The sequence below is a fragment of the Serratia sp. Res13-Sevr-LER1-36-b genome, from assembly GCF_015673035.1.
Lineage (GTDB): Bacteria > Pseudomonadota > Gammaproteobacteria > Enterobacterales > Enterobacteriaceae > Chania > Chania fonticola_C.
The window spans coordinates 288,357-519,042 of record NZ_JADACK010000005.1 but is presented as its reverse complement, the minus strand read 5'-3'; the positions used below and the strand labels follow the sequence as shown (position 1 = coordinate 519,042).

The 230,686-nt window shown below is 53.6% G+C and carries 211 protein-coding genes, 4 tRNA genes, 6 pseudogenes and 1 riboswitch; of the genes and pseudogenes, 87 read left to right on the top strand and 134 right to left on the bottom strand.

What is annotated here, in order from left to right; genetic code table 11:
- Positions 1 to 147: 147 nt before the first annotated feature.
- The 4 genes from IMQ33_RS03475 to IMQ33_RS03460 all read right to left on the bottom strand — a co-directional run bounded on the left by IMQ33_RS03475 (position 148) and on the right by IMQ33_RS03460 (position 4,155).
- On the bottom strand, positions 148 to 1,929 hold the full coding sequence (locus IMQ33_RS03475) for a DUF262 domain-containing protein (RefSeq protein WP_173409433.1): 1,782 nt from the start codon (positions 1,927 to 1,929) through the stop codon (positions 148 to 150).
- Positions 1,930 to 2,092: 163 nt separating this feature from the next.
- Positions 2,093 to 3,088, bottom strand: a complete 996-nt coding sequence (locus IMQ33_RS03470; protein ID WP_196061750.1) for a tyrosine-type recombinase/integrase — start codon at positions 3,086 to 3,088, stop codon at positions 2,093 to 2,095.
- Between the two features lie 11 nt (positions 3,089 to 3,099).
- Entirely contained in the window at positions 3,100 to 3,726 is a 627-nt protein-coding gene (locus IMQ33_RS03465) for a type VI secretion system-associated protein TagO (RefSeq protein WP_196061751.1), read from the bottom strand.
- A gap of 150 nt (positions 3,727 to 3,876) precedes the next feature.
- Positions 3,877 to 4,155: a DNA-binding transcriptional regulator gene (locus IMQ33_RS03460; protein ID WP_173409434.1), complete on the bottom strand. Its 279-nt coding sequence runs from the start codon at positions 4,153 to 4,155 to the stop codon at positions 3,877 to 3,879.
- An 89-nt stretch (positions 4,156 to 4,244) separates the two neighbouring features.
- On the opposite strand from IMQ33_RS03460, the gene IMQ33_RS03455 reads away from it, so the two are divergent.
- From IMQ33_RS03455 to IMQ33_RS03405, 11 genes are all read left to right on the top strand, one after another.
- Positions 4,245 to 4,505 (top strand): DNA-binding protein, encoded by a 261-nt coding sequence (locus IMQ33_RS03455; protein WP_230326677.1) that lies wholly within the window; start codon positions 4,245 to 4,247, stop codon positions 4,503 to 4,505.
- Between the two features lie 15 nt (positions 4,506 to 4,520).
- Positions 4,521 to 4,724 carry a hypothetical protein gene (locus tag IMQ33_RS03450; protein ID WP_065685864.1) on the top strand — a complete coding sequence of 68 codons (204 nt, stop codon included), beginning with the start codon at positions 4,521 to 4,523 and terminating at the stop codon, positions 4,722 to 4,724.
- Positions 4,721 to 4,954 (top strand): hypothetical protein, encoded by a 234-nt coding sequence (locus tag IMQ33_RS03445; protein WP_173409435.1) that lies wholly within the window; start codon positions 4,721 to 4,723, stop codon positions 4,952 to 4,954. Before IMQ33_RS03450 ends, IMQ33_RS03445 begins: the two co-directional genes overlap by 4 nt.
- On the top strand, positions 4,954 to 5,148 hold the full coding sequence (locus IMQ33_RS03440; protein ID WP_173409436.1) for a hypothetical protein: 195 nt from the start codon (positions 4,954 to 4,956) through the stop codon (positions 5,146 to 5,148). The genes IMQ33_RS03445 and IMQ33_RS03440 overlap by 1 nt, the downstream gene beginning before the upstream one ends.
- A 13-nt stretch (positions 5,149 to 5,161) precedes the next feature.
- Positions 5,162 to 5,386, top strand: coding sequence for a hypothetical protein (locus IMQ33_RS03435; RefSeq protein WP_065685861.1), 225 nt, complete (start codon positions 5,162 to 5,164; stop codon positions 5,384 to 5,386).
- Positions 5,387 to 5,708: 322 nt separating this feature from the next.
- Positions 5,709 to 5,912 carry a hypothetical protein gene (locus IMQ33_RS03430; RefSeq protein ID WP_065685860.1) on the top strand — a complete coding sequence of 68 codons (204 nt, stop codon included), beginning with the start codon at positions 5,709 to 5,711 and terminating at the stop codon, positions 5,910 to 5,912.
- Positions 5,909 to 6,274, top strand: coding sequence for a hypothetical protein (locus IMQ33_RS03425; RefSeq protein ID WP_173408481.1), 366 nt, complete (start codon positions 5,909 to 5,911; stop codon positions 6,272 to 6,274). The genes IMQ33_RS03430 and IMQ33_RS03425 overlap by 4 nt, the downstream gene beginning before the upstream one ends.
- Positions 6,271 to 7,116 (top strand): Dam family site-specific DNA-(adenine-N6)-methyltransferase, encoded by an 846-nt coding sequence (locus tag IMQ33_RS03420; RefSeq protein ID WP_196061752.1) that lies wholly within the window; start codon positions 6,271 to 6,273, stop codon positions 7,114 to 7,116. Before IMQ33_RS03425 ends, IMQ33_RS03420 begins: the two co-directional genes overlap by 4 nt.
- Positions 7,113 to 7,382: a DUF3850 domain-containing protein gene (locus IMQ33_RS03415; RefSeq protein WP_173409437.1), complete on the top strand. Its 270-nt coding sequence runs from the start codon at positions 7,113 to 7,115 to the stop codon at positions 7,380 to 7,382. The genes IMQ33_RS03420 and IMQ33_RS03415 overlap by 4 nt, the downstream gene beginning before the upstream one ends.
- A gap of 135 nt (positions 7,383 to 7,517) precedes the next feature.
- On the top strand, positions 7,518 to 10,028 hold the full coding sequence (locus IMQ33_RS03410; RefSeq protein ID WP_173409438.1) for a replication endonuclease: 2,511 nt from the start codon (positions 7,518 to 7,520) through the stop codon (positions 10,026 to 10,028).
- Positions 10,029 to 10,206: 178 nt separating this feature from the next.
- The gene (locus IMQ33_RS03405) at positions 10,207 to 10,911 is read left to right on the top strand and encodes a DNA adenine methylase (RefSeq protein ID WP_196061753.1); all 705 of its coding nucleotides are present in this window, start codon (positions 10,207 to 10,209) and stop codon (positions 10,909 to 10,911) included.
- On the opposite strand, the gene IMQ33_RS26350 is transcribed toward IMQ33_RS03405, so the two are convergent.
- The 3 genes and pseudogenes from IMQ33_RS26350 to IMQ33_RS03395 form a co-directional block, all read right to left on the bottom strand.
- Positions 10,912 to 11,256: a 4-fold beta flower protein gene (locus tag IMQ33_RS26350; RefSeq protein WP_370575331.1), complete on the bottom strand. Its 345-nt coding sequence runs from the start codon at positions 11,254 to 11,256 to the stop codon at positions 10,912 to 10,914.
- Between the two features lie 38 nt (positions 11,257 to 11,294).
- Positions 11,295 to 11,603, bottom strand: a complete 309-nt coding sequence (locus tag IMQ33_RS03400) for a hypothetical protein (RefSeq protein ID WP_173409439.1) — start codon at positions 11,601 to 11,603, stop codon at positions 11,295 to 11,297.
- Positions 11,604 to 12,289: 686 nt separating this feature from the next.
- Positions 12,290 to 12,715, bottom strand: a pseudogene (locus tag IMQ33_RS03395) (phage portal protein); the annotation flags it as partial.
- 71 nt (positions 12,716 to 12,786) lie between these two features.
- Between IMQ33_RS03395 and IMQ33_RS03390 the strand changes: the two are divergent.
- Positions 12,787 to 13,026, top strand: a complete 240-nt coding sequence (locus IMQ33_RS03390; protein ID WP_065685404.1) for an ogr/Delta-like zinc finger family protein — start codon at positions 12,787 to 12,789, stop codon at positions 13,024 to 13,026.
- A 160-nt stretch (positions 13,027 to 13,186) separates the two neighbouring features.
- Here the strand turns inward: IMQ33_RS03390 and ptsG are convergent, their stop codons facing one another.
- The 14 genes from ptsG to yceD form a co-directional block, all read right to left on the bottom strand.
- Entirely contained in the window at positions 13,187 to 14,620 is a 1,434-nt protein-coding gene (gene ptsG / locus IMQ33_RS03385) for a PTS glucose transporter subunit IIBC (protein ID WP_024485949.1), read from the bottom strand.
- 339 nt (positions 14,621 to 14,959) lie between these two features.
- Positions 14,960 to 15,736, bottom strand: coding sequence for a metal-dependent hydrolase (locus IMQ33_RS03380; RefSeq protein WP_161712999.1), 777 nt, complete (start codon positions 15,734 to 15,736; stop codon positions 14,960 to 14,962).
- A gap of 14 nt (positions 15,737 to 15,750) precedes the next feature.
- Positions 15,751 to 16,758: a DNA polymerase III subunit delta' gene (gene holB, locus IMQ33_RS03375; protein ID WP_196061755.1), complete on the bottom strand. Its 1,008-nt coding sequence runs from the start codon at positions 16,756 to 16,758 to the stop codon at positions 15,751 to 15,753.
- Positions 16,758 to 17,396, bottom strand: coding sequence for a dTMP kinase (tmk, locus tag IMQ33_RS03370; protein ID WP_161738468.1), 639 nt, complete (start codon positions 17,394 to 17,396; stop codon positions 16,758 to 16,760). Before tmk ends, holB begins: the two co-directional genes overlap by 1 nt.
- Complete coding sequence (gene mltG / locus IMQ33_RS03365; RefSeq protein ID WP_065685095.1) at positions 17,386 to 18,411, bottom strand: endolytic transglycosylase MltG; 1,026 nt, start codon at positions 18,409 to 18,411, stop codon at positions 17,386 to 17,388. The genes tmk and mltG overlap by 11 nt, the downstream gene beginning before the upstream one ends.
- 13 nt (positions 18,412 to 18,424) lie before the next feature.
- Complete coding sequence (pabC, locus tag IMQ33_RS03360) at positions 18,425 to 19,222, bottom strand: aminodeoxychorismate lyase (RefSeq protein WP_065685096.1); 798 nt, start codon at positions 19,220 to 19,222, stop codon at positions 18,425 to 18,427.
- 122 nt (positions 19,223 to 19,344) lie between these two features.
- Positions 19,345 to 20,586: a beta-ketoacyl-ACP synthase II gene (gene fabF / locus IMQ33_RS03355; RefSeq protein WP_024485943.1), complete on the bottom strand. Its 1,242-nt coding sequence runs from the start codon at positions 20,584 to 20,586 to the stop codon at positions 19,345 to 19,347.
- Positions 20,587 to 20,667: 81 nt separating this feature from the next.
- Entirely contained in the window at positions 20,668 to 20,904 is a 237-nt protein-coding gene (gene acpP, locus IMQ33_RS03350; RefSeq protein WP_004719003.1) for an acyl carrier protein, read from the bottom strand.
- Positions 20,905 to 21,058: 154 nt separating this feature from the next.
- The gene (gene fabG / locus IMQ33_RS03345; RefSeq protein ID WP_024528544.1) at positions 21,059 to 21,793 is read right to left on the bottom strand and encodes a 3-oxoacyl-ACP reductase FabG; all 735 of its coding nucleotides are present in this window, start codon (positions 21,791 to 21,793) and stop codon (positions 21,059 to 21,061) included.
- A gap of 12 nt (positions 21,794 to 21,805) precedes the next feature.
- On the bottom strand, positions 21,806 to 22,735 hold the full coding sequence (fabD, locus tag IMQ33_RS03340; protein ID WP_065685097.1) for an ACP S-malonyltransferase: 930 nt from the start codon (positions 22,733 to 22,735) through the stop codon (positions 21,806 to 21,808).
- Between the two features lie 18 nt (positions 22,736 to 22,753).
- On the bottom strand, positions 22,754 to 23,707 hold the full coding sequence (locus IMQ33_RS03335; protein WP_186529318.1) for a beta-ketoacyl-ACP synthase III: 954 nt from the start codon (positions 23,705 to 23,707) through the stop codon (positions 22,754 to 22,756).
- 6 nt (positions 23,708 to 23,713) lie between these two features.
- Positions 23,714 to 24,748 (bottom strand): phosphate acyltransferase PlsX, encoded by a 1,035-nt coding sequence (gene plsX / locus IMQ33_RS03330; RefSeq protein ID WP_024528541.1) that lies wholly within the window; start codon positions 24,746 to 24,748, stop codon positions 23,714 to 23,716.
- Between the two features lie 12 nt (positions 24,749 to 24,760).
- Positions 24,761 to 24,928 carry a 50S ribosomal protein L32 gene (gene rpmF, locus IMQ33_RS03325; protein ID WP_004943042.1) on the bottom strand — a complete coding sequence of 56 codons (168 nt, stop codon included), beginning with the start codon at positions 24,926 to 24,928 and terminating at the stop codon, positions 24,761 to 24,763.
- Between the two features lie 16 nt (positions 24,929 to 24,944).
- Positions 24,945 to 25,466, bottom strand: a complete 522-nt coding sequence (yceD, locus tag IMQ33_RS03320) for a 23S rRNA accumulation protein YceD (protein WP_024485941.1) — start codon at positions 25,464 to 25,466, stop codon at positions 24,945 to 24,947.
- A gap of 141 nt (positions 25,467 to 25,607) precedes the next feature.
- Here yceD and IMQ33_RS03315 point away from each other — a divergent pair, with 141 nt between their 5' ends.
- Positions 25,608 to 26,189, top strand: coding sequence for a nucleoside triphosphate pyrophosphatase (locus tag IMQ33_RS03315; RefSeq protein ID WP_065685099.1), 582 nt, complete (start codon positions 25,608 to 25,610; stop codon positions 26,187 to 26,189).
- Positions 26,190 to 26,268: 79 nt separating this feature from the next.
- On the opposite strand, the gene rluC is transcribed toward IMQ33_RS03315, so the two are convergent.
- Positions 26,269 to 27,237 carry a 23S rRNA pseudouridine(955/2504/2580) synthase RluC gene (gene rluC, locus IMQ33_RS03310; protein ID WP_024485939.1) on the bottom strand — a complete coding sequence of 323 codons (969 nt, stop codon included), beginning with the start codon at positions 27,235 to 27,237 and terminating at the stop codon, positions 26,269 to 26,271.
- Positions 27,238 to 27,790: 553 nt separating this feature from the next.
- On the opposite strand from rluC, the gene rne reads away from it, so the two are divergent.
- The 7 genes from rne (at position 27,791) to IMQ33_RS03275 (ending at position 35,707) form a co-directional block, all read left to right on the top strand.
- Complete coding sequence (rne, locus tag IMQ33_RS03305) at positions 27,791 to 31,111, top strand: ribonuclease E (protein ID WP_196061756.1); 3,321 nt, start codon at positions 27,791 to 27,793, stop codon at positions 31,109 to 31,111.
- 251 nt (positions 31,112 to 31,362) lie between these two features.
- Positions 31,363 to 32,412, top strand: a complete 1,050-nt coding sequence (gene pyrC / locus IMQ33_RS03300) for a dihydroorotase (RefSeq protein WP_065685101.1) — start codon at positions 31,363 to 31,365, stop codon at positions 32,410 to 32,412.
- Between the two features lie 74 nt (positions 32,413 to 32,486).
- Entirely contained in the window at positions 32,487 to 32,726 is a 240-nt protein-coding gene (gene dinI / locus IMQ33_RS03295; protein ID WP_021178315.1) for a DNA damage-inducible protein I, read from the top strand.
- 134 nt (positions 32,727 to 32,860) lie between these two features.
- Positions 32,861 to 33,139, top strand: coding sequence for a hypothetical protein (locus tag IMQ33_RS03290; protein WP_065685102.1), 279 nt, complete (start codon positions 32,861 to 32,863; stop codon positions 33,137 to 33,139).
- Positions 33,140 to 33,337: 198 nt separating this feature from the next.
- Positions 33,338 to 33,592 (top strand): biofilm formation regulator BssS, encoded by a 255-nt coding sequence (gene bssS, locus IMQ33_RS03285; RefSeq protein WP_024485935.1) that lies wholly within the window; start codon positions 33,338 to 33,340, stop codon positions 33,590 to 33,592.
- Positions 33,593 to 33,737: 145 nt separating this feature from the next.
- Positions 33,738 to 34,850, top strand: a complete 1,113-nt coding sequence (gene solA / locus IMQ33_RS03280; protein ID WP_065685103.1) for an N-methyl-L-tryptophan oxidase — start codon at positions 33,738 to 33,740, stop codon at positions 34,848 to 34,850.
- A 215-nt stretch (positions 34,851 to 35,065) separates the two neighbouring features.
- Positions 35,066 to 35,707: a LuxR C-terminal-related transcriptional regulator gene (locus tag IMQ33_RS03275; protein ID WP_065685104.1), complete on the top strand. Its 642-nt coding sequence runs from the start codon at positions 35,066 to 35,068 to the stop codon at positions 35,705 to 35,707.
- 3 nt (positions 35,708 to 35,710) lie between these two features.
- Here the strand turns inward: IMQ33_RS03275 and IMQ33_RS03270 are convergent, their stop codons facing one another.
- The gene (locus tag IMQ33_RS03270; RefSeq protein WP_098931564.1) at positions 35,711 to 36,769 is read right to left on the bottom strand and encodes an AI-2E family transporter; all 1,059 of its coding nucleotides are present in this window, start codon (positions 36,767 to 36,769) and stop codon (positions 35,711 to 35,713) included.
- Between the two features lie 428 nt (positions 36,770 to 37,197).
- On the opposite strand from IMQ33_RS03270, the gene IMQ33_RS03265 reads away from it, so the two are divergent.
- The gene (locus IMQ33_RS03265; protein WP_098931565.1) at positions 37,198 to 37,752 is read left to right on the top strand and encodes a cytochrome b; all 555 of its coding nucleotides are present in this window, start codon (positions 37,198 to 37,200) and stop codon (positions 37,750 to 37,752) included.
- 26 nt (positions 37,753 to 37,778) lie between these two features.
- Positions 37,779 to 38,357 carry a YceI family protein gene (locus tag IMQ33_RS03260; RefSeq protein WP_059200552.1) on the top strand — a complete coding sequence of 193 codons (579 nt, stop codon included), beginning with the start codon at positions 37,779 to 37,781 and terminating at the stop codon, positions 38,355 to 38,357.
- A gap of 64 nt (positions 38,358 to 38,421) precedes the next feature.
- On the opposite strand, the gene IMQ33_RS03255 is transcribed toward IMQ33_RS03260, so the two are convergent.
- On the bottom strand, positions 38,422 to 39,474 hold the full coding sequence (locus tag IMQ33_RS03255; RefSeq protein WP_098931567.1) for a rhodanese-related sulfurtransferase: 1,053 nt from the start codon (positions 39,472 to 39,474) through the stop codon (positions 38,422 to 38,424).
- Between the two features lie 208 nt (positions 39,475 to 39,682).
- Here IMQ33_RS03255 and IMQ33_RS03250 point away from each other — a divergent pair, with 208 nt between their 5' ends.
- Positions 39,683 to 40,780: an NADH:flavin oxidoreductase/NADH oxidase gene (locus tag IMQ33_RS03250; RefSeq protein ID WP_065685107.1), complete on the top strand. Its 1,098-nt coding sequence runs from the start codon at positions 39,683 to 39,685 to the stop codon at positions 40,778 to 40,780.
- A 19-nt stretch (positions 40,781 to 40,799) separates the two neighbouring features.
- On the opposite strand, the gene IMQ33_RS03245 is transcribed toward IMQ33_RS03250, so the two are convergent.
- The gene (locus IMQ33_RS03245) at positions 40,800 to 40,961 is read right to left on the bottom strand and encodes a histidine kinase (protein ID WP_074423356.1); all 162 of its coding nucleotides are present in this window, start codon (positions 40,959 to 40,961) and stop codon (positions 40,800 to 40,802) included.
- Positions 40,962 to 41,288: 327 nt separating this feature from the next.
- Here IMQ33_RS03245 and IMQ33_RS03240 point away from each other — a divergent pair, with 327 nt between their 5' ends.
- The 4 genes from IMQ33_RS03240 to IMQ33_RS03225 all read left to right on the top strand — a co-directional run bounded on the left by IMQ33_RS03240 (position 41,289) and on the right by IMQ33_RS03225 (position 46,004).
- The gene (locus IMQ33_RS03240; protein WP_065685108.1) at positions 41,289 to 42,209 is read left to right on the top strand and encodes a Kdo(2)-lipid IV(A) acyltransferase; all 921 of its coding nucleotides are present in this window, start codon (positions 41,289 to 41,291) and stop codon (positions 42,207 to 42,209) included.
- Positions 42,210 to 42,268: 59 nt separating this feature from the next.
- On the top strand, positions 42,269 to 42,553 hold the full coding sequence (locus tag IMQ33_RS03235; RefSeq protein ID WP_024486560.1) for a YciI family protein: 285 nt from the start codon (positions 42,269 to 42,271) through the stop codon (positions 42,551 to 42,553).
- Positions 42,554 to 42,737: 184 nt separating this feature from the next.
- Positions 42,738 to 43,973, top strand: coding sequence for a multidrug efflux MFS transporter MdtG (gene mdtG, locus IMQ33_RS03230; protein ID WP_196061757.1), 1,236 nt, complete (start codon positions 42,738 to 42,740; stop codon positions 43,971 to 43,973).
- A 477-nt stretch (positions 43,974 to 44,450) separates the two neighbouring features.
- Positions 44,451 to 46,004 (top strand): peptide MFS transporter, encoded by a 1,554-nt coding sequence (locus tag IMQ33_RS03225; RefSeq protein ID WP_037374874.1) that lies wholly within the window; start codon positions 44,451 to 44,453, stop codon positions 46,002 to 46,004.
- Between the two features lie 48 nt (positions 46,005 to 46,052).
- Here IMQ33_RS03225 and IMQ33_RS03220 read toward each other — a convergent pair whose 3' ends face one another.
- Positions 46,053 to 46,451: a VOC family protein gene (locus tag IMQ33_RS03220; RefSeq protein ID WP_065685110.1), complete on the bottom strand. Its 399-nt coding sequence runs from the start codon at positions 46,449 to 46,451 to the stop codon at positions 46,053 to 46,055.
- A 132-nt stretch (positions 46,452 to 46,583) separates the two neighbouring features.
- Here IMQ33_RS03220 and IMQ33_RS03215 point away from each other — a divergent pair, with 132 nt between their 5' ends.
- Positions 46,584 to 47,384 (top strand): helix-turn-helix transcriptional regulator, encoded by an 801-nt coding sequence (locus tag IMQ33_RS03215; protein ID WP_065685111.1) that lies wholly within the window; start codon positions 46,584 to 46,586, stop codon positions 47,382 to 47,384.
- Here the strand turns inward: IMQ33_RS03215 and leuA are convergent.
- Positions 47,356 to 49,023, bottom strand: coding sequence for a 2-isopropylmalate synthase (leuA, locus tag IMQ33_RS03210; RefSeq protein WP_196061758.1), 1,668 nt, complete (start codon positions 49,021 to 49,023; stop codon positions 47,356 to 47,358). The two genes, IMQ33_RS03215 and leuA, sit on opposite strands and share 29 nt — an antisense overlap.
- 175 nt (positions 49,024 to 49,198) lie before the next feature.
- Here leuA and IMQ33_RS03205 point away from each other — a divergent pair, with 175 nt between their 5' ends.
- Together IMQ33_RS03205 and IMQ33_RS03200 are read left to right on the top strand one after the other, a co-directional pair.
- Positions 49,199 to 49,573, top strand: a complete 375-nt coding sequence (locus IMQ33_RS03205; RefSeq protein WP_024485685.1) for a MysB family protein — start codon at positions 49,199 to 49,201, stop codon at positions 49,571 to 49,573.
- 97 nt (positions 49,574 to 49,670) lie between these two features.
- Positions 49,671 to 50,219: a GNAT family N-acetyltransferase gene (locus IMQ33_RS03200; RefSeq protein ID WP_161713010.1), complete on the top strand. Its 549-nt coding sequence runs from the start codon at positions 49,671 to 49,673 to the stop codon at positions 50,217 to 50,219.
- A 3-nt stretch (positions 50,220 to 50,222) separates the two neighbouring features.
- On the opposite strand, the gene IMQ33_RS03195 is transcribed toward IMQ33_RS03200, so the two are convergent.
- The 3 genes from IMQ33_RS03195 to IMQ33_RS03185 form a co-directional block, all read right to left on the bottom strand.
- A complete protein-coding gene (locus IMQ33_RS03195) occupies positions 50,223 to 50,462 on the bottom strand; it encodes a YceK/YidQ family lipoprotein (RefSeq protein WP_161713011.1) in 240 nt (79 codons plus the stop codon).
- A gap of 81 nt (positions 50,463 to 50,543) precedes the next feature.
- A complete protein-coding gene (gene mdoH, locus IMQ33_RS03190) occupies positions 50,544 to 53,105 on the bottom strand; it encodes a glucans biosynthesis glucosyltransferase MdoH (RefSeq protein WP_196061759.1) in 2,562 nt (853 codons plus the stop codon).
- Positions 53,098 to 54,666 (bottom strand): glucan biosynthesis protein G, encoded by a 1,569-nt coding sequence (locus IMQ33_RS03185; RefSeq protein ID WP_083196385.1) that lies wholly within the window; start codon positions 54,664 to 54,666, stop codon positions 53,098 to 53,100. Before IMQ33_RS03185 ends, mdoH begins: the two co-directional genes overlap by 8 nt.
- A 252-nt stretch (positions 54,667 to 54,918) precedes the next feature.
- On the opposite strand from IMQ33_RS03185, the gene mdoC reads away from it, so the two are divergent.
- The 3 genes from mdoC (at position 54,919) to IMQ33_RS03170 (ending at position 58,585) form a co-directional block, all read left to right on the top strand.
- On the top strand, positions 54,919 to 56,046 hold the full coding sequence (gene mdoC / locus IMQ33_RS03180; protein WP_065685117.1) for a glucans biosynthesis protein MdoC: 1,128 nt from the start codon (positions 54,919 to 54,921) through the stop codon (positions 56,044 to 56,046).
- A gap of 315 nt (positions 56,047 to 56,361) precedes the next feature.
- Complete coding sequence (locus tag IMQ33_RS03175) at positions 56,362 to 56,586, top strand: hypothetical protein (RefSeq protein WP_021178338.1); 225 nt, start codon at positions 56,362 to 56,364, stop codon at positions 56,584 to 56,586.
- A 277-nt stretch (positions 56,587 to 56,863) separates the two neighbouring features.
- Positions 56,864 to 58,585, top strand: coding sequence for a potassium/proton antiporter (locus IMQ33_RS03170; RefSeq protein WP_098932009.1), 1,722 nt, complete (start codon positions 56,864 to 56,866; stop codon positions 58,583 to 58,585).
- Between the two features lie 417 nt (positions 58,586 to 59,002).
- Here IMQ33_RS03170 and IMQ33_RS26270 read toward each other — a convergent pair whose 3' ends face one another.
- The 3 genes from IMQ33_RS26270 to IMQ33_RS03160 form a co-directional block, all read right to left on the bottom strand.
- Positions 59,003 to 59,134, bottom strand: a complete 132-nt coding sequence (locus IMQ33_RS26270) for a hypothetical protein (protein ID WP_021178340.1) — start codon at positions 59,132 to 59,134, stop codon at positions 59,003 to 59,005.
- Positions 59,135 to 59,203: 69 nt separating this feature from the next.
- Positions 59,204 to 59,707, bottom strand: a complete 504-nt coding sequence (locus tag IMQ33_RS03165) for a YlaC family protein (RefSeq protein WP_161713014.1) — start codon at positions 59,705 to 59,707, stop codon at positions 59,204 to 59,206.
- A gap of 119 nt (positions 59,708 to 59,826) precedes the next feature.
- Complete coding sequence (locus tag IMQ33_RS03160; RefSeq protein ID WP_065685119.1) at positions 59,827 to 60,132, bottom strand: hypothetical protein; 306 nt, start codon at positions 60,130 to 60,132, stop codon at positions 59,827 to 59,829.
- A 144-nt stretch (positions 60,133 to 60,276) separates the two neighbouring features.
- On the opposite strand from IMQ33_RS03160, the gene IMQ33_RS03155 reads away from it, so the two are divergent.
- From IMQ33_RS03155 to IMQ33_RS03145, 3 genes are all read left to right on the top strand, one after another.
- On the top strand, positions 60,277 to 60,690 hold the full coding sequence (locus tag IMQ33_RS03155) for an Exc2 family lipoprotein (protein ID WP_098931581.1): 414 nt from the start codon (positions 60,277 to 60,279) through the stop codon (positions 60,688 to 60,690).
- A 434-nt stretch (positions 60,691 to 61,124) separates the two neighbouring features.
- Positions 61,125 to 62,627 (top strand): glycine betaine/L-proline transporter ProP, encoded by a 1,503-nt coding sequence (proP, locus tag IMQ33_RS03150; protein ID WP_024528512.1) that lies wholly within the window; start codon positions 61,125 to 61,127, stop codon positions 62,625 to 62,627.
- Positions 62,628 to 62,776: 149 nt separating this feature from the next.
- Positions 62,777 to 64,102 carry an MFS transporter gene (locus tag IMQ33_RS03145; RefSeq protein ID WP_230326679.1) on the top strand — a complete coding sequence of 442 codons (1,326 nt, stop codon included), beginning with the start codon at positions 62,777 to 62,779 and terminating at the stop codon, positions 64,100 to 64,102.
- A 61-nt stretch (positions 64,103 to 64,163) separates the two neighbouring features.
- Here the strand turns inward: IMQ33_RS03145 and IMQ33_RS03140 are convergent, their stop codons facing one another.
- Entirely contained in the window at positions 64,164 to 65,120 is a 957-nt protein-coding gene (locus IMQ33_RS03140) for a DMT family transporter (protein ID WP_370571925.1), read from the bottom strand.
- 139 nt (positions 65,121 to 65,259) lie between these two features.
- Between IMQ33_RS03140 and IMQ33_RS03135 the strand changes: the two genes are divergently transcribed.
- Entirely contained in the window at positions 65,260 to 65,754 is a 495-nt protein-coding gene (locus IMQ33_RS03135; RefSeq protein ID WP_098931584.1) for an Lrp/AsnC family transcriptional regulator, read from the top strand.
- A gap of 120 nt (positions 65,755 to 65,874) precedes the next feature.
- Here IMQ33_RS03135 and IMQ33_RS03130 read toward each other — a convergent pair whose 3' ends face one another.
- Positions 65,875 to 66,297: a hypothetical protein gene (locus tag IMQ33_RS03130; protein WP_173409451.1), complete on the bottom strand. Its 423-nt coding sequence runs from the start codon at positions 66,295 to 66,297 to the stop codon at positions 65,875 to 65,877.
- Positions 66,298 to 66,566: 269 nt separating this feature from the next.
- Between IMQ33_RS03130 and IMQ33_RS03125 the strand changes: the two genes are divergently transcribed.
- Positions 66,567 to 67,019 (top strand): hypothetical protein, encoded by a 453-nt coding sequence (locus IMQ33_RS03125; RefSeq protein ID WP_065685123.1) that lies wholly within the window; start codon positions 66,567 to 66,569, stop codon positions 67,017 to 67,019.
- 114 nt (positions 67,020 to 67,133) lie between these two features.
- On the opposite strand, the gene IMQ33_RS03120 is transcribed toward IMQ33_RS03125, so the two are convergent.
- The 6 genes from IMQ33_RS03120 to uvrY all read right to left on the bottom strand — a co-directional run bounded on the left by IMQ33_RS03120 (position 67,134) and on the right by uvrY (position 70,665).
- Positions 67,134 to 67,219 (bottom strand) — tRNA-Leu (locus IMQ33_RS03120).
- A 10-nt stretch (positions 67,220 to 67,229) separates the two neighbouring features.
- A tRNA-Cys gene (locus IMQ33_RS03115) sits at positions 67,230 to 67,303 on the bottom strand.
- 55 nt (positions 67,304 to 67,358) lie between these two features.
- Positions 67,359 to 67,434: transfer RNA gene (locus tag IMQ33_RS03110), tRNA-Gly, on the bottom strand.
- Between the two features lie 144 nt (positions 67,435 to 67,578).
- Complete coding sequence (gene pgsA / locus IMQ33_RS03105; protein WP_021804755.1) at positions 67,579 to 68,127, bottom strand: CDP-diacylglycerol--glycerol-3-phosphate 3-phosphatidyltransferase; 549 nt, start codon at positions 68,125 to 68,127, stop codon at positions 67,579 to 67,581.
- 56 nt (positions 68,128 to 68,183) lie between these two features.
- Complete coding sequence (gene uvrC / locus IMQ33_RS03100) at positions 68,184 to 70,016, bottom strand: excinuclease ABC subunit UvrC (protein ID WP_021178350.1); 1,833 nt, start codon at positions 70,014 to 70,016, stop codon at positions 68,184 to 68,186.
- Positions 70,009 to 70,665, bottom strand: coding sequence for a UvrY/SirA/GacA family response regulator transcription factor (uvrY, locus tag IMQ33_RS03095; protein ID WP_065685124.1), 657 nt, complete (start codon positions 70,663 to 70,665; stop codon positions 70,009 to 70,011). Before uvrY ends, uvrC begins: the two co-directional genes overlap by 8 nt.
- A 792-nt stretch (positions 70,666 to 71,457) precedes the next feature.
- On the opposite strand from uvrY, the gene IMQ33_RS03090 reads away from it, so the two are divergent.
- The gene (locus tag IMQ33_RS03090) at positions 71,458 to 71,682 is read left to right on the top strand and encodes a DUF2594 family protein (RefSeq protein ID WP_021178352.1); all 225 of its coding nucleotides are present in this window, start codon (positions 71,458 to 71,460) and stop codon (positions 71,680 to 71,682) included.
- 370 nt (positions 71,683 to 72,052) lie between these two features.
- Here the strand turns inward: IMQ33_RS03090 and IMQ33_RS03085 are convergent, their stop codons facing one another.
- Positions 72,053 to 72,481 (bottom strand): universal stress protein, encoded by a 429-nt coding sequence (locus IMQ33_RS03085; RefSeq protein WP_021178353.1) that lies wholly within the window; start codon positions 72,479 to 72,481, stop codon positions 72,053 to 72,055.
- Between the two features lie 630 nt (positions 72,482 to 73,111).
- Between IMQ33_RS03085 and cycA the strand changes: the two genes are divergently transcribed.
- Positions 73,112 to 74,512 carry a D-serine/D-alanine/glycine transporter gene (gene cycA, locus IMQ33_RS03080; protein WP_024486730.1) on the top strand — a complete coding sequence of 467 codons (1,401 nt, stop codon included), beginning with the start codon at positions 73,112 to 73,114 and terminating at the stop codon, positions 74,510 to 74,512.
- A gap of 66 nt (positions 74,513 to 74,578) precedes the next feature.
- Here cycA and IMQ33_RS03075 read toward each other — a convergent pair whose 3' ends face one another.
- The gene (locus tag IMQ33_RS03075; RefSeq protein ID WP_230326683.1) at positions 74,579 to 75,412 is read right to left on the bottom strand and encodes a DMT family transporter; all 834 of its coding nucleotides are present in this window, start codon (positions 75,410 to 75,412) and stop codon (positions 74,579 to 74,581) included.
- Between the two features lie 227 nt (positions 75,413 to 75,639).
- Positions 75,640 to 75,813: a hypothetical protein gene (locus tag IMQ33_RS03070; RefSeq protein WP_021804758.1), complete on the bottom strand. Its 174-nt coding sequence runs from the start codon at positions 75,811 to 75,813 to the stop codon at positions 75,640 to 75,642.
- Between the two features lie 389 nt (positions 75,814 to 76,202).
- Between IMQ33_RS03070 and IMQ33_RS03065 the strand changes: the two genes are divergently transcribed.
- A complete protein-coding gene (locus IMQ33_RS03065; protein WP_024528493.1) occupies positions 76,203 to 76,517 on the top strand; it encodes a hypothetical protein in 315 nt (104 codons plus the stop codon).
- Between the two features lie 114 nt (positions 76,518 to 76,631).
- Here IMQ33_RS03065 and IMQ33_RS03060 read toward each other — a convergent pair whose 3' ends face one another.
- A complete protein-coding gene (locus IMQ33_RS03060) occupies positions 76,632 to 76,865 on the bottom strand; it encodes a hypothetical protein (RefSeq protein ID WP_065685126.1) in 234 nt (77 codons plus the stop codon).
- A gap of 502 nt (positions 76,866 to 77,367) precedes the next feature.
- Here IMQ33_RS03060 and IMQ33_RS03055 point away from each other — a divergent pair.
- Genes IMQ33_RS03055 through IMQ33_RS03045 form a run of 3 tightly spaced genes read left to right on the top strand, consistent with a single transcriptional unit; the run spans position 77,368 to position 79,802 of the window.
- Positions 77,368 to 77,778, top strand: coding sequence for a GNAT family N-acetyltransferase (locus tag IMQ33_RS03055; protein WP_065685127.1), 411 nt, complete (start codon positions 77,368 to 77,370; stop codon positions 77,776 to 77,778).
- A gap of 25 nt (positions 77,779 to 77,803) precedes the next feature.
- On the top strand, positions 77,804 to 78,493 hold the full coding sequence (locus tag IMQ33_RS03050; protein WP_196061760.1) for a PAS and helix-turn-helix domain-containing protein: 690 nt from the start codon (positions 77,804 to 77,806) through the stop codon (positions 78,491 to 78,493).
- Positions 78,494 to 78,512: 19 nt separating this feature from the next.
- Positions 78,513 to 79,802 (top strand): cytosine permease, encoded by a 1,290-nt coding sequence (locus IMQ33_RS03045; RefSeq protein WP_098931596.1) that lies wholly within the window; start codon positions 78,513 to 78,515, stop codon positions 79,800 to 79,802.
- A 60-nt stretch (positions 79,803 to 79,862) separates the two neighbouring features.
- Here IMQ33_RS03045 and cobT read toward each other — a convergent pair whose 3' ends face one another.
- From cobT to cbiB, 6 genes are read right to left on the bottom strand one after another with little or no spacing between them, the layout of a single operon-like run.
- Positions 79,863 to 80,921, bottom strand: a complete 1,059-nt coding sequence (gene cobT / locus IMQ33_RS03040; RefSeq protein WP_196061761.1) for a nicotinate-nucleotide--dimethylbenzimidazole phosphoribosyltransferase — start codon at positions 80,919 to 80,921, stop codon at positions 79,863 to 79,865.
- A 4-nt stretch (positions 80,922 to 80,925) separates the two neighbouring features.
- A complete protein-coding gene (locus tag IMQ33_RS03035) occupies positions 80,926 to 81,543 on the bottom strand; it encodes an adenosylcobalamin/alpha-ribazole phosphatase (RefSeq protein WP_196061762.1) in 618 nt (205 codons plus the stop codon).
- 9 nt (positions 81,544 to 81,552) lie between these two features.
- Entirely contained in the window at positions 81,553 to 82,299 is a 747-nt protein-coding gene (cobS, locus tag IMQ33_RS03030; protein WP_196061763.1) for an adenosylcobinamide-GDP ribazoletransferase, read from the bottom strand.
- Positions 82,296 to 82,841 (bottom strand): bifunctional adenosylcobinamide kinase/adenosylcobinamide-phosphate guanylyltransferase, encoded by a 546-nt coding sequence (gene cobU, locus IMQ33_RS03025; protein ID WP_196061764.1) that lies wholly within the window; start codon positions 82,839 to 82,841, stop codon positions 82,296 to 82,298. The genes cobS and cobU overlap by 4 nt, the downstream gene beginning before the upstream one ends.
- On the bottom strand, positions 82,838 to 84,379 hold the full coding sequence (locus IMQ33_RS03020; RefSeq protein ID WP_196061765.1) for a cobyric acid synthase: 1,542 nt from the start codon (positions 84,377 to 84,379) through the stop codon (positions 82,838 to 82,840). The genes cobU and IMQ33_RS03020 overlap by 4 nt, the downstream gene beginning before the upstream one ends.
- A 49-nt stretch (positions 84,380 to 84,428) precedes the next feature.
- The gene (cbiB, locus tag IMQ33_RS03015; RefSeq protein WP_196061766.1) at positions 84,429 to 85,385 is read right to left on the bottom strand and encodes an adenosylcobinamide-phosphate synthase CbiB; all 957 of its coding nucleotides are present in this window, start codon (positions 85,383 to 85,385) and stop codon (positions 84,429 to 84,431) included.
- A gap of 160 nt (positions 85,386 to 85,545) precedes the next feature.
- A riboswitch (cobalamin riboswitch) is annotated at positions 85,546 to 85,739 on the bottom strand.
- Between the two features lie 211 nt (positions 85,740 to 85,950).
- Here cbiB and cobD point away from each other — a divergent pair.
- Positions 85,951 to 87,024 carry a threonine-phosphate decarboxylase CobD gene (gene cobD / locus IMQ33_RS03010; protein WP_196061767.1) on the top strand — a complete coding sequence of 358 codons (1,074 nt, stop codon included), beginning with the start codon at positions 85,951 to 85,953 and terminating at the stop codon, positions 87,022 to 87,024.
- A gap of 87 nt (positions 87,025 to 87,111) precedes the next feature.
- Here the strand turns inward: cobD and IMQ33_RS03005 are convergent, their stop codons facing one another.
- The 14 genes from IMQ33_RS03005 to hybO form a co-directional block, all read right to left on the bottom strand.
- Positions 87,112 to 87,861, bottom strand: coding sequence for a hypothetical protein (locus IMQ33_RS03005; protein ID WP_196061768.1), 750 nt, complete (start codon positions 87,859 to 87,861; stop codon positions 87,112 to 87,114).
- Between the two features lie 210 nt (positions 87,862 to 88,071).
- Complete coding sequence (locus IMQ33_RS03000) at positions 88,072 to 88,662, bottom strand: HupE/UreJ family protein (RefSeq protein WP_196061769.1); 591 nt, start codon at positions 88,660 to 88,662, stop codon at positions 88,072 to 88,074.
- 60 nt (positions 88,663 to 88,722) lie between these two features.
- Complete coding sequence (gene hypF / locus IMQ33_RS02995) at positions 88,723 to 91,059, bottom strand: carbamoyltransferase HypF (RefSeq protein WP_196061770.1); 2,337 nt, start codon at positions 91,057 to 91,059, stop codon at positions 88,723 to 88,725.
- Between the two features lie 276 nt (positions 91,060 to 91,335).
- Positions 91,336 to 92,364 (bottom strand): hydrogenase expression/formation protein HypE, encoded by a 1,029-nt coding sequence (hypE, locus tag IMQ33_RS02990; RefSeq protein WP_074031275.1) that lies wholly within the window; start codon positions 92,362 to 92,364, stop codon positions 91,336 to 91,338.
- A complete protein-coding gene (gene hypD / locus IMQ33_RS02985; RefSeq protein WP_196061771.1) occupies positions 92,364 to 93,479 on the bottom strand; it encodes a hydrogenase formation protein HypD in 1,116 nt (371 codons plus the stop codon). Before hypD ends, hypE begins: the two co-directional genes overlap by 1 nt.
- Entirely contained in the window at positions 93,466 to 93,741 is a 276-nt protein-coding gene (gene hybG, locus IMQ33_RS02980) for a hydrogenase maturation factor HybG (protein WP_024486886.1), read from the bottom strand. Before hybG (IMQ33_RS02980) ends, hypD begins: the two co-directional genes overlap by 14 nt.
- A complete protein-coding gene (gene hypB, locus IMQ33_RS02975) occupies positions 93,741 to 94,703 on the bottom strand; it encodes a hydrogenase nickel incorporation protein HypB (protein WP_098931611.1) in 963 nt (320 codons plus the stop codon). The genes hybG (IMQ33_RS02980) and hypB overlap by 1 nt, the downstream gene beginning before the upstream one ends.
- A gap of 19 nt (positions 94,704 to 94,722) precedes the next feature.
- The gene (gene hypA / locus IMQ33_RS02970) at positions 94,723 to 95,064 is read right to left on the bottom strand and encodes a hydrogenase maturation nickel metallochaperone HypA (protein WP_161713025.1); all 342 of its coding nucleotides are present in this window, start codon (positions 95,062 to 95,064) and stop codon (positions 94,723 to 94,725) included.
- A complete protein-coding gene (gene hybE / locus IMQ33_RS02965) occupies positions 95,065 to 95,550 on the bottom strand; it encodes a hydrogenase-2 assembly chaperone (protein WP_196061772.1) in 486 nt (161 codons plus the stop codon). It abuts the gene before it with no gap.
- Positions 95,534 to 96,034: a HyaD/HybD family hydrogenase maturation endopeptidase gene (locus IMQ33_RS02960; RefSeq protein ID WP_196061773.1), complete on the bottom strand. Its 501-nt coding sequence runs from the start codon at positions 96,032 to 96,034 to the stop codon at positions 95,534 to 95,536. Before IMQ33_RS02960 ends, hybE begins: the two co-directional genes overlap by 17 nt.
- A complete protein-coding gene (gene hybC / locus IMQ33_RS02955) occupies positions 96,034 to 97,728 on the bottom strand; it encodes a hydrogenase 2 large subunit (RefSeq protein ID WP_024528473.1) in 1,695 nt (564 codons plus the stop codon). The genes IMQ33_RS02960 and hybC overlap by 1 nt, the downstream gene beginning before the upstream one ends.
- Positions 97,706 to 98,905: a Ni/Fe-hydrogenase cytochrome b subunit gene (gene hybB, locus IMQ33_RS02950; protein ID WP_098931616.1), complete on the bottom strand. Its 1,200-nt coding sequence runs from the start codon at positions 98,903 to 98,905 to the stop codon at positions 97,706 to 97,708. The genes hybC and hybB overlap by 23 nt, the downstream gene beginning before the upstream one ends.
- Positions 98,892 to 99,902: a hydrogenase 2 operon protein HybA gene (gene hybA / locus IMQ33_RS02945; protein ID WP_186578831.1), complete on the bottom strand. Its 1,011-nt coding sequence runs from the start codon at positions 99,900 to 99,902 to the stop codon at positions 98,892 to 98,894. Before hybA ends, hybB begins: the two co-directional genes overlap by 14 nt.
- A 3-nt stretch (positions 99,903 to 99,905) precedes the next feature.
- On the bottom strand, positions 99,906 to 101,039 hold the full coding sequence (gene hybO / locus IMQ33_RS02940) for a hydrogenase 2 small subunit (protein WP_065685147.1): 1,134 nt from the start codon (positions 101,037 to 101,039) through the stop codon (positions 99,906 to 99,908).
- A gap of 1,055 nt (positions 101,040 to 102,094) precedes the next feature.
- On the opposite strand from hybO, the gene ynfF reads away from it, so the two are divergent.
- Positions 102,095 to 104,533 carry a selenate/tellurate reductase subunit YnfF gene (gene ynfF / locus IMQ33_RS02935; RefSeq protein ID WP_196061774.1) on the top strand — a complete coding sequence of 813 codons (2,439 nt, stop codon included), beginning with the start codon at positions 102,095 to 102,097 and terminating at the stop codon, positions 104,531 to 104,533.
- A gap of 519 nt (positions 104,534 to 105,052) precedes the next feature.
- On the opposite strand, the gene IMQ33_RS02930 is transcribed toward ynfF, so the two are convergent.
- On the bottom strand, positions 105,053 to 105,268 hold the full coding sequence (locus tag IMQ33_RS02930) for a hypothetical protein (RefSeq protein ID WP_196061775.1): 216 nt from the start codon (positions 105,266 to 105,268) through the stop codon (positions 105,053 to 105,055).
- A gap of 757 nt (positions 105,269 to 106,025) precedes the next feature.
- On the opposite strand from IMQ33_RS02930, the gene xdhA reads away from it, so the two are divergent.
- Genes xdhA through xdhC form a run of 3 tightly spaced genes read left to right on the top strand, consistent with a single transcriptional unit; the run spans position 106,026 to position 109,675 of the window.
- Entirely contained in the window at positions 106,026 to 108,311 is a 2,286-nt protein-coding gene (xdhA, locus tag IMQ33_RS02925) for a xanthine dehydrogenase molybdenum-binding subunit XdhA (RefSeq protein WP_196061776.1), read from the top strand.
- A gap of 12 nt (positions 108,312 to 108,323) precedes the next feature.
- A complete protein-coding gene (gene xdhB, locus IMQ33_RS02920) occupies positions 108,324 to 109,205 on the top strand; it encodes a xanthine dehydrogenase FAD-binding subunit XdhB (protein WP_196061777.1) in 882 nt (293 codons plus the stop codon).
- Positions 109,199 to 109,675: a xanthine dehydrogenase iron sulfur-binding subunit XdhC gene (gene xdhC, locus IMQ33_RS02915; protein WP_196061778.1), complete on the top strand. Its 477-nt coding sequence runs from the start codon at positions 109,199 to 109,201 to the stop codon at positions 109,673 to 109,675. Before xdhB ends, xdhC begins: the two co-directional genes overlap by 7 nt.
- Before the next feature lie 541 nt (positions 109,676 to 110,216).
- Here xdhC and IMQ33_RS02910 read toward each other — a convergent pair.
- From IMQ33_RS02910 to ygfK, 7 genes are all read right to left on the bottom strand, one after another.
- Positions 110,217 to 111,581, bottom strand: a complete 1,365-nt coding sequence (locus IMQ33_RS02910; protein WP_196061779.1) for an NCS2 family permease — start codon at positions 111,579 to 111,581, stop codon at positions 110,217 to 110,219.
- 123 nt (positions 111,582 to 111,704) lie between these two features.
- On the bottom strand, positions 111,705 to 113,021 hold the full coding sequence (guaD, locus tag IMQ33_RS02905) for a guanine deaminase (protein ID WP_196061780.1): 1,317 nt from the start codon (positions 113,019 to 113,021) through the stop codon (positions 111,705 to 111,707).
- An 84-nt stretch (positions 113,022 to 113,105) separates the two neighbouring features.
- Positions 113,106 to 114,521, bottom strand: a complete 1,416-nt coding sequence (locus tag IMQ33_RS02900) for a nucleobase:cation symporter-2 family protein (protein WP_196061781.1) — start codon at positions 114,519 to 114,521, stop codon at positions 113,106 to 113,108.
- Between the two features lie 237 nt (positions 114,522 to 114,758).
- Entirely contained in the window at positions 114,759 to 117,638 is a 2,880-nt protein-coding gene (locus IMQ33_RS02895; RefSeq protein ID WP_196061796.1) for a molybdopterin-dependent oxidoreductase Mo/Fe-S-binding subunit, read from the bottom strand.
- Positions 117,638 to 118,411 (bottom strand): molybdopterin-dependent oxidoreductase FAD-binding subunit, encoded by a 774-nt coding sequence (gene ygfM, locus IMQ33_RS02890; RefSeq protein WP_196061782.1) that lies wholly within the window; start codon positions 118,409 to 118,411, stop codon positions 117,638 to 117,640. The genes IMQ33_RS02895 and ygfM overlap by 1 nt, the downstream gene beginning before the upstream one ends.
- Positions 118,412 to 118,465: 54 nt before the next feature.
- A complete protein-coding gene (gene ssnA, locus IMQ33_RS02885) occupies positions 118,466 to 119,794 on the bottom strand; it encodes a putative aminohydrolase SsnA (RefSeq protein WP_196061783.1) in 1,329 nt (442 codons plus the stop codon).
- A gap of 2 nt (positions 119,795 to 119,796) precedes the next feature.
- Positions 119,797 to 122,904 carry a putative selenate reductase subunit YgfK gene (gene ygfK, locus IMQ33_RS02880; RefSeq protein ID WP_196061784.1) on the bottom strand — a complete coding sequence of 1,036 codons (3,108 nt, stop codon included), beginning with the start codon at positions 122,902 to 122,904 and terminating at the stop codon, positions 119,797 to 119,799.
- A 721-nt stretch (positions 122,905 to 123,625) separates the two neighbouring features.
- On the opposite strand from ygfK, the gene yqeC reads away from it, so the two are divergent.
- Together yqeC and yqeB are read left to right on the top strand one after the other, a co-directional pair.
- Entirely contained in the window at positions 123,626 to 124,402 is a 777-nt protein-coding gene (gene yqeC / locus IMQ33_RS02875) for a selenium cofactor biosynthesis protein YqeC (RefSeq protein ID WP_196061785.1), read from the top strand.
- A gap of 28 nt (positions 124,403 to 124,430) precedes the next feature.
- Positions 124,431 to 126,020: a selenium-dependent molybdenum cofactor biosynthesis protein YqeB gene (gene yqeB / locus IMQ33_RS02870; protein ID WP_161740592.1), complete on the top strand. Its 1,590-nt coding sequence runs from the start codon at positions 124,431 to 124,433 to the stop codon at positions 126,018 to 126,020.
- Between the two features lie 73 nt (positions 126,021 to 126,093).
- Here the strand turns inward: yqeB and arcC are convergent, their stop codons facing one another.
- From arcC to ygeW, 5 genes are all read right to left on the bottom strand, one after another.
- Positions 126,094 to 127,026, bottom strand: coding sequence for a carbamate kinase (gene arcC / locus IMQ33_RS02865; RefSeq protein ID WP_186578807.1), 933 nt, complete (start codon positions 127,024 to 127,026; stop codon positions 126,094 to 126,096).
- Between the two features lie 26 nt (positions 127,027 to 127,052).
- Positions 127,053 to 128,453 carry a dihydropyrimidinase gene (gene hydA / locus IMQ33_RS02860; RefSeq protein ID WP_196061786.1) on the bottom strand — a complete coding sequence of 467 codons (1,401 nt, stop codon included), beginning with the start codon at positions 128,451 to 128,453 and terminating at the stop codon, positions 127,053 to 127,055.
- A gap of 356 nt (positions 128,454 to 128,809) precedes the next feature.
- Complete coding sequence (locus tag IMQ33_RS02855; protein ID WP_024529729.1) at positions 128,810 to 130,027, bottom strand: YgeY family selenium metabolism-linked hydrolase; 1,218 nt, start codon at positions 130,025 to 130,027, stop codon at positions 128,810 to 128,812.
- 69 nt (positions 130,028 to 130,096) lie between these two features.
- Positions 130,097 to 131,290, bottom strand: a complete 1,194-nt coding sequence (dpaL, locus tag IMQ33_RS02850; protein ID WP_098931644.1) for a diaminopropionate ammonia-lyase — start codon at positions 131,288 to 131,290, stop codon at positions 130,097 to 130,099.
- 73 nt (positions 131,291 to 131,363) lie between these two features.
- On the bottom strand, positions 131,364 to 132,551 hold the full coding sequence (ygeW, locus tag IMQ33_RS02845) for a knotted carbamoyltransferase YgeW (protein WP_024529727.1): 1,188 nt from the start codon (positions 132,549 to 132,551) through the stop codon (positions 131,364 to 131,366).
- 483 nt (positions 132,552 to 133,034) lie between these two features.
- Here ygeW and IMQ33_RS02840 point away from each other — a divergent pair, with 483 nt between their 5' ends.
- The 4 genes from IMQ33_RS02840 to IMQ33_RS02825 all read left to right on the top strand — a co-directional run bounded on the left by IMQ33_RS02840 (position 133,035) and on the right by IMQ33_RS02825 (position 136,083).
- Entirely contained in the window at positions 133,035 to 134,783 is a 1,749-nt protein-coding gene (locus tag IMQ33_RS02840; protein ID WP_029711303.1) for a sigma-54-dependent Fis family transcriptional regulator, read from the top strand.
- A gap of 283 nt (positions 134,784 to 135,066) precedes the next feature.
- Positions 135,067 to 135,432: a helix-turn-helix domain-containing protein gene (locus tag IMQ33_RS02835; RefSeq protein WP_196061787.1), complete on the top strand. Its 366-nt coding sequence runs from the start codon at positions 135,067 to 135,069 to the stop codon at positions 135,430 to 135,432.
- Positions 135,433 to 135,508: 76 nt separating this feature from the next.
- Positions 135,509 to 135,733, top strand: a complete 225-nt coding sequence (locus IMQ33_RS02830; RefSeq protein WP_196061788.1) for a SymE family type I addiction module toxin — start codon at positions 135,509 to 135,511, stop codon at positions 135,731 to 135,733.
- Positions 135,730 to 136,083 carry a SymE family type I addiction module toxin gene (locus IMQ33_RS02825; RefSeq protein WP_196061789.1) on the top strand — a complete coding sequence of 118 codons (354 nt, stop codon included), beginning with the start codon at positions 135,730 to 135,732 and terminating at the stop codon, positions 136,081 to 136,083. Before IMQ33_RS02830 ends, IMQ33_RS02825 begins: the two co-directional genes overlap by 4 nt.
- A 73-nt stretch (positions 136,084 to 136,156) precedes the next feature.
- Here IMQ33_RS02825 and IMQ33_RS02820 read toward each other — a convergent pair whose 3' ends face one another.
- From IMQ33_RS02820 to IMQ33_RS26340, 12 genes and pseudogenes are all read right to left on the bottom strand, one after another.
- On the bottom strand, positions 136,157 to 136,519 hold the full coding sequence (locus IMQ33_RS02820) for an SMI1/KNR4 family protein (protein ID WP_196061790.1): 363 nt from the start codon (positions 136,517 to 136,519) through the stop codon (positions 136,157 to 136,159).
- 34 nt (positions 136,520 to 136,553) lie between these two features.
- A pseudogene (locus tag IMQ33_RS26345) lies at positions 136,554 to 137,098 on the bottom strand (RHS repeat-associated core domain-containing protein); the annotation flags it as partial.
- A gap of 341 nt (positions 137,099 to 137,439) precedes the next feature.
- Positions 137,440 to 137,811 carry a hypothetical protein gene (locus IMQ33_RS02800; protein WP_196061792.1) on the bottom strand — a complete coding sequence of 124 codons (372 nt, stop codon included), beginning with the start codon at positions 137,809 to 137,811 and terminating at the stop codon, positions 137,440 to 137,442.
- Positions 137,812 to 137,821: 10 nt separating this feature from the next.
- Positions 137,822 to 138,082: a hypothetical protein gene (locus tag IMQ33_RS26060; RefSeq protein ID WP_230326681.1), complete on the bottom strand. Its 261-nt coding sequence runs from the start codon at positions 138,080 to 138,082 to the stop codon at positions 137,822 to 137,824.
- Between the two features lie 114 nt (positions 138,083 to 138,196).
- A pseudogene (locus IMQ33_RS26315) lies at positions 138,197 to 138,304 on the bottom strand (RHS repeat-associated core domain-containing protein); the annotation flags it as partial.
- A 345-nt stretch (positions 138,305 to 138,649) separates the two neighbouring features.
- The gene (locus IMQ33_RS02790; RefSeq protein WP_186578795.1) at positions 138,650 to 139,087 is read right to left on the bottom strand and encodes a hypothetical protein; all 438 of its coding nucleotides are present in this window, start codon (positions 139,085 to 139,087) and stop codon (positions 138,650 to 138,652) included.
- Between the two features lie 177 nt (positions 139,088 to 139,264).
- Positions 139,265 to 139,774, bottom strand: a complete 510-nt coding sequence (locus tag IMQ33_RS02785) for a hypothetical protein (protein ID WP_196061793.1) — start codon at positions 139,772 to 139,774, stop codon at positions 139,265 to 139,267.
- A 775-nt stretch (positions 139,775 to 140,549) separates the two neighbouring features.
- A complete protein-coding gene (locus IMQ33_RS02780) occupies positions 140,550 to 140,840 on the bottom strand; it encodes a barstar family protein (protein ID WP_196061794.1) in 291 nt (96 codons plus the stop codon).
- A gap of 153 nt (positions 140,841 to 140,993) precedes the next feature.
- Positions 140,994 to 141,278: a ribonuclease domain-containing protein gene (locus IMQ33_RS26055; RefSeq protein ID WP_337048829.1), complete on the bottom strand. Its 285-nt coding sequence runs from the start codon at positions 141,276 to 141,278 to the stop codon at positions 140,994 to 140,996.
- Between the two features lie 6 nt (positions 141,279 to 141,284).
- Positions 141,285 to 141,398: pseudogene (locus IMQ33_RS26265) on the bottom strand (RHS repeat-associated core domain-containing protein); the annotation flags it as partial.
- Between the two features lie 356 nt (positions 141,399 to 141,754).
- Positions 141,755 to 142,255 carry a hypothetical protein gene (locus IMQ33_RS02765; RefSeq protein WP_196061469.1) on the bottom strand — a complete coding sequence of 167 codons (501 nt, stop codon included), beginning with the start codon at positions 142,253 to 142,255 and terminating at the stop codon, positions 141,755 to 141,757.
- A gap of 413 nt (positions 142,256 to 142,668) precedes the next feature.
- Positions 142,669 to 142,761 (bottom strand): annotated as a pseudogene (locus tag IMQ33_RS26340) (RHS repeat-associated core domain-containing protein); the annotation flags it as partial.
- Between the two features lie 873 nt (positions 142,762 to 143,634).
- Here IMQ33_RS26340 and IMQ33_RS02755 point away from each other — a divergent pair.
- The gene (locus IMQ33_RS02755) at positions 143,635 to 143,730 is read left to right on the top strand and encodes a hypothetical protein (RefSeq protein ID WP_337048749.1); all 96 of its coding nucleotides are present in this window, start codon (positions 143,635 to 143,637) and stop codon (positions 143,728 to 143,730) included.
- A gap of 61 nt (positions 143,731 to 143,791) precedes the next feature.
- On the opposite strand, the gene IMQ33_RS02750 is transcribed toward IMQ33_RS02755, so the two are convergent.
- The 21 genes and pseudogenes from IMQ33_RS02750 to tssB form a co-directional block, all read right to left on the bottom strand.
- On the bottom strand, positions 143,792 to 144,094 hold the full coding sequence (locus tag IMQ33_RS02750; RefSeq protein ID WP_196061467.1) for a hypothetical protein: 303 nt from the start codon (positions 144,092 to 144,094) through the stop codon (positions 143,792 to 143,794).
- 18 nt (positions 144,095 to 144,112) lie between these two features.
- Positions 144,113 to 148,654, bottom strand: coding sequence for an RHS repeat-associated core domain-containing protein (locus IMQ33_RS02745; RefSeq protein WP_196061466.1), 4,542 nt, complete (start codon positions 148,652 to 148,654; stop codon positions 144,113 to 144,115).
- 12 nt (positions 148,655 to 148,666) lie between these two features.
- Positions 148,667 to 149,137, bottom strand: coding sequence for a DcrB-related protein (locus IMQ33_RS02740; RefSeq protein ID WP_186578789.1), 471 nt, complete (start codon positions 149,135 to 149,137; stop codon positions 148,667 to 148,669).
- Between the two features lie 135 nt (positions 149,138 to 149,272).
- Positions 149,273 to 149,668 (bottom strand): hypothetical protein, encoded by a 396-nt coding sequence (locus IMQ33_RS02735; RefSeq protein WP_186578787.1) that lies wholly within the window; start codon positions 149,666 to 149,668, stop codon positions 149,273 to 149,275.
- Positions 149,658 to 150,350 carry a glycoside hydrolase family 73 protein gene (locus IMQ33_RS26045; protein WP_230326633.1) on the bottom strand — a complete coding sequence of 231 codons (693 nt, stop codon included), beginning with the start codon at positions 150,348 to 150,350 and terminating at the stop codon, positions 149,658 to 149,660. The genes IMQ33_RS02735 and IMQ33_RS26045 overlap by 11 nt, the downstream gene beginning before the upstream one ends.
- 150 nt (positions 150,351 to 150,500) lie before the next feature.
- Positions 150,501 to 152,195 (bottom strand): annotated as a pseudogene (locus IMQ33_RS26040) (type VI secretion system tip protein VgrG); the annotation flags it as partial.
- 328 nt (positions 152,196 to 152,523) lie between these two features.
- The gene (locus IMQ33_RS02725) at positions 152,524 to 153,912 is read right to left on the bottom strand and encodes a VasL domain-containing protein (RefSeq protein WP_196061464.1); all 1,389 of its coding nucleotides are present in this window, start codon (positions 153,910 to 153,912) and stop codon (positions 152,524 to 152,526) included.
- Positions 153,913 to 153,972: 60 nt separating this feature from the next.
- Positions 153,973 to 157,506 carry a type VI secretion system membrane subunit TssM gene (tssM, locus tag IMQ33_RS02720; protein ID WP_065685185.1) on the bottom strand — a complete coding sequence of 1,178 codons (3,534 nt, stop codon included), beginning with the start codon at positions 157,504 to 157,506 and terminating at the stop codon, positions 153,973 to 153,975.
- Positions 157,507 to 157,537: 31 nt separating this feature from the next.
- Positions 157,538 to 158,932, bottom strand: coding sequence for a type VI secretion system protein TssA (tssA, locus tag IMQ33_RS02715; RefSeq protein WP_196061463.1), 1,395 nt, complete (start codon positions 158,930 to 158,932; stop codon positions 157,538 to 157,540).
- 5 nt (positions 158,933 to 158,937) lie between these two features.
- On the bottom strand, positions 158,938 to 159,603 hold the full coding sequence (gene vasI, locus IMQ33_RS02710) for a type VI secretion system-associated protein VasI (protein ID WP_024529709.1): 666 nt from the start codon (positions 159,601 to 159,603) through the stop codon (positions 158,938 to 158,940).
- Positions 159,604 to 159,605: 2 nt separating this feature from the next.
- Positions 159,606 to 160,388, bottom strand: a complete 783-nt coding sequence (locus IMQ33_RS02705; protein ID WP_065685187.1) for a helix-turn-helix domain-containing protein — start codon at positions 160,386 to 160,388, stop codon at positions 159,606 to 159,608.
- Positions 160,385 to 162,988 (bottom strand): type VI secretion system ATPase TssH, encoded by a 2,604-nt coding sequence (tssH, locus tag IMQ33_RS02700; RefSeq protein ID WP_173409480.1) that lies wholly within the window; start codon positions 162,986 to 162,988, stop codon positions 160,385 to 160,387. The genes IMQ33_RS02705 and tssH overlap by 4 nt, the downstream gene beginning before the upstream one ends.
- A gap of 9 nt (positions 162,989 to 162,997) precedes the next feature.
- Positions 162,998 to 163,765 (bottom strand): type IVB secretion system protein IcmH/DotU, encoded by a 768-nt coding sequence (gene icmH, locus IMQ33_RS02695; protein ID WP_021178397.1) that lies wholly within the window; start codon positions 163,763 to 163,765, stop codon positions 162,998 to 163,000.
- Positions 163,765 to 165,111, bottom strand: coding sequence for a type VI secretion system baseplate subunit TssK (gene tssK, locus IMQ33_RS02690; RefSeq protein ID WP_024529707.1), 1,347 nt, complete (start codon positions 165,109 to 165,111; stop codon positions 163,765 to 163,767). The genes icmH and tssK overlap by 1 nt, the downstream gene beginning before the upstream one ends.
- Positions 165,112 to 165,113: 2 nt before the next feature.
- Complete coding sequence (gene tssJ, locus IMQ33_RS02685; protein ID WP_024529706.1) at positions 165,114 to 165,620, bottom strand: type VI secretion system lipoprotein TssJ; 507 nt, start codon at positions 165,618 to 165,620, stop codon at positions 165,114 to 165,116.
- Positions 165,617 to 166,921 carry a type VI secretion system-associated FHA domain protein TagH gene (gene tagH / locus IMQ33_RS02680; protein WP_173409481.1) on the bottom strand — a complete coding sequence of 435 codons (1,305 nt, stop codon included), beginning with the start codon at positions 166,919 to 166,921 and terminating at the stop codon, positions 165,617 to 165,619. Before tagH ends, tssJ begins: the two co-directional genes overlap by 4 nt.
- A 25-nt stretch (positions 166,922 to 166,946) precedes the next feature.
- The gene (gene tssG / locus IMQ33_RS02675) at positions 166,947 to 167,999 is read right to left on the bottom strand and encodes a type VI secretion system baseplate subunit TssG (RefSeq protein WP_024529704.1); all 1,053 of its coding nucleotides are present in this window, start codon (positions 167,997 to 167,999) and stop codon (positions 166,947 to 166,949) included.
- Positions 167,963 to 169,777, bottom strand: a complete 1,815-nt coding sequence (tssF, locus tag IMQ33_RS02670; protein ID WP_024529703.1) for a type VI secretion system baseplate subunit TssF — start codon at positions 169,775 to 169,777, stop codon at positions 167,963 to 167,965. Before tssF ends, tssG begins: the two co-directional genes overlap by 37 nt.
- A complete protein-coding gene (tssE, locus tag IMQ33_RS02665) occupies positions 169,777 to 170,217 on the bottom strand; it encodes a type VI secretion system baseplate subunit TssE (RefSeq protein ID WP_024529702.1) in 441 nt (146 codons plus the stop codon). Before tssE ends, tssF begins: the two co-directional genes overlap by 1 nt.
- Positions 170,218 to 170,223: 6 nt before the next feature.
- Positions 170,224 to 171,705 carry a type VI secretion system contractile sheath large subunit gene (tssC, locus tag IMQ33_RS02660; RefSeq protein ID WP_021804827.1) on the bottom strand — a complete coding sequence of 494 codons (1,482 nt, stop codon included), beginning with the start codon at positions 171,703 to 171,705 and terminating at the stop codon, positions 170,224 to 170,226.
- A 27-nt stretch (positions 171,706 to 171,732) separates the two neighbouring features.
- Entirely contained in the window at positions 171,733 to 172,230 is a 498-nt protein-coding gene (gene tssB, locus IMQ33_RS02655) for a type VI secretion system contractile sheath small subunit (RefSeq protein ID WP_024529701.1), read from the bottom strand.
- A 760-nt stretch (positions 172,231 to 172,990) separates the two neighbouring features.
- On the opposite strand from tssB, the gene IMQ33_RS02650 reads away from it, so the two are divergent.
- On the top strand, positions 172,991 to 173,509 hold the full coding sequence (locus IMQ33_RS02650; protein ID WP_021178406.1) for an Hcp family type VI secretion system effector: 519 nt from the start codon (positions 172,991 to 172,993) through the stop codon (positions 173,507 to 173,509).
- A 50-nt stretch (positions 173,510 to 173,559) separates the two neighbouring features.
- Here the strand turns inward: IMQ33_RS02650 and IMQ33_RS02645 are convergent, their stop codons facing one another.
- The 8 genes from IMQ33_RS02645 to IMQ33_RS02610 form a co-directional block, all read right to left on the bottom strand.
- Complete coding sequence (locus IMQ33_RS02645; protein ID WP_161712234.1) at positions 173,560 to 174,048, bottom strand: hypothetical protein; 489 nt, start codon at positions 174,046 to 174,048, stop codon at positions 173,560 to 173,562.
- Positions 174,048 to 174,797: a helix-turn-helix domain-containing protein gene (locus IMQ33_RS02640; protein WP_173409482.1), complete on the bottom strand. Its 750-nt coding sequence runs from the start codon at positions 174,795 to 174,797 to the stop codon at positions 174,048 to 174,050. The genes IMQ33_RS02645 and IMQ33_RS02640 overlap by 1 nt, the downstream gene beginning before the upstream one ends.
- Before the next feature lie 378 nt (positions 174,798 to 175,175).
- The gene (locus IMQ33_RS02635; protein ID WP_230326622.1) at positions 175,176 to 175,826 is read right to left on the bottom strand and encodes a response regulator transcription factor; all 651 of its coding nucleotides are present in this window, start codon (positions 175,824 to 175,826) and stop codon (positions 175,176 to 175,178) included.
- A gap of 17 nt (positions 175,827 to 175,843) precedes the next feature.
- Positions 175,844 to 179,044 (bottom strand): hybrid sensor histidine kinase/response regulator, encoded by a 3,201-nt coding sequence (locus tag IMQ33_RS02630; protein WP_230326621.1) that lies wholly within the window; start codon positions 179,042 to 179,044, stop codon positions 175,844 to 175,846.
- Between the two features lie 145 nt (positions 179,045 to 179,189).
- Positions 179,190 to 179,690, bottom strand: coding sequence for a winged helix-turn-helix domain-containing protein (locus tag IMQ33_RS02625; RefSeq protein ID WP_161712237.1), 501 nt, complete (start codon positions 179,688 to 179,690; stop codon positions 179,190 to 179,192).
- A 53-nt stretch (positions 179,691 to 179,743) separates the two neighbouring features.
- The gene (locus IMQ33_RS02620; protein ID WP_196061461.1) at positions 179,744 to 180,322 is read right to left on the bottom strand and encodes a LuxR C-terminal-related transcriptional regulator; all 579 of its coding nucleotides are present in this window, start codon (positions 180,320 to 180,322) and stop codon (positions 179,744 to 179,746) included.
- Between the two features lie 856 nt (positions 180,323 to 181,178).
- Positions 181,179 to 182,183 (bottom strand): LacI family DNA-binding transcriptional regulator, encoded by a 1,005-nt coding sequence (locus IMQ33_RS02615; protein WP_226906586.1) that lies wholly within the window; start codon positions 182,181 to 182,183, stop codon positions 181,179 to 181,181.
- A 92-nt stretch (positions 182,184 to 182,275) separates the two neighbouring features.
- Positions 182,276 to 182,818, bottom strand: a complete 543-nt coding sequence (locus tag IMQ33_RS02610) for a D-lyxose/D-mannose family sugar isomerase (protein WP_161739870.1) — start codon at positions 182,816 to 182,818, stop codon at positions 182,276 to 182,278.
- A 220-nt stretch (positions 182,819 to 183,038) separates the two neighbouring features.
- Here IMQ33_RS02610 and IMQ33_RS02605 point away from each other — a divergent pair, with 220 nt between their 5' ends.
- The 5 genes from IMQ33_RS02605 to IMQ33_RS02585 are packed head-to-tail and all read left to right on the top strand — an operon-like array spanning position 183,039 to position 189,213.
- Complete coding sequence (locus IMQ33_RS02605; RefSeq protein WP_161712239.1) at positions 183,039 to 184,073, top strand: NAD(P)-dependent alcohol dehydrogenase; 1,035 nt, start codon at positions 183,039 to 183,041, stop codon at positions 184,071 to 184,073.
- Positions 184,074 to 184,076: 3 nt separating this feature from the next.
- On the top strand, positions 184,077 to 185,594 hold the full coding sequence (gene xylB, locus IMQ33_RS02600) for a xylulokinase (RefSeq protein WP_196061460.1): 1,518 nt from the start codon (positions 184,077 to 184,079) through the stop codon (positions 185,592 to 185,594).
- Positions 185,591 to 187,096: a sugar ABC transporter ATP-binding protein gene (locus IMQ33_RS02595; RefSeq protein WP_098927750.1), complete on the top strand. Its 1,506-nt coding sequence runs from the start codon at positions 185,591 to 185,593 to the stop codon at positions 187,094 to 187,096. Before xylB ends, IMQ33_RS02595 begins: the two co-directional genes overlap by 4 nt.
- Before the next feature lie 37 nt (positions 187,097 to 187,133).
- Positions 187,134 to 188,171, top strand: a complete 1,038-nt coding sequence (locus IMQ33_RS02590; RefSeq protein ID WP_024529696.1) for an ABC transporter permease — start codon at positions 187,134 to 187,136, stop codon at positions 188,169 to 188,171.
- A gap of 49 nt (positions 188,172 to 188,220) precedes the next feature.
- Entirely contained in the window at positions 188,221 to 189,213 is a 993-nt protein-coding gene (locus tag IMQ33_RS02585) for a substrate-binding domain-containing protein (protein ID WP_370571652.1), read from the top strand.
- 265 nt (positions 189,214 to 189,478) lie between these two features.
- On the opposite strand, the gene flhA is transcribed toward IMQ33_RS02585, so the two are convergent.
- The 3 genes from flhA to hypA (IMQ33_RS02570) all read right to left on the bottom strand — a co-directional run bounded on the left by flhA (position 189,479) and on the right by hypA (IMQ33_RS02570) (position 192,338).
- Positions 189,479 to 191,545, bottom strand: a complete 2,067-nt coding sequence (gene flhA / locus IMQ33_RS02580) for a formate hydrogenlyase transcriptional activator FlhA (protein ID WP_196061458.1) — start codon at positions 191,543 to 191,545, stop codon at positions 189,479 to 189,481.
- A 139-nt stretch (positions 191,546 to 191,684) separates the two neighbouring features.
- On the bottom strand, positions 191,685 to 191,978 hold the full coding sequence (hybG, locus tag IMQ33_RS02575; protein WP_065685199.1) for a hydrogenase maturation factor HybG: 294 nt from the start codon (positions 191,976 to 191,978) through the stop codon (positions 191,685 to 191,687).
- 15 nt (positions 191,979 to 191,993) lie between these two features.
- Positions 191,994 to 192,338, bottom strand: coding sequence for a hydrogenase maturation nickel metallochaperone HypA (gene hypA / locus IMQ33_RS02570; protein WP_065685200.1), 345 nt, complete (start codon positions 192,336 to 192,338; stop codon positions 191,994 to 191,996).
- A 512-nt stretch (positions 192,339 to 192,850) separates the two neighbouring features.
- On the opposite strand from hypA (IMQ33_RS02570), the gene hydN reads away from it, so the two are divergent.
- From hydN to IMQ33_RS02495, 15 genes are all read left to right on the top strand, one after another.
- A complete protein-coding gene (hydN, locus tag IMQ33_RS02565) occupies positions 192,851 to 193,393 on the top strand; it encodes an electron transport protein HydN (RefSeq protein ID WP_065685201.1) in 543 nt (180 codons plus the stop codon).
- Positions 193,394 to 193,424: 31 nt separating this feature from the next.
- Complete coding sequence (locus IMQ33_RS02560) at positions 193,425 to 194,045, top strand: 4Fe-4S dicluster domain-containing protein (protein ID WP_065685202.1); 621 nt, start codon at positions 193,425 to 193,427, stop codon at positions 194,043 to 194,045.
- Between the two features lie 2 nt (positions 194,046 to 194,047).
- Positions 194,048 to 196,063 carry a hydrogenase 4 subunit B gene (hyfB, locus tag IMQ33_RS02555; RefSeq protein WP_065685203.1) on the top strand — a complete coding sequence of 672 codons (2,016 nt, stop codon included), beginning with the start codon at positions 194,048 to 194,050 and terminating at the stop codon, positions 196,061 to 196,063.
- An 11-nt stretch (positions 196,064 to 196,074) separates the two neighbouring features.
- The gene (locus IMQ33_RS02550) at positions 196,075 to 197,025 is read left to right on the top strand and encodes a respiratory chain complex I subunit 1 family protein (RefSeq protein ID WP_304621653.1); all 951 of its coding nucleotides are present in this window, start codon (positions 196,075 to 196,077) and stop codon (positions 197,023 to 197,025) included.
- Between the two features lie 17 nt (positions 197,026 to 197,042).
- Positions 197,043 to 198,500: a hydrogenase 4 subunit D gene (locus tag IMQ33_RS02545; RefSeq protein ID WP_065685205.1), complete on the top strand. Its 1,458-nt coding sequence runs from the start codon at positions 197,043 to 197,045 to the stop codon at positions 198,498 to 198,500.
- A gap of 11 nt (positions 198,501 to 198,511) precedes the next feature.
- Positions 198,512 to 199,162, top strand: a complete 651-nt coding sequence (gene hyfE, locus IMQ33_RS02540) for a hydrogenase 4 membrane subunit (protein ID WP_196061457.1) — start codon at positions 198,512 to 198,514, stop codon at positions 199,160 to 199,162.
- Between the two features lie 4 nt (positions 199,163 to 199,166).
- Positions 199,167 to 200,750 carry a hydrogenase 4 subunit F gene (locus IMQ33_RS02535; protein WP_161739887.1) on the top strand — a complete coding sequence of 528 codons (1,584 nt, stop codon included), beginning with the start codon at positions 199,167 to 199,169 and terminating at the stop codon, positions 200,748 to 200,750.
- Entirely contained in the window at positions 200,693 to 202,483 is a 1,791-nt protein-coding gene (locus IMQ33_RS02530; protein WP_173409487.1) for a hydrogenase large subunit, read from the top strand. Before IMQ33_RS02535 ends, IMQ33_RS02530 begins: the two co-directional genes overlap by 58 nt.
- A 10-nt stretch (positions 202,484 to 202,493) precedes the next feature.
- On the top strand, positions 202,494 to 203,039 hold the full coding sequence (hyfH, locus tag IMQ33_RS02525; RefSeq protein ID WP_065685208.1) for a hydrogenase 4 subunit H: 546 nt from the start codon (positions 202,494 to 202,496) through the stop codon (positions 203,037 to 203,039).
- Between the two features lies 1 nt (position 203,040).
- The gene (locus tag IMQ33_RS02520; RefSeq protein ID WP_024529682.1) at positions 203,041 to 203,826 is read left to right on the top strand and encodes an NADH-quinone oxidoreductase subunit B family protein; all 786 of its coding nucleotides are present in this window, start codon (positions 203,041 to 203,043) and stop codon (positions 203,824 to 203,826) included.
- A complete protein-coding gene (locus IMQ33_RS02515; RefSeq protein ID WP_024529681.1) occupies positions 203,816 to 204,232 on the top strand; it encodes a formate hydrogenlyase maturation HycH family protein in 417 nt (138 codons plus the stop codon). The genes IMQ33_RS02520 and IMQ33_RS02515 overlap by 11 nt, the downstream gene beginning before the upstream one ends.
- Positions 204,229 to 204,681 (top strand): hydrogenase maturation peptidase HycI, encoded by a 453-nt coding sequence (hycI, locus tag IMQ33_RS02510; protein ID WP_065685210.1) that lies wholly within the window; start codon positions 204,229 to 204,231, stop codon positions 204,679 to 204,681. Before IMQ33_RS02515 ends, hycI begins: the two co-directional genes overlap by 4 nt.
- A 202-nt stretch (positions 204,682 to 204,883) precedes the next feature.
- Positions 204,884 to 207,028 (top strand): formate dehydrogenase subunit alpha, encoded by a 2,145-nt coding sequence (gene fdhF / locus IMQ33_RS02505; RefSeq protein ID WP_083196388.1) that lies wholly within the window; start codon positions 204,884 to 204,886, stop codon positions 207,026 to 207,028.
- 405 nt (positions 207,029 to 207,433) lie between these two features.
- Complete coding sequence (gene rfaQ / locus IMQ33_RS02500; RefSeq protein ID WP_196061456.1) at positions 207,434 to 208,603, top strand: putative lipopolysaccharide heptosyltransferase III; 1,170 nt, start codon at positions 207,434 to 207,436, stop codon at positions 208,601 to 208,603.
- 19 nt (positions 208,604 to 208,622) lie between these two features.
- Positions 208,623 to 209,837, top strand: a complete 1,215-nt coding sequence (locus IMQ33_RS02495; protein ID WP_196061455.1) for an O-antigen ligase — start codon at positions 208,623 to 208,625, stop codon at positions 209,835 to 209,837.
- Between the two features lie 65 nt (positions 209,838 to 209,902).
- Here IMQ33_RS02495 and IMQ33_RS02490 read toward each other — a convergent pair whose 3' ends face one another.
- The 7 genes from IMQ33_RS02490 to ppk2 all read right to left on the bottom strand — a co-directional run bounded on the left by IMQ33_RS02490 (position 209,903) and on the right by ppk2 (position 218,106).
- Positions 209,903 to 211,501 (bottom strand): ABC transporter substrate-binding protein, encoded by a 1,599-nt coding sequence (locus IMQ33_RS02490; RefSeq protein ID WP_098927774.1) that lies wholly within the window; start codon positions 211,499 to 211,501, stop codon positions 209,903 to 209,905.
- Positions 211,502 to 211,667: 166 nt separating this feature from the next.
- The gene (locus tag IMQ33_RS02485) at positions 211,668 to 212,462 is read right to left on the bottom strand and encodes an ABC transporter ATP-binding protein (protein WP_024485284.1); all 795 of its coding nucleotides are present in this window, start codon (positions 212,460 to 212,462) and stop codon (positions 211,668 to 211,670) included.
- Positions 212,459 to 213,361 carry an ABC transporter permease gene (locus IMQ33_RS02480; protein ID WP_065685215.1) on the bottom strand — a complete coding sequence of 301 codons (903 nt, stop codon included), beginning with the start codon at positions 213,359 to 213,361 and terminating at the stop codon, positions 212,459 to 212,461. The genes IMQ33_RS02485 and IMQ33_RS02480 overlap by 4 nt, the downstream gene beginning before the upstream one ends.
- Positions 213,362 to 213,441: 80 nt before the next feature.
- On the bottom strand, positions 213,442 to 214,404 hold the full coding sequence (locus IMQ33_RS02475; RefSeq protein WP_065685216.1) for an ABC transporter substrate-binding protein: 963 nt from the start codon (positions 214,402 to 214,404) through the stop codon (positions 213,442 to 213,444).
- A 364-nt stretch (positions 214,405 to 214,768) separates the two neighbouring features.
- Positions 214,769 to 215,368, bottom strand: coding sequence for an ATP-dependent Clp protease proteolytic subunit (locus tag IMQ33_RS02470; protein WP_315904164.1), 600 nt, complete (start codon positions 215,366 to 215,368; stop codon positions 214,769 to 214,771).
- A gap of 67 nt (positions 215,369 to 215,435) precedes the next feature.
- The gene (locus tag IMQ33_RS02465) at positions 215,436 to 216,680 is read right to left on the bottom strand and encodes an amino acid permease (RefSeq protein ID WP_161712254.1); all 1,245 of its coding nucleotides are present in this window, start codon (positions 216,678 to 216,680) and stop codon (positions 215,436 to 215,438) included.
- Between the two features lie 550 nt (positions 216,681 to 217,230).
- Entirely contained in the window at positions 217,231 to 218,106 is an 876-nt protein-coding gene (gene ppk2, locus IMQ33_RS02460) for a polyphosphate kinase 2 (RefSeq protein ID WP_098927790.1), read from the bottom strand.
- A 395-nt stretch (positions 218,107 to 218,501) separates the two neighbouring features.
- Here ppk2 and IMQ33_RS02455 point away from each other — a divergent pair, with 395 nt between their 5' ends.
- A complete protein-coding gene (locus IMQ33_RS02455; RefSeq protein WP_196061453.1) occupies positions 218,502 to 218,705 on the top strand; it encodes a hypothetical protein in 204 nt (67 codons plus the stop codon).
- A 110-nt stretch (positions 218,706 to 218,815) separates the two neighbouring features.
- Here the strand turns inward: IMQ33_RS02455 and IMQ33_RS02450 are convergent.
- Positions 218,816 to 218,903, bottom strand: a tRNA-Ser gene (locus IMQ33_RS02450).
- 228 nt (positions 218,904 to 219,131) lie between these two features.
- Between IMQ33_RS02450 and yccA the strand changes: the two genes are divergently transcribed.
- Both yccA and tusE read left to right on the top strand, forming a co-directional pair.
- The gene (gene yccA, locus IMQ33_RS02445; protein ID WP_021181987.1) at positions 219,132 to 219,791 is read left to right on the top strand and encodes an FtsH protease modulator YccA; all 660 of its coding nucleotides are present in this window, start codon (positions 219,132 to 219,134) and stop codon (positions 219,789 to 219,791) included.
- 109 nt (positions 219,792 to 219,900) lie between these two features.
- On the top strand, positions 219,901 to 220,230 hold the full coding sequence (gene tusE, locus IMQ33_RS02440; protein WP_186530602.1) for a sulfurtransferase TusE: 330 nt from the start codon (positions 219,901 to 219,903) through the stop codon (positions 220,228 to 220,230).
- Positions 220,231 to 220,237: 7 nt separating this feature from the next.
- On the opposite strand, the gene yccX is transcribed toward tusE, so the two are convergent.
- Positions 220,238 to 220,516: an acylphosphatase gene (yccX, locus tag IMQ33_RS02435; protein ID WP_186530600.1), complete on the bottom strand. Its 279-nt coding sequence runs from the start codon at positions 220,514 to 220,516 to the stop codon at positions 220,238 to 220,240.
- Between the two features lie 93 nt (positions 220,517 to 220,609).
- On the opposite strand from yccX, the gene rlmI reads away from it, so the two are divergent.
- Together rlmI and hspQ are read left to right on the top strand one after the other, a co-directional pair.
- Entirely contained in the window at positions 220,610 to 221,800 is a 1,191-nt protein-coding gene (gene rlmI / locus IMQ33_RS02430) for a 23S rRNA (cytosine(1962)-C(5))-methyltransferase RlmI (RefSeq protein ID WP_098927792.1), read from the top strand.
- 61 nt (positions 221,801 to 221,861) lie between these two features.
- Complete coding sequence (gene hspQ / locus IMQ33_RS02425) at positions 221,862 to 222,179, top strand: heat shock protein HspQ (protein ID WP_021182046.1); 318 nt, start codon at positions 221,862 to 221,864, stop codon at positions 222,177 to 222,179.
- 98 nt (positions 222,180 to 222,277) lie between these two features.
- On the opposite strand, the gene IMQ33_RS02420 is transcribed toward hspQ, so the two are convergent.
- Positions 222,278 to 222,691 carry a CoA-binding protein gene (locus tag IMQ33_RS02420; RefSeq protein WP_065685294.1) on the bottom strand — a complete coding sequence of 138 codons (414 nt, stop codon included), beginning with the start codon at positions 222,689 to 222,691 and terminating at the stop codon, positions 222,278 to 222,280.
- Between the two features lie 241 nt (positions 222,692 to 222,932).
- Here IMQ33_RS02420 and IMQ33_RS02415 point away from each other — a divergent pair, with 241 nt between their 5' ends.
- Positions 222,933 to 223,592 (top strand): DUF2057 family protein, encoded by a 660-nt coding sequence (locus IMQ33_RS02415; RefSeq protein WP_065685295.1) that lies wholly within the window; start codon positions 222,933 to 222,935, stop codon positions 223,590 to 223,592.
- A 127-nt stretch (positions 223,593 to 223,719) separates the two neighbouring features.
- Positions 223,720 to 224,178, top strand: a complete 459-nt coding sequence (locus tag IMQ33_RS02410; RefSeq protein WP_021182049.1) for a methylglyoxal synthase — start codon at positions 223,720 to 223,722, stop codon at positions 224,176 to 224,178.
- Between the two features lie 34 nt (positions 224,179 to 224,212).
- On the opposite strand, the gene helD is transcribed toward IMQ33_RS02410, so the two are convergent.
- The gene (helD, locus tag IMQ33_RS02405) at positions 224,213 to 226,267 is read right to left on the bottom strand and encodes a DNA helicase IV (RefSeq protein WP_196061452.1); all 2,055 of its coding nucleotides are present in this window, start codon (positions 226,265 to 226,267) and stop codon (positions 224,213 to 224,215) included.
- Between the two features lie 155 nt (positions 226,268 to 226,422).
- Here helD and IMQ33_RS02400 point away from each other — a divergent pair, with 155 nt between their 5' ends.
- Positions 226,423 to 226,866: a YccF domain-containing protein gene (locus IMQ33_RS02400; RefSeq protein WP_024485658.1), complete on the top strand. Its 444-nt coding sequence runs from the start codon at positions 226,423 to 226,425 to the stop codon at positions 226,864 to 226,866.
- 34 nt (positions 226,867 to 226,900) lie between these two features.
- On the top strand, positions 226,901 to 229,036 hold the full coding sequence (gene yccS, locus IMQ33_RS02395) for a YccS family putative transporter (protein ID WP_065685297.1): 2,136 nt from the start codon (positions 226,901 to 226,903) through the stop codon (positions 229,034 to 229,036).
- Between the two features lie 4 nt (positions 229,037 to 229,040).
- Here the strand turns inward: yccS and IMQ33_RS02390 are convergent, their stop codons facing one another.
- The gene (locus tag IMQ33_RS02390) at positions 229,041 to 229,697 is read right to left on the bottom strand and encodes a TfoX/Sxy family DNA transformation protein (RefSeq protein WP_196061451.1); all 657 of its coding nucleotides are present in this window, start codon (positions 229,695 to 229,697) and stop codon (positions 229,041 to 229,043) included.
- 232 nt (positions 229,698 to 229,929) lie between these two features.
- On the opposite strand from IMQ33_RS02390, the gene sulA reads away from it, so the two are divergent.
- Positions 229,930 to 230,436: an SOS-induced cell division inhibitor SulA gene (sulA, locus tag IMQ33_RS02385; RefSeq protein ID WP_065685299.1), complete on the top strand. Its 507-nt coding sequence runs from the start codon at positions 229,930 to 229,932 to the stop codon at positions 230,434 to 230,436.
- Positions 230,437 to 230,686: the final 250 nt, after the last annotated feature.

Sequence of the window (230,686 nt, the reverse complement as noted above, 5' to 3'; positions counted from 1 at the left end):
TAAACGCAGTGTCTTACTACCCTTTCGAATAGTAAAAAGTTGCGGCGAAACAACAAATTTCACCGCCCTTCAACAATATAATGGACTACAGTGTTACCTATGAGTCCCATTTTACTATTTATCAAATTTAAAGAAGAAAAACCTTCTTCAATTATAATTCCCAAAGAGAGCCTTAACAGCCGCTGTGTCTAGTGGATCAATATCCCTTGTACTTGAACCTTGTCTTATGAAATATTTTTTATCATATGTACAAATCGAACCTATACTTTTGATAGTTATTTTTAAAATATGCCTTCCATAATATGAACATATTTGTATATCTTTGAGAAGCTGCTGTTTTAGAGCCTCATCCACATCAGATGTTTCTATTCTTCCTTTTATCAACATCAAGTAGTCATCTATATTTTTACTAAGAGCAGCCGCTTCACCATCAATTCCAGAAACATAAAAATCATTAACAACCACTGCCTCACAACCAAATAAATCCCTCACTCTATTCGCGGTCCCTTCATTTTCGGAAACCCCAACAAGAATATATCCAGTTGATGATGAAGATATATTATTAATACCAACACAGGTACTTATTATCTGTTTAACACACTCATCATCAACTTTATTATCCCCAGAGAGTCTAACTACTCCTTGTTTAAAATCATAATTTGGTTGTTCTGTTTTAGAGTTCATTAACAACTCATTTATTTCGGTTATGAAATTATGATTTATATAGCCAGCGCCTGAAACCTCAAAATATCTTAAAATATGAGCTTTTACATTTTCGACACTATCTTGTCGCGCTCTTGCAGCCCATCGACCACCGTCAGTTACATTGATGATTCCAGCTGCCTTACCGATATCTTTCAATTTCCCTAACAAACCCTCACGGTCTTTAATGATCATATGGTCATTAATCATTAACTCATATAGTGCCAAAAAAATTGCTTGGTAATACCTAGGGCACTCCTGAGATGTAGAGTCATCACCAAGTATGTGCCGATTGAAATTTTCTTTGTCCTCTGAGAAAAGCTCCGCCAAGGAATCATAAACATAGGCATACCTCCTGATAATCACATCAGCATTTTTAGCTTGTATATTTCGCTCTAACGCCTCTCTTAGCTCTATCGTATGTGGTGTATCGTGGATACCATAAAAACCATCTAGTGAACTCGAGCCAGAGGTTGGTTTTTCATCGAGCAAGGTATAAGCGATAATATTTGCCACAAGTTCTTCATCAGCAGACTCTCTTATGCTCTTCCTCGTAAGAATATGGTTTTTTACGTAAAAATGATTATCAATGTTTACGCCATATTCAAGTCCGTCATTACATATTGATATATGATGAACTTTTCCAAGCGGAATTGTATCAGAATGAGTGGTGTCACCTCTTATTAATGTCGATGTTTTTCTTACAACCTCAGAAAAATTACTTACACTTCCTGCGCTTCTTATTTCTTGCCTTGAAAGAGTTTTGCCATTCGAGTTTATTCTTCTAAAGACCTCATCAATGTCGCCTTCAGTTGATGAATACTCAGATATGGCGAATTTATACCTTGCAAATGAAGTTGATATCGCTCTATCAAGCACGGGTTCCTTTTGCGTTATTATTCCTCTATCTTTTAAATCCTTCGTTAAGGCAACGGAGTCAAGATCAAAGAACTGCCCCTCAATCGAGTACCTTTGTTCTATAAAACTCATTATTGACTCAAGTCTTTGCATGCCATCAAGAATTTCTCTTTTATCACCAAGATTAACGAAAAGCAAAAGAGGTATTGGATACTGCTCAATTATTGAAGAAATTAGTGACACTTTTTCATCTAATGACCAAACAAGCTTTCTCTGATATCTTCTATTTACAATCAGACTCCTATCAAGATACCAAGAATAAAGCTCCTCTATTGATTTTGAGTCGATATCTAAATTATCTTTAATCATAACACCCTTCTTTCAATCAGTTTATTTGTTATTTAATGGTACTATTATCCATATATATCACAATTGTGCTGTACGTAACTAATTAAAAAAATTTCTAGCCTTACCGATCTTCTAGACATTATCTCATTGTCTAAACAACTCATCTTTTTATCGTTGTCATTGTTCATTTATAACCCCCCTCTCCTATCCCTGTAAGCGGATTAAACCTAACTGCATCCTCCAAATAATCAGGTGCAAAGTGCGCGTAAACCATCGTCTGTAAAATACTCGAATGCCCCAAAATCCGTTGTAATGCCAGAATGTTGCCGCCGTTCATCATTAAATGACTGGCAAAAGTATGACGCAGTACATGCACGGCTTGGCCTGCTGGTAGACCGGGGGCAACCTCTTTAATACACATTCTCAAATACGGGTAATTCAGACCGGCAAACAATGCCCCAGACTTGATGCCATCCGTGATCTGCTGGCAAAACTCAGCAGAAATCGGGACGGTCCTGTTTTTGCTGTTCTTCGTATTGAGATAGGTCACCTTATTGCCGATCACCTCTTCCCGTCGAAGTTTAACCACCTCACCCCACCGCGCCCCGGTTGCCAGGCACAACTTCACCGCCTTCAGGTGATCACCTTCCAGGCGATCGAACAGTTGCCGGATTTCATCCTGAGTTAAGAAACCCATTTCCTGATCCGGCAGCTTGATTTTCTTCATCTCTTTAAGCGGGTGTTCACCATAGTAATGACCCAGTTCGATAAGCACAGAGAACACCCCACCTAATTTTTCCTGATCAAGGTTGACGGTCTTTGCCTTTTTTCCTTCGGCCAGCCGTAATACCCGATAGTCAGAAAATGAGGCGCGTGTGATCTGGCTTGCCTTAGGATTGCCCATCTTAGCCGCCATCACCCGCAATTTGTGGTTTATTTTGACGCCATCTTTCAGGTTTTGGCCATGATGTTTAAACCAAAGGTCGATTAATTCAGTTAATGGTCGTTGGTCTGCTGGTTTTTCCACCCAGTCTTTACTGTTCTGCGTCGCAATGACCCAGCGCTCAAACTGCTGCGCTTCGGATTTAGTCTTGAATTTCTTGCGCACGCGTTTCCCGTCGCGCCCTTGGGGGCGAACGTCAACCATGTAACCTTCTGCACCAAGTGGCTTAATACTCATCTGCTATGGCCTTACCACTTACAGGATTTGCGCAATGGTTGGATAGCGTTTGATAAACCCTCCAAGGCAAAGGTTGCCTGAACAGGATTTTCCCCATAAGGCGTTATTTTCACGAACATTTTTTTGCTTTTCATGAGATATTTAATGTAGGCAATGGATTGCCCACTGTAAAACGTCGCCTTGGAATCAGTGGATATCTGCCAAGAGCGATTAATAGCCTGTTGGGAGTCAATGCGGGTAAGGACTTGCGTGCTATCAAGTCCAAGGTATGTACCCCAATCAATAAAGAGTTCAGTTTTTTTCTCTCTGCATATAATAGACAAGGAAGGAGTTATCGCCCTATCAAATCGGCTACTTATCTGGTTTTCTGCCAGTAGGAAGACATGCACATTTTCAGAGTCATCGATTGGAGATTTATCGCTTGTCACCAACCACTGGCCTGCGGATTCAGGTTCGGCACTATCCGTTTTTTCAGCTTTTTCTTCAGCCTTAGTCTTGCCAATCTGATCGAAACACTTAAGTCGCTCAGCGTCAGCTTTAACTTTGTGACACTGCTCCAGTTGCTCAGGGATGCCAACCTCAGCCTGAGAAAAGCTAGCGAATGAACCAAATAAAACTAAAGATATTGCTTTTTTCATTTTGCTTATCACCTAATTAATTATCCTTATTAATCATTTGCATGCAAACCGTTCAATACAGACCTAACCAGAAGTTTCTGTCCGAACAAATCCCACCTTTACCCCAACGTTTCCATATTTTGTAGATAGTTAGCCAACCTTCCGGCCTTCTCAGTGGTCGGATGTGTTGCTTGGCCCATCAGGGGAGAGATCCGGCGATATTTGCCCTATCTCCGGTGCAGTATCCCCAGTCATCAGCCATAACGTGTATTTTTTTAGTGCAGAATTATTAACAACCAACTCAATGGTCTTTAATCCCGCCTCTGTTCGCCCTGTTTCATAGTTTTTTATTGAGCCTAGAGGAACCCCGACCAATTCGGAAAATGCCCTCTGAGTTAGCCCCTCAGCTTGACGGATCGACTTCAGTTTTTGCGCGTAATCGCTTGACATGGTCACGTCCAAATGACTACCCCCTACAACAAGGTCACGTGTAAGTGACCTAAATTACTTAAATCTGCGTGATCTAAAAGGGTATCACTATGAGCAAAAACCAACAAAAAAAGATGATAGGAGTGAGAGCCAACCAGCTTCCTGCTGATTACCCTTTTGGTGATCTGGTGGAAGAATCTATCTCTGATTATGCCAAGCGTATTGGCAAGAACGCCCAAACTGTTCGCACCCAGGCAGATGTCGGATCGCTGCCAATTCTTCAGGACAGGCCCGGCGGTAAGCGTCGCGTAAACCTTTACGCCATCTACCTGCGCGCAAACGCAGCGCCGAGAAATATGTTGAACGGATGAGCTGAGGGTATCGAAATGCAACACGCAATCGTGAAGGTTAGCGAACACACCTGCGTATACCGGGGTTTCAGTGTCACTAAGTTACCCCGCAAGACATTGCAGCCGGTCACCCGCTACCACGTCCGCCAGGGTGATCAGTCTTATGGCAAGTTTGATGCTCAGGCATTGGCCACTGGCTATATCGATCAGCTGTATATCGAAAAGGAAACCATGGCATGAACATTCTTTTCTATTCAGCCGCAAACGCCGTTATCGCAAAGTTCAATAAGCGCATGGAGCACACGCAGCCGGAACGTGCAACAGCGGAAATGCTAACAGCAGTAGACTTGCTGGAGCAATTAGCAGGTGTTGCCCGTTATGCAGGTGATGAATCAGCGGCCTATATCCAGGTAGCGGCAGGAGACTGGAGGCGCACCGGGAAAACACCTAACTCATTTGGGGATCTCTGATGCTTAATTCCGTCAAAACACTCACACCTGACGCTATTGCGTACCTGGCTGTTCTCACCATCTTCGCCGCGCTTTCAGTGGTGTTTATTGTGAAAGATTGCCGAGGCCGTCGCGAGACAAAGCGCGGTAATGCGCGGCGCGAGTATCTGGCCCACAAAGAGGCCGTTGAGCGCAAAGCTCGCCAGCAACTCTAAAAAGGACAAGAGTATGAACCGCCCATTCTCTGAATTATTTAATATGCTCCTTGAACGTTATCACTTTGCCGCCAACGGCGGTTATGTGAGCGAAGTCACCGCCCGCAGAACCCTGGCCTTTGGCCTGAAAGACGCGGTTAACCTCGCCTACAACTGCGAGGACATTGGTTCAGCAATGGTGTTGCAGAATCATTTAGAGCAATTGAAAGACCAGCAGCTAATTCCAAAGCCTATTTAATAAGTCGTCGCCTTAAATAGATGTATTTTAATTAATGAAAACTTAATTCCATCCCAGACAAAAACAAGGGTAGGAATACCTTCTTAATTAAAATAAAGAGAAATTAACCAGTAAAGAAGAATATTTAAACACCGTGATTATTTAATCACCTCCGAGTTGCGGAAATTGCCGCCTGCGCCCTAACCAAGAATGGGCTGAATCAGGCAGCGATTACCGCCGTATGACCATGGCCGGGCATGGCAATAATCCCGGCACCCATCCGGGGCACCATTTTGCAAGTGGTGCTCCGGATGGAGTAGCCAATTAAACCAAGGAGGAGCCTATGAACAACCCGGAAATAAACACCGAACTGGTGCAAATGTTAACTGACGCCCGTCTATCCGCACGGCTTCAGTTGCTGGAAATGTTGGAAGGAAAACTCGATCGCCTGAAGGCAAATAATGCCGACGCCGATCAGATCATCACCACCCTGAAGTCCTGGGCAACCACTCGTCAATCAACCGTCATCAAAGGGCAAAAGATATGATACCGAAACATCAAACCCAGCAGCGAGCTGATAACAGTAGCCCTATTCTGGACTCCACCCAACTGAATGCACAAAAGGTCGTTGATATCCTCAACAGACTTTTGCGCATTGACCGGCAGGCCATTGAAAAGCTGATTAGCAAATCTGTCGATTGCAATATTGAGTTAGTCAGAAGCACCGTTGACTTTGAAGACCGCCCCCTTCCTGAAGGGCATAACTGCACAGTCGGTACTCTTGGGATCATCATTGCCTTGGTGTCTCCATGTGTTATTGCAGCCGCATATGATAATTGCGAATTGGCAGAGTTTGTTATCTGGGATCCCACCACCCATTCATACCTTCAGGGTGGGGGTGAAGAATGATCCGCTCCCCTCTCAAATGGGCAGGCAGTAAGGCCGGAATCATGGCTGAATTGGTCAAGCATTTACCAGTAGCAAAACGGTTAGTAGAGCCCTTTGCCGGTTCCTGCTCCGTCATGATGAATACCGACTATCCAGAATACCTGGTTGCTGATATCAATCCAGACCTGATCAACATGTACGAGGCGATCAGGAACTGCCCGGCTGCATTCATCAACCACGCAGCACTGTTGTTTGAAAAGGCCAATAGTGCTGATGAATATTACCGCCGCCGCGAGGAGTTTAGGGGTAACGCTCTGAGTCCATGGGATCGCGCAGTCACATTCCTTTACTTGAACCGCCACGGCTATGGTGGCATGTGCCGCTATAACAAAGACGGGCAATACAATGTCCCCTATGGCAAGTACAAAAAGCCGTATTTCCCGAAGGTGGAAATCATGGCCTTTGCTGAAAAATCCGAGCGCGCAACGTTTGTCTGTGCGGATTTCAGAACCACGCTTGCGGTGGTAAGACCGGGCGATCTCATCTACTGCGATCCTCCTTACTTGCCAGTATCCAAAACGGCTGATTTTTCCAGCTATCACACAGGCGGTTTTTCCGCATCCGATCATGCTGATTTAACCGCAGAACTGCTGCGCCTTACAGTGTCGCCCCGTGTTCCTGTCGTTATTTCCAATAGTGACACTACGGCAGCACGCACCCTGTATGGCCGCTTCCATATTGAGTCGATCACTGCACCGCGCGCAGTAGGTAACCGCACAGGCGGAAAAGCCACAGCCGACGAGCTGATAGCTAGCTGTGCACCATGCTGCGACGTCGGGATTGGATGGAATCAAACCTTATGAAAAAACACGATCTCAAGATCTCGCCTGAGTATTTCGCGGCGGTGGTCAGTGGGGAGAAGAAGGCAGAAATCCGCATTAATGACCGTGATTACGCAGTTGGCGATCTGCTGTGCCTTGCGGAATACAGCCAGTTTCCCTGGTCCGGTGGTTTGGTGGGGTTTTCTACGGAGTTCATCTGGGTGCGCGTAACCCACATCACAGACCTAAGCGAGTGGTTGCCAGGTTACGTGATGTTAAGCATTGAGCGAGGGCCATTCAAATCATGAAAAGCACTCGCAACACATGGGCGTGCGTCTTTCTCTTCAGCGGCGGTTTCTTGCTATTGGCGGTCTTAGTGTTTCTGGAAGTCGTGAGGGTGTGCGAGTGAACAACAAAACACCTATTGCAATGGCCTTGCCCTGATGAGTAAAAACATCAGGGGCCGCCGCGCACCTTCCGAACCTTTACCCTATCCGGGCATTGTTAACGACAATGTCCGGTATCAGTACGAATGGAACAAACCAAAAACCGCAGTATTCGTTGATAAAACTCCTGCTGTTGATCTCGTTGAGCTGGGTCAAGAGCAAGAGTTTTTAAGCCAGGTAACTACCGCGCTCAAACCTTTCCCGCGATTTATCCGCCAGCGTCTTGCCTCGCGTATCGATAGCATTCACACCATGAAGGGGCGACACATCGCCCGTTTGGCGCTGCGCGATATCATCCGGCGCGATCTGCCATTCATCAATATGGTTACCGAGCAATACGCCATCCCACAGGATAGCGACACACCAGCGGGATCTTACACTGATGCATTCAGGCACCTAAACCCGCTCTATCACTCCTTTGCCAACCTGAATAGCTTAATCGATAGATTCAATCACCTGCCTGACTTTACCCGAGAAGATATAGAACTGCTGGCTCAGGATATTGCCATTTACATGACGGCAACCCTGAGCGAAGTAAACGAATTCTTTGCGTCAGAAAGCGACTGGCATTTAGCGCTTCACCTATACCAAGAGGCGGCAAACGTTACTGAAGCGTTTCGCCAGCCATCACCGCTACCCAGTCGTAAGACGGCTCCGGGGGATGCTGACGCATCGGCGATCAGCAAGATGATGGATGCCCGTTTTTGGTCACGCAACCTGCGCAAATACGCCACCCGCTGGCGTGAACATCTGCACATTGCCTTTGGTGATGTGAAGCGTGGTGCGGCCCCCTATTGCAGCAAGCACCATGTTGACGAATGGGAGGCGCGCCGCAAGCGCAGTCGCGCGATCATGAGCCGCCTTGAGCTGGAAGATAAAGAAACCAAAGAGCGGATCTCCCTGATAGAACAAATTGATAAAAGCACGTCTAACCCTGGCAAGCGCCGGGTTGAACTCATGACTCGCATCGGTGGATTTGAAAAGGTGGCTAATAGTGAAGGGTTTGCCGGTAGTTTCTTCACGCTTACCGTACCGTCGAAATACCATGCCTACACCATGTTCGGCCACCGTAACGCCAAGTGGAACGGTTCGAGCCCGCGCAAATCGCAACGCTACCTCACCCGCCTGTGGCAACAGATCCGTGCCGAACTGGCCCGCCGTGAAATCCCTGTGTTTGGGCTGCGCGTCGCCGAGTCTCACCACGACGGTACGCCGCACTGGCACGGTCTGTTATTTACCGCACCAGAGCACAGCAATGAACTGTCCGAAGTGATGGAAGATTACGCCACACGTGAGGATCCGGAAGAACTCCAAGGCAAGCACGGCAATCGGCCACGTTTCGAGATGAAACCCATTGATGCGGCAATCGGCAGCGCCACTGGCTACGTTGTTAAGTACATTTCAAAAAACATCGACGGTTACGCGCTCGACGGAGAGGTGGACGACGAAAGCGGCAAACCGTTGAAAGAAACCGCCAAGCATGCCACGGCATGGGCTTCATGCTGGGGTATCAGGCAGTTTCAATTTCTCGGCGGCGCACCGGTGTCAGTCTGGCGCGAACTGCGCAGAATGGGTGATCAGGAACTGGCCGACAAGGTAAATCCCCTGTTTGCTGAGATACACCGCGCCGCCGATCAAGGGTGGTGGGATGAATACGTGCAGTTGCAGGGTGGCCCGTTCGTTACCCGCGACGCCTTGCACATCCGCACCTACTACAAGCAGGAAGATGAGCCAAACGTCTACGGCGAATACCCGCCGATCATCAAGGGCGTATACATGCCAGGCATGGCGCTGCCGCCAGTTGAAACCCGCCTCCACAGCTATCGTATTGTGAAGATGAACGCCAAGACAGACGACGCAGGCCTGGCCGTTGACCTTGACGTTGGTTTTGATTTTGACCTGCCGGGCGCGCCCGCGCCCTCTAGGACTCGTGTCAATAACTGTACCGAGGCCAAAAAACAGACAAAACCGGGCGGTGATCAACCGCCAGACGATCAGGAATATCAGTGTCAGCTCGAGCCGGAGCAGATGGCTTTCGGGCAGCCAACCAGATCGCAGCGAAAACGACTACAAACCAGCCTGCACAATGACCAGCCGCTGCGGAAAAAGTCGCCAGCGGATGAGTTTGAGGCACTGGCGCAGGCCGCCTTGACCGGGGATTGCGCAGATTCCGACCGTGATCGGGCTGACAGTTACCTGCGCGCCGCGCATGCCATCAGGTTAACGGAACAGCCGGTAACAACAGGCGTAACAGAGCTGGCTGAGCAGGTTCAGCGCTGGGCTGAGATCCGGCGAATACTACTGAGCAAGCCGCAGGCTGTTCAGCTCGCGCAGGGTAATGAAGTGACCGTGCTCGACTGCGTTTACCGCGCAAGCCTCAATACCGGCGAAATCATCCAGTGCGGCACCTTCGAGCCTTGGCGCAAGGCGCTGTCACGCAATAAGGCCAACGATCTGATCGCCAACTGGAAAGCGGCAGCACAGAAGATGGCTAAAAGTCAGCAGTAACTATGCTGGCCGTTACGCACAGACAGAATTAGCTGTCGTGGCCAGCGACATCGAGCACAGGCAAAAGCGACTGTGTTACCAGGCGATACAGACAGCGGCATCTATGTGGTACCGCCACTGGCATCAGCGAACAGTTACGCTGCAGCCAAGCCATTTATAACTATGGAGGCCCGTTAATATGGGATATTTAGGAAGCAAAGCTGCATCAGGGGCATATCAAGCAATCATCAGCCAGATGCCACCGCATGACACTTACATTGAAACGCACCTGGGTGGCGGCGCTATTATGCTACGCAAACCATCTGCACCGCGCTCCATCGGTTGGGATATCGATCCGGATGCGGTTGAAGCATTTTGCCAAGGCAACCCTGAATTTCTGGATAACCAGGCGGAGCGTCTCATGATTGAGGTAGGTGATGCAGTAGAGTTGCTGCGAGCCGCACCGTTCGAGCAGTATGGCCGAACCCTGCTTTATGTTGACCCCCCCTACCTGCCAGAAACCCGCACTAGCCGTGCGCGCTACCGTCATGAGTATACAGTTGATGATCACTGTAATCTTATTGCCACCCTGCGTGATCTTCCTTCAAGCGTCATGGTCATGATTTCGGGCTATCCATCCGCTATGTATGACGCCCTGCTGGCTGATTGGCGATCGATACAGTTTCAGGTCATGACGCGCGGTGGCCCGCGCACGGAACAATTGTGGATGAACTTTAATGAAGGGGCCGCTTACTCTGCTGCATTTGCTGGCACCGATTACATCGATCGCCAGCGCATCAAGCGTAAAGCGGCCAGATGGGCTAAAAATTACAGGGAGTTGCCGCCAGGGGAGCAATTAGCAATTTTGGCGGCATTGTTGAAAGAACATAGAAAGGTTACTTAGCTAACGGTCAAAGTAAGTGGCTAGGCTTTGTGAAGACCATCCGCCCCGACCTGGCTTGCCCGGCACCCCTGAAAAACCCGGCCGCCCTGGAGTCCCACTCATACCAGGCATGCCAGGTGTGCCACTGAGTCCTGGTCGGGAAGGCAAATAACCCGTTGAGTTACTTAAAAAACCCAGAGCTTTGTTTTGGTTGTCATATAAAACTCCGCCCTCAAACCAGCCAACATGCTGACCACGTAGAGAATAAACATTATCACCATTTATCCACGCAATTACCGCACCAGCCCTGCTTCTAACACACTCATTATCATGAATTAATGTAGGGCGACCATTGCGGTCAAACATCCAATTTGACATAACTTCTCCTTTAAAACGCTTAGTTACTATGCTTTTGGTAGCAGTTGTTCCGCTTCACATAACTTGCAGTAGACAGCATAGCGTTGCCTTTCATCACCTTTAAAAATTGGTGATTTGAGGCTGCTATCAAGAAAAACGATGACACCCTCACCTGTCACGCAACTAAGGTTAGGATCGTTTTCAGCTTCCTCTTGTGCTGCAAACAGTTGCTCTGCGGCCTGGATTGCACTTGATACATTCAATTTATCTTGCAATATGTAGATTGAAGCATTTGTCAGGATCTCTCTACGCTTGCTGTCTTCATATTCCTGGCTTTGCTGGTTGTCCATATCCATTCTGATATGCTCCCTATTTGTCACCACCGTTGTTCTTAAGTAACAGATGGGTACAGAAAAGGAGGTTTAAAGGATGGAGGTCAGATAAAGTAGAAACATAAGAAGTAGATCGCAAAAGTGATGAAACGTGTTTCATGAAACAGCTAAGCAAGAGGGAGCCTATCTACAAGGCATTTGACGATAAAAGTCAAAGAGTAATGCTGATCTTTACCCCAGCAAAAATCCCACATCACCTCCGCTTTACCTCGCGCCTCACCTCACTCTCCAGCTAGTTGATCAGTTGGCTAATATGACTATGACAGAAGAAGCGCTGCTGCTTGCTGGTGAACGACTCACCCGCTTCGACTCCACAAGGTACAGCCGCATAAAACCGCATAGGATTGCACAGTTTTTTTGACCGTAATCAGACCATCCAAGGCTAGAGCTGGCGCGGCTTCGGGCAGGATGCACTAGTGCATAAAAATCGATACTTTTCACGTGCGGGCGTGGAGGGGAGCAAATCGCGCGCTTTGGGTGCTGGGAGGGGTCGGCGCTGACCGGTTCGAAGGGGTGTCAGATCGGGCCGAGGGGATGCAAGGTCGGGCCGGAGGGGGTGCCAGGTCGAGGGTTACAGGGTCAGGCTGGGCGTGCGAGAAGGCGCCCGCGAGGGTTGCGGGCGAGATGATGGGGGATATTTTTGAGTGATCTTAGGTGCGAGGAGGCGGCCCTCCTGCCGCCTCGATCAGGGCATACGGATCAAACCGGAAGACGTCAACGCCAATCCATTCGTTAAGACCTTTCAGGCGCGACATAAGCGGCGCCAATTCATTGGTGGCGAACACCTTCGCAGCCTTCTCTACATCACCAAAGCCACCATTGGTATTTGGCATGATGCCCATCAGTACCGGGGGCACTCGGTGTGCGGCCAGCAGGTCATCACGCGTGACGTTCTTGATACCGCTAAACTCATCCTTCGCCGTGATCTCGCTAAACGGCATAATCTGCAAGCCATCTTTCTTGCCGCCTGCAGCATAGACAAATACGTTTTTAAACGCCCCCTTTCCGCGTGCATCGGTCAGCGTGCGCTTGAGTGCATCAACATCACTTTGGTTTTGGATAGCATCGGACAGGTAACCGAAAGCGCGCTCTATCGCCTAACGGTGATATACTGACAGTAATAGTAAATATCGGGGAGAATGCCGATATGATGAGATGTTTTAAGTGCAACGCTGTAGCCAGAACCCGCACCAGCTTACGGCTGTCAGAGAGAACCCAACGCAATTACCACCAGTGCCAAAACATGCTTTGCGGCACCTGCTTTACCACCCTGCAAGAAGTTGAAAAGGTACTGACTGACGCCAAGCCTACCGAGGGCGCAGAACTGCCAAGAGAGCTCTTTCACCCCGGGCACCTGGGTGATGATCAGATGGGCTTAGAATTTTAGTACCAACCCGCTTCGGCGGGTTTTTTCATGCCTGCAAATCAATTCAATACATCCACAAATGTCAAAATGTGGACACTTAAAATAAAATATCCTTATAAATCAAAACAAATAATATAAAAAAAGGGAGGCCTAAGCCTCCCCATTAACTCCCCTACCTGAATCAGTGGTTACGGATGTATTCATCCATATCGGTTTTCAGGTTGTCGGATTTGGTACCAAAGATCGCCTGAACGCCTGAGCCAGCCACAACCACACCGGCAGCACCCAGTTTCTTCAGACCAGCCTGGTCAACCTTGGATACGTCGGCCACGCTAACACGCAGACGGGTAATACAGGCATCCAGGTTGGTGATGTTCTCTTTACCGCCGAATGCCTGAACCAGCGCAGCAGACATTTCAGAACCACCCTGAGCCACCTGCTCGGAAGCATTGTCTTCACGGCCAGGGGTTTTCAGATCCAGTTTGGCAATCAGCACGCGGAAGATGGTGTAGTACACCAGACCGTAGATAACACCAACGATTGGGAACAGCCAGATTTTGCTGCTGTTGCCGCTCAGTACGATGAAGTCGATCAGACCGTGTGAGAAGCTGGTACCGTCACGCATACCCAACAGAATACAGATTGGGAACGCCAGACCGGCCAGGATCGCATGGATTACGTACAGGATCGGCGCAACGAACATGAAGGAGAACTCGATCGGCTCGGTAATACCGGTCAGGAACGAGGTCAGCGCAGCGGAGATCATGATACCGCCGACTTTGGCACGGTTTTCCGGCTTGGCTGAGTGCCAGATGGCAATCGCAGCAGCAGGCAGACCATACATTTTGAACAGGAAGCCACCAGACAGCATACCCGCAGTTGGGTCACCCGCCATGTAACGCGGAATGTCACCGTGGAACACTTGACCGGCCGCATTGGTATATTCACCAATCTGCATTTGGAACGGAACGTTCCAGATGTGGTGCAGACCAAACGGTACCAGCGCACGCTCAACAAAACCGTAGATACCGAATGCCACCACTGGGTTCTGATAAGCGGCCCATTCGGAGAAGGTCTGGATAGCCGTACCGATTGGCGGCCAGATGAAGGAGAGGATCACACCCAGAATGATAGCGGCCAGACCTGAGATGATCGGCACAAAACGCTTACCGGCAAAGAAGCCCAGGTATTCTGGCAACTGAATGCGGAAGAAGCGGTTAAACATGTAGGCAGCAATGGCGCCGGAGATAATCCCCCCGAGCACACCGGTATCCGCCAGGTGTTTGGCCGCAATCTCTTCGGCTGGCAAATGCAGCACCAGTGGCGCAACTACGGCCATGGTTTTCACCATGATGCCGTAAGCCACTACCGCGGCCAATGCAGAAACGCCGTCGTTGTTAGTGAAGCCCAGGGCAACACCGATAGCGAAGATCAACGGCATATTGGCGAATACGGAACCGCCGGCTTCCGCCATCACGTGAGAGACTACCAGAGGTAGCCAGCTAAAGTTGGCGGAACCGACGCCCAGCAGGATACCTGCGATAGGCAATACGGAAACCGGCAGCATCAGCGATTTACCTACTTTTTGCAGGTTGGCAAATGCGTTCTTGAACATAGTTGAGTGTGCTCCTGAGTAATAGTGCTTTGCTACTTCTCGCGAATTTTCGCGTTGCAGAGGGGGGAGAGAAAACCCCTGCATTTTCAGGGTGTCTGAGCACCCCTTTAATTTTTACGCAGAGTAAAATAAATACCCTGAACAATGTTTGATGACAGTCACGTTTCGATGAATCTGACCGGCCATTTTTCAAAAATCGTCTACTTTTCGTGAAGAAAGATGAAAATTTGCCCGGCGTCTCCCCTGAAACGGGTGGGAACATTACCCGTTTCGAGGATTAATTACGAGCTTAAAAAGAATTAGATTATCGCCAGCGGTTCGCTAAGCCTAGACGAAGGATCAGAGTTCGATGTGAAACAAACGTGAAAAGTTGGCGGTAGTCGCCTGCGCCAGGTTTTCCAGGCTGACGCCCTTCAATACGGCCAGGTATTCTGCAACGTCACGCACATAGGCGGGTTGGTTTTCTTTGCCGCGATGAGGTACCGGCGCCAGGTATGGCGAGTCGGTTTCCACCAGCATGCGATCCAATGGCACATAGCGTGCTACCTCGCGCAGCGGCTCGGCGTTACGGAAAGTGACAATGCCGGAGAACGAGATATAGAAGCCCAGATCGAGCAAGGCTTTCGCCGTTGGCAAATCTTCGGTGAAGCAATGCAACACGCCGCCGCAATCCTGTGCGTTCTCTTCGCGCAGAATGGCCAACGTATCGTCACGCGCGTCACGCGTATGCACAATCACCGGCTTGTTGAGATCCCGGCCAATACGAATATGTTGACGGAACGACTCTTGCTGCAACGGGATATTGTCTTGTTGATAGAAGTAATCCAGCCCAGTTTCCCCCAGGGCAACCACCTGCTCTGCCGCAGCCAGAGTGCGCAGTTCGGCATAATCGTAGCCCCCTTCCAGATTCAACGGATGAACGCCGCAGGAGAAGGCGACATCGTTACGTTGACCGATCAGTTGGGTCATCGCCTGGTAACCCGGCAGCGTGGTGGCAACCGCCAGTACAAAGCCCACATCCTGCGCTTTGGCTTTGACCAGGGCATCGTCCACGCTGTGGTGCAAGGTGGCGAAGTCCAGGCTGTCGAGGTGGCAGTGAGAATCTACTAATAACATGATAATTAACTCTTTTACAACGAGTGAGGGGATGAGTAACCGGTAGCGCCGAGCATCTGCTCCCAACCGAGTAACTGTTCTGTCAGCAACAGCTCGCGATTAACGCCAACCACGCTGAGTAATTGATGGCGGCAGTTAAGCCACTGTTGCATGATTTGCTGGAGCGAAACGCTGCTCAAACGGCTGGCCAACTGCTGGACCAGCGGCAGTTGATCCTGATTCAGAGCATAGCTCGCGGCACCCTGCTGGTATTTCATCGCATCCATCAGCATCGAACATAGCCAGTGTAGCCGGTCCGCCACGTCGTCATGGTTCAGTGCAGGCAACAGGGCCAACATATCGCACTGCGGCAGAGCAGCGCTCAAGGCGTTACACAGTGTGGCCCGCTGTTGCCAGCGATTCGGTTGCAGCAGCTGTTCGGCAGCGAGTGGAGCACCGTCATGCAGGCGTAATGCGGTCAGACGATCGACCGGATTGCCCGCGCCCTGGCGGTTAAGCCATTGCAGACTCAGCTGTTCATCCGGGCTGGCCAGATGCCAGTAGAAACAGCGACTACGCAGAGTCGCCAGCAGGCTTGAGGGTTCACGGCAACCTAGCAGGAAGTAGGTATTGGCCGGAGGCTCTTCCAAGGTTTTCAGCAAGGCGTTGGCCGCGGCCTCGGTCAACAGTTCTGCCTGCGACAGCCACACCACCTTGGCTCCCCCCTGCTGGGCATGGGAATAGAGGACCTCAATCACTTGGCGGATCGGTTCGATACCCAGGCTACTTTTGCCCTTTTCCGGGGCCAGTGCGTGGTAGTCCGGGTGGTTGCCTGCCAGCATCAACCGGCAGCTGTGACACTCACCGCAGCTCTTTTCACCGTTGCGCTTTTGGCAGATCAGCCACCGGCTAAGGGCATAGAGTAGCTCAGCATCGCCGTTGCCCACCGCCGCATGCAGCAGTAATGCGTGATGGCCACGCCCAGCCGCATACTGCCCCACCAAATGACGATAGGGAGCGTTAAGCCACGGGTACCAGTTCATTACGCCCCTTCCTGCTGTTGCAGCCACTGTACAACCACCTGGCGAATATCGGCGGTGACCTGTTCCAGCGTTTGTGCCGCATCTATGGTAACGATGCTCGCATCCTGCGCCGCCAGTTCAAGATAGCGCGCACGGGTACGTTCAAAGAACGGCAGCGCTTCTTGCTCAATACGGTCCAACTCTCCACGCGCGCGCGCCCTTTGCAGGCCCACCGACGGAGGTAAGTCGAGATAAAGGGTAAGGTCGGGACGGAAGTCACCCAATACCGTATCACGCAGCGAGCTCATCAAATGTGGGTCGATTCCCCGGCCCCCGCCCTGATAGGCTTGCGCGGAAAGGTCGTGACGATCGCCAACCACCCAGGCTCCCCGCGCCAACGCCGGTTGGATCACGGTTTCCACCAGTTGCACCCGCGCGGCATATATCATCAGCAGTTCCGCCTTGATGGTTGGCAAATCGCCCTCTGCACCGCATTTAAACAGCTCGCGCAACTTCTCCGCCAGTGGCGTACCGCCCGGTTCACGGGTAAACACAATGTCGTTAATACCCTGCTCGTTAAGCACGTTGACCACGGTATTGCGCGCGGTGGTTTTACCCGCGCCTTCCAACCCTTCGATCACTACAAAGTTACTTTTCATTCTTTTCCTTTTGTACCTGCCGATAGACACGCACCGCAGCATTATGGCTTGCCAGGTTGGTGGTGAACGTATGACCACCCTTTCCGTCGGCAACAAAGTACAAATAATCGGTTTTAGCCGGATTGGCAGCAGCTTCCAGTGAAGCACGGCTCGGCATGGCGATCGGCGTTGGCGGCAGGCCACTGATCACATAGGTGTTATAGGGCGTTGCCGTCTCCAGATCCTTACGGGTGATGTTACCTGTGTAACTGTCGCCCATGCCATAGATCACGGTAGGATCGGTTTGCAAACGCATGCCCAAACGCAGGCGATTGATAAACACCGAAGCAACCTTGGTGCGTTCCTCCGCTACGGCAGTCTCTTTCTCAACGATCGAAGCCATCGTCAGCAACTCTTCCGGCGTTTTGTAGGGCAAGCTGGTGTCTCGCGCATGCCAAACGTCCTGCAATGCCTTGTACATCCGCAACTGCGAGCGCTTTAACAATGCCTGATCGGTGGTTCCCGCCGTATAGAGATAGGTATCTGGATACAAACGACCTTCCAGCACGCCACCTTCCGGCAGCCCCAGCGCCTTGGCGATCTCCGCCTCGCTTTTACCTGCCAGGGTATGTTTGACGTATTTGGACTCTTGCAGCACCTGCAGCCAATCTTTCAGACGCAAACCCTCGATAAAACGCGCGCTGAACTGGGCTTCTTTGCCGCTCGCCAACAGTTTCAGCATCTGGCGCACCGTCATCCCCGGGGTTAAACGGTAGGTACCAGCCTTGAATTCGGCCAGTTCCGGCTCCAGGCGCAGTAACCACGGGAACCAACGGCCATTGTGGATCAGCTTGTCACGTACCAGCAGCCCTTCAAGCGCCACACGGCCAGTGCCTGCGGGCAGTTTGAAGTAGGTTTCCTGCCCAATCGCCAGCGGAGTATCGGCAAAGCGTTCAATCCGCTGATGTCCCCAATACAGCGAAGCCAACGCCAGGAGCAGCAGCAGTACAACAATCTTGAGCTTTTTTCTCTTCATCGATCAGCCATCATTAACAGTGTGGTCGCAAAAAATCATACAGTTGGCGCGAAGGGTAGCGCCATGATTGTGCCCTATTCACCGGCAGCAACGGCATCAGCGCGTTGCATATCAGCATTTCCTCCGCATCGGCCAGCGTCTCTAGCGGTTCACTGACGTAATGCAGTAGATACTCGCTGCCCGCCAGAAGTTCAATCACGCGGCGGCGCATCACACCGGCGACACCGGCCTGATCCAGATTTGGCGTAAAGACGTTTTTTCCTTTGCGCCAGAACAAATTAGCCGCACAGCATTCCACCAGCATACCCGCAGTGTCAAGCACCAGTGCCTCATGGGCATCGGCCTGGTCAAGATGTGCGCGGATCAACACCTGCTCCAGGCGGTTAAGGTGCTTCAAGCCAGCCAACAGCGGATTACGTGCCAGCGCAACCGGGCTGAGCGCCAGGCTGATCCCTTCTTCACGCCATGACAGGTAATGCGTGGGATAGGTGCTGCGTGAAACAATCCGTGTAGGAGCAGCGCAGCCGCGCGGGCTGTAGCCTCGTCCGCCACTGCCTCTGGTCAGTATCGCTTTGACCACGCCAAGGGAGAGAGATCCTGCCGCATGGCGCATCTCAAGTTCCAATGCCGCCCAGTCCACCGCAGGCAGTAGCAACCTCTGCGCCGCCTGCTGCATGCGCTCAAGATGCCAGGGGAAAAGATCGATATTGCCATCCACCACCCTGGCGGTGGTAAAGCAGCCATCGCCAAACTGCAAACCGCGATCGCTGGCTGCCAGGGCGTCATGTTGTTGTCCATTTATCCAGTACATGCGTTTCCTCACTGTGTTATCACTACAGCATAACAGGCGCATACTACGATAAAACGGCCAGGCGCCATAAAAAAAGCCCGGTCAAAATGCACCGGGCCTTTATCAACTTAAGTTGGCAATAATTATACGCGACGGAAAATCAGCGAACCATTAGTGCCACCGAAGCCGAAGGAGTTACACAGCGTGAACTCCATATCTTTGGTCTGGCGCGCTTCGTGTGGTACGAAGTCCAGATCGCAACCTTCATCCGGATTATCCAGATTGATGGTAGGTGGAACCGCCTGATCGCGCAGAGCCAACACGGTAAAGATCGACTCAATCGCCCCAGCGGCACCCAGCAGGTGACCGGTCATCGATTTAGTGGAGCTGACCATTACCCGGTTGGCATCGCTACCAAATACGGATTTCACCGCTTGGGTTTCGGCTTTATCACCGGCCGGCGTCGAGGTGCCATGCGCGTTGATATAGCCAATCTGTGACGTTGTCACACCTGCATCACGCAGTGCGTTTTCCATCGCCAAGGCGGCACCGGCACCGTTTTCCGGTGGCGATGTCATGTGGTAGGCATCGCTGCTCATACCAAACCCGACAATTTCGGCGTAAATTTTCGCACCGCGTTGTTTTGCGTGTTCGTACTCTTCCAGCACCATCATCCCCGCACCATCGCCCAGGACAAAACCATCACGGTCTTTATCCCAGGGGCGGCTTGCGGCCTGTGGGTTGTCATTGCGGGTTGAGAGCGCACGAGCCGCCCCAAAGCCGCCGACACCCAGAGGGGTACTGGCTTTTTCTGCGCCACCGGCCAGCATCACATCGGCATCATTGTAAGCAATGATACGTGCGGCATGGCCAATGTTATGGACACCTGAGGTACAGGCGGTAGCGATGGAAATACTTGGGCCACGCATGCCGTACATAATGGTCAGGTGACCGGCAATCATGTTCACAATGGTCGAGGGCACAAAAAACGGACTGATTTTCCGTGGGCCACCGTTAACCAGTGAGCTATGGTTTTCTTCAATCAACCCCAGGCCACCGATACCAGAGCCGATAGCGGCACCAATACGATTGGCGTTCGCCTCGTTGATATCCAGCCCCGCATCCTGCATGGCTTGCATGCCGGCGACGATGCCATATTGAATGAAAGCATCCATCTTGCGCGCATCTTTGCGCGAGATGAAATCTTCACAGTTAAAATTCTTTACCAAGCCAGCAAAGCGCGTTGCATAGGCAGTAGTATCGAAATGGTCGATCAGGCTGATGCCACTCTGACCGGCAAGAAGAGCATTCCATGTGGACTCTACCGTGTTGCCGACAGGAGACAACATGCCCAGTCCGGTCACAACTACTCGACGCTTAGACACGTTTGTCCTCCAAGGAGGGAAAATATGACGCTAGGGATAGAAAAAACTTAGGCGGTCGAGTGACCGCCTAGATATGTTCGCTTACTGCTGGCTAGCGTTGATGAAATCAATAGCTGCTTGCACAGTAGTGATTTTCTCAGCTTCTTCGTCTGGAATTTCGGTGTCGAATTCTTCTTCCAGAGCCATTACCAGCTCAACGGTGTCAAGAGAATCAGCGCCCAGGTCTTCAACGAAAGAAGCGTTGTTCAATACTTCTTCCTGCTTAACACCCAGTTGCTCAACAATGATTTTCTTAACGCGTTCTTCGATAGTGCTCATACTCTTAAATTTCCTATCAAAACTCGCTTTCGCGATGGTTTTCGTAGTGTATAAAATGTTGAAAAAGATGCAACTAAATCCCGGCTGGTCAAACCACGATTTTACGCTATTTTGCGGTTTTTACCTCAAATAACGCAAATAGTTTTCGCATTTTTTAAATCATATACATGCCGCCATTGACATGTAACGTTTCACCGGTGATGTAGCTGGCCTCGTCAGAGGCTAAAAATGCAACAGCGCTGGCGATTTCTTTAGCTTCCCCAAGCCGGCTAGCCGGAACCTGAGTCAAAATGCCTGCGCGTTGATCTTCTGTCAACGCCCGTGTCATGTCCGTCTCAATAAAGCCAGGAGCCACGACGTTGACCGTAATGCCACGTGAAGCGATCTCACGTGCCAAAGACTTACTAAAACCAATCAGACCGGCTTTAGCCGCCGCGTAGTTAGCCTGCCCTGCATTCCCCATGGTACCAACAACGGAACCGATAGAGATGATACGGCCAAACCGCTTTTTCATCATAGCTCGCATTACCGCTTTTGACAGACGGAATACGGAAGTCAGATTGGTGTCCAGGATATCCTGCCACTCATCATCCTTCATTCGCATCAGCAGGTTATCACGCGTAATCCCGGCATTATTCACTAAAATGTCGATTTCGCCAAATTCCGCACGAATCGAGGTCAAAACGTTGTCGATAGATTGAGCATCAACCACGTTCAGCATATAGCCTTTGCCGTTCTCACCCAGATAGCTGCTGATGGCTTCAGCACCGCTCTCGCTGGTAGCGGTGCCGATAACCTTGGCGCCACGTGCAACAAACAACTCTGCAATAGCCCGGCCAATACCGCGGCTTGCGCCGGTGACCAGGACAATTTTCCCTTCGAAGCTCATGGTTATCCTCTTTTACTGTTCCAACGCCGCAGACAGGCTGGCAGTATCGTTAACCGCTGCCGCCGTCAAGGTGTCGACAATGCGTTTGGTCAGGCCGGTCAGCACTTTGCCCGGGCCCACTTCCAACAGCAGAGTCACACCCTCTGCCGCCATAAATTCTACGCTTTCCGTCCAGCGCACCGGGCTGTACAGTTGGCGAACCAACGCACTGCGGATAGCTTCTGGCGCGGTCTCTGCGCGTACATCAACGTTATTGACTACCGGTACTGTCGGCGCGTTGAAGGTGATGTCTTGCAGCGCTACAGCCAGCTTATCGGCGGCCGGTTTCATCAGTGCGCAGTGCGAAGGCACGCTCACCGGCAACGGCAGTGCACGTTTGGCACCGGCTGCTTTGCAAGCTGCACCTGCACGCTCAACCGCTTCTTTGTTGCCCGCGATAACGACCTGACCCGGAGAGTTGAAGTTCACCGGTGAAACTACCTGGCCTTGAGCTGACTCCTCACAGGCTTTGGCAATCGAGGCATTATCCAGACCGATGATGGCGTACATGGCACCGGTACCTTCTGGTACCGCTTCCTGCATCAGTTTGCCGCGCAGCTCTACCAAACGGATAGCCGCAGCAAAATCCAGCACACCGGCACACACCAGCGCCGAGTATTCACCCAGACTGTGGCCAGCCATCATCACAGGCATGTTACCGCCCTGCTGCTGCCAGACACGGAAGATGGCAACGGAGGCCGCCAACAACGCTGGCTGTGTCTGCCAGGTTTTATTCAGCTCTTCTGCCGGGCCAGTCTGTACCAACTGCCACAGATCGTAACCCAAAGCCGCAGAAGCGTCGCTAAAAGTTTGTTCCACAATGGGAAACTGTGCGGCCAAATCGGCCAACATGCCAACGGTTTGTGAACCCTGGCCTGGAAAAACAAAAGCAGTTTGCGTCATTTTTTTATTCCTGTTGAATCAAAAACGAACCAGCGCCGAGCCCCAGGTAAAGCCACCGCCGAATGCTTCCAGCAACACCAACTGACCACGCTGGATGCGCCCGTCGCGTACGGCTTCGTCGAGCGCTGCTGGTACCGAGGCGGCAGAGGTGTTACCGTGACGATCGAGCGTCACCACCACTTTATCCATTCCCATACCCAGTTTTTTTGCCGTTGCGCTGATGATGCGCAGGTTGGCCTGATGCGGAACCAGCCAATCCAGTTCGCTGCGGTCAAGCTCGTTGGCCTTCAGCGTTTCATCAACGATATGTGCCAGTTCGGTGACTGCCACTTTAAACACTTCGTTGCCCGCCATCGTGACGTAGGCAGGCTGATCCGGGTTCTGACGATCTTTATTTGGCAGCGCCAGCAGATTGCCATAGCGGCCATCCGCATGCAGATGGGTAGAGATAATGCCCTGGTCCTCAGAGGCCCCCAGCACTACCGCGCCCGCACCGTCGCCAAACAGGATGATGGTGCCGCGATCCTCTGGATCGAGCGTGCGCGACAGCGCATCTGAGCCGATCACCAGCGCATGCTTTACCGCGCCGTTCTTGACGTACTGATCGGCCACGCTCAAGGCGTAGGTAAAGCCAGCACAGGCCGCCGCAATATCAAACGCCGCGCAGTCCTGAATGCCCAGCATCTGTTGCACCTGGCAGGCAGAACTTGGGAACGCATGGCTTGAGGTGGTGGTCGCCACCACGATCAGGCCGATATCTTCTTTAGCCACACCCGCCATTTCCAGCGCGTGAGACGCAGCGTGGAAGCTCATGGTTGCCACGGTTTCATCCGGGGCAGCGATACGACGTTCACGAATACCGGTGCGAGTCACGATCCACTCGTCAGACGTATCCACCATTTTTTCTAAGTCAGCGTTGGTGCGCACTTGTGCGGGTAAGTAACTCCCCGTACCGAGAATCTTTGTATACATGAACGATCAGTCACTCTTGGGTAATACAGCTTCAAGGCGCGCAGCAATCCTGTCCGGAACTTGCCGCTGCACCGCCTGTACAGCCTGTTCGATTGCCACCGCAAACGCGTTTTGGTTTGCAGCGCCGTGGCTCTTAATCACGGTTCCCCGCAATCCTAACAGACATGCACCATTATACTGGTCGGGGTTCAGATGACCAAAACGCCTTGCCACCCTTTTTTGTAACCAACGACCCAACAATTTTAACCACCACGCCTGTTTTCCCCCTTCGGAGGATGACTTGAGTAGCGACAAGAACAGTCTTATCACACCTTCCATGGTTTTCAGAGTGACGTTGCCGACAAAGCCGTCGCAGACCATCACATCGGTTTTACCAGTGAGCAGGTCGTTGCCTTCCAGATAACCAATATAGTTGATTGCCTGCGTTTTTTTAAGTACGGCGGAGGCTTCGCGGATATTATCCAGTCCTTTGGTTTCTTCTTCGCCGATATTGAGCAGTGCCACACGTGGCTGCGCGATACCCAATACCTCTTCCGCCATCACTGCTCCCATGACCGCGAACTGCACCAGCATCGTGCTATCGCACTCTACGTTGGCCCCCAGATCCAGCACCACGGTTTTACCGCGCTGCTGGTTAGGTATCACGGTCATCAACGCCGGGCGTTCAATGCCGTCCAACGGTTTGATCAGCAGCTTGGCCAGCCCCATCAACGCCCCGGTATTCCCTGCACTGACACAAGCCTGCGCCTCACCGCTTTTAATCAACTCCAGCGCAATACGCATAGAGGTACCTCGACTGGCCCGGATCGCTTGTGAAGGCTTGGCGTCACCGGCAATAACCGATTCGGCAGGTACGACTTGCAAGCGTTCCAGGACAGACGGATCGGCTTTGGCAAGTAACGGGGAGATGACGTCGGGATCGCCGACTAACAGGAGATGAAGCTGTAAATTAGAGGCCAGTGCCTGCAATGAAGCAGGCACTGTGACGCAGGGACCGAAATCCCCGCCCATAGCATCTAACGCCAGGGTTAGACGAGTCAAAGTATCGCTGACTTAGCCGATAACCTTGCGACCGCGGTAGAAACCGTCGGCAGTGATGTGGTGACGACGATGAGTTTCACCGGAAGTCGCATCTACAGACAAGGTGGTGGTGGTCAGGGCATCGTGTGAACGACGCATGCCACGTTTGGAACGGGTTGGTTTATTTTGTTGTACGGCCATGGACCTTACTCCTCGATTACTTACGCTTTAAACTGGCTAATACGGCAAATGGATTTGGTTTCTCCGCCTCAGGAGGCAGTTTGCCAAACACCATGTCCGCTTCGGACACTTCACAGTGTTCAGATTCATGTACCGGAACGACAGGCAGTGAAAGAATAATTTCGTCTTCAATCATTGCCAACAGATCGACTTCGCCAAACTCGTCAACTTCGATCGGTTCGTACGCTTCCGGTAATGCCTCAGCCTGCTCATCATTGACGACCGGGCTAAAACAATATGTTGTGTGGACCTGATGTGCAAACGGGACACCACAGCGTTGGCACATCAGCGTTACCGCGACGTCCGCATGCCCTGTTATCACCGCGAGGCGCTGGTTATCAATATCAAACGACAACTGCACTTCGACATCACTGTCCACACTGACCACGGAGTCGGCAACACGTGTAACCAGCTCAGGCGCATAGGAACCAACATAGTCCAAGCGTTTCTGAGCGGTACGTACCGCATCAATGGTCAAGGGTAATTTTACCTTTTGCATAGGGCGCGCATATTAACTTTGTAACGTCATAGAGTCAAAGAAAAAGGCCCTAAAACGGCACCTTTCACCAATATTCGCTTCCAGAGCGGCCGACAGTTTAAGATGACCGACATATTTACGCTACGGTTTGTGGAAAAAATTATGCAAAGACTCTTACTCGCTTCAACGTCAATCTACCGCCAGCAGCTGTTGGAGAAGCTGCACCTGCCCTTTATTTGTGCAGCACCGCAAACCGATGAAACACCGCTGCCCGGGGAAAGTGCCGAGGCTTTGGTGCTGCGCCTGGCGGCGGCCAAGGCTCAGGCGCTGGCCACGGCCTACCCTGATTATCTGATTATCGGTTCCGATCAGGTCTGCGTGATCGCCGGGGAAATCACCGGTAAGCCCCATAGCGAAGAGAACGCCCGCCAGCAGCTACGTAAGGCCAGCGGCAAGCAGGTGACCTTCTATACCGGTTTGGCGCTCTATAATAGCCGTAGCCAACGCCTACAGGTGATATGTGAACCTTTCCACGTTCATTTCCGTACGTTGAGCGAAGTGGAGATAGAAACCTACGTGCGTCTCGAGCAACCGCTCTTTTGTGCGGGCAGCTTCAAGAGTGAAGGTTTGGGGATTGCGCTGTTTGAGAAGTTGGAGGGCCGCGACCCGAATGCGTTGATTGGCCTGCCGCTGATCGCATTGCTGGAGATGTTGCGGGCTGAAGGGATCAACCCGCTGGTATAAGTGGGCGCAGCATGCGGCGCCCCTACGATCGAATATGTTCGGCCCTAACAAATTCCACAACGGCTCACTTTGTCGGGGTTTATTTTTTTGCTGCGGCGGTCCGTTGGCGCAATACCTGCAGGCAATGACGCAGTTCGTCATCCATCGGCGCTTCGATGCGCATCGTTTCGCCGGTGGCAGGATGTTCAAAGCGCAGCGCCGCCGCATGCAGGAACAGGCGTTTCAGGCCGGTGCCCGCCAATTGGCGATCGAACTCCCGGTCACCATAACGATCGTCAAAGGCGATCGGATGCCCGGCATGCAAGGTATGCACGCGAATTTGGTGGGTACGCCCGGTGATCGGGCTGGCCTTCACCAGCGTGGCATGTTCAAAGCGCTCTTCGATCTTGAAGCGGGTCTCCGAAGGTTTACCTTCGCTGTTGACGCGGACAATGCGCTCCCCGCTCTGTAAAATATTCTTCAGCAACGGTGCTTGCACCGCTTTGCAGTGCGACTGCCACTCGCCGCGCACCAACGCCATATAATCCTTCTGCATCCCCTTAAGGCGCAGTTGCTCGTGCAGCGAGCGCAGCGCCGAACGCTTCTTGGCCACCATCAATACGCCGGAGGTATCGCGATCCAAACGGTGCACCAGCTCCAGAAAACGTGCTTCCGGACGTAATGCCCGCAATCCTTCGATCACGCCAAAACTCAGGCCGCTACCGCCGTGCACCGCCGTTCCCGAAGGTTTGTTCAGCAATAGCAGGTGATCGTCCTCATAAAGGATGCAATCCGCCAGGGCAGCAACTTTGTCCAGCTTGGCGGAAACCGGTGCATCTTCACGTTCGGCGACCCGAACCGGAGGAATGCGCACCACGTCGCCCGCTGCCAGTTTATATTCAGCCTTGATGCGGCCTTTATTGACCCGCACCTCGCCTTTGCGCACGATGCGATAAATCATGCTCTTCGGCACGCCTTTCAGGCGGGCAAGCAAAAAATTGTCGATTCTCTGACCGGCTTCGTCGTCAGAAATCGTCACTAATTGTACTGCGGGAATGTTCGTTTTCATGGGGCGGGATTCTAAATAGAGCGCGTCAATAGCGCCACCTCTTTTTATGTGCTTAACTGTCTCTCAGACTGTGAAAGAAACGCCAGCGAACAATAAGGCAGCAAGCCAGGTTGATCGTTTGCGGTTTCGATCATAGTTAAGGAAAAGTCACCTTGCTATAAAGGTGCTTGCAATGGAATAATGCTGTAACTTTCCGTGCCGATCCCCTTGAAACGAGGAGAATTGCGGAATTATACAGTTTGTCTGGTTGCACAAAAACGCAGCAATGGCGTAAGACGTAATGTGAAATCAAACAATTAGCGGGCTGCGGGTTGCAGCTTGGCCGGCAAATGGAATCAGATCTGTCAACATAAATCAGAGGCTATTCCCTGAGTCAAAAGCGCTGTGTTTCACAAAGAAATACAGGCTTACCGAGATAATGCGCCCCTATGCAGGCGACAACCGTGAGGTTGACGGCTTTGCGAGAAGACACGGGGTTTTCGGTTTTAACCTGGCCATGAGGTTATTTTGCCCGCAGCTTTGTCGATAATGTAAAAAAAACGAGTAAGTTAAGATGAAAAGAATGTTGATTAACGCAACTCAGCAGGAAGAGTTGCGTGTTGCCCTTGTAGATGGACAGCGGCTGTACGATCTGGATATTGAAAGCCCTGGCCATGAGCAGAAAAAAGCGAATATTTACAAAGGCAAAATCACTCGAATTGAACCTAGTCTTGAGGCCGCGTTCGTTGATTACGGCGCTGAACGACATGGTTTCCTCCCGCTAAAAGAAATCGCTCGCGAATACTTCCCAAGCAATTACTCTTCCCATGGTCGCCCAAACATCAAAGATGTGCTGCGTGAAGGCCAGGAAGTCATCGTTCAGGTTGATAAAGAAGAACGGGGTAATAAAGGCGCCGCCTTGACTACCTTCATCAGCCTGGCCGGTAGCTATCTGGTTCTGATGCCGAACAATCCGCGTGCCGGTGGTATTTCCCGCCGCATCGAAGGTGACGACCGTACCGAACTGAAAGAAGCGCTCTCCTCGCTGCAATTGCCAGACGGCATGGGGCTGATTGTCCGTACCGCTGGCGTTGGCAAATCTGCTGACGCTCTGCAATGGGACCTGTCATTCCGCCTCAAGCACTGGGAAGCGATTAAAAAAGCCGCCGAAGGCCGCCCTGCTCCGTTCCTGATCCACCAGGAAAGCAACGTTATCGTGCGAGCATTCCGCGACTACCTGCGCCCAGACATCGGTGAAATCCTGATCGACAACCCGAAGGTACTCGATCTGGCCAAAGAGCACATCGCTGCCTTGGGCCGCCCGGATTTCAGCAGCAAGATCAAATTGTACAGTGGCGAAATCCCGCTGTTCAGCCATTACCAGATCGAATCGCAGATCGAATCCGCGTTCCAACGTGAAGTGCGTCTACCTTCCGGTGGTTCCATCGTGATCGACACCACCGAAGCCTTGACCGCTATCGATATCAACTCCGCGCGTGCAACCCGCGGTGGCGACATCGAAGAAACCGCATTCAATACCAACCTGGAAGCGGCAGATGAAATCGCTCGCCAATTGCGCCTGCGCGACCTGGGTGGCCTGATCGTTATCGACTTTATCGATATGACCCCGGTTCGTCACCAGCGTGAAGTGGAAAACCGTCTGCGCGATGCCGTCCGCCAGGATCGTGCCCGCATTCAGATTGGCCGTATCTCTCGCTTCGGCCTGCTGGAAATGTCCCGTCAGCGCCTCAGCCCGTCACTGGGTGAATCCAGCCACCACGTGTGCCCGCGCTGTACCGGTACCGGCACCATCCGTGATAACGAATCGCTGGCGCTGTCTATTCTGCGCCTGATCGAAGAAGAAGCGCTGAAAGAGAACACCAAAGAAGTTCACGCCATCGTGCCGGTTCAGGTAGCTTCCTACCTGCTGAACGAAAAACGTGATTCTGTCAGCGCGATCGAGAAGCGCCAGGGTGGCGTGAAAGCGATCATCGTGCCAAACGATCAGATGCAAACTCCGCATTACTCCGTGCTGCGCGTACGCAAGGGTGAAGAAACACCAACCCTGAGCTACCTGCTGCCGAAGCTGCATGAAGAAGAAATGGCCCAGCCGCAGGATGATGCGCCAGTCGAGCGCAAACGCGAGCAACCCGCTCTGGCTTCCTTCTCTCTGTCACAGGATGCTCCACCGCAGGAAGAAGAGCCTGTGGTTAGCAAGCCTGCCGTTGCCGCCAAACCGGCAGTTGTATCAACTCCTGCTGCTGAAGCCAAACCTGGCCTGTTGAGCCGTCTGTTCGGTGGCTTGAAGTCACTGTTCGCCGGTGAAGAAACGCCGGTGGTTGAAGCTAAACCGGTCGTAGCTGAGAAAACGGAAGACAGCGACAACCGTCGTCAGGATCGTCGTGGCCAACGCCGCCAGGGTTCTGGCCGTAAAGGTGAACGTGGCGAGCGTAAAGAACGTGGCGAAGGGCGTGACAACCGTGAACGTGGTGACCGTGAACCACGCGAAAATCGCGAGCCGCGTGAACCACGTGAAAACCGTGACGACCAGCGCCGCAACAACCGCCGTAACGCACAGCAACAGACTGCACCAGCGGCTGTCAACACCGAAGTGCAGACTGAAGAAGCGGCCAAGGTACAGCGCGAAGATCAGCAACAGCGCCGTGAACAACGTGCCGAGCGTCAACGCCGTCGTCAGGAAGAAAAACGCCAAGCTCCGCAAGATGTCAAAGTGCCAGAAACTGCGGAAGTCGTTGTTGCCAGCCATAGCAATGACGAAGATGAAGACCGTCATCAGCAGCCAACGCAGCGTCGTCAACGCCGCCCACTCGCGCAGAAAGTTCGCGTCCTGTCGGCGGAAGAAGAACTGCATCGCGCCGCTGAAGAACTGTTAGCGCCTAAGGCGCCGGTCGCCAAGGTTGAAGAAAACCAGGCTCCGGTATTGGCGGAAAGCGTTAAACTGTTGCCACAGACCATTGCGGCCCAGTCTGAAGATGATGCGCAAGCTGACAACCGTGGTAACGGTGAAAACGGCATGCCACGTCGCTCTCGTCGTTCTCCACGCCATCTGCGCGTCAGTGGTCAGCGTCGTCGTCGCTATCGTGACGAGCGTTATCCGAACCAGTCGCCAATGCCGTTGGCCGGGGCGTTTGCCTCACCAGAGATGGCTTCAGGCAAAGTTTGGGTCAGCTATCCTGTGGCACAAGCAGCCGTGTACGTTGAACACGAAGAAGCTCAAGCGCCAGTGACGGTTGAAACCGTCGCCGTTGCTGCTGCACCGGTGGCTGTTGAAGCCGCTCCTGTTCAGCCTGTGGTCAACGAAGCGCCAAGCGTAGTTGAAACCGCTTCGGTAGTGGCTGAATCGGTGGCAACACCGGTAGTTGAAGCCCCGGTAGAAACTGCACCTGTTGAAGCAGTAGCCGACGCTGTCGTCGCTGCCGAGTCAGCCGCTGTTGTGGTAGATGAAACCGTTGTCAGTGAAACAACTGAAGATGAGACGGTTACAGATGCTGCAGTACAAGCTGAGCCGGTTATCGCTGAACCCGTGTTGCAAGAGTCTGTAGTTGAAGAAGCTGTATTGGAAGCCGTCGTAGCAGCCCCTGCAGAGGCTGCTGTAACCGCAGAGCCAGAAGTCGAGCCAGCACAGCCAGAGGCTGCTCCAGCTCCTGTGCAGGCGGCCCCAGTGGTTGCACAACCGCAACCGGCGCTCTACAAGCATATCGCTACCGCCCCGATGACCAAAGCGCCTGCGCCGGATTATCAGCCGGAAGCCGCGAAGACCAGCGAGTGGCAGCGCCCTTCCTTCAACTTTGACGGAAAAGGTTCTGCTGGCGGCCATGCAGCGGCTAATCAGGCCACTGCTCCAGCGACCAAACCGCAGCCGGTTAACGACTAAGTTAATCCCTGCCATACAAAACCCGCCTAGATGGCGGGTTTTTTCTTACCACTGAACATTCGGGCCATCCTTTTCAGTTTCTTAATGTCCAATGCCTCAAGTTGCCCTGAGCTAGTAAGCCAATTGATTTCAACTTGTCATTAACTAACAGATGCATCCAAAACGTTTTCCGCTTATCCTTTCACCCCGGCGTGAATAACCCTCGTTTATTCGCTTTTATTAAGATTTTTTGACCGCCGGAGCTCTGCACCATGACCGCACAACCCCAAGCCCTGAAAATCCGCCGCCCTGACGACTGGCATATCCATTTGCGTGACGACGACATGCTGAAAACGGTTCTGCCCTATACCAGTCAGGTGTTTGGCCGGGCGATTGTGATGCCGAACCTGGCCCCACCGATCACCACCATTGCCGCAGCACGTAGCTATCGTGAACGTATTCTGGCAGCCCTGCCCGCAGAGCATGACTTCACGCCGTTGATGACCTGCTACTTGACGGATTCACTGGCTGCGGCGGAACTGGTCAACGGGTTTGAGCAAGGGGTGTTCACCGCCGCCAAACTCTATCCAGCCAACGCCACTACCAACTCCAGCCACGGCGTGAGCGATGTGACCGGGATTTATCCCCTGCTTGAGCAGATGCAGAAGATCGGTATGCCGCTGCTGATCCATGGCGAAGTCACCGATGCCAGCGTAGATATCTTCGATCGTGAGGCTCGCTTTATCGAACAGGTGATGGAGCCGGTACGCCGCCAGTTCCCGGAATTAAAAATCGTTTTCGAGCATATCACCACCCGGGAAGCCGCTCAGTACGTGCAGGAAGGCAATCGTTTCCTTGGTGCCACCATTACGCCACAGCACCTGATGTTTAACCGCAACCACATGCTGGTAGGCGGGATCCGGCCACACCTGTTCTGCCTACCGATCCTCAAGCGTAACATCCATCAGGAAGCGTTACGCAGCGCCGTTGCCAGCGGCTGTGACCGCTTCTTCCTCGGCACCGACTCGGCACCTCATGCCAAACACCGTAAAGAGACCAGCTGTGGCTGTGCAGGGGTATTTAACGCCCCGAACGCGATGCCCGCCTACGCGACCGTGTTTGAACAATTAGGCGCGCTGGAGCATCTGGAAGCCTTCAGCTCGCTGAATGGTCCCCGCTTCTACGGCTTGCCGGTGAACCAGGACTTTATCACGCTGCAACGCCTGCCTGTGGCCCAGCCAGAGGAGATAACTTTGGGTAATGAAGCCGTGGTGCCCTTCCTGGCCGGTGAAACCATCAACTGGTCAGTGACCGACTGCTAAATATTTTATTTCTGCTCTTGCCTCCGGCGTTAGTTAACTGTATAAATATCCAGTAGACAGTTCCGGGGGCAATTATGCGTGTTGAAGTCACTATAGATAAAACCAAACCACTGCCGCCGGGGGCTATCGAAGCCCTGACCGGCGAATTCAGTAAACGGGTCAATCGCCAGTTTCCTGACACTACCGTCCAAATCCGTTATGCCGGTGCCAATGGCCTTTCCGTAATGGGCGGTGCCAAAACAGATAAAGACCTGATCGAGGAGATACTCCAGGAAACCTGGGAAAGTGCCGACGATTGGTTCAGTGCAGAATAATTCTGCAATGTAGTTGTTGCCGGAGGTCGCTCTCCGGCTTTTTTGTTTCCGTCGTATTGCCCTTTTCCCTGGAAGAAACAGCACTTGTGGTCTGTAATGATTAGACGACTTATGGTGCAACAAAGGTGTAAAGAATGGTTCCGGATAAAGGCAAGCCCGAAGAAGCGATGACCTTTGGCGAGTTGCTGGCCCTGATCGCCGATCAAAAACGGCGGCTGAGCGTGCTCGAGGTCGCTTTCTCTTATTTGTCTTTTGGCTTGAATGACAAAGCCAACCAGTTGCTGATCCACAGCCTGAAACTGGAAGCACAAAATCAGAACCGCGATCCTGAAATGCAAAAGCATTTCGCCCATCTGGCAGCCGAATTAGAAAGTCATGCGCACGTGCAACTTCCTCCTGCAGCCGAAGAGTAATATTTGAACGGGCGCAGCATGCAGCTGCCCCTACCCTTTGCCGATTACTTGAGCAAAAAATATTTATTTGCAATAAACCGCAGGAAAACACCCCACGTCAGATCTCGGATGCGTATACTGTAAAAGCTCACCATGAAGATGAGACGCATTGATCCTCGTTAGTAACTCCAGCTAGTCACTACTTGATAAGGGGTCTTTATGGACAGAAATGATGAAGTAATACAGACACATCCGCTTGTTGGCTGGGATATCAGTACCGTCGATGTTTATGATGCCATGATGATTCGCCTTCATTACCTGTCTTCACTAGACCAAACAGCCGAAGAAGCGCAAGTGGATCGGACTCTTTGGCTAACTACAGACGTTGCCCGCCAATTGATCAATATTTTAGAGGCTGGCATCGCCAAGATAGAATCTACGGATTATTTAGACCTTGATCGAAGAAAACATTAACCCATTCACCCTCAACCGCTAAGGCGTCGGCAATTAACCGGCGCCTTTTCTTTTGTATCGACTCGCATCGGTTCATGGTGCATTGCCGCCAGCAAACTCTTATCATATCCGCCATCAGCGACACATCAAAGAAAGGACATGGCACGTGGAATATGACTTGATCATCGTGGGTAGCGGCTCGGTTGGGGCTGCTGCAGGCTATTATGCGACAACCGCAGGCCTTAAGGTCTTAATGATCGACAGCGCTTTCCCCCCGCATCGTCAGGGCAGCCACCACGGCGATACCCGTATCATCCGCCATGCCTACGGCGAGGGCGAAAAATATGTGCCTTTTCTGCTGCGCGCCCAGGCACTGTGGAACGGATTAGAACAGAAAAGCGGCGAAAAACTGTTTCATCCCTGTGGCGTGCTCACCCTGGGGCCACAAGACAGTGAGTTTGTCACCACGGCGCAGCGCAGTGCCAAAAACTTTAACCTCAATACCGAGTTACTGAGTGCCGAACAGATCCAACAACGCTGGCAAGAATTCACTACGCCAACAGGTTACGTCGGCCTGTTCGAACCAGATGCAGGAATACTGCGCTCGGAACTGATTGTTGCCAGCTACGTCAAATTGGCCAGAGAAGCAGGCTGCGCCCAACTGTTTAATTGCCCGGTAACCGCCATCGAGCCAATCGAGCAAGGAGTTGAGGTCGTTACTTCCGAGGGGCGCTACCAAGGCCGTAAAGCCGTGGTCTGCGCGGGAACCTGGGTCAAAAATCTGTTACCGCAGCTTCCTGTTTCACCGGTGCGTAAAGTGTTTTCCTGGTATCAGGCAGATGGCCGTTACAGCGAAAACAACCGCTTTCCGGCTTTCACCGTTGAAGCGCAAGACGGCTGCCACTATTACGGTTTCCCCTCCGAGAATGACGGCTTAAAGGTCGGAAAACATGATGGTGGACAACCGATGGAGACAGCAGATCAGCGTAAGCCGTTCGGCTCCCTGGCCAGCGACGGTAGCGAAGTATTCGGCTTTCTGCGCCACTTCCTGCCTGGGCTTGGCGTCTGTCTACACGGTGAAGCCTGTAGCTATGATATGAGCCCGGATGAAGACTTTATCATCGACACCCTGCCTGACTGCCAACAGTTGATGGTGATCACCGGCCTGAGTGGCCACGGCTTTAAGTTTGCTAGTGTACTGGGTGAGATAGCCGCGCTGTTTGCGCAAGATAAGCCTTCATCCCTGGATATCACGCCCTTCAGCCTGCGGCGTTTCTGACCGTTCAATCCCCTGTTCGCCCCGTTCTGGCCAGCGGTAGGGGAACCCTCCGACAATGAAATCCCGCCAATATACTGATATTACTGAAAAATAGTCTATAGACGGAAATATCTTCCTATAGCCACTGGATTTCCGAATTGATCCCACAACCGGGTAAGGCCTATTTTACATAATTAGGCTCCAGCCCGTTTTGTATCTTCAACAAGGACGTCACCATGAAACTACTCGTTGTGGACGAATGCTGTTTCACTCGTATTGGGATCGCCAGCCACTTTACTGACAACGTGTTTGCGTCAGTAAACTGCTGCCCAGACATCGACACCGCGCTCCCTCTACTGGACAGTTTCAAACCCAGCCATATTTTGGTGAATCTGACCAACTACTGCCGCTGTACAACAGATAATCAACTGCTTTCAGCGTTTATCACGGCGGCGTGGCGTGCAACGGTATATATTTATCTGGATGTTCCTTATCCCTACAGTGAAAGCCCGCTGCGCATTGCCAGCAATACTTTTTTATTCAACAAGGCCGTGCTTCCCATTGCGCTAAAAACGCTAAGTAAAATCCCAAGTGAACTAATGAAGGATGAAGAGGTTCATTCGCTTTTCAGCCCGCAAGAATTGACGGTAATGCGCTATTGGATGTCCGAAATGCCGAATTATCGCATCGCCAAGAAATTACAGATCAGCGCCCATACGGTGTACGTACATAAACGCCATATCACCGAGAAAATCAACGTGCGCAACCGGCTGGAATTTTATTCACTGTATAACATACTGCGCTATTTCTATCCGCCAGAACCCACCACCTTTAAGCCGGTGGGTTCGGCTTCGTTAGAACTGCGGGCTGCCGTTTAAGCCTCATTTCGGCGTGATTTCGTTTATCTGGCGCCCATCACCGAGGAGCATGGCCACCTTGCGCCCTCCATCCATGGTTTCCAACGTGATGCGCGCGATAATGGTCAAGGGGACCGAAAGCAACATCCCCACGGGCCCCATCAGCCAGCCCCAGAAGATCAGGGAAAGGAACACCACCAGCGTAGAAAGCCCCAGACCACGGCCCATGATCCGCGGCTCCAGCATATTACCGATGATCAGGTTGATCAGAATATAGCCCGCAGCCACCACGGCCGCATCGGCAAAACCGTTAAACAGCAAAGCCTGGATCAGCGGCGGAATAGCAGCAATGATCGAACCAATATTGGGTACATAGTTGAACATAAACGCCATCATGCCCCAGATAAAGGCAAAACGAACGCCAACCCAACTCAGAAAGCCCCAGACGATCAGACCAGTTGCCAGGCTGATGGCGGTCTTGATCACCAGATAGTGTGTGACCCCTTGCAAGGCCCGGCGGATAGTGGCCATCCCTTCGGTGGGATTATCCAGCGCCTGCTGCAGCTTAAAGGGCAATACCTTCACCTCAAACAGCATAAAGACCACCGTCATCAATAACAGGAAGATGCTGGTCATGGCCCCGGAAAGATGCCCCAGTAGGCGGGTCACCAGGTTCATAGTGGCACCAGGATCGACGTATTTGACCACCGCTTCTGCCGAGAAGGTAAGATCCAGATTGAAGCGTTGCGCCTGGTATTGCAGTTCACTCAACTTCTCCAGCATCATGCCCCGATACTGCGGCAAGGAGCGAGCAAACTCATTTAATGAAGCACCCAGCATACCGATCAAGGTCAGCAACAGCACGACGATGGCAATCACCAACAGCGTCACCCCCAGCGCTCTGGGTACACGAAAGCGTTCCAGTAGCAGCACCAGCGGGTTTAACACGATGGCCAGGAACACCGCCAGCAGGAATGGCACCACAATATCTGCCGCCGCCTTTATGCCAGCCAGGATCACCACCAGCATGGCCAGCATCATGATCAAACGTAGCTTGCGGTCATTAAACTCGGGTATGCCCATGAAATTTCCTTGTGAGATACAGGCCCGCCTGAGCCGTTGATAAATACATGTTAGCAAATTATTCCTTGCTGTCGCAGGCATATTACCCTCAAGTTGCTGAAGGAATTAAATTAATCCTGGTAGACAGGGCGAACAAATAATCGGCGCTAGTCGTTATTCAATTATTTGCCAAGGTTTCTGGTGGTATTTACGAAAAATGACAAAAGCTGACAATGAAGAATAAAGTCGATAGATTTCAATTGGCCAGCGTTTCCCCCGCATTGCTAAAAAAACGCCCTCTCCAACGATTCCTTTGACCAACTTGCCACAACTCAAACAAATCTACTGATTAATATTTTTATGAACTCACTTAGTTAAATTTATTATTGATTTATGTTTCTTAAAGTTTAAGTATTGCTGTCGGTAAATGAGTTTTGTAAGGAAAACTGATGCTCTGGAAAAATACCGCAGACCGCTTTGGTCACGTTTCTGTACTGATCCACTGGCTGGTGGCACTGACCGTTTACGGCATGTTTGCCCTCGGATTATGGATGGTGACGCTGGGTTATTACGACGTTTGGTATCACCAGGCGCCGGAGATCCACAAAAGTATTGGCACGCTGCTGTTTATCGTAATGGTGGTACGAGTGGTTTGGCGCTTTATCTCGCCGCCGCCCAAGCCCCTGGCCAGTTATAGCCGTCTTACGCATATCAGTGCCGTATTCGCCCATATCGCGCTTTACACCGTGCTATTCGCCATCCTGATCAGTGGCTACCTGATCTCGACCGCCGATGGTCAGGCAATCAGCGTATTTGGCTGGTTTGACGTACCAGCCAGCGTGACCGGTTTGCCACAGCAGGCCGATACCGCCGGGACTATCCATCTTTATCTGGCTTGGGCCGTCGTCGTGCTTTCGGTACTGCACGCCCTTGCTGCGCTTAAACATCACTTCATTGATGGTGATGTTACTTTGAAACGGATGCTGGGTCGCAGCACCGATTAACCCTTTGGATTTATGGAGATATTGCTATGTTGAAGAAAACCGTATTAGGCCTGGCCGCGGGCGCTCTGCTGTTAAACGCCGGTTCCGCCCTGGCTGCCAATTATAAAATCGACAAACAAGGCCAGCACGCCTTTATCGAATTCCGCATCCAGCATCTGGGTTACAGCTGGATTTATGGTTCTTTCAAAGATTTTGACGGTGGCTTTACCTTCGATGAAAAAGACCCGGCTAACGATAAAGTCAACGTAACCATCAACACAGCCAGCGTAGACACCAACCACGCTGAGCGTGACAAACACCTGCGTAGCGCCGATTTCTTGAACGTTGAAAAGAACAAGCAGGCCACCTTTACCTCTACCGAAGTGAAAAAAGACGGTGAAGGTTATGCCGTAGTCGGCAACCTGACGTTGAACGGAGTGACCAAACCGGTCACGCTGGCAGCCAAACTGGTCGGCGAAGGTAAGGATCCTTGGGGCGGTTACCGCGCCGGTTTCGAAGCCAACGGTAAAATCAAGCTGAAAGACTTTGACATCACCACCGACCTGGGCCCAGCTTCTCAAGAAGTTGAGCTGATCATCTCGGTCGAAGGCGTTCGCGAGAAGTAATACATTCTGTATACAACAAGGGCGCTGAATTTCAGCGCCCTATTTCTATCCTACGAGCAACACCCTACTCTTTCGGTTCTGGGATATGCATGGTGGTTTGCAACAGCCCTTTGGACTTATTGAAGATTTTCACGCCATTCTCGCGGCCAGCCCGGCGGGCTCGCTGTTCTTCACGCGGTAGTTTCAGTTCTTCACGGCAGGTCTCGCTGCAACAGCCAGCAAACTTCTCGGCACAGCTTGGGCACTGGATAAACAGCAGATGGCAGCCGTCGTTCAGGCAGTTGGTGTGAGTATCACATGGCGCACCGCACTGATGGCAGTTGGCAATCACGTCCTCTGAGATACGTTCCCCCATGCGCTCGTCAAACACAAAGTTTTTGCCGATGAACTTCAGTGGCAACCCTTGAGCCTTCGCCTGGCGGGCATATTCGATAATACCGCCTTCCACGTGATAGACGTTTTTGAAGCCATTATGCAGCATATAGGCGCTGGCTTTCTCACAACGGATCCCACCGGTACAGTACATGACAATATTTTTGTCTTTCTGCTCCTGTAGCATCTCTACCGCCATCGGTAGCTGATCGCGGAACGTGTCGGAAGGCACTTCGATCGCCTTCTCAAAGTGCCCAACCTCGTACTCATAGTGGTTACGCATATCAACGAACACCGTATTCGGATCGTCGATCATCTGGTTAACACGATCGGCCTGCAGATACTCACCCACATTGGCAGGATTAAAGGTCTCATCTTCAATCCCATCGGCCACAATACGTTCACGCACTTTCAGACGCAGTACCCAGAAGGATTTGCCATCGTCTTCCAGCGCAATATTTAGGCGTACCTGATCCAGAGCCGGATGCGAAGCAAACAGCACGGCTTTGAACGCGTCAAAGTGACTCTGCGGCACGCTGATCTGCGCATTGATGCCCTCTTTGGCCACGTAGATACGGCCAAACACCTTCAGTTTATCGAACTGAATATACAGGCTATCGCGAAATGCCTTTGGGTCGTCAATGGTGAAATATTTATAAAAAGAAACTGTGGTGCGTGGCTCGGTTTCGGCCAGCATACGCGCCTTCAGTTCCTCATTAGAAATTCGGTTATGTAACACTGGCATGGTGTACTTTCCTGTCTTTCGGGAGGTGACTGATTGAGTGCCCACGAGCCGTTGGCCCGCGCGCGGCGCACATCATACCCGAAAATAGACTGCAACACAGCATTAACCCAGTGGCAATGATTTCCGCACAAAGCTTGACGTTATTAGCAAATACCGATAAGCCTAGTGCAAGTTGTAGCAACGAATTTTGACGGACCATGAGGAAATTATGAGCCAGCTGTTTACTCCGATCACCCTGGGGCTACTGCGGTTGCCTAACCGCATCATTATCGCCCCCATGTGCCAGTACTCTGCCGACAACGGCAAAGCCACCGAATGGCATACGATGCACCTCGGCCATCTGTCCCTTTCCGGGGCAGGTTTGCTGATTGTGGAAGCCACTGCGGTTTCACCGGAAGGACGTATTTCTCCGGGGGATCTGGGCCTGTGGGACGACGCCACCGAACAGGCACTTGCAGACGTGGTGCAGGCGGTAAAAAAACACGCCACCATGCCTTTGGGGATCCAACTGGGGCATGCTGGCCGCAAAGCTTCTTGCGCCCTTCCGTGGCAAGGCGGAGCCCAACTGGCCAAGAGTGAGGGGGGTTGGCAAACGCTCTCTGCCTCTGCCCAGCCCTTTAACCCTCTGGATGAGGCTCCACAAGCCATGAGCCTGGAGCACATTGAGCAGTTGAAGGCACAGTTTGTTGCAGCGGCAAGGCGCGCCGATCGTCTCGGCTTCGATCTGATCGAACTGCACGGGGCCCATGGTTACCTGTTGCATCAGTTCCTTTCGCCGCTGGCCAATCAGCGCACCGATCAATACGGCGGATGTCTGCAAAATCGTATGCGATTGTTGCTGGAGATTTTCAGCGAGGTGCGGGCAGTCTTCCCGGCCAATAAAGCGCTTGGGGTGCGGATCTCCGCCAGTGACTGGGTTGAAGGAGGCTGGAACGAACAGCAGTCCGTTGAACTGACCAGTGCTTTAAAGGAATTGGGCTGCGATTACATTCATATTTCCAGCGGCGGCCTGTCGCCGCAGCAAAAAATCCCGGTGGGGCCGAACTACCAAGTACCCTTTGCCGAAACCATCAAACATAAAGTAGGGATACCAACCATCGCCGTGGGGTTGATTACCGAACCGGAGCAGGCAGAAGCGATCGTCGCCACCGGTCAGGCCGATATGGTCGCGCTAGCGCGCGGTATTCTCTATAACCCCCGCTGGCCCTGGCACGCGGCCGCAAAACTGGGGGCCCAAGTGCAGGCTCCGCCACAGTATTGGCGCTCGGAACCACACAGGGTGAAAGGATTGTTCAAAGACCATTAAAACGGCCTCAAGCGGGTGTTTAGCACCCGCTTGACCATTCCGTAGCCCCCGAAATAGCCGCTCCAGCCAGCAACCCGATCCCCGCTACAACTAATAAAGGGTTGTACTGCATATAGGCACCAAGACAGCCAAGTAATCCACCGATCACCAATAGCCCAGCGCTTAACCATGATGCCAACATAGTTACCTCCTGAATCAATAAACGAATAAAACACTGCCTGCATTATAGGTCGATTCTTACCTCGCCTGACCCAAAAACCAGCAACCGCACCTGATTTAGGCCTAAAAAGGGTGTTTTAATGCGGTGAGTTTTCCTGTTACATAAGAAAAATGTCACAATACGCTACTATAAACGGCAGAAAACCATCGCATAGACCGAGTCGTTCAAGCAACCCGTGGTCAGCAAAAAACTCTGATGGCGACCCACAACACGACTTATGGCAACTCGACGTGTCTATGCATTTTATCTGTTATTACTGTTAAATGACTGCTTCTAAGCTGAGAACCCATGACGCAAGTTCCTTCTTTCAATCGATCTTTACTGCATCCGCGCTACTGGCTTACCTGGTTTGGCATCGCCTTACTCTACCTGCTGGTCCTGCTGCCATACCCGATTATTTATCGTTTGGGGACCGGGTTGGGTCGCTTTTCAATGCGTTTCCTCAAACGCCGGCGAGCGATAACCGAGCGTAACCTGGAACTGTGCTTTCCAGATATGCCAAGAGCCGAGCGTGATGCGTTGATCGCCAAGAACTTCGAATCCGTGGGGATGGGGCTGTTTGAAACCGGCATGGCCTGGTTCTGGCCCAACTGGCGTATCGAGCGCTGGTTCAGCGTCAGCGGCCTGGAGCACATTCAAAAGGCACGGGACAATCATCAAGGGGTGCTGCTGATCGGCCTGCACTTCCTGACGCTGGAGTTGGGTGCTCGTATCTTTGGCATACACAATCCGGGGATCGGCGTCTACCGTCCACACGACAACAAGCTGATGGACTGGCTACAGACCTGGGGCCGTATGCGCTCGAACAAATCCATGCTGGATCGTAAAGACGTCAAAGGGATGATCCGCGCCCTGAAACAGGGTGAGATCATCTGGTACGCACCGGATCATGACTACGGCCCGCGCAGCAGCGTGTTTGCCCCGCTATTTGCTGTAGAAAAAGCAGCGACCACCACCGGCAGCTATGTGTTGGTACGCATGGGGAAACCGGCGATCATTCCCTTTACGCCTCGCCGCCTGCCAGAAGGCAAAGGGTACGAACTCATCATGCAGCCAGCGGTGGAAAACTTCCCGCTGGATAACGAAGTCGAGGCTGCGGCCTTTATGAACAAAGTGGTAGAAAAAGAGATCCTGATGGCACCGGACCAATATATGTGGCTACACCGCCGCTTCAAGACCCGCCCAGAAGGTGAGCCTTCTCTCTATTAATCACTACGGGCCGACATGGCCCGCATGATATTGTCACTTTCCCAGCAACAGGAGCTTCTATGTATATCGTCAGCCTGACCTACCACCGCCCGATTGAAGAAGTAGAAAGCCATCTTGAAGGGCATATCGCCTGGTTGAAGCACTATTTTCAAGCCGGCAGCTTTATTGCCTCTGGCCGTAAGAACCCACGTACCGGCGGCGTGATCCTGGTAAAAGATATGGAACGCACCAAGTTGGATGCCATCCTGGCAGAAGATCCCTTCGTTGCCGTGGCCAATTATGAGGTGACAAATGTCGCTCTCACCACGACCAGCGCCGGATTCGAAGCCTTGGCCGGTGCCTGAACCCTCCGTTCCCGCGTTGCCCTGCGCGGGAATAATTGTCATTCTCCGTTTTAAAACTTTATTTCATTTTCACGCAAAATCACACAGCTGCTCAATTGATAACCTGCGTTATTAAGCGCATACTTACCAGGCTAACTTTTTTGCCTTGCTCGATCGTCAGGCATCTCTTCCCGCACGGAAACCTATGGCCCCGGCAGCAGAACCTATCAATTGGCAACGTAACCTGTTCATCACCTGGCTGGGCTGCTTTCTGACCGGTGCGGCCTTTAGCCTGATCATGCCGTTCCTGCCGCTGTACGTTGAAGCTCTTGGCGTTACCGGCCATCAGTCGCTGAATATGTGGTCTGGATTGGTGTTCAGTATCACCTTCCTGTTCTCCGCCATTGCCTCACCATTCTGGGGCAGCCTGGCCGATCGCCGTGGGCGTAAGCTGATGTTGCTGCGTTCTGCGCTAGGAATGGGCATTGTGATGGTGCTGATGGGCATGGCGCAAAACATCTGGCAGTTTCTGGCGCTGCGCGCGGTGCTAGGGCTGCTCGGCGGCTTTATTCCCAACGCCAATGCGCTGATTGCTACCCAGGTGCCCCGCCATCGCAGCGGCTGGGCACTGGGCACCCTATCGACCGGCGGCGTCAGCGGTGCCCTGATTGGCCCATTGATTGGCGGTTTGCTGGCTGACCAATATGGCCTGCGCCCCGTGTTCTTCATCACCGCTACGGTGCTGTTTATCTGTTTCCTGCTGACGCTGTTCTGCGTGCGGGAACAGTTCACTCCGGTGCAGAAAAAAGACATGTTGCATGCGCGCCAGGTATTTGCCTCGCTCAAAAGCCCCAAGCTGATCCTCAGCCTGTTTATCACCACCATGATCATCCAGATCGCCACTGGCTCGATTGCCCCTATCCTCACGCTTTACGTGCGTGAACTGGCGGGCAACATCAGCAACCTGGCGTTTGTCAGTGGTTTGATCGCCTCGGTACCCGGCGTTGCCGCCTTGATGAGTGCGCCACGGCTGGGCAAGCTGGGCGACAGAATCGGCCCGGAGCGGATTCTGGTGTTTATGCTGGTGATTTCCGTGCTGTTGCTGATCCCAATGGCCTTTGTCCAGACACCCTGGCAACTCGGCGTATTGCGCTTCCTGCTCGGCGCTGCCGATGGCGCACTGCTGCCTGCGGTGCAAACCTTGTTGATCTACAACTGTACCAATCAGGTTGCCGGGCGAATATTCAGCTATAACCAATCTTTCCGGGATATCGGTAACGTTAGCGGCCCACTGCTCGGCGCTGCCGTTTCTGCCAGCTATGGATTCCGCGCGGTATTCTGCATGACGGCGCTGGTGGTGCTATTTAACGCGTTCTATTCCTGGTGGTGTTTACAACGGCGGCCAGCGAGATTGCGTGAAGACACGTTGCAAGAAGAGTAATAGCGCTATTTATCGCCAGTTGTTCTGATAAATATTACCCAAGCCCCGTTTCCCTTACTTTTATTATTGTTACCTTTCCGCTAAGACGCTGCCCCAACCTCTAAGAATAATATTATTAACACCTTGTTTTTAGACATAAAAATCACAAACAGAGCAATAAACCACCTGTCAATGGAAATAACGCCACAGCCAACATAAAAACTAATAAAGTAGATGTTTGTCGACTTTTCGTCTAAAAAATGGGATACAGGTACTAGACAAAGCCACCATTCAGTTATCAAATGGTTAAATAATATCACGCCAGAAGTAACATTCTGACCAAGTGAATAAAATGGCCTGCAGGGTTTTCAAGCTTAATAGGCGCTGCGGCTAAGGTTTTGTCAGGTAATCCGCATCAGCGGGATTACCTCACTTACAGACACAGACATACCACAGTATCTGCTGCCAGCGCGCAGCACATTATATTGGGAAGACTTTATGCAATCCTCTGTTAATCAGAAAGAAAGCCGGACGTTCCTCGGCCATCCATATCCTCTCGGCTCGCTGTTCTTCACTGAAATGTGGGAGCGCTTCTCGTTTTATGGCATTCGTCCGTTACTGATCCTGTTTATGGCCGCCACGGTTTATGACGGCGGGATGGGGTTGGCGCGAGAAAACGCCTCGGCGATCGTCGGTATCTTTGCTGGCAGTATGTACCTGGCGGCACTGCCGGGTGGCTGGTTAGCCGATAACTGGCTAGGCCAGCAAAAAGCCGTTTGGTATGGTTCAATCCTGATCGCTCTGGGCCACCTGTCGATTGCCCTGTCCGCTATTATGGGCAACGACCTGTTCTTCGTCGGCCTGATGTTTATCGTGCTCGGTTCCGGCCTGTTCAAAACCTGTATTTCGGTGATGGTTGGAACCCTGTACAAGAAAGGCGATGCGCGCCGTGACGGTGGCTTCTCGCTGTTCTACATGGGCATCAACATGGGCTCCTTTATTGCCCCGCTGATTTCCGGCTGGCTGATCCGTTCACACGGTTGGCATTGGGGCTTCGGCATCGGGGGTATCGGGATGTTGGTGGCCTTGGTGATTTTCCGGGTGTTCGCCGTACCGGCCATGAAGCGCTATGACAGCGAAGTGGGCCTGGATTCAACCTGGAATAGCCCGGTTGCCAAGAAAAATGGCGTGGGTGCCTGGCTGATTGCACTGGCCGTGGGCGTTGCCGCGATCGTGATTATGATCTCTCAAGGCATCATCGTGATTAACCCGGTCGCCGTTGCCAGTATGCTGGTTTACGTCATCGCCGCCTCGGTCACGCTGTACTTTATCTACCTGTTCTTCTTTGCTGGCCTGAGCCGCAAAGAGCGTGCGCGTCTGCTGGTCTGTTTTATCCTGCTGATTTCTGCCGCCTTCTTCTGGTCGGCCTTCGAACAGAAACCGACCTCGTTCAACCTGTTCGCTAACGATTACACCAACCGCATGATCGGCGACTTCGAGATCCCAGCGGTATGGTTCCAATCGATTAACGCATTGTTCATTATCCTGTTGGCGCCAATCTTCAGTTGGGCTTGGCCGGCTCTGGCTCGTAACAAAATCCGCCTGAGCAGCATCACCAAATTCGTGATCGGTATTCTGTTTGCCGCCGCAGGCTTTGGCCTGATGATGCTGGCCGCGCAACAAGTGTTGGGCAACGGTGGCGCTGGCGTGTCACCGATGTGGCTGGTGGGCAGTATCCTGATGCTGACGCTGGGTGAGCTTTGCCTGAGCCCGATTGGCCTGGCAACCATGACGCTTCTGGCACCGGATAGAATGCGTGGCCAGATGATGGGCCTGTGGTTCTGTGCCAGCGCGTTAGGCAACCTGGCCGCCGGCTTGATCGGTGGCCATGTGAAAGCGGATCAGTTGGATATGCTGCCAACCTTGTTCGCCCGCTGCTCTATTGCGCTGGTGATCTGTGCTGCCGTGCTTATCCTGCTGATTGTCCCGATCCGCCGCATGCTGGAAAACACCCAGGGTAAAAGCGGTGACAAACCGGTTACGCACGCCTGATAGACACTAAGTAATCAGCCTTAAGCCAGCGCAAAGCGCTGGCTTTTTTTATGCCTGCCAGGCACGTGCTTGCAACACCACGCGATAGCCATCCAAATCTTCAAACGTTTGCCCATGCACGTCCCAATAAGGGTTGTACGCCCGCACGCGCTCAAAGCCACTGGCTAGCATCCGATCGCACCCTCTCTGCCAACTTGCAACCTCCGGCACATAAAATACCAACAGGTTGTCCTGTGTAGGCGCACGCCCAACCAACACACCACGATGATGGGTGAACTCCAGATGATAGGCATGGTGCGGATGACCAAGCATAATGCCATCGAACCCTTGGTGATCTGCAAACTCACCCAGTTGTTCAAACCCCAGGCCCTGGCAATACATGTTGGCAATCGCGGCCAAATGGTCGGTGGGCCGGGCGATCCGTAACACCGCGTTGGCAAGTTCCATACTTCCTCCCGTTGGCAAACTGCTAGCCTAAGCCGTTTCATGGCAAAACGGCGTACAGGAAATGCGCTTTGCGGTAGCGGCAAGACATGGCATGCTGCAATAGACACGCCATCAGGATCCAGAGGAGGAACAATGCTGTTTAACGTCGATTTTCTCCCAGAGAATCAGTCTATCGTGCCATTTTCAAAAGACTATCAGGATGGTGATAGCGAACCGGATCATTGCCACAACTGCGCTCAACTGATCCATGGCCTTAGCGGCGTAGTACAGGTGAATACGCGCGTAGGCAGTTGGGTCGTTCCCCCAGGCCGTGGCGTTTGGTTACCAGCCAAAGTGGAACATAACCTGCGTTTTAGCGGTAACGTGGCGGCACGCACGCTGTTCGTCGATCCCCTGGCCCGTGCCGACTTACCTGCTCAGTGCCAGGTTGTGCAGATTTCCCCCTTATTGCGTGAACTGATTATCAGCGCGATGAGTATTCAGCCCGGCTACCGGCCCGGCGGACGCGAAGAACGCATTATGGAACTGATCCTCGATGAGTTGCGTATGCTGCCGATCCTGCCCCTGCACCTTCCCGAACCACGCGATGGCGTCTTATTGGCCCTGTGCCAACACATTCAGCAATCTTTGGCACAGCCTTGGGAGTTGGAGCTGGCGGCGCAGCACATCAACGTCAGTGGCCGTACGCTGTCCCGTCGCTTCCAACGTGAGACTGGCCTGCGCTTTAGTGACTGGGTACGTCGTGCCCGCCTGCTGGCGGCGCTCAACGCCCTGGCCGCCGGAAGGTCGGTGCTGGAGGTGGCTTTGGATCTGGGCTATGACAGCCCCAGTGCGTTTAGCGCCATGTTCCGCCGCCTGCTTGGCGTTTCCCCCAGCACCTATTTTGCCCAGGCTCAGCCAGCGATCACGGCAAACAGCGGCCAGCCACGTTGAACAGTGCCTGGAGCGAGGCACTGGCCGAGTCGGCGTCAATCCCAACGCCGTAAATTGCCTCCCCTTTTGCTGGCGTACACCGGATATAGGTTACTGCCCGGCTATGGCTCTGATGGCCCAGGGTATGTTCATGGTAGTCGTCGATAGCCAGCACCAGGCCAAAGCGTTGGCAGAGCGCATCTACCGCGCTGGACAACAGCCCGTTCCCGCTACCTTGCAACTGCATTGGTTCTCCTACCAGAGCTACCTGCGCCGTAAAGCTGTAAGCCGCCCCACCCTGGCTTTGCGTTTGATAGCTAAGCAGTTGCAAACGCGGCTGTTCCACCAATCCGTAGCTGTTGCGGAACAGCCGCCAGATCTCCGCCACCGTCATTTCCTTGCCGCTTTCATCCGTGGCCTGTTGCACCACTTTGCTGAAGTCGATCTGCAAGCCACGCGGCAAGCGCAATCCATGATTCTGCTCCAGCAGCCAGGCGGCCCCGCTCTTGCCAGACTGGCTGTTAACGCGGATCACCGCCTCATAGCTGCATCCCACGTCTGCCGGGTCGAGCGGCAGATAAGGCACCTGCCATAACCCATCTTCACGCTGCTGTTGGGCGGCGAAACCTTTCTTGATGGCGTCCTGATGCGAGCCCGAGAACGCGGTAAACACCAACTCCCCGGCATAAGGATGGCGCGGATGCACCGGTAACTGGTTGCACTGTTCCACCACTTCAACCACTTCTTTCAACCGGCTGAAGTCCAGCCCTGGCGCGATGCCCTGGGTGTACAAATTGAGCGCTAACGTCACCAGATCGACATTGCCCGTGCGTTCGCCGTTGCCAAACAGGCAGCCTTCCACTCGGTCTGCCCCCGCCAGCATGGCCAACTCGGCGCAAGCGACACCGGTACCGCGATCGTTATGCGGATGCACGCTGATGGTCACCTGCTTCCGCTGGCTGAAGTGGCGACAGAACCATTCGATCTGGTCGGCATAAATGTTCGGGGTACTCATCTCCACGGTGGCCGGCAGGTTGATGATCATGGGCCGCTGGCGTTCAGGTTGCCACACGTCTGCCACCGCCTCACAAATTTGCAGGGCAAACTCCAGCTCGGTAAAGCAGAAGGTCTCCGGCGAATACTCGAAACACCAGTCAGTTTCCGGATGCCGATCGCACCATTGGCGAATACGGCGTGCGCCATTCACCGCCAGCGCCACGGTAGCGGCCTTGTCCTGCTTGAAAACGATATCGCGAAACATCGGGGCGGTGGCGTTATACAGATGCACGATGGCACGTGGAACCCCTTGCAACGACTCCATCGTGCGATCGATCAGATCGTCGCGCGACTGCGTGAGCACCTGGATTGAGACGTCATCCGGGATCAGCCGTTGCTCGATCAAGTGACGCACAAAGTCAAAGTCGGTTTGCGATGCGGAAGGAAATGCCACCTCGATTTCCTTAAACCCGCAGGCCAGTAACAGTTGATAGAACTGTAGCTTGCGAGCGTTATCCATCGGCTCGGCCAACGCCTGATTGCCGTCACGCAGATCGCTGGAACACCAGCGCGGTGCCTGCTGCTGGGTGTGCCCCGGCCACTGACGATCGGGTAAATCGATGGCCGGGAACGGCCGGTACTTGCTTGCTGGGTTGGCTAACATCCTGATTCTCCTACAGACCAAAGGGTGTAGCCATTATTTCCTGCCCGTAGCCAGGCGTCTCCCGGCTGATGGACAACTATCGTCGCAAAATGGACAACAAAAAATTTGCATCCTGCGGCGATGCGACAACAATTAATGCTGGTGTCCCCCAAGATGATTGAAAAAGGAGATGAGCATGAGCCTGTATGCCACGCTGGAAGAAGCGATCGAAGCCGCTCGCGAGGAGTTTATCGAAACGGCGGAAGGCGGTGATGATGAGCCGCCGGTACCTCAACAGTTTAACCTGCAAAAATACATCATGTTGGATGGCGACACGATGTGGCAGGCCGAGTTTTTCGAAGAAGAAGGTGAGTCTGTCGAATGCATGACGATGCGCAGCGGCGCTGCCGCCCAGGCCATTTTTGACGGTGACTACGACGAGATTGAGATCCGCGCCGAGTGGATCAACGAAAATACGCTGCATGAGTGGGAGGAAGGGGATTTTCAGCTCGATCCGCCGCTGGATACCGAAGAAGGCCAGAGCGCTGCCGACGAATGGGATGAACGTTGAGCCCGTTGGGTGGGCACCTGGTTGCCCACCCTCGCCTTGACGACCCTGGCTACGCATTGCATGCTGCTACATTCTCCCCTTAACACAGGCAGGTATCATGCTCATCAGGCAAGCGGTTCCCGGTGATTATCCCGCAATTCTGGCTCTACAGGCGCAAAACACCCCAGAGAACCTCAACGCCCAGCAGCGGCAACAGGGTTTTATCGTCTCGCAGATGAACGAAAAACAGCTGGCAAGCATCAATAACGGCCTGGGTATTTTGATCGCTATCGAAGAGGAACGGTTGGCTGGTTTTGTCTGCCTGATGCCAACCGACGCCCAACCACGGCCACCAGTAGTGGATGCCATGCTAAACACGTTGGCCACGCAGCGCTTTCAAGACCAGGCATTGGATCAACAGCGGGTATTTCTGTACGGCCCGGTATGCCTGAGTGCCGAATGGCGGGGAAAAGGCGTGCTACGCCAGTTGTTTGCCGCGGTGAAAGCGCGAACTCAGCAGGATTTTGACGTTGGCGCGCTGTTTGTTAGTGAGGATAACCCGCATTCGCTCGCCGCCCATGTCGCTGGCCTGGGAATGACGGCGTTGACCACTTTCCACTGCAATCACCAAAGCTATCAGTTGGTGGTCTTTGCAACCAGAGGCTAAGACCTATTCGTAAGGCCCGTGCTGCGCATCAAACGGCAGCATAAAGGTGTCCACCACCAGCGAGAGCGGTACATCAATCACCATAACGCTGCGCCAGGGAGTATCACGCAAATCCCACTGCACCCCTGGATAATATTGGTGCCCGTGGCCTGCACCAGGCACCGTGCGGCTGATAATGCTACCGCAGCCAGATAATGCCGTCGCCATAGCGGCCAACAGTGCCAGACGGACTAGTGAAGCCATTTTCAACATCCAAGCTTTATTGAGATTGAAACGAAAAAGGGGAACACGCAGTGCGCATTCCCCTTTAATTAATACTAACCGTTAGCGTTGGCCGACGGGGTGAGCCAGTTCATTATGCGGTAACTGCCGATAATGTTCGCGCCAGGCCTCGCCCTGCGGCAGCAGCCAAATGCGCTGATGCAGGCGTGACAACGCCACCGGATCGCTTAACAGCTCAAGGCGTTTGGCTTTTGCCAACTTCTCTGGCCCTACTTCCAGCGCCTCGTTCACCCGCTCTTCCCGCGCCCGATCGATAATGGTTCGCAGATGGTGACGAGCCGTTGCCAACGCGGCAGCCAAGGCATTGTAGGACGGGTCCACCGCCGCATGCATAAAGCCATTGCGCAAGGCACGCTGGCGATTAAGTTGCAGATAGGTATCTGTGGCAACCAGTTCACGCGGCGGATCGTACTCTTCCGGGATCAGGAACAGCTTGGCTCGCTTGCTCTTGAGACCGAGCGTAGCGCGGCTCGACAACGCCGAAACAAACGGTGACAGGATCAGCGAGAAGACGATCGGTGACAGCCACCACAGGAAGTTCAGATCCAGCAATGCCATGCCGCCGCCCCAAACCAACCCCAACAGCATTTGCGAACCGTGACGCTTGAAGGCTTCGCCCCAAGGGGTGTCATCATCATCACGCTGCGGCGAGTTCCACACCACTTCCCAGCCCAGGAACGCGCTGACCACAAACACGGTATGGAACAGCATGCGCACCGGTGCCAACAGCACTGAGAACATCACTTCCATCAGCATGGAAATCAGCAGCCGGATCGGCCCGCCGTACTGCTTCGAGCCTTTTGCCCAGACCAGCACGATACTCAGCAACTTCGGTAAGAACAGCAGCACCATGGTGGTGGAGAACAGTGCAATCGCCAGTTCTGGCTTCCACTGTGGCCACACCGGGAACAACTGCCGGGGTTGCAGGAAGTATTGCGGTTCCACCAGCGTATGCACTATCTGCAACGCGGTGGACAGCGCCAGGAACATAAACCACAACGGTGCCGACAGGTAGGACATGACCCCGGTCAGGAACACCGCGCGGTGTACAGGATGCATGCCTTTTACCAGGAACAGGCGGAAGTTCATCAGGTTACCATGACACCAGCGGCGGTCGCGTTTCAGCTCGTCCAGCAGGTTCGGCGGTAACTCTTCATAACTGCCCGGCAGATCGTAGGCGATCCACACGCCCCAGCCAGCACGACGCATCAATGCGGCTTCCACAAAGTCATGGGAGAGGATGGAACCGGCAAACGAGCCTTCACCCGGCAACGGTGCCAACGCGCAGTGCTCGATGAAGGGTTTCACCCGGATGATGGCGTTATGACCCCAGTAATGGGATTCGCCCAACTGCCAGAAGTGCAGACCAGCGGTGAACAACGGGCCATAGAGGCGCGTGGCGAACTGCTGCACACGGGCATACAGCGTATCCATGCCTGAGGCTTTTGGTGCAGACTGGATGATACCGGCGTTCGGGTTAGCTTCCATCAAGCGTACCAGACCAGTGAGGCACTCGCCGCTCATCACGCTGTCCGCATCCAGGATCACCATGTAACTGTACTCACCACCCCAACGACGGCAGAAGTCGTCGATGTTACCGCTTTTACGTTTCACACGACGGCGGCGACGGCGGTAGAAGATACGTCCGTGGCCCTCAACATCGCGGCACAGTTCCATCCAGGCTTTCTGTTCGGCGACGCAGATATCGGGATCGTAACTGTCGCTCAGCACATAGATATCGAAATGCTCAAGCTGACCGGTCGCCTTCACCGACTCGTAGGTTGCCCGCAACCCGGCAAATACCCGTTCAACGTCTTCGTTACAGATCGGCATGATCAACGCGGTACGGTGCGTTGGATCGATCGGTTCATCCCCTTTGATAGTCGAAGAGATGCTGTATTTATCTTTGCCAATCAGCAGTTGCAGGAACCCCATCAGCGCAGTCCAGAAACCTGCAGAGACCCAGCAGAACAGAATGGCAAACAGGATCAGAATACCGGTCTGCAAAAGATAAGGTAATATTTGCAACATCGACTGCATCAGATCCTGATCGAACATGGCGATAGGATCGATCAGCGCCCAACCTTGATAAGGCAGGATGGTTTTCATGTACCAGGTGGCGATGCCGGTTTGCACCAACATCAGGATCAACAGCACGTAACGGCGCATTGAACCGACAATACGCCAGCGGTTTTCCGCCTCGGCTTCTTCTTTGCTGGCATGACGATTGTGTGTCTTACGGCCCAGCAGAGTATCCCAGAAACGCCCCACCGGGTTGGTGCGCCAGGCTTCGGGGAACATGGTGGTACGTTTTACCGGCGGCGTGGCTTTCAGGATGGTGCGCCTTTCCGGGTCACAATCAAAATCGTCGTCATCGACAGCATCTGGCCAAGCCTGGATGATGCGCGACTTGACCGAAGCCAGGGCAATGTCATCGGCAGGCAGCGACGCCACATTGACATCAGAGGCTCCCATCTGACGATGCAAAGCCTCCAGTGCCGAGGTTTCAGCCGCCATCACTTGTTGTTTGAGCACCCCTGACCGCTCATCGGTCAGGGGCATTGCCGCAAGATATTCCTGGGCAGTTTCAGTAGACTTATTCATTGGCAGGTAGCTGATAGCTCCAGGTTTCCGACAGGGTCTTGTCACCGTTGACCAACGCAGCACGCATTTCTACCGGCTTTTTCTCGTCTTTCACTTTCAAACGCACCGTCAAACGCCAGCCTTTGGTGACCGGATTATAGCGAACGCTGTTTTCCACCATTTCGCCGTTGTCACCAATGCTGATCTGAGAAGCCACCGGCGTATTGGCATCCAGCGCTTTCAGTGCTGGGCCGACGAAGTCAACCAGGAACGCCACGCTGCCGTCCGGCTCGCGGATCAGGTTTGACTGCTTCACATCACCGGTTGAACGCATGGTTTTACCCACGTAGCCGATATCCTGTGAATGCAGCTTCTCTTCGTCGCGAGTGAAGTACAGGCGGTAGTTCAAGGCCAACGGCGTTTTTGCATCAGGCAACACATCCGGCGTCCAGAACGCCACGATGTTATCGTTAGTTTCATCCGCAGTTGGGATCTCTACCAGCTCAACCTTACCCTTGCCCCAATCGCCGCGCGGCTCAACCCAAGCGCTTGGACGCAGATCGTAACGGTCGTCCAGGTCCTGGTAATCACGGAAATCGCGACCACGCTGCAGCAGACCAAAACCTTTCGGATTTTCGATGCTGTAAGTGCTGACCGACAGGTGCTTAGGATTGTTCAGCGGACGCCAGATCCACTCGCCGTTACCGGCATGGATAGACAGACCGTTGGAGTCGTGCAGCGCCGGGCGGTAGTTCAGCGTTGGCGAAGGCTGGCTCGGCCCGAACAGGAACATGCTGGTCAACGGTGCCATACCCAACTTGCCCACTTTGTCGCGCAGGAACACTTTGGACTGGACATCTACCGTGGTATCGCGGCCGGGGTAAACCACAAAACGGTAAGCGCCGGTAGCACGTGGAGAATCCAGCAAGGCATAAATCACCAGATGCTTGTCGCCCTGCTTAGGACGTTCGATCCAGAACTCGCGAAAACGCGGGAACTCTTCGCCAGATGGCAAGGCGGTATCGATAGCCAGCCCACGAGCAGAAAGCCCATAAACCTGCCCTTTACCCACCACGCGGAAATAGCTGGCACCCAGCATGCTCATGATTTCGTCGTTCTTATCCGCACTGTTGACCGGATAGAGCACTTTAAACCCGGCGAAACCGAGTTTCTTCACCGAGTCAGGATCGTGCTTGACGGGGCCAAAGTTGAAATAGTCAGGGCTGTATTTGATCTCTTTGACGGAGGTGGCCGTGACCTCGTTGATGGTAACCGGCGTGTCGAAGTACATCCCTTGATGGTAGAACTCAAGCTTGAAAGGGGTTTTCAGCTTACTCCACACGGCTTTATCGTGATTGAACTGGATCTGCTGATAGTCCGCGAACTTCATATCGCGAAACTGAGAAGGAAGGTTGCTCTTCGGGGCTTCAAAGCCTTTTCCTGCCAGATCCTGTGCCTGTTTGGCCACATCGTCGATAGAAAAAGCCCATGCCTGCGAACTCAACAACGTGCATAAAACGGTAGCACCTAACCAACGTACGCTCGTGGCGCGTGGTTTTTTTGATAATAGATTTACTAGCACATCCCCCCCTATTCGTGTGCTCAAAATATTCAAAATCCATATTAATGGATTATTCTGCTCGCCGACAACATGATAAACGTGTGCTGATGTTTACGGCTTAGAGTTTAAGCAGTTGTGCAGCGTAGCAAGCCGTGCTCCAAGACGCTATGGAAAAATGTCGGTCGCTATAGTAGGGTTTGAGTTTGCGATTCCCCCATTGCCGACTTATTAAGCGGGTTTACACTCCCCTGATGCAACCACCAGCGGTAACCTATGACTAACAGCACTAACCAGCGCGAGTTTTTCCTGGATTCGATCCGGGCCTATTTGATGCTGCTGGGCATTCCTTTTCATCTTTCTCTGATTTACTCCAGCCACTCGTGGGCGGTAAACAGCGCGACCCCGTCGTTTTCGCTGACGGTGTTGAACGACTTTATTCACGCCTTTCGCATGCAGGTGTTCTTCATTATCTCCGGCTACTTCTCCTACATGCTGTACGAACGCTATGACAGTCACCGCTGGTTGAAGGTACGCCTGGAGCGGGTTGCCATTCCGCTGTTGAGTTCTATCCCATTGATTACCTTGCCACAGTTTTTTTTACTCAAGAACTACACCGATAAATTAACCGGCTGGGATGATTTCACCCCTGAACAAAAAATAAACGTGGCGGTTTGGGAGTTGGTCTCCCATCTATGGTTTTTATTAACCTTGTGCTTATTGACCTGCGCCTGTTTTTATCTGTTTAAAAAAATTAAGGCGATAAAAACGCCGATGGCACCGCGGCCAATAAATAAAATGACCACTCTCAGCAATATCTCATTGTGGTTTTTATTGTATGCCTTTATATACGGCGTGTTTCATCGCATTATTTTAATCACCGCCCCGCATTTACTGTCTAACGGCCTGTTCAACTTCGTGGTGATGGAAACCCTGTTCTACTTGCCTTTCTTCATTGTGGGAGCCTACGCGTTTAAGTATTCATGGCTGAAAGCGGTGTTCCTCACGCCCTCGTGGCCAGCCGTACTGGGCTCACTGCTGCTGTTGGTAGCCTACATGCTCAACCAGAAACTGTTGGCGCACAGCAGCTTTGGGTTTGAACTGGAAATCATGATCAAAGCCGTGCTCGGGATCCTGATGGCCAACGTGGTGTTCGCATTTGGCCATGCGCTGCTCGATTTCCATTCTCCTCGCATTACCTATCTGGTCAACGCTTCGCTGTTTATCTATCTGGTTCACCATCCGCTGACGCTGATATACGGCGCCTTTGTGACTCCGCTGATCGATAATAATCTGCTGGGTTTCCTGCTGGGTCTGGTGTTCGTCTTTGCCTGTGCCTTCCTGTTATATGAGGTGCACAAGCGTATCCCGCTGTTACGCTTCCTGTTCTCTGGTAAAGCCTAATCTCCCGTGTAAGGGCGTTGCTTGCAGCGCCCTGCTAACATGACACCCTTCACCCTCGTAGAAGCGCCGCGTGCTGTGCTCGCTTAGCTATAATTGATCGGTGGTCAGCGCACCTATTGCTCAACCTATCGCGACCCGTTGATGCAAAGTTGTGCTGGAGCATATTGCGGTGAGTTGTTATAACTACAGTGCATAAGAAAAAATCCACATCCCTGCCTTACGGTAGCGATTGGGCTCACGAACCCTAAGGGATGGCGCATCACCATCGCGTGCGCCGGTAACATTTCCCTTCCGTCACGACAGAGAGGATTTTTAATGACCGATAAACCGACCGCGGCAACCGAAGCCGTAGCAGAAAACGCCACACTACTGAAAATCTTGGGTAGACTGCTGTCCGCACTGGATTCTTCCATCAGCGGCAAAGATCGCAGCGTATTGGTAACCGAGCTTTCCAGCCTCAACCTGGACGGGATCTCCGAGGCCGAAAGGAAACTGGCAGCCGAATTAATCAAGCGTGCCCTGCAATCACTCGATCACTAACCTCCCGCCTGTAAACCATTAAGCCTCCTGCTGGGGGGTTAATGGTTTTTCCTCGATAACCTGTTTCCTGCCGTCCTCAATGAGCTGATAAATAGGCACAAAAGCAGCAATACCCACATTTCACCTCTCATTTCATCAAATTTTGCGGCAAGTAGCCATAATGACACCGTTTTTTGGCAATCAGCCTTGGCGTTGCACAGGAAAAACAGGCTATTATGACCCGGTGTCTTTGCTTTGGCGCCCCCCCTTTCAGCTCAACTCGCAGGAGAACATTATTTTGGATGCCAGCACGATCAATAGCTTGTTCATCATCGGTGCCGTGTTGGTGGGAGCAAGTATTCTGCTCAGTTCTTTCTCTTCACGCCTGGGGATCCCCATTCTGGTGATCTTCCTGGCGATAGGCATGCTGGCCGGTGTTGACGGCCCTGGTGGCATCGCCTTCGATAACTATCCCGCCGCCTATCTGGTCAGTAACCTGGCTCTGGCAGTGATCCTGCTCGACGGCGGTATGCGTACCCGCGTCAGCTCCTTTCGTGTCGCGCTGTGGCCCGCATTGTCACTGGCCACCATCGGCGTACTGATCACCGCTGGTTTGACGGGCCTGGCCGCCGCCTGGCTGTTTAACCTCGATTTGATCCAGGGGCTGCTGATCGGCGCCATTATTGGCTCGACCGATGCGGCCGCGGTGTTTTCACTGTTGGGTGGCAAAGGGCTGAACGAGCGTGTCAGCGCGACGCTGGAAATTGAGTCCGGCAGCAACGACCCGATGGCAGTGTTTTTAACCATCACCCTGATTGCCATGATTTCCGCTGGCGAAACCTCGCTAAGCTGGATGTTCATCGTCCATCTCTTGCAGCAGTTCGGCATGGGCATCGTGATTGGCCTGGGCGGAGGCTGGTTGCTGATAACGCTGATCAACCACATCAAGCTGGCGGAAGGGTTATATCCGCTGCTGGCGGTGAGCGGCGGCATCTTGATCTTTGCCCTGACTACCGCTCTGGATGGCAGCGGCATTCTGGCGGTCTATCTGTGCGGCCTGCTGCTGGGTAACCGTCCAATCCGTAACTACCACGGCATTGTGCAAACCTTCGACGGCCTGGCCTGGCTGAGCCAGATCGGCATGTTCCTGGTGCTCGGGCTGTTGCTTAACCCGCACGACCTGTTGCCTATCGCCATCCCTGCCCTGCTGCTCTCGCTGTGGATGATCCTGTTTGCCCGCCCGATTTCGGTGTTTATCGGCCTGCTGCCGTTTCGCAACTTCAACCTGCGCGAGCGCATGTTTATCTCCTGGGTGGGATTACGCGGCGCGGTGCCGGTGATCCTGGCGGTGTTCCCGATGATGGCCGGGCTACCCAATGCCAATCTGTTCTTTAACGTCGCGTTCTTTGTGGTGTTGGTTTCACTGCTGTTGCAGGGCACTTCGCTGTCCTTTGCCGCCAAAAAGGCCAAGGTGGTGGTGCCACCGGCATTAGCCCCGATCTCCCGCGTGGGGCTGGATGTTCATCAGGAAAACCAATGGGAGCAGTTTGTCTATCAGCTAAGTGCAGAAAACTGGTGCGTTGGCGCGGCGCTGCGCGAACTCAAGATGCCGCCGGGAACGCACATTGCCGCGCTGTTCCGTGGCAAAGAACTGTTACACCCTAGCGGCAGCACCCGCTTGCTGGAAGGCGATACCCTGTGCGTTATTGGCCATGAACACGATCTGCCTGCGTTGGGTAAACTGTTCAGCCAGGCGCCTACGGTTACGCTGGATGAACGGTTCTTCGGTGATTTCATTCTGCAATCCGATGCGCGCCTGAGTGATATCTCACAGGTTTACGGCCTGAATCTGCAAGACGGCGTGGACGATCAGCAAACGCTCGGCCAGTTCGTCACCCGGTTAATCGGGGGGGAAGCCGTGGTGGGGGATCAGGTGGAATGGGATGGTTTGACCTGGACTATCGCGGAAATGGATGCTAATCAAATCAGCAAAATAGGCGTCAAGATCGTTACCGATTAACCCGTTAATCGCCATTAACCATGCCGTTGCGGGAACTAATCCGGCCCGGATAACTCTTAATGACAGTCATTAATGCCCACCCCAGCGTTGAGGTGGGCCGTTTGCGGTACATCTACCGTCGGATAAGATCTTGAGCAATAAAGCGAAGTTCTTTTCAGCCTTGACCGTCATCGCTTTAAGCGTTGCCTTACTGGATTTGGGTATCGCCGATTTGGTCCATCGAATACTACTTGGATGATGTCACCTGATGCAAAAACAACAAGAGAAAGATTTACTGGGAAAAGTGCTGCTGACCGTTTCTGCCCTGTGCCTCGTCACCGTGGCCGGGCTGTTGATCTGGGGTTTTTTGCTGGATTGAGGCAATGTCTGGCGGGCGGGCATAAAAAAACCGCCGCAGCGGTTTTTTTGGCAATTCAATCAGATTTTGCAGCCTTCGCAGTCTTCTTCATCCTCAAGAATTTCAGGAACTTCCCTGGCTTTCTGCGCCGCATTTTTTTCCGCTTTGGCTAATTCATCGTCAATGTCAAAATCAAAAATATCATCACTCATCGCTATTTCCTAAGAATAGTCTCATAACCAACAACTATTATAACCAACCTCGACACCGGTGCAACCTATTCAGCTCAGCGCGGCCTGCGGGGTTGACGGGGTAGCTAACCTTTTGGCATAGGCCAGATCGTAAACGTCATAGAAATCAATCTCGCCCTTGTTGGCGATGATTTCCTGCATACGGGTTTTCAACACCTTGCTCACCGTAGGTTCGTTCAACAGTGCCTGGATGGCCTGCGGCGACAGTGCGCGCGTAAAGTACCATTCCCCATTGTAACAAACACGCAGATCCAGCACGCCGATGTCCTCAAAGCGGTAAACCGGTTTGATTTCAATCAGCAGCATGGCAAACATAAACAGCACAAAGGCAGTAAAACCCAGGAACGAATACAGCCCCATATAGGGCACCGGGTACATCACCGCGATCACGGCAAAATAGCCAGCGAACATGGCAAAACACAGCCAACGGTGGGTACGCGCAAACTCGCTGTTAAAACGTGGCTTACCGTCACGCCCTTCCCGCCGGTTAATCTGTTCTATTTCTGCAACCAGGATGTTCTTAATCGTATCCATCGCCATACCTTAATGCCTCAGTGCATCGTGACTATCACCAATCTCAGCCCAAGCTATCACAATGACAGTTTATTGAGGTAGATCAATTCCTGCATTATTCACCGCAAACTGTTATAGGATCAGCGTGACTGTGATGCCCTTCCCTGCCCCTGCGCGACCATAAACATACGCTGTGCAACATCATCCGCCTGCTTGATTTTACGTTTCTGCAGTTCGTCACAGCGATGCGCAGCGCGTACATAGGCGATTTCATGTGCCTGATCGATCATCGAAATCACCTTGTCGCACGCTGTTTTATCCATATTACCTAATAGGGTGGTGATGATTGCTTGGTAGGCATTGGAGGCCGCAGTGAGTGCCTGTTCACGGGCTTCCAATGCCTCTATACGCTGCAAAAGCACTTGAAGCAGTTCGGTATCAGACATATCCACCTCCACTCACCAGGCAACGCTGCCTGTAATAAGTGTAGCAAGGGTTACGCTATCATGATGGGTTTCAATATGTTGCTACTGGGATAGAATAGCGGGACATCCTCTGGAACCTTCAATACCTATAACAAGGAGCTTCACATGCTATCGAAACATTACCGCTCGATCCCGTTGTTAGCCACGTTATTGCTTTGCGCCTGCACCGCCTCACAAAACAGCGTTGAAAGACACGCCCGCCATGCCACCTTCCAGTTGGCGGAGGCACATTTCGATCCCAACACGCAGACCAATATCTCGAAGTCAGCTAAAGCCGCTATCCCGTTCTTCGATCAGTTCTATCAGGCAGGCAAAAAAGATCGCCAAAATGGCCTGACCCGCGAACAGGCACAGCAAAGGGTAAATGAGTTCCGCGATCCTGCTTTTTTACCTGAGTCAGAACGCAAGTCTACAATGTTCAATCGGACCTATACTGCTGACTCGCCAAAAAAACAGCGTGAGATCATGATCGAAAACGCGGTAGAAACCTACTGGGATGGCTATGACGGCAAGCCTTAACCGGACGAAATGCTAGCAGCACCGCCCCCTGATTCTGCATTCGTGAGGGGGCCTTAAGCCTGTATCATTCCTGTACTGTTCGGGGACATTGTAGACAGGTGTTCGGAGACATACTGAACACGTTTTAACACCCTTTATTGATGAAAATTGGCCCATCCCTCAGATAATCCTGCCGTAAAAGCCACTGAAAAACATAACATTTTTTACTCGATTTGATTCAAATCCCAGATAACGCTAAGCTATATGACAAGAAAAACTAATCCTAAGGATGACATTTTTTGTTTAAAACCCTATTTATTGTGATGAGACTCTCAGAAAAAAACCACGAGGACAATCTGCAAAACAGAGGTGACATTAGCCTGACTGATATCTTGACCAATAAAAATGAGCGGGCCGACGAACTCGCCGACGATCAATTTTGCATGGGATGATTTATGAAGCTAAGAAAAAAAAAGCATAAACCACTACAGATTAATGACATCACGATTATTGATGACAGCAAGTTAAAGAAAGCCATTACCGCCGCCGCATTAGGCAACGCCATGGAATGGTTTGACTTCGGTGTTTACGGCTTTGTCGCCTACGCACTTGGCCAGGTGTTCTTCCCTGGTGCCACGCCTGGCGTGCAGATGATTGCCGCTCTGGCCACCTTCTCGGTTCCTTTCCTGGTACGTCCTTTGGGCGGTGTCTTCTTCGGTGCCATGGGCGATAAATTCGGCCGCCAGAAAGTGTTATCCATTACCATCATTATTATGGCGATCAGTACCTTCTGTATCGGCCTGATCCCGTCCCACGCCTCGATTGGCATCTGGGCCCCTATCCTGCTGTTGCTGGCCAAACTGGCACAGGGCTTCTCCGTCGGCGGGGAGTATTCTGGCGCAGCCATCTTTGTGGCCGAGTATTCGCCAGACCGTAAACGCGGATTTATGGGCAGCTGGCTCGACTTTGGCTCCATCGCCGGCTTCGTATTAGGGGCAGGTGTGGTGGTGCTCATCTCCAGCATAGTGGGTGAGGCCAACTTCCTCGACTGGGGCTGGCGTATTCCATTCTTCCTGGCAGCACCGCTGGGTGTGATTGGCCTGTATTTGCGCCACGCATTGGAAGAGACGCCAGCGTTCCAGCAGCATATGGACAAAATGGAACAGAACGACCGTGCGGCAATTGAGAACCCGCCGAAGACCTCGTTCAAAGAGATCGCCACCAAGCACTGGAGAAGCCTGCTGGTGTGCGTAGGTATCGTGATCTCGACCAATGTGACCTACTACATGTTGCTGACCTACATGCCAAGCTACCTGTCGCATAACCTGCACTATTCCGAAGACCACGGCGTGCTGATTATCATTGCCATCATGCTAGGTATGTTGTTCGTCCAGCCACTGGTCGGCATGACCAGCGACCGCATTGGCCGTAGACCCTTCATCATTGGCGGTAGCGTCGGTCTGCTGTTGCTGGCCATCCCTAGCTTTATCTTGATCAACAGTAACGTTATTGGCCTGATTTTTGTTGGCCTCTTGATACTGGCCGTGTTGCTCAACTCCTTTATCGGGGTGATGGCCTCCATTCTGCCTGCGATGTTCCCAACCCACATCCGTTACAGCGCGCTGGCGATTTCATTCAATATCTCGGTACTGATTGCGGGCGTCACGCCAACGCTGGCCGCATGGCTGGTCGAGAGCACCGGTAACCTGTATATGCCAGCCTATTATCTGATGGTGGTGGCAGCGATTGGTCTGGTGACCGGTCTGTATATGAAAGAAACGGCCAACAAGCCGCTGCGCGGTGCTGCTCCAGCCGCCTCTGACCGCTCAGAAGCCAAAGAACTGCTGCAGGAAACTTACGATAATATCGAGCAGAAAGTCGAAGATATCAGCCAGCAAATCGCCGATTTGGAGAAGAAAAAGCAAACGCTGATCGACCAGCATCCAAAACTGGATTAATTCTCCCCCGGTGAACAAACAGGCCAGAGCTCGTTAGCGTAACGACTCTGGCCTTTTTATTACTCTCAATGGGGGCAGCATGAAGCCGGTCAAGATTTTGCCAGCCGCCTCGCTCTGTTTGCTTCCCCCCTCGAACATGCTAACTTGCCATGACTTTTCAGGAAGGCCGCAGTTATCAGGTTCGGATACCTCATTGCTTTGCGCCCCTAACTTCAACAGTAATGATTAAGGGGGTGCCCTTGCCCGCCCGACTTTTCAATCCCGTCGCTATGTACCAAGGGTTACCAAACGACGTCTATTTTATTGCCTTAGCCAGATTTGTTCTTGGTCTTGGCAATTTCATCATACCTTTCATGGTACTGCTGCTAACGCAAAAACTAGGCTATTCAACAACCATGGCAGGCGGCCTGGCGATGGGAGTCACCGCATTCTATCTTTTGGGGAATCTGGTCGGCGGCAAGATGTCCGATAGTTTCGGCCATAAGAACATGATGATTTGGGGAGAGATCATCGGTTCGATAATCTTGGTCGTGAGTGGTTTCTTTACCGATTGGCACAGCCTGCTACCCGCGTTGCTTTTTGTCAGCTACTTCTTTTTTGGTGTAGCCCTCCCGGCAAGTAATGCCCTTGTCGCCGATCTATCTACCCCTGCCAATCGCAATGCGGTGATGTCGTTAAGCTATCTTGCCTACAATCTGGGCTCTGGGGTTGGCCCGGTTCTGGCTGGCTATCTTTTCTGGAACTACACGGCCTGGATTTTTTGGGGCAATGGTCTCGCTGGCCTAATAGGCGTAGTCATCGTTTTATTCTATGTCGATAATCCCGCCGACAATCGGGCAACAAACCATCGGGAACACTCCGAACTGGAAAAAGCCACTGAGGCTTCTGTATGGCAGGTGTTCAAGCAAAGGCCTCGGTTGCTGGTATTCGGCGTGTTATGTATGCTGCTGTGGTTTTCGTTAAACCAAATGACCATGACTACCCCGCTCTACCTTAGCCATATTTTTGGCCAACAAGGGCCTGTCTTGTTTGGCCAGTTAATGACTTTCGCCAGCATTTTGGTGGTGGTGATGACACCGTTGATTATCAGAATGACCATCAACATCTGCGACATTAAAAGTCTGGCCATTTCCGCGTTTGCGTTAGCATTGGGATATGGCATTACCCTGCTATCCCCTCTGGTTGCCATGCAGTTTATTGCCTGGCTTTTCCTTACCATCGGCGAGATCTTGCTCGTCACCAAGGAGGGGATTTATTTAGCCAATAACTCTCCTCGCAGCCATCGTGGGCGCATCAGCGGGATAATCACCACCATTCGGAGCCTTGGCTTAATGCCCACGTATATCTTGATGGGGGCGTATATACAAAGCTATGGTTACACGGATGCATGGAAATTAATCATTGGTATCTCATTGCTTACGGGGCTGATGTTAGTAGCCCTTTCGGCCCAGCAGAGAAAGGTGGGCGAGAAATGATTAGAACAGGCCTAACTCACTGACGTAAGCTGGCCAAGGTAACTTGGCCATACTGATAACGCTACGGAGTCTTAATGCCACTTGCCGATGGCTTTACCGTCACAATAAAAATACCGGACATGATGACCAGCAGGCCAATACCCAGCGTGAGAGTCAATTGCTCCCCCAGAAAGATAACGGACATCAGTAAGCCTATTACCGGCACCCCAAGCATCGCCGTCGACATGCTGGTGCTCGACAACCACATGCTGGCGGCATTCACCGCAACAAAGCAGAACGCTGTCGCCAGCGGCCCCATAAACAGCAGTATTTCGATTAACGATGTAGAACCATCGCCGGTATACGGCCCTTCGAAAACCCGAGCCATCAACGCCAACGGTACACTGGCCAGCAGCATCTGCCAGGGAGCAAGCTCATACGCGCTGCATACCCCTTTATGATAACGCAGGTGCAAAATGCACATCGCCCAGGCAAAGGAGGCCGTAAGCAACATCAGGTTCGCCACGATGAGAACCTTATCGCCCCAGTTAAACGTGAACGGGTTGAACAACACAATGACCCCTACACCACCGAGCAATGAGCCCATCAATTGCCGACGTGAAAGCGACTGACGGAAAAACAACACTGCGATAGGCGTGACCCAGAGCGGCGTGGTGTAAGCCAGGATAGCGGATCGGCCAGCAGGCACTTCGGTCATGGCAAAGGCACCAAGCACGGTAAATGTCAGCATTTGCAGCAGCCCTACGCTCACCACCAACGGCCAATCCTTGCGTGGCGGGAATCGCAGCTTCTTGGTCAATATCTGCAGAGCAAACAGGCACAGCGCGCCACTGACAAATCGGGCAGTAGAAAGCCAAATCGGCGTCATATGAGAAAGCCCAGCCTTCATCACCGGCCAATTCGCCCCCCAAATCACAATGGCCCCAACCAACAGCAGGATACCCTTGATTTTCACGCTATCGGGCGCGTAGCTCGATACGTTTGGCGAGCCGGTTAAGTATTTACCCTCAGTATCCACAGCGGTTTCTCATCCATTCATTCAATCTGCTAATTTTATCTGGATAACCGGGGAAACTTTCTCTTATTATGTCTATCAAATCGGTTTTTATGAGTCATTTTAACCTCATAAATTATATTTCAAGGGTAAATTTTCTCACATGAAGAAGCTTGATCGCACAGACGTCGCCATTCTGAACTCGATGCAGACGAACTCGCGGATCACCAATGCGGAGCTTGCCCGCTCGGTCAATCTATCCCCAACCCCCTGCTTCAACCGTGTAAAAGCCATGGAAGAGTTGGGCATCATCAGGGGGCAAGTGACCTTGCTGGAACCGGCGGTGCTTGGGCTCCATGTGAACGTATTTATTCAGGTGAGTTTGGAAAAGCAGGTGGAAGGTGCGCTCAGCAATTTTGAACAGGCCATTGATCAGCGCCCAGAAGTGATGGAGTGTTACCTGATGACGGGCGATGCCGATTATCTGTTGCGGGTATTGGTACCCGATATTCGCGCGCTAGAGCGTTTTATTCTGGATCATCTGACCAAGATCCCGGGCGTAGCCAACATCCGCTCCAGCTTTGCCCTCAAACAGGTGCGCTATAAAACGGCGCTGCCGCTACCGGCAGAAGGCATCAGCATAGTCTCTACGCAATAGTCGTTTGATCACGAGTCACGTATGAGTTGGCAAACTCCTACCGACTCAAGGAGAAGGGGCGCTGCCGCGCCCAATCTTGAGTAAGCTGCGCGAAAGTTGGAACCTCCGCGCATAGAAGGATTATTTTTTCTTGGCAGTAGTCGGATTTGGTTTGGCTTTCTTTGGCTTGGCAACGACTTCTGCAGCAACGGTTGACTCTTTAACCGCTGGAGCCGATACCTTGGTTCTCACTTTTGTCTCTGCGGAGGGCTTGGCAGCATTGCTTTTTGCTTTGGCCGCAACCACTGCTGCAGGTTTACTCGGCGTTGTAACCGCCTTGGCCTCCGAGGCAGGAGGCTCTATAGCGTTGTCCTTAGCCTGAACAGTACCGGGCTCAGCAGCTAATGCCTTATACTTTTCCACCAGATTTTGGTAAGTATTTAACGCTTTGGCGCCATTAAAGGAGTTGTCAATTTTCCCAGCGCGGATCAACTCGATAACCACCTGCTGGGCCGCTAGCTCTGGATGTTTCGCCGGATTAATAATCTCAATTTCAAATTCCATCGTCATCTCCTGATTGAATAGCCGAGTCTTGTAGCATATCAGTTACCGCTGGCAACGAAATCGGGCTGAATCCATTCAATTTATAAATCGACGATAGAGAAGCCATAGCGCTCCGTGATTGAATTCGACCATCGACTGAGAAAATGCCTCGTTGCTGGTCGAATCGCGTTAAGGGCTATTGAGTGCTAGATTTAGATATGCCCCTCAGCCACTGAGATACCAAGTCCGTTTCCGTGGCAATAGATCGGCTTATTTTAGGAGGAACTACAATGTCAAAAAATGCAGCTGTTATGCTGACACTTACGCTATTTGGTATCGCCCCGGCCCACGCCATCAACGCAAAATTTGCCCAGCAGCTTGAGCGTTCCGGCTGCACCCAAGTGACCGAGGCACAAGGCTGTGACATTCACAAAACCAAGGCCGAGAATGCCAAGGCCGGTTTTGGAACCGCCCCCGCTGCTGACACCAGTGCCAGCCCATATACCGGTGAGTGGGTTGCCACATTCCCACAGACAGGTGCCACGGTAGCGACAATCAGTATCGATGCCAAGGATCATGTCTTGGTCAATGGTAAGCAGGTCAAAGCAAAGAAATCTGATGGCGCGCTGGTGTTCAGAAGTGGCACCATCACTTATACCATTCAAGGGGATCGCCGCCTCAAGGGGGAAGATGTTTGGGTGGATAATGATGCAGGCAGCAAAGGAGTAATTAACGCCAAATAGAAGGTAATAATTGCGCTATTTTTAGCTGACAAGCGGATTTCAGGCACAAAAAAACCGCCTCTCGGCGGTACGACATTACTACATATTGCTTTGATTATTCTTAGTTTATTTTCCTGGTACCCGGGGCGGGACTTGAACCCGCACAGCCATAAGCCGAGGGATTTTAAATCCCTTGTGTCTACCGATTTCACCACCCGGGCTCGGGAAAATTGGAGGCGCGTTCCGGAGTCGAACCGGACTAGACGGATTTGCAATCCGCTACATAACCGCTTTGTTAACGCGCCTTAATTCTGTTTGCCTTTGCAGGCTAAAGCTCGTAATCACCAGCTTTACTAAATTTGGAGCGGGAAACGAGACTCGAACTCGCGACCCCGACCTTGGCAAGGTCGTGCTCTACCAACTGAGCTATTCCCGCATTAATCAGAACTTGCTGATTTTTTTAACTCTTTTGGCAACTCACCGCTGCCGTCTGATGCGATGCATTCTACTTATCTGGCGTGGTGAGTCAATAAAATTGTTGTCTCACCAGGTTCGTTTGCCGATTTTTACATCGCTTCGATCAAGGTTCCAGCAAATCGCGGCGTGCCGCGTTCAAATATTGGAACATCGACCAGAAGGTCAGCACGGCGGCGATGTACAGCAAGCCGAACGACAGATACTCCACCGTAGGCTCTGGTCGCCACAACAGGCCAACCAATGACATCATCTGCGCCATGGTTTTCACCTTGCCAATCCACGAAACCGCCACGCTGCTGCGCTTGCCGATTTCCGCCATCCATTCGCGCAACGACGAGATTATGATCTCGCGGGCGATCATGGTTGCCGCAGGCAGAGTGATCCACCAGGTGTGATAATGCTCCGCTACCAGCACCAGGGCCACCGCCACCATCACCTTATCGGCAACCGGGTCGAGGAACGCACCAAAGCGGGTTGTCTGCTTCCAGCGACGGGCTAAAAAGCCGTCAAACCAATCGGTTACAGCAGCAAACACGAAAATGACCGCACAGAGCATCGGAGCCCAGACGAACGGCAGGTAAAACGCCAGTACGAAGAATGGGATCAAAACTACGCGGAACAGGGTAAGCCAAGTCGGTATATTCAATTGCATAATGCTGGTAACTATCTGGCTGGAGTGGAAATTAAGAGTATGTTGCTACATTGCCCTCAGTGTTTCAATGCATTGTAGATCTTTTCTGCCAATGCTTGTGAAATACCCGGCACTTTTGCAATTTCCTCAACGCTGGCGTTCAATAATGGTTGAAGTCCACCCATATACTTCAACAGCACCTGACGCCGTTTTGGCCCAACGCCGTCGATCAGTTCCAAAGCGCTGGTATTTTTGACTTTCGCCCGTTTCTGGCGATGGCCGGTGATCGCATGGTTGTGTGAGTCATCACGAATATGCTGGATCACGTGCAGTGCCGGCGAGTCCGAAGGTAGCGAAATCCCCTCCCCCTCAGGGACGAAGAACAACGTCTCCAGCCCGGCTTTACGATCGCTGCCTTTGGCAATACCGATCAGCAACGGTTTGTGCTTGTCCCAGGTCACGTTCAGCGAATTGAACACGTCAATCGCCATACCCAGCTGCCCTTTCCCACCATCAATAAAGATGACGTCCGGGATCTTGCTCTCTTCCAGAGCTTTACCATAGCGCCGTTTCAGCACTTGCGCCATCGCGGCATAGTCATCACCCGGCGTGATACCGGTAATATTGTAGCGCCGATACTCCGAGCGCAATGGGCCGTTACTGTCGAACACCACGCAAGAAGCAACGGTCTGCTCCCCCATCGTGTGGCTGATATCGAAACACTCCATCCGGTTTATTTCGGTCAGGTTCAGCGTTTTCGCCAGTTCCGCCAGCCGCTGATGGATAGTCGATTGCTGAGAAAGCTTGGTGACTAGCGCCGTCGAAGCGTTGGTACGCGCCAGCTTCAAGTAACGGGCACGGTCGCCACGTGGCTTGCTCTGGATCTGGATCTTGCGCCCAGCCAGTTCGCTTAGCGAGCTAGCCAGCAGATCTTTTTCCGGTAACGTAAAGTCCAGCAGGATCTCGGCTGGCAAAGTGCGCGCCTGGCTGCCTTGTAAATAGAACTGGCCCACAAAGGTTTGCACCACTTCACTCAGTTCTGTACCACCCGGTACTTTCGGGAAGTAGCTGCGGCTGCCTAACACCTTGCCCTGGCGAATAAATAGCACATGTACGCAGGCCATACCCGCATCGAAAGCCACGCCGATCACATCCAGATCGTCGCTGTCTCCCGAGACAAACTGCTTTTCTGTCACTCGCCGTACCGCCTGGATCTGATCGCGGATGCGCGCAGCTTCTTCAAAATTGAGCAGTTTGCTGGCGTTTTCCATCCGTGCTATCAACTGGTGCAATACCTGCTGATCCTTACCGGACAAAAACAGGCGCACATAGTCTACTTGCTGGCGGTAATCTTCCTCACTCACCAAACCGGCAACGCATGGCCCCAGACAACGGCCAATCTGATACTGCAGGCAAGGACGGGAGCGATTGCGGTAGACGCTGTTATCGCATTGACGCACGGGGAACAGTTTTTGCAGCAGCGCCAGCGTTTCACGCACGGCGTAAGAATTGGGGAACGGGCCAAAGTATTCGCCTTTGGCATGCTTGGCACCACGGTGTACCGTCAGCCTTGGGTGGCTATCGGCACTCAAAAAAATCAGCGGATAGGATTTATCGTCGCGCAACAGAACATTATATCGGGGTTGATACAGCTTGATATAATTATGTTCCAGCAGTAACGCCTCGGTTTCCGTATGAGTAACGGTAACGTCAATTTGCGCGATATTTTTGACCAGCGTTTCCGTCTTGCGGCTACTGACCTGAGTGCGGAAATAGCTCGCGAGACGTTTTTTCAGGTCCTTGGCTTTACCCACATAGATCACCGTCCCCGTCAGATCATACATGCGATAAACGCCAGGCTGACTGGTTACGGTTTTAAGAAATGCCGGTGCATCAAAACGATCATTCACTGCTTAACAATGTCTCCGCGTTGAACAGCCCGTGTCTGATCGCCAGATGGGTCAATTCAACATCCCCGCTGATATTCAGCTTGGTGAACATACGATAACGATAACTATTCACTGTTTTAGGGCTGAGATTCAGCTGTTCTGAAATCTCATTCACTTTCTTCCCTTTAGTGATCATCAACATAATTTGTAATTCACGCTCAGACAAGGTACTGAACGGGTTTTCCGCCTGCGGCTCCAACTGGCTTAATGCCATTTGCTGGGCGATGTCCGAAGCGATGTAGCGCTGGCCGGCATGTACCGAACGGATCGCGTTAACCACCTCTTGGGGTGCTGCGCCTTTGCTCAGATAGCCAGCCGCACCCGCCTGCATCACCTTGGCAGGCAACGGGTTTTCAGTATGAATAGTCAACATGATGACCTTGATATCGGGCGTGTAACGTACAATCTTACGGGTGGCTTCCAGCCCCCCAATACCCGGCATATTCATATCCATCAAAACGATATCGACAGAGTTGCCGCGGCACCATTTTACGGCATCTTCACCGCATTGTGCTTCGCCAACAACTTTAATGCCTTTGATATCTTCAAGAATGCGTCGTATCCCTGCGCGCACCAGTTCGTGGTCATCAACAAGAAGAACGCTAATCAAGGAAAATTCTCCAAAATAAGGGAGTAACGCAATCAATCAGCCTCTGTCATCTAAACAGATATTACTTGGTTTTCAGCAAAGAATGAATACAGATTAATACTTACTCTCGGTTAACTATGGCCAGGTTTGTCGACCCCTGAGCCACCTTTGTTACGATTAAACCACTGGTTAGCGGATAAAAAATCATCAAGCCTATTAGGCTCAATACATTACCACCATGATACGCCATTTTACGCCTTCTGGCGGGAAAATTAATCGCTGTTTTCACAAAACCAGATAATAACTACCCCACCAATTATCACTCGTAACTATATGAATTACAAAAAAATAACAAAATTACGCCATTTTTAATCACGTACAAACCGCTATAGGGAAACCCTTATTCAGAATACATAACCGTTGTAGACAGCGAAAAAGGTGACATTTCAATAGAAAATAACCGGCCTAAATGTCAATAGCTTGCAGATGAAATAGTTATTCATCACGTCGAATTAAGCCAGTATTACTTTATAAAATCCACGTTATCCGAAAGCACACAGCCCGCCGCTAACTATAAATGAGTATGCAAAGGAATTACACCACTAGCGCAAAAAAATGCCCTGCCACCCTGCCCTCACGGGCATCGTGCCCTCGCCACGCGGCCTCAGCGATACGAACCGCCGTTGCTGTGGTATACTCAGCGCCCTAAATGAGGCACGGGGTCTGCCTGGGTAAGTCGGCAGCGGGTTGTTGTGCATCAAACCACATTTCACATTTCACTTCAGGCTTATGCCTTAAAATTCAGGAGATAAAATGAGCAACGTTGACTTCACTACGTCTGCAAACCCGCAAGCGCTGGCCACCGAAGTTGCCTGCCTCAAAGCGACTTTGACGTTGATATTAAAGGCAATTGGCCAGGCTGATGCCGGTAAAGTGATCATCAATCTGGAACGTTTTGCCGCTCAGGTGGATGACCCGGATCAGGCTGAAATCTTCAAGAATAGTATTCAGCAGATCAAGCACGCCTACCGCCAATAATCCGTGCGCTGTCAGGCCCCCGTTTGGGGTCTGATAACGGTTTGGCATGTAATTAGAGCCTCCTCCTTAGCGGTTGAATGATAAGTTTCGTAACAGAATATTTTCTATCATTAACCAAACCAACATTCATTCTAGCGCATTAATCATTAGTTGAAAAAACAACAATAGGATTAGTCCCATTTAATCATTAATAATGTTGTGGGATTTTTATTACCCCGTTATTGTTCGTGACGCGAATAAATAGCCCTATAGATTAGGAATTAACTGACCTTTCGCGCAGTATCTGCACAGGCTTGCTGGCAAGCACCGTTTTCTTTGGGGTCATTGGCCCGCAGGGCGCGGGCCGGGTTTGATGAAGACTAACTACTGATTATCGGACTACCATCACCGAGATCTTGGCGTGGCGGACAATGGCGGCCGCATTTGAGCCGAGCAGGTAGGTTTTGACACTAGGACGGCGAGAACCAATCACGATCAGATCGGCTGAGATTTCCTCGGCAAGTTGTAACACCTCGTCACGTGGCGAACCGAAGCTGATGGTATAGGAAAGACGCTCCAACGGCAGATCGATCCCCGCCATGAGCTTCTTCAACCCCTCCACCGCCTTCACTTCAGCCTGATTTTCAAACTCTTTGATACCAAACGAATAGGCGGTCACAAAGGCCGAAGCATCCGGCAAGGCATGGAAGAAATGCACCTTGGCTCCAGACATCTTGGCCAGATACTCCACATGTTCGAGCGCATGTTCAGTCAATACGTCTTCTGCAAGATCTACCGGTACTAAAATGGTCTTGTACATATTCAATCCCCTCTCTGTATTACCGTGATGAACACAGCTTACCGCTGGCCAATGGGAGCTTGTACCTATTTATGATGCTTTTGTGATCAACAGGTGTAGCTGGTGGCTTCTCGACCTTTTGGCCACCTTTACTCAACCGATGATTTATACTTTTGTGATTTGAACCGCAAAACCAACCAAATGTACGCTGCTCGCCCGGCGATCCTCTGCCAAGCCGCGCCAGCTGCAGCAATAAACTGATTAGAACTCAACTGCTCCCCGCGCAACACCCACTATTAACGCCCCTCAAGCACCGGTAGGCATCAGGATTAGTGTAATCGTCTCTTAGCATTAGTTTTTTTCATGCGATTTTTATAAGCCCCTGTTTAATCAATGAGATAACCACTAGCGGCACTGTTCATTTGCCGTGGTAAAGAGTAATCTTCCGCTCCCTAGACGTCCGATTTGCCTCCCCTGAGTAAAGAATAATCGGCTTTTATCCCACCTCATTATGTTGTAAATATGTTGCACAAAGGTGGTGATATTGAGTTACCTTAACTTTTGTCGGAAAAACCGGCTAATACAGATAAAAAAGAGCCACTTCAGAGCTCGCCATTCCACTCATGACAGGTAAAAACAGGACAGCATACGATGGTAGATCATTCTAAAATAGCAGTGGACGCCACGCCCGGATCAGAAGATCACCTAAGGCGAAACCTCTCAAACCGACATATCCAACTGATCGCTATCGGCGGTGCCATTGGTACAGGTTTGTTTATGGGTTCCGGTAAGACCATCAGCCTGGCCGGGCCTTCCATCATCTTCGTGTACATGATCATCGGCTTTATGCTGTTCTTCGTGATGCGCGCGATGGGCGAGCTGCTGCTCTCCAATCTGCAGTACAAATCTTTCAGCGACTTTGCCGCCGATCTGCTCGGCCCCTGGGCAGGGTTCTTCACCGGTTGGACTTACTGGTTCTGTTGGGTGGTCACCGGCATTGCCGACGTGGTGGCCATTACCGCCTACGCGCAGTTCTGGTTCCCCGATCTCTCCCAATGGATCGCCTCTTTACTGTGCGTGTTGCTGCTGCTCAGCCTGAACCTGGCAACGGTGAAAATGTTCGGTGAGATGGAGTTCTGGTTTGCGATGATCAAAATCGTCGCGATAGTGGGCCTGATCATCGCTGGTTTGGTCATGGTGGCGATGCACTTCGAATCCCCAACCGGCAGCGTGGCCTCCTTCTCCCACTTATGGAATGACGGCGGCATGTTCCCGAAAGGCATTAGCGGCTTCTTTGCTGGCTTCCAGATTGCGGTGTTTGCCTTTGTGGGTATCGAACTGGTGGGAACCACCGCGGCCGAAACCAAAGATCCGGAAAAAGTGCTGCCACGTGCCATCAACTCCATTCCGATCCGCATCATCATGTTCTACGTCTTCGCGCTGATCGTGATCATGTCGGTAACGCCTTGGAACTCGGTGGTGGCCGATAAGAGCCCGTTCGTGGAGTTGTTCGTACTGATTGGTCTGCCAGCCGCAGCCAGCGTGATCAACTTCGTGGTGTTGACCTCTGCCGCCTCTTCCGCCAACAGCGGCGTGTTCTCTACCAGCCGTATGCTGTTCGGCCTGGCACAGGAAGGCGATGCGCCTAAATCCTTTGCCAACCTGTCCAAACGTGCGGTACCGGCGAACGGCCTGACCTTCTCTTGTATCTGTCTGCTGGGCGGCGTGGTGCTGATCTATCTGATCCCGAACGTCATGACCGTATTCACGCTGGTCACCACCGTGTCGGCCATTCTGTTCATGTTCGTCTGGACCATCATTCTGTGCTCGTATCTGGTCTACCGTAAGCAACGCCCGGCACTGCACCAGAAATCGATCTACAAGATGCCTGCCGGTAAGTTGATGTGCTGGGTATGTATGGCGTTCTTCGCTTTCGTGCTGGTGCTGCTGACGCTGCGCGAGGACACACGCCAGGCGCTGGTCGTCACGCCGCTGTGGTTTATCATTCTGGGGATCGGTTATCAGTTTGTGCGCCGTAAAAAGGCTGCCTGACCTTAGTTATTGCAACGCCGCGTTCTCACGCGGCGTTTTTACAGGTGCAGCATGAAGCGCCCGCCCCTATGTCAACTCTACTGGCTTTGGTTTACGCCGAATACGCAACTCACTGACAATCACCCCCAGCACAATCAACCCTGCGCCAATCAACGCCAACCCAGGCAAACGCTCACCGGCGATACGGCCGACTATCCCAGCCCATACCGGTTCACCGGCATAAATAACCGTGGCACGGGTAGGTGAAACGCTGCGTTGTGCCCAGTTCATCGTCAGTTGGATCACCGCACTGGCGATCCCCAGCCCTACCGCGCTGTAAAGCAGATAGTTGGAAAACGCCGGAACCGACTCCCCGGTGGGAGCCATCATCAAGAATGATAACAACGACGCAGTAGCCAACTGCACAATGGTCACCCGCCGCACGTTAACCTTGCCCGCAAAAGCACCGATTAAAATCACCTCAATGGCGATCGCCAGCGCACTGACCAACGTCAGGAATTCACCGCCACTGAATGCCAGACTGGAACTGCTTGGCCCACTCAACAGCATCAACCCGACGAAGGCCAGCAGAATGCCAATCCAGGACATGATCCCCGGCATACGGCCAAGAACCAGCCACTGCAATAGCGGGACAATCGGCACGTACATGGCGGTGATAAACGCCGACTGGCTGCTGGTGATGGTTTGCAGCCCCATGGTTTGCAGGCCATAGCCGAACATGATCGAGGTGCCGATAAACACTCCGGCCTTGATTTCGTACCAGGTCATCCCCCGCAGCGAACGTAGAGAGAACAGCACTAGCGCCAACGTCGCGGTGCCAAAACGTAGCCCGACAAAAAAGAATGGCCCACTGACCAGCATGGCCTGATGCACGGCCAAAAAAGTGCCGCCCCAGAGCATGGTGATAAAGACCAGCACGGCTTCTTGGGGTTTGATCTTCAGAAACAGCGTGGGAGTAGAGTTTTGCTTGACCGTTGACACTGACTTGCCCTTCCTGCTGGGTGCAATAAAATACACAATTTCTGCCAGTATGGGGAAAAGGCTAGCAATGGGCAATATCGTGCCGGATTGGCAACAGCAATCACCGCCCTGTGCCGAGGGCTGACAGCCAATCCTCCTGGACCTTTTTACTCTTCCTGGGCCGGAACTTCCGGCAGCGTTTCCAACGGCGGCTGTATCCCCTCAGAGATGTAATCTACGGCAGCCAGGGTGCGCTCGTTGCCCATAGCGTCTTCAACCACCACATGTTTGATAGCACCATCAGAAAGTATCACTCGCTTAATGCCGCGTTCGGGTTCCATATCTCCTCCCTGTGTGAATGTCTGCCCCTCAAGTTTAGCCTGTGCGGCGCTTGTCGGGTTGCGGTCTAAGCGTTTATCTGAATACCCTTCGCATTTTTTATCATATCCCCCCGGTTATCAGAGCTCCGTGCGGCAATACACTTTGTATGGTCAGCGAAAAATCATCACTGGTAGTTATACATAGAAGGTAAAACATCAATCATCCCTATCTTGTTTGCGGAACCCGAGCAGGGTTAAAATGCCGACCAGCCTACCGCTCACCCGTTGAACGTCCGGTCGATTCAAGCTGTGTCCGCCTGTCCGCCAACCAAAGCCAGGCGTTCTATTTTTTGCGTACTGCAAAGGGAAATAAGTCAGTGTCTAAAGATTTTGATGAACTAATAAGAGACATGGATCTTATTATTGAAAATGTAGACAGTTTCAAGGCTATGGCCCCACGCATGCCGCCGCCGGCGGTAGAGGCGCCGCCAACAGCCCACTCCTACGATTCATTCTGCGAAAACATTGCGCTGAAAGTGGTATTGAAGGTTCTGCTGTCATCGGTAGACAAGATCGTCAAGGTGCAAATCGCCAACCGGGTTGAGCAAGAGATCACTCAGATCGAGCAACAGGTCGTCTTGGCTGGCGGTGGCCCGGTTGCGCCCGAAGACCTGGCGCAGATGACCCACTACGTGCGCCGTACCGTTCACGATTTACTCAATTGAGTTCCGCCAGAAAAGCGGTTGTGCGTTGGGGATGGGTTGTGTCAGCCCGGATAGCATGGCTTGGCGAGTATCGGCATTCAGGGAATGGTTGAATAATCATCGGGTATACCCGAATCAAGCGCACTCCAGGCGTTTCGGCTGCAAGCCGGGCGTTTGGGGCTTCGTCACCTTGACGGCTTTCGCCGGATCGCCTGCCACAAACTCCAGGGTGGGCGAATAGTAAAAAGGCAACCATGCCTCGAAATTCTCTTCCCACTCCCATTTGACTGGGCATGGCCACAGAATATCTTCGTGCAGAATGTAATAGATCCACCTCCCATGAGGGCGGCGTGGCTTAAGTGTTTTCATAATGCCATCAATACTTTCTCACCTGTTGCAAGCTGGCCGCGAAATGGGCCGCTCGGCCATAATACCTCAGTGGAGCCACTTGAAGCGAGGAGCACCACGAAACGCGGTGCTTAACAGGTAATTATACGATAACGGCACGGATTTTGCGGCAAAGTAGCGGAGTTTAATCCGCTACTTTGCGCAATGCATTACTGCGAAGTGATGGTAAATCTTACTACATATTCAGTGAGGCATAGTGCTGTTGGCAAGTTAGCTTGCTCTTGTCACTACCCTCTGCCCTTAAGGGCGTATCCCTGGTGAAGCACAATATTTTCTATTCGGTATACTCTTGAGAAAGGTCAATTATTCCCGTCTCTTGCCAACAACATACCCATTTTTTGCCACCAGGAAAACAGGTGAAAAACACCCTTGTAATCATTACCAATAAATGTTAACAAAAGCTAATCAATACAGACACTTTAATGAACATTTGAATTATTAGCATGAAAAGGAAAGATTAGCCATGAAGATTAACGTAACGGACACTCCAAATCCGCAGGACGAAGAGTTTGTGATTGATAGCCTCTGGGCGCACAATCATCAGTATGATGCGGTAGATATTCATCCGTTATTCCTGACAGTCACCGACGATAGCGGGCAGATCGTAGCCGGGCTGGTTGCCAGAACCTGGTGGGGTGGATTAGAAGTCCAGTACCTGTGGGTAGGTGACGAATATCGCAAAAAAGGCTACGGCCGTGACCTGATGCTGCGGGCAGAACAGGAAGCCGTCAAGCGCGGTTGCCATATGGCCTATGTCGATACCTTCAGTTTTCAGGCGCAGGCGTTTTACGAAAAACTGGGGTACCAACCGTATGGCAACTTAGCGGGCTATGCGCACCGCCATACTCGCATCTATTTAGCGAAAAACATCTGATAGCGCTGAAGTATGAGGGGTTCAAATGGATTCATTTTGGCAGAGCAATAAATTATATTTAAAAGGTCTCATCACCATGATGGAACATTTAAATGAGCCTTGGGGCATTAAAGATTTATCTTCACGCCATATTTATATGAATAAGGCGGCCTATCTTTATACCAATACACCTCTCAATTTCGATATTGCGGGCAAGCTTGATGCCGAATTCCCTGCCGATTGGGCAGAGTTCGCCCCCGACCTGCAAGAACACGATAGAAAAACCGAAGGAACGCGGGATCGCGTAGCCGTCATCGAGACGCACTTCTGGTACGGCAGCGACAGCCTGGTCCCCTTTATCAGCGAAAAATTGCCTATTTATAATGACAAGGAAGAGCTGGTTGGCACCATGTGGAACGCCCGTCCGCTGGACAGTTTTTCACCGCTAAAATATATCAACCAGCAAAAACCCAGCATATTAACCACCGAAGTCAGCATCCAGATTTTTACCCAGTCGGAGCTGGATATCATATTTTTGATGCTGCAACGCTACACCAACAAAGAGATTGCCAGGTTATATGACGTCAGCAATAAAACCATAGAAAATAGAATCTACAACATCTACCAAAAAGCCGATGTGCATACGCTCCAGCAGTTTGAAGAGTATTGCAAACAGGTGAATTTAGACAGCTACATTCCAGGACGCCTGATTGAAAAAGGTATCCAATTTATTTAAACGTTAACGAGAGATTATCGTGATTAAAATTGAAGACTACCCATTGAGCCGGGTACCGCAGGATAAGAGGGTCTCCTTCCTCAGCGTCGCCATCGTGCATATGGGTATGCTAACGGCCTTGGACCAGTTTATGTTGGGTGCCGTATTGGGCAACTCAATGACCCTGACCGATGCCTTTATCGCCATCTCTATTGGCAGCTTGATTTTTGGAGTCGTGACGTTCGGGCTAGGTTTGGCCGGGATGAGAGAAGGCATTTCCGGTAGCCTGCTGGCTCGCTGGTGTGGCTTTGGCCGCATAGGCTCGGTGCTTATCGGCCTGGTAGTGGCCGTCAGCCTGTTGGGCTGGTTTGGCATTCAGAACGCCATCTTTGCCAAATCGCTTAACTTCGCCTTGGGCGATCGCCTGGGCTTCCCGCTGTCAGCCTCACTCTCCGGCCTGTTTTTGACAGTGCTGGTCGCTTTTGGTTTTAAAGCGCTGCGCATCACAGCTCGTATTGCGGTGCCGCTGTTTATCCTGCTGGTGTTCTTTATTTCCTATAACGTCCTCTCTGGGCAGAAACTGCATGAGGCCATTCTGCTGGCACCGATGGGGGAAGCGTTGACCATCAGCGCGGGCATCACCATCGTGGTCGGCGGCGCCATTGTTGCCAGCCTGATGACTCCGGACCTGACCCGTTACTCCAAAAACAAACGTCACGTGTTTGGCATTACGCTGCTGACCATTATTGCCGGTGAATTCGTGGTTAACGGCCTGGCGATTTTTATTGCCAAAACGCTCGGCACCGCAGACGTGGTAACGATCATGGCCCAGAGTGCGGGCGGCATCGGTTTGCTGGTGGTGGTATTCTCCACCCTGCGCGTTAACGATCTGAACCTCTATTCGTCGTCCTTGGGCGTGGTGAATGCGGTTGAAGGGATTACCGGTAAAAAGCTGAAATACACCGCAACCACGGTGATTATCGGTCTGTTGGGCACGCTGCTTTCGGTTCTGGGGATCCTGGATCGGTTTGTGGATTTCCTGACCGTGCTGGGCGTGGTATTCCCACCGATCCTCGGCGTCATGCTGGTAGACTATTTCCTGCTGCGCAGCCACCGGGCAGCCTTGGACGCCAGCCGCCAGCTTGGACAACTGCCGCAGGAAACGCCGCTCATCGGTTGGGCAGCGATTATCGCCAGCATCGTCGGTAGCGTGATTGGCCTGGTGACGGAATGGGGCGTGCCAACCATTAACTCACTGCTGGCAGCCAGTGTGATTTACTGGCTGTTTAAACGCCTGTTTGGCCGGGCAACCAGCCTGCAAACCGCCTAGTTCCAAGAACGCGAAAACAAGCGGGCGCAGCATTCTGCGCTCGCTCAGTTAATCAACCGGTCAGGTCGCGCTACCGGGAATTACGATATTACTGTCCGCCAAGGATCCCATCTGATTAAACATCACGCAGGCCGCATCCACGATATGCATGGCAATGGCGGCACCGCTGCCCTCCCCCAGCCGCATATCCAGATGCAGATAAGGTGCCAATTGCAGGTGCTCAAGAGCCGCAGCTGCGCCCTTCTCCGCAGAGAAATGGGACGGCAGCAGATAATCCCGAACCTGAGGCGCAATGCCGCAGGCCGCCAGCGCAGAGGCATAAGAGAGAAAACCATCGAGGATCACCGGCAGACCGGCCGCAGCAGCCCCCAGCATCACTCCAGCCATTCCCACCAAATCGTATCCACCCAGCTTCGCCAGTACGTCCAGCGCATCTTGGGTATCCGGCTGATTTACCTCAATAGCCCGACGCACCACATCCACCTTGTGGTGCAAACGATCGCTGGGGAAGTTGGCTCCAATGCCGACCACTTCCTGCGGATCGCGGCCGGTAAAGACGCTGACTAACGCCGCGGCCGGCGTCGTATTAGCCATCCCCAACTCGCCAACGCCAAACAGTTTCACCCCAAGCGCCGCCTGTTCCAGCGTCAGTTGAGCCGTGGCCAACAGCAACTCCTCCGCCTGCAGGCGCGTCATCGCCGCACCGCGCGCAATGTTGGCGCTGCCGCGTCCGACTTTCATGTCGATCAGGCCCGGCAAGGGTTCGCTGTCGATGCCAACATCCACCAGCTTTACCTCGGCACCAGCATTGGCGGCCAATACGCAGACGCCGGTATTGCCTTTCACCATATTCAGCGCCTGGATCACCGTCACTTCACGCGGTGACACCGCCACCCCTTCGGCATAAACACCGTGATCGGCCATCATGACGATGATTTGTTTGCGGCTGGCGGCCATCCCACTAAAACCGCGCATCCCGGCTAACTGGGTTGCCAACTGCTCCAGGCGGCCAAGGCTGCCCGGTGGCTTAAGCAGGCCATCAATCTTTGCCGCTGCCTGTTGCATGGCGGCCGCGTCCAACGGCTTAATCAGGTCGATTAATGATGACAATGTTTGCATAACTTTATTCTCTGCTTGCAGGCTGCCATTGAGCCTGGCTGTTAAATACTTTTAGCGTGACAAAACCCTGGTTGAGCTCCAGCACGCTGTAGGCTCCCTGGGTAAACGGGAAATGCCACATCCCAGCGGCAGGCAGCTTTAGCAGCCCGGCCAGCAGCAGGCTCAGAGAGCCTTGGTGCGCCACCAGCAGACGATCGCCATCGCCCGGTTCGTTCAGCAGACGTTGGGCCTGTTGGCCGATCCTATGTGAAAACAGTGGAAAGGACTCCCCCGCTGGCGGGCAGGCTAGTTGCCAATCCGCCACCCAGTCGGCCCAGGCAGCACTATCCTCCCGCTGTAAATCCTGGTGATGGCGCATCTCCCAGTCACCAAAATTCATTTCGTTAAAGCCGCAGTCGGGTTGGATCACCAGTTCCCGCTGCCCAAGCACGATCTCGGCGGTATGTCGGGCGCGTCTTAACTCACTGCTGATCGCCTGGGTAAAAGGCACCTCGGCCAGCCATTGTGCGATCTGCCTCGCCTGCTGCTCACCTTGTTCGGTCAACGGCAAGTCGGTCATGCCGCAAAATACGCCCTGCCGATTCGCCGCCGTTTGCCCGTGTCGTACCAAAAATAGCCGCATAGTGCCCACTCACAGCAGTGCCAGTAAGAAGATCAACTCGGCAATTTCTATCGCCGCACCCAGGGTGTCACCCGTTTGCCCACCCAGACGGCGGCGCAAATAGACCCGCAGCAACAGCACGGCGATCAGCGCACAGCCAAGCGCAAACAGCCCCTGCCCATGCCCTAACAAGGCGACCAAAGCGGCCCCTAGCACCAGAGTGAACAGCGTTTGTCCGCCGCTGATCTTGCCAATATAAAGGTTCCCCAGCCCGTTACCCTCACGGGCATAGGGCTGGCGATACATCATCAATACCACCAGGCTCCGGCAAGCCACTCCTGCTGCCGCCAACGTAGCCAACATCGGTACCCCACGCAGTGCCAGTTCGCTGATCACCAACACCTTGGCCACGACGATAAAGATCAGCGCCAGCCCACCATTGGTACCTAAGCGGCTGTCGCGCATGATCTCCAACATTTTTTCCCGAGTACGGGCCGAGAATACGCCGTCACAGGTATCGGCCAATCCGTCGAGATGGAAGGCACCGGTTACCAGAGCCAACGCCAGCACGTAGCCCAACGCCGCCAGCGGCACCCCACACCAGGGAGCCAACAGGGCGAAGACGGCACCGCCAATTGCACCGACGATCAGGCCAATCAAGGGGAAACCGATGATGCCACGCTGGTAATTATCCATCGCTAATCCCTGTGTCCAACTGGCAGGCAGCGGGATACGCGTCATCAATTGCAGGGTGGCCCAAAACAGTCGCAAACTCATTTGATCTTGACCTCAATACCAGAAATTACCAATAGCACCGACTCGGCAGCGGCGGCCAAACGCTGGTTAACACGCCCGGCAATATCACGGAAGTGTCGTGCCAGACGGTTTTCGGGCACGATGCCCATCCCCAGTTCGTTGGTGACCAAATAGATCGCCGCCGGGCTGCGAGCGCAGGCGGCCAGCAGATCGTCGATCTGCCGTTGGATTGCCGTTTCAACCACGGCAAAATCGATGCTTTCCACCGGCGTCTCCCCGGTCAGGTCAAACATCAGGTTGGCGATCAGTGTGGTAATACACTCCAGGATCACCGCCTCTCCTGCCGCCGCCTGTTGGTCGATCACGCTGGCCAGTTGCTGGCTCCCCTCCCAGGTACGCCAATGCGCAGGCCGGGCCTGGCGGTGCAGCCTAACCCGTTCGGCCATTTCCTCATCGGTGACCACCGAGGTGGCGATATACAACACCCGGTCACTGACACCACTCGCTAACCTTTCGGCCAGCGAGCTTTTGCCGCTGCGTGCTCCGCCGGTGATCAGGATCATTGGGGCCCCGTTTGTTGGTGCTCGGTCATCAAGCGGTAAATTTTATTCATATCAACATGTTCCCGCATCTTATCGGCCAAGAGATCAAACTGTTGCTGCTTATAATCGGCATAATCGAAAGCCGGGCCGTCATAAACCGGCAACCCTTTACGCTGGCGCAGTTGGTTTAGCAGCGCCCGGCAAAAAGGTGCGCTGTCGAATAGGCCATGAATATAGCTGCCCAGCACGTTACCGGTGGAGTTAACAGCCCCGTCAAAAGCGCTGTCCGGTTGGCCGTTACGTAGGGAAAGGCGGGAGAAAGGCGTAGCCTCTGAGCCAAGCTGGGTGGTGCCCATATGGATTTCATAACCAACGATATCCTGCTCGCCACAGCCAGACCAGAGGCCGGGCAACCCAGACTCACATTGTGCTGTCACCTGTGTAGTGACTTTTTGCGGTGCGAAGCGGGTGGTGACATCCAGTAATCCCAAACCCGCCATCTGTTCCAAACCGGATTCCACGCCATCAACAATGTGCTTGCCGAGCATCTGGTAGCCGCCGCAAATACCCACGATCTGCACTCCAGCACGGTGCTGATCCTGTAACGCCGCCGCCAACCCGCTCCGTTGTAGCCACTGCAGATCCCCCAGGGTGTTTTTGCTACCCGGCAGGATGATCAGATCGGCACCGGCCAGCGCCGCCGGGTGCGAAACATAGCGCAGCCCTACGTCCGGCTGGGCCGCCAAGGCATTAAAATCGGTAAAGTTGGACATATAGGGCAGTTGTACCACCGCGATGTCCAGCTCATGGCTGCTGCCTGTCGGGGCATACTTACCCTTTTGCAACGCCACACCATCCTCGTCTTCCAGATCGATATTCAACCAGGGCATCACACCCAGCACCGGCACGCCAGTCAGCGCCTCAATCTGCTCCAGCCCCGAGTAGAGTAAGGCAATATCGCCACGGAATTTATTGATGATTACCCCTTTCACTCGAGCTTTCTCTTCTGGCTCTAGCAGGGCCAGTGTGCCGTAAATAGCGGCAAACACCCCGCCACGGTCGATATCCGCCACCAACAACACTGGCGCATCGGCAATCGCCGCCATGCCCATGTTGACGATGTCGCGGTCGCGCAGGTTGATTTCCGCCGGGCTACCTGCCCCCTCCAGCACCATGATGTCGTAGCCGCTGGCCAGGCTGTGATACACCTCGCTGATTTGTTGCTGTAACTGCGGCTTGTACTCGTGATAGCTGACCGCGTCCATATTGCAGGCCACTTTGCCCATCAGCACCACCTGCGCCTGGCAATCGCTGGTCGGTTTGAGCAGTACCGGGTTCATCCGCACATCGGGTGCGATACCGGCGGCTTCGGCCTGAAAAATCTGTGCCCGGCCCATCTCTTCGCCACGGGCGGTAATGCCAGAGTTGAGCGCCATATTCTGCGATTTGAACGGCGCACAGCGATAGCCATCCTGCATGAAGATCCGGCACAGACCGGCCACCAGCACACTTTTACCCACATCGGATGCGGTTCCCTGCACCATCACACACCGTTTCATCACCTATTCTCCACGTCGCGCTGGCTGAGCCGCGCAAACAATTATTATTTCAAGCATCAAGCCATAGCAGGCGCAACGCTGCAAACAGCAGCAGAGCCAACAGCGAGGCCGTCATCATCAGACGCGTGCTGCGGGGAATATCTGCCAGCTCGATCTCCCGCCGAGCTTCGCCGATCCACGGTTTTTCGACCCGTTGACCAAAGTAGTTGCTAGGACCGCCAAGCCGCACTCCCAACGCTCCAGCCACGGTGGCTTCCGACCAGGCGCAGTTGGGGCTGGTGTGCTGATAGCGATCGCGCCAGCCAATGCGAAACGCCTGGCGAGAGTCCAAACTATTCAGCCAAGCCGCACAGCTCAGCAGTAGCCAGCTAAGCCGGGCCGGTAACCCGTTGGCGAAGTCATCCATCCGCGCCGACACATAGCCGATAGCGCGGTATTTCGGCGTTTTGTAGCCCACCATTGAATCGAGGGTGTTAACCGCTTTATACGCCATCGCCAACGGCGCTCCGCCTATCAGCAAAAAGAACAGCGGCGAAATGACGCCATCCACACTGTTTTCTGCCACCGTCTCCACCACCGCCCGGGTGATTTGCGGTTCTTCCAGTTGTGAGGTATCCCGCCCGACAATCCACGACAGCTTGCGGCGGCTCTCCTCAAGATCGGCACTTTGCAGTGCCCGGTGAACTTCCATGGCAGCATGTTCCAGACAGCGCCCGGCGAGCAGGGTATAAATCAGCCAGACTTCCGCCAGCCAACCCAACCACGGGTGGATATACTGCATCAGCGTTAAAAAGCCCCAACTGACCAGCCAAACCACCCCGACGACGCCCAGCCACAGCAGCCCGCCGCCAAGTTTTAGCGCTCTCTCGCTATGGCAAATCCGGCGGATCGCGCGTTGAAGCGCCGTGATCAGGTTACCGATCCAGCGCACCGGATGCGGCCAGTGCGGCGGGTCGCCTAACAGGCTGTCGAGCAGAAAGGCCGCGAACCAGGCTAGCAGCGTCATGGCACGCACCTTATAGCCGCGAACGATAAAGCCTGATGGTGGGTTACTGGCATAAAAAAATCCCGACCTCTCGGGCGGGATTTGGGAGTCAAAAGGATACGACCAAGCGGTGCAATATAGCTGCACGTATCTCATGACAACCCCCTTCCCACCGAAGGTGTTGAACGTGTGACCAACTGGCCGGTCTTCTGGCTTAGCGTCATCCTCATCCACTCCCTTCCCAATCCTCAGATCAGTGGCGCAGTGGACTCGTCGGCATCACAGCAGCGGGGGCTGCGGGGGAGTTACACCCCCTTCCCAACCACAACCTGTCATCGTGCAGGGTGTGGGATATCCAGTTGGCAATAATACGGTTAATCACAACGTTATCAGTTCAATGAACTCAACGCTTCAATTTATCACTTAGTTTTCATCTCGATAGCCTCGACAATGGCCATGCCATAATAACCTGTTGATATCGCGAATACACGCCATTAGATCCGGCATTCACCTTGGTTTGCACAGGATTAACGGCGATTACGCTGTGTTATCCTGCATGCAAATTTGACAGGGGAATAGCAAAACCGTGAGTGAACATGGTGGTAACGTACTGGAAATGGCGTTGAAAAACGGTCTGGATCCGGCCGAGATGATTGATTTCAGCGCCAATATCAATCCATTGGGCATGCCCGCCAGCCTGAAGGCGGCGATTATCGAGCATCTGACCAGCGCCGAATGCTATCCCGACGTCGAATACCGGCGTTTGCATGCGGCATTGGCACGGGTTCATCACTGCCCGGCGGAAAATATCATGGCGGGCAACGGGGCCACCGAGCTGATTTACGCCATAGTGAACCGGCTACGCCCCCGCACGGCGCTGCTCCTAACGCCTGGGTTTGCCGAATACCGCCGGGCATTGCAGCGGATTGACTGCCAGATCGAGGACTTTCCGCTGGATGAAGCCGGTGGTTTTCAACCCGATGAGCGGCTGCTGCAGGTGCTGGCCGAGCGCAAACCGGACTGCCTGTTCCTGGCCACTCCCAACAATCCGACCGGGCTGATGCCTGACCCCACGCTGTTGCAGGCCATTGTCGCCTGTTGTCGCCAGCACAATATTGCGTTGATCGTTGATGAAGCCTTTATCGATTTTCTGCCGGATACACCGGGCCTGATCCCGCAGATGGCAGAGTATTCCCGCCTTTATATCCTGCGTTCGCTGACCAAATTCTTTGCCATTCCCGGTCTGCGACTTGGCTATCTGGTCAGCAGCGATCGCGTTGGCCTGCAACAGATGAAACAACTGCGCGAGCCCTGGACCATCAATGCCTATGCGGCACTGGCCGGCGAAGTGATCCTCGACGATCTCGATTACATCCAGCAAACCCACCAATGGCTGGCAGAGCAGCGTGCTTGGTTGTTTGACGCGCTGACAGCCTTGCCGCACTTGCGTATCTGGCCAGGGGCGGCGAACTATATTTTCCTACGCTGCCTGCGTCCCGACTACGATCTGCAACAGGCGTTGTTGCAACACCGCATCCTGATCCGCCACTGTGCCAACTACCCTGGCTTGTCCACCGACTATTATCGGGTAGCGATCAAGAGCGAAGCGGCCAACCGCAAGCTGATAGCCGCGCTGCAACAGGTGCTGGCAGAGGACTGAGGCGAAGGCGTTTTTAGGCATCAAACGTTGACCCGTTTATGATCTTAACGGGCGCTATTTTGGGCGAGGGTTTACGGTGGATTTTTGCTAAAAACGATGTTCGAGCAACTTATCCTGCTCTACGGGATAGGCTTTACCATCGAACTTGAGCTCGACGCGGGTCTTGGCAACAACTTTGTTGCTTTCCACGCAATCCTCCCCTTTTCTGCTCGCCCCCTTGTGCGTCGCTATGGTCTGTAGCTGCAGATCCTGGAAGCCGTTATGCGCGCTCTTGCCAAGCGCCAATGCGCGATTGGTCGCGGCGAAATCCCCGGCACACAGGCCATCCCACTCACCGCTATATTCATTCATGGTCAGATTATTAAGCACCAAAGTGACTTGCTGATCTTGCAGGGTATAGAGGTTAAGCCGTTCGATGCTGATGGGATTGACCGAGGAGGAGCCGCGGTGGATAAAACGCACCCCGAAGGCGCGTATCGCCGGAGATAATTGGTAGCGCGCGGTGTCGATGGTCACGCTGCTGGTATAGATAGCGTCATCCATAATCGCCCTGGGATGATATTTGCTGGCCAGCACCTTGCCGGACTGGCTATCGACCACCAAAACGGCGACGTCATAGTCGGTAAAATCGGGTTGGGCCTCCTCCTTGGGCTCCAGCATCAGCACCGCAATGGTTTTTTCCGGAGCATAGGGCCACACCTTGCAGGTGGATAGCTCGGTATTCATGGTGGTTTTAACGGCAAAGGGCTTAGCCAGATCGGCAAGGAGAGGCTGGCAATCGGCCAGAGAAGAAAAAGAAACCAAGCATAACGAAAGTAAACCTATAACCCTGTTCATAGCAACGTTCCCTGTAACTCTTGAATTAACTCATGCAGTTAAAAGTTGTGCGGAAGATAGCGCAGTACCAAGCGCACTTGGTGTGCAGGGAATCTAACTATAAAATAGGCACAAATCCAGCCGCTTGTTATTTTTTGAGATAAACAGGGTGACTGCTGGCAGCTATTGCAAAGTCACTGCCAGCAAACCGTGGTGAGTAAATTGATAAACTCAGATCACTCCACTGAGCAGGCCGATCCCCAGCAGCGATGAACCGCCGCCAATCACCCGCGCCCAGCCGCTATGCGTAGACGAAGACGCCAGCAGATAGCCGATACCCAACCCAACCACGTGCAGCAACACCGTTGCAATCACCATACCGGAAAGCGCCGCCACCGAATGAGAAAGCTCCGCGCCGTGGGCCAGACCGTGGAAGATGGCAAAAGCGCCAATAATCAACGCGCCCGTTATCGCCGACAGTTTCAGCTGTAAGGCAACCATCACCCCTATGCCCAGCAGCGAGGCGGCAACAATAAACTCAGTGCCTGGCACGGTCACACCTGCCATGCCAACCAGCGCACCGGTCAGCAATAAACCGGCAAACACCAGCGGAGCCAGCCACCACCGTTTGGTGTTCATGGCACTCCAGATGCCCACCAGAACCATGGCGACCAGATGGTCCATCCCGGTCAGCGGGTGGATAAAGCCTTCGGTAAAGCTTAATACGTGATGCGCGCCACCGTCATGGCCCACATGGGCAAAGGCCAGCATGGGGAACAGCGCCAGTAGGGATACAGCCACAGCTTTGACATTAATACGCATAATGAATACCTAAATTTTCCAGTGAATGAAGGTGGTGGTTTTACTCGTAAAAACAGTTGATTACGTTATAAATTCATCCTTATGCCTGCCTGAAATAAGTCGGTTGGCGGCAATCAGCGCCTGTCCCAAGGCCAACCCACCATCGCCTGCCGGTAGACGGGATGGCAGCAAGACCTGTGTTCCGTCCAACTGCTGAAGCAAGAGTTGCCGCAACAGAACGTTATGCATGACTCCACCGGACAGCACGACGGTATTGATGCCGTATTGCTGCATGCCTCTGCGGGCCAGTGCGGCAAACCCCTGCGCCAAGGCAACATGGAACGCATAAGCGCGCTGCGCCGCGGGGGCCTGATAGGCCAGCCATTGCCGCCAGAAGGTGGCCAGATCCAGCTGATTATCGAGCAGCGGCAACGAAACCGGCGGTTGATGAGGCGGACTTTGCCATGCCAAAGCTTCCAACTGGCAGGCGGCCTCCCCCTCCCAGGAAAGTTGTTGCGGCACGATCTGCAATGCTGCGGCCACCGCATCAAACAAGCGCCCGGCCGAAGAGGCCAGCGGCGAGTTGATTTGCCGCTCGACCGCCCGCAGTAAGATCGTCGCCTGCGGTTGAGGGATCGCCGCGGCCTCTGGCAACGTCTGCCAATCGGGGACAAAGCGCTGTAACTGGGCCAACAGGTTGCGCCATGGCTGGCGGGCGGCAACATCGCCCCCCGGCAATGCCACTGCGGGCAACCCGCCCAGATGCTCACAATGCTGATAATCCACCAGCAGACATTCTCCGCCCCACAGTTGCCCGTCAAGGCCATATCCCAGTCCATCCAAAGCCAGACCAATCACCTTACCGCCGTCGCGAGGCCAACCATGTTCCACCAGGCAGGCAACCAGATGGGCATGATGATGCAACGTGGTGACGCAAGGGATCGCCAGCTCTGCGGCCAACGCCTGGCCCTGCTGATGGCTGAGATAACCGGGGTGGGCATCGATGGCGATCGCCTGCGGCACCACGCCGTAGATTTCACCAAACAGCGCAAGCAGTTGCTGCTGCTGTTGCCGGGTGGCTTCATCCCCCAGCGAGCCTAAATGCTGGCTGACCACCGCCTTGTCACCCCACAGCAGGCAAAAGGTGTTCTTGCTGTCGGCCCCCAGCGCCAGAATGGCCGGTTGGGCGGTAAAGCCAGGGGGGAGAGGCATCGCATCCGGGACATAGCCACGTGCCCGACGCAGCATCTCACTGCCCTGTTCGGTCAAGCGGACTAAAGAGTCATCGGCTCGCTGGACGATCTCGCGGTTATGCAGCAGCCAGACGTCGGCCACGTCAGCGAGTTCTTCCAGTGCCTGCTGGTTGCTCAGCGCTGGTGGTTTACCTGCCGGGTTGCCGGAGGTCATCACCAGTGGCCGCGCAACCTGTTGCAACAGCAGATGTTGCAGCGGATTGGCCGGTAACATCACCCCTATCTCATTGAGCCCCGGCGCAATCTCGCCGCACAAGGGACTTTGCGGGTGAGCCATTACCAGCACGATCGGGGCTGGTGGGCTACGCAACAGCTTTAACAGTGCCGTCGGTTCCGCGACCTGAACACATTGTTGCAGCCAGTAGGTATCCGGCATCATCACCGCCAGGGGCTTGGCCGGGCGATGTTTTCGAGCTCGCATACGCTGGACCGCAGCAGGATTGGTAGCGTCACAGGCCAGATGAAAACCGCCGATCCCCTTCACCGCCACGATCTGCCCGGCAATCAGCGCCTGCGCGGCCAGTTGCAGCGCGTCATCGGCGCTGGCGGTAGTTTGGCCTGTGGCATCGCTGAGCCACAGGTGCGGGCCACACTCCGGGCAGGCGGTAGGTTGTGCATGAAAACGACGGTCGGCAGGATCCTGATACTCCGCCAGGCACTGCGGGCACAGCGGAAAAGGCTGCATCGAAGTATTGGGCCGATCGTAGGGCATCCGGCGGATAATGGTAAACCGTGGGCCACAGTGGGTGCAGTTGATAAACGGATAGTGATAGCGCCGGTTATGCGGCATGTTCAGCTCTGCCAGACAGGCATCGCAGGTGGCCGCATCCGCCACGATATGGGTATCCACTTGCCCCGCGCCGCTGCTGGCAATGGTGAAACTCGCTGGCTGCTGCGGCCAGTTAAAAGGTGTAGAGGTGACGCTATCGATCCGCGCCAGGGGTGGACACTCTTGCGGCAGTACACGCAAAAAATCCGTTATGGCGGGTGATTGCCATAGCTGGACGATCACCCCGGCGCCGTCATTGCTGACCTCGCCGCGCAGGTTAAAGCGCTGCGCCAGCAGCCAAACATAGGGACGAAACCCGACCCCTTGCACCTTGCCCTTGATCCGCAGGCGAAGGCCATTGCTGCTGGCGATATTCTCCGGCTCAAAATCTGCCATGTTGTGTTAACTCTCCTGTTGCCCTGGCGATCTTTTCCGCACTTCCTAAAAGGGAAGAAGGTGATTCGGAGCCTCGGTCAGTTATCGTGATCAATCTGTATCTCCCCAACCCTCTCCCTAAGGAGAGGGAGCTGCTTTGGTGTCGTTAGCGGGTCCTGTTATCCCTCACCATCGGCTGTGGTCAAGTGATCCTCTGCCACTAACGCAAACTCGATCGCTCCCCTCTCCCTGTGGGAGAGGGTTAGGAATACCCACACGCTTCCGCCAACCGAATCACTAACAGATCCGTGGCAGAGGCTCATCCAACGGCAGATCCAGCCGACGGGAAACCCCGAACAACCCGGTGAGGCTCACCTGCTGGCGCTCGGTGGTATGGCCAATCACCGCAGCATCGCGCCCCAGCGGATGCTGATGCAGAGCAGCCAACACTTCAGCCTCAGCCTCGGGTGCCACCACCAACACCAGCTTGCCTTCGTTGGCAAAGTTGAGCGCATCCAGCCCCAGCAGTTCGCAAATCCCCCGCACCGCCGGTTTCAACGGCAGTGCCGCCTCCGAAATCGCCATGCCACAGCCGCTAGCAGCGGCAAACTCATGCAGCACCGCCGTCACGCCGCCGCGCGTCGCATCGCGCAAAGCGCGCACTCCGGCAATCGGTAACAATGGAGCAATCAGCGGAGCCAGCAGCGCGCAATCGCTGCTTAATTCACTCTCCAGGCCCAGCCCTTCACGCAGATTCAGAATGGTTGCGCCGTGATCGCCCAAGGTGCCGCTGACGATAATGCTGTCACCCAGGCGGATGTTAGCGGCCCCCCAGTGGACGCCAGCCGGGATGGTTCCTAACCCGGTGGTATTGATAAAGATTTTGTCTGCCGCACCGCGGGGTACCACTTTGGTATCGCCGGTCACAATCTGTATCCCGGCCTGCTGCGCCGTGCTGGCCATCGACTGGACGATGCGTTCCAGCGTGGCATACGGCAACCCTTCCTCCAGGATCATGGCGCAGCTCAGATAACGCGGCTGGGCACCACTGACGGCTACGTCGTTAGCAGTGCCGCAAACCGCCAGTTTGCCGATATCACCACCGGGGAAGAAAATAGGATCGATAACGTAACTGTCGGTCGATACGGCCAAACGATCGCCCGAGATGGCGAGCTCATCCAGTGAGATTCGTGCCTGATCTTCCCGCGCATTTAACGCCGGATTGGCAAAGGCGGGCAGCATGAGTTCTTCAATCAGGGATTGCATGGCGCGGCCACCGCTGCCATGGGCCAGGGTAATTTCTCGCCCGTTGTTCACTTCACGCATTATGCGGTCTCCCTGCGATACTGATAGTAAGCCGAACAGGCCCCTTCTGAGGACACCATCAAGGCACCAAAGGCGTTCTCCGGCGTACATTGCTTGCCAAACAGCGGGCAGGCATCCGGTTTGCAGCGCCCGGTCAACACTTCACCACAGCGCGAGCGCGGATCGTCCGCTACCCGCTGCGCCTGCGGCTTAAACCGCAGTTCGGCATCAAAATCCGCATACTCCGGTTTGATCTGCACACCAGAGTGGGCAGTCTCGCCCAGCCCGCGCCATTCGCTGCTCTCTTTCAGGCCAAACACCTCTGCCATCGCCCGCTGAGCCAGAAGATTGCCCTGTTCGGGCACGATGCGCCGGTATTGGTTTTCTACCGCGCAGCGGCCATCACGCAGTTGCTCCAGCAACATCACCAAACCTTGCAGAATGTCCAACGGCTCAAAACCGGTCACCACCAGCGGCTTATGATAATCCGCAGCGATGAACTGATAGGGTGCGTTGCCGATCACCATGCTGACGTGGCCCGGTGCCAGGAAGCCGTCGATGCGCACATCGGGCTGCTGCAACAGGCTGCGTAAGGTTGGGATCAGGGTAATATGCTGGCAAAACAGGGTGAAATTGCTCAACTGACGTTGGCGGGCTTGCTGCAACGTTAAGGCGCTGGCAGGCATGGTAGTTTCAAAGCCCAGGCCAAAAAACACCACTTCGCGCTGGGGGTTATCCGCCGCCAGCTGTAGCGCATCCAGCGGCGAATACACCACCCGGATATCGGCACCACGGCGGCGAGCATCCAGCAACGACCCATTGCGGCCAGGAACCCGCATCGCATCACCGTAGGTGCAGAAAATCACCTCCGGATGGGCGGCAATCTCCAGGCAGCTATCAATGCGCCCCATCGGTAATACGCAAACCGGGCAGCCGGGGCCGTGGACAAATTCCAGGCTTTCCGGCAACAGTTGGTCAAGACCAAACTTGAAGATAGCGTGGGTGTGGCCACCGCAGACTTCCATCACCTGTAACGGCAGGCGCTGCGACTGGGGAATGGCTAGCATCAGCGTTTCGATGCGCCGTAACAGCGCCTGACATAGCGCCGGATCGCGGAATTCATCAACGTAGCGCATTGGCATCCTCGTCATCCCGTGCCAGCCCGACGGCGCGCATATGCTGCAATGCTGCCAGCGTTTCCAGCGCTTCCTGTTCATCGAGCAGGCTCATGGCAAAGCCGACGTGCACCAACACCCACTGGCCGATCAGCTCCTGCGGTGATCCTTCACAGACCAGCGCAATATTGATCCTGACCGCCACACCGCACACGTCGGCCCAGGCCAGTTGGTGGATATCCTCCCCGACTGCGGTCACCTTACCGGGCACACCGAGGCACATTATTGTTCTCCCAGCCAGTTCAGCCAGAGATCCATTCCCTCACCGCTGGTGGCCGACAACGCGATCACCTGGATGGACGGATTAACCTGACGGGCAAAGGCGATGCAGTTTTCCACCGAGAAGTTTACATAGGGCAGCAGATCAATCTTGTTGATGATCATCAGCGTAGCGGCGGCAAACATATGGGGGTATTTCAACGGCTTGTCTTCCCCTTCCGTCACCGACAGCACCGCGACCTTGTGCCGTTCGCCCAGATCGAAGCTGGCCGGGCAGACCAGGTTGCCGACGTTCTCGATAAACAGCAGGCTGTGATCCTGCAAATCCAGGCGGTGTGCCGCGTCGTGTACCATCTGCGCATCCAGATGACAGCCCTTGCCGGTATTAACCTGAATGGCCGGTACGCCGGTGGCGCGAATACGCTCGGCATCGTTACTGGTTTGCTGGTCGCCCTCAATCACCGCGCAGGGTAATTTGCCCGCCAATCGTTCCAGCGTGGCCGTTAGCAAGGTAGTTTTGCCCGAACCTGGGCTGGAAACCAGGTTCAGCACCAGAATATGTTGCGCGGAAAAGTGTTCGCGGTTGTGGGCCGCCAGATGGTTATTCTTGCTCAGTACGTCCTGTTCAATCTGCACCAGACGGCGCTGCCCGATACCCGGTGCGTGGCTCCCCGCCTCGCCGTGCCCATAGTGTAGGTCTTGCGAATGCGGTTGCACCTCTGGCGTAAAACGTTCCGCCGCAGCGACACCCGCGTAATGGTGATGTACATCGCCTTGATGGTGATAGTGATGGTGGTGATGGATCACTACGCCTGCCGGTGCTTGATGTTCCCCGTCGTGATGATGATGATCAGGATGATGGTGGTGAGCATCATGATGGTCGTGATGATGGTGGTCGTCGTGGTGGTGATGTTCGTCACCTTCGATGGTTTTTTCGCCACTGGCGCAACCGCAAGTCGTACACATCGTTATTCACTCCTCAAAATTATTCTACTTCCAGCTGCTTTAACCGCAGGCTGTCACCGCTCTCAACGCGCAACTGGTGGCTGCCGCACTGTGGGCAACCTTCATCATGTTTTTCAATCTGCACGCTCATGCTGCAACTCCAGCACCAGGCGTGGGCAGGCTGGTAGTCCAGCAATAACTGGCACCCCTCTGCCAGCGTATGGCGGGATGCCGAGGCGAAGCTGAAACGCAGCGCGTGCTCTTCAATACAGGAGAGCGCCCCAATTTCCAGCCACACCGCCGTCACCCGTTTAGCTCCGTGCTGCCGAGCCTGCTGTTCAATCAATTCCATCGTGCTCAGGCACAGGCTGATTTCATGCATCTATGCCGTTCTCTGTGACAGGCCAAATAGCGCCCTGCGCCCCGGATTACTGGGGATGTTGCCATCCGCCACCGGTAGCGAAAGCGCCATCCGCGCGCTCTGTTGTGCCAACGCCAGTGCCTGATCGGCCCCCAGATGGCGATCCAACGGAGACATCAGTGAACAGGCCAGGTATTGCCCGCAACCCGCAATCTCACCGACGATGAACCGCACGCTGCCGCAAGGCAGGCTTAACGCCAACTTGTCTCCCACCGCATGGGGCTGCCAAACCTGTTCAGGACCGGGCAACACCAGCAGGCTAAGCATCCACGGCGTGAGGATGGTGCCGACCCACTGCCGTTCAAACAGCTGAAAGCCACAGGCACGCACCGGGATTTGCGGTTGGAAAAACGGCAAATCCTGCATCTCACCGTCGGCAATCGCCTGAAAGGCGGTTTCCAACAGCGCGCTGGGGTTGAGCTGAAAACCGTTAGTCACAGTCTGCATTGGCCACCTCTTTTGGCTCCGCCACCACACCGTTCTCTTGCAGCGCCAGCAACACCTGGGCCAACGCTGGCTCAATCGCCTGGCTGACCACGGCGCTCAGTCCAATTCCGGGTTCCAGCGACTCTGGCACCACGCCCACCAGGGTAAGCCGACGGGGAAACTCATCCGTCAGCCGCAGTGCCATCAGCACGTCGGAAAGCCCCAGTTGATGGGGCGAAACCTTACGGGTAAACAGCGCCGGGATCTCTTCGTCATACAGCACGGCGACGCTGCCCGGAGTAGCACCGGTCAACACCGCGTCCGCCACAATCAGATGATCGCGATCGGCCATCATTTCCATCAGTTCCATCCCCGAGGTGCCGCCGTCCAGCACCTCAACATGGACCGGTAAGCGATAGCGCTGCTCAAGGGCTTCGACGATGCGCACGCCCACCGCTTCATCGCCCAACAACAGATTACCTATGCCTAATACCAAGATTCTCATTACAGCACCTTGACCCTGGTCACTTCATTGCCAGTGGTGTCTACAATATGTACCGCACAGGACATGCACGGGTCGAACGAGTGGATAGTTCGCACCACCTCCAGCGGTTTGCTCGGATCGGCTACCGGCGTGCCAACCAGCGAGCGCTCGTAAGGACCGGGCTCATCGTTAAAGTTGCGTGGCCCGGCGTTCCAGGTTGAGGGCACTACCGCCTGATAGTTGGCGATCTTGCCGTCCTTGATGACCACCCAGTGCGACAACGCGCCGCGCGGGGCTTCGATAAAGCCCACGCCCCGGATCTCACCGGTCAACGGAATATTCGGTGGGATAAAGGTTTCGTGGTCGCCGCTGCCAATGTTGCTCACCAACGCCTGCCATTGCTGGCCCAGGGTTTCATGCAGTACGCAGGCATGTACCGTACGCCCGACAATGCGGCCCAGGGTCGACGGCAACTGATCGGCGGTTAACGCTTTGCCGGTCAGGGCCTGGTAATTGCTGTTGACCTTGGCAAAATATTTCTGGGTTGGCGGGTGCTCGGCTTGCAAGGTACACATCAGCCAGGCCAACGGCCCCATCTCTACCGCTTTACCGTAGAAGGTTGGCGCTTTTACCCAGGAGTATTTGCCATCTTCCTGCCAGCCGGTATATTTAGGCCGCGTCAGCCCTTCCCACGGCGCCAGCGGTTCATCGTCCTGATACCAGGCGTGCTTGCCGCTCTCCTGAATACCCTTGATCAGATACTCATCGCGCTGGTTGGCGATCGGTCGGAACTTGCCGTTCTCCAGATAGCCACCCGGCATCAGGAACTGGTCGCCTTTACGATCGATCGGCAACTCCGGTACGCAGAGATAGCAGTCTGAGCCTTTGCCAAGGGTTAGCCACTCAGGGTAATGCGCCGCGATCACCGCGCTGTCCACCAGGTACACCTGCTCGATAAAGTCGCCCAGGCGATCGATAAAGGTTTTCAGGTACATCAGGCGCTCGAGGTTCAGCACGCTAGGCGCATCGAGGTTGATCGGGTTAGCCACCCCGCCCACCGCCAGGTTCTGGATATGCGGCGTTTTCCCCCCCAGTATTGCCACTACGCGGTTGGCATCACGCTGGCATTCCAGCGCCTGAAGATAGTGGGCGACGGCGATCAGGTTAATCTCCGGCGGTAACGCCATAGCCGGGTGCCCCCAGTAGCCATTGGCGAAGATGCCCAGTTGGCCGCTGGCGACCAGATCCTTGATCTTCTGCTGCACTCGGGTGAACTCGGCAGCGCTGTTCAACGGCCAGCTAGACAAGCCACTGAGCAAATCGGCAGCCTTCTGCGGATCGGCCTTCAGCGCCGAGGTGACGTCTACCCAGTCCAGCGCCGAGAGCTGATAGAAATGCACGATATGGTCGTGAATGCTGTGGGCGGCGGCAATGATATTGCGGATGTACTGGGCATTGACCGGGATCTCCATCCCCAGCGCATTTTCCACCGTCCGTACGGAGGCTAACGCGTGAATGGTGGTGCACACGCCGCAGATCCGCTGGACGATCATCCACGCGTCGCGCGGGTCGTTACCTTGCAGGATCTCTTCCATTCCGCGCCACATGGTGCCGGAGGACCAGGCTTTAACCACCTTGCCGTCTTCGATTTCACAGTCGATGCGCAGGTGGCCCTCAATACGGGTGACGGGATCAATGGTGATGCGTTGGCTCATGCTCTACCTCTAACTGGTTGTTTTCATTCTTATGTTGATGCGCAGGCAGCACCGGTAACAACCGGATCAACAGGATGTACGCACAAACTTCAATTGCCACAAAGCCGATGGAGATCAGCAGTTCGCTGGTCGTCGGGAAATAGTGGTAGCCATTGCCAGGGTCGTAGGCCAGCAACGCGTAATTCAGCCGCCAGAACGACGCTCCGCAGACCATGCTCAGCGCACCGAGAAACAGCAGGCGTGAGTTGCGGCGGTTACGCTTCCAGCGGAACATCACCAGCGGCACCAACATCAACAGCGTTTCCACCCAGAACGAGATGGCAAAACGATCGAGATGCCACAGATAGTCCGTTTTGCCGCGCCAGATCAGCTCCCCAAAGCGCAGCACAATAAACAGCAGTAAGAACCCATCGATGATGTAGGTCATGCGGGCAAACAGCGGCGTTTCCTCGGGCCCTTTCCCCCGCAGCCCGGCCTGCACCAGTGAGCCTTCAAATATCACTATCGAGAAGCCCAGGATCCCCGCCGTCAACAGCGAGAACAGCGGTAGCATTTCGTAGCTTTGCCACAGCGGGTGGATTTTGATCCCCGCCGCAATCATCAGCGAACCCATCGAGGATTGGTGCATGGTTGGCAGCAATGCGCCCAGGGCGATCACCAGGAACATCACCTTGTTGAGCCGTTTGAGCGACACCTTCCAGCCCAGCCGTTCCAGCAGCGCCGGGGCAAACTCCAGCGCCACAATACCCACGTAGATCGTCATACAGACCGCAGTTTCAAACAGCACCGACGAGGTGTTGAAATGGCCGGGGATATAGAAGTAAGGCAGGTTCCAGTAACGGCCGACGTCGATGGTGATCGACAGCCCGCCCAGCGAATAGCCGAACAGGCTGGCCAACAGCGCAGGCCGCACCAGCGGGTGATATTCCCCCCGGTTGAACACATACACCGCCCAGGCCAATGCCCAGCCGCCGCAGGCCAAACCGGTGCCCACCAGCAGATCAAATGCGATCCAGATACCCCATGGGTAGCCGCCGTTCAGATCGGAAACATCGCCCAACCCCAACACCAGACGTTTGAGGATCAGCAACAGGCACAGCACCACAAACGGTGCCAGCATCATCACCGGCCAGCTCACCAGCCGCCCGCCGAGTGGCTGCGTTTTATGCGTCGTCATGTTTATCTTCCTTCTTGTCCTGACGCTCATTACGCTGGTTGCGCTGCACCAGGAAGGTGATCCCGGCCAGAGCGGCAAACGGCAACACCATGCCTTTGTACAGCGTGTGCTGGATATGCTCGGAACGCGCACCGGTTGACAGTTCCTCCAGCGCTGGCAAGCCGAGATCCTCGAAAGGCACGCCGGTCAGCACCAGCACCTGCGTTCCGCCGCCCTCATGCTCGCCATACAGGTGTGGTTGGTAATGCGGCACCGGGTGTTCGTAATGGTCGTTGCCCTGCAGGGTTTGGCGCGGATAACGGTAATTTTCACCGGGCTTACTGGCCAGACGTTGTTTGGCTTCGGCCATTAACTGCTCGCGAGTGCCAAAGATCACCGCTCCGGTTGGGCACACCTCGACACAGCCTGGCAGCCCGCCCTGATCCAGCCGGGCAACGCCTTTCTGGTTACAGAGTTCGCATTTGTGGATCTTGCCGAACGGGTTGTCGTAGTCGTATTTCGGCACGTTGAACGGGCAGCCCACCATGCAGTAGCGGCAACCGGTACAGACATCCGGGTTGTAATGCACGATGCCGGTTTTGGCATCTTTGTGCAGCGCCTGGACCGGGCAGACGGATACGCAGTTAGGATCGACACAGTGCATGCACTGCTTTTTGATATAGGCGTAGCCATTGTCCACCTGGTCTTTGTGCTTGCCGTCTCCGCTGGTCCACACCTGAATAATGTTGTTGGTGTAAGGGCTGAGCTTGTCGTTGTTCGACCAGGTCGCTTCGGTACCCGCGTAGGCATAGGTTTCGCCATGCGGTTCATCGGTATGGTTGATACGTTGGCATTTGCTGACACAGGCCTGGCAACCCACGCACAGGGTCGAGTCATACAGCATGCCCAGCGAGTTGGGGATGGGCTGCTTGTTCTCCGGCCCGGCCTGCGCCGCAGGGACAACCCCTGCCAACATCGCGCCACCGCAGGTCAGTTTTAGAAAGTTACGTCGATTCACGGCTTACTCCTTGCTTGGCGGCTGCTCGTCGTCTTTACGCTGCGTTTTTTGCTGCCGCCCCAGCTCTTTCACCGCCATCAGGCTGACCCCGGCAACCAGGCCGACGACACCGCCAAGCAATCCCATCGCCGTTGGGCTGACATGCCCGCCTTCGACGATACCCACTTCGGGTTTGGCGTTTCGTGGGGTAGGATTTTCGACGCTAGCCAACTGGGCGATCCCTTTGGTAAAGCCGATACCCTCCTCGTTACAGCCGTAGCAGGGGTGGCCGATCCCGACCGGCCAGATGCCACCGCCCACGTCGCAGAACTCCAGCGTTGAGCAGTTGCCGTAGGTTTCTGGCCCCTTGCAACCAAGGTGATACAGGCACCAGCCCTGCCGATGACCTTCATCACCAAACTGTTTGGCAAAACGCCCGGCGTCAAAGTGCGGACGGCGCTCGCAGTTTTCATGGATCAGACGGGCATAGGCGAACTCAGGGCGATTTTTAGCATCCAGCGCCGGTGGCCGTTGATAGGTGATGATATGGGCCACCGTCGCCAGGAAGTTGTGTGGGTTGGGCGGACAGCCGGGGATGTTGATCACGGTTTTGCCGGGTAAAATATCCTGCAGGCTGACCGCGCCGGTCGGGTTAGGTCCGCTAGCCGCGACGCCGCCCCAGGCAGCACAGGAGCCGATGGCGATCACCGCAGCGGCGTGCTCTGCCGCATTACGGATATGCTCAACGATCGGCTTACCCGCCACCATGCAGTAGACGCCGCCATCCTTCATCGGAATGGAGCCGTCGACCACCAGCACGTATTTCCCTTTGTATTGCTCAATCGCGCGGTGCTTGTTTTCTTCCGCCTGTTCACCAAACGCAGCAGAGAGGACTTCGTGATATTCCATGGAAACCACGTCAAGCAACAGGTTCTCGATCGTTGGGTGAGTGGCCCGTAACAAGGACTCCGTACAGCCGGTACATTCCTGAGCCCCGATCCAGATGACCGGTGGCCGCTGTGGCGAACCTACCGAGTGGGCTATTTCGGCGGCGGCTTTGGTGCTGAGCCCCATGGTGGCGGCCAGTGCCGCACATAACTTCATAAAATCGCGGCGATTCACGCCATCCCGGAAAAATGTTTGATTTTCCCTTATCATTATTATCTATCCCCTGTTGATGACCGACATGCAAGCCCGTAAACACAGTGTGCGGGTGGTTAATATATTGTTATTTTCCGGCTGCCCTGAGTTGATCTTTATCAACCTTTGCTGAGGTAACAGTTAATATTTGCGTAACATGAGAAAAATCGCTTCAGCAAAAAATATTTTTCTTGCATATTTATCTCGCTAGATTTATTCGCGCACGCATTTAAATAACAATAACTCTCATTATCTTTTAAATAAAAATCCTAATACCGTTAAATAATCCACCAACCAAACAACAAGAATAATTATGTATTCTCTCGCATAGTTTTGTAACAATTAATATCCCCCCTGCCTCAGCATAAGCTTTACGACACAATCAAGCGTGGTGAGTATAGGAAAGGCTGGGGCAGGAAAACACGTAATATGCCGTTTTAGTTTATAATTTTATTGCAGAGTCATCAGCGGGGCAGTGCTTGGTAATGGTGTTGCAGGATGTCGACCTTTTACCGGTTTTTTCCTATCCCTGCGACGGCTCACGGGGATTGGTCATCATGCAATCCATCGGGAATTAGCCAATGAATGACTTTGCTAATCCCTCGAACACGCGTGTAATGGGGGGCTTATGTTGCACGAGGCCGTAACAATATTGTATCGATGCTGGATTTAATTCATCAGTATCCCCTAATTCTGCCAACCAAATATGCTATAGAATGAGACGCAAGCCTGAAAACAACACTTGCTGCTGTGGAGAAAAGGCAACCAGCCCGCTTTATTCGCTTGCGAAAAGCTAAAACTTGACCTCAAGCAAACTTCATCTGCCGCGCGCATGGGTATACTTATTAAGAGGTAATTTAATTATCAGGCTGAGAGATGAATTTGCATGACTAATATTACCAATTCAAATTCATTAGTGCAGACAGCTTTATTCGCTACAGGTTAGCATTTTTAATAGATCACACTACGGTTGCCTGGCTTAAAACATCTTGCCACGAGACATCATGGGTTAATAGCAAACTAGACATCAGGCGTCGTCGGCAACGAAATAGGCCAGCACAGGGAGCACTATCATGAACGATAACAACAACCCGGACCTGCTTCATCACCCGTTCAGCCGTCGTAAGCTAATCAAAACCGGCTCGGCTACCGGCTGTTTACTGGCCGCCACCTCCGGGCTGGTGTTGCCCTTCCGTAAAATCGCTGCCGCCGAGCCGTTGCCAAATGCCCAACTGCCGGAAGACAAGGTGGTCTGGAGTTCTTGCACCGTAAACTGCGGTAGCCGCTGTGCGCTGCGCCTGCACGTGCGGGATGACGAAGTATACTGGGTGGAAACCGACAACACCGGCAACGATCACTATGGCAACCATCAGGTGCGGGCCTGCCTGCGCGGGCGCTCTATCCGCCGCCGCATGAACCACCCGGACCGGCTGAAGTACCCGATGAAACGCGTCGGCAAACGCGGCGAAGGCAAATTCAAACGCATTAGTTGGGAAGAAGCGCTGGATACCATCAGCGGCCAGTTGAAGCACACCCTGGCGGAATACGGTAATGAGGCGGTGCACGTGCTGTACGGTACCGGGGTCGACGGCGGCAATATCACCAACTCCAACGTGCCTTATCGCCTGATGAACTCCTGCGGTGGCTTCCTTAGCCGCTATGGCAGCTACAGCACAGCGCAGATCACCGCCGCCATGCCCTATCTGTACGGCGCACAGCAGGGCAACAGCCCGGATGATATCGCCAACAGCAAACTGGTGGTGCTGTTTGGCAATAACCCAGCGGAAACCCGCATGAGCGGTGGCGGAGTAACCTATTATCTGGAGCAAGCCAGGGCAATCTCTAACGCCAAGATGATTGTCATCGATCCACGCTATACCGATACCGCCGGTGGCCGTGAAGATCAGTGGGTGCCGATTCGCCCGGGCACCGATGCGGCGTTGGTTGCAGGCATAGCCCATGTGTTGATCAGCGAAAACCTGGTGGACCAGCCGTTCCTGGATAAATACTGCGTAGGCTATGATGAAACCACCCTGCCCAGCAGCGCGCCAAAAAACGGCCATTACAAAGCCTATATCCTCGGCCAGGGTGACGATGGCATCGCCAAAACGCCAGAGTGGGCGGCTCGTATCACCGGGATACCGGCCAACACCATTATCCAACTGGCCCGCGAAATCGGCATGACCAAACCGGCCTATATCTGCCAGGGCTGGGGGCCACAGCGTCACGCCAACGGTGAACAAACCGCCAGGGCCATTGCCATGTTACCGATCCTGACCGGTAACGTCGGTATCAACGGCGGAAATACCGGCTGCCGCGAAGGCAGCTTCGATCTGGGCGTGGAATGGTTCGATATGCTGACCAACCCGGTACAGACCAAGATTTCGGTGTTTACCTGGACCGACGCCATCATGCGCGGCCCGGAAATGACCGCCAAGCGTGACGGCATCCGTGGCAAAGATAAGCTGGACGTACCGATCAAATTTATCTGGTGCTATGCCAGTAATACGCTGATCAATCAGCATGGTGATATCAGCCGTACCCACCAGATCCTGCAAGACGACAGCAAGTGTGAAATGATCGTCGGCATCGAGCACTTTATGACCTCATCGGCCAAATATTGCGACATTCTGCTGCCCGACCTGATGCCAACCGAGCAGGAAGATCTGATCTCTCATGAGTCCGCGGGCAATATGGGCTACGTGATCCTGGGCCAGCCCGCCACCACGCGCAAGTTTGAACGCCGCCCGATTTACGAGATCCTTTCCGAGGTGGCCAAACGGGTTGGGCCACAGGCCGAAGCGACCTTCACCGAGGGGCGCAACCAGCAGCAGTGGATCGAATACCTGTGTGAGAAAACCCGCGAACGCAACCCGGAAATGCCAAGTTATCAAGAGATGAAGAGCGCTGGCATTTACAAACGCAAATGCCCGGAAGAGCACGTGGTAGCCTTCAAGGAGTTCAGAGAAGATCCGCAGGCCAACCCGCTGAAAACACCCTCAGGCAAGATTGAAATATACTCCGAACGGCTGGCGGAGATCGCTGCTACCTGGGAGTTGGCGCCAGAAGATGTGATCCACCCGTTACCTGTCTATGCCGCCGGGTTCGAAGGTTGGGAAGATCCGCTGAGCAGCCAATATCCGCTGCAGCTGTTTGGTTACCACTACAAGGCCAGAACCCACTCCAGTTACGGCAACATTGACGTGTTGCAGCAGGCTTGTCCGCAGGAGGTGTGGATCAACACGCTGGATGCGCAGGCGCGCGGCATCAAGAACGGCGATCGGGTGAAGGTCTTTAACGGCCGGGGCGAAACGCAGATCCAGGCGAAGGTAACGCCACGCATTATGCCCGGCGTTACGGCGATGGGCCAAGGCGCCTGGCTGGCGGCGGATATGTCTGGCGATAAGGTCGATCACGGCGGCAGCGTGAATATTCTGACCCACCATCGCCCTTCCCCGCTGGCCAAGGGCAACCCGCAACACACCAATCTGGTGCAGATTGTGAAGCTGTAGGTGGTTTGGGGCTGGTTAACTCGGCCGGGATAGCGGTGGTCTGCGTATTCAACTGCGGCGCGGAGAATTAATGCTGACGGTGGAGGTGTGCGACGGTAGCGACTCGCTACCGTACTGGCATACAACGCAAGGTGCAGTATGACTGCGATTTAACCATCAAAACCACGACAAGATTGGCCCCAAACTGATTAACCGTTATGGGGCCATTATTATTACCTTAACTAGGCCGGCAATCATTTTTCTTTCGACATTCTGGCCACTATCTTACGCACCGCGTTGTAAACCAGATCGACCAAACGGTAGCAACCCAAAGGTATGACGAAAATAAGGATTGCCTTAGTAAGCCATGAAGGGAGTTCGATAACAGAAACAGCTAAAATGCCAACGCAATAAAACAGAGGGTTAATAATGAAAAGCATAAGAACAAAAATCCATATGCTATATAAAAAAGTTGATTTTATCATCATTGTATAATCCTCTGTTTAGGTGATGTGGTATGTAACATGCCGGTATTGGTTTTTAGCCATAAGTCACATTACCAACTACAGCTGTTACCTGAATTTCCACCACAATTGCTATTGCTACCTGTTCCGCCACCACCGCCATTGCCCGTATTGACGCAACCATTAATCCCGCCCAAAGCACCGAGAGCAGCTCCTGCGGCTGCACCGCCAACGCCACCTCGCGAACCGCCAATCGCCCCCGCGAAAGCGCCAGAGGCAAGACTTCCGACACAATTGGCATCCATACCGGGAGATGAATTTCCTACAAAGCCATTGGCCTGCCCGCCATAGTTAGTTGAAGGCCCTCTTCCCTTGTTGTTATTACGACCGCCGTTATCCGACCGATCACCTCCATTATTCCCTCGACCACCAGAAATTTGCTCAAGCATCGAATTATCAACAACTCTCATAAACAGCTCCTTTGTTAATTAATATAAAGCAACCTCGTTCAAAATCATTATTAACCCAGCGCAATTTTACATGCAACACATTGTTTATTAGCCAATCAAGTAACCTGTATAAATATAAACCCACTTATACACAACACATCCCTATGATTTACTTAACTTTCAGTTTTACTACTCAACTCTGGAGAAAGCGTTTCACCTTGAAAATAAATTAAAGCACCCGACGGATATTATGTGGGCCTGTTATTTATTCATTTAACCTTAAAAATAATGTTTTCGACAACGGACCGTTCTTCTCCGACAGTTGCTCTGCTCACTCTTCGACCCTACCGCTGCCCGAGTCAGGTGTGTATCAACCTGATAATCTTATCCTTATCAATATGATAAATTATCGTCTCACATCCTTTTTGCTATGCCGACATTGGTGAATCCCCCCTCGTTGACCACCAAAAACTATCACGCCCACGCCATAAACCAGATTCAACTCACAAATCTCACATCCGGCTGATTTTTCACCCCATTATGGCCTGTAAGTTGCTGCTGTTGGCTATCGCGACTTTTTCTCTCACCGAGGAGAGCAAGATGCCTGTAGGAACCTCGCCCGAACGCGTCGATGCGCAAGCCAAAGTCACCGGCCGGGCGCGCTATACCGACGATATGACCATGCCCGGTATGCGTCATGCCAAATATGTCCGTAGCCCGATTGCCCATGGTCTGGTTATGAGTATCGACACCAGCAAAGCCCTGCAAGTGCCGGGGGTTGAGGCCATATTTACTTATCAGGATGTGCCGCAGCACGGTTTTCCTACAGCGGGCCATGCCTGGTCATTGGATGCCAATAAGCGTGACGTAGCGGATAAACAGTTGCTGACCCAGCATGTACGCCATCACGGCGATGGCGTGGCGATCGTGGTTGCCTGCGACGTGTTAACGGCAGAGAAAGCCGCCATGCTGGTCGAAGTGGAATATCAGGAACTGCCGGTGATGACCACCGCAAAAACCGCGCTGGCAGCCGAAGCGCCGTTGTTACACGGCGGTAAAAGCAATCTGCTGAAACAACACCAGCTCAGCGGCGGCGATCCCGAAGCGGCACTGGCTGCGTCAGAGGTAGTGATCGAAGGCAACTACAGCACGCAGGTAGTGCAACATTGTCATCTGGAAGGGGTGATCTCCTACGCTTATATGGATGAGATGGATCGTATCGTGATTGTCTCCAGCACCCAAATTCCCCATCTGGTACGCCGCGTGGTGGGCCAGGCGCTAGATCGGCCATGGTCGTCCATCCGGGTGATCAAGCCCTATATCGGCGGTGGGTTCGGCAATAAGCAGGACGTACTGGAAGAGCCGATGGCCGCATTCCTGACCTGGAAACTCGGCGGCGTACCGGTCAAGGTTGAACTGAGCCGCGAAGAGTGTTTTTTGGCATCACGCACCCGCCACTCGTTCACCATCAGCGGTAAGATGGGCATTAACCGCGACGGCACCCTGCAAACCTATAGCCTGGATGTGCTCTCCAATACCGGAGGATATGCTTCTCACGGCCATTCCATTGCCTCAGCCGGGGCCAATAAAATCGCCTATTTGTATCCGCGTATCGCCTTCGGCTACAAAGCCACCACCTTTTACTCCAACCTGCCGAACGCCGGGGCCATGCGCGGCTACGGCGCACCGCAGGTAACCTTTGCCCTGGAATGCATGATTGACGAAGCCGCCGCCCAACTGGGGATGGATCCGCTGGAACTGCGGCTCAAAAACGTCGCCCGCCAAGGAGATCTCAACCCACTCAATCATAAAGAGATCAAGAGCGCCGGGATTATCGAGTGCCTGCAAAAAGGCCGGGAACTGTTTGATTGGGATGCCCGACGAGCCGCCTGCCTGAATCAGAGTGGCCCCATCCGCCGCGGCGTTGGCGTGGCCTGCCTTAGCTATGCGTCTAATACCTATCCAGTTGGCGTCGAGATTGCCAGCGCCCGGTTGTTACTGAACCAGGATGGCACCGTCCATCTGCAAGTCGGCGCGACGGAAATTGGCCAGGGATCGGATACCGTGTTTGCACAAATGGCGGCACAAACCATCGGCGTGCCCTTTTCTTCCATCTACGTTATCTCCACCCAAGACACCGACATTACCGCCTACGATCCCGGAGCCTTCGCCTCGCGGCAAAGCTATGTCGCAGCCCCCGCTATCCGTCAGGCGGCTATGGAGCTGCGCGCCAAGATCCTGACCCATGCAGCCTATATGTGCAGCCAGCCCGAATGGGCGCTGGATGTGATCAACGGCGAGGTGGTGCTGAAGGAGATGCCGGAAAAAGTGTTGTGCTCGGTGCAAGAGGTCTCCATGAGCGCCCATTACGATCAGGAGGTCGGCGGGCAGATTATGGCCGAGGTTTCCTGCAAAACCCGCAGCAATCCACCCGCCTTTGGCTGCACCTTTGTTGACCTCACCGTCGATATTGAGCTGTGTAAGGTCACCATCAACAAGATCATGAATCTGCACGACTCCGGCCAGATCCTTAACCCGCTGTTGGCCGAGGGCCAGGTGCATGGCGGCATGGGAATGGGCATCGGCTGGACGCTATTCGAAGAGATGATCATCGACGAGCAAAGCGGCATCGTGCGCAATAACAATCTGCTGGATTACAAGTTCCCTACCATTCTCGATCTGCCAGAGTTGGACTGTGCGTTTGTCGAAACCTATGAGCCACAATCCGCCTATGGGCACAAGGCGCTGGGTGAACCGCCGCTGATCTCTCCCGCCCCGGCGATCCGTAACGCCATCTGGATGGCAACCGGCGTGAAAATAGATGAACTACCGCTGACGCCAAAAACGCTGTATCGCTATTTTTCGCAGGCGGGCCTGATCGAGTAACTGGAGAAAACCATGTACGATATTGCAAACTATTATCGGGCGACCAACATAGACGATGCCGTACGGCAATTAGCCGCCAATCCTCAGGCCAGGCTGATTGCTGGCGGTACCGACGTGTTAATCCAGCTCCATCATATGAACGGCAAATATCGCCATCTGGTGGATATTCACGGCCTGAACGAGCTGAACGGTATCGAGCTGCTGCCGGATGGCACACTGCGCATCGGCAGCGGCACCACCTTTAGCCAGATTATCGATTCACCGTTGGTGCAACGCCATATCCCGATCCTGGCAGAGGCAGCCGCGACGATCGCCGGACCGCAGGTGCGGAATATGGCCACGCTGGGCGGGAATATCTGCAACGGTGCCACCAGTGCCGATTCCGCCTCACCCTGTGTGGTGATGGAAGCCGAACTGGAAATCGCTACCCCCGCAGGGCTACGCCGCACGCCGATCCAAGGTTTCCACACCGGCCCAGGCAAGGTTGCGCTGGGGCAAAATGAGGTCGCCGTGGCGTTGCTGTTCAGGCCACAGCACTATCAGCACTTTGGTGCCAGCTATTACAAATACGCCATGCGTGGTGCGATGGATATTGCCACCATCGGTTGCGCTGCGGCCTGCAAAATCGAAGATGGCCACTTTAGCGCGGTGAAAATCGCCTTTGGCGTAGCGGCCCCAACGCCGATCCGCGCCCCCCATGCCGAGGCCGCAGCACTGGGTCAGCCATTCAATGCGCAAACGCTCGCCGCCGTGCGTGAGGCGGTCATACGTGACGTGCTGCCACGTTCATCCTGGCGCGCCAGCAAAGAGTTCCGTATGCAAATCATCCGTACGCTGGCAGAGCGCGTGCTGGCCCAGGCGGCCCAACGCGCAGGAGGAGAGTTATCATGTTGATCAATTGCACCATCAATGGCCGCCCCTATCAATTCGAGGTCGATCCCCGCCTGTCGCTGATGGAGTTACTGCGCCAGCAAGGGCTTAACAGCGTCAAACAAGGGTGCAGCGTGGGCGAGTGCGGTGCCTGTACCGTATTGATCGACGATGTCGCTACCGATACCTGTATTTACCTGGCACTCTGGGCCGATGGCAAAACCATCCGCACCACCGAGGGCGAGGTGAAACAGGGAAAACTGTCTGCCGTACAGCAGGCTTATGTGAATGTGGGGGCGGTACAGTGTGGTTTTTGTACGCCGGGGTTGGTGATGACCAGCACCTCGATGGTGGAGCGTTTTCGCGGCCACCGCCTTACCGAGCAGGAGATCCGCCGCGGCCTGGCCGGGAATTTATGCCGCTGCACCGGCTATACCTCGATCGTCAAGGCGGTGGAAAAGGCGCAGCAGTTGGATGAAGAGATGCCGCGTTGAGAAACGCGGGTAAACGCTAGTGACGGATTTGCGCCAACTCTTCTTCTGAAAGACCGGTCAACTGTATGACCATGGCGATCTCGAAGCCGTTAACTAGCATGGAGCGGGCTATATTTCCATAAACGCTTCGCGTTTACCTTGTTTTAGTCCTTCCTGAAGTCCTTCCTCTCGCCCTTTTTGTTCGAGATATTCGGCAATAGTCATCAATTCCTCCTCATGCTGCGGCGCGCGTCTGGCCAATTCGCGGAGCAGTCTCTCCGGTTTGGTCGTACTCCCCACCTGCAGCATATAGTTTATCTACGATATGGTTCAGGATCATCAGAGGAAGCGGTAAGCCATTCAAATAAAAACAACTCAATCCATTGATTTAACTAAAAAATAAGGACGAGATTATTACCTATCAGCTTTGTTCTGATCTGTAATCCTTCAGGTCGTTCATATGAGTTGATGTATTGAACTGTGAATGGGCGCAGCATGCAGCGCCCCTACATGAAGAATCGAGTGTTGATTGGTCAGTAAACGACTAACCCTGAGTTTTCCATCAAATCGCCCAGCCACCGGCATAGAATGCCACCAGCGCCACCGCGATAATCACCGTGCCAATATTCAGTTTGCGCCACTCGTTAGAGAACACGCGGCCAATCACCAGCGTGCTGAAGCCCAGCATAATGCCGGTGACAATGTTACAGGTCAGCACGATAAATACCGCGCACACCAGGCCGGACATAGCATCGACGAAGTCGTCAAAGTCCAACTTGGCCACGTTGCTCAGCATCAGCAGGCCCACATACATCAGCGCCGGTGCCGTCGCATAGCCAGGGACCAGATAAGACAGCGGTGACAAGAACAGGATCAGCAAGAACAGTACCCCCACGACCGCCGCCGTCATGCCCGTTTTACCGCCAGCAGCCGTTCCCGCAGCGGACTCGATATACACCGCAGCCGGTGAGGCTCCAACCAGCGCAGAAAACATGCTGCTCATGGAGTCGGCAGTTAATGCCCGGCCACCGTTGATAATCTGCCCATCCTCGTCCAACAGGTTAGCCTGCCCGGCTACCGCCCGGATGGTGCCGGTAGCATCAAACACCGCCGTCATGACTAACGCCAATACGCTGGGCAGTATCGCCGGGTTCAATGCCCCTTTGATATCCAGGCTAAAAATCAGCGAGCTACCATCCGGCCCGGACAAGCTCGGCAGAGCAAACAGCCCCTGATATCTTACGTTCGGATCAAAGATCAGGCCGATAAGGGAAATACCAATGATCACCAATAAAATCCCACCCGGCACGCGCAGTTTCTCCAGCCCGAGGATCATCGCCAGGCCGAGCAATGACATCATCACCGGGAAAGACACAAACGACCCCAGCGCCACCGGCAAACCGTCCAGCGGGTTCTTGATCACCATGCCGACGCCGTTGGCAGCGATCAGCAGCAGGAACAGCCCGATACCAATCCCGGTACCGTGCGCTATGCCCATCGGCAGGTTACGCAGGATCCATGAACGCACCCCGGTCACCGAAATGGCGGTGAATATCAGCCCCATCAGGAAGATGGCCCCCAGGGCGACGGGTATGCTGATCTGCTGGCCAAGCACCAGGCTGAAAGCGGTAAACGCCGTCAATGAGATGGCGCAGCCAATAGCCATCGGTAAGTTAGCCCACAGGCCCATCACCAGCGACCCCACACCGGCAACCAGACAGGTGGCGACAAACACCGCAGCCGGAGGGAAACCCGCCTTGCCCAACATGCCAGGCACCACGATCACCGAATAGACCATCGCCAAAAAGGTGGTCAACCCTGCCAACACTTCCTGCCGTACGCTGCTGCCCCGCTCGCTAATCTTAAAATAGCTGTCTAGCGAGCTGGCCGCTTTTTCTGACGTCGCCTGCGATAAATTATTAGACATATCAATGCCCTCTGAAGGTTTACACTCACCTACCCCGTTGGCTTGCCGTTACGGCATTATCGTCTGGCCGCAACGGCACTCGCTTGGGGTAACGCCAATCCTGGCAAATTGCAGTGCGGTTGGTTAAGTACGTTCATACACCAGCCGGCCATCGACATAGGTGCGATAGATCGACCGGTCATCCCCTAGCGTCATCATGACAAACAGCTTATCCATCAAGGTTTTTGAATTGTCGTAGCGCAGTTGTTGCAGCGGCGTGGCCGTCGGCTCCAGCACCACAAAGTCCGCCTCTTTCCCCAGGTTGAAGTTACCAATGGTGTCCGCCAGCCCCAGAGCATCGGCCCCGCCCAACGTCGCCAGATAGAACGCCTCATACGCCGAGAGCCGGTAACCCTGCAGCTGCATGATTTTGTAAGCCTCATTCAGCGTTTGCAGCATGTTGAAGGTGGTGCCCGCGCCGATGTCGGTGCCCATCCCCACCCGCACCTTTTTCCGCCAGGCGTTGGGCAAATTAAACAGGCCGCTGCCGAGATACAGGTTGGAGGTCGGGCAAAAGGCGATGGAGGATTGGGTCTGGTGCAGGCAATCCCATTCGGCGTCTTCCAAGTGCACACAGTGGGCAAATACGCTTTTTCTGCCGGTCATACCGTAGTGATGGTAAACATCGAGATAATTTTTGTGCTCTGGATACAGGGCTTTCACCCAAGCCACTTCATCCTTGTTTTCCGACAGGTGTGTGTGCAGGTAAACATCCGGATATTCCTGGCGCAGGCGTTGCACCATCTCCAGCTGTTCCGGCGAGGAAGTCGGCGCAAAGCGCGGGGTGATGGCATACAACAGGCGGCCATTGTTATGCCAGCGCTCAATCAGCGCCTTGGTTTGGCTATAGCTGCTTTCTGCGGTATCCAGCAGGTAATCGGGCGCGTTGCGATCCATCATCACCTTACCGGCGATCATCCGCATATTGATATGACGCGCCGACTCAAACAGCGCCTCTACCGATTCGGGGTGTACGGTGCCGAACACCAGCGCGGTGGTGGTGCCATTACGCAGCAGTTGCTTGATGAAAAACGCCGACATCTCGCGGGCGTACTCCAGATCGTTATAGCGCTTCTCCGCCGGGAAGGTGTGCTTGTTCAGCCAGTCCAGCAGCTGTTCGCCATAGGCTCCCACCATTTCACATTGTGGATAATGAATATGGGTGTCGACAAACCCTGGCACGATCATTTTACCGCTGTAATCGCGCACCCGGATGCTGTCGGGGATCTGGTGGTGTCCCTCTTCCCAGTTGCCAAACCACTCCACCCGGCCATCACGAATGATCAGTAGCCCGTCTTTAATAAAGCGCAGATGACCCTCGATTTCTTCCGGGTGCTGTACGGTGCGGGTGATATCGAGAAAACTGCCCCGCACGGCCTTGATTGATTGTTCACGCTCCATACTCAAATTCCTTATCACCATAAAACGGATGTTGCCAGGCGGGCGCAGCATGCAGCGCCCCTGCGTAACCTTTATCAGCAAATCTCAATCGGTGTTTTTTTCCGCTGGAACCCCTTCGAACTCGCCCTCCTGGACGCCAGGTTTCTCACTCTTGTTCTGCGGTATCAGCAAATTGAGGAAAATGGCCGTGAGCCCACCGGCGCAGATTGGGTTTTCCACCAGCACATAAATCGACTCGGGCAAAATACGAAACACTTCCGGATCGTAAGAGACGCCAAGGCCCAGCCCCAGCGAGGTGGCGACGATGATGGTTTCACGACGGTTTAAGCCGTCGGAGAGAATGATGCGTATCCCGGCGATGGCGATCATGGAGAACATCAGCGTCATCGCGCCTCCCAGCACTGGCGCCGGGATAGTGGTAAAGAAGCGGCCAATGACGGGGAACAGCCCCAGCACTACCAGGATCACGGCGATATATTTACCGATATGACGCGAGGCGACACCGGTCATCTGGATCACGCCGTTATTCTGGGAAAATGTCGTCAGTGGCAGCGAGCCAAGCATGGCGGCAATCACCGAGACCAGCCCATCGGCCAGCACACCACCGCTCAGACGTGCGGTATATTCATCCCCTTTGATGGGTTGCTCGGACACTATTGCGGTAGCGGTGATACTGCCGACCGCCTCCAACACGCTGAGCAGATAGATGATGCCAGCCACCAGAAAGGCATGCAGATCGAAAGAGAATCCGTATTTAAAGGGAACGGGAACGGTCATTACCGGCAGGTTTTGCATTACCGAGAAATCCACCATGCCCAGGCACAAAGCGACGACATAACCGACAATCAAGCCGATGGCGATGCCCCCCATGCGCAATAATGCGTTCTGGCAACAGTTAAACCCGATCACCACCAACAGCACCAATAGGCCGATACCAATATTTTCGTAGTTGCCAAAGGTGCCGCTGCTTTTCGCTGAATAACCGCCACCAAAATCGATAATGCCCACCTTGATCAGGCTCAGGCCAATCATCAGCACCACAATGCCGCTCACGGTGGGTGTGATCACCCGTTTCAGATAGGGCAGAATAAACGAGGAGCCCACCACCAGGAATGCCCCAACAAAAGAGATGCCCAGCAGAGTGGACATGATCGCTTCCACATGCATGCCATCGGCTTTCATGGTGCTGCCCAAGGCGATCATCACCGTCACAAAGGAAAAATTGACCGATTGAATGGACAATAAGCCGGAGCCTACGCGGCCATAGCGATTCACCTGCAGCCAGGTGCCAATTCCTGAGGCAATCATTGCCATCGAAACCAGATAGGCTGTGACGTCCGGCGGCAACCCCAGCGCGGTGCCGACAATTAACGCCGGGGCCACCATCGGCACAAAAATAGCCAGTAAATGGGTAATCGCCCCCACGATACATTGGTCAAAGGGTGGTTTATCTTCCACCCGATAAATAAGGTCGTTATTTGAACTAGGCATATCAGACATCTCTTTACTCCATTCCAGTAAATTTGATCATCTGATTCAATAAGCTCCACGCCCTGCACTTTCGCCATGTTAAATCCACGGGCTAGCCTGAGCGATTAGCTCATATATGGCGGCAATAACAGATTAGCCTTTGGCTAATATATTGAATCGTTTATACCCGCCGCCGGTTTAACTCGGCAGGTATAGCGGGATAATGACCGTAATTGGTCACTATCCCGGTACGACTTATTACAGAGTCTACGCTGACAGCTTATTTAACCCCCTCAAGATCTTCTCTGGGGTGAAATGCCATTCGCGCAGCCAAACGCCACAGGCATCGTGGATCGCCATGGCGATGGCCGGAGCCGCGCCGTTGACGCCAATCTCGGAGATCGACTTGGCTCCATACGGCCCCACCCGATCGTCGCTGGGCACCAGGAACGCCTGGAAGTCCAGCGGGATATCGCCAATCTTCGGCGCGCCATAGCTTTGCAGATCTCGGGTGATCGGCGAGCCTTGGCTATCATAGATAATCTCTTCCGTCATGCTGTGGCCGATGGCGCGCATTGAAGCCCCGTAGATTTGTCCCAGCGCCAGTTCCGGGTTAACCGGGGTGCCACAATCGAGCAAGGCATAGAACTTATCCAACCGGATCTCCCCGCTGCGCAAGTTGACCGCCACTTCGGCAAAGTTGGCGCCAAACGGGAAGGCAAAGTCAGAAGAAATATAGCTGGCGGTGGCCACCAGGGTGCCAAAGCCGGTTCCCGTCTCTGCCTTATGGGCAATCTGCGCGAACGTCACTTCGCCCTGTTTACCGCGCACCACGCCTGGAACCACCAGCGTGACGTCGCTTTCTGGCTCACCCAGCATCTGCGCGCCGTGGAACAGGATTTTCTTCCTGAGATTTTCCGCCGCTTTCTTCGCCGCATTGCCGGAGAAACAGGTGCCGGAAGAGGCGTAGGCCCCTTTATCAAACAGGGCATGATCGGTGTCGCCGGAGATCACATGCACCTCGGAGAAGGGGCAGCACAGCACCTCCGCCGCCAGTTTGCCCACGACCGTATCCAGCCCGGTACCGATGTCCGCCCCGCCGGAATGCACGATAAAGGTCCCGTCCGACTCCAGCTTGATCATGCAGTTGGCCTGATCGATATCCGGAATACCGGATTTTTGCATGATAATGGCCACGCCACGGCCAATCTGCCAGTCTCCCTGGCCCACTTTCGGTGAGCTCCACTGGATCAGCTCACGCCCTTTACGCAAAATCGGCTCCAGCGCACAGCTGGCGGCACTTGGCACCGAAGTCGGCATTTTGCCTTCGCCAATCGCCCCGAGGATTTTCAACTCTTGCCCTTCAACTACCCGATTGCGCTCAATGATATCCAGCGGATCCATCTGCAGTTTTTCCGCCATCTCCGCCAGGACCATAGTCAGTGCGAAGTTGCCTTTTGGCGCGCCATACCCCTGATAAGCCCCATTCGGACAGATGTTGCTGTAATAGGTGGTTACCTGGAAATTGACGTTATCGCAGGGATAGAGCGGCAACGACAGCGCCGGGCCATTGCTGGGCACCGTCAGCGCATGGTTGCCATAAGGGCCGGTATTGGCCAGGAAGTTCATGTCGATCGCCGTCAGGCGGCCGTCTTTTTTCGCCCCAATCTTCACCCGCACCTTGGCCACATGGCGCGAGGTATTGCTGATGAACTCTTCTTCGCGGGTATAGTGGAAATAAACCGCACGGCCGGTCACGCAGGTAGCCCAGGCACATACCTCTTCCAACAGGATGTCCTGCTTGGAACCAAAGCCGCCGCCGACCCGCTCTTTGATCACGTGCACCTTATGCTGCTTGAGCCCGACGATCCTGGCAACCTGGCGGCGCAGGTGCCAAGGCACCTGGGTTGACGCGTGGATCACCAGCCGATCGCCGTCCATATAGGTGTAGCAGACGTGCATTTCCGCCGGGCACTGCTGCACCTGTTTGGATTCGTAGGTGCGCTCCAGCACCACGTCCGCCTCGGCAAAGCCTTGATCCACGTTGCCAATGCGCCCATGTACCGCGGCGGCAATATTACTGTGGGGTTTGGCACCGATCGGGAAGTTGATCGTCACATGCTCGCTGCCACGCTGTGCGCTGCCCTGGTTCTGCTCGGCCAGGTCGTCCGGTGCGCCATGAACGTAGACAATCGGCTCGTCGTGCACCAGCGGTGCCCCTTCCGCCATCGCCTCATCAATTGACATCACCGGTTTAAGCACCTGGTATTCGACGTCGATCAACGCTAGCGCAGCCAACGCAATCTCTTCGCTCTCGGCCACGACCGCCGCCACCCGGTCACCTACGTGCCGCAGTTTTTGGCCAAACATCCGGCGATCCAGCGGCGAAGGTTCTGGCGCGCTTTGCCCACCGGGGGTGTAATAAATATCTGGGCAATTGCGATAGGTGATCACATGCACCACCCCTGGCAACGCCTCGGCTTTGCTGACGTCCAGATGCGTAATCAAGGCATGAGGATGCGGGCTACGCAGCATCTTGATGATGCAGGCATTGCGGGCTACGCGGTCTTCCACATAGCAAGGCTTGGCCTGTACCATTTTCGCCGCGTCCACCTTAGGGCACAGCTTACCGACCACGTTCAGATCGCTGCGAAACTCAGGAGCGGCGAGCGACTGGAATTCGGGATCGTTGCGGCGAATCACCGCCAGAGCCACGACCTGATAGAACTGCTGATAACCGGCGTCACGACTGAACAAGCCCGACAGCGCATCGTCGATCTGCGCGCGTGTTGGCTCCTCGATGCGGGCCAACAGGTCCGTCAGGATCAGCGCTGCCGCCGCGTCGTTATAACCAGACTGGACTATCCCCACGTCAACCATCGCCTGCTGCACCAGGCTGAGCTGGTTCCAACTCCCCAGCGCTTCGGCCGTGGTCACCACGCCATCATCCAACTGGGCGGCGATCAGCAACGAGGCATTGACCACCACGCCGTTAAACAGGATCGCGTCCGAACCGGCAAACCCGAAGCCGTCATCGCTATTGCGGACCGAATGCATGCCCAACTTGAACAGCAGTTGCTGGACGTTTTCGCCGGGTTGGCATTGCATCTCCTGCGGGATGTCGTTAAGCGTAAAGCGAATATTCATCATGCTTTCTCCCCTGATGCCTGGCAATCCGCCAACAGGTCTGCCACCACCACACCGGCGATATAGCGCTTATAGGCGCGGCTGCCACAGATGTCATCTGGCGGAGATATCATCTGCGCCACTGCCTGTTCCAGCGCCGGGCCACTCAGGCCAATGTTCTCTGCATCACGCAGGCGGCCAGGTGCCACCACACCGCTCAGGGCGATACGAATTTTCGCCTGCGCATCGCGGGATACTGCCGCAGTCACCACCGGCAACCCCGCGACTGAACGGGCAATTTTACGGGTAGCGCAGGTACGGTAAGGATCCGGCAGCACCACCGCCAGCAGTAATTCACTACCGCCGCACAGCGGATAGTCTTCCAGCGCCATCGTCTTGCCGCTGCCCACCACCACCTGGGCACTCAATGCCAGCAGCACCGGCAACAGCACCGAGTCTTTCGCCGCCGAAACGACTTCACCACCCAGCGTGGCCTGATTGCGAATATGGCGGGAATAGACAAACCCCAGCGCCTCACGCAGAGCCTGCGGGATAAGCTGGGTATCCATTAAACGTTGTAAGCTAATGGTGGCACCGATATGCAATGCCCCCTGCTGCCAGCTCACCTGATCCAGCCCCAGTTGCGACAGCGCGATGGCGATCTTTTGCCGTGTTTTAGTGGGTGTGGCATTTAGTTTGCTGCCACCAGCAAAATAGACGGCATCCTGCTGGAACTGGCGTTTTAGCTCTAGCGCCTGCTGTACCGATCCTGGCCGATAGAATTGCTCAATCATATTGCACCCTCATCAATGTCAGCCGCCCCCGGTGTTCGCAGGGCGGCGACCGGTTTAATTCAAGGCATCCATACGCTGCCACAGCTTGGCCGCTACCTTGCGCGCCTCTGCATAGATCGGTTCCACATCGAACGGGAACTGGCGATCCTGATAGACCATGCGGCCTTCCACCATTACGCTGTTGACGCTGCCAGCCCCCATGCCGAAGGCCAGATGTCCGCCGATATTTTGCGCCGCCAGCGGCGTGGGTGACGGATAGTCGCAGATGGTCAGATCCGCTTTGTAACCGGCGGCCAGGCAACCAAAATTGGCACCAAAGTTGCGCGCCAGCAGTTGGTTACCGTTGGCCAGGAAGCGGGCGAAGCTATCTGGCCACAGCGGCCCACCCGCATCACGGTGTTTGAAGAAGGCAAACTTCATCTCTTCAAACATGTCTGAGCCGATACCATCGGTGCCGAGTGCCAGGTTGCGGTACTGCGCCAGTTGATGGTTATAGCCCACGTGGTTGTTCATATTGGAGCGGGCGTTGTGCACCAGGAAGGCATCCTGCTGGTTGATCAGCTCAATATCCGCCGCAGACAGATACAGACCGTGCGCGACTAACGTTTTTGACCCGATCAGGTCGTATTGCGCCAGGCGCTCGATCAGATCCTTGCCATATTTGTCGTGGCTGTGGGAGACGTCGTAGCTGTCCTCGGCGGCGTGGATATGCAGACCACGGCCGGTACTTTTAACCGCCGCTTGCAGCATCTCCAACCCGGCATCAGAAACCGTGAACGGTGCGTGAGCGCCAATATGCGCCTCCACCAGGTAAGGCTCTTTACCGGCTTTTTTGGCGACGTCGATCAACTGGGCAAAGGCAATATTCTCCTCCACGCCAGCCCGCAGCTCTCGCTCCCCGCCGTTACGATCGGTGGTTTCAAAACAGGTCATGCCGCGCAGACCGGTCTCGATAAAGCCTGCGCGCAGGGTTTTCAGCGAACCGGCGATAAAGTTGGGCGAAGCGTGGTGATCGATCACCGCCGTACAGCCGCTCTTGATGGCTTCCAGCGAGCAGATCAGGCCGCTGTAATACAGTGATTCCTCATCCAGCGCCCGATCCAACCGCCACCACAGGTTCTTCAGCGTGGAGATAAAGTCCGGGCTTGGCGCAATGTTGGCCATAATCCCGCGCGATAACCCGGAGTAGAAATGATTGTGGGCACACACAATCCCTGGCATCACCCATTTGCCGTGCATATTGCGCACTTCGGCCTGGGGATATTTGGCCGCCAACCCTTGGCCCACCTCTTTGATCAACGCCCCTTCAATGGCGATATCGATACCTTGCTGTACGCTGGCGGGGTCGAGTTGCACGCCGGTTGCATTGGTTAATATCAGCATGATTACACCTCCACCTGGCCAAGGAGATAATGATGATGAGTGTGCACATGGCTGATAATGCGGCACATCTCCTCCAGCTCCGACGGCACTTGCTCAAGCTGGCCGTCACTATTGATCTGCAGTTGGTAAAGCTTACCGTTCTGCCGTACGCTGACCTGCGCTCCATCTACCAGGAACCCTGGATTGGTGCTGTTGGCAAAGTCCTGCGGCAGGCTGTAGATCGTCACCTTGTCTTTGTATGGCTTACCCTGCCACGGACAGAACTGGGCGCAGTTGCCGCATTCGTTGCAGTAAGCGTCCAGGTGCAGGGTCTGGAAACGATCCTGGAAGCCCGGAATGGCAATGGATACGTTGGCGCGGTTCGGGCAAACGTCGACGCATTTGCTGCACACGTAGTTACATTCCAGGCAGCGCTGGGCCTCTTGAGCCACGAAGGCTTCGCGCTCGGTTTTATCCACCAGCGCTACTGAAATAGTGCCTTTACGGCGATAGATTTCCGCCGGATCGACGTTTGACCAGTATTTATCGGCGTGATGGGTTTTGACGTTTTCCCGCGCCAGCACCGTTTCAGCGGCGTTGCGGGCGCTACCGATGGCAGCGACAATGGATGACGGGCCACGCTGCACGTCGCCGATCAGGAAGACATTAGGCCGGGTGGTTTCGCCAGTGGCGGTGTTGACCTGCGGATAGCCTGCGTCATCCAGCGGTACGCCCAGCTTATGCAGCACCTCCTCATCAGCCTGCTCGCCAATGGCGGTGATCAAGGTATCCATCTGCAGCGTCAGGGTCTGTTCGGTGGCGACCGGGCGGCGGCGGCCCTTCTCGTCCGGCTCTCCCAACACCATCACTCTGGCCGTCAAGGTGCCGTTGGCATCAAAGTGTTCCGGGTTGGTGAGGAACATAAACTGCACGTTGTCCTCTACCGCCTCCTGATACTCTTCGCGGTAGGCTGGCATCTCATTGAGCGTGCGGCGGTACAGCACGGTGACGTCCTGCACGCCAGGCACTTTCAATGCGGCCCTGGCACAGTCCATTGCCGTGTTACCAGCACCGACCACGGCCACGTGTTTGCCCAGGTTCATGGGCTTACCGAGGTTGAAATCGCGCAGGAACGGCAAGGATTTGTGGACGTTACGGTTATTACCCGCCAGCTTCACGCCGCTGTTTTTATCGGTGCCGATGCCGATAAACACGTAGTCAAAGCCCTGCTGTTGCAGCTTGTCGACGGTCAGATCGGGATCGCAGCCATAGACCATCTTCACGCCGTGTGCGGCCACGAAGTCGATATCGTGCTCGATAAGCTCCGCCGGGATGCGGAACTGTGGAATGATGTTTTTCACCACCCCGCCCGCATTGGCCTCGCGCTCAAACAGCGTAACCTGATACCCGGCCCGCGCCAGGAAGTACCCAGCAGACAAGCCCGCCGGGCCAGCCCCCAAAATAGCAACCGGGCGTTTGCTGCCAGAGCCTGCCGGTTTATGCCAACGGCGCTGATACTCATCCCAGCCCTTCTCCAACGCCACTTTTTTCAGTTCGCGGATGTTCAGCGCGCTGTCGTAATCAAGACGGGTGCAGTTGTACTGGCACTGGTGATCGCAGATATGCCCGGTAATGGCTGGCAAGGCGTTACGCTGATAAATCAGCTCCAGCGCATCGGCATAGCGCTGTTCGCCCAGCAGCCGGATATATTCCGGGATATCCTGTTTGATGGCGCAGGCGGTGACGCAAGGAGCCACATAGCAGTCAATCATCGGCAGCGGGCCACCGGCGTCAATGCGATCCGTTGATTTCCAGTGTTTCTGGGTGTACTCCATGCTGACGGCCTTGTCTGCCAGCGCTTGCAGCTTATCGACATCGATGCGCGTCATCGGCCAGCTATCAGAAGCGTCCAGCTCTTGCATGCACTCCGTCAGGCGTAAATAGCCGCCGGGCTTGAGCAAATCGGTGGCCATGGTGATTGGCCGGATACCGGTGTCAAAAATCTCGCGAACGTTAAACTTGCTTGCCCCGCCGGAATAGGAAATCGGCAGTTCCCCGTTGAATTCACGGGAGAGAACCGCCGCCACGTTGATGGAAAGCGGGAACAGCGCGCGCCCGGACATATACATCTCTTCGCCCGGCAAGGCGCCTTTATGGTTGATCGCCCCCAGGGTATTGGTCAGTTTGACCCCGAAGCCTAAATTCTGCTGTTTCCCCAAGGCGGTCAGGCGGTGCAACATCGCAATCGCCTGCTCCAGTTTGAGATCGTGCTCGAAAGACTCTTCTTTCAGCCCGACATAATCAAACCCGCAGCTATCCAGAATGGAACGCACTCGCGGATAACCCAGCAGCGTCGGGTTTAATTTTACAAAGGTATTGAGCCGTTTTTCTGCCAGCATATAGCGACAGATGGCTTCAATTTCATCTGGCGGGCAGCCGTGCATGGTCGAAAGGGTAATGCCGCTGACCAATTGCGCGGGAATATGCTCTGGCAGCAGTGCCAATGCCCCGCGCTGGTCGGATAAAGCGAACTGGCTAATAAAGCCCTCGTCCTTAACCCATTCGGCAAGAATATGTTGATACTCGGCATATTTCGGGTGCTGTGCAGAGTCCATCATATTATGGATAAAGTCCTGCATCGGCGGCTGTTTAATCCCGTCGAGGTTATAGCCCACGCTCATGTTGAAGATGAAGGATTTACTTTCCCCCTTGGCCCGTGGATCAAACATCTGTTCCAACAGGTGCAGGGCAAACCAGGCTTTTAAATATTCATCATAGGCTTTGAGCAGCGTGAACTCGGTCGACCATTCGGTGTTGAAGCATTCGTCTTCGGCATCGATACAGGGTTTTTCCAGCTCCAGCCGATCGAGGATCTGCACGGTTTTCAATTCGATAAAGCGCCCGCCGGTCAACCAGGAGACGATGATATTCTGCGCCAACTGAGTATGTGGGCCTGCGGCTGGGCCAAGCGGAGTTTCACAACTTTCGTTAAAGACGTTAATCCGCCGATCGTCATGTTTACGATAAAACTGCTTTTCTGGAATACCAAAAATAGACCGGCTCTCATGATATTCATCGAAAATCCGGGTTAACAGCGCCTTGAACGGAACGGGACGCATTAAATCTCCCATAGCTTTATCTCCTTGCGACGAAATGCCTGAATGATGAGTGAGTAAAAACCTGGGGGCGGTTTTTCACATCGGTTACGCATAACGCAGCAACAATCAGGCCAAATCTCCCCACGGGGTTGGGCAGCGGTTAAATTCGTGAGGCAGTTCTAATTGTTAATTTTATTTGTGAACAGGCTCACAATCGCAAGTGAGAATAAAAATCAGTGCCGGCAGTCGCTTAATCATCACGGCTACGCTAATAGAATCAATTATCAAAAAAACATCGCCAGCTATCACTTTGATACGGCCAGAAAACACTTCGGTTAAAAACGAGACCGCAATCGATAAAGTATGAATATTCGCTAAATATCGATTACATCAAGGTTGTTTGCTATTAAATCGGCACTCTATCCTAGAAAAACCGCCTATTGGTTATCGGTTAAATCACCGTTATTTCTCCCTCACCCCAACCCTTTCCCCAAGGAGAGGGAGCTGATGCAGTGTTGTGGTTAGTTTGGAGTAAATAGCGGCATTGAACGCCAAAAACACTGCAATACCAGCGTGGCACGGACAGTCCCCTCGCCATTTGGAATAGGGAGCTGATACGGTGTTATATGCAGGTTCAGAGCTTCGGCACGTCAAGGAAGACACTGCAATACCAACGTGGCACGGGCAGTCCCCTCTCCCTGTGGGAGAGGGTTAGGGTGAGGGGCCGCTTTTTGACTCACAAGACAGGCTATTTATGACACCCAGCTTCAGAGAATTATTCAGTGAGGAATTTAACCGCCTCGATCGGGGCCAGCCGCTGCTCATCGCCCTGATTGGGGCCGGGGGGAAAACCAGCACCCTGCACTGGCTGGCGCAGGCCTTTTATCACCAGGGCAAGCGTGTGCTGTTCACTACCACCACCAAGATGTACCTGCCCACCGCTGCCAACTACCACCACCTGTTGATAGGCCAGCCGCCCACCGCCAGCAGCACCCCGGCCATTACCGCCTGCTTCAGTCATTATCAACCGCAGGACAACAAGGTTATCGGGTTAACCGCCGAGCAAATCGATGAGATCAAACAGCGTGGAGCCTTCGACGTGATCCTGGTCGAAGCGGACGGCTCCCGAGGGTTACCCCTGAAAGCCCCGGCAAGGCATGAACCTTGCATCCCCTCCCGCAGTGATTGTGTTATCGCGCTAACCGGAGGCCGGGTGATCGATCGTCCCGCAGACCCACAGCAAATTCACCGTTGGGCGATTTTCTCAGCGCTGACGGGGGTCGGTGCCGGTGAAACACTGGATCACCGGGTATTCGACGCCCTGATCGCACACCCTGAAGGGATGTTCAAAGGTACGCCCTCTCAGGCGCGACGGGTCTGGCTGATCAATCAGGTTTCTCATTGTGATAATCAACCGGCTGCCCGCTGGCAACCGCTGCTGCGGCCAGAGCTGGCGCTCAGCGCCATCTGGTTTGGCGCAGTGCAGGAGACCCCGGCGATCCATCATGTGGTACGGCGCTTAACACGATAATATTTCTGAGGTTATTGACGAGGTCATAATGAATATCTTCGCCGAAGCTGCACGTTTAGAAGAAGAAAACCGGCCCTTTGCGCTCGCCCAGATTATCGAAAGCCGTGGCTCTACACCGCGCCATTCAGGGCAGATGCTGGTGATGGCCGATGGTGACTGTATTGGCACTATCGGTGGCGGCATGATCGAACGCCTGGTGATCGAACAGGCGATTGCCGCCATTTCGGAGCGCAAGGCCAGGGTGTTTCATGGCCGCATGGCACGCACCGGGCAGGATGCGGTAGGCTCGGACTGTGGGGGGGCGATGTCGGTGTATATCGACGTGCATGGCCTGCGCCCGCGTCTGATATTGATTGGAGCCGGGCACGTCAACCGCGCCATCGCCAACGCCGCCAAGCCGCTCGGCTTTGATATTCACGTTGCCGATATCTACCCGGCCAGCCTCGACCCGGCGCTATTTCCGGTGGGCACCACTCTGGTTCATGGCGAGACCTTCCCGGCAGCCATCGACAAGATGAATATTGAACCGGCCAACTTTGTGATCATCGCCACCAACAATCAGGATTGCGAGGCACTCAACGTGCTGATCGAGCAGCCGCTGCGCTATCTGGGATTGCTAGCCAGCCGCCGCAAGGTGCAAACCTTTACCCAACACTTGCGCCAGCGCGGCGTAGATGATGACAAGCTTGCCAGGCTCCATGCCCCAATCGGCTACAACATCGGTGCAGAAACGCCGGAAGAAATCGCCATCAGCGTACTGGCGGAGTTGTTGCAGGTGCGCAACCAGTCCGCTGGCGGGCTGATGAAGAATGACATCCGCTTAACGCGCGACAAACTGGTGGTGATCCGTGGTGCGGGCGATATCGCCACCGGCGTGGCGCTGCGGCTGTACCATGCCGGTTTTCAGGTCATCATGCTGGACATTGCCCAACCGACCGCTATCCGCCGGACGGTGGCATTTGCTCAGGCGATGTTTGACGGCAAAACCTGCGTGGAGGGCGTCACCGCCTGCCTGGCCAACGACGTCAACGAAGCCTTCGACATCATCAACCGTGGCGAGATCCCGCTGCTGGTTGACCCAGAGACCCGCAGCCTGGAACACCTCAAACCCCGTTTTCTGGTAGACGCTATTCTGGCCAAGCAAAACCTGGGCACCCACCGCAATATGGCACCGTTCACCGTGGCCCTCGGCCCTGGCTTCAACGCCGGGCAGGATTGCGATGCGGTGATCGAAACCAATCGCGGCCACGCGCTGGGCCGGGTGATTTATCATGGCTACACCCATCCCAATACCGGTATTCCCGGCAATATCGCTGGCCACACCACCCGCAGGGTGATCCGTGCACCAGCCGATGGCGTCATGCAATGTCGCGTCGCTTTGGGGGATTTGGTGCAGGAGGGGGATGTGGTGGCTCACTGCGGCGAAGCACCGGTGATTGCGCCGCTTTCCGGTATGGTACGCGGCTTGCTGCATGATGGGCTGGAGGTTAAGACCGGCACTAAAATCGGTGATATCGATCCACGCGGCACGCTGGCGGATTACACCACGGTGTCAGATAAGGCGCGGGCAATCGCCGGGGCGGTGCTTGAAGCCATTATGAAACTTGGCCGCAGATAACGGCTGCTGACTCACAAGGGGCGCAAATGTACGCAGCATGCAGCGCCCCTACAAGTGAGTCTGGCGTCTGTGATTAATGGCTAATCACCGTGCCAGTTTTGCCTTCAATGCCCTGCTGAGCCTTGCTCAATACCGTGATTAACGCCTGACGCCCTGGCTTGGATTCGGCAAACGCCACCGCCGCTTCAACCTTCGGCAGCATTGAGCCTTTGGCAAAGTGCCCTTCTTCGATAAAGCGCTGGGCATCGGCAATGCTCAACTGCTCCAGCCATTGCTCATTCGGTTTGCCAAAGTTGATCGCCACCTTTTCCACCGCGGTGAGGATGATCAGCATATCGGCATCGATCATCTCTGCCAGTTTGGCACTGGCCCAGTCTTTGTCTATCACCGCGCTGGCACCCCGCAGATGGTTACCCTCGCGGATCACTGGAATACCGCCGCCCCCCACGGTGATCACCACCTGCCCGGCCTCCATCATGGCGCGTACCGTTTCTTTCTCAACGATGTCGATCGGCTTGGGCGAGGCCACTACCCGGCGATAGCCACGGCCCGCATCTTCTACCATGTTGTAACCGTTCTTGGTCAGTTGGCTGGCTTCGGCCTTGGTAAAGAACGAGCCAATCGGCTTGGTTGGATTGAGGAACGCCGGATCGCTGCCGTTGACGATCACCTGGGTGATCAGCGTGGCTACCGGTTTAACGATATTGCGCTCGAGCAACTCTTCACGTAGGGCGTTTTGCAGATCGTAACCTATATATCCCTGGCTCAATGCGACGCACACCGACATCGGCAGCATCGGCGTATGGGCTTCACTTTTTGCCGCCGCCTCAAACGCCAGGTTGATCATGCCCACCTGAGGGCCATTGCCGTGGGTGACCACCACCTGATGACCGTGCTCGATTAAATCGACAATCGCCCGCGCGGTGGTTTTGACCGCCTGCATCTGTTCCGCCAGGCCTTCACCCAATGCGTTACCGCCCAATGCCAGCACTATTTTCTTGTTCATTTTGATCCTTGTTGTTTAGTGAGGTGTTACCCCATTCTTGCCGCGATCTGGGCATTGAAAGGTCGACGACGCAAGAACTGCCCGTATCCCTGCCGCCCGGTAAATTCGCCATTACGAGCCACGATTTCGCCCCGGCACATCGTCAGCACCGGCGCGCCTTGGCACTGAAAACCTTCATATGGGGAATAGTCCGCATTGTCATGAAGCCGAGCGTGGCTGATAACCGTGGATTGGCGCGGATCAAAGATCACCACGTCTGCATCTGCGCCGGGGTTTAGATTGCCTTTACGCGGCCACAGGCCGAACAACCGCGCCGGATTGCTGCTGGTGAGCGCCACAAAGCGTGAAGGGGAAATCCGCCCGCTCATCACTCCGTAAGAGAACAACAGCATCATGCGATTCTCGACCCCTGGCAGGCCGTTCGGGCAACGGGTAAAATCCCCTGCCGCCATAGCTTGCCGTTGGTGATACGGGAATGTGCAGTGATCGGTGGCGACGGTATCGATAGAACCGTCGGCAATGCCGATCCACAGGCGATCCAATTCCCGCTGGTCCCGCAGCGGTGGGCTGAGGATGTATTTCGCCCCATCTGCACGCAGGTAACATTGTTCGTTGAGCAGCAGATACTGCGGGCAGGTTTCTACCCACACCGGTTGACGTTGTTGACGCGCCAGACGTAAATAATCCAGCCCCAGACCATTGGATAAATGGACGATGTACAGCGGCGCGTTGTCTGCCAGATGGGCCAGATTGATCATCCGGCCAATCGCTTCTGCCTCACATTCCAACGGGCGGCTCAATGCGTGGTGGATCGGCGCTGTTTTACCCGCGGCCACCAGGGCAGCACGGCGCTGAGCTATCGCGGCATCGTTTTCTGGATGGACCGTAGTCAATGCCCCAACCTGCCGCAGTTGCCCCAAGGCCCGCAGCACGTCGGCATCATTGATCTTGTAGAGGTAGGTCAGATACAGCTTAAAGCTGCTGATCCCTTCGTCATGCACCATGCTGGCCATCTCTTCGAGAATGCCATCGTCAATATGCTGGATCACGCCGTGAAAGCCGTAGTCGATCGCCGCATTGCCAGCCGCATACTGGTGGTAGACGTTGAGCTGGTGATGGAGATTGCAGCCCGCCGGGCCAAATCCCATATGATCGATAATGGTGGTAGTGCCGCCGCAGGCCGCCGCGCGGGTGCCGCTAAAAAAATCGTCACAGCTGCGGGCGATGCCGACATCAATATTGAAATGGGTATGGACATCGATGCCGCCGGGCATGACATAACAGCCGGATGCATCGATAACTTCACACTGGCTATCGGCTTCGATCGCCGTGTCGCGCTGGCAGATCACTCCGTTTTCGATCAGCAAATCCTGAGAATACTGTCCGTCGCTATCAACCAGAATGCCGTTCTTAATCAATTGCTTCATTGCTGGCACTCCATAAAAAAATCCGGCAGATCGTGCCGGGTATTTCGCTGTGTGATGCTTGCTGGATGAGGTGCTATTTGGGCCCCTCACCCTAACCCTCTCCCACATGGAGAGGGAACCGATCGAGCTACTACTTGTCACAGCACTCTGCTTTAAATCAAATAGTTACAGATTAACTCCTGGACCTGACAACATCACCGTGCCAGCGCCCTCTCCCGGTGGAGACCGATCAAGTTCGCTGATTTCTATGTGTAATACTTTTCCTCTTACACCCCACTGTCCGAAGCTGCACGGGCCAGCCGCACGCTCCGGACAGCTCCCTCTCCCTGTGGGAGAGGGTTGGGGTGAGGGGCCGCTTATTTCTCCAACTCTTCCAGGTAAGCCAAAGGCACGGCGGCATACATCGCCGCGCAGGTCACCAGATGGTCTTTCCAGGTCTTCTCGTTCGGCGCGTGGGCTTCAGGCTCTTTGCCCGGGCCAAAACCGATCACCGGAATACCGTGACGCCCCATGATGGAGACCCCGTTGGTTGAGAAGGTCCACTTGTCCACCACCGGCTGCTTCTTGAACAGGCCCTGATAGGCTTTGCTCAGGGTTTTCACCGTGATGTGATCTTCTTCGACCTTCCAGGTTGGGAAGTAGCATTCGGTTGGGTACACCAGACCGGTGTAAGACGGACGGCTATAGTCATACATCGACACGACTGCCTTGGCCGCCTGTACCGCTGGCAACGCACGGATCTCGTCCAACGCCCCTTCCCAGGTTTCGCCCCAGGTCAGGCGGCGGTCGATGGATACCGCACAGCTGTCGGCTACCGCGCAGCGACTAGGTGAGGTGAAGAAAATCTCAGAAACGGTCAGCGTACCTTTGCCCAGGAAATCATCGTTGCCCAAGTTGCCAGACAGTTGTTGCAGTTCGTTGAGGATTGGGCCCATTTTGAAAATGGCGTTGTCGCCACGCTCCGGTGCCGAGCCGTGGCAGCTGATGCCTTGCACATCCACGCGGATTTCCATACGGCCACGCTGGCCGCGGTAGATCTGGCAGTCGGTTGGTTCGGTGCTGATCACAAACTCTGGGCGGATGTTGGATTGCTCAATAATGTACTGCCAGCACAGGCCGTCGCAGTCTTCTTCCTGCACGGTGCCGGTCACCAGCAACGTATACTGATCTTCCAGCCCCAGATCCTTGATGATTTTGCCCGCGTAAACCATGGAAGCCATGCCGCCTTCCTGATCCGATGCGCCACGGCCACCGATGATCTCGTCGTTTTCCATGCCTTGATAAGGGTCAAAGGTCCAGTTCTTGATGTTGCCGATGCCGACGGTATCGATATGCGCGTCCATCGCGATCAGGTGTGGGCCGTGGCCGATATAGCCCAGGATGTTGCCCATCGGGTCAATCTCAACCTTGTCGAACCCGACCTTCTCCATCTCTTTCTTGATACACAGCACCACCAGCTTTTCGTCACAGCTTTCGCTAGGGATGGCGATCATGTCCCGCAGGAAGCGCGTCATCTCATCTTTGTATTGGTAGGCTTTCTCTAACACCAATTCGAAAGGAATTTGCTTTGCCATTGTATTTTTTTCTCCAATTTTTTATTACCCCTCGCTACTGCGAGAGGTTGAGTAATCTGACGGTGGTGGTTAAACCGGATGCTTCCCTTCCCACACCACTTCGCGATAGTGCTTCACGTCGGTATCGCCTTCGGAGCTGATCAACAGCACTACCGACTGGCTATCCAGACCGAGTTTTTGCATCAGCTGCGCACGTTGCGGGCTGTGATGCACCGCAGCCAGCACGCCCAACCCCACGGCACCGGACTCGCCGGAGATAATGCGCGGGTCGTTACCCAGCGGATTACCCAACACCCGCATCCCTAACGCCGCCACGCTGTCCTGGCAGGAAATAAATTGTGTGGCACAGTTACGCAGCAGCGGCCAGCCCAAGGGGTTAGGCTCACCACAGGCCAGACCGGCCATGATGGTGGCCATATCGCCGCCCACGTTGACGATCTCCCCTTTTACCCCGGAGCGATAAACGCAGTCGGCCAGATCGGGCTCGACAATCACCGAATGCAGCTTATCCGCACCAAACACGTCGACCAGATAGCCCAATACGCCCGCAGCCATCGCCCCGACACCGGCCTGTAACAGCACATGGGTTGGCCGCTCGATCTGCATCTGCCGCATCTGTTCGGCCGCTTCGTCTGCCAGCGTGGCGTAACCCTGCATGATCCAGGTTGGGATCTTGGTGTAGCCTTCCCAGGCGGTGTCCTGCACCACCTGCCAGCCACGTTCCTGGGCCGTTTTCATGGTCAGGCGCACGGTATCGTCGTAGTTCATATCGGTGACGATGCACTCGGCACCCAGATTAAGAATGTGGTCCACCCTCTCCTGAGCCGAACCTTTGGGCATATACACCACCGCATGCTGGCCCAGCTGTTGCGCCGCCCAGGCGACGCCCCTGCCATGGTTGCCGTCGGTGGTGGTGGCGAAGGTCATCTTCTCGGTCGCCATGGCTTTAAACTTTTCAAAAGAAAACGCATTGATATCAATCTGGTACTTTTCACACAGCAACTGGGCAATGGCGTACGCACCGCCGAGCATCTTGAAGGCGTTTAAGCCAAAGCGTTTGGATTCGTCTTTGACCAGGATTTTCCGCACGCCGAACAGCTGAGCGAGATCGTCCAATGCGCATAACGGCGTTGGCTGATAACCCGCAATCTTTTTATGAAACTCGCGCGCTTTCTGCGCTTGCGCCTTAGAGAACAGAGGGGAGGTTTCGCCGTTAAAATAACGGTTATCCTCTATCGCCACTTTCAATGAAAAAACCGACATAACCGCTACCTCTTCTGGTCGCATTAATCTTCACCGTGCAGGGACACCGCCCGGTATCCCTGACCAGGTAAATTTATTTAATGCGTTTTTCTGCTTCTTTCAGTAATTGATCCAACACCAGGCCCGGGTTGGAGAATTTGCGCGCCATGATCATCGCCGCGATGATATAAGGCTTCCAGCTGGCTTCCTTATAGGTGGCAATACGGTACTTCTCGAATACGCTGGCACAGACTTCCCCTTCACTGCAGGATACGTCGGTGATATCCGCTGGCAGGCAGTGCATATAGAGCGCTTCGCCGCCTTTAGTCAGCTTCATCATCTCTTCGGTGCAGTGCCAGTTTTTGTAGTAGGCGTTTTGCGCCAGGCACTGTTGCTCCAGCGCCTTGAGGCCCGCGTGATCGTCGGCACGCAGCAGATCGGTACGCTGCTCCATGACCTTGTACGGCGCCCAGGATTTCGGATAAACGATGTCCGCACCCTGGAAGGCTTCGGCCATCGAGGTCACCTGCTGGAAGCTGCCACCGGACGCGGCGGCGTTGTTCTTCGCCACTTCGATCACGTCTGGGATCAGGTCGTAACCTTCTGGATGGGCCAGCGTCACCTTCATGCCAAAGCGGGTCATCAGGCCAATGATGCCCTGCGGCACCGACAGCGGTTTGCCATAGCTGGGTGAATAGGCCCAGGTCATGGCGATCTTCTTGCCTTTCAGGTTTTCCAGGCTGCCGAAGTGCTCCTGCAACCACGCCAGATCCGCCATCGCCTGGGTTGGGTGATCGATATCGCACTGCAAGTTGACCAGTGCCGGGCGCTGTGGCAGCACACCCTTCTCGAACCCTTCATCCAGCGCGGCACCCACCTCACGCATGTAGGCGTTGCCTGCCCCCAGATACATGTCGTCACGGATACCGATGGCATCCGCACAGAAGGAGATCATATTGGCCGTTTCACGCACCGTCTCCCCATGGGCGATCTGCGATTTACCTTCATCCAGATCCTGCTGCGCCAAACCCAGCAGGTTGAGCGCCGAGGCATAAGAAAAACGGGTACGCGTGGAGTTATCACGGAAAATGGAGATGCCTAAGCCACTGTTGAAAATCTTGGTGGCAATGTTTTCTGAGCGCATGGTTTTCAGCGATTCCGCCAGCTTGAGCACCAGTTCCAGCTCGTCACGGCTCTGTTCCCACGTCAGCAAAAAGTCCTTTTGATGTAAATTGGACTTTAACGCGCTTATTTCCTTAATTAACTGGTTAACTGTTCTCATCTTTGCCCCTAAATAGAGAGTGTGGTGGTAATCCGTTAAAACAAGTGCCTAACTTCGGAATAACAAATACGCTTTTTTCAGCGTCTGGCTACAGGACAATCAATAAGCGTGCCAACAAGGGGAAAGTTAAGCTACGCAACATAAAACAGCGGATTATTATGATGGCGATCACATAAAATGGGGTTTTAGCAGCGGTTAAAGTGAAATTTTTAGTCAGGCTATTGCCGGCGAGGGATAATTCCCTGCGGCGTAAATCGGCCATTTATAATTATCAGCCTTTCTCGCGACCCAAAATGATAGGAATTAGCGTGCAGTATCATTTTGATAATAAAATGTGATGCTAACAGCAGAATCTCTATTCTCTGTGGGATTAGCTTGATGACTATCAAATTATATCTGGCCGTAGTGTATTATCGTTTCTTTTTCAATGACGATAACGGGAGACGCGTGATGATAGCACCGGCCACTGCCCAGTCGGCTCTTATGCAGATCCAACCGACAATTTTGCGCTTTACCAAGATGCTCTCCAGCGTGTTGCTGCTGGAGGTAGAGATTGTCGATGCCAACCTGGTACGCGTGGCAGGCACTGGCCCGTATGGCAAACAATTTGGCATCAAGCTCGGCAGCAATTCCTGGTTGTTGAAATATGTACTTGATACTAAAAATGAAAAGATAGTCACCCACTCCCGTTATGACCCGGTGTGTGAAGGCTGCACCAGCAAAGATGAGTGCCAGGAAAAGGCCTTCCTCGGCATTCCTATCCTGTTCCAGGATACCTGCATCGGCGTGATCAGCCTGGTGGCCTTCACCCTGGAGCAGCAGCAAAGGTTGCGGGATAATCTGCAAGAATTCTCGGGTTACGTGCGCAATATCTCCAACGTTTTCGTTTCTAACTTATTGGAGACACAAGGCAGCAGCGGTGGCTTAAATAAAGTGCTTTTCAGCCTGATTGAAAATATGGATCAGGGGGTGTTAATACTCAATGAAAAGAGCCAGGTGAAATTTGCCAATATGATGGCCTTGAAACAGCTCAATATGCCGCAGGAAAATATTATCGGCAAAACCTTTACTATTCGCGCCCTCACCTTCCAGCAAAATTACACCAGCGGACATCTGCAACATATTCTCTCCTTCGACGATAACCAAGAGATTATGATTGGCCAGCTACATCAGGTTCAGGACCATCAATTATTTTTAATGGCCTTCCATCAGTCACATTCTTCATTTAACGAAACTCTAGTCCTGCAAGACCCGCGCATTGAGCAGTTGGCGGGGGAAAGCAAACCGATGCGCCTGCTGAAGAGTTTAATTACCCGTATTGCCCCAAGCCCCTCCAGCGTATTGGTGGTTGGTGAAAGCGGCACCGGCAAAGAAGTGGTGGCGCGGGCGATCCACCGGCTGAGCAACCGCAGCGATAAACCCTTTATCGCCATTAACTGCGCCGCCATTCCGGATCAACTGCTGGAGAGTGAACTGTTTGGCTATCTGAAAGGCGCATTTACCGGCGCTTCGGCCAATGGCAAGGTGGGGCTGATCCAGGCGGCCAATCAGGGGACGCTATTCCTGGATGAGATCGGCGATATGCCGCTAATGTTGCAGGCCAAGCTGCTGCGCACGGTGGAATCCCGTGAGGTGTTGCCGATCGGTTCCAGCAAGCCGATCCCGGTCGATATCCGCATTATCTCCGCCACCAACCAGAACCTGGAACAGTACATTGCCGAAGGCAAGTTCCGTGAAGACCTCTATTACCGCCTGAACGTTATCCCCATCACCCTGCCACCGCTGCGTGAGCGCGAAGGCGATATCGAACTGCTGGTGCACTATTTCCTCAGTTTGCACACCAAGAGGATCGGCATTATCTACCCCGGCATCTCGGCAGAGGTACTCGAGCTGTTACGCCGACACCGCTGGCCAGGCAACGTGCGCGAACTGAGTAATTTGATGGAGTATCTGGTTAACGTGGTGCCGAGCGGTGAAATCATCGATACCTATCTGCTGCCGCCCAATCTGACCCGTGGGCAACATCTGGAGGCTCGCGCCAGCGTGTCTACGTATAAGGCCACAGAGAGTTGCGAAAACCACGATATGGCGGGCTTGGAGAGTATGGAGAAGCTGATGATTGAGGAGGCGCTGAGCCAGCATGCTAACAAGAAGGTGGTGGCGGAGAAGCTGGGGATTGGTATCGCGACGCTGTATCGCAAGATAAAGAAGTATGAGCTGTCTTCTCATTGAGGGGGGAGATTAATTGTGTGCCGGGCTGGCGCGTTTAGCTGGCTAGCCCTAGACCGTCCTTGTGTTCAGCTATCAATCTGGCTCTGATCTCTTTTCAAGGCATATTAACGCCCTTATCTCAATCTGCGAAATGCATCGCATTATTTTTGCTTCAAAAAACCTCAATTTACATATGAAAACAGCTAGACTCATTAAAACTACATATTGTAGTATTTACATCATATCGTAGTAAAATGTACGGTATGTTATGGTTGTCTTATGACATTCAGCAACCAAGACAACTATGGCGATCAGTAGCGAAGAACGTGATTTTTTCATTGCGTTGGGCAAACGCATTACCAGCCTGCGTAAAGAACGTACCATTACTCAGACCGAATTGGCTGAGCAGTTGGGCGTTTCTCAACAGACAGTGCAAGCATGGGAGGCTGGCCGCCGTCGTATCAAGGTGTCTTCACTCCCAGACGTAGCAAACATTTTTTCGGTTTCGCTAGAGGAATTGTTTGGAGCAACGACGGAGTCTTCCCTCCGCGAGAGTGTCCCGACTCCGAAGTGGCAGCAGCAGATAGAAGCGATTGCTAATTTGCCGCGGGAAAAACAGCAGATAATTTCAGAGATGTTAAGCGCAATGATTGCACAGGTGCGTAACTAACTGATAAGTAACGCGGCGATAACGGGTTGCAGCCCACTATCGCCGCTCACCACAAGCAACTAAGCAGGAGTTGATTATGGCTAAGCACGATTCTAAGTCAGGTATCCCCGCAAATAAAGCACCCAAAACAACACGCCACTACACCGTGGGCTATACGCCCAACCGGGGCATCAAGAAGCCCGCTCCTCAGCTGATTATTAAGGGTTATTGGCTGGAGGAGCTGGGGTTTTTAACCGGCCAGCAGGTCACGGTAAATATTGAACAGGGAAGATTGATTATTCAGGCGGAGGGGAATGTATGAACGGGACTCATATTATGCAGGCAACCACTGGAGGATTTATTCCTGAGCTGATTATCGATGGTAGGGATATTATCAAGGCGGGATTTTTGTCGAGGGCTGTATTTAAGATAGAGCCGTATCAGGATGGATTGATAATAACGTTAGTTTCTAATGAGGAAGAGATTGAGCGGTTATTATTGGAGGTGGATGCTCATACTGATATCGGCGTGGACTGGATACGGGATAACGGTGAGCTGTATCTGGCGGGAGACTGGTTGGCGCAATGCGGCCTGACCGGGCAACTACAGGTGATCAGCGTGATACCCGGCCAGTTGGTGATTCAGGTACAGCAGGGTAATATATTGGCGTAGTAACAGATAAAAATAGCCGGAAAGATCTAGGGGAGGTCCTCCCGGCCCAACTATAGATATATCTTAATAAAAATCATGCTCGTAAATCATATAGATCTTTTGCTTCCTCATCCATATCTAGACTACCAAGAGCACCAAGATCTAAACTGTAAATTTTATCACTATAATCTTTTGAGCAAATAAAATACCCAAGATCACCATCTTGTCCTATTAAAAAATAGTCCGACCCAACCTCTTGTATTGTATACGTTTCATTTCTCTCAATGACATCTAGATAATTAAATATATGAACAGAGCCACCTTGCTTATTTTCTATCTCATAGACTTCTTTATCTTTAACTTCCTCAGATAAAAATTTCTTATACGCATTTGGTAATTTAACACCTTGGCTAAACTCTATGCGTTCTAACTCTTCTAAAACTTTATCTTTATCCATATACAACCACCTTTATTATTAAAATGACAATGCATTAAATATCAAAGAACGGATTGAGTTTGTTACTTTCCCTGAGTCCATCAAAATATTTATAGGCATCATTAAGGGCTCGTCTTGCTCGTTTTACCGGAACTCCAGCTTTTAATATTTCGCTATAACTAGTATTGAACTCCTGCTTCAACGTTGTATCCTAACCACCAGGTAAAGCACGTCAAACTCATTGAGCCGCACGAATTTTAGCGTGAGGGCTACCAGATGCTGATTTCAATAATGTTGCTGGTGCAGAGTCTCGGTGAAATACACTAATTTTTTCTTGGTCCATGCATCCTGAATAGGGTGGTGACCTTGGACAAAACCATCAGTTTTACTATTCGTATGTCCCGAAGCACGATTTACTCCTGGAGATAAATTACCATGGGGATCTACATCACTGGCTCTAAAACCATTCGGTGCATTACATGTACTCAACCCAAGCGGATCGATCCATCCCAGCGGGTTATACACATACGCATAAGGATTCCCGCCCCCCGCCAGCCCTATCGGGTCTGGGCACAGGTAATACCCCTCGCGCGAGTCATACTACCGGTTCAGTTGGAAGACCTCCGCCAAAAATGCATCATACTCAAGAATCTCAATCACGCTACCGCCCTGTTATCTGCATAAAATTATTTTAAATCAAATAGTAATGAAAATATAGACTGATTGAGGTATAGGAATATCACCTAATGAACTCCATGACTGGATACGGGATAACGGCGAGTTGTATCGGGCGGGGGACTGGTTGACGCAGTTCGGCCTGACCGGGCAACCGCTGACGATCAGCGCAGGTGGTGGTTCGGGTTTAACAGAGTTGTATGTGCACTGACATGTAATAATTAGCGGGAATGATCCTGATAGGATCATTCCACGCCAGAAGAGAGTTAGCCAATATTCTCCCTCTTAATTAATCTTCCATCGTCAAGTGTCAGATAGTCTCTCTTATCTCCATGTGTGATCTCCACATATTCATTAACCACAACTGCATCAACAATTCCACAGAGGTAATGCCAAAAAGACTTTTTGGCATTATTATAAAGAAGCACCCCCCACTCACATGGAATTAAATAGCGATCTTCAGGGAGATGAATAACATCATACACAATGCCGCCAAGCCGTGATATTTCAGAACGAGCTTCTTCTGTAAAAACTATTAACCCATCATCTTTTTCACCTTGAGATGCATTACAGTCTGGACATCTTTCCAGATCCGATTCATAGCTAGAATAACAATTTTGACATATAGTATATTTCATCAACCCTCTCTTATCTAATTGGAATACTAGATGTAATAACACCTGGACCAGCACCACCAATATGCGGATCAACATGGTCTGTAATAACACGTATTTTTTGTGTTACCCCATTTTGGGTCGATGTACCTTCAAATACCTTACCAAAGAACCCTTCCCTATTAGAAATGACTTGATTTGCAGGATTATTAGCAACCTCCACTGTAGCATGCGCAATATCTCTATTGCTCCACTCCGATGGGAATAGTGAGCCTTTTTGCCTTTTAGGCTTCATTGATGCATATGGTTCTTGCTTAGGAGGACCAACATGAGGAGAGTGTCTCCTTAATATATGACGAAGTGAGCCAAACGAGAACTTATAGCCATCATTACCAGCATTTCCTACAGGAGGACACGTCGCTAGTCCTAGCGGATCTATCCATCCCAGCGGGTTATGTACATAAGCATAAGGATTCCCTCCCCCCACCAGCCCTATCGGGTCAGGACACAGGTAACCTCTCTCGCAGGAATCATACTACCGTTTCAGGTGGTACACCTCTGCCCAAAATGCATCATACTCAAGGATCTTAATCACTCTACCGCCCTTCCTTGATAATTTTTATCCGCACAAAACCATTTTAAATCAGTTGGTAACGTAAATAGAGGCTGATTGAAGTGTTGCCCTCCAATGAGGGCACAGACTGGATATGGGATTGACATAGCTAAATCTGACCGGACACCTACTGATGATCAACATGGCGCCCGGCAGGGTGGTGATTTGAATACGCTAAGGAAATATGCTGGCTTAAAAAATAGAATCTTGTTAAATCAATGGGTAAAACTCATTGATTTTCAAGTCAAACTATGATGATACATCTCCCTTTGCAATAGGTTTAAATTCAAAATACTCACCCATAAAGCGGATAACTTCTGATAAATTGCAATTCAAAAAACCCAGTACTTCTATAAACCATGATAAATGCTCGCTTATCTCATCAACATTCTCTTCATTTATAGACAAGAAGCAAATAGCCAAACGAGACATTAACAATGATTTATCTTTAAACCCCCTGACATTTTTATCGTCAACACATCCCCACCAATATGACAGCGCTGATTTTCTGTCTTCATCCGTTATTAGTCCATCTAAATAACCCTGCGTTATCTTAACAGGATCATTATTGCATCCGTCAAAAGTTAAATTTAACGACTTAGTTACTTCAATTAAAAATTTCAAATACAACCTAACTGATGCGCTTTTACTTTCCGGCCATTTAATCAAACTAATGCTTATAGTCATTAGATAATCACCCCAAAATATATAAGGATATCATTGCAAGATGTACATGCTGTTTTTTGTTTTACGCCAAAATCCAGAAGCACCAATATTAATAGCCCTAGAAGAATCACCAACCAATAATGATTAAGCAGAGAAGGCCTGATTATATTCCAGGCCATTCTTGGATTCATTTAAAAGTCATATTTTATTAATTTTTAGACTACTTATAAATTCTTCAAAGTCACTAGTTATATTTAACTCCACACTGGCGAATGCAGGGGTAATATAATGAGAGAAAATCTTCATATAGAAAGATGCTTTTTTTATTGCATCATACCTGTTAGTAACAATACTTTCATTGCGATACAAAACAGGCTGTCCTTTCCCACTTTTCTTAAAATAGAAGTCTACATCATAAAAGCATACAGGAATTCCATCTAAAGCATCTTCATCAAAAATCCGACACCCTATTGATACAACCGCAATAATATTTTCGCTAGTTGATAATGGATACTCTGCTCGTGAAATAAACAAGTCTTCGCCAAAGAAATGATCTTTAACCAGAAACAACTCATCTGTGGACTCTATATTCTTAAAGTCTGACGGATCCACATCAAACATATTGTTTTTTTGCACAAACCAAGAAGATGGCACATAAAATCCAGCCAGTGGAGGATATTCATTGAATACATTTATTTTATTCATCACATCTCATACCTTACTCAAGTAATCGAAATATTTCTCAGAAGCAATTGGATGTCCATGGAGTTCGTTTGTGCTCTTTGTAACCTCAACCCTCATATACTGTGTCGGCTTCCCATTGTTATAGCCAATAGTTCTTCCAGTATCGTATATATAATAGTCAGACCCGCCACTCTGCGGAGCATAATTTCCATGTCGGAGAGCTTCTTTTTCTAGTTGATTTCTAAAACTAGTGGCCTCTTTTGAGTTCATACTACCTTGAACCTTTTCATTCCAGTATTGAGCAGGCCCTTTATTACTAGATAATTTAATTGCTTCAGCCTGTGTTTTGGCTTTCGTATGTTTATCATACTCAGCAGAACTTGAATGATGTCTTCTCTTCCTATCTGCTTTAGGGCATCACCAAGGCGGGATTTGTGGCGGGTGCGGTATTTAAGATAGAACCGTACCAGGACGGGCTGGTAATAACATTGATTTCTGATGAGGTTGAGATTGAGCGGTTATTTTTGGATGTAGGCACTCATCCCCATATTGGTGGGGACTGGGTACGGGATAACGGTGAGCTGTATCTGGCGGGAGACTGGTTGACACAGTATGGCCTACCGGGCCCCACTTGGCGATGAGCATGATGCTCGGCAAGGTGATGATTCAGGTTCAGCAGGGTGCTATGTTAGCATAGCAACCAATTAAAATAGCCGGTAAGATCCAAGGAGGATCTTTCCATATTTAATCATTCATTATTAAAGCACATTTATTCCATACAACACATTCGCTTTATTTTTCAGAGTATTTTAAATTGAAAAATATTTTCATTAAATTTTCCAAACGCATCTATTCTATTAAAAACAGATACGATTTGCTTGAACTCTTTAGCATACCTTTCCTTAAATATATCACTATTAGACCACAGTATAATTAAAGGCCTATCCTCCGTATCAATAGGAACCATAAAGTCATATAGTGCATCAGGGTTATTTCCAAAATATGGTCCAAAATCAAATTCATTAGAAAAAAAACGATACACGTCCATTGGGGTTGTCTGCTTATTACCATCTATTATTATTTTTTTCATAATTAATTACCTCCCATTACATTTCCAACTACCCAATTGCTCTGCTGTATCATAATGATTTGATGTTATATAAGTTAATCCATCACTAGAATATAATAACCTCGTCCCTGGTTGTTTTGCTCTAGACATGTGATTATTTAGGCCAACATCAGCTTAGAACCAAGTCCTTCCAGGTGCATCGGGCAGAATACCTGTACTGTTAGCGAAAACATCTCCACCTATTTGCCCTCCCGGAACATAGTTCCCTAAAGCTTTTCCTTTAGACCAACCTGCGGCTTCTGCTTGTGCTTTTGTTACATAATTACCTGGTAATTTTCCTGTTGCTTTCAGGCTATTTACAGCATCATTTGCGCTTTCCGCCGTTCTATAATATTGATTGAGTAATGCTCCCTGTGCTGAAATCGCAGGGTAGATACCGCCTGATAATGAGGCATTTATAACTTGCAATCCTAACGGGTCTATCCATGTCAGCGGATTGTGAACATACCCATAAGGATTCCCGCCCCCCGCCAGCCCTATCGGGTCTGGGCACAGGTAACGTCCCTCCTGCGAATCATACTACCGGTTCAGTTGGTACACCCCGCCAGAAATGCATCATACTCAAGGACCTTAATCACTCTACCGCCCTCCCTTGATAACTTTTATCTGCATAAAACCATTTAAAATCAACTAGTAATTTAAATACAGACAGAATGACATATGAAAATCTCTCCATACTTGCCCTGACTCGATACGGTATAATGGCGAGTTGCATCTGGTGAAAGACTAATTGCTCAGGAACCCTCAATGAACATCCTTTAGAAATCAGCATGATGCGCAATGAGGGAATCCCAATATAGTGGAAAATAAAAGTAATGAGATAAGAGCAAAATTATCTTTGCTCTTTATGTACCATAATATTGATAGTCCGCTATCTAAGAAGTGGGATATTTTTTTCTTGCCAATTCAAGATAATTATCAAAGTCTATATTCGCCCCGTATTCATCTATAGCGTCTATTACTATAAAAGAAAAAAACTTCATCAAAAAATTAATTTCACTTACCATTTTCTTTCTTGTGTCAACAACATTAGTAAATATGAATATATTATTTTTTGACTTCCCTTTAAATAGAGAAAGCGTAATGTCATATTTTACTAAATTGTAATTAACAACTCCCGAAGATGATATTTCACCCATATCATCTTCGTATAACGTACACCCTACATCTACAACAGCCTTTAATAACATATTATTATTTGCATGTATTTCACAAGACGAATAGAACATACATGATGAGAAGAAATTTTCTCTAATTAAAAATTGTTCATCTGGATCTGCCGAATTATTTAATATTGACACATCACTATCAATCAAATTATTTTTAGAAACCATCCAACCTGATGGGACACTCAAATTTTCAAGTAGTAACTTCATGCTAATTTCATTGTATAAATTCATTTTTTAGATCTCATATAAACATCATAATCAGTCTTAGATATAGGATGACCATGGAATTCAGGGACAGGGGTATTGGTAACTTCCACACGAATGTATTGCGTTGGCTTGCCATTATTATAACCTATGGTTTTACCCATATAATGGATGTAATAAGATGATCCTTTGTTCCCCAAGTCAATTTCGACACCATTCTTTAGCGCTAATTTTTCCGTGGAGTTTCTGAATGCTTTCACCTGACTAGATGTGGCATTATCCGGTAAACTATCACCCCAGTATTGTGCTGGTTTACCCCCAGAGGATTTAGATATAGCTTGCTCTTTGTTTTTTGCTTGAGTGTGTTTTACATAATCAGCAGATGTTGAATGATGCCTGTTTCTTCTATCAGCTTTAGGACACCCCGCAAGCCCCAGTGGATCGATCCATCCCAGCGGGTTATGCACGTAACTATACGGGTTCATCCCCCCCGCCAGCCCTATCGGGTCATAGGGCGGGTTCCGACACCATCGTACTTTTTAACAGCCTGCAACCCGCGCCATGCCTGTGTTTTTAAAGAGCAGCATTCACACCGTTAACACTTCTGCAACCCAACAACCCCGACGCGCACTTTTTCGCCAACCGCCAGTATAACGGCTAGCCAACCTGTTGTTAACCCTTTGTTTTTACTGCTTCCTGTTTTGTGAACACCATCACCACTACTCACCAGAGGTCGATCCGGCTCCGGTCACGGCACTCCGGCAGCCCCACCGCCGGAGTGACGGGGCCGGACTGCGGGTGCGGGTGGCATAGAACCCGCAAGCGACGGAACGGCGCTATGAGGCTCCACTGCCAGACCGGGTTTTGAGTTTGCATGACCGCGCCGCACCGGGGTGGGTAGCGTGAGCTGGCGAGACGGTTAGGAGTGACCGGCTGCTTCACCGCAGGGCACGACCCGGCGTAGCCAGATTGCGCCGGGCGGGCATTAAGCCTTTAAGCAGAGGCCTTTGGCCGACTTCCCTTTGGCCGTTGACCTTAACCCACAACACCGGAGGTTGACCGCCACGGACGGCGGCACACCCCAGCGTTGAACTGAGCACCGCTGCCAACAGCGGCGGACGTTTACGACCAGCGCGCCACGCCGGGCCAGGAGGCCGACTGCGGGGGCGCAAGACATAATGCGGATTATACGTTGTAAGCCGCTTTGAGCTGTTAAGGTAAGATTCTGTCGGCGGGCGGCGCACTACGTATAATCCCCCCGCATTATGTTTAATGGACGCAAGCCGGGAACCCAACAGGCAGAGAACACCTCAGCCTAACCCCGGTGCGCGGCCATTGACCCCCGCACACGCCGATGCCAGAACAGGCAGGCGGGAGACTGGTTGACGCAGAGCGGCCTGACCGGGCAACCGCTGGCGATCAGCGTAATGCCTGGTAAGGTGGTGATTAAGATTCAGCAGGGTAATATGTTGGCGTAGCCATAATAAAAAAGCCGGAAAGATCTAGAGGGGATATTCCCGGCTTTTTATAAGCCATTATTTACTCTTCTACAAAATCAACAGGAATGTTTTTTTTCAGAAAAATATTGCTAACTTGTTCTTTAATTTTCTTTTGATCATTTAAGTCACCATATACAGATAAAGCGACCTTATCATTTAAAATGAAAATATCAAAGAGCGGCGGCTCTTTAATCTGATAATTCTCGCCATGTCTAACAAAACCGTAGCCTCCAGATTCTGACACATACGCTTTTTGATACTTAGCTTGCAATTCTAACAATATTTCATCTAATGTGTCTTTAGATATTTGAGAATTCAACTCTGAAAACAATTCCAAACTCATGATAAATCCAACCTTTAATTATTGAGTGCCTGAACCATGTGGTCTACCTCTGACAGTTGGAAGATCCGCTGGGTTTTTAATACCAATATGAGTTTCTTTACCCATACTAGTACTAGGAATACCGTGATCATCAAGCTTACCGCCAGTAGGTGAGTATTTATGTACATGCCCATTATTCGCTGTTTTCCATGGTTTCAGCTGTTGATCTCCATAAGCATGTACCTGAACTTCAGAACCATCAGCATGTTTCCATTTTTGATTCACAGCATTATTTGGGTTAGTTCTTACAAATCCGTTTTTCTTTAATATTTTTTCTATATACGGAACACTTTTTCCTCTGAGTTTAGGTAATTGCCCTGCTGCACTAGAGCAAGCGGCTAAACCTAAAGGATCGATCCAAGTAAGTGGATTGTGAACGTAACTGTACGGCCTCTCGCCCCCCGCCAGCCCTATCGGGTCTGGACACAAGTACTGCCCGGTATCGACATCATAATAGCGATACCGGTTATAATGCAACCCAGACTCAGCATCCGCATACTGACCCGCAAACCGTAGATTGCAGGTGACCTTATCTTCGTCGTTGGCCGCTTGTTGCCACAGCTCGGTTTTACCCCAGGTACTCAAACGATCTGCCCAGACCATCTTCCCCTGTTCGTTGAGCAATTCACGTGGAGTACCCAAGTGATCGACGACGACATAATGGAGTTTGCCCTGTTCATAGCGGGCCACCGGTGCTAACGAACCAGGGGTATACAACCAGTGGATACTCTGCTCATAGGCAACGGTGCCATCGGCATAGATAGGGGCTTCCTCTATCAGTTGATCACCACTCCACAGGTACTCATAACCCTGCACCACAGCGCTAGCTGGTTGAGTAGCTGGTTCAGGCAAATCAAACAACGTTGAAATAAATGGCTTGCTGTCAACTAACCGCAGTTTTCGGATGCGCCGCCCAAAAGCATCATAGCCATAGCGCCAACGTTCGCCTTTCGGCGTCATCAATTCCGATAGCTGATCCTGCTCATTCCAGCGGTAGCGCCACACCTGCGGACGAAATCCTTCTTTAAGAACTCGTTTTTCAACCAACCTTCCACCCATATCGTAATGATATTGGCAGTTACCACGGGATACGACACGGCCTGCCCGCTGATGTTGTTGGTCTTGCTGTAAAGCAGCCTCAGCCCCACGTGGCATACGAGCATGCAATGTGACGTTCAGGTTAGCGTCGTAGGTAAACTGCTCAATGAGCGGCAAAACGCCACCAAAATTGGCTCGAACTATCTGGTCATTGAGATCATATTGATACTGCGTCTTACCCCAACGCCCATCATCAATACCCACCACGTTATAGGCCCGATCATACTGCCAACTGCGGTTGACTGCACTACCATGCAACGCAGGTGTCATCGAATCTGGTGTCACTAATTGCTGCTGGAACAAGGACGAGTTGCGTCCTGCCGCCTGGTTGGCCAGCAATCCCACAGAGGTATAATTGCAGGCTTGGATAAATCCTGCAGCACTCTCTCGCACGGTTTCCCGGCCTAGCTTATCGTGTCGGAAATGTAATGGCTGATGGCCAGCAAGCGTTAACTGTGTCAGTTCCCCCTGAAGACCGTAGTCAAAATCAAGCCCGAGCTCGCCAACCAACCGAGAACTTGGCGTGCCGTTTAGCGTGTCCCACTTATGCTTAATCTCTCGTCCATTCAAGCGCTCGGCAATCAGTTGGCCAGCATCATCATAATCAAACTCAACAACGGCTTCTGCATTTTCAGCTTTTAGTAAGCGCCCCTGTTCGTCGTAGCTATAACTCACCGTTGCGACCAGCGTGGAACTCAATTTATCACTGCGCCATGTCTGTTGAACCAAGACCTGATCACGCGGCGAGTATTGCCAACTGATCACACGACGATCGGGGTAACGCGCCCAAACACGTCGCCCCACAGCATCATACTGATATTGAATGGTTCGCCCGGTAAAATCCGTTTCAGCAATGACCTGCCCGGCCAAATCACGCGTATAGCGATAAGTTTCACCTAGTGCATTGGTGACACCATCAAGACGGGTTAGCTTGTCATAGCTAAATGTCAATTTCTGCCCATCAGGACGAATAAGGCCCGTCAGCAAATCAAAACCACCGTATTCGTAACGGGTAGTTTTTCCTGCGCCATCGGTTATTGCCGCTATGCGTTTTTCACTGTCATAGGTGATCGCCTGCTTAACGCCATCAGGCAAATAAACCTGACTGACACTGCCTGTCGGGCTAGCATGTTGAGGGCTATATGCATAACGGGTGATGTGCCCTAATGGATCTTGGCTGTCTTTCAAGCGGCCAAAGATGTCCTGATTTAATAGCGTAACACCGCCATCAGGCGCGATAATCTCACTGACTTGATGCTGCGTGTTGTAGCTGTAACGCCACTCTGCCCCGTTAGGCAGGATCTGACGTACTAATGCCCCCAACTCGCCATAACGATATTCTTGCCGTAAACCCTGCGGATCAACAACACTGCAAAGTTGTCCTTCATCACCATAGATAAATTGCCAACCTTTACCATCCGGTAAGGTGCTATTCGTGACCTGCCCAAAACCATTGTACTCATAGCGATATATTTCACCCGTAGGGGTCGTAATCTGCTCTGTTTCACCATATTGATTAAGCTGGAACTCTACCTTGCGTCCCAGGGCATCCGTTTCAGAAAGTTTGTTGCCGAACGCCCATTCAGTCAAATGTTCTCGCCCCAGCGGGTCAATTTCACGGATCACCTGACCATCACTGTTATACCAAAAACGGGTGCATCCTCCTTCCGCATCCAGATAGGTTGTGCATTGGGCGGCATCATCGTAGATAAAACGATCCTGGTAATGCCCGCTAGCGGTACGTGTAGACAGTACTCTGCCCTGCGGGTCATAGAGAATATAAGCGTCGGTCTTATCCGTATCATGCCAGCGGGTTATGTGACCGGCAGCATTATACTCATGATAAAGGTGGGTAAACTGGAAAGTATTACATTCAGCCAAAAGACCTGTGGCAGCATAACAGCATTTAACCAGCCATTGACGTTGAACCGGTGTAATCAATTCAATCGCAACCAATTGTTGTTGCTGATAACTGAGTTCAAGTGAATAACCGTCGCTATGATCAATGCGTGAAAGCTGCCGTTCATCAGAATAGCGAAAACGAATTTGATTACCGAAACGATCGCTGATGGTAGACAAGCGGCGAACATTCCCCTGCGATTCGGCAAAGCTCAGGATCTGTTGTGTTTGTCGGTTAAAAATATGCAATACACCACTACGTTGGCCATAGAGCAGATAATGACCTTCGTGCAGATTGATAGCCTGAACGTCATCATCGTCTTGTGGTGCATCGTATGTCAGCAGTACACCTTCATGGTTGCGAAAACGAATGACCGCGTCTTCAAGGATCAAATGCTGAGACCAATCATCTGCCCATTTATCGCCAAAACTGCCAGTCAAGTGACCACTGGAACGATAGAGTCGGGTAAGCGTCAGTGGCAATATTCCCGGAATATCGATCATCGGCCACACTTGGAGGAAATCCCCCGTTGCCGCATCCACAGGCTCACCGGGTTTGGTGCATTTGTTATTACTGCAACCTTCAGCTTCAGAAGAGGTTTTTGGTTTGCTACCCTTTTTCTTTCCTCTGGGTATCGGTAGATAACTGGCGACGATAGTCACCCAGCGCAGGGCTGAGTTTCGGCTATCTTTAACTTTGAAAATCTGCGCCGTTTCTGTGGTTTCCATAATGGTTGCCGCAGCGCTATTAATGTTGGCATCACAAGTGGTACGGTGCCCTAAACGGGCAATTTGTTTGCCGTTGGCGTAGACCGTTTTCGCCCCTTCCGCGATAACCGGCGGAGGACCTGGATGATCGCTACACACGATAGGATCGCCTACACGCGCCACTTTTTTCCCTTCAAAATAAACGTTAGGGGAACCGTCGATAATCGTGCCTTTGTTATCACCGTATTGCCCCATCACTGCGCCAGCCGCGGCGACACCAGCACCAACAAATCCGCCTGCGGCTGCTGCGGCTGCAACAACAACCAGAGCAGCGCCACCGGTAGCAACCACCAATGCCCCCACAGCAACGGCAGCAACCGCTCCGAGCAATATTCCGCCTAATGCCCCCCAGGTACCGAGGTCTTTCTTTTGGTGCGCAATAAAGTCACCCATACGCGCCGGAGCATCTCCCTCCGTTGCCACCTTTTTCCATCCAAGGTACTCGGCAATGGCTGTACCTGCTTTTTCGCCGACATAGCTACCCGCTTGTGCGCCAACGTAACCAGCAGCTAACCCGACGGCGAAAGGTGCCCCTGCACCACTCGCGACGGCATAAGCTCCCATACCGACAGTCACCGCACTGTTTACTTCTTCGCTCTCCATAAAGTTCAGAGCTTGTTCGTTAAAAGACTCCGCGCCGCCTTCGTTAGTATTCGGTGGTGATGCCCCACGCTGTTGTTCCATCACCTCTTGACGAACGGCAGAGCGCCCGCCAGCAGCACCTGCGCCTGACCATACTCCTTGTGCAACACTCATCGTCCGCTCCTGTTACTTTGTAGCCGTTTTTTCTGCCGTGGCCGATTCCCGCAATTGGAATGTACTCATCAACGTGGTTATTTGTTGCCGCTGTTCATCCGTCATATCTCCTGGGATCGTGGCAGTGAAAACCAACACTTTAGGATTGACATCAAGCAACATCATTAATTGATGGATCGGCCCCTGTGGTGATGACCAACTAAATTCAGAGGTTGCCGTATCTCGGGAATCTAACACCCCATTCTCTTGATTAATCTGCTGGTAATTTTTCAACTGTTTTGACAGGCTGGATATCTCACGCTCAGCAAACTGACTGAAGGACATCCCCCATGGAATAACGTCTCTGGAAATGGTAAAGCTGATTCCGCTTTGGTCGTTATCGGCTGCACTGAGCACCAGTACACTGAGATCTTTCCAGACAGCAGGTAGCTCAATAGTACCTTCGTTAAATTGAAAAAGGGATAAATTATCTGATGTAATCATTTATACATATCCTTATGTTGTTATTGAGAAATTTTTCTCACGAACCACATAACCCATAGAAAACTAGAGAAATTTACGAGTTATGATGTAAAACACCGCCCTTAAATATGAACGGTATTTTATTAAAGCTCAACGCTACTTCACCAAGCTAAAACCACCATCAGTACTATATGCATCAGTACTCATTTTCCAATTTCTTTTATCAATATGAAATCTGAATAAAACAGCTGAAACTTCAGAATCACTTCCACAAACACCGTGACGATTTGTTTCTCTAACCACCACGGAAAAATAACTCGCTGCACTATCGTCAAAATCATAGGACAGACATCTATCATCCAGCGTCGTCATCCTTTTTTCCTTCACATAATTATAAACATCCATTATCGCTTTGTTTTTCACTTCACTTTGTGCCGCTAATGAAACCTCGCTCTCAGCAGGGGCCGGAACACGAGCTGTACAGTAGTGAATAGAAAATACCATGGAAATAAATACCAACGCAAAACCAGCGATTTTTGATTTACTCATCATAGTCAGTTAATCCTTGGGATTTTATAATACTAGCAATTTTATCTGCATATTTTGGATCCGTAGCGTAACCTGCCTTTGCTACTTCTTTTGAAAACGTGAATGGATCATCTTTATGTTTAAGCGCCTCAGCATACCGAGGGTTTTTATTCAAAAATCGGCCATAATCATCCGCAGATTCAGCAAAGTCATTGTAGGCGCGAAATTTATCGCTTATAGATATAACCTTTCCATCAATAACTTCGGTTGTATTAAACATACCTGATTTTCCAGTAGGTGAAACGCCTTTGATGCCGAAGTAAGCATTGTTTTTAACACTCTTACCCCAGCCTGTTTCCTGGGCGGACTGAGCTAAAGTTACAGATACAGGAATCCCCCAGTCTTGTTGTACTTTCTGGGCGGCAGGAAGGGCTTGGTCAATAAATTTTTGTACATGCTTCGGCCTCTGCTTTGCAGGAGCTTGAACAGTAGCCTTTTGCGTAGGAAGTTTAGAGGCCGATGCAGGACCTGTCCCCGCAGCAGCTGTCGCACTGGCAACTGCCTCTTCGGCTTCAGACACCGCTGCAGCAGCACCACCAGAACTGCCTTTGTTCAAATGAACAACTGCCCCATCAACGTATACCCCACCTGCATCCAGCTGTATGCACGAACCACCAAATGTAATCTTTATGCTGCTGGTCGTCATCTTTATTTCCCCGGCCCCCACTTTCAGCGTGATGTCGTCTGAGGACTCATAAAGCTGTGTTCCTGGGCCACTCTTACCTGCTTTAGCTTTGACCTGAACCTGATTAGCACTGGTGCTACGCATGGTACAAATGGTTTCCGTCAGGCCTCCCTGCTTTACGGTTTTGGTTTCGTTACCAGCAAGAATATTTAGCGTCCGGTTACCTGATTCGACGGTAAGAGACTGATCGTTTTTAACCGTCGTACTCATATCCTTCTGGGCATGCATAAACAGCCCCTCGCCCCCCTTGGCATCCTCGAACCGCAATTCGTTGAAGCCCTCGCCCTTATGGGTCTTGGAGCGGAACGCCATCTGGGTCTTGCTGGCAGGCAATGATCCCGGCGGGATATTGTTGGCGTGATAGGTGCGCCCGGTGACGATCGGTTGGTCCGGATCCCCATGCAGGAAATCCACCACCACTTCCTGGCCGATACGTGGGATGGCCAGCATCCCCCAACCCTGCCCGGCCCACGGCTGGGTCACGCGGATCCAGCACGAGCTGTTGTCGTTGCTTTTACCGTAGCGGTCCCACAGGAATTGCAGTCGGATACGGCCGAACTCATCACAGTAGATTTCTTCCCCGGCTGGCCCCACCACCATCGCGATCTGTGGGCCGTCCATGCTCGGTTTCGGCATCGGCGTCGGTCGCCAGGTTTGGGTGTGCGGCAGGAAGACGAACTGGTTGCTCAGCGTGGTACCTTGCCCACCAGACTCCTGCTCTAGCGCTTGAGGCTGGCTGCCGCTGTGCTGAATGCTCAGCAATTGCCACTGGTGGTTCAAATCGCTACGCGGGTGGCTGGTCAACGTAAACAGCAGGCCCGGCTGCAGGGTAAAGTCGTTACTCTGCCCATTTCCCAGATTGGCATCGTTGCGCAGGGCTTCCAGGCGGTAATGGGTAAAGGCCTTGCCGTGCTGTTCGTCTTTGAAACGCCCGGGGAAGTCGAAGTGTTCGTAGTCTGGCCGTTGGTTTTGCAGCTCGCTAGCCTGCTCATTAAAGGCCGCCGACCACTGCGGGTTTTTAAAGGTGTAATCCTTCAGTTCCACCACGGCGGTGCGCACCTGTGCGCTGCGGGTGAAGGTGGTGACGCACAGCTCCAGTGCCTGTGAGGCTACGCCCGGGTTATACGGCAGCACAGCGCCCTGCGGCAGGGTGCCTACGTCATCGGTATACACCACGATGTTTTTACCTTCGGGGTATTCGAAGTAGTAGAACATCCCCTCTTCGGCGGCCAGCCGCTGGATGAAGTCAAAATCCGACTCCTGGTACTGAACGCAGAACTCACGTGCCGGATGGGGGTTACGCAAGCCAAAGGCAAAATCGGTGATGCCGTTCTCTTTCAGCAAGGTGGTGATGATGCTTTCAATGCTCTGCTGCTGGAAGATACGCGAGTTGCGCCGCAACGTGGTGCGCCACAGTGCCGGGCGGATCACCATGCTGTAACGAGTCTGGTGCAGGCCGGTATCGCCCTGTTCAAAGCTCGCCACCATGCCGGTGATGCTGCGTTGCAACACCCCTTCACGCTTAATCTCCAGCGTCGCATCCTCATCCAGCACCGCGGCAAAGTCGATGGCCGGATCGGCACTGGCCAGGCCCACGTTCAGCACGAACGGTGAGGAGAGCATCTCGGTCAGGCTGAAATCCACCACCACAAAGGTCTGCGGAGGCAGGTTCGCCGTGGAGAGCGTAAACTGCAACCCGCTCGGTTCCGCGCCGCCCATCAGGGCACTGGCAGCCGAGGACGCCATCGCCGTGGCGCTGCCGCCGCTGGCAAAGTTCATCGGCTTCACGCCCGCAGATGAGGCCATGCCCGCGGCACTACCACTGCTGACAATGTTCATCGGCTTCACACCTGCGGATGAGGCGATGCCCGCTGTGCTCCCCCCGCTGACAATGTTCTTTGGATTGATGCCTACGGATGAGGCTATCGAACCGGCCTTTTTGGCAATATCCGCCGCCTGCGATACCACCTTGCCCGCCTTGCCGCCGACAGCACCAGCCGCGGCTCCCACCATATCCACCACCTGATCGCCACTGACTGACGGCGTCTCCGTGGCCACAATGTTCTTCGGCTGCACGCCCCCCTTGGGGGCGTTTTTCTTATCATCAGCAAACATATCTTTTCCTTCCTGGAGGTTAGCGGGCAGATGCTGCCTGCTGCGTGAGTTGGTGATAGCGACTGAGCAGTGCATTCCAGCGCTCGTCTATCTGCTTGAGCAGCACCGGTGAAGCCGGTTGTTGTTGTTCCACCGAAACCGCCAGCTGCCGTAGCAACTCTTCCAGCGGCGTTTCACGGTTCAGTTCACTTTGCATCTGATAAACCTGCGTTTTCAGATAGGAAAGCGTCAGGCTGCCGCGTATTTTTTCCTGTTCAAGCAGCTTGTCCGACAGGGCCTGCAAGCGCTGCTGCACCTGGAAATAGCTGCTGTCGGCGCGCTCGCTGCCGAGCCGCGCCTGTAGCAACCGTTGCCAGCGCTGGCTCTGGGCGATCTGATCCGGATCGGTTGGCCACAGCTGGTTGGCCAGCGCCACCGAGGCATCGGCGGTACGCAACCCGGCCAACGGAGAAAGATTTTCCAGGGTGTTCAATTGCTGGCCGTAGCCGTCCAGAGTGGGTTGGGCCAGCCACAGCTGCACCGATCCTTCTGGGGTGGCGGACAACCCCGCCAATCGCTCCTGCATCGGCTTAACCTGCATCAGGTAAGCCGCACCGGCGACCACCAGGCTGCACAGCACACCGCAACCAAATCCCCAGGCCGCCGACGTGCGTTTGGTGGCCACAGGAGCAACCGGCGGTGCCGCGGCAAAACGCACTTCCACATTGGGCAGCGGTTGTTCTTTTGGCGGCGGCACGGGTTCTTCGTAGGCCGGAGGCGGTTCATTCGCGGCCGGTTTTTCCCCTGAGAACAGGGTGCGGATCGGCTCCGCTTCGGGCACCGAGAGATACACCATCGAGGGCATCTTCAGCGGTTGCGCTGGCGGCTGTTTGGCCGCTTCATGGGCGGCTTCCAGCCGTTTGGCGGTGTTCTGCATCAGGTACAGCAGGTTTTCAATGCGCGGTACGCGCTTTAGCTCGACCTGCTGCAGCTTGTCGCACAGCAGTTGCAGTGCCCGCTCGGCTCGATACACCAGGCGCAGGTCGTCAATGCCGAACTCGTGCTGGCGCAGTTGGCTACCGACGCGGGCGTTGAACCACTCCAGTATTTCCGAGCGTGCCTGGGGCTGCTCTGGCCACAATCGCTCCCATTTGCTAACGACCATGCCCGCCAACAGCTCGCAGCTTTCGGTAAACCCGGCCAGCCCGTGCTTTTGGGTACGCGCCAGGGCGTAGTACACCGTGGTTTGCAGATCGACCCCGTTGGTACGGAACAGCGTCAACGCCAGCGACTCAATCAGCCGCCAGTTAACCTCTGGCCGCGCCGGGTGGTTGATCTTGTTGATCTCTTCACGAATGGCGCTGAACTCCGGCCAATGGCGCGGATCGCCGCCGGTCTGAATGATGATATTTTCTGAGGCTTCGCTCATGCGGACTCATCCTTAAAGCGTCTCTCTGCCAAGCGCGGCAGAGAGACGGAATAACAACGATTAATACAGCGTGTCTGGCAGGGTGAACTTGCTGAACAGACCGCCAGCGAACGGGTTGTCGGACTCATCCACATGGATGCGGTAGGTCATCTCGCCGCCGTCCACCTTGAAGCGGACATCGAACGAGTTGGTGCCGACGTTGGTCAACTCACCGGCGTTGATCAGCCGCAGCTGTGCCCAAGGGCCGCTGAAGGTGATGCTGCGCGGGGACTTGCCGTTTTCATCCGGGACCAGCGTTACCTTGCTTTCTACCCCGGCCCGCATGGAGTTAGGCCAAACCAGATGCACCATGTTGCTGCGGCCATGGGCGTAATCCAGCAACTGCCCATCCAGGTTCAGCACGCTGCGGCGTTTGTTGCCGCTCAGCACCACCGGTTCGATAGCGAACTGGGTGCCCAGGCCGTTTTGTGCCGAGAAGAAGGTTTCGCGGATCTTCTGCGCCTGCGCCAGCTGTTGCAGCACGTCTGGGCGGATTAACAGTTGCCCGTCGCTGCCGCTGCTCAGGTTGTTATCCACGAACGGCTTCAGGTTCTGCTGGTAGAAGCTGTCCAGGGTGCCTTTCGGGCCGAAGAAGCGTTCAAACTCGCTCAGCGGCACGTCCTGCTGAGATTTAGGATCGAACGGATAACGGCCAGCCAGGTAGGTGTGATACTGCTTCACCACCGTTTCGTTCCACTCGACTTCCAACGATTGGATGGCTTCCATCATCACTACGCGCCAGGCTTGTTCGGCCAAATCCCCTACCCAGCGGTTCAGCGGTTCCGGCAGGTTTTTCGCCAACTGCTGAACCTCGAAGATCGGGTCGCTGCTGTTTTGATCCAGGCGCAGCTGTACCGCCTTCATGGCCGCTTTACCCGGTGCCGGTGAGTTTTGGATCGCCAGCAGGTAACGGTGCAGTTCGGTCAGTTTTTGGTAGACGCTTTGCAGCACGCTGCCTTTGTCACCGTTCTCCACCAGCACGCCGGTTTCTGGCGCGAACTCGCGGTTGACGCGGCCCAGCAGTTGATAATCGGATTTTTGCATCAGTTCCTGGCGTTCTTTACCCTGCAACGCTTCAGGCACCGCAGGCAACCGGGTGTTATCACTCAGCGTCTGCAAGGCACGGCGGAAAGGCTGCTCGCCACTGATCACCTGCTCGATGGCGCTGATCGCCTGCGGCAGATCTTCAAACTCACCCACCGACAGGTTATTCATCGCCGCACGCCAGGTGGCGGTATAGTCACCGATATACTGCTCGGTCACCTGCCGCTGGATCTCTTTGCGATCCGCCTCGCTATACTCGACGTTTTTGCTCAGATTCAGCACCCAGCTGTCCATCACCGTCAGATCGACCAGTTGGTCATTCTGCTTGGTGAAGTAGTTCTGCAAACCGTTGCGCGTCAGGAACTGTGGCACCACCAGCAGGCGATCGTTGTTGGAAATAAAGATGTCGTCAAAGCTGGCACCAATCTGATCGCGCAAGTTCAGGGCCGGAGGCAGCGCTTCTTGTGCCTTGATGCGCAGGTTCTGGTACACCCGCTGATAAATCGACAGCTTGCTCAACTCACGCTGTGCCAGCTGGATCGGCTGGCGATAAGGGATAAAGTTCTTGATGGCAATCTGATCGCCACTTTCCCGCGCGGCACGCCAATCGGTGTGCTTGAGCGCATAGTCCAGATGGCCCATCAACTGCTGTTGCAGTTCGCGCTGGCCGTTAAACTGCTGGCTCCAGCGATCGCCCATAAACTGTTCCACCAGCGCCACGTTGCGGCCGCTGCCGTCTTCCAGCATGCGCATCACACGCAGGATTTCGAGTTTCTCTTCGCTACCTGGAGGTGCCGCATTCAACTGCTCCAACAGGCCACTCATCAACGCCGGAACAAAGCGCTGCTGCAACAGTTGCAGATAGGTGCTTTCCACATAAGGGCCGATGTTGTTGCCTTGATACAGGCCCATGTCCGCCAGCAGGCTGTTGCGTTCATGGTAGTTGCCGTAAGCCAGCGTGGCGTCACGGATCGGGTTCAGCAACGGCAGCTGCAGATTGCCATAGCGATCGTCACCCTTCGGCGTCGGGATGGAGAGGAAGGTTTTGGCCTGGGCAAGGACCTCTTGTCCGGCACGGTAGTTGCTTTGGTAGTAGTATTGCCAGCAACCCCACAGCGTCAACGCCACCACGGCCCCCACGCAGGAGAACACCATCAGGCGTTTTCTGGAGTTACGCAGCCACAGGCCGTTCTCGCCTGCCAAATTCGGTTCCGCCAGCAACACCTGATTAAACAGCTCTTTGGTGAAGTACGGGGTCGTTTCGGCAACCGGCCAGGTTGGGAAGGCCTGCGGTGACAGGTGATACTGCACGGCGGCAGACTGGGTAAACACGTCATCCATCTGTCCGCGCTGTTGGGCAGATGTCAGGTAGATGCCGCGTAACAGCGGCTGTTGATGATCGCCGCTGTAGAGGATCCCCTCCAGCAGTTGCACCACATACTCTTGCAGGCCCTGCATCTGGCGGGTAAAGCTGAACAGCTGGCTACGTTGTCCTGCATCGACGCCGTTGAGCATCATGTCTGGCATTGCGCCGTTCAACTGGGCGATCCATTGCTGCCAGAACTGCTGCAACTCTTTGCGCCACACCTCCGGCTCGGCGGCGTTCAGGCTGAATGTCACCCCCAGCACCGCTTCGCGCTGGGCCTTATCCAGCGTCTGGTACATCGCTTCAAACCCGTACAGCAGGTCCAGTTTGGTAAACACCACGTACAGCGGCAGCTGGCTATGCAGCGCCTGGCGCACATCCTGCAAACGCTGATGGAGGCTGGCAACCATGTTTTCGCGCTGAGCCTTGTTCGCCGTCAGCAGTTGATGCAGATCGACGGTGAGGATCAGGCCGTTCAGCGGCTGGCGTTTACGGTGTTCAACCAGCCAGTTGAGCAGGCTTTGCCACAGGCGGCTATTGAGCGCCGCTTTGCCCACTATGGACAGCGTTGGCTGCTCGATCAGCTCACCTGCCGGATCGATCAGCACCGCCTGTTCACCCAGCCAGCAGCGTACGCGCAGCTCACCGGCGTCTTCCACGCTGGTCAGTTCCGGGCTGGCGATTTCGGTCAGCTTGTAGCCTTCTTTGATCAGGGTGCTTTTGCCGCTGTTGCGGGTGCCAATCACCATGTACCAAGGCAGACGATAGAGATAAGCCGGGGTATTCAGCCGCCGTTGCAACTGCTGCTTCCAGACGCCCAGATACTGGTCCTGCTGTTCGATATCGGCCAGGATCGGATCGTCGACCTGCGTTTTGGCCTGCAGTTGCAGCTTTTCCAACTGCTGTAAACGCCGCACCATTTTGAAGGTGAGCCAGCACACCGCCAGCAGCACCACCAAAGCAGTCACCAACCAGCGGCTCAGCAAAGGTTCGAACGGTTGGTAATCCTTCAGCTTCCATTCCGGCCCGTAAATCCAGACCCAAATCAAGCCGATACAGGCCAACAGCGCCAGCACCACCGGCACCGAGGCTTTGATGCGCGGAATGGCCGGTCTGGCAAAATGAATAAATGAGGGCAATTTCATGCGTTAACGCTCCTGTTCCCTTCCCTGGCCATCACGGCTTGAGCTGCCGCTGCTTGTCTGTCAGCAAGGCGATCAACGCCGGTTCCCATTCGCTTAGCTGCACTTGCTGCCCCACCTGCAACAGGTTGTGGTAGTGCTGCTGTGCCAGCGCCGTCATCCCCGCTTTTTCCAGTAACTGGGCGCTGAGCAATTGCAGGTAAAAACGGTCCCTGGGTTCGGATTGCTGCGATTGCCGATCGATCATCTGTAACGCGGCTTCCAGTCCTTGCTGTTGATAGCATTGCCAAATTTCATCCTGTTCAATAGTGTTACCTCCCCCTTTGGCACCCGTTTCCTGCTGTAACCAGCTGGCAGATTCAGGGGAGAGGAATGGCGTCATATCGGTAAAATAAAGGGTGGTTAACGCCGGCATCCGCTCGATAAAGGCGCTCAGTTCGTCACGTATGGCCTGCGCAACCCCTGTATATCCCAGCCGAATAGCGATCTGCGCCGAAAGCGCGTGGCCATCCAGCCAGTAAGGTGCCAGCGCCAGGCTCTGTTCTACCTGTTGCCACAGGGCCAGATCCGCAGTGGCCACGCGCCCCAGATAATCGGCCATGCGATCGACAGAAACGGCAGCCAGCGGCGTGCGCCCATCGGCCTGTGCTATCGGTGGCGCGGTCAAGCTGCCCCACAGGGCATGGCGACGCAGGCGAAAACCAATGGCGGCCTCGGGGTGCAGTTCACACAGCAAATCCGCCATTTTCAGCAGCGTTTGCCGCCAGGCTTTATCGCTGGAGTTATCAATGCTCAGGCTGGGGCTGATCGTTCTACTGGCAGAGGCTGATGTCGATGCCGAACCAGACTGAGGGCGTTCTTCCTCCTCAACCACCGGTTCAACGGTGCGAGTAGGCAACCGCGCGTAGCTGGCTCGCAGGCTATCCACCTCTTTCGCCAGGGCCGGTTCCTCGCTGTGCCAAACCTGGGCCAGATGTGCCAGCAAACCTTGCACATCCTGGCGTTGGGCATCCGTCGCACGTTGGCTAAAGCTGCCGCTGGCGCTGTCAAAACGCTTGAGGATCTGCTGGGCAAAGCGGCGCTTATGCAGCGGGTTCAACGGCCAGGCACTGGTCCAGAAGTTCTGCACGTAAGCGGTCAGCAAGGAGATCGCCAGCATCAGGTCGCCCGGTTCACCGCCGTGCTGCAAGGTACGCAGCAGGTGCACCACCAAACGGAAGTCTTTGCTTTTTTGCGACAGCAGAGCCATCGCCTGCTGCTGAAGATCATCGATATTCAGCGAGCTGTGGGTCAGCGAACCCACTTTGACCATCTGGCTGTCGATATGCTCCCATTGCGGATCGTCATCGGCCAACGCCTTGGCAGTCTGCTCGGGCGTCAGCGGTGTCAGCAATAATGCATGCCAGGGATGTTGTGACGTGCTATCCATAGTCCTCACCAGTGGCAGGCGTTACGCAGCGGTTTCAGCGCTGGCGTTAACTGCGAAATATTAAATGTCAGACGGGGTAACCCGCCGTTGGTACCGTCGATCGTCAGCGTCTGCGCCGACATCAACCGCTTGATCTCATCAATACCGGCCAGGCCCCGGCTGGATTCCAGCAAATAGCCGTTTTCACGCAGGAACCACTGCACGTTAAACCTGTCGCTATCCGCCGTTAGCGTCACCGCACCGTCTTTTTGCGGGCCGACCAAGGCGATCTGCAAACGGGTAATGTTGTCGATGCAGCTCAGCATCAGCACTGGCCGAGGTGGCGGCACACCAATCGCGGGCGTGGTCAGCACCACCTGCGGGTTGTTGCCCTGCCCTTCGCTTATCAGGAATGCCGTCGAATGATCGCGGCGGCCTTTTTCCTGCGCCATAGCTCGCTGCCAGGCTGGCCCGGCCTGTACCTGACCTGGGTTGTCGCCGCTGGCCGCTGACAACGCGTTGTCGTAGCAGTCCAGACGCACCAGCGGCGAGCTTTCACTGCGGCAGTTCATCAGCAACGCCAACTGATGCGCATCCCCTTCGGGCTGCGACAACGAAAGGCCGCTTAGCCACTCGGTGGCTGAATTGCTGCCGGAAAGCAGTAACGAACCGATCAATAACCACGTATTCATAGCTAACACCTGTATTTCGCCAACTTGTAACCCAGGGTGCGCGGCGTGATCCCCAGGCTGTCGGCGATGCGGTTTTTGTCATTGCCGTACAGACGCTGGCGCTGCGTCAGTACCGCGGCTTCAAACGCCTCCACCGCACTAGACAGGTCATCTATCTTGCTGTAATCGCGTGATAGTTCTGGCGAGGTGGAAACGTCGGAGGTACTCAGCGAGACCATCAGCTCATCCAGCTGTTTTTCACGCACCTTGAACATCGAACGCAGCTGGACCAGTTGCGATCGCAGATGCTCCACCTCTTGCAGCTTGTTGAGGCGGTGCTGAAAAATCTGGCAATAGATGGAGAACATGCCGCGGCTGTCCACAAATCGATCGATCTCCTCGGCAAACACCGCTATCACCCCGCAGGCCCGCCCCTGGAAATCAAACAGCGGTACGCCATACATGCTGCAACCGTTGGGCAACGCCTCAATAAAGCCGCGAAAGCCGTCATCTTCGATGCGCACTCCGCGATTGAGCGCGTACCAGACTTCGGGCGCGCCATTACGCAGCACCCGCACCAACGGGTGATTGGTGTCTTCGATATCGGCTTCCAGCTTCACCGTGGCACGACGGTTGGCATCAGACAGGCGCAGACATTCCAACTGCCCCTCGCTGGCGTTGAACATCGCCACCATCAAGCCGTCAAACCCGTGACGGTGGTGATCCAGCGTCAAAAAGCCATGGACCAAATGCTCGACCGAATCGTTTTCCAGCAGCGCCAGTAAGCATTTCAGCCGTTGCCTCATAGCGCCTCCTCGACCTGAGCGGTAAACGCATTTCCCTCCGTGGCAATGCGGATATGGCTGATTGCCGTACCTGCCGCCATTTTTTGCAACAGCAGTAGAGAAACCGGTGGCAACAACGCCCCGTCGATAATCGACTCCAGCATGCGCGCCCCGTTCTCGGCACGGGTGGCGCGCAGCAGGATCTCGTCGATTACCTCAGGCTCAATCACCACTTCGGCGTTAAAGCGCTGACGCAGCAGGTTATCCAGGCGTTTGAGCTTGCCGCGGATGATGGTTTGCAGCGTGTCTTTGCCCAGCGGCAGGTAAGGCACCACTTCCATACGCGCCAACAGGGCAGGTTTGAAGAAGGCCGCCAGCTCGGGGTACAGCAATTCGCCCAGCAGTTCCGGCTGTTCGGCGTGATCGACAATGGTCTGATAACCCAGGTTAGAGGTCAGGAAGAACACCACGTTCTTGCAGTCGATGATGCGGCCTTCGCCGTCGGCCAGTTCACCCTTGTCGAACGCCTGATAGAACAGGTTGAGCACGTCGGGATGGGCTTTTTCGACTTCGTCGAGCAGCACCACCGAATAGGGTTTCTGGCGAATGGCTTCAGTCAACACGCCGCCTTCGCCATAACCCACATAGCCCGGCGGTGAGCCGATCAGGCGCGAAACGGTGTGTTTCTCCTGGAACTCGGACATGTTGATGGTGGTGAGATAGTGGCGCCCGCCGTACAACAGCTCGGAGATCTGCAATACGGTCTCGGTTTTACCGACACCGCTTGGCCCCACCAGCAGGAAAGCCCCCATTGGGCGACCCGGACGGCGCAAATCGGCCCTGGCGGTCAGCAAATGCTGATGCAGGCAGTGGATCGCGGTTTCCTGGCCTTTGATCTGTTCGCCAAGATACGTTGGCAGCTCGGTAACCACCGACAGTTCGCTCTGCGACAGGCGGTTTAACGGCACGCCGGTCCACTCGGCGATCACCGCCGCGATCTGATGTTTATCCACGTGTGGAGACACCAGGGTTTGATGCTGTTGCAGTTGTTCAAGCTCAGCGCCCAGCGCAGCCAGATTAATAGCCTGTTCTTCCGTCGCGTTTTCTTCCTGCGTCAGCAGCTCTGCCCGCAGGGCGATGATCTGCTGCACCAACTGCTGCTGGGTTTGCCAACTGGCATTCAGGTCTGCCAGTTGCTGTTCTATCTCAGCGCGCTGCTGTTGCAACACCGATAAACGCTCATCCGGCTGGCTCAGGTTGAGGCGCTGCTCACGCTCCAACATCTGGATTTCCATCGCCTGCTGATGCAGCTGCGTTTTCAGTGCCGATACCTGACGCGGTGCCGAAGTCAGGTTGATCGCCACCCGCGCGGCGGCGGTATCGAGCACGTCGATGGCCTTGTCCGGCAGTTGGCGGCCAGAGAGATAGCGATCGCTGAGCACCGCCGACGCCTGTAGTGCCTCGTCGTCGATCAGCACGCCATGCGCCTTCTCATAGATAGTGCGCAGGCCGCGCATGATCACCGTGGCCTCTTCAGCACTCGGCTCAGAGACTTTCACCAGTTGGAAGCGGCGCGACAGCGCGGCGTCTTTCTCAAAATACTTTTTGTATTCGCTCCAGGTGGTGGCGGCGATGGTTTTCAACTCACCGCGTGCCAACGCCGGTTTCAACAGGTTGGAGATATCCAGGCCACCCTGCTGATTGCCCGCGCCGATCAGCGTATGGGCTTCATCAATAAACAGGATGATCGGCGTGGCCGACTGGGCAACTTCCGCCATGATCCCCTTGAAGCGCTTTTCGAACTCGCCTTTGACCGCAGCCCCGGCCTGCAACGCGCCGAGATCCAGCGTCATCAGTTCGCTGTTGCACAGTTTTTCCGGCACCTGGCCGTCCACGATGCGCAGCGCCAGGCCTTCGATCAGGGCGCTTTTTCCTACACCAGCCTCACCCACCACGATCGGGTTGTTCTTGCGGCGGCGGCACAGGATATCGATCATCAAATCGATTTCCTCATCGCGGCACAGCACCGGATCTAACGTACCTTTACGGGCCTGCTCGGTCATATTGCTGGCATAGCGCGCCAGCAGGCTTTCACCATTGGCGGCGGCAGCGGCGGTTTTATCACCCGCTTTCGCTACCCGAGGGGCTTCTGCGGAATCGGCGGTCCAGTCAGCAAAGTTCTGGCGCAGCAGTTCGCGGTTCACCGGGGATAACAACCGGCTGGCCGCCGGTGTGAGATAACGCATAGGGCTCAGCAGTAAGGTCAACAACATCACCCCGCCGCGCAGCTGGCTGTGATCCATTTCGGCCGACGCCAATAACCAACTGTCCTGCAACCACTCCACCAGCAAAGGGGAGAAGCTGGGATAAGCCTGAGTGACCGACTGATAGCCGGAAATACGTTGATCGAGCGACTCACGCAATGCGTCAGTGTCCACGCCAGCATGATTAAGGATCACCCTGACGTCGCTTAAGGGGCTGGCGACCATCTGCATTAATACCTGCGAGACCGTCACTTCCGCTTCCTGCAGGCTGACGCAGTGTGCCGCCGCGGCCTCCAGGGCATGGCGGGCGATGGGATTAAGGCGGTTTACCAGCGTGGGCAAGTCAATTTGAATCATCTGTGCTTCCTAGCTCAATAAATTGTTTAGCTGCTGCAAAATATCCTGAGTCTGTCCATGTAACTGGATGGCATAGAACAGGTAAATCACCGTCAACAGGCCTAAGCCACCCCATAGCAGATGCTTGATGGTCAACCGTTTACTCAGGTAATAGCGCCCGCCGGTGCGGCTTTGTTTCTGGTGCAAGACGGTCGCGGGGGCTTCACCGCGCAGCTGTTGCAGTTGGTGATGCAGCCGACGGAACAGCCGTTCAAAGTCATCGCTGTTTTGCAATGTCACCTTGTAGCGGCCGCGATAACCCAGGCAGAAACACAGGTAGATGAACTCCAGCAGATCCTGATAACGTTTGGGTTCGCCCATCAGGCGCTCCAGCAGGACGTACACCTTCTCACCGCCCCAGGTTTCGTTATGGAAATGCACCAGCAAGGACTGCTGCAACCAGCCGTTTTGCGTATTCCAACCGTGCCCTAACGCCGTCTCATCGATAAAGGTACAAAGCACGTAGCGGAACGAAACGATCGCCCCTGGCTCGTAGCCTTTGGTTTGCAGAAACTGCTCAATGGCGCGGATATCCGTCACCACCTGCTGATAAAGCTGGTCTGGCAGCGGCTGGTTTTCCATGTCCTTCAAGCGCAGCACCATGCCGAGTAACGGCGTGGCGGCGTCCACCATCGCATTCAGGCTCTCGCCGCGCAGCGGGAGCTGATATTGCCGATACGAAGTGACGGTTTCCGTTTCGGGCAGCGCGGGATTATCCGTGACGGCATGCATTTTCATTAGCTGCTCCTAATCGCCCAGAACTGCATATCCAGTTCAGGGAAGTCACCCGAAACGTGGAAGGCAATCGCGTTGCTTTGCAGGACCTCTTTCCAGGTCGGGCTTTGTCGATCCAACATGAAGTAGGTATAGCCGGAATGGTAAGGCAGTTGACGCGGTGCGGCAGAGAGCGCCACCAGCGGTACACCAGGCAGTTGCAGGCTAACCAGCTCACGGATTTTCTCCAGCGAGGTGATCTTGGTTTGCTGCACGAATTGACGCCGCAGCTGTTCCTGCGGGATCTGCGCCCGGACGGCCAGCACAAAGTCGGCGCTGCGCAACAGATCGCTGTCGTTGATCGTCCCCACACGAATGCCGTTAGGCTGCGGATGCAGCTGTACCGAGATGGCACGCGGTGTCAGCACCGTGCTGAGCGTTTGGCGCATCGCCAGGAACAGCGGCTGGAAGCAGTCGGTCAGGTTGTCATGGTTATAGACGATGAAGCTGCCTGCCAGACGTGATTCGTCGGTAAAGGTGCGCAACTCGCCGCAGGTTTGCACCAGGTGGCTATAAAAATCCTGTGGGTGCAGCACTGCCTGATGGGACAGATGGGTGAATAGTGGCTGCATGCGGTTGAACACCTGCAGCATCATAAATTCGGCCACGTCGGCAATCCCCTGCTGGCCCGGCGAACCGATACGTTTGGCCAGCAACCGGGCGCGCTCCACCAAGGTGCCTTCCACTTCATCCATGAAGTCTTTCAACTGTACGGAAGCGTGCAGGGTGGTGCAGGTAGGAATAAATTCTTCATCCAGGATCAGCGAGCCGTCCGGGTGCTTCTCTTTGATGCGGCAGACCGGCAGCACGGAATAGGCGCTGAGATCTTCAGATCCCTGCATCAAACGCGGCGCAAGCTGGGCCAGCAGTAATTGGCTGACATCGCCGCCGTCGGTGTGCAAATCGCGCACGTCATCGGTATGTTCGGCGTAGCGGATCGCCCCAGGCAGTTGGCTGTGCGGGCTGGCAACCTCATTGATGGTGTCGTTGAGCATCGGCAACGCCAGATAGATATCGCGGCTGGCGGCATCGTTGCAGTTCAGTACATCCAGCGGCTTGGGCGAGCAATCCTGATAAGGAATATCAAACACTGTGCCATCGGCCATGCTACCGCTGGCGTTGGTCAAGCCGATACGCCCCAGCTTGAGCAGTTCCTGATTGATCTGCAGCGAGTGGAAGCCATAGGTGTAATTGGTCAGCGCGGTGATGCGGCGCTGCAGCTGATAATCGTTATGTCTTTGTTGCTGTTGAAAGTGTTGTGGCTTAATGAACAGGCCTTCGCGCCAGATCACCCGATTCTTGGTCGGCATGGTTATTCTTCCTCTTTCCTTAAGTCGATTTCATCCGCTTTAACGTGGATCAGCACGCCGTAGTTATGACCAACATCGCTGAGCTTGATGATTTTTTTCCATTCAGCGCGATCAACGTCGGCATAGTAGGCAATCACCCCCAGATAGTGGGTCTTCTCTTCCAGCTCAATGGCGGGTAACGGTTTATATTGGCTCGGCAGCAGGGTGTATTCCTGGTGGTCGATGTAGTTCTTACTGAGCGTTTTCTTCAATATTTCCGTGTCGAGCTGGTCGTAATCGGCCGCCAACAGTTTGGAATCGTCGCTCAGGTACACCACCGCAATCTCGGTCGGCGCGGCCTCACCTTTCTCATTGGGGTTGATGTTCGCGTCCGCCAGCAGCGTTAACCGCAGCGTAGAAGGCTGCTCGGTAACGCGCTCCGGCTTCTTGTTTTTCCATATCGTGCATCCTGACAGCATCAGCACCAGGCATAGCGCAGTCGTCAGAAAGTATCCTCTGCCACCTTTCATCGTTCGCTGTCCTTCATCCCCTGGCGCAGCGCCTGGTCGTAAGCCTGTTCATACACTTCGCCAAACAGCTTTTCGAAGCCCTGCTGGCGGCTGGAGGCCAATTCCTGGTAGTAGTTTTTGTACATTTCCCAAGCCCAGGCGGAGTCTTGTTCCTGGCGCTCGTTGCTGCGCATGTAATGGCTAAAGCGCGTCAACAGTCGCTCTGGGGAGAAAGCTTCCAGCATGGTGCTCAACGCCTGGGCAATCGCCTGTTGGTTGGCCTGATGGTGCAGGCGCAGGTTATGCAGGCTCTCGGCCACCGCCGCCGGGGCGGAAAGGTGCACCGGGCTTTTTTGATCGGCAAACAGCAGGCTGAGCGTGGTGTCGTAATCCATATTCAGGCGCAGCGGGTTATCTTCAATTGGCCGCAAATGCTTGTCCCGCAGGCCGTGTTGACTGCGCTGCAAGGCCAATAGCCCTTCAATAGCGGCCCTGAGCGTTTTGCCAGCTTCCTCGAGGAAGTCATTGGCCTCCTGGCTGTTGCGGATTGGCAGTTGTGCGCCAAAACCCCGCATCAGCGGCGTGATCGCCACGTGCTGCTGTTCCATCTTGCTGTCTGACGGTGCCTGCTGGCCGGAAAGAAAACTGCTGATTTGCGGCAGATCGATAAACTCCTGATCCATGGCACTGTCCTTGGTGATATCAGAAAGTGGAGAAGAGAACAGCGGATCGCGGTAGCGATCCTGTTGTAATGATTGATCGGCACCGGTGAGGGCGCTCAGAGGTTCGTGCATCGTCAGGCTCTCGGTTTCCAATACCCGCAGCGGGTCGTGGCTGAAACCGTTGGCGACCGTGGCGGCGAGGCGGTTGTCCTGCTCATGGTGGGAAACCTGTGTATTGCCCCCTTCCATCATCGCTTCCAGCGGGTTGCTGTAGCTGGAGACCAGCGATTCTGGCGAAACCATCAGCGGATCGACCATATCGGCGCTCGAGCGGCTGATATGGCTCTTGATGGCCAGATTGCCCACGCTGATTTCATCACCTTGCTGGATGCGCACCAAACCGGAGTTTGCCGTCAGCATCGACTGGTTAATACTCACCGCACCGTTGAGCACCCGCAGGCAAAAGGACCCATCACGCCATTCAATGGCAAACTGTGAAGGGCTGATATTGCCGCCCTGATCTTGAATAGACCAATGATGGCTGCCGTCACTGCCAACCACCCCACCCTGTGCATTAAACAGGCTGCTGGCCGGTTTGCCACTTTCCAATCTGTCGCTATTGACGACTCGCAATGATAGCGTCGGTTGCTGTTTATCCATGATCTCTCTTCCTGAATCTTGATTGTCATTCCATAACGCTGATGGTTACGTGGGGCTGTTGCTCGGGTTCCCCGAGGAAGCTGGTCCAGCCCAGCAGGTTGTTTTGTTCTGTCCCCAGGATCATGCCGCCCACCTGCTGCTCTGCCAGACCCAGGCGTAAATCCCACGAAAACTGGTCGCGCATAATGAAAGCCACAAACATCTCTAACGGCTCGTAATTCTCCCCGTTAGGTAAAAATGACAAGAACTGTTCACGCGTCAGTTGGTTGAGGCACAACTGATATTTGCCACTGCGATCCGCTACCTGCGATCCCAGTGAGAAATTGACGCCCAGCACCGATTTCCCCTGGTATTTCTGGCCGCTGACCTTCACCCTGCCGCCCAGGCGATTCTGCTGCTCCGGGGCAATTTTGACCTTGCGCAGTTGCCAACTTTGCAGCGTCACATCCGCCAGGTTGAAACAGTGCGCCACCAGGCTGCAAATCACTTCCGGGGCACGCCCAGGGCTGGCCAGCAAACCGGCATAGGCCAGCATTTTGCCGTGGTGGATGCGCAGTTTTTTGCGGATCGCTTCGTTACTTAATCCCACTAGCGCAAACATGCGCTGCGAGACATCATCGTTACCACCCTCGTCAAAGCAGATGTAGTAGCGGTATTTGCGCCAAATCTGATGCAGCAGCGTTAACAGCCGGTGGTTGAACACGTTGAGAAAATCCGTCAGGCGGTTTTCATTCTGGGCATCTTCCCAGGCCAACGAATCCAGGTAATAACCGGGTAACGGCGACTGGCTGCCATGCAACCCAAGGAAAGAGACTTCCAGCTCAAACTGGCCGCGAGCGGAAGTCTCCAACGCGATCACGTCACGGGTTGGAAAAGCCAGGCTGGCGGTCGATTTAAAGCGGATGGCCTCATCGGCTGGCCTGGCTGAACCCGGGGATTTTTGCCACGCTACCGCCATTTGGTTGAGCAGCTCGACCAATTGGTAAAAGTTATAACGTGACACATCCAGCACTGGCTCCGGCGGTACGCCTTCACCCGCGCTTACATCAATGCATGTTGACCCGTCTGTACCGGCCATTGGTAACATTCCTGATTATCAAGATTGATGACTTTCAAAAGGTGGAACGAGTTGACGCTGGCATACAGGGAGAAGAAGCGTGCCAACACCGTACCAAACAGGTAAAGCTCACCTTCAGAACCAAAAGCGCTTTGCTCCAGCCAGAGGGTGGTTTGCAGACCTCTGACCGGTAAACCCCGGAACAACCTGTCGATCGGCTGGGTTTCGATACGCGAAATCGCGTCCAGTTTTTTTTGCGACGACCGAGCGGATTGCCGGTTGTGTACGCTGGGAAAATCATAGGTCTGCAGGATCTGTTTTAACGAATCCTTGTCCAGTAATGACATGTAGTTCAATGACATATTGGACAACAAAGACCATTGCAGGCTGCCATCCAACACCGGATACAGTGGTACCGAAGGCCGGGTAATATTACGGAAGGTGGCAAATGACGGGCCTGCTTGCGTCCGTTGGCAGATATCACCCACGCGTAGCGCCAGCGGTAATTCGCGGTTGGTACAGGTCATGCTGACCGACACGTTTTCTTGAGACAGCGCCACCTGCGTCTCATCACTGCGCACAAAGGAGATGTAATGCTCAAAGCCCTTACGGAACAGCGAGTTTCTCACCCGCAGGCGGTAATAGAGCATGTTGCGCTCCTGCGCAGGTTCCACCTGATGATGGAAACTTTCAAACGCCGGATAGCTTCTGGCCTGCCCACGCCCGCTGCCCTTGGGATCTTTGCTTAACCAGCTCTCCACGCGATCGACCGAGAAAATCTCGTAGCGCTCAGGATGATGGTAGCTGGCACACAGCGGATATTCGGTTTGTGTGCCATCCAGGGCTATCGCCTCGCTGTCGCGTTTGAACAGGTTCACCGCCGGGGTGCAGTTCAGGCGCAGGGTGGTTGGCCGTATCTTGACCTCAGGCGGCAATGGCTGGGAGAAATGCAGATTGAGGGTGAATTCGCTGGCTTTCAGATGCGCGGGGAAATCCACCACGCCAGCCACGTCAAAGAACAGGAAGCCTTCCGGGAAACAGAAATACTCCTGCAGGATACGGTAGCCGACATAGGCGTTTTTCGGATAAGGCAACAGCGCATCTTCACGCTCAAAGCCCACCGGGTTGAAATCGAAGTCCGGCATCGGAATGGTGATGCCATTGACCACCAGGTCGGCCCGTTCGAAATAGTGACTGATCCAGAAATAGAGCTGGGTGCTGGTGTAACCGTCCTCACCCAGATAGAAACGCAGTTTATCGAGCCGCATTTCTTGCACGTTCAACTCTGCCTTGGCGCCAAAGTGAATGCTCAATATCCCCTGTTCGTTACTGTTGTTGACGGCGATATCCTGGATGCCCATCGGAAACAGCCAGACATCCCGACAGAGGGTGAAGCTGCACTGGGGCCCGTGTGTTTCGCTGTCGTTTTGCAACGCACCACGTTCCGCCCTTTGCGCAATTGGGACGCTCTCGATCTGGCTACCGCGCTCGATCAACGTCGCTTCAGTGAGTGCACTGCTGTTCGGCGTGTATTCGACGATGGTCATGCTGGGCACTGGCCGCAAATAGTTCGGCCACAGCATATTCAGCAGGCCGTGTGTCAACTCCGGGAACTGGTCGTCGATCTTTTCGCGCAGGTTGCCGGTCAGAAAGGCGAAGCCTTCCAACAGGCGCTCAACGTCCGGATCGGAACCCTGTTCGGATAAAAAGGCAGCAAGGTGCGGCCGTTCGATTGCGGCATCACGCCCTAACTGCCGGAGATAATCCAGCTCATCCCTGAAGTACTTTTCGAACGACATTATGCTTCCTGGTTTAGGCAGTAACGGCGGTTGCTGTCCAATTGGATATTGAACTCAACCACATCGCCGATATTGTCGAAATCAACGTGAGCACTGATATGGAAACTCAATAACAGTGGGTCCCCCTGATCCACCAGGGATTGAACGGCAACCTCGGAAATTCTTGGCTCGTAGCGCTCAATACACTCCTTGATGGCCTGCTCAATACTCTTACGGAAATCAGACGTGGTTGCCGTGGCGTCATTGAGATCAATAACCCCCAGGCCTGCAGCACTTTGGCAGGCTCCGGGGCGCGAATTGAGGACTTCGTTCAAATGCTGCTTGATTGAGATTAATAGCTCTTGAACACGGCTATGTGAGGAAGGGCCAAAGCCCTTCCCCTGGATACGCTCAAACAAGCTGGCAGAACTTCCTCGCTCCCAATTAAGAAGCGCAGCCATTGCCTGTTATTCCTTATCCAAACGACCAACCAGCGAGAGCTCGAAACTGGCTCCCATGTATTTGAAGTGTGGGCGCACCTGCATCGCCACCTGGTACCAGCCCGGATCCCCTTCGACATCCAACACCTGGATCTGAGCAGAGCGCAGAGGACGGCGGCTGCGGACATCGGTCGGTGGGTTTTCCTGATCGGCGATGTATTGCTTGAGCCAGATGTTCAGCTCACGCTCCAGATCCTGACGCTCTTTCCACGAACCAATCTGCTCACGCTGTAGCACTTTGATGTAGTGAGCCAGACGGTTGATGATGAACATGTACGGCAGTTGGGTACCCAACTTGTAGTTGGTTTCCGCCATCCGCCCTTCATGGGTATTCGGGAATACCTTCGGCTTTTGGACCGAGTTGGCCGAGAAGAAGGCCGCGTTGTCGGTTCCTTTGCGCATGGTCAGGGTAATAAAGCCCTCTTCCGCCAGCTCAAATTCACGACGATCGGTGATCAGCACTTCGGTCGGGATCTTCGCCTGTACCTGGCCCATCGCCTCATAGAGGTGAACCGGCAGGTTGTGCACCGCACCACCGCTTTGTGGCCCAATGATGTTCGGACACCAGCGATACTTGGCGAAGCTGTCTGTCAGGCAGGCTGCCAGCAGGAATGCGGTGTTGCCCCACAGGAAGTGTTCGTGATCCTTGCTGACGTCTTCGTAGTAGTTGAAATTCTTGATCGGGTTTTCAACGGTGGAATACGGCAAACGCAGCAGGAAACGTGGCGTGGTCAGGCCCAGATAGCGGGAGTCTTCCGACTCGCGCAGCGCACGCCATTTGGTGTGTGCTGGCCCCTCGAACACCGACTTCATGTCTTTGATGGCTGGCAGCTCGGTAAAGCTGTTGATACCAAAGAAGTCCGGCGCAACGCTGGAAAGGAACGGCGCATGTGCCATGGCCCCAACGGCGCTGACGTATTGCAGCAGCTTCATATCCGGGGTGCTGTTGCTGAACGCATAGTTACCGATGATGGCTGCGGTAGGTTCGCCGCCAAACTGGCCATAACCGGATGAATACACGTGCTTGTAGAAACCAGACTGGATAATTTCCGGCGAGAACTCAAAATCTTCCAGCAGCTCTTCTTTCGTCGCGTGCATGATGTTGATTTTGATGTTTTCACGGAAATCGGTGCGATCCACCAACAGCTTCAGTGAACGCCAGGAAGATTCGATTTCGCGGAATTCTTTGGCATGCAGAATTTCGTCCATCTGGGCACTGAGCTTTTTATCCAGCTCAATGATCATTCTGTCGACCAACAGCTTGTTGATCGGTTCTTCGTTGGTGCCAGTGTCCAGAATGCTGCTGATAAATGCAGCAACGCCCTGTTTGGCGACGTCATAGCCATCATTGCCCGGCATCATGCGGGTCTGAGACATGATTTCGTCAAGCAGGAAAGTGGTACTGGTAGGTTCGGCAGCTAAAACCGCATTTTCTTCATGTAAAGACATACGTAAAATTCCCTCTTTCCGTCTCAATTATTTCTGATTAAGAATGTCCAGTTCCTTTAGCAACTGCTCACGCATTTCTTCATTGCCTAGGAGATCTTGCAGACGAGAACGGAAGGCAGGAATGTTGCCCAGAGGCCCTTTCAGGGCGACCAGCGCTTCCCGCAGTTCCAGAATTTTTTTCAGTTCAGGGACGTTTTTCGCCACGTTATCCGGTGAAAAATCGTCGAGGGAATTGATCGCCAAAGTTACCGGCATCTCTTCTTTCCCTTCGCCTTCCAGGTGATTGGGTACAGTGAACGAAAGGTTGATATTGGCTTCGTTCATCACCGCGTTGAAGTTGTTCTTGCTGACGGAAACGACCTGACGTTCTTCAATCGGAGTATCTTCACGAACCCCCTTGAGATCGCCAACAACCATCAGGTTCAGTGGCAGTTCGATTTCAGTGGTTTGATCGCCCGTGTTAGGAACATACTTGATGTTGATCCTTTCCTTGGGGGCAACACTGCTTTGATTATTCTTACTCATCACTCGTCCTTTTAGTCACAATAAGGGAATACCAGCTAATGTTTGTTGAATGAGCACCGGAAAATGACATTCAGATATCATCCATGCTAATAGAGTCATCGCCATCTATTCAGATAGTAAATCTATCACCGTAAACCTAAATACCTTCCTCCTATGCCGTGCCGAAGTCTGCGAATAATCCGTCTTTACGCGCAAAGTTGGGAATCCTCCTATATTTTACGGAATCCTGAGAATCGTCCTAAATAATAACAAAACCCCGAGAAATGAGATTACGGACCACGGCAAAACTGGACAGTTCCTGCATTAGCATAGCTTCACTGAATGTATCGTCCCCGATCTGACCGGTAAAAGTCCATAAATTTTTCTTTACTAAGCCTCCTAATAATTTATCACCTGGCGAGAACAACTTTCGGCTTATGATCATAAAAAATAATTTTATAAAAATTAATTAATTTAGTAAAAACATGGTGTTACGAAATCATATAGTTATTTAAATTATGTTTAACCAAGAAGTCATAACCAGCATCAATATTTAAACCAGCATAAAACACCAATAATGCAAATATTATAATCATTTATACCATTAACAAGACCAATAAACCTTGCAAATTTGTGAGTGGCTTGGCACTAGAGAAAGACCCGATTATAGTGATGGCCGAAGTGAGAAGTGGGGCAAGTCACATTCGAGGTCGATTATTATCGGCGAGGGGTGTGACTAGCATTGAGTTATTACTAAGCTTATCTAACAAGGATCTTTAAGATGCCAACTCCAGCTTATATCTCTATCACAGGGAAAACCCAGGGTAATATTACCGCCAGCGCATTTACCGCTGAATCTGTCGGTAACATCTTTGTTCAAGGCCACGAAGACCAGATGCTGGTTCAGGAATTTGAACATATCGTTACCGTACCAACCGATCCGCAGTCAGGCCAGCCGTCAGGGCAGCGTGCACATAAGCCATTCCGCTTCACCGTGGCTTATAACAAAGCTGTTCCATTGCTGTATAACGCATTGGCCTCTGGCGAAATGCTGCCAACGGTTGAATTGAAATGGTACCGCACCTCGATCGAAGGTAAACAAGAGCACTTCTTTACCACCAAACTGGAAGATGCCACCATCATCGATATCGACTGCAAAATGCCACACTGCCAGGATCCAACCAAGGCTGAGTTCACTCAGTTGGTTCGCGTTTCACTGGCATACCGTAAAATCACTTGGGAACACACCACTGCCGGGACTTCGGGTTCTGACGACTGGCGTGCCCCAATCGAAGCCTAAGGCCAGCCTTAGCTTCGCCCAAGCAGCCAATCGAGAGATTGGCTGCTCTTTTACATCCGCTTGCTCGCACATATGGCTATCGGGAAGATCATCTCGCGCAGTTCATAGCCGCCATTGCCGATGGGGGTAATCGAGAGATACAATTCTTGTTTATTCTCAAAGATCAGCTCATTGAACAACGCATCCGGTGCACTATTGGCGGTGGAGTAATTTTCATCACCGATTTTCTTAAGATGATAGTAGCTGCCGTAGGGTTTATTGCCGTAGTTAAAGTAAATCTTGCGGTTGACATTATAATTCACCCCTTCCTTGTTGAGCACTCCCCTCACATAAAGCATGCCTATATTGTCGCTTACCAGCATGAGAGAGACATCACCTTCAATCTTGCTGTGGCTGGCTACATTTTCGAAATAGACCTCCGTATCACACTTGAAGTATTGTCCTTTGCTCTCCGAAGACATCAGGAACGCCAGGGTTGATGCCCCTAACAGCAGAATGATGATAAACGCATACGCCAACTTTTTCCTGTTCATCGCCATCAAACCACTTTTATACTGTAACAATGTTCATAATTCCCGCCATTCTCATTGCGGCAAAAAGACAGCATTCTGAATTGGTTGGCGCTCTGTTCTTCGCCACTGAGATAGAAAAATACGTCATAGCGATCGTACTCACAATCCACGTCATTCTTTCTTATCATCTCCATGACGAGAGCGATGGACGCCTCCCGTTTTTTTTCAGGGATCTCCCTCAGCGTTTTCAATACGCACCCTTTATACTTATAGAAGGTTTTAGGCTGAGTATTTGCAAACATCGAGTGAATTTTATTGCCATACAGCGAAGTAAATAGCGCCACCAAAACCAGGATACAAAGGGCAAGGCTCATATACATTGACCTGTAAGAGGGTTTTTCCTTCACCGTTGCTCCCTGAACCGCCCTCGCTGGCTGCCCTTCCCCATCAACCAGGACAATCAAGTGATTGCGGTTCAAGGCAAAGCCTTTTTTGGGCACGGTTTTAATCAGATCGTGCAGGTCAGCCAACTCCTCCAAATGCTTCCTCAATATACTAATATGATTATTGAGGTTGTTATTTGATGCCGTGAGCCCATGCTCTGACCAGACGACATTTAACAAATGCTCTCGAGTCACACCGGCAGGATTTTTCAAAAGCTCACAGAAAAGCCGAGATGAAATAGCACTTAACGTTAACGTTTTATTATTCTGCTCATTGGAGAGTAAATGCTCTTCGGTATCAAAGAATAAACTGCCGTTGATAATATAGTTCACTTAATCACCTGCTACTTTGCATAACATGATTAAATAGCTGCACCTAATAGTGCTATAGAAGGATGTCATTCATTTTACTCAGCAAAGCTAACGCTATGCCATAGCAATATCATTCACCAGTCAGTTTTTTTTATCAAGTATTATGCGACCGTAAGATTATTTATGCTTAAATAAAAAACAGCAAAAAAGCATAAAATAGCTACTTATTAATAATAAAAAATAACAGAATAGTTTATTATTTCAACAAGCAGCCATATAATAGAAAAACACTTCTAATAAAATATATTTTACAGGATTTAAACCTATTTTATTTCACTTAACCAGAACAGGACGCTACTCCGATCCAGGGGGCTTCAGCCTCACCAAACCACCGTACTATCAGTCAAAAATATGGTTGCTCATACAAAAACGGATCAGCTCCTGATTACTCTCGACGTTCAACTTACGCATTGCGGAATTCTTCTGCAGGCTAACCGTCTTGGCACTTCGATTAAGCCGTTCAGCGATATGCGCAATGGAGTCACCCTCGACAAAATAGCGCAAAACTTCAAACTCACGTGGGGACAGGCTATTGATGCGTTGCTGTATAAATACCTCGCGCTCATCACCACGGCCATCGCTCTGGAACGAAGCGGGATAATATCTGGCGTTCACCCTTACGGCTCGTAACGCTGATTGCACCTCTGACAGCGGATCCTGTTTGAAGATCACGCCTGCCACCCCGCTGTCGTAAAGCGCAGAGACGATCATCGGATTGGAGATCATGGTCAACACCAACATTTTGACCTGCGGGAAGTTTCTGACCAGGAAATCGACATAGCGTAAACCGTCTTTATGTACCTCATCGTTAGGCATATTGTAATCGGTGATAACAACATCGGGTGGAGTGGTTTTGAGATAGCGCACCAACTCCTCGGTGGAGGTGAAGGTGGCCACGACCTCGACATGGAGCAGTTGATCCAGAAAGTCTTTCAAACCTGCCAACACCACCTGGTGGTCATCCACCAGGACTACGCGTAATGTTTTCATCAGACACCTACGTTTGATCAGATTGATGCGATGTTGTTCAAAACCTGACGTATGTCAGCGACGATTGCGGACATTCTAGCTTGCCCTTGCTCATCCAGACCCTGCGTTTGCATATGCAACTCAAGCGCTTCCATTTGCGCCGCCAGCGCCCGATGGTTGGCCAACGCCAGCGCAGCCCGCATTCGGTGTAAGGCCGTGGCAACCCGATCAGCATCGTTGTCTGCCATTCCCTGCTCTAGCTGACGCATATCTTCCGCCATGGTGCTGAGAAAAATGTCGCGGTGTTTGTTGAGCACGTTGGGTTCTACGTGTTTGAAATCCCTATCGTCGTGACTCTCGTGTTGATTATGGTTGTTGTGGAAATATTTGCGCAAGATTTCTACCAACGTAGGTAACTCAATCGGCTTGACCAACCAGGCATTCATACCCGCTTCAACACAGCGGCGTTCTTCATCAAGCATCGCGTTGGCCGTTACCCCGATAATCGGCACCGTCGCCCCTTCCGCGCGCAGCTTACGCGCCAGATCGTAACCATTCAGGTAAGGCATGTTGACGTCGGTCAGCACCAGGTCATAGGGAGTGATATCCCACTGCGCCAGCGCTTCTTCACCATCGCCCGCCAGTTGGACCTCACAACCCAACAGTTCGAGTTGCCCCTGTAGGGTGACCTGGTTAAGGGGATGGTCTTCTGCCACCAATACGCGAAAGTGGAATTGCGGCAGAGCCATTTCGTGCTGTTCGCTTGGTGGGTCACCGTTGAGCAGTTGGCTAATGCCATAACCTATGCTGCTGAGGCTGTACGCATCAACCTCAGCGCCATTAACAACTTCACCGGATAAATAAACGGTTAAAATCAGCCCATGCCACTCAAGCGCTTCACCCGGCGAGCTCCGCTGCACATCCAGCAAAATAGCCTCGTCATTCACCGGCAACAGCTGATCTCTAGCCGGTTCCGCTTGAGCCCCCCAATACCGCAGCCAAGTACAGATATTGTCGGTCAGTTCCGGGTGCGGTGACCGAACCAACACGCTGGCCCCTGCCAATTGCGGTTCATGCTCATCAGGCGTTTCACCAACGGCAAGATCCAACGTCACTGCAAACTTGCTGCCCTGCTGAGGTTTACTTTCCAGCGTGATTTCCGTCCCCATCAACTCGGCAAGGCGTTCACAGATGGAAAGGCCCAGCCCCGCGCCCCCCAAACTGCTGTGGCCCTCGTCAATCAAATAGAAGGGAGTGAACAGTTTCGCCTGATGTGCTTTAGAGATGCCGACCCCACTGTCACAGACCTCCAGGTGCAGCCGGGTTTGCTCGCGGCCAGCATCGACCTGACTGAGCCGAACGATGACGTGGCCAAACTCGGTAAACTTGATCGCATTGCTGATGAGATTACTCAGGATCTGCCTGATGCGCACCGCATCTCCAATCACCACCGGCGGCACGTCGGGATCGACCACAGAGAACAGCAGCAAGCCCTTACGGTGGGCCATTGCCGCATAAGTCCCGGTACAGCTTTGTACCAATTCGCGTGGCTGAAACGCCCTCTTTTCCAAGCGCAACTGCCCAGCCTCAATCTTGCTGACATCCAGGATATCGCTGATCAATTGCAGCAGCATTTGTGAGGCGTCGTCGATACGTTCGACATATTGACGCTGCTGGCGGTCCAACTTCGTGGTAGCCAACAGCTCCAATGTGCCTAACGCGCCATACAGCGGCGTGCGGATCTCATGGCTCATGGTGGCCAGGAAGGTGGATTTTGCCACGCTGGCGTCATCCGCAGCCGCCTTGGCTCGTGCCAGTTGGCGTTCTATTTCCGCCCGTGCGCTGACGTCCGCAAAGGCGCACAGGATCACGTCACGCTGCCTGTAACGGGTTGGTGCATAGGCAACGTAAAGTATCCTACCTGCCACATCCAGTTGCTCGATAACCCCGGCTGCCGGTGCAGAAAGCACCTGTTCCAACAGCCTGGTGGCGGCAGCGGAATCAGGCAACCGCTCACCGACGGTTGCCCCTAACCAGTCCAATGCCAGCGCATTACCAAACACCAAATGACCATCGTCACGATCGATCAGACACAACGCAACCGGCGCCGTCTGTATCAAGGTGCGGTTAAAGGCATCGCTTTCCAGTATTTCATGTTGGGCTTCCTGGGCTGGCAAGATCACCTGCCGGTTATACCAGCGCAGATAAGCCAAACCGCTGGTAATACCGATCAGCAACACCAATAGCACGCTAACAGGCAACCACAGGTTATCCCGGAAAAAACTCACATAACTTACGGCATAATACCCCGCCCATTCGCCGCTTGGGTCAACAACCTTGAACACCAGCCCACTCGGGGTGTAGTACAAACCAGGCTGATTGATTCTCGGGGGCTGGCCTTCGCCCATTAACAGGCCGTGCGTTTTATGGCTCAACCATACCTGGCCATACCGCTGCAGCCAGAATATATGACGCGGTGCCGGGTTGACGGCACGCTCCAGAACTCCCACGCGCGAGCGGCTCAGCAGAGTTGCAGCGTAGATACAGCTGGCGGGGCCTCTACTCAAGTGGCTCCAGATCCTGGGCGAGAACCCTGAGGGTATCAACCCAATCAACTGGTCTGGCAGAGCGGCGGTGCGAAACCAGATAGCCTCATCCTCTATCGGCTTGTCCCCTGGTTGCCATTGGCAATCCTTGATTGGCGCACTACTGCTTAACCGTTCACGTACGGCATCAACCACGGCTCGATAAGTCTCAAGATCGATTGGTTCGTAGCCAGCACTGACATTAACCGCGGGGACGCTGATGCTGGCATCGTCAGCTTCATTAATGAAGAACACGGTAGCAGCAGGAAAGTAGGATGCAGCCCAAAACGAAGAGTAAAAATCCGCCAGGTAGCTACCTAGCGGCAATAGCGCTTCAGGCTTGATAGGGCAATTTTTTTCGCACAGCAAAGAGAACGGCATACCCACCACGGATTCACGCCCCTCAAACAACCTGTCACCGAAAGCTGGCAAGGTGGCAATCTCATGAAAGCTGCCCAGACGCGCATCAGGCAGAGCAGACAGTTGCCCGCTCTGATGGCGCAATTCATGCAGGAAGGCCTCCTGTTCGTGGGCATACCCCACCAGCGTCAAGAAGTCTAAGGTGAAGCGGCCACGCTCCTGATCGATAATGCGCTGAGTGCCCCAATACAGGCCAGCGGCCAAAACCATCGCCAATACTACAAAGGCAAACAACACCTTGTTTTGTCTGCGTGATGTATACGTGACCCTACTAAACGGCGTTTGTGACATAGGATAGCAACCTGCATGCAATCATGGGGTTTATACTGATTATAAGATTAGCCAATCAGAATGCCCATCTAGCCGAACCAGACTTGATTCAACATACCCCAAATATAGCGTGGTGATCGCTCGTCACCACCAAGCCAAGCAGCACCAGCAAAATGACAATCGTCATTGAGAGAAACCACAGGATCGCCGGATACTCCATCGCTGTCGTCTTTTTTGCCACGTTGATCGCTACCTCAGGCCGGTCAGAAACCTCAGCCTCGAGCACGTTCACAGCGTATTTCTTGTTCACCACAAAGCCTTTTTTGGGCAAGGTAATGATCAGATCATCCACCTGTGCAATGCTGGCAATGTACTTGCGTAACAGGCTGATATGATTATTGAGATTATTATTTGACGGCTTCAGACCATAATTGGACCACACCGCATCCAGCAGATAGTCACGCTCAACCCCCGCCACATTTTCTAGCATCTCAACAAATAAACGGGCGGTGATCGCCCCGATCTCGAGTGATACATCTGGTGTTTCTTGCAAGAATAGCGTTCTTTCGTCACTATCAAATACCAGTCCGGTATCAATGATATACTTCATATTATGTTAACTTTATAATTTAGCTGCAGATAAATGATCACCTAAGGAAAGTTTCATCTCAGATTTTCTACTCCACACATTTGCGGGCAATGCGTCTCGATGAGCCAACGCCTGAACTCGCCTTTGTGCTTGAAGTTAAGCTTGTTCATCGCTTTGATTTTGTGCGCACTGACCGTTTTCTGATGGATACCAAGCAGTTCACCAATTTCTATATTAGTGTAACCAATTGAATAATAATGTAATACATCCTTTTCTCGCAGGGTCAATGACAGAGGTTGCCTAATCTGAGAAAACCTCTGTGGCGTGAGATAAACTTCATCAATTTGCTGCAAGAGCGTGCTGACAGATTGATTGCGCAGCAGAATTTTCATCGCCTTTTCAGGGCGATTTAAAGTCAGCTCAACCTCAGGCTGAATAATGAATATCACCTCAGTACTGACCATTTTCCTGGCGTAGAGATATTGCGACAGATTATTGACGCCAATAAAGGCCAAATAGTAATGAACATTGGCATCAAGTGTTTCATTCACGTCAACCAAGATGCCTTTTTCATTAAAGTAGTGACTCAAAAGATGAGTCAGGCCCTGCGTAAAGAACTTGTCATCATTCGATATAAGTACTTTTATCTTCATTGTGATATAAGGTTAGTTTAGCTTATGCCTAATACCATTCAATGGTGCCAAGCAGTCGTATCAGGTGCGATAAGAGAGCATTATCCAAATTTATCAATCGGGCGATATAAGGAAAGCCTTAAAGCACGCATATTGATGTTTAGATGGACAACAAGTAGAAGGGGCAAGATAGGTCTTGATTATCTGACACGCCATTCCTTTGCAAGCGATTACAGCCGATTAACTCTGGTATTCACACCAGGGCACCCATTATGTGGGTTAGGCCAACTTGAGTTCCATCCTCCAAGAATCTTCTGAATACAAATTCTTCCCTGCTAATATTAATTAATGTCGTCCAGCTGTCAATGATCGTAAAAAAAGCCGCAGAAATCCAATTCAACTGATTGATTTAAATTAATATTCCATCAATAAATGACGCTATCGCGCAGTAGCAACTCACTTTTTTGGTGCTTTATCACAAAACCCCAGCAAAAGTAGATATAAAAACCAGTCGCTAAAAATTAAGTAGATTTTAAAACCATAAACGTAAGTTTAAGTAGTTAATAACACCAATTAAATCACCAAAACACATTGATTTCATTAAAAATGATAAAAAAATAGCTTTAATGAGATGATTTATCTCATCAAGAGAGACCTTATCTTGAAAACATAGCCTTAAGGCTTATTTAAAATAAGGGTATGAGAAGAGGGATAAATGCCTGAGAGCATGAAACTCCAAGCTTTTGCGGCTGGGGGGTGAATGTGTAGCACATTCAGTTTTCCCCGCGAATACGCAACCGATATAAGGTATGAAAGCCAACCGGGGGCACGTTCGGTCCCCTCTCCTTTTGGGAGAGGGTTAAGGTGAGGAGCATCCCTAGCTGGAAAGCAGCTTGCCTCTGACAATGACTTTACCCGGTTTAATATCGTGATCGACGGCCCGGCGGATAGCCAAACCTAGCGCCTGCCAGGCGATTTCATGCAGATCGTGGGAAATACAGGGGAAATTAAAACCGTAAATCGCCGCATTGGAAACTTCATCAATACCAAACAACGAGACGTCTTTCATCAACGCCAAACGATGATCGACACAAGATTTGATGATGCCTAGCGAGATCTGGTTATTACAGCCGACAAAATAGTCTGGCGGCGGCTGGCGATCGAGATACTCGTTGGTTACGCGCAGGGCGGCATCCATATAGAAATCCGCATGAATAATCTCCAGGCTCGCCACCTTGCCTTGCAGCGCAGCAATCAGCCCGGTAACCCGCTCTTTGGCCACGTTGGAATCCTCTGGCCCGGAAACTACCACCACCTTTTGGCTGTTCTGCTCCAGCAGATAACGCCCCGCCTGTAAACCGCAGTCCAGATTGTCGATATACACACCGCTGCAAAACGCCCCATCCAGTTCCCGATCGACCAGCACCACCGGGATGCCGAGCCTCTCCAGGTTTTTCAGGTAGCCGGGCGTGTAGTTTCGGTCCGATGAAATCACCGATAAAATGATGGCGTCCACGTTGTAGCCAATCAGTTTATCGATAATGCGGTTTTCATTCTCCTGCGACTCATAAGAGTCAAACACCAGCGTATCGTAGCCCGCTTTCTGCGCCTCCAGCGTCATCAGCCGGGTGAGCGCACCAAAAAACGGGTTGGCCATATCAGGGTTAACGATGCCGATCGTTTTGCTTGCTTTAGCCCGCAGATTGCGTGCGGCCGTGTTCATCACATACCCCAGACTCTCCGCCGTCTTGAGGATGCGATCGAGCGTATCGGGGTGGACTTTATCCGGCTGGGAGAAGGCGCGGGATACGGTAATTTTGCTGACATTTGCAAGCGCTGCGACGCTCTCTAGCGTCGCTTTCAGTGGTCGATCGGCCGCCAAGTGTGACTCCTGGTTGGAACATATCATTTTGTATCATGACAAGGTGATCAAGGATTATCACCTCTTATGTAAATACTCTCATCACCGCAGCATCAACCGACGCGCCGGACGTTGGGATCGGTAAAAACATCCAGATCATCACGGCTTTGCGACGAGAACTCAGAAACCACCGCGCCAAGCTTGCCTGCCTGGAACCAGTGTCTGGTATTAGGCTTGATTGTATATTGTTCTCCCGCGCGCAACAAAATATAACGCTGACAGGTATACCACTGTTCGAACCCGGCTGGAGGTTGACAGGTTGGAGTCCCCCGCTCGGTGTTCAAGGTCAGGGCATCATCATCCACAAACAGATAGACCTCCCCCCAGCGGCAGCGGAACGTTTCCTGTTTGCCCGGCGTATCATCAAACGGCGGATGGAGATGCTCCGGACAGGTCTGGTGTGGAAACAACACCAGCTCCTTGGCGCAGTAGCGCGGGGTGTTAATGTAAGTGAGTAGCTGTAACCCCGAGCGCGGGTAATCGGCCAGGCCGAAATCCGTCAGCTCGATCTCCTGTTTTTCCACGTCGGTCAACCGTATGCCACAGCCTGCAAGCAAGGTTTGGGTTCTTTCTAGCGCGTCGATAGGTCGCTGCATGATGTCCTCGTTAACGTTAATGATATCGATACCATCATAATTAACATCACATGCCAATAAATGTGATCTTAACGACTATTTCACCTCATTAAACCAACAAATTTTAACACAAAAGCAAAAAACACAACCAACATCACACATTTTTAGCCCGCTCGCGCTTACTATCCTGCTCATTGAAATGATATCGATACCATAAAAATGATACGAAAGGATGACAACCATGCAAGCATTAGTGCTAGAAAAACCCGGTAAAATCAGCATCCAGGATTGTCAGTTTGATGAAGTCCTTGGCGAAAACGATGTACAGGTCAAGATCCATTCCGTCGGTATTTGCGGCAGCGATGTGCATTACTATCAGCATGGCCGCATTGGACCGTTCGTGGTTAACGCCCCGATGGTGCTGGGCCATGAAGCTGCCGGCGTCGTCATGGCGGTTGGCAAAAACGTTCGCCACCTGCAGGTTGGCGATCGGGTTTGCATGGAGCCTGGCATTCCCGATCTGCAATCACAGCAATCCCGTGCAGGGATCTACAACCTGGATCCAGCCGTTCGCTTCTGGGCCACACCGCCGATCCACGGCTGCCTGAGAGAGAGCGTCATCCACCCTGCCGCCTTCACCTTTAAACTGCCGGATAACGTCAGCTTTGCCGAAGGTGCCATGGTTGAACCCTTGGCCATCGGGATGCACGCCGCCACCAAGGCCGCGATCAAGCCGGGTGATATCGCGCTGGTGATTGGCGCTGGCCCCATCGGCGTGGTGACCGCCCTGGCGGCGTTGGCCGGTGGATGCTCAGATGTGATTATCTGCGATCTGTTTGAAGAGAAACTGCAGGTGGCCGCCAATTATGAGGGGCTGCACGCGGTCAATATCAAAACCGGCAACCTGGCGCAAAAGGTCGCCGAGTTGACCAGCGGCAACGGCGTCGATATCGTGTTCGAATGCAGCGGGGCCAAACCGGCCATCGGCGGCGTCAGCGAGCATATTGCTCCCGGCGGCACCGCAGTGCTGGTCGGCATGCCGATCGATGCTGCCCCCATGGACATCGTGGCCGCCCAGGCCAAAGAGGTCACCTTCAAGACCATTTTCCGTTACGCCAATATGTATCCACGCACCCTGCGCCTGCTCAGCTCCGGCAAGTTGCGGGTACAGCCGCTGATCTCGCAAAGCTTCAAGTTCAAAGACAGCGTGGCCGCCTTTGAACGCGCGGCGGCGGGTCATCCAACCGACATCAAAATCATGTTGGAAATGGAGTAACCCATGGCGCTCTATGCAGGCATCGACTGTGGTACACAAGGCACCAAGGTGGTGATTGTCGATGGCACATCCGGCACCATCGTGGGCCAAGGCAGCGCGCCGCATGAGATGATCAGCGACTCTTCCGGCCGCCGGGAACAGTTGACCGAGTGGTGGATTGAGGCATTGCTGCTGGCGTTTCGTCAGGCGATCGACAGCGCCAGCATTGACCCAGCGGCAATTGTCGCCCTGTCGGTTTCCGGGCAGCAGCACGGTTTCGTTGCTCTGGATGAACAAGGCGAAGTGCTGCACGCGGTAAAGCTATGGTGCGACACCTCCACCAAGCGGGAAAACGACGTTCTGCTGGCAGGCCTGGGTGGCATCAAAGGTTCCTTGCAGAAGCTGGGGCTGATGGTGGCGGCGGGCTATACCGCGTCCAAGATCTTGTGGTTCAAGCAACAACATCCACAGCTGTGGGCACGGTTGAAAACGGTACTGTTACCGCATGACTATCTCAACTTCTGGCTAACCGGGGAGCGGGTCGCGGAATTTGGCGATGCCTCCGGCAGCGGGCTGTTTGACATTCGTCAGCGCTGCTGGGATCGCGATGCCGTAGCGCTGATCGACGATAGCGGCCTGCTATGGAATGCCCTGCCTCGCCTGATCAACGCTGAGGAAAGCGTTGGCTGCTTGCGCCAGGAAGTCGCTGCCCTGCTGGGTCTGCAGCCCAATGTCCGGGTGGCCAGCGGCGGCGGCGACAACATGATGGCGGCAATCGGCACCGGTAACATTCACCCCGGTATCGTGACCATGAGCCTCGGCACCTCCGGGACGCTGTTTGCCTATGCCGATCGGCCGGTGGTCAGCCATTCTGAAGCGATTGCCGGTTTCTGCTCCAGCAGCAACGGCTGGCTGCCGCTGATTTGCACCATGAACGTCACCTCTGCCAGCACCTCGGTACAGCGCCTGTTGCAGCAGGACGTGGCCGGATTCAATCAGGCACTTGCCGCCACCGAGCCTGGAGCAGCGGGCGTGATGATGCTGCCGTTTTTCAACGGCGAGCGCGTTCCACAACTGCCCGCAGCCAAGGCCAGCCTGCATAACCTGGACAGTGACAACTTTACCGGAGCCAACCTGTGCCGGGCCGTGGTGGAAAGCGCTACCTATGGCCTGCGCTATGGCCTTGACCTGTTCCAGCAGCAAGGTATTTCCACCAGCGAAATTCGCCTCACCGGCGGTGGCGCTCGCAGCGCCTGCTGGCGGCAGATCGTTGCCGACGTGATGAACTGCCCGGTGGTGTGTCTGGCAGAAAAGGAAACCGCTGCGCTGGGTGCCGCCATTCAAGCTATGTGGTGTGACAACCTTGCGGCCCAACCCGACCTGTTGGCCTCAGAAGAGTTAACCAGGCTATGCCAGCGTTTTGTCCGGCTGGATGAAGAGACCCGCGTGATGCCAGATCCGCAGCGCCAGCGGCAATATGCCGATCTGTATGCCGGTTACCTGAACCTACTGCAAAAAGAGTATCCCGAGGTGAAGCTATGACACGCGATCCCCAGACCCAAGCCCCGGCCTACTTGCTGGAAGTCACCGGCGTGAGGAAGTCGTTTGGCTCCGTCGTCGCACTGAAAAACGCCGAATTCTGCCTGCGCAAAGGGTCGATCCACGCGCTGTGCGGTGGCAACGGTGCCGGGAAATCCACCTTTCTCAGCATCCTGATGGGCTTTATCCAGCCCGACAGCGGCGATATTTTCGTCAATGGCCAACGCTGTGAGTTTGCTCATCCAAAAGAGGCGCTGGCGGCTGGCATCGCTATCGTGCAACAAGAGCTGAGCGCCATCCCCGATCTGACGGTGGCCGAAAACATCTGGTTGGGGCGCGAACCCCGCCGCCTGGGGTTTGTGGATTTCAAAACCATGAACCAGCAGACCGCTGCGCTGTTACAGGACCTGCATTTTTCCCTGTCGCCGACGGAAAAAATGCGCAACCTCAGCGTGGCGGAACAGCAACTGGTGGAGATCGCCAAGGCCCTCTCCCACTCCGATGCCGACATCATCATCATGGATGAACCCACGTCGGCCATCGGCGAGGAGGACGTGCAAAAAATCTTTCAGGCGATCACCCGTTTGGCTGCCAAGGGGAAAGGCATCATTTATGTCTCGCACCGTCTGTCCGAGATCTTCCAGATTGCCGACAGCTACACCATTTTCCGCGACGGCAGCTATATCCATGAAGGGTTATTGCAAGATATCACCCGCGAGCAACTGATCGAGCACATCATTGGCGGCGAGTTCGAAAGCGAGTTTGCCAAATTCAATCAGCCCAGCGATGAAGTGATGATGGAGGTGCAGCACCTGTGCTGGGGCAACAAGATCCGCGACATCAGCCTGACGTTAAAACGCGGCGAGATCCTGGGGATTTACGGGCTGGTAGGGTCCGGGCGCAGTGAGTTCCTTGATCTGATCTTTGGCATTCAGCACGCGGACAGCGGCACCATCCAGATCGGCGATCGTCAGCTCGCCAAACATTCACCGCAAGAATCAATCAACAGCGGTCTGGCCTACGTGACGGAAGACCGCAAGGATACCGGCCTGGTGCTGTGCCGCTCGGTTAAAGAAAATATCAACGTGGCTTCGCTGGGTGCCATCAGCCAACTGGGCATGATTAACCCAGGCCAGGAACAGCAGCGTGCCAACGATATGATCCAGCGCTTCAACATCAAAACCCCCGATGCCGACCATATCGTCGGCAACCTGAGCGGCGGCAACCAGCAGAAGGTGGTATTGGGGCGTTGGGCCTTGCTCGATCCGCAAATCATGCTGCTCGATGAGCCGACGCGCGGCATTGATGTGGGGGCCAAAAAAGAGATCTACCGCTTTATGTCCGAATTCGCGCTGAAGGATAAAGCGATCATCATGGTGTCTTCCGAGCTGTCAGAAATTATCGGTATGAGCGACCGCATTCTGGTGTTTCGTAACGGCATGCTCGCCGGTGAATTATCGACTAAAAACGCCACGCAGGCGGAACTAATGAAACTGGCCGTATAGCCAGGCAATCAACTCATTATTTTAAAGAGAACTTACTATGAATGGCACCCACTCATTAACGCCCGGGTTAGCTTTTTTTACGCAAAATAAACGACATCTGCACAAATACGGCATTATTATCGCCTTCTTCGTGTTGTGTCTGATCGTCACGGTGATCGGCGAGGTTCAGGTGGCGCAAGGTGCCTGGAGCAGCAATTACTTCTTAAGCGACGAGAACATGCTGATCGTTCTGCGCCAGATCTCGATTAACGGCATTCTGGCCATCGGCATGACCTTTGTGATTATTACCGCCGGGGTCGATCTTTCCGTGGGCTCGGTATTGGCGCTGAGCGGCATCGTTGCCGCCCGCTTTGCCACCACCAACAGCGGGCTGTCTATCGGCGATACCGCGCACGCCGTGATGGTGCCGCTGATTGTCGCCCTGGGCATCGGTATCGTCTGCGGGCTGATCAACGGCACCATTCTGGCCCGCTACCGCTTGCAGCCCTTCATCGTCACCATGGGGATGCTTTCCGCCGCCCGTGGCCTGGCGCTGCTGACGACCGACGGTAACCCGGTTTCCCAACTCAACAACGATTTCCGCTGGTTAGGCAATGGCTATGTGCTGGGCATCCCGGTGCCGGTGATTATTTTCACCGCCCTGTTTGTGCTCGCCTGGATCCTGCTCAATAAGACCATCTTCGGCCGCCATGTGTATGCCGTGGGGGGCAACCAGAAGAGCGCCCGCACCTCCGGCATCAGCGTGATCCAAATCAAGGTATTGGTCTACACCCTGTGTGCTGCCCTGGCGGGGATCGCCGGTTTGATCCTGACGGCCCGTACCGGCTCCGCGCAAACCAACGCCGGTAGCGCCTACGAGCTGGACGCCATTGCCGCCGTGGTCATTGGCGGCACCAGCATGGCTGGCGGCGTCGGCACCTTGGTTGGCACCCTGTTCGGCGTATTGATTATCGGCGTGATGAATAACGGCCTCGATTTGCTCGGTGTGCAGTCCTATTACCAGCAGATCATCAAGGGCGCATTGATTGTTGTCGCCGTGTTGCTCGACCCGTCACGCAAACAACAGCGTGACTAACTTACCTCATAACAACAAAACCCTATAACCAGGAGTCACCATGAACAAGATGACCAAAATTGCGTTGCTCACCTCCGGCCTGCTGCTGGGGACCTCAACGCTGGCCCAGGCCGCCCCGGTGAAAATCGCCGTGCTGATGTACGGCATGAAGGCCGAGTTTGTCCAACTGATGGAAAAGGCGGCGAAAGAGCATCCTGAGGTTAAAAACGGCAACGTGCAGCTCACCGTTTACGATGGCCGCTACGACCCGATGGTGCAGAACAATCAGGCAGAAACCGCCATTCAGACCAAAACTGATGCCATCATCATTAACCCGATGGATTACGAGGCCAACATCGATGTAGTGACCATGGCCAACAAGGCCAAGATCCCGGTGGTAGTCACCAATGCCCGTTTGAATACCGATCAGATGACCTCTGAAGTGGTCTCTGACGACGTGCTCGGCGGATATCTGGAAGCCAAAGCGGTGCTGCAAAAAATGAACTGCCAGGGCAACGTGGTGATTATCGAAGGGCCAAAAGGCGGCAGCGGCGAGATCCAGCGTGGGCAAGGCAACGACAAGGCTATTGCCGAATGTGGTCCAGGCAAAATCAAGGTGCTGGAGCGCAAGACGGCCAACTGGTCACGTGCCGAGGCACTGCCGCTGATGGAAAACTGGTTGCAGAAACACCGTGGCCAGATTAACGGCGTCATCGCGCAAAACGACGAAATGGCCTTGGGGGCGATTGAAGCCATCAAGGGTGCCAATCTGAACGTGAAAGACTTTGCGATTGCCGGGGTCGACGGCGTCTCCGATGCCATTCGTGCCGTGCAGGCCGGTGAGATGGTGTCGATTCTGCAAGATGCTCATGCCCAGATGCAGGGTTCTATCGATGTAGCGCTGCGTGCGGTACAAGGCGACAGCTATCAGCCACAGTCGGATATCTGGAAGCAGTATGCAGGCCAGATGCAGTGGGATAACGGCACGGCTAAACGCTACTCGGTGCCATGGACCGTGGTGACCACCGAAAACGCAGCCCAACTGCTGGATGCGCGTAAGTAATTTTCACTAACCATTTGAATAAATTAATTAATCCCCTCACCCCAACCCTCTCCCACAGGGAGAGGGTGCTGCATGGAGCGCGAAGTTAGCCCGTACAGCTTCGAAAAGTTGGGAGTGATAAAAAGACTAAAGACAGGACATTACGCAGAAAATCAACGAACTCGATCCCCACAGGGAGAGGGAGCTGAATGGAGCGCGAAATTAGCCCGTACAGCTTCGAAAAGTTGGGAGTAATAAAAAGACCAAAAACAGGACGTTATGCCAATCAATTCACCGAAATCCCCCACTTTTTCATCCGCGATAGCAGCGTTGTCCGTTTTAGCCCAAGGCGCTGTGCTGCCCCACGTGGCCCGGCGACTACGCCGTTGGTTTCTCTCAGCACACGTAGCACCCGTTGGCGCTCATCCTCCTCCGGCGATACCGTTTCCATGGCTGGCGCCGAGAGCACCACTGCGGGTTGCGAATACTGCAATTCAGGTAGCGGCAGCTCGAGCACCGAGCCACGCGTCAGCAATACCGCCCGCTCAATCACGTTCTCCAGTTCACGCACGTTGCCCGGCCATGGCATCTGGCTTAATAACCGCAGCGTTTGCGCCGGGATACTGTCGATGGTGCGTTTCATGCGGCGAGCGATTTTATGGGTCAGGAACTTCACCAACTGGGGGATATCCTCAGGCCGTTCGCGCAGCGGTGGAATGACGATAGGAAACACGTTCAGGCGATAGAACAGATCGCTGCGAAACTCACGATCGGCCACCATCTGTTGCAAATCCCGGTTGGTGGCGGCGATCAGACGGATATCAACAGAGATCGGTTTGTTGCCACCGACTCGCTCAAACTCCCGCTCCTGTAACACCCGCAGCAGCTTGGGTTGCAGCTCAATGGGGATCTCCCCCACTTCATCCAGGAACAGTGTCCCCTTCTCCGCCAGCTCAAAGCGGCCCATGCGTTGCGTGGAAGCCCCGGTAAACGAGCCTTTTTCATGGCCAAACAGGTCGCTTTCCAACAAACCCGCAGGCATTACCGCACAGTTCATTTTCACCATGCGCTGGTCACGCCGTTCGCTCAGATTATGGATCGCTCGTGCTATCAGCTCCTTGCCGGTGCCCGTTTCCCCGAGGATCAGCACCGAACAGTCGCTTTTAGCCACAATTTCGACCTGTTTGAGTACCGAAGACATCCCCGCGCTGCGCCCAACAATCTCGCTCAGATCGGGATGATTGACGTTGATCTGCTCGGTCAGATACAGGTTCTCATGCACCAGGCTCTCTTTAAGCCGGTTGATCTCCTGGCAGGCCAGCGCGTTATCCACCGCGATAGCAATACGTTCTGCAATCTGTTGCAGCACCCGCAAGTTGGCCGCGTTGAAGCCATCCGCCTGGCATTGCGCCAGCTTCAGCACGCCCAGCTTCTTTTGGCCGAATATCAGTGGCAATACGCACAATGCCTCGATCCTGCCCTGTGATATATCAAACAGCCGACGTTCATAGCCGGAAAGCTGCTCGGCATTTTTCAGGTTCAACAGCAGCATTTCGCCGCTGCTCATCACCCGTTCGGTTAAGGTGCCTGCCAGCGCCACGTTGTACTGCTGGCGTTCGGCGGCGTTATTGTTCAGATAGTGGGTAGAGTAGATGGTGAGCTGCTCGGCGTGATTACTGCGTAACACGATGCTGATGGCGTCACTGTTGAAAAAGTGGTGAATTTTCTCCGAGATCTCCCCCATTACGTCATCCAGATCCAGCTTTGACAGCACCGCATTGGTGACATCCACCAAGATGCGATAGTCATCCAGCTCATGACGCAGTTGGTGCTGTAGCCCTTGCGCGTTTTCCAGCAAAACAATCTGCTGCGTGGCCAGTGCCACCAGCTCCATCAGCGTTTGCAACTGCACCAGGCTGGCATCGCTGAACGGCTCGTTTCCGCTACGCAGTAATTCACAGCCACCGAGCGGCCGCCCCCCCGCATGTAGCGGCATCAAACAGTATTGGTTGAAGGGAGGATGCAACTTCAGGACGCGGATTTGCGGATAGCGATCGTGCAGCTCATCGGCCTGCCAGCGTTGGGGTAACGAGCTGTGTTGAAAGCGGCTCACCGGGCCATTCGCCAGCAGCGTTTCGTCCTGATAGTTTACCGGCTGCTGCGCGTGATCCAGCCCGTGAAAACTCACCCGTTCGCTATGGGGATCAAATAGCACCAACGCGACGCTGTCGGCCAGTTGCAGGCGCCGCAACACCTGACGCAATTGCAGTAGCAGATCGATGAAATTATGCTGCCCGAGCAGCATGCGGGTAATTTCGAGCAGGTCTTGTTGTTCTAAGCGTACAGTCGACATGGTTTATCACTTGTCTGAGTCACGAAGATTATTGCCAGCGAACATCCTCACAAAGAGTAAGGTTTGTTAATGGTAATTTCTCCCGACCGGATCAACAAAACACCGCAACAGGAATGTCATTTGCCGGGGATAGCACAATTTATCGCCGTTCCTGGCCACCTTCGCCTGCCAGGAACAGCGCGACGTCCTGCTCCACTTCCCCCATAGCTTGCAGCGCCGACAAGGTTTCCTGTGCTTCGTGCTCATCCAGGCGGCTCATGGCAAAGCCTACATGGATCAGCACCCAGCTACCGATTAGCGCTTCTGGCGGTTCATCGTCCTGGCACACCAGGGCAATATTCACTTCTCGTTGCACACCGCAGACGTCGACCCAGGCGTGCTGGGGTTGGTTTTCGTCCAGCGCCACAATCTTACCGGGAATGCCTATACACATGCTTTTTCCTCTTGGTTATTCAATTTCCAGGCGCTTGAGTTGCAAGCCGTCATCCGCCTGCACCCGCAGGTTGCGCCCGCCGCATTGCGGGCAGACCAAGACCTGGGGAACCAGCAGTTGCATATCCGCCCGGCAGTCGTGACACCAGCACTGGGCCTGTTGTTCGAGCAGATGTAACTCACAGCCTTCGGCCAAGGTGCCACGGCAAACCATATCGAAGCAGAACCGTAGGGACTCCGCTTCCACGCAGGAAAATGCGCCAATCTCAAACCAGACGGCGGTAATGCGCCGGGCATGATTTTGCCGGGCGTGTTGCTGCATGATTTCCATCGCATGATGGCACAGGGTTATTTCATGCATCTGTCCTCCGTTGTTCGGTGATGAATGGCCGAAGCTTCAGTTAGTGCAATTACGGTGCCAAGGTGATGTCTTGGCCCCTCTCCCCAAGGAGAGGGGACCGATCGAGTTGGGCTGAAAGTATAGTGATCCTTCATAAACACCGGCTGACTCACCTTTGCTAAAAGAGGCGATCGAGGTTGCTGATATGACAGCCCTTCTCCCAACAGAGTAGGGGCTATCAGCTCCCTCTCCCTGTGGGAGAGGGCTGGGGTGAGGGCCAAACCGTCATTTTTGCTACCGATTTCGTCAAAAATGACGAAGTGACGACGCCAATCCGGGCTGAATGTGACGAATATCCCCTCCCGCGTCGTCGTTTATGCCAATCAGCCGTTCATATGCGGCCAATGAAAACCCAACCATTTGTTTCGTATGTGTTTATTACGTTTGGCACGTTTTATGTATAGCTAACGGCAGCACAGACTCAAAGGCTCGCCGCCTGGGGTTTAACGATGGAAGGTAACCAGGAGTGACTGATGAACAGGTTTATCATGGCCGATCCGCAAAAATGCATCGGCTGCCGCACTTGTGAGATCGCCTGCGTAGTGGCACATAGCCAAAACCAGGATGTCTCGGCGCTGGATGCCGCCAACTTCACGCCTCGCCTGCATCTGCTGAAAGGCGGCAATGTCAGCACCGTGGTGCTGTGTCGTCAGTGTGATGATGCCCCCTGCGCCAGCGTTTGCCCCAACGGGGCCATCAGCCAGAGCGACGGCATGGTCAAGGTCACGCAGGAACGCTGCATCGGCTGTAAAGCCTGCGTCATGGCTTGCCCATATGGGGTGATGGAAGTGATCACCCGCCCGGTACCCCACCATGGCAATGCCTTGATGTTCCCCGCCGCCGAGAAAGCAGAAGCGCACAAGTGCGATCTCTGCTCCGGGCGAGCCAACGGCCCGGCCTGTATGGAGTTTTGCCCCACCGATGCGCTGCACTGCGTAGACCAACAGCTGCTGCAAAAAATGAATGCGGAAAAACGCCGCCGCGCCGCACTCACCCCACTGTCGTTGGCAATGTGAGCGTGAATCGCTTTCTGTTGGAGGAACGGCCATGAACCGCTTTGTTATTGCGGAGCCTCAGCACTGTATCGGCTGCAACACCTGCATGGCCGCCTGCACCGAGGTGCATAAGGCTGAAGGGCTACAGTCGCATCCCAGACTGACGGTGACGCGCGTCGGAGAGCAAACGGCACCGATGCTTTGCCGCCAATGTGAAGACGCCCCTTGCGCGCGCGTTTGCCCGGTCAATGCCATCACGCACGGCGAGCACGCCATCGAGCTGAACGAGACCCTGTGCATTGGCTGCAAGCTGTGTGGCCTGGCCTGCCCGTTCGGTGCAATCACGCCTGCGGGCAGTGGGCCGGTCAATATCCCGTCGATGTTTGAACAGTACGTCCCGGCAGAACTGTTGCCCGACGTGCCAACCAGTCCCGCAAGCCAATCGCCCTATCTGTCCTGGAATGCCGGGATTAAAACGGTGGCGGTGAAGTGCGATCTCTGCGCGTTCCTCGCCGATGGGCCTGAATGCGTACGCATCTGCCCAACCAATGCCTTGCATATCGTCGATGAACAGCAGCTTGAGCAGGAAGCGCAGGCCCGGCGTTTGGCGCGAGCCGGCCAGGTCGCGATCGGCTGGCCATCCTCTCCTTCTCTCGTCAGGGGGCAGAAATAAACATGGACTCTCTCACTCTACTGCTTTGGGCTTTGGTGATTTATGTCGCCGGTGGCGTGCTGTCGCTGCTGCTGTTTCGCCGGGAGCGCCTTGCCATTTTGCTGGCGGGGATCAGCGCAATGCTCGGTGGCCTGTTAGGACTATGCAGCGCCGTTCCCGTCCTGTTAAGCGGGCATACCCTCTCCTTCTCCACCCCTGGCCTGTTCTCGTTTGCCGCTTTTGTGGTGCGCATGGACTCGCTGGCGGCCTTTATGCTGGTGGTGATTTCGCTGCTGGTCACCGTTTGCGCGTTGTATTCCATCGCCTATGTGCAGGAATATCGCGGTAAAGGCGCCGCGAGCATGGGGTTCTTTATGAACCTGTTTATCGCCTCGATGGTCGGGCTGGTGGTGATGGATAACGCCTTCTACTTCATCATTCTGTTCGAAATGATGTCGCTGGCCTCCTGGTTCCTGGTGATCGCCGATCAGGATGACGAATCCATCAGCGCCGGTTTGCTGTACTTCTTTATCGCCCATGCCGGATCGGTGCTGATCATGATCGCCTTCTTCCTGATGTGGCGGCAGAGCGGCAGCCTGGACTTTGACTCCTTCCGTTCGCTGTCGCTTTCCCCTTGGATGGCATCGGTCGTTTTCCTGCTGGCTTTCTTTGGCTTTGGGGCCAAGGCGGGGATGCTGCCGCTGCACAGCTGGCTTCCGCGAGCCCACCCAGCAGCCCCTTCTCATGCTTCTGCGCTGATGTCTGGCGTGATGGTGAAGATCGGCATCTTCGGCATCATCAAGGTCGGGATCGATCTGCTGGGTGCCACCGAAATGTGGTGGGGCATCGTGGTGCTGGCCTTCGGCGCGGTGTCTGCGGTGTTGGGTGTGCTGTATGCGTTGGCCGAGCACGATATCAAACGCCTGCTGGCCTGGCACACGGTAGAGAACATCGGCATCATTTTAATGGGCGTTGGCGTGGCAATGGTCGGCATGGCTAGCGGACATCCGATAATGGCTGCGCTGGGCCTGCTCGGCGCGCTGTATCACCTGCTCAACCATGCGGTGTTTAAAGGCTTGCTGTTCCTGGGGGCCGGTGCCGTGATTTGGCGCGTGCATACCCGCGATATGGAACAGATGGGGGGTCTGGCGAAGCTGATGCCGCTGACCGGGCTGGCGTTCCTGATCGGCTGTATGTCGATTTCCGCCCTGCCGCCGCTGAACGGTTTTATCAGCGAGTGGTACACCTACCAATCGCTATTCTCCATGAGCCACGACGGTAACTTTGTGATGCGCCTCAGCGGCCCGATTGCCATGGTGATGCTGGCGATCACCGGGGCGCTGGCGGCGATGTGCTTCGTCAAGGTCTACGGCGTCAGCTTCTGCGGCGGGCCGCGCAGTGAAAAAGCGGCGCAGGCTCGCGAAGTGCCGTGGCAGATGACAGTCTCCATGCTGTTGCTGGCCCTGCTGTGCGTACTGCTCGGCGTGGGGGCCAGCGTAGTCGCACCCATTCTGGCGCAGGTTGCCATGACGCTGGTTGGCACTCATGACGTTACCGTCGTGCAAGGTTCAATGCTGGTGCCGCAACTGGCCAGCCAGGCCATGCTGTCGCCGGCGTTGACCTTTATCCTGTTGCTCGCTCTGCCGCTGATCCCATTGGCGGTGTATCTGCTGCTGAAAAGCAATCAGTCCAGCTTCCGCCGCCGTGGCGACCCTTGGGCCTGTGGCTATAACTGGGAGCAGGCGATGGCGGTGTCCGCAGGGGGCTTTACCCAGCCACTGCGTGCCATGTTTGCCTCGCTGTACCGTCTGCGCAAGCAGCTCGATCCAACGCCTGCATTGTCGCGGGCACTGGAACAGACCACCGCAGGGGCAACCCGTGCCGAACCGTTCTGGGATGACTGGATCATCAATCCGCTAGTCAAGGCCTCTCAGCGTCTGGGTGTGCGGTTGCAGGGCATGCAGAGCGGCGACTTCCGCTTCTATTGCCTGTATGTGGTGATCGCCTTGGTGATCCTGCTGTTGCTTGTCGCGGTTTAAGGGGAAATAGCATGTCGATGCAGGAAACACCGTCGTTAATGATGGGACTCTTCGCGCTGATGCAGGCGCTGATAATGCTGGCGCTCGCGCCGCTGTTCACCGGGATCTCCCGCCAAATCCGCGCCCGGATGCACTCGCGCCGTGGCCCCGGCATTTGGCAGGACTACCGCGATATGGGCAAGCTGTTCAAACGCCAGGAGGTGGCTCCGGCACAGTCGGGCGCCATATTCCGCGTGATGCCTTATGTGTTGCTGAGCAGCATGTTGCTGGTGGCGATGACGCTGCCCATCTTCACGCGGACGTCGCCGTTTGCCGGTGCGGGGGACTTGATCACCCTGCTCTATCTGTTCGCACTGTTCCGCTTCTTCTTCTCGCTGTCTGGTCTGGATACCGGTAGCCCGTTTGCCGGGATCGGGGCCAGCCGCGAACTGACGCTGGGCGTATTGGTGGAACCTACGCTGATCCTGGCGTTGCTGGTGGTGGCTCTGATTGCCGGGTCCACCAATATTGGCACCATCAGCGCCACCCTGACCGAAGGTTGGAGTTCCCCGACGGCTACCCTGCTGGCCATGCTGGCCTGCGGTTTCGCCGCATTTATCGAAATGGGCAAAATCCCCTTCGATGTAGCGGAGGCGGAACAGGAACTTCAGGAAGGGCCGCTGACCGAATACTCCGGCTCTGGCCTGGCGTTGGTGAAATGGGGGATCGGTCTCAAGCAGGTGGTGGTAGCCGAGCTGTTCCTGGCGGTGTTTATTCCCTTTGGCAAGGCGGCGGAACTGACGGTGCCTGCGCTGGCACTGGCGACAGTCATCATGCTGGCCAAGCTGCTGGCGGTGTTTGTCCTCGCCTCCATTTTTGAAAATACCTTGGCGCGTGGGCGGTTCTTGTTGACGCATCACGTTACCTGGCTCGGTTTTGGCGTAGCGGCGCTGGCCTTTGTCTTTTACCTAACCGGTCTGTAGCCGCCAGGAAACCCATTATGGAAAATACGCTCTGTTTGCAATATACCGCCCTCGCCACGCTGCTGCTGCCGTTTATCGGTGCGCTGCTGACGGCCTGCGTGCCGCAACGGATGGCCAAGTGGATCTGTACCCTGTTTGCACTGCTGGCCACGCTGGGTACGGTGATCATCGGTTGGTTATTCCTGGCCCATGGCAAGGCGGATACCACCATCACGCTGCTGCAATACGGCAACGTGGCACTGTTCGGTTTTATCATCGACCGCATCAGCACGCTGATTGTCTTCGCGGTGGTGTTTCTTGGCCTGCTGGTCAGCCTGTATTCCACCGGTTACCTCACCACGGCCAACCGCGAACATCCCCATGAGGGCAGCAACCGCTATTACGCTTTCCTGCTGATCTTTATCGGGGCGATGGCCGGGCTGGTGATGTCCTCCACCATCCTGGGGCAATTGCTGTTCTTCGAGATCACCGGCGGCTGTTCCTGGGGGCTGATTAGCTACTACCAGACGCCGAAGGCACAGCGCTCGGCCATGAAAGCCCTGCTGATCACCCATATTGCCTCGATCGGCTTATACCTGGCGGCAGCGACGCTGTTCCTCAATACCGGCACCTTCGCCCTGAGCGCGATTGCGCAGCTCAACGGTACGGCCAGTCTGGTCGTGTTTGGCGGCATCCTGTTTGCGGCCTGGGGGAAATCGGCCCAGCTTCCGTTGCAGGCCTGGCTACCCGATGCCATGGAAGCCCCTACTCCGGTGAGCGCCTATCTGCACGCGGCTTCGATGGTGAAGGTGGGCGTCTACATCTATGCCCGCGCCATCCTGTCTGCGGATACGGTGCCGCATATTATCGGCTGGGTCGGCATCGTCATGGCGACTATCACCCTGATTTACGGTTTCCTGATGTACCTACCGCAAAAGGATATGAAGCGTCTGCTGGCGTGGTCCACCATCACCCAGCTCTCCTATATCTTCCTGGCGTTATCCATCTCCATCTTCGGTTCCAAAACCGCCTTTATCGGTGGCGTGGCCTACATCTTTAACCACGCGTTTGCCAAGAGCCTGTTCTTCCTGGTAGCCGGAGCGCTGAGCTACAGCTGCGGCACCCGGATGTTGCCGCGCTTGCAGGGCGTGATGAACAAGATGCCGCTGCTGGGCGTGGGGTTCTGTGTAGCCGCGTTGGCGATCACCGGGGTGCCGCCGTTTAACGGCTTCTTCAGCAAGTTCCCGATTTTTGCCGCCGGTTTTGAACTGTCGCACGAGTTCTGGCTGATGACGCCGCTGATGGTGCTGGTGCTGATCGAATCGGTCGCCAGCTTTGCCTGGTTTATCTATTGGTTTGGGCGCGTTATTCCCGGCAAACCCAGTGATGAGGTGGCACAGGCCGCTCCGCTGCCGCTGGTGATGAGCGTGGTGTTAGTGATTCTGATCGCGATGTCGGTAGGTTCCAGCGTGATTGCCGTCGCCTGGCTTGGATAAGGGAGTTGATTATGACTGGTTCACTTATCGTCAATAACCTCGCGGGGCTGATGATGGTCACCTCGCTGCTGGTAATTGGCGCCAAACGGCCCGTGGCCTCGTGCTGGCTCTATGCCTTGCAGTCGCTGCTATTGGTGCTGATTTTCTTTACGCTGGGGCAAACCCTGGGCGCCCACCAGCTCACGCTGTGGGCGATCAGCGCCTTTATCACCAAGGTGGTGCTGGTGCCGGTGATCATGGCCTATGCCTTTCGCAAAATGGACGATCCCTCGGCGAACGGCAGCCTGATCGGCCCGGTGATGCTGATGCTGGCCGCGGCGGTGATTGTACTGCTGTGCTGGTTTGTGGTGGAGCCGGTGCAGGTGCCGCTGCTGGCCTCGCTGAAACCGGCGCTGGCGGTATCGCTGGGGCATTTCATGCTCGGCCTGCTGTGTATCGTCACCCAGCGCAACATCCTCAAGCAGGTGTTTGGCTACTGCCTGATGGAAAACGGTTCGCACCTGACGCTGGCGCTGCTGGCGAATCGCGCGCCGGAGCTGGTGGAGATTGGTATCGCCACCGATGCCATTTTTGCGGTGATCGTGATGGCCGTGCTGGCGCACAAAATCTATCGCACGCTCAACACGCTGAATGTTGAACAACTGACGGCGTTGAAGGGGTGAGATGATGAGTAATACCACCATGCTGTTTCTATTACTGCTGACGCCGCTGGCCTTCTCGCTGCTGACCTTTGCCTGTCGATTGCTGGGAAATGCTGCGCGGGTCTGCGTCACGCTGTTGCACTTTGTCGGTATCATGCTGCTGCTGGCGATTTCCCTATGGGTGGTGATGCAGGTGTACCAGCAAGGCGATATTCTGGCTGCCGGACGCTGGCTGCATCTGGATAGCTTAAGCGCCCTATTCCTGGCGATCCTCGGTATCATCGGCTGCCTTACCGGACTTTACTCCATTGGCTATATGCGCCATGAGGTTGATGAAGGCGAGATTTCGGTAGCGACGCTGTGTCACTACTACGGCTTCTTCCACCTGTTCCTGTTCACCATGCTGTTGGTGATCACCAGCAATAACCTGATCCTGATGTGGGCGGCCATCGAAGCCACTACGCTCAGTTCGGCGTTTCTGGTGGGGTTGTACGGGCAGAGCTCCTCGCTGGAGGCGGCCTGGAAGTACATCATTATCTGCACCGTCGGGGTGGCCTTCGGGCTGTTCGGCACCATTCTGGTGTACGCCAACGCGGCCAGCTTTATGCCCGATCCCAACGACGCCATCTTCTGGACGGAAGTGCTCAAGCACGCTACGCAGTTGGATCCGATGCTGATGCATCTGGCGTTCGTGTTTATCCTGATTGGTTTTGGCACCAAAACCGGGCTGTTCCCGATGCACGCCTGGCTGCCGGACGCCCACAGTGAGGCACCAAGCCCCACCAGCGCCCTGCTCTCTGCCGTCCTGCTCAACTGCGCGCTGCTGATCATCATCCGTTACTACATCATTATCAGCACCACCCTGGGCCATGACTTTACCGGCACTCTGTTGATGGTGTTTGGCTTCCTTTCTGTCGCAGTGGCGGCCTTCTTTATTCTGGTGCAGCGCGATATCAAGCGGCTGCTGGCCTACTCCAGCGTGGAGAACATGGGGCTGATCGCCGTGGCTATCGGCATCGGTGGCCCGCTGGGTATTCTGGCGGCTCTGCTGCATACCCTGAACCACAGCCTGGCAAAAACCCTGCTGTTCTGCGGCTCTGGCAACGTGCTGCTGAAGTATGGCACCCGCGATATTACCGTGGCGAAAGGGATGCTGAAATGCATGCCGTTCAGCGCCGTGTTGCTGGCAGGGGGAGCCCTGGCGCTGGGCGGTATGCCGCCGTTCAACATTTTCCTCAGTGAGTTTATGACGGTCACCGCCGGGCTGGCGGCTGGCCATATTACGTTGACCATCGTCTTGTTGTTGCTGCTGACGGTGGTATTGGCCGGGTTGGTCCGCATGGTGGCCAGCGTGCTGTTCGGCGCCAAACCAGAAGAGGTCAACAAAGGCGAACTGGGAATACTGACGACCTTACCGATGGTGATCCTGCTGGTATTGATGCTGGTGATGGGCACCCATATCCCGCAACCGGTCAGCCGACTGCTGGAAAACGCGGTCCACATCGTGATGAACAACAAGCCTGGCACTCATGCCCAGCCATTGAGCTGGCCATGGGCCGTTCAGAATCATTCCTCTGCGGCCGAACCTCAGGCAGGAGAAGTAAAGTGAGCTACGAAACCCACGTATTGACCCTCAACAACGACGAGAAACTCGGCAAAGGCTATCTGGCCAAAGTGCGCGAGAAGTTCCCCTCCGCATTGCTGGATGCCGAGTGGCAAACCGCCAACCAGGTCACCATCACGGTCAAGCTGAATTCGTTACCCGAGATCGTGGAATACCTCTATTACCAGTTAGGCGGATGGCTGCCGGTGCTGTTTGGCAATGACGAGCGTACTTTGACCGGGGATTTCGCCGTCTACTACGTGCTGTCGATGGAGGAAGGGGAAAAGTGTTTTATCACCGTCAAGGCTCAGGTTAGCGCCATCACGCTGGAGTTCCCGTCGGTTACCCCTCGCGTTCCCGCCGCCGTGTGGGGCGAGCGTGAAATCCGTGATATGTACGGTTTAATCCCGGTGGGGCTCCCGGACGAACGCCGCCTGGTATTGCCGGACGACTGGCCAGACGATCTTTACCCGCTGCGTAAAGACACCATGGATTACCGCCAGCGCCCCGAGCCAACCACTAACGTGGAAACCTACCCGTTTGAAAATGCGGCCACCGGTGAATCGCGCGTGGTGCCGATCGGGCCGATGCACATTACCTCCGATGAGCCAGGGCATTTTCGCCTGTTTGTTGACGGCGAGCGCATTGTCGATGCCGACTACCGGCTGTTCTACGTGCATCGTGGGATGGAGAAGCTGGCCGAAACTCGTATGGGCTATCAGGAGGTCACTTTCCTGTCCGACCGGGTCTGCGGGATCTGCGGCTTCACCCACAGCGTGGCGTACACCACCTCGGTGGAAAATGCGTTGGGGATCTATGTGCCTCCCCGCGCCCATGCTATCCGCAGTATTCTGCTGGAGGTCGAACGGCTGCACAGCCACCTGCTGAACATTGGGTTATCGAGCCACTTTGTCGGCTTTGATACCGGCTTTATGCAGTTCTTCCGCGTGCGCGAAAAATCGATGACCATGGCGGAGCTGTTAACCGGATCGCGTAAAACCTATGGGCTCAACCTGATCGGTGGCGTGCGCCGAGACATCCTGAAAGAACAGCGGGTGAAAACTATCAAGCTGATCCATGAGATGCGCGCCGACGTGACGCAACTGGTAGAGATGCTGCTCGGCACGCCAAATATAGAGCAGCGCACCAAAGGCATTGGCCTGTTGGATCGGCAGATTGCCCGCGACTACAGCCCGGTGGGGCCGATGATCCGCGCCAGCGGCTTCAAGCGCGATATGCGCTTTGACCACCCTTATGCCAACTACGGTTCATTGCCGAAAACGCTGTTCACCTTCGACGGCTGCGACGTGTATTCGCGCGTGATGGTGCGCGTGCAGGAAGTGCTGGATTCACTGGCGATGATCGAATACGGCCTGGATAACCTGCCGGGCGGTCCGCTGCTCACCGAAGGTTTCCGCTATCAGCCGCACAAGTTTGCCTTGGGCTATGCCGAAGCCCCGCGCGGTGAAGATATCCACTGGAGCATGCTGGGGGATAACCAGAAGCTGTTCCGCTGGCGCTGCCGGGCGGCCACCTACGCCAACTGGCCGGTGCTGCGTTATATGCTGCGCGGCAATACGGTTTCCGATGCCCCGCTGATTATCGGCAGCCTCGATCCCTGCTACTCCTGTACCGACCGCGTCACGCTGATCGATATCAACAAGCGTAAGGCGAAGACCGTACCGTACAAGGAGATTGAACGCTACGGGATCGAACGCACCAATTCACCGTGCAAGTGAGGGAGGGATCATGCTGAAACTGTTTAAAACCATCCTAAAGGCCGGTGAAGTCACGGTGAAATACCCGTTTAAGCCGCTAGAGGTGTGCCCGGGTTTTCGTGGCAAGCCAGAGTACGATCCTGAGCAGTGTATCGCCTGCGGCGCCTGCACCGTGGCCTGCCCGGCGAATGCGTTAACCATGGAAACCCATGAAGCCAGCGGCGAGCGCGTCTGGCAGTTGTTCATTGGCCGTTGCATCTTCTGCGCACGCTGTGAAGAGGTTTGCCCGACGCGGGCAATCAGGCTGTCGGAAGAGTTTGAAATGGCGGTGATGCACAAGCCCGATCTGTATATCCGCGCCACCTTTACCCTGCTCAACTGCCGCAGTTGCCAACAGCCCTTTACGCCAACCAAATCGGTGAATTACGCCCTGGCGTTGCTGGCCCACGCAGGCATGGGGGCAGACAGCATTGAGGCCTTACGGCCCCAGTTCGAAACCTGCCCCGCCTGCAAGCGTAAACAGACTTTGAGCCAGCATCGGCCGATGAAACTGAGCCAACCGGCGGGAGCGAAATAATATGACGATGCCCGATATCAAGGTTAATCATCACCGCAGCACGCCGATCACCGTTGATGAACAGACCGCCAAACTCAAGAGCAAGCTGCTGAAGGATATCAAACGCTCGGCCTATGTGTATCGCGTGGACTGCGGCGGCTGTAACGGCTGTGAGATCGAGATCTTCTCCGCTATCACGCCGGTATTTGATGCCGAGCGCTTTGGTATCAAGGTAGTCCCCTCACCGCGCCATGCCGATATTCTGCTGTTTACCGGCGCGGTCACCCGGGCCATGCGCGTGCCCGCGCTCAGAGCTTACGAATCAGCCCCCGATCCAAAAATCTGTATCTCTTACGGAGCCTGCGGCTGCGGCGGCGGGATTTTCCACGATCTGTACTGCGTCTGGGGCGGCAGCGAGTCAATCGTGCCGATTGACGTGTGGATCCCCGGCTGCCCACCGACGCCTGCCGCTACGATCTACGGTTTTGCCGTGGCCCTAGGCCTACTGGAGCAAAAGCTGAAGGGCGAAAACCACCTTGAGCAGGTAGACGAAAAGGCAGCATTGCTGCTGCCAGGCATCCCACTGCATACCCGCGTCCTGATTGAACGCGAGGCACGCCGTCTGGCGGGCTACTACCAAGGCCGCATCATCAGCGACCGTTTCCTCTCCCTGTTGGCCGGTGCCAGCATGGATGCGGCCACGTTGCGCCTGGAGGAATGGTTGCAACAGGAAAGCGATCCTCGCCTGCGCGAGATTGTCGCGTGCCTGGTTGACTGCCTGCAACAGGAGCTTACCCATGCAAAATGAAGGTAAGGCGGTGTTCTGGTCATTACGCCAGAAGTTCCTTGATAGCGATGACGACATGCCTGCCCAGGCGCAGCAGGTGATGTATTACTCGCTGGCGATTGGCCACCACGTAGGGGTGATTGACTGCCTGAATACCGAGCTGAGCTGCCCATTGCCGCAATATCAAACCTGGGTTGAGCAGTTCCCGGAGGGTGAGGCCCAACGCAAGATGCGTGGCCTGCTGACCTTCGGCGAAATCACCATCGACTCCACCCACACCAGTCTGCTGGCCAATGCCCTGGCCCCGTTGATCGATAGCCAACCGGCGCCCTTTAGCGAATGGAGTAGCAAGCTGCTCGGCTTGCTCGCCGAGATTGAGCGGGAGCCTGCTATCTATCTGATTGTGAAGAAGGTGACGAACCCATGAATGTCGTACTTACCGTAGGCAATAGCATGATGGGGGACGACGGTGCCGGGCCCTTGCTGGCCGAGATGATGGCCGAAACGCCGATCGAGGGTTGGATCGCCGTTAACGGCGGCTCCACACCGGAAAACGTGACCCATCAGATCCGCGATCTTAAGCCCAACCGGCTGGTGATTGTCGATGCCACCGATATGGAATTGGCGCCCGGCGAGATCCGCATCGTCAATCCTGACGATATTGCCGAGATGTTCTTTATGAGTACCCACAATATGCCGCTCAATTTCCTGATCGACCAGCTACGTGAGGATATTGAGGAAGTGATATTTCTCGGCGTTCAGCCGGACGTGGTGATGTTTTATTTCCCGATGACGGAGAAAGTGACGCAGGCGGTACGGGTGATTTATCAACGGTTATCAATATGGGATACGGGGGAAAGCTTTGAGCGGCTCTGAATAGCAGCGCCTGATACCGCAACACGAAAGCTTGGGGCGGGGGTGAATGATGACAATAAATGCCAGTCATTAATCCACATCAAGTCAGCGTGGCACAATTTATGCTTCAAATAAGTGAGACACATTTTTCGTCACCGGGGAGATTTGCTGGTCCAGTGGCGTGTTGAGCAATGTCGAACAGGTTTAACAAGGAGTGCAGGAGATGAAAACAGTCATCACGGTCTGCCCTTATTGCGCTTCAGGTTGCAAAATCAACCTGATAGTCGACAACGGCAGGATCGTTAAGGCCGAAGGCGCTAACGGCGTGACCAATCAGGGCGAGCTATGCCTGAAAGGGTATTACGGCTGGGATTTCGTTCACGATACCAAGATCCTGACGCCACGGCTGAAAACGCCGATGATCCGCCGGGAACGGGGTGGCAAACTGGAATCGGTGTCTTGGGAAGAGGCCATTGAGTTCGCCAGTTCGCGCCTGCTGGCCGTTAAAGAAAAATACGGCCCTAATGCGATTATGACGACCGGTTCCTCGCGCGGGCCCGGTAACGAAGCCAACTATGTGATGCAGAAATTTGCTCGCGCCACCGTCGGTACCAACAATATCGACTGTTGCGCACGCGTCTGACACGGCCCCTCGGTTGCAGGTCTGCAGCGATCGGTCGGTAACGGCGCCATGAGTAACTCCATCTGCGAGATTGAGGATACCCAGTGTATTTTTGTCTTCGGCTATAACGCTGCGGACTCGCATCCTATTGTCGCCCGCCGCATTCTCAAGGCGAAGGAGAAAGGAGCCAAGGTCATTGTTTGCGATCCACGCTACATCGAAACGGCGCGTATTGCGGATATCCATTTGCCGTTGAAAAACGGTTCCAACATCGCCCTGATCAACGCACTCGCTCATGTGATGATTGAGGAGAACCTGTACGATCAGGCGTTTGTTGAACAGCATACCGAGCAGTTCGATGAGTATCGCGCCATCGTGGCGGGCTACCCACCGGAGTCGGTTGAAAAAACCACGGGTCTCAATGCCCAGCAGATCCGTGAAACGGCACGCATGTATGCCAGCGCGCCAACGGCCACCATCCTGTGGGGCATGGGCGTCACCCAGTTCTATCAGGGCGTGGAAACCGTGCGTGCGCTGACCAGCCTGGCGATGCTGACCGGTAACCTGGGCAAGCCGAACGTCGGGGTCAACCCGGTGCGCGGACAGAACAACGTTCAGGGTGCCTGTGATATGGGCGCGTTGCCTAACACCCTGCCCGGCTATTTCCAGGTAACGGATGCCGAGGCGCGGGAAAGGTTTGCCAACGCTTGGGGGATCGACGCAATGCCCGCCGAGATCGGCTATGCGTTGAGCGAAGTACCGCACAATATCGACCATGGCAAACTCAAAGCGCACTACATCATGGGGGAAGATCCGCTGCAAACGGAGCCGGATTTAGCCACCATCCGTAGAACCTTTGAGAAGCTGGATCTGCTGATCGTGCAGGATATCTTCATGACCAAAACCGCCGCGATTGCCGACGTTATTTTCCCGGCAACCTCCTGGGGCGAGCATGAAGGGGTGTATACCGCGGCAGACCGCGGCTTCCAACGCTTCTATAAAGCAGTGGAGCCGGTGGGCGATGTGAAGACGGACTGGCAAATCATCAGCCTGATGTCGACGGCCATGGGTTATCCGATGCACTACAACAATACGCAGGAAATCTGGGACGAACTGCGCGAGCTGTGCCCGATCTATTACGGCGCTACCTACGAGAAAATGGCGGACCTGGCCTACATTCAGTGGCCTTGCCCAACGTTGGATCACCCGGGTACGCCTTATCTGTACGAAGGCGGGGAATTCTCTCGGCCCGGTGGCAAAGCGGAGTTCTTTACCTGTGAGTGGGCTCCGCCGATCGATCAGCTCAGCGATGAGTTCCCGTTCGTGCTGTCGACGGTACGCGAAGTGGGCCATTACTCCTGCCGTTCGATGACCGGCAATTGTAAGGCACTGGTCGCGTTGGCCGATGAACCGGGCTATGTGCAAGTCAACTCGGAAGACGCCGCACGGTTGGGGATTGAGGATCAGGCATTGGTGTGGGTACGTTCGCGTCAGGGCAAGGTCATTACCCGTGCCAACGTCAGCGAACGCCCTAACCGGGGTGCGATCTACATGACCTACCAATGGTGGATCGGTGCCTGTAACGAGCTGGTGGCGGAAAACCTCAGCCCGATAACCAAAACGCCGGAATACAAATACTGCGCCGTGCAGATTGAGCCGATTAAGGATCAAGGGCAGGCAGAACATTACGTTCAGCAGGAGTACAGCAAGATCAAACAGCGCCTACGCGAGGCCGCTGCGGGCTAATCTGTAAAAGCCGAACCTCAGGGACGAGGTTCGGCTTTCCACGCATCTCTCACCACCCGCTATTCATCCTCACACTTCTGCCAATGGCTGCCATACTAAAATTCCTAATAGACATGTTATCCCGTGACTGACAAGCCCGCACAATACCCCCTTACTTTGTCAAGGATTGATCGTTTTCAACGATCGGTCTGATCTTATTGATCTGTACAACCAATTATCTTTGTCTTTCCGCCACCTATAAGATCGCCTTGGGTGTCGTGGGGCTTGGTGCATCTTGAAACCCATGCATAACACGTCGGCCGCAAGCGTCGAAATAACGGGCTTTCAATAAACAGGAAAAGTGAAGATGACAGATGAAAAGGTCCGCACGGCAGATTATCGATCTCTGGGATACATCAGCAAAATATGACGTTCGTGACGAGTGCTGGCAAAGCCGGGTTACCCGATCGCCGCTTGCCCAACCGATTACTGCACCGCGAACGGGTACAGCGCATCCTGGTTATCAAGCTGCGTCACTTTGGTGACGTCCTGCTAACTACCCCGTTGCTCAGTACGCTACGCGCCAATTACCCCAGCGCCCTGATTGACGTGCTGGTGTATGACGGCACCGAGGCGATGCTGGCAGGTAATCGAGATGTCTATCTGACCTATACCGTCGATCGAAGCCTAAAACGGCAGGGCTGCAAGGCACAGTATCGCGGTGAGCAAGCCCTGTGGAACAGCCTCAACACTGGCCACTACGACCTGGTGATTAATCTGTCCGACCAGTGGCGGGCTGCGTTGTATTGCCGCTTTCTCAAACCGACGTTCAGCCTAGGGTTTGCTTACCCCAAGCGTAATAATCGTCTGTGGCGAGCTTGCCATTCGTTGTTGGTGCCGGTGGACGGGCATGACCAACGGCACACCGTGCTCAATAACCTCGCTATTCTGGCCCCACTGGCATTACCGACCTTGGTGACCAAGGTCACCCAGGCTTACCGGCAGCGCGATGTCGATGAGATCGACCGCCTCAGCCAACATCATCACCTGACGGATTTCGTGCTGATCCAGCCTACCGCGCGCTGGGCGTTCAAAACCTGGTCAGTGGCGGGATTCGCACGGGTTATCGACTATCTCACCGCCAGCGGAGAAACCGTGGTGCTGACCTGCGGGCGTTCTGCCGATGAGATCGCCATGATAGCCGCCATTCTGGCCCACTGTTCCATGCCACAACGGGTGGTCAATCTGGCCGGTCGCCTGGACCTGCCGGAACTTGCCGTCTTGATCGATCGGGCGAAGCTGTTTATCGGTGTGGATTCGGTAGCAATGCATATGGCCGCCGCCTTGCAGACGCCTTCCGTCGTGCTGTTCGGCCCCAGCAATCTGCAACAGTGGTCACCCTGGCAGGCTCAGCACATCCTGTTATGGGCAGGCAACTACCGCTCATTACCGCAACCCGACGAGGTGGACACCGCTACCTCGGAACGTTATCTGGACGCTATTCCCGCCAGTGAGGTTATCCGAGCCATAAACCGCCAGCTTACCTGCCTGGAAATACCAACTTCCCGCACGGTGAATGACACCGTGTTTAATTAACCCTGATTTGAGCCACTTCATGTCATCCACCGAACCGTGTTCTGTATCGTTACTCTCCCCTGCCCGCCTTCGGCTGTTTGGCTTTACGGCGTTTTTGCTCGGCGCGTCCCTACCGACGTCCAATGCGCTGATGAATGCTTCGCTGGTGTTGGCGGCAATATGTCTGCTGTGGCAGCGCGACTTTCGCCAGTTGATACCTTTGCTCAAACAACCGCTGGTGTGGCTGCCCGCATTGATGTTTGCACTACTGGCCGCCTCGTTATTGACCCAGCACCACGAATACGGCCCGAAGATGGTCGGCAAGTATCAAAAGCTGCTGTATGTATTGCCCTTGGCGTTGTTCTTTCTCAGCGACTCCAGGCTTATCACCCGCTTTATCAGCGGCTTTCTGCTCGCCAATGCCGTGATACTGGCGATCAGCCTGGCTTCGGGGGTCGGGCATGTGACGCTGGGTGGCCTCGATCCGCAGAACCCAACGGTGTTTAAACTGCAGATAACCCAGAACGTGTTTATGGCGTTTGCTGCGTTGATATGGCTAACCCGTGCTTTTGGGCAATCAGGTGTGCTGCGTTGGTGTTATGTGGCATGGGTTCTGCTGGCAACGGCGAACGTGCTGCTGATGGTACAGGGGCGCACCGGCTATGTGGCGCTATTGGTCGGCGTGGGGCTTTGGTTGCTGCTGACGCTGCCCCGCTGGCAGAGGTTGGGGGTACTAGCCTGTGGCTTGCTGCTGGCCATTATGCTGATTTTTATCCCCAATAGAGCGACGGAGCGCCTGACGCTCGGCCTTGCTGAGGTGCGCAATTGCGTGCTGGCCCCGGCAGACCAGGCCTATCAAGCTTGCGACAACTCGATGGGGCAACGCACCGCCTTTGCCCGCGAATCACTACGCCTGATAAAACAGGCCCCGCTGCTGGGGAACGGGGCCGGGAGCTTCTGGTATGGCAACGCGCAGACCGGTTACAGCGTGCATAACCCGCACAATGAGTATCTGCTGGAAACGGTACAAAATGGCTTGCTGGGGTTGGCGCTGTTTTTGGGCTGGATGTGGTGCTGCTTCCGGGCGGCCTGGCAGCAACCAACAGCCTGCCGCAACCTGCTGGTTGCCGTGCTCGGCAGTTATCTGGCCTGCCACCTGTTCAACTCGTTCCTGCTGGATTCCGCCGAAGGGCATCTGTTTATGGTGTTGGCCGCCGTACTTGCTGGCTCCAGAGTTGTTCGGCAGCCTAAATAACCTCAACCGTCTCATTGTGTTCTGGGGGCGCCGTTGCAGCCCCCCGTTTTCAATCTGGCCTGCGGTTAATTCAGTTTGGCTTTGGAGAAATCACTGCCCATCAAGCTGACGCTATAACCACTGACGTTGCTACGCGTGGCATAGAAGGTTTTACCATTCGCCAGCGCAATCCACGGAGCCTGCTGGTAAAAGATTTCCTGCGCCTGGCCATAGAGTTTCGCACGTTCGGCAGGGACGCTAGTCAACCTGGCCTGCTGTACCAGCCCATCATAGGTTTTATCGCACCAGCGCGCAGCATTCGAGCCGGTTTTGATACTGTTGCAGCCCAGCAATACCTCGGCAAAGTTATCCGGATCGCCATTATCAGACATCCAGCCAAACAGCGCGGTGTCATGCTCGCCCTTACGCATACCGGCGAGATATTCCCCCCACTCGTAAGAGACGATCTTCGCCTTCACACCGACCTTTTCCCAATCGCTTTGCAGCATTTCCGCAATACGCTTGGAGTTCGGGTTATACGGGCGCTGAACCGGCATCGACCACAACGTGATCTCAAAACCTTTTTCCAACCCGGCCTGTTTCAGCAACGCCTTGGCTTTTTGTGGATCGTAGCCGTAATCCTGCAGGTCTTTATCAAAGCCCAGCATATTTGGCGGCAGCGGCGATTTCGCCACCGTGGCCGAACCTAAAAACACCGCGTTAACTATCGCCTTTTTGTCAGTGGCATAGTTTAGGGCTTGGCGTACCAGCACGTTATCCAACGGTTTTTTCTCGGTGTTAAACGCCAGATAACCGACGTTCAGCGCATCTACCTTATGCAGGGTCAGATCTTGGTTTTTATTGATTTCATCAAACTGTACCGGAGCCGGTGCGGGGATAATCTGGCACTCGTTGGTCTGGAGTTTCGCCAGGCGCGTCTGTACGTTCGGCGTTATGGAGAAGATCAGATGCTTGGTCGGCACCTCACCATCCCAGTAATCAGGGTTGGCAGCATAGCGGATCAGTGAATCGACTTTATACTGCTGCAAGACGTAAGGGCCGGTGCCGATTGGCCAGGTATCCACATATTCTGGCGTGCCTTTTTTCAGCATCGCATCGGCGTATTCGGCGGAAAGGATCGACGCAAAGTCCATCCCCCAGTCGGCCAGAAACGCGGCGTTCGGCTCGCTCAGAACGAACTGAACGTGATAATCGTCCAGCTTTTTCACTTCCTTAATCAGCGTATCCAGACCTACGTCGTGAAAATATTCGTAATTACCCTGCGATACCTTGTGGTAGGGGTGATTTGGATCTTTCTGGCGTAACACCGAAAACACCACATCATCAGCATTAAAATCGCGGGTCGGCTTGAAGTTTTTGTTGCTGTTGAATTTCACCCCTTGGCGCAGGGTAAAGGTGTAGGTTTTGCCGTCTGGCGAAATTTTCCATTTAGTCGCCAATGAAGGCGTTGGCGTGTTGTTAACCGGATCGAAATTGATTAAGCGGTTATACAGCACCTGCGAGCTGGCAACGAACGTTGGGCCAGAACTGGCAATCTGCGGGTTGAACGACTCCGGTGACGCCTCGGAGCAATAAATCAGTGTATCGTTAGCTGCCGCGATGGCAGCGCTTGCCGGTAAGAATGTGCTCAGCGCCAGCGCGAGCAGCGTTTTCCCTGTAGACATGGTCATCGCCTTGTTTGACTTTTTTTAGCAGGCGACAATCTCAGCACGGACGGTGAAACCAGGCAAATAACCAATTGCTCTCAGGTTATGCCAAAACCGTTGTTTTTGCTGTTTTATTCAGCTGCGTGGGCGCAGCATGTGCCGCGCCCCAACCAAGTGAACACCCTCAGCTCAGCAGTAACCCATCATCATCCAGCTTTTCACCACGAGTTTTCTCAAACATCGCCAGCAGATCGGTGACCTGCATGTTGGCCCGTTGCTCACCGACAACATCCAGCACCACCCGTCCCTGGTGCAACATCACGGTCCGATGGCCATGATCCAGCGCCTGGCGCATGGAATGTGTCACCATCAGTACGGTTAATTGCTGCTCGGCAACAATACGGTCGGTCAATGCCAGCACAAAGGCCGCCGTTTTAGGATCGAGCGCGGCGGTATGTTCATCCAGCAAGAGCAGACGAGAAGGCTGTAGCGACGCCATCAGCAGGCTGACAGCCTGACGCTGCCCGCCAGACAGCAGGCCCATGTGATCCCCTAAACGATTCTCCAGCCCCAGTTCCAACGTGGCCAGCTTGTCACGGAACAGCTGCCGCTGTTTGCTCTTGACGGCACGCTGAAATCCTCGGGTTTGGCCGCGCTGCAGTGCCAGTGCCAGATTCTCCTCAATGCTCAGCCCCTCACAGGTTCCCGCCAGCGGATCCTGGAACACACGGGCGACCATACCGGCACGGCGCCAGGCGGGCATCAGGGTAACGTCCTGTTCGCCAATAAACACTTGGCCGCGATCGGGGGTAATATCACCGCTGACCGCATTGAGCAAGGTAGACTTCCCTGCCCCATTACTGCCAATGACCGTCACAAACTGCCCGGCCTCGATGTTCAACGACAGGCCACGTAATACCGGGTTCTCCAGCGGGGTTCCAGGGTTAAAGGTTTTAAACAACTGCTCGGCACGCATCATGATGGCTGCCTCCCCCGCTTGCTTTTCAATTTTTGTTTCAGCTTAGGCAGGACCAGCGCCAACGTAACCAGCAGCGCAGTGATCAGATTCAGATCCTGCGCCTGCAAGCCGATAAAGTCTGCATTCAGGGCCAGAGCGATCATCAGGCGGTACAGCAATGCCCCTAACAGGGTCGCCATAGTGATCAGGAACAGGCTACGGGCAGGCAACAGCGTTTCACCGATGATCACCGCCGCCAGCCCGACGACGATGGTGCCGATCCCCATGGAGATATCGGCGCCCCCCTGAGTCTGTACATACAGTGCCCCCGCCAGCGCTATCAGCGCATTGGACACCGCCATGCCGATCACCGTTAGCCGACTGGTCGCAATCCCCTGAGCGCGTGCCATGCGTGGATTCGCTCCGGTAGCCCGCAGCGCAAGGCCGACCTCAGAGGTCAGGAACGCGTCGAGTGCCAGTTTGACGACGACAACCACCACCAGCAGCAATATTGGTTGGATCAGCCAGGCGTTGTCTTCAACCTGACTGATGAAAGGAGTGAAAACGCTAGGTAAGCCGATCAGGGCCAGGTTTGGTGCCCCCATAATGCGCAGGTTGATGGAATACAGGGCAATCATCACCAAAATGCTGGCTAGCAGTTGCAAAATACCGAGCCGCACGTGCAGCCAGGCCGTCAAACAGCCAGCACCGGCACCCGCGATAGCCGCCAGCAAACACGCCAGCCAAGGGTTATAACCGCTGACAATCATCACCGCGGCTACTGCGCCCCCTAGAGGGAAGCTGCCATCGGCCGTCAGATCGGGAAAATTGAGTAAGCGAAAGGAGATCAATACGCCCAACGCGACCAGCGCAAAGATCAGGCCGATCTCCAAAGCGCCCATCAGGGAAATTAACGACATGCGTACCTCATAAACATCTTGGCCTGCCACCTGCGGCAGGCCATTTACACCCGATGTAAACCATCATTCAACGCAGATCGTTATTTGATGACTTCTTGTGCTGATTGCACCAGTTCAGCTGGCAGAGTGACGCCCTGCTTCTGGGCAGCGGCAGGGTTGACGCTCAGGCTGAGCTTGTTACCCACCTCAGGAGCTATTGCGCCTGGCTTCTCACCCTCTAACAGACGGACAACGATTTTACCGGTCTGGCGGCCCAGATCGTAATAGCTCATCCCCAACGCCGCAGCCGCACCACGTTTGGCAACGCTATTGTCACCGGCGATCAACGGGATTTTTGCCTGATTGGCAATGCCAACCAGCGACTCGTAGGTGGAGATAACGTTGTTATCGGTATTGGTGTAGATCACGTCGACTTTGCCTACCAGGCTTTTGGCCGCAGGGGCTACGTCGATAGTACGTGCAGCAGGAACCTCAACCAGCGTCATCCCGCGTTTGGTTAATTCCTCTTTCAGCTCTTTGACCACCACCGTCGAGTTGACTTCCCCTGGGCTGTAGACCATGCCGACTCGCTTGGCATCGGGTTTAACCTGCAAGATCAGATCGACCTGCGGGCCGATGGCTACGCTGTCTGAAACGCCGGTAACGTTGGTACCACTCGGCTGCCAGCTACTCACCAGCTTGGCCGCCACCGGATCGGTTACCGTAGTAAACACCACCGGTATGGTCTTGGTAGCCGCCACCACGGACTGGGCCGCAGGCGTTGAAATCGCCACTATCGCATCGGGCTTGTCCCCGATAAATTTACGCGCAATCTGCCCTGCGGTGGCCGTATTTCCCTGCGCACTTTGGAACTGGATCTTGACCTTATCCTTGTCATACCCCGCAGCCTTTAGCTCATCAATCACCCCATCACGGGTAGCATCCAATGCCGGATGGTCAACGATAGAGAGGATCGCCACGGATTTCGGCGCAGCCGCGTAACTGCTGACTGCAAATAAGGCAGCGGCGAGAGCTACAAAAATATTTTTATTATTCAAAGGCATGGTCATATCCTTTTCAAGTTGGCGTTGGTGCCAGAGGTGGTGATTAATCATCCTAGCACAGTGTTTTACCGCCATCTATCGGATAACGTTTTGTTATCATGTGCTTAACATGCAGAATAAGAAGAAAACACTCGGTGCGCTTACATGGGGCAGTGATTCGGATCACAAACCACCACTTTTGGCCTCTCGTTGTTCGGTTCACGGCCTTGGTGACATCCCTCGCGAGTGGGCTATTGGGGCTTGATAATACGCAGGCCGTTTACAGCGTCCATAACCCGTACAGCTTGTGGGTTATGGAACTGAACAAAATGGCCTGCTGGGGTTATTTGGGGATTGGGTGATTCGGTGAATTATTGCGCTATGCTCAGGCTATTTCTTTTTCGCTGACAATGGCTTTTGATACCAGGCCATAGTCGATCGCTTCTGCCACCGGCATCCAAAAATCGCGGTCAATGTCGTTCAAGACCTTTTCCAGTTTCTGCCCGGTTTCCTTGGCGATCAAGGTGGCGATTCTTTCCCGGATGCGGATAATTTCTCTCGCCTGAAGCGCCACATCGGTAGCCTGACCACCGATACCACCGCTTGGCTGGTGGATCAGAAAACGGGTATTGGTCAGGCAGAAGCGACGCTCCTTGGGCACCGATAAGAACACATTAACCGCGGCGCTCCCTACCCAACCGCTGCCGATCATATTCACCGGCGCGCTAATAAAGCGGATCACATCGTGGATCACATCACCCGACTCTACATGACCACCAGGTGAACAAATCAGGAAATTAATCGGCGCAGAGGACTCGTCGGACAGCGCCACCAATTGCTTGACGACATTGTAGGCCACCGTGTCGTTGATCTGCCCAAACAGCAGGATAGTTCGCGACTTGAAGGTTCTCTCATCCAAAAAGGCATCACGCTGAGGAGCGCTTATTTCCGATTTTTCTTCCATCTTGTACCTCGACTGTTTTATCTCTCATCCTGGCCGAACATGGCAAAGATAACCATAGCAGCAATCGTTGCCACTAGCCTTGCAACAATCACCAGCCAGCCGGCAAATAACCAAACAATGACGCAATCGCATAGACCGCACTTCCCAGATACAGCAGTACAATACTCACCTGCAACAGCGGATGCGTGATCCAGTTACATTGCCAGAGCGGCACCCGGTCGCCATGTTTGCGGGCACCTCGCAAAATCAGTATCGGCATGATGGACAAGATAACTCCACTGAATACACCGGCGAAATACAACGCATTGACGAATGAAACCAGACCACTGTAGGCCAGCGCGAACGGTGGCAAAACGACCACCATCAACACACCGAAGCGTCGCAACGGCCGTTCATCGTCCCCTAACCTGAACTTATCGAAAATATTGCTCACGAAGCTGCCACCCAGCCCCCAATAGGATGTCAGCATGGCACATAGCGCAAAGATATTGGCCGAGAAGAAAGCCCATTGGCCAAGCGCCTGCCCCCACGAGATCGTCGCCACGTCAGAAATATTACCCAACCCACTGAGCGCGATCACCGACATCGGCACCACCGCCAACAGCACAAAAGTCGTTACCATCCCGACAATAATAGCCTTGGGAAGCTGTGCTGGCTTATCCGCAAAACCACGCGCCATCTCAGGCACAATATATTGGGCAGAGAAACAGAACACCACCACACTGAACACGGGCACCATGAAGAGCCAATCACCGTCAAGCAGGTTGCGCATCTGGGTGGTCTCTTTCAATAGCGTCGCGATAACCAAAGCGCTCAGCATGGCAACCATGCCGATACTGATAAACTTTTCGCCACGGCCTATCGCCTTCAAGCCAAGATACAGAACCAACGCCGCCGGGATAAAGAACAACAGGCTGCCGAGCGCCGGTGAAATGCCGAGCAGGGATTGTAATAATTTGCCGCTACCAGACATGTAAGCGGTAAGCGCGCCGATACTATTGACACATACTGAAGCGAACATGACCCATGAAGCAAAACCACCGACATACCGCCGGGCCAAACCGCTTAGTTGCAGATGTTCTCGGGTACGAAGGGTGGATTCAGCGACATACAGCATAGAGATGGTGGTGACACAGCCAACCAGTACCAGCCAGAATAGCAAAGGTAAATAACCCGCTTTACTGGAAGCGTACGCGATAGAAAGCACGCCTGCACCGATATTAGTGCCGACTATCATTGCTACCCCTTCAAGAAAAGTCAGTGATTTGACGGGTGCAAGAGTCCGTTCCCCTGCGGCTAATGCCGGGGAAATGCCGATGTTTTCGCAAGACATATATCATCCTTTGATACCCGGTAGCGTTAATGACCAGGAAAAGTTAGCGTCTAGAGGGTTAGTTGTTACTTTTTGTTCACAAACATGAAACAACATCACTTGGTTATACAGTGTACGGCCCTATAAACGAGTGCCAATCACGATTACTTGAGGGATCCAATTGCGTTCTTTAAGGGGGATTATTATTGCAGCGATCCAGCGAACAGCCTGATGGCAAGCGGCATCTGCGGCTTTATGACGCGATCCGCACCAGCAACCTTTGTGCTTCGGACGATTATTGTCTGGATGGTGTGTACGAGGATTTTTGCAGGATGTGATCAGAGGGCATAAAAAAGTGTGGGAAAGTCGCGAATGGTTCGCCTGCTGAGGTTAGGATAACCAGCATCATTTCATAACAATCCCCATTATATCAGCCATATTCCATCACTACCCGTCAGCCCTCTGATTTTACAGGCTCATCGTTTTCGCCGTCAGTTTTTGCTACCCAATGGATAAAAACGCCATGAGTTTTTAAACAGCAAATCACCATGAATTAGAATGACGCCTTTGTTCAAAAAATCTCAGGAATATGTTTCAAAGGATAGTCTGGTGAATGATATTTTCCGATTTTGCGTTTAGGCAATTTAATCTTCTTTTTCGGCAACCGCTTGTAGGGAATATGCTGCAAAAAATGGTGGATAACATTTAGTCTAACCCGCTTTTTGTCTTCTGAATTAGCCACAAACCAAGGAGCCCAAAGGCTGTCTGTGGCGGCGAACATGTCGTCCCTGGCTCGGGAATAGTCGTCCCAGAGTTCGAAAGAACGGATATCTATCTCTGAAAGCTTCCATGTCTTGCGGCCATCATCAATACGTGCACGCAATCGACGTTCTTGTTCCTCTGGGCTTACATCCAGCCAGTATTTGATGAGAATGATGCCAGACTCCACCATTAATCGTTCCACCATCGGAACCGTCTCCAAAAACTGATGCGTCTGCTCTTGCGTACAAAACCCCATAACTCGCTCGACGCCAGCTCGGTTATACCAACTACGATCGAAGATAACGACCTCTCCTGCTGCTGGCATGTATGGCATGTAGCGTTGCAGGTACATTTGGGTTTTTTCACGTTCGGTTGGGGCAGGAAGGGCAACAACACGGAACACTCGCGGACTGACCCTTTCGGTCAGTGCTTTTATCGTGCCGCCCTTGCCAGCCCCATCGCGCCCCTCAAACACGATACATACTTTCAACCCCTTGGCTATCACCCAACTTTGTAAATGGACAAGTTCTTCGTGTAACAACCTGAGCTCTTGCTGATATTTTTTTTCCGGTATTTTTGCCGTGCCTTTTCTTTGTGACACACTGTTGCCTGATATGCGCTTGGGGTTCTTTTCTTTTGAAAGACTGGCTGCGGGTACGATTTTGTTTTTCTTTTCGTTAGTCATGAGGTTACCCCACAATATAATCTATATGACGCTAGCCTGACGGTTGCCCCCCATCACAGCGCTTGGGGCTGCCTATGCGGGGCGAATAAGGAGTCAGGAGTCGATGAGCAAACACGTGGTCTCATCCCATACAATATCCTAGCTGTTATTTCTTCATGCTGCGAACATCTTCTCTGACCGTATCACTACAACCAAGAGTATTAACAAATACTAGTGAGATGATTTTAAATCATTAGCTATTTGAATTAGCGATTAACAACGTTTCTGGTTCCGTTACTTCCCAAACCACTTGTTCAAAACCTGGTGTTATTTGCCTTGTTCGCAGACAGTAAACTGATAGCCGCTCTAGCATTGGTGGGGATATAGGTTTGTTGGGCGTCACGATGAGCCCCATCATGGTTTCACGCGTAATGCGTACTGCGAACGAAAGGCCCTGGGTCAATACCTTACACATTTCCGTCATCACGCAGGGTATTGTCGTCGATTCCTTGCTCAGCGGCCTGTGCGTCAGCTTTTGTTTCAGTCTGCGATCGCCGCTTTGGATGGGTTTTTTGATGGCGATCGCCGGCTTGATGACGTTACTTCCAGATACCGTCTAATCCCCACTATTGGCCGGTCTGGAGCGGATGCTATATTTACTGGATAGCATACCCAGGATCACCAAAAACGAAAAACCCCAAGCCTTTTGAGCTTGGGGTCATTCATAATATGGCGGAGGAGCAGAGATTCGAACTCTGGAACGGTTTCCCGTCGACGGTTTTCAAGACCGTTGCCTTCAGCCACTCGGCCACCCCTCCGTAATGCAGCGAACTATAAACACAGCCGATCCCGTTGTAAAGCCTGAAACCGTTCAACCGAACGAAAAAACCGCATCTGCAATCTGACCGATGAAGAAATCAACAATCGGGGTGCAGCAATACCCTAGTAGTCACGTAGGGTAAAGAATGGTAAACAATCTTTAATCAATGGCTTGCACTGCACTATCATCATGATTAATTTTGTGATGACCTGATAAGAGAGATCATATGGACCGCATTGTCGTCTCATCCTCCTCGCGCGACTCTTTGCTAAGCACGCATAAAGTCCTGCGTAACACCTATTTTCTGCTGTCGTTAACACTGGCCTTCTCAGCACTGACCGCAACCGCCAGCACCATGCTGGGCTTACCGGCACCTGGTCTGCTGTTAATGCTGGTCGGCTTTTATGGTTTGATGTTCCTGACCCATAAGCTGGCCAATAGCCCTGCCGGTATTCTGGCGGCCTTCGCCTTCACCGGCTTTATGGGCTACGCCCTTGGCCCGATCCTGAGTTCGTTCCTGAACGCTGGCGCGGGTGACCTGATCATGTTGGCGCTGGGCGGTACCGCAGTGGTGTTCTTCTGCTGTTCGGCCTATGTGCTGACCACCCGTAAAGACATGTCGTTCCTGTCTGGCATGATGATGGCGGGCTTCGTGGTGCTGCTGGTGGCGGTTATCGCTAACCTGTTCCTGCAGATCCCTGCCCTGCACCTGGCCATTAGCGCACTGTTTATCCTGTTCTCTGCCGGAGCCATGTTGTGGGAAACCAGCAACATCATTCATGGCGGTGAAACCAACTATATCCGTGCTACCGTCAGCCTGTATGTTTCGCTGTACAACATGTTTATCAGCCTGCTGAGCATTCTGGGCTTCGCCCGCAGCAACTGATACGGCGCTTTTGTTTTGACCTGAGCCCCGCAATGCGGGGCTTTATTTTTGCCGGAGCAAAAGTTTGCTAGACTGTGGCCCGCAATGAATTACCGATCACCGAGGCTGTATGTTGGAGTTTGAAGGTCAGACGATTGAAACTGATGCCCAGGGCTACCTGAAAAACAGCGCCGACTGGCACGAAGGGCTGGCCCCACTGTTAGCGGCACAGGAAGAGATTGAACTAAGCGAAGCGCATTGGGAAGTTGTACGCTTTGTGCGTAACTTCTATCAGGAATTTAATACCTCACCGGCCATTCGCATGCTGGTCAAGGCGATGGCGCAAAAATACGGCGAAGATAAAGGCAGCAGCCGCTACCTGTATCGGCTGTTCCCGAAAGGCCCGGCCAAACAGGCGACCAAAATCGCCGGTTTGCCAAAGCCGGTGAAGTGTATCTAGCCACGGGTTAATAACGGATACTGAAGCCCTTATATTCGGCAACCCCACGCGGCTCCACCAGCACGCGGTCAACGCGGGCGCTGCGAGGGCCGCCGCTTTTCAGCCACGCCGTCAGTTGGTCAACAGCCTGTTGCTCGCCGCAGGCCAATACTTCCACGCTGCCGTCATCCAGATTACGTGCATAACCGGTTAACCCCAAAGCCGTGGCCTGGTGCTGGGTGTTATAGCGAAATCCTACCCCCTGCACCACACCATAGACATACGCGGCAATACAAACTTGTGTCATAATCGGCTCCTGATCGATTTCATTACAGGCATTCTCTGCGCTGATGCCCAGAGTGTGTCACTCTTTTTTCTCTATCTGGCAGCATACTTAATTATGACCGCACGCTTGATCCTTGCCAAAGGACGTGAAAAGTCCTTACTCCGTCGCCATCCGTGGATTTTCTCTGGCGCTGTTCTCCGTGTCGAAGGTAAAGCCCAGTCCGGCGAAACTATCGATATCCATGACAGCCAGGGCAAATGGCTGGCACGCGGTGCCTATTCACCAGAATCGCAAATTCGCGCACGCGTCTGGACTTTCAAGCAGGACGAAGATATTGATATCGCTTTCTTTATCAGCCGCTTGCAGCAAGCACAGAGCTGGCGTGATTGGGTCGCAAAGCGTGACGGGCTGGACGGTTACCGCCTGATCGCCGGTGAATCTGACGGTATGCCGGGTATCACCATCGATCGCTTCCAGAACTTCCTGGTTTTACAGTTACTTTCGGCCGGTGCCGAATATCAGCGCGCCCCGCTGCTTTCTGCTCTCCAGCACTGCTACCCTGAATGCGCGATCTACGACCGTTCAGACGTTGCCGTACGTAAGAAAGAAGGCTTGCCGCTCACCCAAGGCCCGGTACTGGGCGATCTGCCCCCGGCCCTGCTGCCAATCACCGAGCATGGTATGAAACTGCTGGTGGACATTCAACAAGGCCACAAGACCGGTTTTTATCTCGATCAGCGTGACAGCCGCCTGGCAGCACGTAACTATTCCGCAGGCCGTCGCGTGCTCAACTGCTTCTCGTATACTGGCGCTTTCGCAGTGTCTGCCTTGATGGGCGGATGTGAGCAGGTCATTAGCGTAGATACGTCACAGGCTGCGCTGGACATCGCCAAGCAGAACGTCGAACTGAACCAGTTGGATTTGAGCAAGGCCGAGTTTGTACGTGATGACGTATTCCAACTGCTGCGCAACTACCGCACACAGGGTGAGAAATTCGACCTGATCATCATGGATCCACCGAAGTTTGTCGAAAATAAAAATCAGTTGGCCAGCGCCTGTCGCGGTTATAAAGACATCAATATGTTAGCCTTCCAGTTGCTGAACCCAGGCGGCATTCTGCTCAGCTTCTCCTGCTCTGGCCTGATGCCGACCGATCTGTTCCAGAAAATTTTGGCCGATGCTGCCGTAGATGCCGGGCGTGATGTACAATTTGTAGAGCAGTTCCGACAGGCTGCCGATCACCCGGTGATTGCGACTTATCCTGAAGGCTTGTATCTGAAAGGGTTTGCGTGCCGGGTGATGTAACTTGAAATGCGCTGTTTTTGTCCTCATATAGAGTTCAATGTACTGTTTCTCAGGAGGTCATATGATAGCCAGCAAATTCGGTATCGGTCAGCAGGTTCGCCACCGGCTGCTGGGGTATTTGGGGGTAGTGATTGATGTCGATCCAGAATACTCTCTGGAACACCCAAAAGCAGACGAGATTGCAGCCAACGACGAGTTGCGCCTCGCCCCGTGGTATCACGTGGTGATGGAAGACGATGAAGGCCAGCCGGTTCACACTTATCTGGCCGAAGCGCAGTTGGCGGGAGAAGCACAGGATGCACACCCTGAGCAGCCTTCTCTGGATGAGCTGGCGGAATCCATTCGCAGCCAGTTGCAAGCCCCACGGCTGCGTAACTAAGCGTCTAGCCTGAGAAACCAGCACCTCTACGTAGCGTAACTGGTTGAAGTCTATCAGCAGTCTCAAACGCCAGGGCCAACCCTGGCGTTTTCACTCAATCAGCGTGCCAACCCCAGGCGCGGGATCTCAATCTTCGGGCAACGATCCATAATCACCTTTAGCCCGGCTTGGTTGGCCAACGCTTCCGCCTGTTCGTTGATCACCCCAATTTGTAACCACAGCACCTTGGCACCTATCGCAATGGCCTCCTGCGCCACCCCATACGCCGCCTCAGAGTTACGGAACACATCCACCATATCGACAGGGTGAGGAATATCCTCCAATGTGGCATAAACCACCTGGCCAAGCAGCGTCTGCCCGGCCAGCTTCGGGCTCACCGGAATGACCTGATAGCCTTGCTCCAACAAATAAGCCATTACGCCATAGCTGGCTCGAGCCGGTTTATCACTGGCGCCCACCAGCGCAATGGTTTTGACCTGTTTCAGTACCTCTGCAATTGCTAGGTCTTGCATTTTTCGCTCCTGATTTTTTGCCAAAAAGCACTTTCATCAGTGTAACCGAAACACCAACATCGGTTAAAATTCGTTATCAGTCTGCGTCTATACTGCTCGCCAGGCTGGTTTTCCCTAATGTCATATTTCAAATAACATCAAAATGTGTGTAAATGTAAATTAAACGGCATTCTGAAAAGATTTGACATAACTAGTGGCGTATCCAACACTAGTCATCCTGTTCCACGAAAAGGAAGTAACAATGAAATTTGGTCTGGTGGTTGCGGGGCTGCTTGGAATATCGCTAAGCGTTTCGGCCGCAGCTACGACCCTGAAGCTTTCCCCGGACATCGAGCTGATGATGGTCGACGGCAAGCAAATGACGGGCTCGTTGTTAAAAGGAGCCGATAGTCTGGAATTAAATGACGGGCAGCATCAACTGTTGTTCAAAGTCACCAAATCCGTACGTAAAGAACCACGGTCTCAGATGCTTTATACTTCACCCGCGCAGATTGTGGTGTTCAACAGTCAAAACGTCAGCGCCGTCACCATCGAGCTACCGCGTATCGAGAATGAGCAGGATGCACAGCGGTTTGATAAAGCGCCGAATTTTAAAATTTTGGGTAACCACGGCAAGCCGTTGGCAATCAAACACGATGTATTACCGCTAACAACCTCACCCAATGGGAATGACCTGGAGAAGATCGTTGCCGATTATAACGCTCAAAATCACCAGGCCTCCGTTCCGGCGTTTGCACATCTGGGTGCCAGCGTGATCTCGGCGGCACAGGGTAGCCCAGCGGTTATCCCCCTGAACGGTGACAACGTTGCCGAGAAAATGCTGCAATATTGGTTCCTGCGCGCCGATCCCGAGACGCAAAAACGGTTTATCGCCTGGGCCGGCCAATCTCGCAACCTTTAAACGCTGCCAACCACGCCTTTATGCCGTAAAGGCGTGGTTGGTTCGCAATTTCCCGCGTTAGCACTAGGCAGTGAAATACAGTTTCAGTAATCTGTGGCGAATCATTCGATTTTCCAAGGATAGCGACATGGAACAAACCACCCGCACCATCGCAGCACGCAAGCATATTGCGCTCGTTGCTCACGACCATCGCAAGCAGGCCCTGCTGAAATGGGTTGAAGACAATAAGGAAATACTTGCCCAGCACCAGCTGTATGCCACGGGTACCACCGGCAATTTGATCCAGCGGGCCAGTGGTATCCCGGTGCAGAGCATGCTGAGTGGCCCGATGGGCGGCGATCAGCAAGTAGGTGCACTGATATCCGAAGGCAAGATTGATATGCTGATCTTCTTCTGGGATCCGCTAAACGCCGTCCCCCATGATCCCGATGTCAAAGCCTTGCTGCGCCTGGCCACGGTCTGGAACATCCCGGTGGCGACCAACCGCTCCACCGCCGATTTCCTGATCGACTCCTCGCTGTTCAAGAGCGAAGTGGTGATCGCTATTCCTGATTACGAAAAGTATCTCGCCGAACGCCTGAAATAATACCCAAGGCCTGGTGCAGTGCCAGGCCTGTGGTTTACGGCTTTCTTTGCGACGGCACGCCAATATCTTGCAACTGCTCGATAAATACCGACGGGCGTTCGCGATCTTGTAATAACCAAACCTGATGCCTGGCCCGCGTGAGGGCGACATAAAGCAAACGCCGCTCCTCCGCATCCGGGAAATCCTCTGGCTGAGGCAATAATACCTCTTCAAGCACGGATTCACGGACCTCCGCCGGGAATCCATCCTTGCCTTCATACAGCCCGGCAATGATCACGTAGTCGGCCTGTTGGCCTTTGCTGGCATGAATGGTCATAAACTCGATATTCAGCTTCGGCCAACGCGTCGCCGCCTTTTGCAACACCTCCGGCTTGAGATGGTGGTAGCGAGCCAGCACCAAGATCCGTTCTTGCGGCTTCGCATAGCCACTTAGCTTGTCCAGCAACGCTTCCAACTGCTCCTGCGGCAAGATAACCACCGACTTCTTGTTGCCCTTGGTCAGGCTATTGAGCGGCTTTTTCAACTGGTGCGGGTTCTGCTGTATAAAGCCGTTGGCCACTTCACCGATCCGATCGTTAAAGCGGTAGGTGGTATCCAGCGCACACTGATCGCCTACGCCAAAGTTTTCGGCAAAGGCGGTGGTCAGCGACAGCTCTGCCCCACTGAAACGGTAAATTGCCTGCCAATCATCGCCGACGGCAAACAGACTGGTCTGCTTGTTTTGCTTACGCAGTGCCGCCAGCAACTGCGCACGCTGTGGTGAGATATCCTGGAACTCGTCCACCAGAATATGCTTCCACGGGCTGATAAAACGCCCCTTTTCCAACAGATTAACGGCTTGATGGATCAGCCCGGCAAAATCGACCGCCCCCTCATCCTTCAGCGCGGTTTTCCACGCTTTCAGCAACGGTGCCATCAAACGAATGCGTTTGCTGAACAGATCGCGGATCTCTTCGTCGGCCTGCTCTATCATTTCTGCCTGGCTGCCTCCGTGGGTGCGCATCAAGCCAAGCCAGCGCTCCAGGCGCCCACTCAAACGCTCTGCAAGACGCCGGTCATGCCAGAAATCGCCCTCGGGCACTTCCCACTCCAGCTCTTCCGTTAACCATTGCCGCCAACCTTTGGCCTGCGCTTTCTTCTCACTGCACTGCTGTTGCCAGTGGGTAACTAGCAACGTCCGGCGCGCTTTACTGTCGCTTTCCAACTTGCTGATCACCGGCGCTTTGCGGCTACCCTGCTGGATAATCTGCAACGCCAGCGCATGGAACGTTTTCGCCTGGATCGCCACGCTGCCCAAACGTTTCTGGATGCGTTCGTTCATCTCTTCAGCGGCCTTGCGCCCAAATGCCAACAGCAGGATCTGCTCAGGCTCGGCCTCTTGACGCAGTAGCAGCCAACCCGCCCGCGCCACCAGCACCGAGGTCTTGCCACTGCCAGCCCCTGCGAGTACCAGCACGGCATCCTCGCCGTTCACCACGGCCCGGCTTTGCGATTCATTCAACGGTGACGTTTCAACGGTCTGGAAGAAATCCTGGTGGGTTTCCAGCATCCGGTCGCACCACCGTTGATTGCGTTGCGCCACGCTGCGCAGGCCAGACTTGAGCCACTGCAGGCACAAGTGATAACTTTCACGGCAGTTTTCAAACTCTTCCAGCCGCGCCACCGGCATTGGCAACGCGCCAAACGACTGGCGGATCTGCTGCTGCAAGTGGCTCAATTCGGCACGCTTGAACCACTTGTCCTGTTGCTCAATTTGGCGGATATGATCGACCTGCTGTTGCAGTACCTCGGCGCTTACTTCACTCATCTCGCTGCTCCACTGCTGCCAGGACTGCTGCAGATAGTGGTAAAAGCGCTGGGTTTCCTGCCATTCGGTACCGTGCAGGCGTACGACCTTTTCATCCGGCAGTTCGAACTCGAGCTCCCCCCAGACGATCCCGCGTTTACAACGCACCTGAATCAACTGGTTGAAAGGGATCAGGTATTCATGCTTCTCGCCGCTCACCTCAACGCCGGCATGCAACAACCGTACGCGGTTGTAAGGATGCTGTGCCAGGTGTTTACCCAGCGATGTCGCTTTAAGTTCCATATACCCACGCCATAATCATGTTGAGAGTTACCGCCAGTTTACCTGCGTTAAGCAATGGCACTCTAGCGTTAAAAAAAGGGTAGAATAGTTTTTGCGTTATGCTGATGAATACTTCCCCCGTGCCGTTTGGCCATCATTAGAGCAGAATGACGACTATGCGTACTGTATTGAACGTTCTTAATTTCGTTTTGGGTGGTTTTTTCACCACGCTTGGCTGGCTGATTGCCACCTTCTTCAGCGTCGTGCTGATTTTCACCCTGCCATTGACCCGCTCCTGCTGGGAAATTACCAAAATCTCCTTGCTGCCATTTGGCAATGAAGCGATCCATGTCGATGAATTATACCCAGAGAAAAGCAATGCCCTGCTGGCTGCTGGCGGTTCTTTGCTGAATATCGTCTGGCTGGTCCTGTTCGGCTGGTGGCTGTGCCTGTCACACATTATTGCGGGTATCGCCCAGTGCATTACCATTATTGGTATTCCGGTAGGCATCGCCAATTTCAAGATAGCCGCTATCGCCCTGTGGCCGGTAGGCCGCCGCGTCGTTCCGGTTGAGGTGGCTCAACAGGCGCGGATCGAGAACGCCCGCCGCCGCTTTTAATCGCGTTAACTTTTCTCCCATTTAGGAGCTTGTCGTGCTCTCTTTAGCACCCAAAATTCGGCGTTATACCTATAACAGCAACCTGCTTTATAACCTGCGTATTTTTATCGCTCTGGCTGGCGCCTCTGCGGTGCCGTGGTGGTTAGGCGTCCCTAAACTGACCATTCCGCTAACGCTGGGGGTCGTTGCCGCCGCGCTAGCGGATCTGGACGACAGGCTAGCAGGAAGATTACGAAATCTGCTCATTACGCTAGTTTGCTTTTTTGTGGCCTCGACATCGATTGAACTGCTGTTTCCTTACCCCTGGCTGTTTGCCCTCGGGCTGACGACCTCAACCTGCGGCTTTATTCTGCTGGGGGCATTAGGGCAGCGTTACGCCACTATCGCCTTCGGTGCCTTGCTGATCGCCGTCTACACCATGCTTGGCACCTCCATGTACGACGCCTGGTACCAGCAACCGGTTCTGTTGATCATCGGTGCCATTTGGTACAACTTGCTGACGCTGATCGGCCATCTGCTATTTCCTATCAAGCCCCTGCAGGAAAACCTGGCCCGCTGCTATGAACAGTTGGCCAACTACCTGGATGCCAAAGCCAACCTGTTCGATCCAGATGCCGAATCGGACGCCGATCTGCCGTGGGTGGACGTGGCGATGGCCAACAGCACGCTGGTCACCACGCTTAACCTGACCAAGGCTTCACTGCTGACCCGCTTGAAAGGCGACCGTGGCCAGCGCGGCACCCGCAGAACGCTGCACTACTATTTTGTCGCTCAGGATATCCATGAACGCGCCAGTTCTTCCCACGTACAGTATCAGGCACTAAGCCAACAGTTCCGCCACAGCGATATTCTGTTCCGCTTCCAGCGGCTGCTGGCCAAGCAGGCCCGTGCCTGCCAGCAACTGGCGCAGTCGATACTGCTACGGCAGAAATATCTGCATAGCCCGCGTTTTGAGCCCGCCTTTTCACGCCTGGAAGAGGCGCTGACCCGGATTACCATTACCCCAGAAAATCGCGAACTGACCAGAGCGCTATCCCATCTGCTGAAGAATTTACGGGCAATTGACGCCCAGTTGGCCAATATCGAGTCTGAGCAGTCCTTGGCAAGTGGCCAGACCGAGGAAAACAACCTGTCAGACGACCGGCTCACCGGTTGGAGCGATATTCGCCTGCGTATCAGCCGCCACCTGACACCACAATCCGCCCTATTCCGCCACGCCATCCGTATGTCCGTGGTGTTGTGCGTGGGCTATGCGTTTATTCAACTGACCGGGATGCAGCACGGTTATTGGATCCTGCTGACCAGCCTGTTTGTCTGCCAGCCCAACTACAACGCCACCCGCAGGCGCCTGGCGTTAAGGATCATCGGCACTCTGGCTGGCATTTTGGTCGGGCTGCCGATCCTGTATTTTGTGCCCTCGCTGGAAGGGCAGTTGATCCTGATTGTGATTTCGGGGGTGTTGTTCTTCGCCTTCCGAACCGTGCAATATGCCCACGCCACGATGTTTATCACTCTGTTGGTCTTGCTATGCTTTAACCTGCTGGGCGAAGGGTTCGAAGTAGCTGCCCCGCGCGTCTACGATACCCTGCTAGGTTGTGCCATCGCCTGGGCAGCGGTGAGTTTTATCTGGCCAGACTGGAAGTTCCGTCAGTTACCGGCCATGGTGCGTAAGACACTGAATGCCGACTGCCGCTATCTGGATGCCATTCTGGTGCAATACCATCAGGGCAAGGATAACAGCCTGCCTTATCGTATTGCCCGCCGCGATGCCCATAATAGCGATGCCGAATTGGCGTCGGTGATCTCTAACATGTCTGCCGACCCTAAAGCCGATAAAACCATTCAGGAAGCGGCATTCCGCCTGCTGTGCCTTAACCATACCTTGCTGAGCTATATTTCCGCCCTGGGTGCCCACCGTGAGCGCCTGGAAAGTGCCGCCGTGCTGGACTTGCTCAACGATGCGGTTTGCTATGTTGATGGTGCATTACACCACGACGCTCATGATCGTCAGCGTATCACGCAGGCACTGGAAGCCCTCTCCGAGCGTATTACTGCACTGGTTCCGGAGCCGGAAAGCAAAGAACAGCTGGTGTTGCAGCAAATTGGCCTGGTGCTCGAATTGCTACCAGAGCTGACGGCACTTAATACACAAATTACTCAAGCCGGTTGATAGTTCAAAGATGTGGACCGCAGGCGCGGTCTTCTGACCGCGCCTCAAAGGAGGGAAAGAGCGCGTTGTTTTCGAACCATTCGGTCAACGCCTCCCTTTGTAGATTAGGCAAGGCGGCATGGTGGTAGCCCGCCATGGCACCCGCCAGTGACATCAACACTTTCATGCCCAGATTTTTTTGCTGTTGCAGCAACTTCAGATAGCTATCTCTAGCCCCCAACAGGCGAAAATCATAAATATTGCAGATACCTGCTCGCCACAGCTGGCGCTCTAATGAGGCATCAATATTCGGTAAATCTTTCAACCTGCCATTGCAGCGTTTTTTCACCTTAATCTCTTTACGCGTCTCACAGAGAGCCTGCCAGGCAAGCGCACACAGTTCGCGACGCTGCTGCCACAACTCTTCATTTACCCAGTAATAGCGCATGACCATGGGGACCCCCCGCTTTAAATAGGTCATATTCACCATGCCACGTTCACGAAATGCGGTTTCCAGGCTTTCTGTGGCACGTAAATACAGCTCACCTTCGGTAATGACCGCAAACATTGTGCCGTCCGCCAGCAGGCCATAGCCGCCAAACTGCGAGCGTATGGCAATATTTCCCAGGGCGGCAAAGCAGGACTTTGCCTGCTCGATCCTCCTTAACGATCCTCCATTCATTTAACTCTCCTTATATGAAGCCACAGCCATTAGGCATGTTTTGGTTGGAATAAACGTAACTGGAACAACTAATTAAAAAAAATACGCATTATCCCTATTCGTGCCAATCATAAATTCAAGACGTACAATAAATAATCTCAATTATGCGAAGCGTTACGAAAATTTGGGTTGATCTTCTGTTTCGATGGCTATACTGTATATACATACAGTAACACTACGGGCGGGAGACGACATGCGTACTCAATCACTTTATCAACCTCATTTTAGCCAATCCTCAATGCCGGCGGAGCAAGCGGTGATCCCTGCGCAAGAGGGCAACGAAAATGGCCTAATCAGTGAGCTTGTTTACAATGAGCGGCAACCCGCCGTAGCCCAGTTGCTGGTGCCTTTGTTGCAACAGTTAGGCAGGCAATCACGTTGGTTACTGTGGTTGACCCCACAGCAGAAACTGAGCAAAACCTGGCTGCAACAGGCCAGCCTGCCGGTTGATAAGGTCGTACAGCTTAATCAGATCAATCCACTGGCTACCGTAGACGCCATGGAGAAGGCTTTACTGACAGGAAATTACAGTGTGGTGCTTGGCTGGTTACCAGAATTGACACAAGAGGATCGTCTAAGGTTAAGTAGAGCGGCAGAATTGGGCAATGCCTATGGGTTCATTATGCGACCTCAACGTGACATCGTTGCTGCCGACAGACACTGTTCAACCTTAAAAATTCACTCTTCTTTGTATCATTAAGTAAATTTAGGACTTTTCCCATCACTTTTATCGTTTGGTCTGGCAATCGCAGGCAGATCAGGCGAAAAGCGAGGTTGGCTGCGGTTCGGCGCCACCTTCCATGTGAAAAAAAGTCTCGTTTAGCACCCCGATATGTTAGAGGATATGTCTAATTCCATGTTTTTTTTTAGAGCTTTATCACATCACACTTGTAACTTTCGCGCCACGTTGTAGACTTTACATCGCCAAGGTTGCTCTATAACGCCAGAAA

Coding starts and splice junctions, on each gene's coding strand:
- IMQ33_RS03475 (WP_173409433.1), bottom strand. CDS start 1,929: ATGATTAAAGATAATTTAGATATCGACTCAAAATCAATAGAGGAGCTT.
- IMQ33_RS03470 (WP_196061750.1), bottom strand. CDS start 3,088: ATGAGTATTAAGCCACTTGGTGCAGAAGGTTACATGGTTGACGTTCGC.
- IMQ33_RS03465 (WP_196061751.1), bottom strand. CDS start 3,726: ATGAAAAAAGCAATATCTTTAGTTTTATTTGGTTCATTCGCTAGCTTT.
- IMQ33_RS03460 (WP_173409434.1), bottom strand. CDS start 4,155: ATGTCAAGCGATTACGCGCAAAAACTGAAGTCGATCCGTCAAGCTGAG.
- IMQ33_RS03455 (WP_230326677.1), top strand. CDS start 4,245: ATGAGCAAAAACCAACAAAAAAAGATGATAGGAGTGAGAGCCAACCAG.
- IMQ33_RS03450 (WP_065685864.1), top strand. CDS start 4,521: ATGCAACACGCAATCGTGAAGGTTAGCGAACACACCTGCGTATACCGG.
- IMQ33_RS03445 (WP_173409435.1), top strand. CDS start 4,721: ATGAACATTCTTTTCTATTCAGCCGCAAACGCCGTTATCGCAAAGTTC.
- IMQ33_RS03440 (WP_173409436.1), top strand. CDS start 4,954: ATGCTTAATTCCGTCAAAACACTCACACCTGACGCTATTGCGTACCTG.
- IMQ33_RS03435 (WP_065685861.1), top strand. CDS start 5,162: ATGAACCGCCCATTCTCTGAATTATTTAATATGCTCCTTGAACGTTAT.
- IMQ33_RS03430 (WP_065685860.1), top strand. CDS start 5,709: ATGAACAACCCGGAAATAAACACCGAACTGGTGCAAATGTTAACTGAC.
- IMQ33_RS03425 (WP_173408481.1), top strand. CDS start 5,909: ATGATACCGAAACATCAAACCCAGCAGCGAGCTGATAACAGTAGCCCT.
- IMQ33_RS03420 (WP_196061752.1), top strand. CDS start 6,271: ATGATCCGCTCCCCTCTCAAATGGGCAGGCAGTAAGGCCGGAATCATG.
- IMQ33_RS03415 (WP_173409437.1), top strand. CDS start 7,113: ATGAAAAAACACGATCTCAAGATCTCGCCTGAGTATTTCGCGGCGGTG.
- IMQ33_RS03410 (WP_173409438.1), top strand. CDS start 7,518: ATGAGTAAAAACATCAGGGGCCGCCGCGCACCTTCCGAACCTTTACCC.
- IMQ33_RS03405 (WP_196061753.1), top strand. CDS start 10,207: ATGGGATATTTAGGAAGCAAAGCTGCATCAGGGGCATATCAAGCAATC.
- IMQ33_RS26350 (WP_370575331.1), bottom strand. CDS start 11,256: ATGTTTGACCGCAATGGTCGCCCTACATTAATTCATGATAATGAGTGT.
- IMQ33_RS03400 (WP_173409439.1), bottom strand. CDS start 11,603: ATGGATATGGACAACCAGCAAAGCCAGGAATATGAAGACAGCAAGCGT.
- IMQ33_RS03390 (WP_065685404.1), top strand. CDS start 12,787: ATGATGAGATGTTTTAAGTGCAACGCTGTAGCCAGAACCCGCACCAGC.
- ptsG (WP_024485949.1), bottom strand. CDS start 14,620: ATGTTCAAGAACGCATTTGCCAACCTGCAAAAAGTAGGTAAATCGCTG.
- IMQ33_RS03380 (WP_161712999.1), bottom strand. CDS start 15,736: ATGTTATTAGTAGATTCTCACTGCCACCTCGACAGCCTGGACTTCGCC.
- holB (WP_196061755.1), bottom strand. CDS start 16,758: ATGAACTGGTACCCGTGGCTTAACGCTCCCTATCGTCATTTGGTGGGG.
- tmk (WP_161738468.1), bottom strand. CDS start 17,396: ATGAAAAGTAACTTTGTAGTGATCGAAGGGTTGGAAGGCGCGGGTAAA.
- mltG (WP_065685095.1), bottom strand. CDS start 18,411: ATGAAGAGAAAAAAGCTCAAGATTGTTGTACTGCTGCTGCTCCTGGCG.
- pabC (WP_065685096.1), bottom strand. CDS start 19,222: ATGTACTGGATAAATGGACAACAACATGACGCCCTGGCAGCCAGCGAT.
- acpP (WP_004719003.1), bottom strand. CDS start 20,904: ATGAGCACTATCGAAGAACGCGTTAAGAAAATCATTGTTGAGCAACTG.
- fabG (WP_024528544.1), bottom strand. CDS start 21,793: ATGAGCTTCGAAGGGAAAATTGTCCTGGTCACCGGCGCAAGCCGCGGT.
- fabD (WP_065685097.1), bottom strand. CDS start 22,735: ATGACGCAAACTGCTTTTGTTTTTCCAGGCCAGGGTTCACAAACCGTT.
- IMQ33_RS03335 (WP_186529318.1), bottom strand. CDS start 23,707: ATGTATACAAAGATTCTCGGTACGGGGAGTTACTTACCCGCACAAGTG.
- rpmF (WP_004943042.1), bottom strand. CDS start 24,928: ATGGCCGTACAACAAAATAAACCAACCCGTTCCAAACGTGGCATGCGT.
- yceD (WP_024485941.1), bottom strand. CDS start 25,466: ATGCAAAAGGTAAAATTACCCTTGACCATTGATGCGGTACGTACCGCT.
- IMQ33_RS03315 (WP_065685099.1), top strand. CDS start 25,608: ATGCAAAGACTCTTACTCGCTTCAACGTCAATCTACCGCCAGCAGCTG.
- rluC (WP_024485939.1), bottom strand. CDS start 27,237: ATGAAAACGAACATTCCCGCAGTACAATTAGTGACGATTTCTGACGAC.
- rne (WP_196061756.1), top strand. CDS start 27,791: ATGAAAAGAATGTTGATTAACGCAACTCAGCAGGAAGAGTTGCGTGTT.
- pyrC (WP_065685101.1), top strand. CDS start 31,363: ATGACCGCACAACCCCAAGCCCTGAAAATCCGCCGCCCTGACGACTGG.
- dinI (WP_021178315.1), top strand. CDS start 32,487: ATGCGTGTTGAAGTCACTATAGATAAAACCAAACCACTGCCGCCGGGG.
- IMQ33_RS03290 (WP_065685102.1), top strand. CDS start 32,861: ATGGTTCCGGATAAAGGCAAGCCCGAAGAAGCGATGACCTTTGGCGAG.
- bssS (WP_024485935.1), top strand. CDS start 33,338: ATGGACAGAAATGATGAAGTAATACAGACACATCCGCTTGTTGGCTGG.
- IMQ33_RS03275 (WP_065685104.1), top strand. CDS start 35,066: ATGAAACTACTCGTTGTGGACGAATGCTGTTTCACTCGTATTGGGATC.
- IMQ33_RS03270 (WP_098931564.1), bottom strand. CDS start 36,769: ATGGGCATACCCGAGTTTAATGACCGCAAGCTACGTTTGATCATGATG.
- IMQ33_RS03265 (WP_098931565.1), top strand. CDS start 37,198: ATGCTCTGGAAAAATACCGCAGACCGCTTTGGTCACGTTTCTGTACTG.
- IMQ33_RS03260 (WP_059200552.1), top strand. CDS start 37,779: ATGTTGAAGAAAACCGTATTAGGCCTGGCCGCGGGCGCTCTGCTGTTA.
- IMQ33_RS03255 (WP_098931567.1), bottom strand. CDS start 39,474: ATGCCAGTGTTACATAACCGAATTTCTAATGAGGAACTGAAGGCGCGT.
- IMQ33_RS03250 (WP_065685107.1), top strand. CDS start 39,683: ATGAGCCAGCTGTTTACTCCGATCACCCTGGGGCTACTGCGGTTGCCT.
- IMQ33_RS03245 (WP_074423356.1), bottom strand. CDS start 40,961: ATGTTGGCATCATGGTTAAGCGCTGGGCTATTGGTGATCGGTGGATTA.
- IMQ33_RS03240 (WP_065685108.1), top strand. CDS start 41,289: ATGACGCAAGTTCCTTCTTTCAATCGATCTTTACTGCATCCGCGCTAC.
- IMQ33_RS03235 (WP_024486560.1), top strand. CDS start 42,269: ATGTATATCGTCAGCCTGACCTACCACCGCCCGATTGAAGAAGTAGAA.
- mdtG (WP_196061757.1), top strand. CDS start 42,738: ATGGCCCCGGCAGCAGAACCTATCAATTGGCAACGTAACCTGTTCATC.
- IMQ33_RS03225 (WP_037374874.1), top strand. CDS start 44,451: ATGCAATCCTCTGTTAATCAGAAAGAAAGCCGGACGTTCCTCGGCCAT.
- IMQ33_RS03220 (WP_065685110.1), bottom strand. CDS start 46,451: ATGGAACTTGCCAACGCGGTGTTACGGATCGCCCGGCCCACCGACCAT.
- IMQ33_RS03215 (WP_065685111.1), top strand. CDS start 46,584: ATGCTGTTTAACGTCGATTTTCTCCCAGAGAATCAGTCTATCGTGCCA.
- leuA (WP_196061758.1), bottom strand. CDS start 49,023: ATGTTAGCCAACCCAGCAAGCAAGTACCGGCCGTTCCCGGCCATCGAT.
- IMQ33_RS03205 (WP_024485685.1), top strand. CDS start 49,199: ATGAGCCTGTATGCCACGCTGGAAGAAGCGATCGAAGCCGCTCGCGAG.
- IMQ33_RS03200 (WP_161713010.1), top strand. CDS start 49,671: ATGCTCATCAGGCAAGCGGTTCCCGGTGATTATCCCGCAATTCTGGCT.
- IMQ33_RS03195 (WP_161713011.1), bottom strand. CDS start 50,462: ATGGCTTCACTAGTCCGTCTGGCACTGTTGGCCGCTATGGCGACGGCA.
- mdoH (WP_196061759.1), bottom strand. CDS start 53,105: ATGAATAAGTCTACTGAAACTGCCCAGGAATATCTTGCGGCAATGCCC.
- mdoC (WP_065685117.1), top strand. CDS start 54,919: ATGACTAACAGCACTAACCAGCGCGAGTTTTTCCTGGATTCGATCCGG.
- IMQ33_RS03175 (WP_021178338.1), top strand. CDS start 56,362: ATGACCGATAAACCGACCGCGGCAACCGAAGCCGTAGCAGAAAACGCC.
- IMQ33_RS26270 (WP_021178340.1), bottom strand. CDS start 59,134: ATGAGTGATGATATTTTTGATTTTGACATTGACGATGAATTAGCCAAA.
- IMQ33_RS03165 (WP_161713014.1), bottom strand. CDS start 59,707: ATGGATACGATTAAGAACATCCTGGTTGCAGAAATAGAACAGATTAAC.
- IMQ33_RS03160 (WP_065685119.1), bottom strand. CDS start 60,132: ATGTCTGATACCGAACTGCTTCAAGTGCTTTTGCAGCGTATAGAGGCA.
- IMQ33_RS03155 (WP_098931581.1), top strand. CDS start 60,277: ATGCTATCGAAACATTACCGCTCGATCCCGTTGTTAGCCACGTTATTG.
- proP (WP_024528512.1), top strand. CDS start 61,125: ATGAAGCTAAGAAAAAAAAAGCATAAACCACTACAGATTAATGACATC.
- IMQ33_RS03145 (WP_230326679.1), top strand. CDS start 62,777: ATGACTTTTCAGGAAGGCCGCAGTTATCAGGTTCGGATACCTCATTGC.
- IMQ33_RS03135 (WP_098931584.1), top strand. CDS start 65,260: ATGAAGAAGCTTGATCGCACAGACGTCGCCATTCTGAACTCGATGCAG.
- IMQ33_RS03130 (WP_173409451.1), bottom strand. CDS start 66,297: ATGGAATTTGAAATTGAGATTATTAATCCGGCGAAACATCCAGAGCTA.
- IMQ33_RS03125 (WP_065685123.1), top strand. CDS start 66,567: ATGTCAAAAAATGCAGCTGTTATGCTGACACTTACGCTATTTGGTATC.
- pgsA (WP_021804755.1), bottom strand. CDS start 68,127: ATGCAATTGAATATACCGACTTGGCTTACCCTGTTCCGCGTAGTTTTG.
- IMQ33_RS03090 (WP_021178352.1), top strand. CDS start 71,458: ATGAGCAACGTTGACTTCACTACGTCTGCAAACCCGCAAGCGCTGGCC.
- IMQ33_RS03085 (WP_021178353.1), bottom strand. CDS start 72,481: ATGTACAAGACCATTTTAGTACCGGTAGATCTTGCAGAAGACGTATTG.
- cycA (WP_024486730.1), top strand. CDS start 73,112: ATGGTAGATCATTCTAAAATAGCAGTGGACGCCACGCCCGGATCAGAA.
- IMQ33_RS03075 (WP_230326683.1), bottom strand. CDS start 75,412: ATGCTCTGGGGCGGCACTTTTTTGGCCGTGCATCAGGCCATGCTGGTC.
- IMQ33_RS03070 (WP_021804758.1), bottom strand. CDS start 75,813: ATGGAACCCGAACGCGGCATTAAGCGAGTGATACTTTCTGATGGTGCT.
- IMQ33_RS03065 (WP_024528493.1), top strand. CDS start 76,203: ATGGATCTTATTATTGAAAATGTAGACAGTTTCAAGGCTATGGCCCCA.
- IMQ33_RS03060 (WP_065685126.1), bottom strand. CDS start 76,865: ATGAAAACACTTAAGCCACGCCGCCCTCATGGGAGGTGGATCTATTAC.
- IMQ33_RS03055 (WP_065685127.1), top strand. CDS start 77,368: ATGAAGATTAACGTAACGGACACTCCAAATCCGCAGGACGAAGAGTTT.
- IMQ33_RS03050 (WP_196061760.1), top strand. CDS start 77,804: ATGGATTCATTTTGGCAGAGCAATAAATTATATTTAAAAGGTCTCATC.
- cobT (WP_196061761.1), bottom strand. CDS start 80,921: ATGCAAACATTGTCATCATTAATCGACCTGATTAAGCCGTTGGACGCG.
- IMQ33_RS03035 (WP_196061762.1), bottom strand. CDS start 81,543: ATGCGGCTATTTTTGGTACGACACGGGCAAACGGCGGCGAATCGGCAG.
- cobS (WP_196061763.1), bottom strand. CDS start 82,299: ATGAGTTTGCGACTGTTTTGGGCCACCCTGCAATTGATGACGCGTATC.
- cobU (WP_196061764.1), bottom strand. CDS start 82,841: ATGATCCTGATCACCGGCGGAGCACGCAGCGGCAAAAGCTCGCTGGCC.
- IMQ33_RS03020 (WP_196061765.1), bottom strand. CDS start 84,379: ATGAAACGGTGTGTGATGGTGCAGGGAACCGCATCCGATGTGGGTAAA.
- cbiB (WP_196061766.1), bottom strand. CDS start 85,385: ATGACGCTGCTAGCCTGGTTCGCGGCCTTTCTGCTCGACAGCCTGTTA.
- IMQ33_RS03005 (WP_196061768.1), bottom strand. CDS start 87,861: ATGAACAGGGTTATAGGTTTACTTTCGTTATGCTTGGTTTCTTTTTCT.
- IMQ33_RS03000 (WP_196061769.1), bottom strand. CDS start 88,662: ATGCGTATTAATGTCAAAGCTGTGGCTGTATCCCTACTGGCGCTGTTC.
- hypF (WP_196061770.1), bottom strand. CDS start 91,059: ATGGCAGATTTTGAGCCGGAGAATATCGCCAGCAGCAATGGCCTTCGC.
- hypE (WP_074031275.1), bottom strand. CDS start 92,364: ATGCGTGAAGTGAACAACGGGCGAGAAATTACCCTGGCCCATGGCAGC.
- hypD (WP_196061771.1), bottom strand. CDS start 93,479: ATGCGCTACGTTGATGAATTCCGCGATCCGGCGCTATGTCAGGCGCTG.
- hybG (WP_024486886.1), bottom strand. CDS start 93,741: ATGTGCCTCGGTGTGCCCGGTAAGGTGACCGCAGTCGGGGAGGATATC.
- hypB (WP_098931611.1), bottom strand. CDS start 94,703: ATGTGTACGACTTGCGGTTGCGCCAGTGGCGAAAAAACCATCGAAGGT.
- hypA (WP_161713025.1), bottom strand. CDS start 95,064: ATGCATGAAATCAGCCTGTGCCTGAGCACGATGGAATTGATTGAACAG.
- hybE (WP_196061772.1), bottom strand. CDS start 95,550: ATGCAGACTGTGACTAACGGTTTTCAGCTCAACCCCAGCGCGCTGTTG.
- IMQ33_RS02960 (WP_196061773.1), bottom strand. CDS start 96,034: ATGAGAATCTTGGTATTAGGCATAGGTAATCTGTTGTTGGGCGATGAA.
- hybC (WP_024528473.1), bottom strand. CDS start 97,728: ATGAGCCAACGCATCACCATTGATCCCGTCACCCGTATTGAGGGCCAC.
- hybB (WP_098931616.1), bottom strand. CDS start 98,905: ATGACGACGCATAAAACGCAGCCACTCGGCGGGCGGCTGGTGAGCTGG.
- hybO (WP_065685147.1), bottom strand. CDS start 101,039: ATGATAAGGGAAAATCAAACATTTTTCCGGGATGGCGTGAATCGCCGC.
- ynfF (WP_196061774.1), top strand. CDS start 102,095: ATGAACGATAACAACAACCCGGACCTGCTTCATCACCCGTTCAGCCGT.
- xdhA (WP_196061776.1), top strand. CDS start 106,026: ATGCCTGTAGGAACCTCGCCCGAACGCGTCGATGCGCAAGCCAAAGTC.
- xdhB (WP_196061777.1), top strand. CDS start 108,324: ATGTACGATATTGCAAACTATTATCGGGCGACCAACATAGACGATGCC.
- xdhC (WP_196061778.1), top strand. CDS start 109,199: ATGTTGATCAATTGCACCATCAATGGCCGCCCCTATCAATTCGAGGTC.
- IMQ33_RS02910 (WP_196061779.1), bottom strand. CDS start 111,581: ATGTCTAATAATTTATCGCAGGCGACGTCAGAAAAAGCGGCCAGCTCG.
- guaD (WP_196061780.1), bottom strand. CDS start 113,021: ATGGAGCGTGAACAATCAATCAAGGCCGTGCGGGGCAGTTTTCTCGAT.
- IMQ33_RS02900 (WP_196061781.1), bottom strand. CDS start 114,521: ATGTCTGATATGCCTAGTTCAAATAACGACCTTATTTATCGGGTGGAA.
- IMQ33_RS02895 (WP_196061796.1), bottom strand. CDS start 117,638: ATGAATATTCGCTTTACGCTTAACGACATCCCGCAGGAGATGCAATGC.
- ygfM (WP_196061782.1), bottom strand. CDS start 118,411: ATGATTGAGCAATTCTATCGGCCAGGATCGGTACAGCAGGCGCTAGAG.
- ssnA (WP_196061783.1), bottom strand. CDS start 119,794: ATGCTGATATTAACCAATGCAACCGGCGTGCAACTCGACCCCGCCAGC.
- ygfK (WP_196061784.1), bottom strand. CDS start 122,904: ATGGGAGATTTAATGCGTCCCGTTCCGTTCAAGGCGCTGTTAACCCGG.
- yqeC (WP_196061785.1), top strand. CDS start 123,626: ATGACACCCAGCTTCAGAGAATTATTCAGTGAGGAATTTAACCGCCTC.
- yqeB (WP_161740592.1), top strand. CDS start 124,431: ATGAATATCTTCGCCGAAGCTGCACGTTTAGAAGAAGAAAACCGGCCC.
- arcC (WP_186578807.1), bottom strand. CDS start 127,026: ATGAACAAGAAAATAGTGCTGGCATTGGGCGGTAACGCATTGGGTGAA.
- hydA (WP_196061786.1), bottom strand. CDS start 128,453: ATGAAGCAATTGATTAAGAACGGCATTCTGGTTGATAGCGACGGACAG.
- IMQ33_RS02855 (WP_024529729.1), bottom strand. CDS start 130,027: ATGGCAAAGCAAATTCCTTTCGAATTGGTGTTAGAGAAAGCCTACCAA.
- dpaL (WP_098931644.1), bottom strand. CDS start 131,290: ATGTCGGTTTTTTCATTGAAAGTGGCGATAGAGGATAACCGTTATTTT.
- ygeW (WP_024529727.1), bottom strand. CDS start 132,551: ATGAGAACAGTTAACCAGTTAATTAAGGAAATAAGCGCGTTAAAGTCC.
- IMQ33_RS02840 (WP_029711303.1), top strand. CDS start 133,035: ATGCAGATCCAACCGACAATTTTGCGCTTTACCAAGATGCTCTCCAGC.
- IMQ33_RS02835 (WP_196061787.1), top strand. CDS start 135,067: ATGGCGATCAGTAGCGAAGAACGTGATTTTTTCATTGCGTTGGGCAAA.
- IMQ33_RS02830 (WP_196061788.1), top strand. CDS start 135,509: ATGGCTAAGCACGATTCTAAGTCAGGTATCCCCGCAAATAAAGCACCC.
- IMQ33_RS02825 (WP_196061789.1), top strand. CDS start 135,730: ATGAACGGGACTCATATTATGCAGGCAACCACTGGAGGATTTATTCCT.
- IMQ33_RS02820 (WP_196061790.1), bottom strand. CDS start 136,519: ATGGATAAAGATAAAGTTTTAGAAGAGTTAGAACGCATAGAGTTTAGC.
- IMQ33_RS02800 (WP_196061792.1), bottom strand. CDS start 137,811: ATGAAATATACTATATGTCAAAATTGTTATTCTAGCTATGAATCGGAT.
- IMQ33_RS26060 (WP_230326681.1), bottom strand. CDS start 138,082: ATGAAGCCTAAAAGGCAAAAAGGCTCACTATTCCCATCGGAGTGGAGC.
- IMQ33_RS02790 (WP_186578795.1), bottom strand. CDS start 139,087: ATGACTATAAGCATTAGTTTGATTAAATGGCCGGAAAGTAAAAGCGCA.
- IMQ33_RS02780 (WP_196061794.1), bottom strand. CDS start 140,840: ATGAAAAAAATAATAATAGATGGTAATAAGCAGACAACCCCAATGGAC.
- IMQ33_RS02765 (WP_196061469.1), bottom strand. CDS start 142,255: ATGAAGTTACTACTTGAAAATTTGAGTGTCCCATCAGGTTGGATGGTT.
- IMQ33_RS02750 (WP_196061467.1), bottom strand. CDS start 144,094: ATGAGTTTGGAATTGTTTTCAGAGTTGAATTCTCAAATATCTAAAGAC.
- IMQ33_RS02745 (WP_196061466.1), bottom strand. CDS start 148,654: ATGAGTGTTGCACAAGGAGTATGGTCAGGCGCAGGTGCTGCTGGCGGG.
- IMQ33_RS02740 (WP_186578789.1), bottom strand. CDS start 149,137: ATGATTACATCAGATAATTTATCCCTTTTTCAATTTAACGAAGGTACT.
- IMQ33_RS02735 (WP_186578787.1), bottom strand. CDS start 149,668: ATGATGAGTAAATCAAAAATCGCTGGTTTTGCGTTGGTATTTATTTCC.
- IMQ33_RS26045 (WP_230326633.1), bottom strand. CDS start 150,350: ATGACGACCAGCAGCATAAAGATTACATTTGGTGGTTCGTGCATACAG.
- IMQ33_RS02725 (WP_196061464.1), bottom strand. CDS start 153,912: ATGAGCGAAGCCTCAGAAAATATCATCATTCAGACCGGCGGCGATCCG.
- tssM (WP_065685185.1), bottom strand. CDS start 157,506: ATGAAATTGCCCTCATTTATTCATTTTGCCAGACCGGCCATTCCGCGC.
- tssA (WP_196061463.1), bottom strand. CDS start 158,932: ATGGATAGCACGTCACAACATCCCTGGCATGCATTATTGCTGACACCG.
- vasI (WP_024529709.1), bottom strand. CDS start 159,603: ATGAATACGTGGTTATTGATCGGTTCGTTACTGCTTTCCGGCAGCAAT.
- IMQ33_RS02705 (WP_065685187.1), bottom strand. CDS start 160,388: ATGAGGCAACGGCTGAAATGCTTACTGGCGCTGCTGGAAAACGATTCG.
- tssH (WP_173409480.1), bottom strand. CDS start 162,988: ATGATTCAAATTGACTTGCCCACGCTGGTAAACCGCCTTAATCCCATC.
- icmH (WP_021178397.1), bottom strand. CDS start 163,765: ATGAAAATGCATGCCGTCACGGATAATCCCGCGCTGCCCGAAACGGAA.
- tssK (WP_024529707.1), bottom strand. CDS start 165,111: ATGCCGACCAAGAATCGGGTGATCTGGCGCGAAGGCCTGTTCATTAAG.
- tssJ (WP_024529706.1), bottom strand. CDS start 165,620: ATGAAAGGTGGCAGAGGATACTTTCTGACGACTGCGCTATGCCTGGTG.
- tagH (WP_173409481.1), bottom strand. CDS start 166,921: ATGGATAAACAGCAACCGACGCTATCATTGCGAGTCGTCAATAGCGAC.
- tssG (WP_024529704.1), bottom strand. CDS start 167,999: ATGGCCGGTACAGACGGGTCAACATGCATTGATGTAAGCGCGGGTGAA.
- tssF (WP_024529703.1), bottom strand. CDS start 169,777: ATGTCGTTCGAAAAGTACTTCAGGGATGAGCTGGATTATCTCCGGCAG.
- tssE (WP_024529702.1), bottom strand. CDS start 170,217: ATGGCTGCGCTTCTTAATTGGGAGCGAGGAAGTTCTGCCAGCTTGTTT.
- tssC (WP_021804827.1), bottom strand. CDS start 171,705: ATGTCTTTACATGAAGAAAATGCGGTTTTAGCTGCCGAACCTACCAGT.
- tssB (WP_024529701.1), bottom strand. CDS start 172,230: ATGAGTAAGAATAATCAAAGCAGTGTTGCCCCCAAGGAAAGGATCAAC.
- IMQ33_RS02650 (WP_021178406.1), top strand. CDS start 172,991: ATGCCAACTCCAGCTTATATCTCTATCACAGGGAAAACCCAGGGTAAT.
- IMQ33_RS02645 (WP_161712234.1), bottom strand. CDS start 174,048: ATGGCGATGAACAGGAAAAAGTTGGCGTATGCGTTTATCATCATTCTG.
- IMQ33_RS02635 (WP_230326622.1), bottom strand. CDS start 175,826: ATGAAAACATTACGCGTAGTCCTGGTGGATGACCACCAGGTGGTGTTG.
- IMQ33_RS02625 (WP_161712237.1), bottom strand. CDS start 179,690: ATGAAGTATATCATTGATACCGGACTGGTATTTGATAGTGACGAAAGA.
- IMQ33_RS02620 (WP_196061461.1), bottom strand. CDS start 180,322: ATGAAGATAAAAGTACTTATATCGAATGATGACAAGTTCTTTACGCAG.
- IMQ33_RS02610 (WP_161739870.1), bottom strand. CDS start 182,818: ATGCAGCGACCTATCGACGCGCTAGAAAGAACCCAAACCTTGCTTGCA.
- IMQ33_RS02605 (WP_161712239.1), top strand. CDS start 183,039: ATGCAAGCATTAGTGCTAGAAAAACCCGGTAAAATCAGCATCCAGGAT.
- xylB (WP_196061460.1), top strand. CDS start 184,077: ATGGCGCTCTATGCAGGCATCGACTGTGGTACACAAGGCACCAAGGTG.
- IMQ33_RS02595 (WP_098927750.1), top strand. CDS start 185,591: ATGACACGCGATCCCCAGACCCAAGCCCCGGCCTACTTGCTGGAAGTC.
- IMQ33_RS02590 (WP_024529696.1), top strand. CDS start 187,134: ATGAATGGCACCCACTCATTAACGCCCGGGTTAGCTTTTTTTACGCAA.
- IMQ33_RS02585 (WP_370571652.1), top strand. CDS start 188,221: ATGACCAAAATTGCGTTGCTCACCTCCGGCCTGCTGCTGGGGACCTCA.
- flhA (WP_196061458.1), bottom strand. CDS start 191,545: ATGTCGACTGTACGCTTAGAACAACAAGACCTGCTCGAAATTACCCGC.
- hybG (WP_065685199.1), bottom strand. CDS start 191,978: ATGTGTATAGGCATTCCCGGTAAGATTGTGGCGCTGGACGAAAACCAA.
- hypA (WP_065685200.1), bottom strand. CDS start 192,338: ATGCATGAAATAACCCTGTGCCATCATGCGATGGAAATCATGCAGCAA.
- hydN (WP_065685201.1), top strand. CDS start 192,851: ATGAACAGGTTTATCATGGCCGATCCGCAAAAATGCATCGGCTGCCGC.
- IMQ33_RS02560 (WP_065685202.1), top strand. CDS start 193,425: ATGAACCGCTTTGTTATTGCGGAGCCTCAGCACTGTATCGGCTGCAAC.
- hyfB (WP_065685203.1), top strand. CDS start 194,048: ATGGACTCTCTCACTCTACTGCTTTGGGCTTTGGTGATTTATGTCGCC.
- IMQ33_RS02550 (WP_304621653.1), top strand. CDS start 196,075: ATGTCGATGCAGGAAACACCGTCGTTAATGATGGGACTCTTCGCGCTG.
- IMQ33_RS02545 (WP_065685205.1), top strand. CDS start 197,043: ATGGAAAATACGCTCTGTTTGCAATATACCGCCCTCGCCACGCTGCTG.
- hyfE (WP_196061457.1), top strand. CDS start 198,512: ATGACTGGTTCACTTATCGTCAATAACCTCGCGGGGCTGATGATGGTC.
- IMQ33_RS02535 (WP_161739887.1), top strand. CDS start 199,167: ATGAGTAATACCACCATGCTGTTTCTATTACTGCTGACGCCGCTGGCC.
- IMQ33_RS02530 (WP_173409487.1), top strand. CDS start 200,693: ATGGGCCGTTCAGAATCATTCCTCTGCGGCCGAACCTCAGGCAGGAGA.
- hyfH (WP_065685208.1), top strand. CDS start 202,494: ATGCTGAAACTGTTTAAAACCATCCTAAAGGCCGGTGAAGTCACGGTG.
- IMQ33_RS02520 (WP_024529682.1), top strand. CDS start 203,041: ATGACGATGCCCGATATCAAGGTTAATCATCACCGCAGCACGCCGATC.
- IMQ33_RS02515 (WP_024529681.1), top strand. CDS start 203,816: ATGCAAAATGAAGGTAAGGCGGTGTTCTGGTCATTACGCCAGAAGTTC.
- hycI (WP_065685210.1), top strand. CDS start 204,229: ATGAATGTCGTACTTACCGTAGGCAATAGCATGATGGGGGACGACGGT.
- rfaQ (WP_196061456.1), top strand. CDS start 207,434: ATGACGTTCGTGACGAGTGCTGGCAAAGCCGGGTTACCCGATCGCCGC.
- IMQ33_RS02495 (WP_196061455.1), top strand. CDS start 208,623: ATGTCATCCACCGAACCGTGTTCTGTATCGTTACTCTCCCCTGCCCGC.
- IMQ33_RS02490 (WP_098927774.1), bottom strand. CDS start 211,501: ATGTCTACAGGGAAAACGCTGCTCGCGCTGGCGCTGAGCACATTCTTA.
- IMQ33_RS02485 (WP_024485284.1), bottom strand. CDS start 212,462: ATGATGCGTGCCGAGCAGTTGTTTAAAACCTTTAACCCTGGAACCCCG.
- IMQ33_RS02480 (WP_065685215.1), bottom strand. CDS start 213,361: ATGTCGTTAATTTCCCTGATGGGCGCTTTGGAGATCGGCCTGATCTTT.
- IMQ33_RS02475 (WP_065685216.1), bottom strand. CDS start 214,404: ATGCCTTTGAATAATAAAAATATTTTTGTAGCTCTCGCCGCTGCCTTA.
- IMQ33_RS02465 (WP_161712254.1), bottom strand. CDS start 216,680: ATGTCTTGCGAAAACATCGGCATTTCCCCGGCATTAGCCGCAGGGGAA.
- ppk2 (WP_098927790.1), bottom strand. CDS start 218,106: ATGACTAACGAAAAGAAAAACAAAATCGTACCCGCAGCCAGTCTTTCA.
- IMQ33_RS02455 (WP_196061453.1), top strand. CDS start 218,502: ATGGTTTCACGCGTAATGCGTACTGCGAACGAAAGGCCCTGGGTCAAT.
- yccA (WP_021181987.1), top strand. CDS start 219,132: ATGGACCGCATTGTCGTCTCATCCTCCTCGCGCGACTCTTTGCTAAGC.
- tusE (WP_186530602.1), top strand. CDS start 219,901: ATGTTGGAGTTTGAAGGTCAGACGATTGAAACTGATGCCCAGGGCTAC.
- yccX (WP_186530600.1), bottom strand. CDS start 220,516: ATGACACAAGTTTGTATTGCCGCGTATGTCTATGGTGTGGTGCAGGGG.
- rlmI (WP_098927792.1), top strand. CDS start 220,610: ATGACCGCACGCTTGATCCTTGCCAAAGGACGTGAAAAGTCCTTACTC.
- hspQ (WP_021182046.1), top strand. CDS start 221,862: ATGATAGCCAGCAAATTCGGTATCGGTCAGCAGGTTCGCCACCGGCTG.
- IMQ33_RS02420 (WP_065685294.1), bottom strand. CDS start 222,691: ATGCAAGACCTAGCAATTGCAGAGGTACTGAAACAGGTCAAAACCATT.
- IMQ33_RS02415 (WP_065685295.1), top strand. CDS start 222,933: ATGAAATTTGGTCTGGTGGTTGCGGGGCTGCTTGGAATATCGCTAAGC.
- IMQ33_RS02410 (WP_021182049.1), top strand. CDS start 223,720: ATGGAACAAACCACCCGCACCATCGCAGCACGCAAGCATATTGCGCTC.
- helD (WP_196061452.1), bottom strand. CDS start 226,267: ATGGAACTTAAAGCGACATCGCTGGGTAAACACCTGGCACAGCATCCT.
- IMQ33_RS02400 (WP_024485658.1), top strand. CDS start 226,423: ATGCGTACTGTATTGAACGTTCTTAATTTCGTTTTGGGTGGTTTTTTC.
- IMQ33_RS02390 (WP_196061451.1), bottom strand. CDS start 229,697: ATGAATGGAGGATCGTTAAGGAGGATCGAGCAGGCAAAGTCCTGCTTT.
- sulA (WP_065685299.1), top strand. CDS start 229,930: ATGCGTACTCAATCACTTTATCAACCTCATTTTAGCCAATCCTCAATG.